The organism is Bacillus sp. 3255, from assembly GCF_031456485.1.
In the GTDB taxonomy this organism is placed as follows: Bacteria; Bacillota; Bacilli; order Paenibacillales; family NBRC-103111; genus Paenibacillus_E.
Map to the genome: position 1 here is coordinate 57,672 of NZ_JAVDUS010000013.1, position 189,382 is coordinate 247,053.

The window sequence follows — 189,382 nt, forward strand, 5'->3', positions numbered from 1 at the left end:
TCCTGTCCTTATTGGACAGGATTTTTTCGTCTTGGAGGTGTATGGTCGATGAAGTACACTCGGATAATGGCGTTAGGCTTGACGCTCATTTCCTTCCTAATAGGTGGCTGTGAGACGCAGTTGGCAGGACAAGTTTCAGCGCCGGCCGCCGCCCTCCCCTCTCCAAAGCCCGAGCCGACACTTCTTGAGGACATCCCCGCGGACGATGTGCAGAATTTGAAGGAGATGCAGCTTGTCATGCTCTTTCAAGAACTGCTGCGGATGGACCGGCACGCCAATCTGGCGATTACGGCCAAGCAGGCGGAAGCGATGATTCCGCTCGTTCGCAAAAGCATTGACGAGGGAAGTATGAACGAGAGTGAACGCGCGCAGGTGCTCGTCGGTCTCAAGCCGGAGCAAATCACTTTTCTTGAAGAACAGTCCAAGCTGGAGAAATCGCGATTAGCGGGGCGCATGGACAACAAGGGAGATGAGCTCTCGCCGGAGGAACGGGAGAAGCGGGTGAAAGCCTTTGTGCAGAAAAGAATGGCAGACCGACAGTCCGATTCCGTCTTCACTTACCGTGACTACGGCGACTTTCAGCCGCAAGATCGGAAGAGCCTGGGGATCAGCGTGGAGCAGCAGTTAATGGAATTACTTATGTCCAAACTCTAAGGAGGAAGTTACTTCATGAAATGGTATCGCAGTAAATGGTTGATCGTTATCATCGCGGTATGCGTTTGCGCCGGAGGCACATACGCGTATATGTCGAAAGGGAAGAAATCCAAGTCAGCGGATGTGAAAGAGGCCGTCTACCAGGTGAAAAAGGGGAATATCCGCTCGTCCGTATCCGGTACGGCACAGTTCGAGCCGAAAGATACGCAAACCATTTCGATCCCGGAAAATTCAAATATCAAATCGATCAACTTGAAACGAAATCAACCCGTGAAAGCCGGAGATGTGCTTCTCGAGCTGACGAGCACGAGCTTGGAAAGCGATTTGCAGGACGCGCAGCTGACCTATGAGCAAACGGAGAAGGATTTGAATTCGCTGCTGGACCAGCAAAGTCTGATGGGTGTGAAAGCCCCGATCTCCGGCAAGCTGACCTATGCGACGAATTTGGAACTTGGATCTACCATTAACAAATCGACCAAAATTGCCACGATCTCGGACATGAACGCATTGACCGTTACGCTGCCGTTTTTCGTAGAAGACGCCGCACAACTACATAAGGGCGATCCGGTCGATATTACGATCGACGGCTTCATGATTACGAAATCTGGTACGATCCAGACGATTTCCAAAGACCCGAAATCCGATGGCAAAGGCGGGAAAGTCGTCGATGTCGAGGTTGCCGTTCCGAATGACAACTCCATGGATGCAGGTACGGATGTTCTCGGTACCGTAACGATCGGTGGACGTGCCGTCGATTCGCAAGCCAAGGCGGCTCTGCAATATGTGAAAATTGCGACCGTATTGGCGGGAACGACAGGTACCGTGTCAACGCTCCCATTCAAAACCGGCAATATCGTCAAACAAGGCGATACGATCGCCACGTTCGCGAACGACACGCTGGGCGACGATATTGTGGCGAAGCAATCCGCACTCGAGCGCGCGAAGCTGAAGGTGGCGGCTGCGCAGGACAAGGTGGACACTCTCAAAATTGTCGCGCCTTTCGATGGCGTTTTCTCCACGGACTTTGTTAATAAACGCAATGATATTTTAAGTCTTCTGCAGGTCGGTACCAAAGTGAACAGCGGTATGCAGCTCGGGGCTGTGGCCAGCATCGCCAAAATGCAGCTTCCCGTGCAGGTGGATGAGCTCGATCTGCCGAACATCAAGCTGGGGATGAAAGCGGAAATCAAAGTGGATTCTTATCCGGGACGCATTTTCCCGGCGGAAGTTACGCAAATCTCCTCCGTTGGAACGACGACGAACGGCGTAACGTTCTACGATGTGGTACTCGCTGCAGACAACAAAGACAATGTACTTAAATACGGGATGACGGCTACGGGTGAAATTCTGATTCAGGATAAAAAAGACGTGCTCTACATTCCGCCGGAAGCTCTGCAGCTGCAAAAGGGCAAGCGCGTCGTCACGCTGAAGAAAGCGGACGGAACGACGGAAGCCGAGCATGAAGTGAAAATCGGCATTCGCTCCAAAACGCAAATTGAAATTACCGAGGGTCTGAACGAAGGCGATCAAGTTGTGCTTCCTAACGCCGTTAGAAGACAGCAAAATCTCAGCCAAGATGAAATCAACCGCTTGAGACAGCAATTCCAGCAAAATGGCGGCGGTGCTGGCGGCTTCGGCGGCGGCGGCTTCCAAGGCGGAGGCGGTGCAGGCGGTGCAGGCGGTGCAGGAGGCGCTGGTGGTGCTACCAGGACGAACGGGGGCGCAGGTGGAGCCGGCGGTGCGGGGAACAGATAATACTGCCGGGAAAGGAGCTATTGCGGTATGAATATCATTGAATTGAAAGATATAGTGAAGACGTACAGACGCGGCTTGGAAGATTTGCCTATTTTGCGGGGCATATCGCTTTCCGTGGCAGAGGGCGACTTCGTAGCCATCATCGGACCCAGCGGCTCCGGGAAATCGACGCTCATGAACACGATCGGCCTGCTGGATGTGCCGACCTCGGGCAGCTATATTCTGGATGGCGTGGTAACGGAGAAAATGAGCGATAACGAGCTTGCCGCACTGCGCAACCAGAAAATCGGCTTCATTTTCCAACAGTTTAATCTGCTGCCGCGCTTATCCGCCATGGAGAATGTGGAGCTTCCGATGATCTATGCCGGCATTCCGAAGAAAGAGCGGAAGGAACGGGCGCATCATATGCTGGGTATGCTGGGCATGGGCGAGCGGGGTCATCATAAGCCCAGCGAGCTGTCAGGCGGACAGCAGCAGCGGGTTGCGATTGCACGAGCGCTTGCCATCTCCCCGTCGCTTATTCTGGCGGATGAACCGACCGGAGCGCTCGATTCCAGGACGGGCGAAGAGGTGCTCGAATTGATTTTGCAGCTGAATGCGCAGGGGAATACGATTGTTCTCATCACGCATGACCATCATATTGCCGACAATGCGCAGCGCGTCGTAGCTCTCCGTGACGGGGTCATTATCGACGATTACCGGAATCGAACCGACATCAGCCCCGTGAAGCAAGAGGTGAGCATATGAAGGCAAGTGAATTGCTCAGAATGTCGATGCAGACGATTATTTCCAGTCCTCTGCGCACATTTCTGACCATGCTTGGGGTGATTATCGGGGTAAGCTCCGTGGTCACGCTTGTCGCGATCGGCCAAGGCACCTCGGAACAAATCGCCAAGCAATATGAGAATATGGGGACGAATCTTCTCGTCGTGACGGCGACGGGCAACGGCCGGGCGACACAGCTCGACTATACGGAGCTGATGAATTTCGAGAACTTTCCGGAGTTCAAGTTCATTGCGCCGACGATGACGAAGAACGGATCCAATATCAAATACGATCGAACGCAAGAAAAGTATAACGTCATAGGCACGAATGACCGGTATTTCGGCATTATCAAAGCGCAGATCGATAAGGGGCGCAACCTGTCGCCCGCCGATTTGGAGTTCCGTTCCAATGTAGCGGTGCTCGGCAGTGAAGTGGCCAAGACGTACTTCGGCACGCTGAACCCGGTCGGTGAAGAAATCAACATCGATGGCGCCGTATTCACGGTGATCGGTACGCTGAAGGAGAAGGGCTCCAATATCGGCGGAGCGTCGGTCGACAGCTCGGTTATCGTCCCGCTGGAAACGGCAAGACGCGTGTTCAAGCTGGGACAGATCCGCACCACGTACGTAGAAGCGCCGACGAAGGACGATATCTATATCGCCCAGGAGACGATGAAATCCTATTTGACTTATAAATTCAAAAGCGATACGGGCTTCGTGCTGACGAATCAGGATGAGCTGCTGAAGGCACGGACCGAAGCGACGAACACCCTCACGAATCAATTAGTAGCGGTCGCCTTGATTTCATTGCTTGTAGGCGGCATCGGGATTATGAACATCATGCTGGTGACGGTCAGCGAGCGTACACGCGAAATCGGGATACGCAAGTCGATCGGCGCCAAGCGGCGCAATATTTTGCTTCAATTTCTCGTTGAGGCCGTTGTCATCAGCGGTCTGGGCGGACTTATCGGACTGGGGTTGGGCGTAGGATTAGCTTATGCGCTGCCGTATTTCAGTCCGAAGCAAACGACGAGTCTGTCCGTCGACATTAGCTTGTACGCCTTTTTATTTTCCGTCCTGGTCGGCGTTATTTTCGGCTTATATCCGGCGAACAAAGCATCCAAATTGCGTCCGATCGACGCACTACGATCTGATTGATGAACTTAGAGGAGGACCTACCTGTGACGCAACAACGAAAAATGAAACGCTTGCTAAGCCGTACAGCGCTCATGCTGACGGCCGCAAGCTTCCTGACACTGCCACTGGCCACATCAGCTTTCGCGGGGAAGGAAGGCGTGTTTCTAAGCGATTCCGTCTACTTCACATTGGATAAAGTGACTTTATCCTCCGGTGCCGAAGACGGCTCGCTGCGCTTCTCCTTGGGCCTGAACAACAACAGCTCGTCGGCCGTCGACTTTAACAATTACGGGGTGAAAGTCATTGACGCTAGCGGTACTTCCTACACAGCGAAGCTGACGGAGAAAGTGACGGCGCGCGTGAAAGCCGGGGAAACCGGAACGTTCAAATTTACGTCCGACATTCCGGCGAATTTGACAGCGGGACAGCTGAAAGTCGATATATTCGAATGGAACTACAACGCGATGCATGACATCGGGGCGCTATCCGTCCAGGCTGCCATGGACGAAGCCGGTCAAAGCGCGGTGCAGCAGGTGGCGATTAATTTGCAGGAGCTCGACACTACTTATGCCGATGACGCCGTTGTAACGGCGCAGTTGGGCAATAGCTACAAAGTGTTCAAAGATGGCGCATGGGTCGTGTATACCGATCTGACGCTTGAGAATCTGAGCGATGCGACCTTGAAGCTGCCGGATGCGCTTGAGCTTAATTTGCAGGATAACAAAGGATTAACGTATGCCGCACAGTTCCTGACAGGGTCCGGACAGTCCTTGCTGCCGCAGCAGCCGCTCAAAACCACGATTCAGGCAGCCGTTCCTGCATCGCTGGACGCCAGCGGGGGGTTAACCTTGCTGTTCTCGCCCAAAGGGAAGGTGAAAACGACGGTTCTAGGTTCCTTGAACGTTGCCAAATCGTTCGTTATCGGCAAAATCGGCGAAGGCTCGCCATACCCGGATGAGGATTTGGACGGCTTGCAGATTACGACTTCGTGGGCGGCGACGAGCCAGCAGTCCGATGGCTTGCATCTGCAGGCGAACGTCACGCTGAAGAATAACAGTGACGGCATTCTTACGATTCCGAATTTAACCGGATCGTTCCAAGCGGTTCGCAGCTCCGTAGCGGTGGCTTCCGCGGATAATGCAACACGCACGTCGTACTTATCGCCGAACGAATCGACGACGTTCCGTTTCTCCGGCATTTTGCCTGCGGGGCTGAGCACGGAAGCTCTGCAGCTCGTTGTGATGGAGAAATCGGGCACAGCCGGTTCGGGAACGCAGACTTCAGCGGGTACGGGTAACGAGACCGGTACAGGGACGGAGACGTCGGCGGGCAACAACAAGCAGACGGCTACTGCGCTGCCGGTCTCCATTACGACGCTGGCAGGAGCGGGCAGCGGCGGCGAAGTCTCAACCTATGCCGCTGCGGAAGAGTACACCATCGGCACGCCGTTCAAGCTGAATGCGAACAATTTGCTCGACTCGAATATCGATATCTCGCTGGTCGAGATGGGCATGAGCGAGAGCGAGGACTTCGGCTTCAAAACCGTCGTTGCCAAGTACAAGCTGACGAACAAAGGAACGACATCCGTGTCGCTGCCTGATTTCCAAACGGAACTGACGAGCAGCGAAGGTTACACCTACACGGGAGCGCGTCAAACTACGGTTGCCAAAACGATTGCTCCGAACACCAGCTATGTGCTGAATTATTCGTATCTGCTGCCTGGCACAGAGCAAGCGGATAAGCTTGCCCTTAATCTGTATGACGCCAACCGCTTGGCTGTCGGTTCGTACAAGACGGCTGTTCAGCCGGTGCCGAAGACAGGACCTGTATCGTTGTATCCGTTCAGCATCGACATTAAGCAGGCGAATGTCAGCGCAACGTACAGCAAAGATCAGTCTTACGCGTACCGCCTGCGTCTGGATCTGGATGTGAAGCGTCAAGAACAGGTGATCACGGATGCGAACTTCTCGACGCTGGCGTTCGAGGTCGTCGATTCCGAAGGCCGACTGCTGAGCTCGAAGACGATGGGCTTCACCGGCGAGCAGAAGATTATGTCCGGCATTCAGTTCATCGACTTCGGCTCCATCAAGTCGGAACAGCTGAATACCGATGTGAAGATTAATCTGTATGAGGTCGTGACTACACCGAATGGCGACTCCAAACGTTTGATCAAAACGCTGGAAATGTAAAATACGTACTGCTTGCTTGAATGCCTGTCCCCTCTGGGGATGGGCATTTGTTATGTGAGCAGCTGCAGCTGTAGGCCAGTCAGGAAATCGATGCATCTGGCAGCAGAAGGGTAAAGCTCATTTCCCGCAAATTCTGAGATATGTACAAAATGCCGCCAGCTGCCACAGCCCAACACTACCTGCCCAACGCACCAGCTTATCACCACAGCCCAACACTACTTACCTAACGCATCAGCTTATCGCCATCACCCAACACTACTTGCCTAACGCATTAGCCAATCGCCATCACCCAACAAGTATCCGTTGAACAAAAATCAAATTCTATTTGAATTTTCATATAGAATTCACGATTTTACGCTTGTAGAGCGAATTCTATATGATTTTTCATATTGAATCGCGCATACATGTTGGCGGCAACAGCGCAAACGGTCCCACATCGCGGTCTGCCGCACACCGACGACCTTGCCGGCACGGCACCGGCTATCCTAGAAGCACGTACCGGCAACGATGCCGCAACCATAAGACGCCAAAGAACCCCGCGGGAATTTCCCGGGGGTTCTATTGTCTGGCGATTGCCTATATTATGCTTGAACGGCGCTGTAACCGTCAGCGATCAAATCCAACCGTCCGGTTGAAGGGTCGATCACAAGGCCGTGAACCGGCAAATTTTTGGGAAGCAGCGGATGATTGCGAATAATATTGACGCTTTTCTCGATACCGTCCCGGACATGCTCGAAGCCTGTCAGCCATTTGGACAAGTCGATGCCGGAGTGGCCGAGCGTCTGGATGACATCATCGGAGATACCGCGGTTCTTCGCATTCGCAATGACTTGATCCGGATTCAGCCCCGTCATGCCGCAATCGTAATGCCCGATCACGAAAACTTCATCGGCATTGAGCTGGTAAACAGCGACAATGATGCTGCGCATAATACTGCCGAAAGGGTGGGAGACGATGGCGCCCGCATTTTTAATAATTTTGGAGTCCCCGTTATGCAGGTTCATCGCCTTGGGAAGAAGCTCGATCAACCGCGTATCCATACAAGTAAGAACAACCATTTTCTTGTCTGGAAATTTCGTTGTCAAAAACTCTTTGTACTGCTCTTTCGCAACAAACTCTTCATTGTACTTGAGAATTTCGTGAACTAATGACATGGTTTCCCCTCCAGGTAAAATTGATGTGCTGCTTGTCTATCTATTCTGCAGCTATCTTTTGTCGACTAAGCTCATACCCGCATTATAAATCTGGTTATTACTCTTTAGTATATAGGATTTATCCGTTTCAGAAAAGTCGATTCGCATATTGGCTTCGAAATAAATCTCATCCTGCTCTTTATAAAGGAGGGAGAGCGCGTTTGTTTTTGCGGACAGATCGTGCTTCTCCTTCTGCGAAACGAGCCAAAGCGTGGGCACGCCGTTCACGGAACAGCCGCAGCCTTCCGTATCGAAAGCGAGCTTCAGAAGGGCTTCATTCTGACCTATATATGGGGTTAATCGTTGTACAGCTGCATCGGTGAATTCAATGTTCACGGCAAGTCATCTCCTTAAATAGTCGTTCCACCCGCGGTCATCGCGAAATGGCTTGTCATTATTTTACCACAATCTCGCATAAATTTGATTCTATGCAGGGGACGAAGTATGATGAATGAAGAAACTTTTGGAAGGAGACTTACGCATGAGTGTGCAAACAGCCCCAGCCAAGCTGGAATCGTTCAAGGCCTATGTCCGCAAAATGAAGCAGTACGAGGAGGCAATTGCCTTAATTTATTGGGATATGCGCACCGGCGCTCCCAAGAAAGGGATCGAAACACGCTCGGAGGTCGTCGGAGAGCTGTCCACGGAAGTTTTCCGCATGTCTACGTCCGATGAAATGGGCGACTATCTGTCGTTCTTCACGCAGCCGGAAGAGCTGGAGAAGCTGGATGCCATCTCCAGAAAGATGGTGCTGGAATGCAAGAAAGAATACGACCGGTCCAAGAAAATTCCGGCCGAGAAATACCAGGCCTATGTCGTGCTGACCTCGCAGGCCGAGTCCGCTTGGGAGGACGCCAAGCATAATTCGGACTGGGCTTCGTTCCAGCCGTATTTAGAGAAAATTGTGGCGACAACCCAAGAGTTCATTGAGCTATGGGGATATGAAGGACATAAATATAATACGCTCCTCGATATGTATGAGCCGGGAATGACCGTTGAGAAGCTGGACGAAGTATTCGGGGCGCTGCGGGAGAAGGCGGTTCCGCTGCTGCAGCGGATTCAGGCTTCACCGAACCAACCCGACCGTTCCTTCTTGGATCAACAATTCGAGATCGCGAAGCAGAAGCAGTACTCGCTGTCGATTCTGAAGCAGATGCAGTACGACTTTGAAGCGGGCCGCCTGGATGAGACCGTGCACCCTTTTGCGACGGCGCTTAATCCCGGGGATGTGCGGATTACGACGCGCTACCTGCTGAATGACATCACCTCCGCGTTATTCGGCACGATTCATGAGGGCGGACATGCGCTGTATGAGCAGAACATTTCCAAGGACTTGGTCGGCACGAATCTGTGCACAGGCACCTCCATGGGCATTCACGAGTCGCAGTCGCGCTTCTGGGAAAATGTCATAGGCCGCAGCAAGCCGTTCTGGGACCGGTATTATGGCGAGCTGCAGAGCACGTTCTCCCCGCAGATCGACAATGTCGATGTGGATACATTCTTCAAAGCGATCAATCACATCGAGCCTTCTTTAATTCGTATCGAAGCCGATGAATTGACGTACAACCTGCATATTATGATCCGGTATGAGCTTGAGAAAGGCTTGTTCAACGGAACGATTGCCGTGGCGGATTTGCCGCAAGCGTGGAATGCCAAATACGAAGAGTATTTGGGCGTCGTGCCGGCGAATGACGGCGAGGGCGTGCTGCAGGACGTCCATTGGTCCGGCGGGGCGTTCGGTTACTTCCCGTCCTACGCGCTGGGCAACATGTATGCTGCGCAGTTCACCCACACGCTCCGCAAGGAGCTTCCCGCTTTCGAGAGCTTGATCGCCGAAGGGAATTTGGGTCCGATCAAGGATTGGCTGACGGACAAAGTGTACAAACACGGCAAGCTGTTGACGCCGAATGAAATCGTCCGGGATGTAACGGGCGAGGATTTGAACCCCGATTATTTAGTGCAGTACTTGGAAGAGAAATATCAAGCCGTCTACGGTATATAATGAAGCGAAACAGCATCTTCGGGCAGCGAATGCCCGGGGGTGCTGTTTTTTTTGGGGTGTAAACGTTTTTCTGCGAATTCATCGTTAACCGACTTCTGGGCTCCTGCATAGGATACATTACTACTTAATTCGGGGGGACGTCTTATGAAGTTTCGGAAGAGATGGGGAGCGGCTTTAACCGCTGTCCTGCTGCTGAGCAGCATCGTTTCGGCCTGCGGGACGAAGACGGAAGAAACGACCAAAGTGCGGATCGGCGAAGTGACGAGATCGATCTTCTACGCGCCGCAATACGTAGCGCTATCGCAAGGCTTTTTTAAGGATGAGGGACTCGATGTTGAATTAACGACAACGCCAGGCGGGGACAAAACGATGACTGCGCTGCTCTCGAATGCGATCGACGTGGCGCTGGTCGGTTCGGAAACGTCCATCTATGTTGCGCAGCAAGGCTCCGACGATCCCGTGATCAACTTCGCGCAGTTGACGCAGACCGACGGGACTTTCCTGGTAGCCCGCAAGAAAATGGACAATTTCGATTGGAATTCGCTGAAAGGGTCCGTCTTCCTCGGGCAAAGAAAAGGCGGCATGCCGCAAATGGCCGGCGAGTTCACGCTCAAGAAGCATAAAATCGATCCGCAGAAAGATCTGCAGCTCATTCAAAATATCGAGTTCGCCAATATCGCTTCGGCTTACTCGTCCGGAACCGGGGAATATGTACAGCTCTTCGAACCGCAGGCTTCCATCATCGAGAAGGAAGGCAAAGGCTTCGTGATCGCTTCCTTCGGCGTGGAGAGCGGGCATCTGCCTTACACGGTTTTCATGACCAAACAGAGCTTCATGAAGAAGAATCCGGCCACCGTGCAGAAATTCACGAATGCAATCCAGCGGGCACAGCTGTGGGTCGCCGCCAAAAGCGTGGATGAAATCACGAACGCCGTCCTGCCTTATTTCAAAGACATCGATGTGGAAATTGTGAAAAGCGTTGTGAAGCGGTATAAAGATCAAGGCTCCTTCGCGACAGATGGGGTTGTCGATGAGCAGGAATGGAATAATTTGCTGGATGTTATGTCGTCGGCCGGCGAGCTGAAGCAGCGGGTGGAGTGGAAGACACTTGTTGATAACACGTATGCGGAGAAAGCCAAGTCGAGCGTAAAACAACCGTAAGGCAGACAGCGGCCAGGCAGATGAAACGGAGGGGAGTACGAACATGGATACTGCTGTGACGGTAAAAGACGTAACGCAAGTGTACGTAACCGAGGAAAGGGCGACACTTGCCGTGCAGGGAATCGATTTCGCCGTAGCACGCGGCGAGTTTGTCTCTCTGATCGGTCCGAGCGGCTGCGGGAAGACGACCCTCTTGTCCATCATAGCCGGCCTCATTCGGCCGACGGCAGGCACGGTGTCGGTCGCGGGCAAACCCGTGAACGGGCCGTCGACAAGGGCCGGATATATGCTGCAGCAGGACTATCTGTTTCCTTGGCGGACGATCGAAGACAATGCCTGCATCGGGCTGGAGATTGCCGGAACGCTGACCAAGGAGAACAGAGAGCTTGTGCTTCATTTATTAGAAGAAATGGGTTTATACAGCTTCAAAGATTATTATCCCTCCCAGCTTTCCGGGGGAATGCGCCAACGCGTAGCGCTCGTTAGAACGCTGGCCACCGATCCCGAGCTGCTGCTGCTCGATGAGCCGTTCTCGGCTCTGGACTATCAGACCAAGCTGCAGCTGGAGGATCTGGTGGTGGAGACGCTTAGGGCCAAGAAGAAAACGGCGCTCTTGGTGACGCACGATATATCAGAAGCCATCGCCATGAGCGACCGCATTATTGTGCTGGCGCCGAATCCGGGAAGAATTCGCCAAACCTACAGCATTCCGGAGGAGATTCGCGCCTCCGTGCCGTTCGAAGCAAGGGAATTGCCCGGGTTTCATACTTTGTTTCGTACGATTTGGCAGGAGTTTGGAGGGCATGACGCATGAACGCAAAGCAGCAGCAACGAATCGCAGGCGAAGGCTCAGAGCAGGCGCTCGTCGAGAAAGTTCACGGGCAATATGTCGGGGCCAGGAAGAAAGAAACGAAACAAGTCAGAATAGTTCAGCTGTTGATTCTGGTCCTCTTTTTTGCTTTATGGGAAGCAGCGGCTAGATTGAAATGGATCGATGTGCTCCTCTTCAGCTATCCGACCAAAGTGTTCAAACTGCTCTGGGATAAATTGCTGGACGGCAGCCTGCTTCCTCATGTTGGCGTAACCGTTATAGAAACGATACTTGGCTTTGCTTTAGGTACATTATTCGGCACGGCACTGGCTGTTCTCATCTGGTGGTCGCCATTCCTGTCAAGAGTGCTTGACCCCTATATCGTCGTCTTGAACAGTATGCCGAAGGTCGCATTGGGACCGCTATTTATCGTCGGGCTCGGACCGGGCTTGCTTTCCATTATCGCCACCACGCTTTCGATAACCGTTATCATTACGACACTGGTCGTGTATGGCAGCTTCAGAGAGGTCGATCAAAACTATGTGAAAGTCGTCTCATTATTCGGGGGAAATCAGAGGAAAGTTTTTCTTAAAGTGATCTTGCCCGCTTCCTTCCCGGCCATCGTCTCAACGTTGAAAGTGAATGTCGGTTTAGCTTGGGTCGGGGTTATTGTCGGCGAGTTTCTCGTCTCGCAAATGGGTCTCGGGTATTTAATTATATATGGCTTCCAAGTATTTAATTTTACGCTTGTCATTTCCACACTGTTCGTCATTGCCGTGGTTGCCACATTTATGTATCAAATCGTTTCCAATTTAGAAAAAAGATTGACGAAACACCGGTAACACTTGCCACATGAAGTCGAAAATGAAATAATGGGCCCATAGTATAACCAGTAAAGAGGTGAACCGCTATGGGCTTTCGAGTGCTCAAAACCGCCCTTGCCGTTCTGATAGCGATGTATCTTGCGCATCTTATGGGGATCAAAACACCGGCAGCCGCTGGACTTCTGGCGATTCTGGGCATTGAGGTAACGAAAAAGAAAGGGATTCAAAGCGCACTCCATCGCCTCGCCGCTTCCGTGCTGGCCTTGTTGATGGGGTCCTTGCTATTTATGCTGTTCGGTTTTCATGTATGGGTCGTAGGACTCTTCCTGCTCATCGTGTTCCCGCTGCTGCACCGTTTGCGAATAGCGGAGGGAGCGGTGACAGGGGCTGTCGTCATGCTGCATTTGTTTGCCTATGAAGATGCCGGATGGGCATCCGTCGGCAATGAGCTGCTGCTGCTTCTGGTCGGCTTGGGGACCGCTACGGCGATTAATATCGCGTATATGCCCAAGGCGGATAAAGCGTTGGTGGCGCATAAGATTCGGATAGAGGAATTATTTTCTATGATATTTGTAAGCTTGGCGAAGCATTTGCGGGACAATACCGTGATCTGGGATGGCCATGAGCTTCTGGAGGTCAGCGAAGAGATCGATAAAGGGGCTCAGTTGGCCAAGCGGGCTATGGATAATACACTTTTTATGACAGGGGATCCGTATTGGCGCGTATATTTCTTCATGAGGGGCGAGCAGCTGGAGTCGATTCACCGGATGATGCTGCTTGTTGCGCAAGTATATCAGACGCTGCCGCAAGGGGAGATGCTCGCCGCGATTCTTGAAGATATTAGCCATACTGTCAAGGAAGACTACTATACGGGCAAAGCGGAGAAAGAATTACAAGAGCTGGATGCCCGCTACAAAAAGCTGCCGCTGCCGGGAAACCGCGAAGAATTCGAGGTCCGTTCCGCGATTTTACAGCTAAACCGGGAGCTGATGCACTACTTATCGATCGCCAAGAAGCAAAAAAAACACCGCTCGGAGGCGGGTTGACTCTTAAAGATATAAATATGTTTTTGCAAAAAAAATAATATAAAATAATTGTCACTCTAGACTACTGTCCTGCATACACTTGTAATGAATGATTGTATGGAGGAGGTTGAAAGGATGTCATTAGATAAAGATTTGCAAAGCAGAGAGATCATCACCAAGGCTGTCTGCGGTAAAGGTCGCAAATTTTCGCATGTAAGTCATACCGTGACTCCGCCCTTTTCTCCGACCAGTATATTGGGCGCTTGGATTATTAATAACCAATTCGAGGCGATCCAATCCGGAGAGGGCGTAGAGGTAGTTGGTACTTATGATATCAACATCTGGTATTCTTACGATCGCAACACGAAAACAGACGTAGCCAAAGAAACCGTATCTTATGTAGAAGTCGTCGGACTCAGCTACCTGGACAAAAGACATAAGCCGACGACAGCCGAGGTGTCCGCTGTCGCAACGCAAGAGCCCAACTGTGTGGAAGCCAGCATCTCGTCGAGCGGCGACGGCGTTGTGATTCGGGTGGAACGCGAGTTCCAAGTTGAGCTTATTGCGGAAACGAAGGTGTTTGTCATCGTGAGCCCGTATGGACCGAGCGACTTCGATGACAAACACGTGGACTTCGATGATGGTGGCGATGGAGATTTCGAGGATCTCGATGCCGAACTGCTTGAAGATGATCTGGGTTAATGAACCTTATACGCCAGTGTATGCTGGCGTTCAAGGTTCGGCAGAGGGCATACGCCCTCTTTTTTGTTTTCCAAGCACAAATGGGCAGCTGTCCGTCAGGCCGGCCCGGTTCACATGAGACGTGAAGGGGTTAAGGGGATGCAATCATTTTTACTGCATGCACAGGAGAAAGAGGCGTTGGAGCTCGCAGGCCTTATTCGCATACCGAGCGGCAGCAAGCTGCCTGCCGATTGGCAGGGCCGCATCGTCATCCACTGGGGCGCTGCTCATGATGAATGGCCGTCCGTACCTGCGCTTCAGCCGATTAAGGCGATCGTCAGGGCACAATCGCCGGCGAAGCGGGATGCATTGCTGGCACATCACGGCATCAAGACGGTTCGGGAACTGAAGAGACTGGGAGAGTTGAAGGAGGAGACCCCGTTCTTCACGCATAAGTACAAAGTGGCTATCTTCCATCTGCAGACGTTAATCGTGTATGAGAAGAAAGACTCGCTGCTGTTGTCGGAGAAATCGCTCCTCATCCAGCGGCAGCATCGCACCGAATCCGCCTACATAGAAGTGGAGCCGGAGAAGGCCGGATTTCACGTGCGCAGAGCCAGCCGGGAGGCGGCCAAAGCGATCTATGCGCTCGGGCTCGACTACGGGCTTGTCACCATCGGCATCGTGCCCGGCGGGCACACGCTGGTGCTCGATGTAGAACCTGCTCCGAAGCTTAGCGGCCGGCTGGTGCAGCTGTTCGCTGAGGCGATCAACCGCTACGAGCTGGCGCTGCGGAAGGAGCTGCTGCGCCAGGAGCCGGTTATGCTCGGGAGCGATCCCGAGTTCCTGCTGCTCAGCCCGCAGGGGAAGGTCGTCTTCGCCGACCGCTTTCTGGCGCGCGAAGGCGAGGTCGGCTGCGATGCGATCGTGCTCAGCGGGCATCGCGTCATACTGCCGCTGGCGGAGCTGCGGCCGAAGCCCAGCACAGACCCGCTCGAACATGCGCGGAACCTGCTGGCTACGATGCGGCTCGCTGCGCGGTCCATCACCGACGAGAGCCTGGCGTGGCTCTCGGGCGGCATGCCGGTGGGGGGATATCCCCTCGGCGGACATATCCATTTCAGCCGGTGCTGGCTGAACAGTCATCTGCTGCGCGCGCTAGATAACTACCTCGCGCTGCCCTTGATCTTGATCGAGAGCGATACGACGCGCGGGCGCCGCCCCCGGTACGGCTTTCTCGGCGATTATCGCAAGAAACGGCACGGCGGCTTCGAATACCGCACGCTGCCGAGCTGGCTGCACTCGCCGCTCATCACGCGCGGCGTATTCACTTTGGCGGCGCTGATCGCCGACAATTATTGGCGGCTGCCGAGACAGCCGCTGCAGGAACCGGACATCCAAGCGGCTTATTACAGAGGCGATAAGCGGTTGCTGCAGGGGATCGCAGCCAAGCTTTGGCACGATCTCGAGCAGCTGAAAGGCTACGAAGGATATGCCGGCGTCTTGGACCGGTTCCGGTCCAGACTCATGTCCATGGAGCCGTGGAATGAGCGGGAGGATATTCGCAAGGTATGGAAAATTGCCCCGTATCGCCGGAAAGAAGCAATTGAAGAAGGAATCATGTTATAATAGATTATCTCTACGGATATGAAAGATCGATAGATGGCGGAGGCTCATATTTCCTGACCGGCGTACGGCGATAGCGGCGGACATTGGAAGATGGAGGAGAGCCTTCGGCATTTCTATTAAAGTTTATGCGAATATTTGAAAATGAATGAATAATAGTTTCATAGAGTTGACAATGAATGTGGTTGGAGGAACGCAAGGTGGCTCAATATACGCCGATGATTCAACAATACTTGGCCGTGAAGGCGACGGTTCCGGACGCTTTTTTGTTTTTCCGTCTGGGTGATTTCTATGAGATGTTCTTTGACGATGCGATCAATGCGGCGAGAGAACTGGAGATTACGTTAACGGGCAGAGAAGGCGGTGCCGACGAGAAGATTCCGATGTGCGGCGTCCCACACCATTCCGCCGAGACGTACATGTCGCGGCTTATCGAGAAAGGGTACAAGGTCGCCATCTGCGAACAGGTGGAAGATCCGGCTGAGGCCAAAGGCGTCGTCCGCCGCGAAATCGTGCGGATCGTAACGCCGGGTACCGTGATGGACAGCAAGCTGCTCGGTGAATCCAGCAACAATTACATAGTCTCCTTAGTCAGCCGCGAGCAAGGCTATGCGTTTACCGCTTGCGATATCTCGACAGGAGAGTTATACACGACGCTGCTGGCACCGTCCTGGGAGCTTGTGGCGGACGAGCTCAATGTGTACAACCCGTCCGAGATCATTACGGACGGAGCGCTGCTCGCCACCATCCGGGAATCCGGCGTAATCTGGGGCCGAAGTACGGTGCTGACGGAGTGGACGCAAGCCGACGAGCGGCTGTTGGACGAGCATTTCGCCGATGATACGGCTTTGCCGGGCTTATCCCCGCTAAGCCGTCAAGGTGTGGCCTTGCTGCTCGCTTACTTGAAAGAAACGCAGAAGCGTGCGCTTACGCACGTGAAACACATTCGGCTGTATGAGCCGGATCAATACATGACGATGGATCCGTTCACGCGCCGCAACCTCGAACTGGTCGAAACGGTTCGCGAACGCGCCAAGAAAGGCTCGCTGCTCTGGCTGCTCGACCGAACCGTCACCGCCATGGGCGCGCGGATGCTCCGCCGCTGGATCGAGAAACCGCTCATGAGCGTATCTCGCATCGAAGAGCGGCTGGAAGCTGTCGATCTGCTCTACAATCAGCTCATCGTCCGCGATGATGTGAAGCAGGCGCTGAAGGAAGTTTACGACTTGGAGCGGCTCGTCGCCCGCATCTCCTATGGCAATGCCAATGCCCGCGATATGGTGGCTTTGAAGCATTCCTTGCAGCAGGTTCCTTTGCTGCAGGAAATATGTGCCGCTTCGGGTTCGGCAACGCTGCGCAAGCTTGTCGAGAATATGGACCTCTGCGAAGATGTCATGTCCTGGATCGGGAGCGCCATCGTAGATGAGCCGCCGGTATCTATCCGGGACGGGGGAATGATTCGCGAAGGCTATCAGCCGTACCTTGATCAATTGCGCGAAGCGAGCACGAACGGCAAGATGTGGATTGCCGAGCTGGAGCGCCAGGAGCGGGAAGCGACGGGCATCAAATCGCTCAAAATCGGCTACAACAAAGTGTTCGGCTACTTCATTGAAGTGACCAAAGCGAATATGTCGGCGCTGCAGGAAGGCCGCTATGAGCGCAAGCAGACGCTGGCCAATGCGGAACGGTATGTGACGCCGGAGCTGAAAGAGAAAGAAGCGCTTATTCTCGAAGCGCAGGATAAAATGGTCGATCTGGAGTATGAGCTGTTCACGGAGCTTCGCGACCGGATTTCCCAGCACATCTCCAGATTGCAGAAGCTGGCGGAGGTCATCGCCACCGCCGATGTGTACCAATCGCTGGCCGCCGTATCCGCGGCACAGCATTTCCGCAAGCCGGAGATCGGCGAAGGCTTCGATCTCCACATCGAAGACGGCCGCCACCCTGTGGTGGAGGCGGTCATTCAGGACGGCTCGTTCATCGCCAACGATACGCGCCTGGAGCGGGAGCAGGGCCGCATCCTGCTCATCACCGGTCCGAACATGGCCGGCAAGAGCACGTACATGCGGCAGGTAGCCGTGATCTGCCTGATGGCGCAGATCGGCTGCTTCGTGCCCGCCCGGTCCGCGCGCATCCCGGTGACCGACCGGATCTTCACCCGGATCGGCGCCGCGGACGACCTGATCGGCGGGCAGAGCACGTTCATGGTCGAGATGATGGACATTCAGGTGATGACGGAGAAGGCGACGAGCAAGAGTCTGGTCATCATCGACGAGCTCGGCCGCGGCACGTCGACAGGCGAAGGCATGGCGATCGCGCAGGCCGTGATCGAATTCCTTCACGACCGGATCGGCTGCAAGACGCTCGTGTCTACCCACTTCCATGAGCTGGCGCACCTGGAAGAAAGCCTCGGCCATCTGCGCAATCACTGTATGGCTGTGAAGGAAAGCGGCCGGCAGGTCACGTTCCTGCGCAAGCTGATCCCCGGCGCAGCCAGTACGAGCTACGGCATCTACTGCGCCGAAATCGCCGGGCTGCCGGAGGCGATCATTCAGCGCTCGTATGAGCTGCTGAATGGCTTCGAAGAGCGGTCGGCCGGCGCTGCGCAGGTTGCCGCCGCTTCGTCGGCGGTCGCTGCGGAGCATGCGGCTCCTGTGGAACAGGCGGCCGCCGTGCAGCAGCTGTCCCTCTTCGAGGAGGACAGGGCTGAGGTTCACTCCGCCAAGAAAGCGAAGCCGGATGCGAAGAGCCAGTCCGTGCTCGACCAGCTCAAAGGGATAGATTTGATTAATATGACGCCGCTGCAGGCGCTTAACCTTGTGTACGAATGGAAACAAAAGCTGCAGTAACAAGCTGCATGATCTCATAACCGAGGAGAGACGCATATGACAACTCAACCGAAATTGAAGAAGATGAAAGTAACCTTAGCCCTTGCGTCCGCCCTTATGACCATACTGCCCGTAAGCGGCGCGTCCGCAGCGGAAGACCTGCAAACCCAGCAGGTGAGAGAAATTATCGGGAAGCTGCATGTGAGCGGAGTCACCGAGGAAGCGCTGGCCGGACAAAGCATCAAGCAAATGATCGACGGCTTGCAGGATCCGTATACCGTTTTCTTCAGCCAGGAAGAGTACGGTCAGTTCGCCAGCTCTCTCGAAAATAACTATGTGGGTATGGGAGCCCGCATCGGAATTGACGACAAAGGCGTATACTTGTCGGAGATTTTCGCCGGCTCACCGGCCGAAATCGCCGGCCTCAAGCGCGATGACTACGTGCGGGCCGTCGACGGCGTCACGGCTTCGACGACGTCCATCGATGAGGTTCGCAACAAAATCATCGGGCCGGAAGGCTCTAAGGTGAAAGTAACGGTAGAGCGGGACGGCAAACCATTGACCGTCGAGCTCACGCGCAAAGGTGTTAATGTGCCGGAAGTGTACAGCGCAAGCTTCGCGAATGGCGTGGGGTATATTCAAATTACCGATTTCTCCAGCGATGCCGATGAGGATTTTGACAAGCAGCTCACAGCCCTACAGGCTAAAGGCTTGAAATCGCTCATTCTCGATGTGCGCAACAATCCGGGGGGACTCGTGGAGACGGCGCAGAACATCGCCAAGCATTTCGTGAAAAACGGCGTGCTCATTCACACCAAGGATCGCAACGGCATCGATGAACCGGTACCGATCGAAGGCGGAACGGCTTTATCGGTTCCCGTCTATGTGCTGGCCAATGAGTATAGCGCGAGCGCTTCGGAAGTGTTGTCCGGCGCTTTGCAGGACTACAATGTAGCCAAAGTGATCGGTATGCAGACGTACGGCAAGGGCAGCGTTCAGCAGCTGTTTCAATTGGATAATAACAGCGCGCTGAAAGTGACGATCGAGGAGTATTTGACGCCGAAACAGCGCAAAGTGAATAAAGTCGGCATTAAACCGGATATGAAAGTGGACGGACCGGCGGCGCAGCTCATTACCGCGCTTCATGAAGCGGGGATTTCGGATGTTCAAGTGGACATTTCCAAGCATGACGTGAAATTCAATGGTGCGCAGGTAGGTAACGGATTCGGCAGCTTCCGCGATAACGGCAAATTGTTTGCGACAACCCGCGGCTTGGCGGCATTGGTCGGAGCTTCGATTACATGGAACGAAGCGAACCGTACCGTGGACATTTCGGATGGCCAAGCAACGTATGCCATTCCAGTTGAAGCGGATAAGCTGATCATTGAGGATGGGACCAGCTACGTGAATGTAGATCTGTTCGACGATTATTTCCCGCAGCTGAAAGTGAATGATCAAGGTGAGAATGTTTCTATTCGCGTTGTGAAGGCGAACTAGGAAGGGGAAATGGGGAAGATGGGCAAAATCCAGCTTTTGAGCGAGCATATTGCGAACCAGATCGCCGCTGGGGAAGTGGTGGAGCGCCCTTCCTCCGTGGTGAAAGAGCTGGTTGAGAACTCGGTCGATGCGGAAAGCACGCGAATCGACGTGACGATCGAAGAAGGCGGGCTGCAATTGATACGCGTCTCGGATAACGGCACCGGTATGGCGCTGGATGATTGCGAAGTTGCGTTTCAGCGGCATGCCACGAGTAAAATTTCGACGAGCAAAGATTTGTTCTCGATTCGCACATTAGGCTTCCGCGGCGAGGCGCTGCCGAGTATTGCTTCGGTCTCCCGACTGGAGTGTGTGACGAGTGCGGCGAATGACGGACTGGGCCGCAAAATTACCATCGAAGGCGGCACCATTCGCGGCGTCACGGAGACGGCCGCTTCTCGCGGGACGGAAGTGACGGTGAAGGACTTATTTTACAACACGCCGGCACGCCTCAAATATATGAAAACGATTCAGACGGAGCTCGGTCATATCTCGGATTATATGTACCGGTTGGCGCTGGCTCATCCGGGAATTGCGTTCACGCTCAAGCATAACGGCAATTTGCTTCTGCAGACGCTGGGCAACGGCGACCTGCTGCAAGTCATCGCCGGCATCTATGGCACGGCGATTGGCAAGCAGATGCTCCCGATCCAGGCGGAAAGCCTGGATTATACGATCTCAGGCTTCGTCGCGAAGCCTGAGATGACCCGCGCGAACCGCGGCGGCATCTCGACCATTGTGAATGGCCGGTATGTCCGCAATTTCGCGCTGAATCAAGCGCTGCTGCAGGGGTATCACACCCTGCTGCCGATCAACCGCTTCCCGGTTGCCGTCCTGCAAATCGGGATGGATCCTGCGCTGGTGGATGTGAATGTGCATCCAGCCAAGCTGGAGGTCCGCTTCAGTAAAGAAGCGGAGCTGACGGCGCTCATCGAGGCGGAGGTGAAGCGGCTCTTTGGCCGGCAGGTGCTTATTCCTACGGGCAATAAGCCGGCTGCGCCGAGAGGCGCTTACATTCAGGAGCAGCTGGACTTGACGAGGACGTTGGAGACGCCGGCTGCCGGTCTGGCTCCTGGAGGAGCGGCTGTGGAGAGGGCGGAGCTGCCGCGGCTGCCGGAAGAAACGGCATTCACGGTATCCGCGCCATCAGCACCGTACGAGTCGTCCGCGCCATCTGCGCTATCCGGGCAACCTGCGCGGCCTGCGCAAGCGGAGCCATTCATGCAATCAGCCGGGTTGCAGCCAACGATGCGCGAGCTGCAGGCATCGTCACAGTCAGCAGCTCGGCAGATTCCACAGGTTCCACAGGCTTCGCAGGCTCAGGTGAAAGAAAGTCTATCCGCTTACGATACGGAGGAGCGGGCTTTACCGGCAGCGAACCTGCCGCAAGCAGCCGAGCCCAAAGCTTGGGCGCCTTCTTATGAAGCGCCAAGATCGGCACCGAGTGCCGGCTACCCAACGTCGAACCGCATGCCTGCGTCTTCGAACGCTGCTGCTTCCGGGACTCCCGCGACGCGGAATGTCAGCTTGTCGCAGCAGCGCCGCATGAACGAAGCTTTCCTGGATTCGCTGCCGGCGGGTATCGAGAGCGGGACGCCTAAGCTGCCTGCTTTCCCGCGGCTGGAGCCGATCGGACAGATGCATGGGACGTATTTGGTCGCGCAGAACGAGGAAGGCTTGTACTTAATTGATCAGCATGCCGCGCATGAGCGCATTAATTATGAATATTATTACGAGCGTTTTGGCAATCCTGCTGAGGCGAGCCAAGAATTGCTCGTTGGGATAACGCTGGAATTCACCCCTGCGGAGGCCGGCATCATAGCGGAGCGGTTATCGCTCTTCGAGCAAGCCGGCGTGTATATGGAAGCTTTCGGCGGCAATACGTTCCTCGTTCGCGCGCACCCGCACTGGTTTCCGCCGGGGGAAGAGAAGACAATTATTGAAGAGATCTGCGAATGGGTGCTTAGCGAGAAGAAGGCGGTCGACATCGCCAAACTGCGGGAGAAAGCGGCGATTATGTGTTCCTGCAAAGCATCGATTAAAGCGAACCAAGGGCTTAGCGTGCTGGAAATGGAAACACTCATCGACCGGCTCGCCGGCTGCCGGAATCCCTATACGTGCCCGCACGGACGGCCGATTGTGGTGAGCTTTACGACTTATGAGCTGGAGAAAATGTTTAAGAGAGTGATGTAACGACGTGTTAGTAACGACATCCTATAATCCGTCCCAAGAAATTGTGGACAAGGCGGAGCATCTGGCCGGCGTTTACGGCGGCCGGATCGTGCCGCGGGGCAAGTATTCTTTGGAACTTCTTAGGAAAAATTATAACGATCCTTCTCTTCTGCTTGTGACAAGAGAAGAGATCAGGTACTATGAAGATGACCATGCACCCGCTTTTTTCCATCCCAGCATGGCGCTCGTACGCATCAAGCGCATGTTAAGAGGCGAGAGCGATCTTTTGATGGAGGCATCAAGTGCGGCGACCGGCGATACCGTCGTTGACTGCACGGCAGGTCTGGCGTCGGACGCGATTGTATTCTCCTTCGCGGTCGGTCCGCAGGGCCATGTGACGGCGATCGAGAGCGAGCGCGTTCCGGCTATGCTGATCCAGGAAGGCTTGGCCAGCTACCATTCCGAGATTGCCGAGTTGAACGAAGCCATGAGGCGCATTACCGTTCACCGCATGCATCATCTTGCTTATTTGCAGGGATTAGCTTCGAAAAGTGTGGATATCGTGTACTTCGACCCGATGTTCCGCAAGCCGATCGAAGAGTCTCATGCCATGTCGCACTTGAGAAGAAATGCCAACGATGAGGCCATCGCGTCGGCATCCATCGAAGAGGCCAAGCGTGTCGCACGCAAATCCATTGTGCTCAAAGAGAACCGGGACAGCAAGGAGTTCGCCCGTCTGGGGTTCGAGCATGTATTACGATCCACGACCAAAACAACGTATGGAGTGATTCGACTGTGTTAGCCCCATCGGCCAAGCCGAAGTTGCTCGTGCTTCTTGGTCCCACAGCAGTTGGCAAGACCAAGCTTAGTTTAGAAATCGCACAGCGGTTCGGATGCGAGATTATTTCCGGAGATTCGATGCAAGTGTATCGGGGGATGGATATCGGAACGGCCAAAGCGAGTGCAGAGGAGCAGAAGCTGGTTCCGCACCATCTTATCGATATTTGCGATCCTTCCTACCCGTTTTCTGCAGCAGAATTTCAGGAGCGGGTCAAGGACTTGATTCTCGACATTCACTCGCGCGGCAAGCTGCCTTTTATTGTCGGAGGCACAGGTCTGTACATCGAATCCGTGTGCTACAATTACCAATTCACGGACGTTAGCATGGATGAAGCGTTCCGTCAGGAGCAAGAGGCTTATGCGTTCCAATATGGAGACGAAGCCTTGCACCGGAAGCTGCGCGAGATTGATCCGGCGAGTGCGGACCGGCTTCATGCCAATGACCGGCGGCGGATCATCCGAGCCATGGAGATCTATCATGTTTCCGGTGAAACGATGACATCCCATTTGGCCTCCCAGAAAAAAGAATCTCCTTACGAACTATGTATCATCGGACTGACGATGGACCGTGCGCTGCTGTATAAGCGCATTGAGGAGCGCATTGATGCCATGATGCAGGAAGGGCTTGTCGCAGAGGTTCAATCGATTCTGGCTGCAGGCTGCCCCAAGCAGGCGATCTCGATGCAGGCGCTCGGGTATAAGGAAATCGTGGCTTATCTCGAAGGCGAGCTCAATTATGAGGAAGCGGTCACGCTTCTTAAACGCGATACGCGGCGTTTCGCCAAGCGTCAACTGTCCTGGTTCCGGCATATGAAGGACATTCACTGGGTGGACGTGACGGAATCGGCAAATTTTTCTGCCCATTTCTCGAAGATTAGTGATATACTAGCAGGAAAGTTTGTACATAAAATTGAATATAATTAACAAATATGACCACTAGAAAATAGCGCCGTCCGGCGATAGTTTCTTTCCATTAAGGGGGACCTACTGATGAACCGATCCATTAATATCCAGGACAATTTTCTGAATCAACTGCGCAAAGAAAGCATTCCCGTAACCGTCTACTTGACGAATGGGTTCCAAATCAGAGGGCTGATCCGTGCTTTTGATAATTTCACCATTATCATTGACAGCGAAGGTCGCCAACAAATGGTGTACAAGCACGCCATCTCCACGTTCACACCGCAGCGTGCTGTTTCTCTGATGGCGGCTACGGAAGCAGCGGAATAATCTTCCTCTACTCGCTCGATTTTGCAACTTTTTAATGGACCGAACCGTCTAACCGAATAGAAACTTGTGGGAGCAACCTTGTTTAAGGTTGTTCTTTTGTTGGTTAATAGAAAAAGAATTGAACAACGAGGGAGTCGGTGGATTTGGAGAGACCTACGAACAGACAGTCGACCACGAATACCAAAACGAAACCGCAAGGGAATCAGAAAGGGTCTAAGAAGAAAAAGAAATTTAATTTCCGCAAATTAATTTTAGGCTCCATTATTGCAACGATTCTGGCAATTATTTGTGCGATGGCTATTTATATCGTCGTTATTATGAGTGGTTTCAAAATTCTGGAAACGAATATCGATAAGATCGAAACATCGACGGAGTCGACGCTGATCTATGCGCAGGAGGAAGGCAAAGATAAGCCGGCCACGGAAATCGCCAAGATCTATAAGGGCGAGAACCGCGAGAGCGTGGATATCAAAGACATTCCGGAACGTTTGAAGTATGCGTTCATTGCGACGGAGGATCGCAGGTTTGAACAGCATGCCGGCGTGGACTTCTGGGCCATCGGACGCGCATTAGTGAAAGACGTCATTCATATGAGCGCTGTCGAAGGCGGCAGTACGATCACTCAGCAGCTCGCCAAGAACGTATTCCTCAGCTCCGAGAAAACAGCGTTTCGTAAAGCGACGGAGATGTCCATCGCATTCGCCTTGGATGAGAAGTATACGAAGGATGAAATTCTTGAACGGTACTTGAACCGTATTTACTTCGGCAGTAACGCTTACGGCATTAAAGCGGCCGCCAAGATCTATTTCGGCAAATCGAACTTGAATGATCTGAAGGTATGGGAAATGGCCACCTTGGCGGCATTGCCGAAAGCGCCGTCCCGTTATTCGCCGTTAACGAATCCGGATCTGTCCAAGGAACGCCGTGGCGTCGTGCTGCGGTTGATGACCGATCAAGGCTATATTACGGAAGCGGAGCGGGCGGAAGCGGCGGCCGTGGATTATGTGCCGCCGACTGCAGCTGCAACGGGGACGAAGGATTACGCCAGTTATGTGGATTATGTCATGAATGAAGCGGAAGATATGTACGGCATCAGCGAGGATGAGCTGCTCACCAAGGGGTACCGCATCTACACGACGATGGATACGAAAGCTCAGAAAATTATGGAGACAACGTATGCGAATCCGAGCTTCTTCCAGAAGGATGCCTCCGACGGGCAGAAGATTCAGAGTGCGATGGTCATTGTGGATAACAAAACGGGCGGTCTCATGGCGCTCATCGGCGGCCGCGATTACAAATCGCGCGGATTCAGCCGAGTTTATTCCAAGCGTCAGCCAGGCTCGTCGTTCAAACCGATTGCGGCTTACGGACCGGCGCTGGAGAGCGGGAATTATAACCCGTATTCCATTCTGGACGATTCGAAGACCAGCTTCGGCAACGGCACTTATACTCCGCGCAACTATGACCGTGTCACACACGGTCAAGTAACGATGTTGGAGGCGGTGAAGAAGTCATACAACCTGGCGCCGGTCTGGCTGCTTGAGCAAATGGGCGTAGGCAGCGGTCTGGAGTTCGCCAAGAAGCTGGGCATTCAATTGAATGCACAGAAAGACCGCAACCTGGCCATCGCCCTAGGCGGATTGACCGATGGCGTGTCGCCGCTGGAGATGGCGACGGCGTACACCGCATTCGCCAACCAAGGCGTTCAGAACAAAACGCATGCCATTCTGCGGATTACGGATGCGCAGGGCAAAGAAGTCGCAGCCTATAAGCAGGAGAAGAAGCAAGTTATTCAGCCCAAAACGGCTTACTATATGACGATGCTGCTGCAAGGCGTCGTTGAGACGGGCGGTACAGGGACCAAAGCGAAGTTCAATCGTCCGGTAGCCGGCAAAACCGGAACGACCGGTTTGGATATCAAAGGCATCGAGCAGTACGACCGCGACGTCTGGTTCGTCGGCTATACGCCGGAGTGGACGGCGGCAGTCTGGGAAGGCTTCGATAAAGTCGATGCGAAGCACTACGTGACGATCGGCAGCGGAAGCCCGTCGTCGATCTTCAAAGAGGTGATGTCCAAGTCGCTCGAAGGGCGTCCTGTAACGAACTTCGTCAAACCGGACAATGTGCCCGTACCGACGGAAACGCCTAGCGGAATTACCGATTTGGCGGCGGTTTATGAGGTTGATAAGAAATCTGTTAAAATAACGTGGACATCACTTGGCGACAAGATGACGTACAATGTATACCGCAAAGGCTCCAAGGAGGCGGAAGCTAAGCTGCTGACGCAGTCTCCTGTGCCATCTGTGAACGATACGTCGGTATTCAGCGGAGAGACTTATCAGTATTATGTAATGCCGGTGAATGCGGACACGAATGTCGAAGGGGCCAAATCGAATGTGGCATCGGTGGAAATTCCGAAGGACAATACGCTTCCGAACGGAACGTCACCTTCGCCATCGCCTGGCGTGTCGCCATCTCCTTCGCCAGGGGACGGCAAAGATCCGGGAACGCCTTCGCAATCCCCGGGCACGAAGCCGACGCCAACGCCAACGCCGGGGAATACCGGGAAGCCTGGGACGAATCCGAGTCCCAGCTCTAGCCCAAGTCCTAGCGTGAAGCCGAGTCCCACTCCGACACCGACTCCGAAGCCGGGAGAAGAGGCGGCCGACAAGCCGAAGGACGGCAAGCCTGATGACGGTCAAGTCATAGCGCCGAAGCAGCCTTAACATTCGTTCAGCAGCTTGAATCTCAACAATCGACGGAGGAAACGACAATGAACTTGCTTAATTCGAAGAAATTAATGCCAATTGCCCTCATCGCGCTTACGGTAGCGGCTTCAGCCTGCGGAAACAAGCCGGCCGAAACGGCCGGCGGCACGGCAACGCCGAAGAGCGGAGCGGCGGCAACGGCCGCTGCCTCCCCGGCTGCCACTTCAGCAGCGACGCCGGCAGCGAAGCAATGGAGCCAACCGCCGGCCATGACGATCGATACGAACAAAACGTATCAAGCGGACGTTACAACATCCAAGGGTTCGTTCACTATTGATTTGTATGCCAAGGAAGCGCCCAAAACGGTCAATAACTTTGTGTTTTTGTCCAAGGAAGGCTTCTATAACAATGTGACGTTCCACCGGATTATCAAATCGTTCATGATTCAGACGGGCGATCCGCAGGGTACCGGCATGGGCGGTCCCGGCTATAAATTCGCGGATGAGTTGAAGACGACGCACAAATATGAGCCGGGTACGGTCGCTATGGCGAACGCAGGTCCGAATACGAACGGCAGCCAGTTTTTCATCTGCTCAGGCGATGACTGCGCGAATTTGAACAAAATGCCCAACTATACGATTTTCGGCAAAGTAACGGCGGAAGGGATGGCAACCATTGCCAAAATTGCGGAAACGCCTGTAGAGAAGGGCGGAGAAGCGACGCCAAGCAAACCGAAAGAAAAGGTCACGATTACCGGCATCACGATTAAAGAGAAATAGAATATGTTAGTAGCAGGCAGCATGAAGATGATGACGGATGTCAGGAGGGATGCCGGGTGAAACAACCCTGTTTATTGTTCCATGGATTTACGGGTGGGCCGTACGAGGTTGAGCCGCTTGCTCGGCATTTGCGGGAACGCGGTCAGGTATGCAAGGTGCCGGAGCTTCCTTGGAACGGAGACTCTTACAACCAATTGAAAACTTCCCATTGGGAGGATTGGGTACGAGCTGCCGAAGAGCAGGCTCAGCGGATGACGCGTGAGTACGGTTCCTTCGACATGGTCGGCTTCTCGATGGGAGGGCTGCTGGCCGCCTATTTGGCCGTGCGGTATCCGGTTCGAAGATTGATTCTGCTCAACACCGCCGTGATCTATGTCAGTCCGGGCAGGCTGCTGGAAGCGATGCGGGACGAGTGGAGATACCAGCGGAGAATATCGCTGCACAAGGCCAAATCGACTCCGCTTCGGGCTACATGGCAGTTCACTCGGCTTGTTCGCCATTTGAAGCCTGAGCTCAGTCAGGTCCAAATCCCGACGTTGATCGCCCAGTCCGAGAAGGATCATGTCATCCATCCGCAGAGCGCGCGGTATATTTACCGCAAAGTGAGAGGATGGCGCGAAATTCATTGGCACCCGAGATCCAATCACCTCATTTGTCATAGTGACGACGCGGCTGAGCTGTTTCGCCAAGTCAGCGCTTTTCTGGATAAGGAGTATGTGGATGACAGTCAAAACAAGCATGAACCGTAAACTGCGAACAGCTGCTCCGAGACCCGGAAAACCGAAGAAGCCGGCCCCAAGACTGGGGTTCCGGCGTTTCTTCGTCCGTTTGCTGCGAACGGCAGCCATCATTTTCCTGATCGGACTCGCCTGGATCATTTATATTCAATGGAAGGTGCAGGTAGCCCCGGATCAAGCGCTGCCTAAGCAGGTGGATGTAGGCATTGTGCTGGGGGCGTCGCTGCGCAAGGATATTCCGAGTCCCGGCTTGCAAGAGCGGCTGGATTGGGCCGTGGAGCTGTATAAGCAGGGCAAGTTCAAGCAGCTGATCGTGAGCGGCGGCTTGGATCATAACGGCTCCAAGCTGACGGAGGCGGAGGGGATGCGCAACTATTTGGTGAAAATGGGCCTTCCCGCCAAAAGTATTCTCCTCGAGCCGCGGGCGACGAGCACGTATGAGAATTTGCTGTTCTCCAAGCACATTATGGACGAGCAGGGGCTTGAGAGCTCGATTATCATCACGCATCAATATCATGGATCGCGTTCCCTGGATATTGCCGAGACCGTCGGCTTGAAAGAGCCGCTCGTCTCCTCGACGAAATCCGAGGTGCTGTTCATGCCTTATCACGAAGCGCGGGAGACGCTGGCTTATACGAAGTGGATCTGGACGAAGCTTCTGCTGAAGGCCGGCATTTAAAAGTTGGAAGAAGCAAAAAGACCTGGCCGGCGGCCAGGTCTTTTTTTCATATGCTGCTGCTGCTGCAGGAAATGGGATGCGCTATTCGCAAGAGGGTTGGCGATTTGCTCCATTGAGCGGAAATACGTTCCTCAATTGCTGCTGCAGCAGGAAATGAGATGCACTAGTCGCGAGAGGATTGGCGATTTGCCCCGTTGGTGGAAATGCGTTCCACTATTGCTGCTACTGCAGGAAAGCAGATGCGCTATTTGCAAGAGGATTGGCGATTTGCTCCATTGAGCGGAGTTGCGTTCCTCTATTGCTGCTGCTGCAGGAAATGAGATGCGCTATTTGCAAGAAAACCGGCGATTTGCTCCGTTGAGCGGAAATACGTTCCTCTATTCGTCCGTAAACTTGCCGTAAACGGCTCAACTCGCTGCAATAAGGTACTCTATTTCCGCTTAGCTTGAGAAACTAGCCTAATCCGGCACAATAGCGGCTTCTAGTTCCCCTTAACTTCACGGAGCTGCCGGTTGTCTATCATCTGCCGATGTCTGCCGATAATCTGCCAGCTGCCTGCCACTTGTCATCTGCCAATCCGATCAACCGTTCACGATCGTTCCGCCGTTCACATGCAGCACTTGCCCGGCCATATACGACGAATCATCGCTGGCCAGGAAAACATAGCTCGCCGCGAGCTCTGCCGGTTGACCCGCACGCTTCATCGGCGTCGTCGAGCCGAAGGTCGCGACTTCCTGCTCCGTGAACGTAGAGGGAATGAGCGGCGTCCAGATTGGCCCCGGCGCAACCGCGTTCACGCGAATGCCCTTGGCATTCAGCTGAAGCGAAAGCGAACGCGTGAAGCTGACGATCGCGCCTTTGGTTGCCGAGTAGTCGATCAGCTGCTCGTGTCCGTGATAGGCTGTTATCGAAGCCGTATTGATAATGGCGCTGCCGGGCTTCAAATGCTTGACGGCGGCCTTCGTTAAGTAAAAGAACGAGAAGATGTTCGTCCGGAACGTTCGCTCGAGCTGCTCGCTTGTAATGTCCTCGATACTTTGCTGCGGATGCTGTTCGGCGGCGTTGTTCACGAGAATATCGAGCTTGCCGAACTTTTGCACAGTTTGGTTAATCATTTGCTGGCAGAAGCTTTCGTCACCGATATCGCCGGCAACATGCAGACATTTGCGGCCTGCGCTCTCAACGTGGCGCTTCGTTTCTTCAGCGTCCTCATGCTCGTTCAAGTAGACCAGCACGACGTCTGCGCCTTCCTTGGCATAGGCGAGCGCAATGGCGCGGCCGATGCCGCTGTCGCCTCCGGTAATGAGCGCGACTTTGTCCTTCAGCTTGCCTGCCGGTTTGTAGGCGGCATTGTTAAACTCAGGACGCGGATTCATCTGCGATTCGATGCCAGGCTGCTGGTTCTGGTGCTGTGGCGGGAAAGCGGGTTTGGGTTGTGTAGTTGTTGCCATGATCAGGGCTCCTTCCATGCTAAACGGATTTTTAGTTAGGATGGTGCAATGGGCGGCAAATCATACTTCAAACGGTAGTGATACCCATACATGGTCTTATACCCAAGTTTTTCATATAACGAAACGGCGGCGGTATTGGCGGCGACGACTTGCAAATATTGCCGCGACGCGCCTTGGCTCTGGCTCCAGACGGACAGCGCATGCAGAAGGTAGTAGCCGAGCCCCTGGCCACGTACTTGCTCGCTGACGACAACATTCAAGAAGCCGGCCCATTCGCTTTCCACAATGGCCGTGCCGACGGCAACGATGTCGTTGCCTCTTCTTACCTTGACGAAGCCCTTGGTAGGCTTGATGCGTTCACAGATTCCCTTGTATATACTTTTTAAATCCGGATTGTACGACTCGAGCAGCAGGAACGCATCGAGCCATTCGTCATCCGCGCGGGACGCCCACTCGACCGAGAGGTCAGCCGTGTTCCTGAGCCGTTCACCTGCTTGAGTAACGACTTCTTGCGAGCTTGCGAACATCATGAGACAAGGGAGATCTTTCGCGTAGCCTTGCGACGCCAGATAATCGTCCAAATGTTCAGGGGAGGCGTCGCTGAGCTGAAATATGGCCGGCTGACCCTGCTCGGTATAAAAGCGTTCAACGGTCTGCAGCCAATTGGCCTCACTCGGCACATCTCCGATAGCCAGAACGCTGTTAGCCCGCTTGGTAACCCCATGATTGGCCCGCAGCAGCCACCGGTCAAGCGTGACCGTCGTCTCGGCCGGCCATGTGTTGGAAGCGATGAGATCCATCGTTTTGTAAAAAGTAAGATGATCTTTCATAGAGGACTCCTTTCGAATCAGATCCAAATAATACTAATAAATATACATATTAATGTATAAAAATACAATAACAAAAGTGGAAAAATCGGATTCATTGATGTAAGCTATGAAACAGCGGGGTGAATCGTAACGTTGCTGAAAGAAGGTGAACCATTGGATATTCGGATTCGTCCTGCGCGGCCGAGGATTACGAAGCGGTGAATGCCATCATTCGCTTCGGTCAAGAGGAGCATGCCGCCGCTTTGCCCGACCGGTTCGCAAGATTGGATCGCGTCGTCGCGATGGGCTGGTACCGGAGCTTCGCCGATGTGCAGCATAAAGCGATCTTGGTCGCGGAGTTCGGCGGAATTGTCGTTGGCGTGGCGATGCTGGAGATGAAAAAGAGCCCGTCTTATGAGGCGCTGGTTCCTCGAACGTATGCTTATATGAACGAGCTTGCCGTATCGCCGGATTGCCAGCGTCGCGGTATCGGAACGCAGCTGTATAAGGCTTCGGCTGAGTGGGCGAAGGAACGGGGAGCCTCGTCGCTTGAACTGAATGTATGGGAGTTTAATGAGCGCGCTGTTGCGTTTTATCGTTCCATTGGAATGGTAACGCTGAACCGAACGATGTCAGCCGATTTAATTTAAGCAGGGAAGGAACATGACCATGCGATTTATCGATAACGAAGGAATAACAGATCCGCGCTTGAATTTGGCGATAGAGGAGTATGCATTAAGACATCTTCCGGATCAGGATACATATTTGCTCTTTTATATAAACGAACCGTCCATCATCATTGGCAAAAATCAAAATACGCTGGAGGAGATCAACCCGGACTATGTCAAAGCGCATAACCTGCACGTCGTTCGCAGGCTTTCCGGGGGCGGAGCGGTCTACCACGATTTGGGCAATTTGAATTTCAGCTTTATTACGAAGGACGACGGCAACTCTTTTCACAATTTTCAAAAGTTCACGGAGCCTGTTGTGGAAGCCCTTCGCCAGCTGGGCGTTGAGGCGGCGCTGACGGGGCGCAACGATATTCAGGTCGGAGAGCGCAAAATTTCCGGCAATGCACAATTTGCCACGAAAGGCCGGATGTTCAGTCACGGAACGCTGCTGTTCGATTCCGAGATTGAGAATGTCGTGTCCGCGCTGAAAGTCAGTCCGGACAAGATTCAGTCCAAAGGTATCAAATCGATTCGCAGCAGAGTGGCCAATATCGCCGAGTTTCTCCGCGAACCTATTACGATTGAGGATTTCCGCTTGCGGCTGCTGGCTTCTATCTTCGGCATGGCAGCCTCCGAAGTACCTACATACAAGCTGACCGCGGAAGATTGGAAGCAAATCCGTCAAATTTCCGAAGAACGCTACGGGAACTGGGACTGGAATTATGGCAAATCGCCGAAAAGCACGGTGCAAAACTTCAAAAGGTTCGAAGGCGTCGGCAAACTGGACGTGCGTCTGGCCATTGCAGAAGGCCATATTCAGGAGATCAAAATCTATGGCGATTTCTTCGGCGCCTCCGACGTCGCTGAGCTGGAAGATCGGCTGCGGGGCGTCAAATATGAGGAAGCCGCCATTCGGGAGCGGCTCGCCGGCGTTGATCTGCGCCGCTACTTCGGTGCGCTGGAGGAGGGCTCGCTCATCGATTTATTATTGCTAACTACATCCCGGGAGGGGGGCGTGTGAGCATGACCAAGCTTTATTTAATCCGCCATGGGGAAACGGAGTGGAACATAGAGCGACGGCTGCAGGGGCACATGGACTCGCCGCTCACTTCCTTGGGGGAGCAGCAGGCAGTCTGGCTGTCTTATGCGTTGAAAGACATCCGATTTGACGCGCTGCACGCCAGCAGCAGCGGCCGGGCGCTGCATACGGCCCATATCATCAAAGGCGGCCGCGACCTGCCCGTGCAAGCTTCCGACGATTGGCGGGAAATGCATTTGGGCGCGTGGGAAGGGCGTATTTCGGATGAGTTCGAGGCAGAAGAACCGGATAACTTTCATGCTTTCTGGCGTTCGCCCGAGCTGTATATGGCTGCACAAGGGGGCGAGACCTATGCGGGGCTTCAAGCCCGCGTCCTGCCGGCGCTGCAGCGGCTTCTGGCGGCTCATGAAGGGCAGACGATCGCGCTCGTTTCCCACACGGTCACGCTGAAGGTCATCATGGCTTATTTCGAGGGACGGGCGCTTGCCGATCTGTGGAATCCTCCTTATTATCATCCTACCTGCCTGAGTCTTGTCGAGATGGAGCGGAATGAGCCCCGGATTCGCCTTCATGCCGATATATCGCATATTCAAGACGAAGCCTTTGGTTTCTGAACAGGTGAAGCTTCCGGACCGTCCGGAGGCTTCTTCCAATTACAGGGCAATTCTGCGGTCTAAAAAGCCCGATTGCCGCGTAGGATGGAGAGATACCATCCATTTCCCATCCATCGAAACCAACTTGTAAACGGGGTGATCCTCATGAGTGGTCGAAGCTTGCCCTCCAGACAGATTAACATCGTACTCAGGCAGCCGGAGCATCGGCGAGCGATTGATGGAGCAGGCGACCCGATTCACGCTTCGCCGCTGGCTGATGCCGAACCGCAGCAAACCGGAAAAAGGACGCCTTCCGAGGGTCCGTTATCGGATATTTTCAAAGAGTTGAATCAATTGATAGGCCTCGATAATGTCAAAGCGTTGGTCCACGAAATTTATGCCCTCCTGCAAATTTCGCAATTCCGCGCGGAAGCCGGCCTGCTTAGTAATGCACATGTGTACCATATGATTTTCAAAGGGAGTCCAGGAACAGGGAAAACAACGGTGGCAAGGCTAATGGGCCGTATGTTTCATGCCATGGGAGTGCTCAGCAAGGGGCATTTCATCGAAGTGGAGCGTGCCGATCTGGTAGGCGAATATATCGGGCATACCGCGCTCAAGACGAGGGAATTGATGAAAAAGGCGATGGGCGGCATCCTCTTCATTGACGAAGCCTATAGTTTGGCGCGGGGCGGGGACAAAGATTTCGGGAAGGAATCCATCGATGCGCTGGTCAAGGGGATGGAGGATAAGAAGAATGACTTTATTCTGATTCTTGCGGGCTACAGCGATGAAATGGAGCAGTTTCTCGCGACGAATCCCGGGCTCCCCTCCCGTTTCCCGATTCAGATTGACTTCGAGGATTATCCGATCGAACAATTGGTGCAGATTACGGAGCTGATGGCCAAAGAGCGGGAGTACGTCCTTTTGCCGCAGACGGTGATGAAGTTGAAGCAGCATCTGGCGGAGGAGAAGGCGGCGACCTGGCGGGCTTTCAGCAATGCAAGGTATGTGCGCAACATCCTGGAGAAAGCGATGAGGCACCAAGCGGTGCGGCTTCTGAGCCAATATGTGAACGCGCCGTCGAAGTCGGAGTTAATGTCGATACGGCCGGAGGATATGAGATTCAAATGAGATTTACCCGGAATTCGGGGAGTCAGGTTCGATGTGCAGTGAATGCGAACATAGCAAGAGAATGCTTCCATTTTGATGGAATTGGCATTCTCTTTTTTTTTATTTTGCATAAAGCAATTGACAGGTTGAAAGAACCGAGTAAAATAGACAGAGTAATTATGACACTGATAATCATTATCAAGCAATGTGATAGAAGACATTGTAGGTTCGCGAGGAGGCGAAACAACATGCCCAAAATGTTGATAGCCAGTTGGATTGCACTGTTCATGTTTTTTTCCGTGCCATTTACTGTTATGGCGAAAGCGGAGGATGATTTGGCCAAGGAAGATCAGAGCATCGTGCTTGCCATACAGGCTGCGGAGAGCGGCAACGTGAAGGAAGCGTCCGAACGGTTCGACAAGTTCCAAATAAACTGGCTAGGCTATGAGGATGGTGTGAAGCAGCGATCGCTAGCTGCGTATCAAAAGATCGAACAAGCGATGGGAGAGGTCGCCTTTCAAACCGTGAAGCAGCCTGTCGATGTCTCTAAGCTTATTGCCGGGCTGAAAGAGCTCCATACGCTCAACCAGAGCTTCGTTGACGGTAATTTGGATGCTTTCGGCCAAGCCGCTCAAGGAGACGCTCAAGTCACGGTGGCTTCCCTCGTCACTTTGCTGGAGAAGGCGTCAGGACAGCTAAAGGAGAACGATGTGCAGGGTGCTGCGGCCAGCATTGAAGAGCTGCGGTCCTCTTGGCTGCAGATTGAGGGGATCGTTCTGACACAGTCCTCGGAAATCTATTCTTCGATGGAGAGGGATATGGTTACAGCCTATGCCCAGTTGTCTGCGGTTCCTGCGAAGGTAAGCGATGCATCGGCAACGATCGCCCGCATGCATGCGGATCTAAGCCCGCTTGCTGCCAAGACCAGATATACGATGCTGGATGCAACGACGATTTTGATCCGGGAAGGCTTGGAAGCTCTATTGGTTATCATCGCCCTGCTGGGGTTCTTAAATAAATCGGGTCACAGTGATAAAAAACGTTGGATCTGGTTCGGTGTACTGGGCGGTTTACTGGTCAGCGTCGCACTTGGCGTCGTTGTACAGCAGCTGTTCTCAGCCAGCGCCTTCGGTAACAATAATTTCTTGATTGCCGGTTGTACCGGCATTTTTGCAGCGCTTATGCTGCTGTATATGAGCTACTGGCTGCACAGCAAATCCAGCGTTTCGAATTGGCAGAAATACATACGGGATCAAAGTGTCAAGGCGCTGGCAACCGGGAGTCTTGTGTCCCTGAGCTTGCTGGCCTTCCTGGCCGTGTTCCGTGAAGGGACGGAAACAGTCCTCTTCATGATCGGGATGGCGTCCTCGATATCTTTGAGCTCTTTATTAGGCGGAATTGGCATCGGCGTGTTCATTCTGCTGCTCGTGGCTTTCCTTATTCTCAAAATCGGCTTACGCATTCCGATGCGGCCATTCTTTCTCATTTCCAGCATATTCGTCTTTTATTTATGCTTTAAATTCGCCGGGATGGGCGTTCACGGACTTCAACTGGCCGGATATTTGCCCGCAACGACAGAGTCTTGGCTGCCCAGCTGGGAATTCGTTGCCTTGTATCCGACCCTGGAGAGCACGATTCCGCAGCTTCTGCTGCTGTTTAGCGCCATGATTGCCGTCATGTGGCAGCGGCTTAAAGCCTTTCAGAGCAATAACAGTACGGTCTACAAATAATTTAATGTAAGAGGAGAATATCACTCATGAACAAAAAACTCATTGTCTTAGCGGCAGCAGCAACGGTGATGCTGGCAGGCTGCGGGAAAACGGAGCCTGCCGAAGTGGCGAAGGTGCCTTTCAAGGAAGGGTCGGCTGCCTTGATCGCAAGCATAGACGGGCTGAAAACGCAGCTTGATAGCAGCAAAGTGAAGGATGCGAAGAAACTCTCCACGCAGCTTGAAGCGCAGTGGGCGAGTTTCGAAGACGAAGTGAAGCCCAAATATCCGGAGTTGTATTTTAAAGTGGAGAAATTCCTCATTCCGCTTGAAGCTGGGCTGAAGCAAGACAAACTGGATTATGCGGCATTAACGGCACTCAATACCAATCTGAAGACGGCGTTAACCGAACTCGCATCGTCCTTCGCAGAGAATAAAGGCGCGGTGAATAAGGATGTGATCGCTGCATCCCAGGAGCTTCAGGCGGCAGCCAAAGCCTACAACCAATATGTCCAGGAGCAAGGCAAGCAATTGGTTGCCGGTCTTGAACAGCTGGATGCCGCCGTGAAAAGCGGTGATTTGAAAAAAGCCCAGGAAGCCTATGGCCAGTCCCGGATGCCATACGAAAGAATAGAACCGATTATCGAAACGTTCAGTGAGTTGGATGGCGTTATGGATGCTCGCGTAGATGATTTCAAAAACGAGAAGGATCCCGACTTCACAGGCTATCACCGAATTGAGCATCTGCTGTTCGTGAAGAAAAGCGTGAAAGAGGCTGAGCCGTTCTCATCGCGTTTGTTGGAAGACGGGAAGAAAATGCAGCAAGCCATTGCGGCAACAACGATCGAAGCGTCGGACTTCATCGCTGGAGTCGGGGAACTGATGGAGGAAGCTCAGTCCAGTAAAATTACCGGTGAAGAGGAACGCTGGAGCGGTGCGACCATTCCGGTAATCCGAGCGAACGTAGAAGGCGCGCAAGCGATCTATGATCTGGTCAAACCGGAGCTGAAGAAGAAAGATGCTGCCCTGGACGACAAAATTTCCAAGAGTATGACGGCCGTCATAGAAGCGATGAATACCCTTTCGCCGGCAGGTGCAGCGTGGACGGATTTCGGCAAGCTGGATCAGGCCAAGCAGATCGATTTGAAAAATAAATTGGAAGCCCTGGCGGAACCGCTCGTGAAGATGCCGGGAACGCTCAGTAAATAATCCTTGGAGGGGAGCGGGCAATGCCAGATAAAATGAATCGCCGGGCATTTCTAGGCATGACGGCGGCAGGAGCGGCCGGGCTTGTTTTGGGTCAATTGCTGGACAAAGCGCAGGAAGGCGTGACCGGCAGTACGAAGAAGAGCATGGCCTCGGCGGATGCGCCGAACGAAACGATCTCCTTCTATGGCCCTCACCAAACCGGAGTCTTGACGCCGGCTCAAAACTTCGCCAACATGGCGGCGTTCGACGTGACCACTTCCGATGTGCAGGAATTGAAAGAGCTGCTCAAGACATGGACGGAAATGGCGGCAACGCTGATGGCGGGCAAGCCTCTGGCCGCTGAGCCGCAGGAAGCGGGATTTCCCCCGACAGATACCGGTGAGCAGATCGGTCTGGATACGGGCAAGCTAACGTTAACTTTTGCAATAGGGGCCACACTTTTTGAAAAGGACGGGGTTGACCGGTTCGGCATTCGTGCGCGGAAGCCGGCAGGTTTGACCGAGATGCCGATCTTTCACAAAGATTCGTTACAGGATCAATTGACGCACGGGGATTTGCTCATTCAGGCATGTTCGGACGATCCGATGATCTGTTTCCATGCGATTCGCAATTTGGCCAAGGCGGCTCGCGGCGTGGCTCATTTGCGCTGGCAGCAGACAGGTCAGTTGGGCGTGAAATCGCAAGGTACGAAGCGCAATCTGTTCGGCTTCAAGGATGGCACGAATAATCCCGCATTGAATGACGATACGTTCATGAAGAATAACGTGTGGATCGACGGCAGCGATGGCGCTCCATGGCTGGCCGGGGGGACTTTCATGGTTGTCAGGCGCATTCAGATGCGGATTGAAACCTGGGATCAACAGACATACGCCGATCAAGAGGAAATCATCGGCCGCCAGAAAGTATCGGGTGCGCCGCTCGATGGACAGAATGAATTGGACCAGCCTGATTTCGCCGGAGATCCGGCAGGGAAAGTGACGGCGCTTGACTCCCATATTCGGCTTTCGAACCCGCGCAACGGTGAGCAGTCCGAGAGGGAGCGCATCCTGCGCAGAGGCTACAATTTCATGGAGAACTTGGATAGTGTCGGCCGGCTGAGCGCGGGTCTGCTGTTTGTGTGTTTCAACCGGAATATCCAGACTCAATTCGAATCCATTCAGAAGCGTCTGACGAATCCCAAGCTTCCGGATCAGATGCTGGCCTATACGGAAACGACTGGCGGAGGCTACTTTGCCGTACTCCCCGGAGTTGCCGCGAAGGAATCTTATTTGGGCCAAAGTTTATTTGTGTAACATTGGTGGAAAGCTACCGGAAGGCTGCAGGCCTTTCGGTTTTTTTGTGCGCCTTCGTTATAATAGAATTTTCCGGCTGACGCAAATTGACTTTCCCAAGCATTTCCTCCACAATTGATGAGGGAATCCGCTGCATGACGGGCGATTCCAATCGTGAACCCGCGAGGCCAAAGGAGACGACAAGCTTATGAAATTAAATTCACATATGGTTGAAAAAGAGATCGATGACCGCGCCATCCTCGTTAGTCTGGTAACCCAGCAGCAGAAGCGGAATGAAGCTATCGCTGCGTATTCCCTGCAGGAGCTAGTGAAATTGGCCGAAACTGCAGGTGTGCAGGTTTTGGAGACGATGACGCAGAACAAAGAAACGAAGGACACCAAGTGGTTTATCGGCAAAGGGAAGGTCGATGAGCTGAAGGCGAGGCTGGAGGAGCTCGGCGGGAACACCGCTATTTTCGATCAAGAGCTTTCGGGCGCTCAAGTACGCAATCTGGAGGCGGCTCTGGATGTCAAAATCATTGACCGCACGCAGTTGATTCTGGATATATTCGCGCAGCGGGCCAAAACCCGCGAGGGCATCATTCAGGTCGAATTGGCGCAGCTGTCTTACTTGCTTCCAAGGCTATCCGGACAAGGGAAGAACCTCTCCAGACTCGGCGGCGGTATCGGTACCAGAGGACCGGGGGAGTCGAAGCTGGAGACGGACCGCCGGCATATCCGCGGCCGCATCGACGAATTGAAGGCGCAGCTGGAGGAGGTTGTACGCCACCGCAACCTGCACCGGGAACGCCGGAAGAAGACCGGGGTGTTTCAAGTCGCTTTGGTTGGCTATACGAACGCAGGCAAGTCCACATTATTGAAACAATTAACGCAAGCCGACGTCTATATTGAGAATCAGCTGTTCGCAACGCTGGATCCGACATCCAGGACGATGGAATTGCCGAGCGGCAAGGAAATCGTTCTAACCGATACGGTCGGTTTCATTCAGAATTTGCCGCACGATCTGGTTGCATCCTTCCGCGCAACCTTGGAGGAGGCGAACGAAGCGGATTTGATCTTGCACGTAGTCGACAGCTCAACCGATATGCGCAACGAGCAGATGCGCGTCGTCGGAGAAGTGCTTGAGGAGCTCGGTGCGCATCAGAAGGAGCAGCTGACGGTTTTCAACAAGATCGACGCCTGCACGCCGGAAGAGCGCGAGATGCTGACCGCCGAGGGCGAGTTTTTGAAAATCAGCGCATTCCAGGAGGAAGACTTGGAGCGGCTGCGGTTCGCGATCCAAGAGAAGCTGATGGGGGAGAGCAAGGAGTTCCGGATCCCGGCGGACAAAGGCGATGTCATTTCGCTCATGTACCGGATCGGCGATGTGCTGGAGACCGGTGTTGACGGCGAGGATATGCTGTTCAAAGTCCGCGTGAACAAGGATGATTATGTGAAAGTGGCATATCAATTGGTTGCGTATGACCAACAAGCTTCACTGGAGCTTCACAACAACGAGGGAGAGACTTATTAATCATGCAATTTGGGGATAAAGTAATGAAATTGATGGAAAGCGCGGAGCGGCAAGCCGAAAGCGCTTTGCGTCAAATCGAACAAACGATAGACCTTAATCAATGGAAAGTGATCGGTGCTTTTCAGAAACATAAAGTAAGCGATTATCATTTCGCCTCTTCGACAGGCTACGGCTATAATGACCGGGGACGCGAAGTGCTCGATCTCGTGTACGCCGATGCGATGGGAGCGGAGGCGGCGCTGGTGAGGCCTCATTTCGTATCCGGGACGCATACGATCGGCACCGCATTGTTCGGTGTGCTGCGCCCAGGTGAACATCTACTTTACATCACGGGGAAGCCCTATGACACATTGCATAAAGTGATCGGGAAGCCGGGCGACGGTACCGGCTCGCTGCAGGACTTCGGCATCGGCTACGGCGAAGTCGCTTTGACGGAAGAGGGAGCGCCGGACTGGGCGGCCATCTCCGCAGCCATCCAGCCGAATACGAAGGTGATCGGCATTCAGCGCTCGCGCGGCTATTCGTGGCGGCCGTCGTTCACCATTGAGCAAATCGGCGAAATGGTTCGTTTCGTCAAGGAAATCAAGCCGGACGTTATCGTATTCGTCGATAATTGTTACGGCGAGTTTACCGAGCTCCAGGAGCCGACGCAGGTTGGCGTCGATCTCATGGCCGGCTCGCTGATCAAGAACCCGGGCGGCGGCATCGCCCCGTCCGGCGGCTATATCGCCGGCCGGCAGCACCTCGTGGATCTTGCCGCCTACCGGTTGACCGCCCCGGGCATCGGGGGCGAGGTCGGGGCCATGCTCGGGGCGACGCGAGCCATGTTTCAAGGGCTGTTCCTTGCCCCGCATCTGGTTGGGCAAGCCGTCAAGGGCTCGGTGTTCGCGGCGGCTGTGTTCGAACAGCTGGGCTTTGAGAGCCATCCGCGTTGGGAAGCCCAGCGGACGGATCTGATCCAGGCGATCCGCTTCACGTCCGCGGAGCATCTGATCACGTTCGTGCAGGGCATCCAGAAGGCGGCTGCCGTCGATTCGCACGTCGTGCCGGAGCCGTGGGATATGCCGGGTTACGAGCATCCCGTCATTATGGCGGCAGGCACCTTCATCCAGGGAGGCAGCCTGGAATTGTCCGCCGATGCGCCGATCCGCGAGCCGTACATTGCGTACATGCAGGGTGGACTCACCTATTCACACTGCAAGTTAGGGGTGTTGACGGCGATCCAACATATGGTAGACAAGGGATTGCTTTGAAAATTTTAGACTGTGAACAAACCTTACACTCCTTGACACGTTTTTGTTACTTAGGTACAATATAGGAGAGGTACTTAACTTTGCAGGAGTGATTAGCATGAGTGATGAAATACGTAGAAATATGGCGTTATTCCCAATTGGGATCGTCATGAAGCTGACCGATTTAACCGCGAGACAGATTCGATATTATGAGCAGCATGAGCTCATTATTCCAGCCAGAACAGGCGGCAATCAACGACTCTATTCCTTTAACGATGTAGAACGGCTACTTGAGATTAAAGATCTGATTGAAAAAGGTGTGAATATCGCTGGGATCAAGCAAGTGCTCATCCCGGTCGATAAAGATTCGGAAGATGCTACGATTTTGAACGAGCATACGGAAGTTAAACGTAAAGAGTTAACCGATTCCCAACTGCACAAAATGCTTAAGCAGCAGTTGATCGGCGGGGGAAAACGTCCGGATCAAGTTTCATTGATTCAAGGTCAGCTCTCCCGGTTTTATAAATAACGTTTCGTAAGCGCTTGTAACAATGAGAGGAGAATGAACTTGACTTACAACAACAATCCTACCAAAGAAGACATTTTACGCATTGCCAAAGAAGAGAACGTCCGGTTCATTCGCTTGCAGTTTACGGATTTGATGGGCAGCATTAAGAACGTTGAGATTCCTTTCAGCCAATTGGAGAAAGCGCTTGACAACAAAATGATGTTCGACGGTTCTTCGATCGAAGGCTATGTGCGCATTGAAGAGTCGGATATGTATCTGTATCCGGATTTGAATACATGGGTCATTTTCCCGTGGGTGACGGAAGGCAAAGTTGCCCGTTTGATCTGTGACATTTACTTGCCGGATGGCCGTCCGTTCCCTGGGGATCCCCGTCAAATTTTGAAAAATGCGCTGAAGCAAGCGGAAGAAATGGGTTACACGGCCATGAACGTCGGGCCTGAGCCGGAGTTCTTCCTGTTCAAAACCGACGAGAAAGGCAACCCGACGACGGAGTTGAACGACCAAGGCGGTTATTTCGACTTGGCGCCGATGGACCTCGGCGAAAACTGCCGCCGCGACATCGTCTTAACTTTGGAAGAAATGGGCTTCGAAATCGAAGCTTCCCATCACGAAGTGGCGCCTGGCCAGCATGAGATCGATTTCAAATATGCCGATGCGATCCAAGCGGCTGACCAGATCCAGACGTTCAAGCTCGTTGTCAAAACCGTAGCCCGACAGCACGGCCTGCACGCATCCTTCATGCCTAAACCATTGTTCGGCATGAACGGCTCCGGTATGCACTGCCACCAATCGCTGTTCAAAGGCGATGTCAACGCGTTCTATGACGAGAGCGACAAGTTAGGTTTAAGTAACGTAGCGAGACATTATATGGCAGGTGTACTGCGCCATGCGCGTTCTTTCGCGGCGATTACGAACCCTACCGTTAACTCATACAAGCGTCTTGTCCCAGGCTACGAAGCTCCTTGCTATGTAGCATGGTCGGCGAGCAACCGTTCTCCGATGATTCGGATCCCGGCTTCCCGCGGTCTGAGCACGCGCGTTGAAGTGCGCAATCCGGATCCGGCTGCTAATCCGTACCTCGCGCTGGCAGTCATGCTGGCCGCAGGTCTGGACGGCATTAAGAACAAAATGCAGCTCCCTCCTCCAACCGACCGCAACATCTATGTGATGACGGAAGAAGAGAGAGAAAGCCAAGGCATTCCAAGCTTGCCGCTGAACTTGAAGCAAGCGTTGGACGAACTGATTCGCGATGAAGTGATCTGCGACACCCTCGGCGAGCATGCTCTGGCTCATTTCTACGAATTGAAAGAGATCGAATGGGATATGTATAGAACGCAAGTTCATCAGTGGGAAAGAGATCAATATCTGTCCCTGTACTAGAACGAAGCGTAACAATTAGATAGATCAGCCCGTCAGTTACATGCTTGGCATGGACTGATGGGCTTTTTCATGCGAAGGAGCGGGAACGACGAATGGACAACTTTATGAAAAACTTAGAAAAATATGCCGAACTGGTTGTGAGAATCGGCGTTAATTTGAACAAAGGTCAAGACCTCATGATCGAATCGCCGATCGAGTGTCTGGAGTTGACGAGAATGATCGTCAAGAAGGCTTATGAAGCAGGTGCGAATTACGTTCAAGTGAACTGGCAGGATGATGTTGTGACCCGCAGCCGGTTGGCGTATGCCCACGACGATGCGCTTGATTATTATCCGAAGTGGCATACGGACATGCTGGAGCGCTTTGTCGAGAACGGCGGGGCTTTGCTGAATATCAAAGTGCCTGATCCTGATCTCTACGCGGGCCTTGATGCCGGCGTCATCTCCAGAGCTTCCAAAGCGGCGGCGACAGCGCGGTCCAAATATCAGCAGTATGTAAGAACGAGTACGTTCAGTTGGTGTTTGATCAAAGCCCCGACAACCGCCTGGGCCTCGAAAGTTTATGCGGATCTTCCGGAGGATCAGCGGGTGGAAGCGATGTGGGATGCGGTATTCCGCTTCAATCGCGTGTATGAAGATGATCCGGTTGCGGCATGGCGGACGCATATCGAGCAGTTGAAGCGCGTTCGGAAGGTGCTGAACGAGAAGCAGTATGCCGCGCTGCAATACCGCGCTGCGGGGACGGATCTGCGCGTCGAGCTGCCGGCGGATCATATCTGGCTGGGCGGCGATAAGGCGAACGCCAGCGGCATCCGGTTCGTTGCGAACATGCCGACGGAGGAAGTGTTCACGATGCCTAAGCGGACAGGCGTTCATGGGAAGGTTGCCAGCACGATGCCGCTTAATATCAACGGGGCGCTTGTCGATAAGTTCTCGTTCACCTTCGAGAACGGGAAAGTGGTGGATTACCAAGCCGAAGTCGGGTACGAGCACTTGGCAAGGCTGCTGGAGATGGACGAAGGGGCCCGTTATTTGGGGGAAGTCGCGCTTGTTCCCTACGATTCTCCGATCTCTAATGTGAAGCGGATCTTTTATAATACGGGAATTGACGAGAATGCCTCCTGCCACCTTGCCTTGGGCAGCTGCTATCCGATCAATATGAAAGACGGCGCCTCGCTGTCGAACGAAGAGCTGAAAGCCAGGGGAGGGAACACCAGCTTGATCCATGTGGACTTCATGGTTGGAACTTCCGACCTCGAGATCGACGGAGAGCTGCCGGACGGCCGCGTGGAGCCTATTTTCCGTGCGGGCAACTGGGCGCTTGCGTTTTAATTATTTGCTTTCAAAAAGCGTTCGTATGCTGTTCGTTAATTGTTCATTGTAGAGATAATAATGGCCGCCTGTGCTGTTCGGGGTGAAGCTGAATTTCACCTGTTTGTTCTCCAGCAGCGACACCGCGTATAGAAAGCCTGCACGGTCTTCTTGATTCGGATCCGGCTGGAATACCGTATCTCGTACTTGGTTGATCCATTGCTGCACGTTCGCCGGGTCGGTGAATGATTTCAATTCGCCGGTGGATCCGCTGCGGATTTCGATGGCATCTACCTTGGTCAGATCGCCCGGGTACAGCTCTTGGAGCGTCTTGGCGGTTAAGGGGGGAGCGGGATCGGCAGGATCGGCGGAGCCGCAGCTGGACAGCAGCAGGATGGTGAGCGCTAGGAGCAGCATGGTTGGGATTCTAGGAAGAATTCTGAAAGGGATACTGAAAGGGATACTGAAACGGATTCTCATGGGCGTGACCTCCGGGATCGGGTTATCATTCATTAAACGAACAGAAGCATGAAAATGTTCCCAATAAAAAGCGCTGAACGACTGGTTATTTAGTCGTTTTGGCGCTTTTTTGTTGGATCTTTAGCATAGCACACGCCCGAGCGGGTTAACTGGAATTTCTCCCGTTATTTAAGGGGAAAGAGGCTCCCGCCGCCAGTTAACTGGAAAATTTCCTGTTATTTCCACGGCATTTCCTGCAATCGACCTCGAATCGCTTTTTTTAGCGGGAGAAATTCCAGCTATTCACTCAGGAAGCCGAAACCAGGTTGAAATAACTGGAGCTTTTCCAGCTACCGGCCGGCAGGGCAAGGATGCCGGCTTCCAAGCAATTCCAAATAAAAAAGCCGCCTATTCAAGCCAGGCGGCTTTCTCTTACATATCTCTGAAAAGTCCGATAACGCGTCCGAGGATCGTGACGTTCTTCAATAGAATCGGCTTCAATGCGGAGTTCTCCGGCTGCAGACGAATATGGTCCTTCTCCTTATAGAAGCGTTTCACCGTCGCTTCGTCATCTTCCGTCATGGCTACGACGATGTCGCCGTTATTTGCCGTCTGCTGCTGCTTGACGATGACATAGTCGCCGTTATGAATGCCAGCTTCGATCATACTGTCCCCCATAACGCTGAGCATAAACACATTGTTGTCGCCGACCATGCTGACTGGCAGTGGGAAGTAGTCTTCGATGTTCTCCGTGGCCGTAATCGGCACCCCAGCAGTAACTTTACCTACGAGCGGTACGCGCGCAACGGATACGGCGAAATGCGTTTCTGCGCCGTCTAACCCGAGAATCTCGATAGCTCTAGGCTTCGTCGGATCCCGGCGGATCAAACCTTTCTTCTCAAGGCGCTCCAAATGGCCGTGAACCGTAGAACTGGAGGCTAGTCCGACAGCCTCGCCGATTTCGCGTACGGAAGGCGGGTAGCCCTTATCTTTCACTTCGTTCTTAATGTATTCCAAAATAGCTTGCTGACGCTGCGAAATCTTACTCAATAGTTATCACTCCAATACTGGGAATCATTACCCAAAGTATAACATAGAACCCGAGTTCGTACAAACATAAGTTCGAGAAAATCCGTTGACACAAACAAGTGTTCGTGTTATTCTAATACCAGAACAAATGTTTGGGAGATGATGAATCATGTATATGGCTTACACACAAAACAATCAATCACGCACACCTCATAGATCCGCTTCAGTGTCCGAAGTAATCACAACGATCAAACAACGTCACACGAAAGCAATGCTCCGCTTAGTAATTATTGTAATGATACTAGGCACTGTGTTCTCATTTGGTGCTATGGTACAAGCTTATGCGGCTTCCACGACAGCACCGACAGCACCGACAGCAAGCGTACCCGTTCACACGGTCTCCAAGGCGGAGGTGCACCAGAGGATCGTTATTCAAGCTGGAGATACGCTCTGGGCTATCGCGGAAGCGAATAAGCACAGCAATGAGAACGTACGTTCCTACATAGATAAGATTAAATCATTAAACCATCTTGCAACAAGTTCTTTGAATGAAGGGCAAGTGCTGTTGCTCCCCTAGCTCTCGGGCATAAACTGAATAGAGTAAGGACTGAAAGAGGCTTGGACATGATCCGATGGCTCTTTTTGTCGTTTTCTTGACAATCCCGTAGAGGGATGGCAAAGTAATAGTCATATTGACATTTGGACTGGAGGATCACTATGAGCGACAGTATGGAGAAAAACATCGAGCGCATCAATGAGCTAGCACGCAAAGCGAAAACCGTCGGCTTGACGGACGCAGAAATCGATGAACGCAATGAGCTCAGAAGAATTTATATCGAGGCTTTCCGAGGCAATCTTAAAGTTCAGCTTGATTCTATCAAGTTCACGGACGAAGAGTAATTGCTCGTTCACATAGAGACAACATTCAAAGGGGAAATGAATGATGACGTTGAAGGCTGTACTTTTTGATTTGGATGACACGCTGTTATGGGACGACCGTAGTGTGCAGGAAGCGTTCGATGCGACTTGCGAGGAAGCTGCGCGGCATGTGGCCGTTAACCCGGCGGAGCTGGAAGCTGCCGTTCGCAAAGAAGCCCGGGCCTTGTATGAATCTTATGAGACGTTCCCGTTTACGAAAATGATTGGCATTAATCCGTTCGAGGGACTATGGGCGAATTTCACGCAAGGCGAGAATGAGAATTTCCGCAAGCTGCAGCAATTAGCACCTGGCTACCGCACGGAGTCGTGGACCCGCGGGCTGCGCGCGCTTGGCATTGAAGACCGCGAGCTGGGGTACAAGCTTGGGGAGCTTTTCCCGGCAGAACGCCGCAAGCGGCCGCTCGTCTATGAGGAAACGTTCCGCGTTCTCGATGCGTTGAAAGGGAAGTACCAACTGCTCTTGTTAACGAACGGATCTCCCGATTTGCAGAAGGAAAAGCTGGCAGGCGTACCTGACATTTCCGGCTATTTTGACCACATTGTCATCTCCGGCGAGTTCGGGGTTGGGAAACCGGATGTATCCATTTTCCATCATGCATTAGGGTTGCTGGGGATCCAACCTGAAGAAGGCATCATGATCGGCGATAAACTGACAACCGATATTCTTGGTTCGGGCAGCGTCGGCATGAGGAACATTTGGATCAATCATCATGGCTTGCAAAGCGGAGATGAGATTGTCCCTGCGTTCGAGGTTTCCAGGCTGCAAGATATTTTGCCGATTATCGCGAACGTCTAGTCCGGCAAACAGAACAAAGCCCAACGGCGATTGGACCGAATGTCCAGTGCTGTTGGGCTTTGCTCTTATCATGTAATTAAGCTTTGATAAAGGACGGGTCATCCACGTTGTAAGCGACCCAGCCGTCTTTCTCAATGAACAGGCGGACAGCTACGATTTGGCGGTTATCCATCAAGGTGAAGAAATGGTTTGTGTTCTCAGGAACGGAGATCACATCGCCAGGCTCCAGCTCAACGTCGAAATAGCCGATTTCCTCGGATTTGATGATGAAGATACCTTTACCGGATACGATTGCACGGATCTCATCTTCCGTGTGCGTATGGACTTGTTCGAATTTCTTAAGCAAATCTTCAATGTTAGGCGTCGCATCGGACAGGGAAATGACATCCCAAATCTCGTAGCCGCGTCTTGCCGCCAAATCGCGGATTTCCGGCTCATAAGCCGAGATGATTTGCGCTTTCTCTTCGTCGCTCAGGACGAATTTCTCGCGAAGCGCCTCAGGAAGCTTATTTGTATCCCAATGTTCGTACACGACATTTTGACTATCCAGGAACGCTTTGACCTGCTCTTCGCCTACAATGCGTTCATCCGTATTGCGGATTCTAATCTGTGCCACACTACATCCCTCTTTCTAAAGTAAATATACTTGTATTATAGTGGAAATGATGCGCCCTGTCGATGGAAGAACATAAGATTATCCGATCAATCCTATAGGTATTAATGATAATTCAAATTCTTTTCATAGTTGCTGGATTCTGTTACACTAAATCTTAACATAATTTGTCGATTTTTTATTTGCTATCGTTATGAGGATAGTTTGAAAGGGAGTCATTGCATGTCTAAACCACCGATTCAAGAGCAGCTAAAGAAAAAGATCATGATCCTCGACGGCGCCATGGGTACGATGATTCAGCAGGAAAATTTAACCGCGGAAGACTTCGGCAGTGACGATTTGGATGGCTGTAATGAGATTCTTTGCGTTACACGCCCCGATGTGATTCGTAAAATTCACGAAGCTTACTTTGCCGCAGGCGCGGATATGATAGAAACGAACACATTCGGTTCGACGAGTGTCGTGCTTGCCGAGTATGATCTGCAGGACCGTCACCGCGAGCTTAATCTGGCGGCAGCCAAGTTGGCAATTGAGGCTGCTAACAAATATTCGACACCGGAGTGGCCGCGTTATGTCGTAGGCGCGATGGGTCCGACGACCAAGACATTGTCCGTCACCGGAGGGGTTACGTTCGCAGAGCTTGAGGAAAGCTATTACCAGCAAGCCCTTGCCCTAACCGAAGCCGGGGTCGATGCGATTCTATTGGAAACTTCTCAAGATACGCTCAATGTGAAAGCAGGAAGCATCGGGATTCGCCGGGCTTTCGAGACACTCGGCGTCGAGCTGCCGATTATGATTTCGGGCACCATCGAACCGATGGGTACAACGCTTGCCGGTCAAAATATCGAATCGTTCTATATTTCGCTCGAGCATTTGAAGCCGATTTCGATGGGACTTAATTGTGCGACAGGTCCTGAATTCATGAGGGATCATATCCGGACGCTGTCGGAGATCGCGGAAACGGCCATCAGCTGCTACCCTAATGCCGGGCTGCCGGATGAGAACGGCCATTATCACGAATCGCCTGAATCTCTAGCGAAGAAAATGGCGGGCTTCGCCGAACAGGGCTGGCTGAATATTGCCGGCGGCTGCTGCGGAACGACGCCGGATCACATTCGCGCCATGGCGGAGACGCTGAGCGCTTTCAAACCTAGAACAGAATACGGTACGCATTTGCCTGCGGTTTCGGGGATCGAGACGCTGTATATCGAGCCTGAGAACCGCCCGGTCATGGTCGGCGAACGGACGAATATTTCGGGTTCCCGCAAATTCAAACGCTTGATCAAGGAAGGTAAGTTCGAAGAAGGCTCTGAGATTGCCCGCAATCAAGTGAAGAACGGCGCTCATGTCATCGATATCAACTTGCAGGATACGGATATTGACGAATCTTACGCGATGGAGCAGTTTATGCAGCAGGTGGTCAAGAAGGTGAAGGTACCTTTGATGATCGACTCTACGTATGATCACATCATTGAGCTTGGTTTGAAATATTCCCAAGGGAAAGCGATCATCAACTCCATTAACCTGGAGGATGGGGAAACCAAATTCGCCGGCATTCTGCCTTTGATTCACCGTTACGGCGCCGCCGTCGTATGTATTCTCATCGATGAGCGCGGCCAGGCGGTTTCCCGCGAAGCGAAGCTCGAGGTAGCCACACGTTCCTATGAGCTGCTGACCGAGAAATACGGCATGAATCCGGAGGATATCATTTTCGACCCGAATATGTTCCCGGTCGGTTCCGGTGACCCGCAATATATCGGTTCTGCCGTAGAAACGATTGAAGGCATCAAGCTGATCAAAGAGAAGTACCCGAGAGCCAAAACGATTCTCGGCTTAAGTAATATTTCCTTCGGCTTGCCGGATGCCGGCCGCGAAGTGTTGAACTCGGTTTATTTGTACCATTGTACGAAGGCGGGTCTCGACTATGCGATCGTGAACACGGAGAAGCTGGAACGGTATGCGTCGATTCCGGAGGCGGAGCGGCAGCTGGCTGAAGAGCTGATCTATCATACGAATGACGAGACCTTGGCGAAATTTGTCGCGCATTTCCGTGAGAAGAAAGTGGAGAAGAAAGAGAAAATCTCCAACCTTTCCCTGGAAGAAAGACTCGGATCTTACGTTGTGGAAGGTACGAAGGAAGGTCTGATTCCCGATCTGGACGAAGCGCTCAAGAAATATTCGCCGCTTGAAGTCATTAACGGACCGTTGATGAAGGGGATGGAGGAAGTTGGCCGTCTCTTCAACAATAACGAGCTGATCGTAGCGGAAGTGCTGCAAAGCGCCGAGGTTATGAAAGCGTCGGTCAGTTACTTGGAACCTTTCATGGAGAAGTCGGAAACGGCGGTTAAAGGGAAAATCATCCTGGCAACGGTCAAAGGCGATGTGCACGATATCGGGAAAAATCTGGTGGAAATCATTCTCTCCAACAACGGCTACAAAATTGTTAACCTGGGGATTAAAGTACCGCCGGAGCAAATTATTGAAGCGTACCGCAAGGAACAAGCGGACGCGATCGGTTTGTCCGGATTGCTCGTGAAGTCCGCCCAACAAATGGTTGTTACGGCGCAGGACTTGCGGACAGCCGGTGTGGATGTGCCGATTCTTGTCGGCGGCGCCGCATTGACGCGGAAGTTCACCAAAACCCGCATTCAACCTGAGTATGAAGGCGTCGTGCTGTATGCGAAGGATGCGATGGACGGACTGGATATCGCCAACAAGCTAAGCGACCCTGAACAGCGGGAGCGTCTTATCCAGGAGCTGAGAGAGAGCAAGGAATCCGATGTGATGGAGGCAGGGAAGAAGGAAGACAAACTGCCGCAGCTCACTCGCGTGAGTTCGTCCGCTGTATCCAAGGATCTCCCGGTTCAAGTGCCGCAGGATACGGAACGCCATATTATGAGAGATTATCCGATCGGCCATCTCATGCCGTATGTCAACATGCAGATGCTGCTGGGGCACCACCTCGGTCTGAAAGGCAAAGTCGAGCAGCTGCTCAGCGATAAGGACACAAAGGCGATGCAGTTGAAGGATACCGTAGACTCGATTCTATATGCCGCCCAAGCGAATGGCATCATCAAGGCGCACGGCATGTACCGATTCTTCCCGGCACAGTCGCAGGGCAACGACGTCATCGTGTACGATCCGGAGGATACGAGCAAAGTGCTGGAGACGTTCACGTTCCCTCGTCAGGATAAGGAACCGTATCTCTGCCTCGCCGACTATCTCAAGTCGGTAGAAAGCGGTGAGATGGATTATGTCGGCTTCTTGCTCGTAACGGCAGGACACGGCATCAATGAGCTGGCCAAAGAGTGGCGCGATAACGGTGATTATTTGAAATCACACGCCCTTCAAGCGACTGCGCTGGAAGTGGCGGAAGGATTCGCCGAGCGGATCCATCACATTATGCGGGACGTATGGGGAATCGCCGACAGAGTCGACATGACGATGCAGGAACGCTTCGGGGCCAAATATATCGGACAGCGCTTCTCGTTCGGTTATCCGGCTTGTCCGAATCTGGAAGATCAAGCGAAGCTCTTCAACCTGCTGAAGCCTGAGGATATCGGCGTAGAGCTGACGGAGTCGTTCATGATGGAACCGGAAGCATCGGTTTCGGCGATCGTGTTCGCACACAAAGAAGCGCGTTATTTCAATGTAGGTTAACAGGATGAAGCATAAAGCGAGGCAGCTTGCACGAACACCTGTGTTCGGCGGCGTCCTCGCTTTCCGTGCTCTCATCAGCGATTATGCGAATAGATTGGAGTTTAGAACTTGGACCTCTATTTCTTGGGAACTGGGGCAGGGATGCCCTCCAAACAGCGAAATGTAACATCCATAGCCTTAAACCTGCTCGATGAGCGGGGAACATACTGGCTATTCGATTGCGGCGAAGGCACGCAGCAGCAAATCCTGAATTCTCCGGTGAAGCTGGGCAGAACCGAGAAGCTGTTCATCACGCATCTGCACGGCGACCATCTATACGGGCTGCCCGGCTTGCTGACCAGCCGCTCCTATCTGGGGGGCGATACGGCGTTAACGATGTACGGACCTCCGGGGCTGCGACGGTTCGTGGAGACGGCGCTCGAAGTGAGCGGAGCACATCTCAGTTATACGCTGGACATCGTAGAAATTCAGGAAGAAGGGCTCCTCTTCGAGGACGATACCTTCCTCGTCGAAACGGCGCGCTTGGAGCACCGAATCGAATGCTTCGGGTATCGCATTGTGGAGAAGGAACAGCCGGGCAAGCTGATGCATGAGAAGCTGACGGCGCTTGGCATACCGGCCGGTCCGATCTATGGCAAGCTCAAGCTCGGACAGTCCGTACAGCTGGAAGACGGGACTGTGCTGCACGGGGCCGATTTCCAGGGCCCGCCGATCCCGGGACGGATCGTCACGATACTCGGCGATACCCGGTACTGCAGCGGAGCACGGCTGCTAGCGCGAGGCGCCGATGTGCTGGTGCATGAGGCGACGTTCGGCATGGATAAGCAAGAACTGGCTTACTCCTTCGATCATGCGACATCGACCGATGCGGCGCGGATCGCTCAGGAAGCAGGGGCGGGCGCGCTGATCATGACGCATATCAGCTCGCGGTACCAAGGCGACGCCGTGCTCGAGCTGCTGCAGGAAGCGCAGCATCATCACCCGAACAGTCATATCGCCCGGGACTTCTGGAGTTTTGAAGTGCCGCGCAAAGGATGAAAAAAGAAGCCTCTTCCTATAATGGAAGAGGCTTCTGCCGTATTAACGGTTTTGTTCGTCTTTCTTTTCTTCGATGAATCCGTTGATGCTTTGTTTGCGGCGTTGATTTTTGGATTCGATGTCTTGCTTCTCTTGGGCTGTAATTTCGTCTGCATGCTCATCTAAATAATCTTCAGCCTCGTGCAGGTTGGCGATAGTATGATCGATTGCATTTTGCAAACGCGCTGGATTGTTCTCGCGATTGTCCGGTTTAGCCATGGTGAATGCTCCCTCCTTCCTGATGGAGTGATGATCCTGTTATACAATTCCACGACGGCAGCTATAATATTCACGGTTTGCGCATTCTTTTTCGCCAATTTCCCGCATAAACTAACGTGACGAAGGACTTAACTCCGAGGTGATGACATGGCGATTACGTGGGCGGAAATCCTGCTTTCTATCTTTATGTCCTCCATTTTTTATGTTATGTTAAGAGAAATCAGAAATGCTTATAGAGACTCCGGATAAGTCATCTTGACAGCGAGAAAAGGGGAAGGTATGCTCGGATTTGCTATATTACTCGGCTTTAATTTCATAGGTTATGTCATCCAAATGAGCCTGCACCTGCCGCTTCCCGGCAATGTGATCGGGCTCATCCTATTTACGGGGGCGTTGTTCGCCAAGCTCGTCAAGCTGTCTTGGGTGGAAGATGCGGCCGCGCTGCTCACAAGGCATATGATGCTCTTTTTTATCCCTTATACCGTCGGGATTCTCTTATTCCTTCCTATCATCGGAGCGAATTTGGTCGCGATACTAGGCGGCACCGCGGGGGCGACGGCCGTCGTTTTGCTTGTCACGGGATGGATTTCGTCCAAACTCGCGAAGGAGGGGGAGAAGTATGGCGGATAGTATCCTGCAGCACCCCTTCTTCGGTTTGACTCTCAGTGTTGTGATCTACGCTTTCGCTAATCTCATTCAAGAACGATGGCGGTTCATGCATCCGTTATTCGTATGTACGGGACTTATTATTCTTATTCTGGTCGGATTTCGAATTCCGTTCGCGTATTTTAAAGAGGGTGCGGATGTGCTGACGCTGTTGTTGGGTCCTGCAACCGTTGCTTTAGGCGTCCCTTTGTACAAATACAGGTCATTAATACGTGCGAATTTGAAAAGAGTCATGGTCAGTGTGATCAGCGGCTCCATTGTCGGGATTGGTGCAAGCGCGGCGATCGTCGGACTGCTCGGAGGAAGCCGTTCAATTGTGCTTAGCATGCTGCCCAAATCCGTCTCCTCGCCTATTGCGATTGAGATCGCGAACCGGTTAGGGGGAATTCCCGAACTCACCGCGGTTCTGACGACGATGACGGGGCTGGTGGGCAGTATGTTCGGTGTCCGGCTTTTGCAATGGTTCAAGATACAGGATGACATCTCGATCGGGATTGCGCTTGGCACGGCGGCTCACGGCATCGGGACGGCCAAGGTCATCAAAGATTCGGAGCGGCAAGGCAGCTTTGCAGGCTTATCGATGGCATTATGCGGCATTATGACTTCTATTTTCTTCATCCCTCTATATTGGTGGCTTCAGTGACCTCTGTAATATTTGCCGCTTTCCGTCTATGTGACGGGAGGCGGTTTTTTTTGTATTTTTTAAACCTTACAAAAGCTTAACAACACGAAAACGGCCCCATAATAAACCTCTGCTACCATGAGTTTGAGGATAATCCAGTGGAAAGGCGTGAGGAAGATGAACGGACCGCTTCTGAATACAGCGCCTCATCAGGCCAGGTTGACGGTTAGTCTGGCCGGCAGCGCACATGAAGTTGAGCAAGCTATGCGGCTCAGGTATCAAGTTTTCGTAGAGGAAGAGAAGAACATGCGCATGCTGAATGAGGACGGTCTTGAGCAAGATGCGTATGACCCGTATTGCGATCATCTCATCGTCAAAGATGCCGAAACCGATCAGGTCGTAGGCACTTACCGGCTTCTGCCAGGGGAGCGGGCGCTGGACGGCATCGGCTTTTATTCGGAAACAGAGTTTAATTTAGCGGCTTTCGCCGAGTATAAACGGCAGACGCTTGAGCTTGGAAGAAGCTGCATCGACCCGGCGTATCGCGGGGGTAAGGCCATCCAGCTCTTGTGGGAAGGCATTGCCGGTTATATGACGGAGCGGAATTATTCGTATTTGATCGGATGCGGCAGTGTGCACATGAGCAGTTTGGAGGACTTGAATGAAATCTACACCATGCTCGTTCATAAACAGGTTATAACCGACCGGTTCGGGATCGAGCCGCTTGCGACGCATCGTATTCAGGGACTCGCCATGCTGGATGCGATTAGTAACGAGAAAGATATTTTCCGCAAGCTGCCTCCGCTAATGAAAGGCTATCAATGGCTCGGTGCCGAAATTGGCGGGGAACCGGCTTATGATGAAGTGTTTGAGACGGTCGATTTCTTCATTATTCTTCAGAAAGACAGAGTGACCCGCCGGTATAAGCGCCATTTCTTATCTAACTAGAGGGGAGGCCGGCACCTTTGTATGATTGGATTGCCAAGCTGACTTCCAATGAACACAAGCTCGACCGTATAGAGCGAGTCCTCCGATTGTTCCCTCTGTGGATGCTGCGGGCGGCGTTGGCGCTCGCTGCTAACATCGGTTACGCGGCTCTGCGGAGCAAGCTGTTACGGCCGGTTCAGCGAAATATGGAGGAGCTGCTGGATCATGTGCCCAAGCGCGATATTCGCAAGCATGCCAGACACTATGTGCATAATGTGGTATTCACCTTGTTCGAGCTGCTCTTCATGAGCAGGCGCTTGCATGTGCTGCACAAGGATTTCGACGTGCAGGGCCAAGAGCATTTGCAGGAAGCTAAGCGCCGGTCTCAGGATCAAGGCTTCATTGTGTATACGCCGCATCTCGGCAACTTCTTCTATTACTACTGGTATCTGACGCGCCGCTACGATTGCATGACGGTCGCATCGGCGGGAAGCCCGGAGCTTCGGCCGCTTTATTTGAAATTCCAGGCAATGGGCTGCAAGGGGCTGGATTACGACAGTGTGCCTCCGCTGGAGCTGTACCGCACTTTGAAAAAGCATCTGCAGGCCGGAGGCGTCGTGTTTGTGCTTGGCGATTTCTGGCGAGCGTCCTTTCCATTATCACGGTTGTTCGGCAGATTGACGAGGACGCCTGAAGGGGCGGCCATGCTGGCTTTGGAGCTGCGCATTCCTATTGTCCCCTTCTACGGTTACAGGGTTAGAGGCTTCAAGCACAAGCTGGTATTCGGACCTCCTGTTGATCTGCCAACCGGGCAGGCAGGGCGTGGCGTACGGGCGGAATCGAATTTGCGGCTTAACGCTTTCATGGAGCGGGTCATACGTGAGCAGCCCGCCTCATGGTTTTATTGGTTTAATGTGCATGAACGCTGGGAAGAGAATCACATGGCCGTTAACGACGGAAAGACGCACGTCTACAACGAAGATAAAGGACTGGTGATTTGACAATGGATACGGGAAGCCATTTGTTATTCGGTATCACCTTGGCCGGACTTGCATGTCTGGAGCCTGTCGTCTCGCAGGACCCGAATTTGACGCATGCCATATTAGCCGGTACGCTGATCGGCTCGCACGCTCCGGACTTCGATACGTTAGCGCGGCTCAAAGGGTATACGAACTATTTGCGGGTTCATCGGGGGATTACGCATTCCTTGCCGGCGCTGTTCATCTGGCCGATCGTGCTCAGCGTGCCTCTGGCTGCTATTTTCGGCGTATGGGAGCATTGGTTAAGCTTATACCTGTGGACATTCATCGCGGTTGTCTTTCATGTGTTCCTGGATCTGTTCAATGTGTACGGTGTTCAATGCATGCGGCCATTCTCGGCAAAATGGTTTCACCTGGATACTCTTTGTCTCTATGAACCGTTCTTGTTCGCTCTGCATACGGCAGGCGTGTTCATTTGGCTGCTCGTGTGGCACGGAAGCGGCGGGCTCCATATCGGCGAAATGTTTGCCCTTATCTATGCGGCAACCTTGTTCTATATTGTTGTGCGCAGTTTGCAGCGGCAACGCTTCATCCAGTTGGTGAAGCAAGAGCTGAATCTGGAACAAGGCGTCTGTCACCTCATCCCGAGCCTAAGCTGGTTTCGCTGGCAATTCGTCATCGAGAGCGAGACGCAATTTTACTTGGGGGAAATTAGGCATGGGGACGTTGTGGTGGAAGTTGAGTACAGCAAAATCGACTATACACAAGAAAAATCCCATCCGATTGTGCAGGCTACGATGACGACGGATGGCGTTCGCGCTTTCCTGCACTTCGCGCAGCGCATCCATGTCTGCTGGACGGAGAAAACGGACGGGTATGAAGTACAGTGGCGCGATGTGCGCTTCTGGCACCAGCGCAAGCTGCCGTTCGGCGTCAACGTCCGTCTGGACCGTGACATGAACGTGATCAGCGACAAGCTTGGTTGGGATAAGAAGGCGTGGGATCCGCCTTACGTGTAAGTAAGCAGAAGCCTTGCTCCTTAGGGAGTGAGGCTTTTCGTTTCTTGTCATTTTTTGAGCAGGGGTTTCGACTTGTGATGTCGAAAATATGGTGCAATAGTCCTATTTGAAGAATAGCCACGCTTTGAAATTGACGATCTTAGGAGCACCCGGAATGAAGAAAAGAACCCCACGCGAAGAGGGCTTTACATTGATTGAAGTTTTGGCTGCAACGGTCATTTTGTCGGTGGCGGCGATGGCTATGATGGCCTTTTTCATTAACGCGATGTCCTACAATAAAGGGAATCAGAATAAGACTGTGATGGTCAATTTGGCGCGGAACGCGTTGTTTTATATGGAGAAGCAGAATTTCGGCACGGTTGAGAAATATTTCAGTCAAATCGGCGAGGCTGACGGCAACGATCCGGTTATGACGATGGACAATTGTACGCTAGCGCCGACGGGCGGGGTGAACTGTACGATTCCTGCCAAGCATGAGCTGTTGAACAGCTTCAGCGGAATAGGAAATGTACTGCGTCCGAGCGTCAATGGGATCGAGTATGAGATTACGGTTACATACCAGACTGAACTTGAAAAAGGTCATGCCGATGCTTCCGTGCCGAGCACGGAGGACCGGATGAGCAACTATTTGATACCGATCCGGGTAAGTGTGAAGACGCTTGGCGCCGTCGAAAGCTTGCGGAATCAGACGTCTGTGGAAGGATATGTGATAAATGAGAAAATTCGTTGATTTCGCGCGCGAAGAAAAAGGGCTTTCACTCGTCGAACTGATCGCCTCGTTATCCATTTTATCCTTGGTCATGGGCACGATTTATGCAGTTATTACTTTCGGCTTTACGGCGTACAACAAAGTGACAGTGGAGAATTCGCTCCGGGACGAGGCGGATATGATGATGTCTGCGGTGATGACCCAGCTGTATACCTACGGCCCGGAGTATGTATCGAATATTGCCAATGAGAACGGCATCGAGCTATCGAGGACAACGAAGCTGAACGGTACGGAAATTCCGCGCAAACAAATGAAAATTTATAATTCCGGCTTATATATCGCGGACGCTACAGCAGCTAACGGAACGGGAAAGGTAGATCACCTCCAATCCGTCCTCTTGGACGGTTCCAGAATTCAATTGGACTGCGGCAACGCCAGCGCATGCCGGGACGGACTTATCCGAATTACGCTGGTGCTGGAACAAGAGGATAAGAAGCACGTCAAGCATCAGCTGAAGATGGAAAGCAGATTCGGGTTTTGAGCGGGGTGAGAAGGATGAGAAGGTTGAAGCGGCTGGCAGAAGAACGGGGATCCGCGCTGTTAATCGTGCTGTTCATGATATTGATTTTCACGATGCTCGGACTCGCTGTACTCAGCGCAAGTATTGGCGGCGCGGTGCGAAGTGAAACGAAGCAGAAGGATGTGCAGAGCCTGCATCTGGCCGAGAAAGCGCTGAATGAGGCGGTGGCCAGAATTAAAGCGACGCTGGACGGCCGGGAGGATTTCAATCCCGAAGCGCTCGAAGCGGAGTTAACCAGTATGTTTCCGGCCATTGAAAGCAATACGGTGGAGACCGAGTTTGCAGATGAACCGGTGACGAGTGCCGAGTTGATCAAAGAAGAGAATGGCGCTCCGCCGCAAATTAAGATTACCGTAACGGCGAACATCGACGGCGTCGTGCGTAAGCTTGAGCAGCTCGTAGGGATCAACGCTTATCCGGATGTGCTGAATTATGCCGCCGGCTCGGAAGGCAATCTGATTCTGAATGGCTCGCCGTATTTTCTTGGAGGAGATTTGTATGCAGGCAAGAAGCTGCAAATTAAAAATCAAGCTGAATATATCTACAACAGCGAGAATGGCGAGATAAGTACAGCCAACGTAGGCAAATATACGTATTTGGAAGGTAAAGCTTTTGTGCAGACGCTGGATGATTTCACGTTTTGCGATGCTGGGATGAATCCCAATTGCTCGCCGGAACAGTACACGAGTATCAATGCCACGACGGATAAAGGGTTAACGACGATCCCGACCGTTCTCGGCGTTCAGAAGGATCATGTAGAGTTGAAATCCCAGGAAGACTTCGTACAGCTGAATATGGATGAGTCTTTCATCGATAAAGTGACGGAAGCGGTAAGCGGAAACGCGACGGAGCGGGCGATTATCAAAAATAATTATAACCCCAACGATCCCACACAGCTTGAAAGCTATTTGCAAAGCCGTACGGATAGGCTGAAGCTGGCGGTCTATGATCGTATCGATGACGAAGAATATGAAACGAAGCGCGCTGCCGATATTGCCGCCATCCATGACCAAGCGGGCTTGTCCGGCGGGTCCTATTTATATAAAGGCAATTTCAATATCGGGAACGGCGGAGACTTCAACCAGCTCGTGTTCACGAAGGAAGCCAAAGCGTACCGGGAACCGATTGCGAATGGTTCAACCTATTATTCCAGCAATTGGTTCATTATTAACGGAGATTTGAATATCGATAACGAAAATTTGGATGATAAGCCCCGCGACCCGATCAAAATAAGAGGGAATATTCTGGTGACAGGGGATGTCAACATTAAAGGCGATGTGACGATGGATGCGACGATTTTCGTTCTGGGAAGCACGAATATCTTAGATGCCAGCATTAGCGGAATTACGGAAGATGGCGAAAATTACAAGGAGCTTGTTATGCTCTCAAAAGGCGAAGTGCTGATCTCCAGGGTCAATTCATTCAAAGATTTGCCAAGCGGCGGTTACGATGGTAAAAATCCGAAGAATGGAAATATTACGAGGCTCGATGCCTTCTTCTATACGGATTCCAATGCGGAATTGTATGGCGTCGGTTCTGTTTTCTGGATCAAAGGCGGATTTTTCGCCAAAGGCGACCTGACAATCAACGCGGTCAGAGGGAATACGAAAGAATCATCGGATTTAACTTCCCTATATATCGAACCCGGCCAGAGTAACATGCAAAATTCATCATCCCGATTTATTATTGAATATAACAAGGATATTTTTACTCACCAGCAATCCGCGCTCCCGCGAGTCAAGGGTATTAATTTATCCAGAGGTAAAAAGGTTTTAGTCAAATAAAAAAACATCCTTCAGTCATGGTGAACTGAAGGATGTTTTTTGCTTTAATACCGGTTGTCGTATTGCTTCTGAACAATGACACGAACGGAGTCGGAGACACTAGGGTCATCCTTATACCGCAAGGTTACGGAAATGTCTCCGACCTTCGTTCCAGTTACAACCCCGTTGTTGATGGTAACGACGTTATCATCGTACACCCACTCCAGGCGGTCTTTCAATTCCTCTCGCCATTTGACCGGGAGTACGGTCGTTTCGGACCATAAATCATAGCTGTTTTTGCTCGTGTTCAACACTAATCGAATCGGCCCTTCCGGAAGATCGATCCGGGTCAGATTTTGTGTGATCTTGATGTCTCTCGTGTCATCGATGCCGCCTACCAGCACCCTGACCTTGATTGTGCCTTTCTCGGTGCCTGTAAGCGTTACATCCTGGCTGTTCGGGCTGTTCAAAGAGGCATTCCCGGTTTCTTCAATGATAAACCATTGGAACCCGGAATGAACGGCGTCCGGCCGCTGGATGACGGCTCTCAGGTCAATAGAAGCCCCTTTGTCGACGGTAATGACGGCGTTCGGATCCGATTCGTTAGGATCGTCTTTCTTGACGATCGTGACGGCTTTGACCGGGTTATCTACGGTGATCGTAAAATCCTTGGTATAAGACACACCACGATAAACGACCGTTACTTTCCCATTCACCGTACCGGCTGACTTGCCCTCCATGTTTCTCTCCAGCTGCTTCTCCCCGGAGAAACGGACGAAATTCTCATTGGTGTCGTCTCTTTCCCATTTGACGGATGTAATCTCGTCGTGCAAGAAATTGTTGCTTACAACAAGCTGAGAAGGGACATCTCCCACATGAATCGTGATCGGGCTGTTGATGGTAATCGCCGGTTGGATAACCTGAATGTGCAGTTCATCCGTTAAGCTGCTGCCGTCTAATGCCCTTACCGTAATCGTCGCTTCGCCTTCGGCTTTGGCATGAAGTGCCGCATAGCCTTCCAGAGCGCCGCTGTTCACGCCTGAACTCGTAACTTCGATGACGTTAGCATTCGACGACTTCCATTCGAACGAAGGGTTCGTCACGTAACCAGGCGTATACTTGGCATGGAGGGTAGGCGCATCGCCAATCTCCAGGGTCGTCTCGCCCTCCAGATCCAGGGAAGTGAGGAGGGAGATTACGTTAACGACATGAGTTTGCGTATAAGTCTTAGGCTTATCGGTCTTTATCGTAAGCGTTACGGTAACCTGACCGGGACGAATACCTGTCAAACTGGCTATCGGTGTATCGGTTGCCCCGAATGCTGCGATGTTATTGTCGGATGAGCTCCACGCAATGGAGGTAATGGTTTCATCCGGCGTTTTGACCAGAACCGATTTCAGTTCGATGGGTTGATTGACGCTCGCGACATTCAGCCCGGTAATGTTCAAGCCCGGCATAATCACCGTGATCTTGGCCGTGTCTTGTACGCCGCTTCCGTCCTTGGCTACCGCTTGAATGTTCGCGACGCCAGCGGCTTTGGCCGTCACGACCCCTGTTGCATCGACGGTCGCAATCGCCTCTGCGTCGGAGGACCACGTGTAATCCGTGTCGCGGGCATAAGAAGCGTCAGCCGGCCCGAATTTCGGAATAAGCTTGGTCGTATCGCCAAGAGCGATGATTTTGTCATCCAACTGCAAGGAAGTTAGTCTGGTATAAGCTGTTATCAATCGATTCGTGAATAATACGGATTGATCGTTCGTTGTGCTGTAATCTTTGAATGTCAGTGTCGCGTCGGACAAGGCATAATCGCCGTTAGCTGCCGGTTTGACCGTAATGGCAAATGTCTTACTGTCGGCAATGTATTGATTGCCCGATCTTCTGAAAGGGATGTCCTCAATGCTGCCATCGATCGTATAGCCTGTTTGCAAGGTCCCGGATTTCGTGAAGCCTTGAGGCAATGTGACGACCTCCAGGTTCGCCGGCAGCGTTTCTTTATAATGAATCCGTTTCACCGTTAAATCATCGACATTAATCTCCGGGTTGTAATTCATGGCGATCGGTTTGATCTCATAGCTGATCGTTACATTCGTATTTTTCTCGACGCGGTCGCTCGAAACGGTTCTTACAGGTTCCAATCCGGTTGGAACAATGACTTTCACAGCAACCTGCTTCGTTTCCAGTGCGCCGCTTTTATCGGCTGTCGTGACGATGATGGTCAGATCGCCGCCTCTTCCGGAGAGCGGATTCGGGAAGGAACGAGTCACCGTCTCGCCTTTCGGCTTCTCCAGATTGGAGAGCACAGTATCCGTTTGTTCCGTATTGTTCGCATTCTTGTATGCGAATTTGATGGATGATACGGTCGTTTTGTCAGTCAAATCCAGATCGTCGGCCCTGAAGCTGACCGAAATATCGCTTTTGGCTGAAATGTAGTTCTTCGCACTGCTCGAGAACGGAGCGGGTGTCAAAATGTCCAGCGTCGGCTTATGATTGGAACCGATGAACGCCCGGTACATCGTGTTGACGAAAAGCTGCTGCTCCCAATCCGGGAAGGAGCTGTTCTTGGTCGTATTGACGAAGTTATGGCCTGTACCGGAGTAGGTCACATTGCCTTTGGAATAGGTGTAGTAATGGTTCCAGCTGTCTTCAACATCCCGCGGACTGCCATTGATGTTGTACCATGGGATGACCTTCGGATCGTTCAGATCAAGCCGGAAATACTGATCATGTGTTGTAGCGACAGCTGTCGGCCGTTCGCTGATGAAGAAAGGGAATTCCGTCAGCAAGCCTTCGTTGACTTTTACGGTGGACGTTGACGTGTTCGGTGCATTGAGCCCCATATTCGTCTTCGGCCCGATTTGTCCCGTGTCTGCCTGGAAATTCGTAATCCACGTCTGGTTACCTTGATATACGGTATCATGGGTGAACATGACCCCTTGTCCCGTAGCGATATAAGATTTGACGGCAGCTGCGGCCGTTTCCGAAATGTTGGCTGTGCCGTTATAAGAATCGTTGAAACCGAAAATGATCATGTCATATTTACTATTTAAAGTGCTGTATTCCGTGGAATTGAAAGTATTGAAATCAATGACCGAGATTTTAATCTCATAATCTTCGGACTTCAAGTAATTTTGTTTGAGGTTGGCGTCCAACAGCAAGCTGCTCGTTTTGGCAGACGATTGCGAGTTTGGAATGACCTGCAGCACATGGATCGTCGGCGGCTGATCCTGATAGCGGAAAACGCCTGCCGCATAATCCTTGAGCATGCCGGTGGTTGTCTGGTCTACAAGTTCAAGACGCCAGTAATAAAGTCCGGAGTACCCTTTCGGCAATGTAAAGCTGATCGTATTGTTCGATAAGGATGTGACCGGAACCGACTGCACTAAATGGTTGGCATCGAATTTCAGCACACTGTCGAGCCCGAGATATAGATTAGCAACCAGGTTGCGCTGGTTCAGATTGCGAACATTCGAAACATCGAATGTATACGTGAGTGTGTCGCCTGGGCGATATTTCGTGCTGCGGTTTGCAGACAACGTGTAGTCGGCCGGTTGGCTAGTAACGTTAATGCGGGGGCGCACATTCGCATACGCAAACAGATTTGTTTTCTGAATAAAAGCAGCAAAAGAGTCGATTTCACTATTATTTACAAAAATCACATTGCTTTTTGGTGTCGTTTTGTACCGGTTAAACAGGTTGTATAGATTGCCTTTTTTTTGAGTCCATCTGTCGCTATTATAGCTGTCCAAAAACCCCTGATAAATGGCGCCGCGTTTCGCTGCGTCATCACTATAGACGATAACCGGCAGACCTTTATTTATGTACTTCTCCGTAATTTCCGTCGCTTTCAGGCTTGTCATATCATTTTCCAAGAAGCGGGTATCATGGTTGCTGCCTGTCTCGGAAGTGGGATTAAACAAGCTTTTGCCGAAGTAGACTGCGTCATATTTGCCATCGAGCTCTTCGCGCAGCGCGACAAACTTCTTGATGCTCATGGTTTCCAAGCTAATCGCCTGATTCGAACCGAATAGTTTGGATAAATCGGAGACGACAGACCACTCATTGGCCGACTTTTCGAGATCTTTAATCTCAAGAATTTTGATCGGCTTCGTGAAATCGTTCAGAATAAACTTCTCATGGTCGCCATAGATGCTCGCGCTTGTCGTTTTGAGCGGCTTCTGGGTATCTTCCACATACACATATTTGTTATGCGTTCGGGACTTCAACGAGATCGTGCCGTCGCTATTGTAAATTAAATCATAAAATTCGGCCGAACCGATTGTGCCGGCATTAGGTACGATTGCGCTATCGTCGCTGCCTCCCGAGTTGACATATTTCCCGTTCGAGAGCGCTTCGATCGCGTAACTGCCATTGCTTTGCTCGATGAGCTGAAAGAGTTCGCTGGACCCCGGCGTCTCGCTATTCGCTTTCAAAGCTCCATTATCGCTGTTTCCGGCAGGTGAGACGTATTGCTGCGTATACTTGGATTTCAACGCGATGGTCATCGAGTCGCCGGCGGCGGCTAAAACCGGTTTCGCCGGACTGCCTGCCAAAGAGCAGACGGACACTAGCAGTGTGGTGATCAGGGTTATACTGATCTTTTTTTGTATGGCGGATAACATAAGTCCCTCCTCCTTTATAGTAAATACACAAGCCTATCATATGAGACTATTGTACTACCTTTGTACCTATGAAATATACAGTTTGCGTCCATTATAACGTAAATATTTTAAGAAAGATTAAGGAATCTTGACGAAAAATACATAATTTTTCATGATTTTTTTGAGAGGACTTTATGGACGGTGAACAGAATTTGTAGACTAGTGAACATTTGTTTTATGAAACGACAATATTCGATAAGATCATATACTAAAGTGCTGCCTATTGTTGTATAATGTTTTTTGTCTTCGTTGAAATTAGGTATTTGGTCCTACATTTTTTCCTTAAAATGGGTTTGGAGTTGATCTGGCATGGCTCTGGTTAGAAAAAGATTGGGAGACTTATTGGTAGAAAGCGGGATTATTTCCGACGCTCAACTGCAGGAAGCTCTCAAAGAACAAGGTAAGACTAAACAGAAGCTGGGGGACCTGCTGATTACGCAAGGTTATATTACGGAGCAGCAATTAATTGAGGTTCTTGAATTTCAACTCGGCATTCCTCACGTCAGTTTATTCAAATATCAAATAGATCCGGAAATTACGAAAATCATTCCGGAAAGCATGGCGAGGCGCTATCAAGCCATTCCGCTTCATAAAGAAGGCGGCAAGCTGATGGTGGCCATGGCCGATCCTCTGGACTATTTCGCTATAGAAGAAATGCGCATGAGCACCGGCTACCGCATCGAGCCGGCGATTACGAGCAGGGATGAATTACAGCGGGCCATTGCCCGTCATTATGGACTTCAGGATTCCATGAGCCAAATGATGACGGATATGCCTACAACAGAAGATATTAAGGAAACGGAAATTACGGATGAGGATTCTCCGATCGTGCGGCTCGTCAATCAGATGATTCAGCAAGCCGTTCAATTGAAAGTCTCCGATATTCACGTCGACCCCGGTGAGACGAATCTAGTCATTCGATACCGGGTGGATGGGCATTTACGAACGGAGCGGATGATTCCGAAGCAAATGCAGGGCTTCATAACGGCGCGGTTGAAAATTATGGCCAAGCTGAACATCGCCGAGCGCAGGCTGCCGCAGGACGGCCGGATCAAAATGCAGGTGGACTACAAACACGTCGACATTCGGGTCTCATCGCTGCCGACCATTCACGGGGAGAAGATCGTACTGCGGCTGCTCGATTTATCAACAGGCGTTAAGCCGATCGAGCAGCTCGGGTTCGGAGAACGCAATATGCGCGCATTCCGCGAGATGATCGAGCAGCCTTACGGCATTCTGCTCATCACCGGACCGACCGGAAGCGGGAAGACGACTACGCTGTATTCCGCTCTCAGCCATTTGAACCAGGAAAATGCCAACATTATTACGATTGAGGATCCGGTCGAGTACCAGTTGGAAGGGATCAATCAAGTGCATGTGAATCCTACGATCGGGCTTACCTTTGCTGCCGGCCTTCGTTCCATTCTGAGGCAGGATCCGAATATCGTGATGGTCGGCGAGATCCGGGACTCGGAAACGGCTGAGATTGCAATTCGCGCTTCATTGACAGGTCATCTCGTTCTTTCGACCTTACATACCAACGATTCCGTTAGCACGATCACGCGGTTTCGGGACATGGGCGTAGAGCCGTACTTGATCGCTTCGTCTTTGATTGGTGTCGTTGCCCAGCGCTTGGTGCGCCGAATATGCCACGAGTGCAAAGTTGCGTACACGCCTACAGAGCAGGAACAGATCTTCATGTGTAACAGAGGCATCCATGTCGATAAGCTGCATAAAGGACAGGGCTGCGGCAACTGCAACCGAACAGGGTACCGCGGTAGATTGGCTATTCACGAAGTTCTGGCGGTGAACGATGCCATGCGCCAACTCATCAGCAATAAGGCATCCGTACAAGAGATGAGAGCGGCGGCTGTGCAGGATGGACTCATTCAACTGATGGATGATGGCGTTCAGAAAGTAAAGCAAGGCATCACATCCTTGCAAGAAGTCATTAGAGAAACAGTTGCTTACTAAATGGGAAGGAGGAAGGGAAATGTCAAATTCGTTAGATCGGATCGTCAATTTGCTGCGAACGGCCCATGAATCGAAGGCGTCCGACTTACATCTATCCGTAGGTTCGCCGCCTGTTCTTCGCGTACACGGAACACTGCAGCCTGTCGGGAGTGAGCTCCTTCAAGCGGAAGACACCCGAGCCATGGCGGAAGCTTTGCTTAGCCCGGAACAAATCGAACGATTCCAGCAAGCCGGTGAATTGGACTTTTCATATGAGCTGGAGGGCTGTTCGCGATATCGGATTAACGCGTACCGCCAAAGAGGCCGTGTGAGTGTAGCGATCCGTACGATCCCAACCAAGATTCCGTCGCTGGAACTGCTTGGGCTGCCGAATGTAATCCGTTCGTTAGCGTTGAAGCCGCAAGGACTCGTGCTTGTAACCGGACCTACGGGCAGCGGTAAATCTTCTACGCTAGCGGCTATGATCGATTACATCAACCGCAAAGAGAAGAAACATATCGTTACGCTCGAAGATCCTATCGAATTCCTGCATACGCATGCTTCCTCCATTATCGATCAGCGGGAAGTCGGCAGCGATACGAAGTCATTCTCGAACGGTTTGAGAGCCGCGCTGCGTCAAGACCCGGATGTGATCCTGGTCGGTGAGATGCGGGACCTGGAAACGATCTCCGCGGCTGTGACCGCTGCCGAAACCGGTCACTTGGTCTTTGCGACCTTGCATACGACGGATGCGCCGCAGACGATTGACCGTATCATCGATGCGTTCCCGGCACATCAGCAGGGCCAAATCCGGGTTCAGTTAGCGGCCGTCTTGGTCGGCGTCATTTCGCAGCGGTTGTTTCCGAAGCCAGGCGGCATAGGGCGGACATGTGCGACAGAAATCATGATTAATACGCCGGCCGTCGGCAACCTGATTCGTTCGGAGAAAATCCACCAGATCAAGAGCATCATGCAAACCGGACGCAGCTTGGGCATGCATACGCTGGACATGTCAATTAAGGAATTGATGCAGCAGGGGCTCATCGATCCAATAGCAGCAAGAGCTTATCTTGCTGAGGGCGGTGTGATGTAATGTCCGAATTTCTGTATGAAGTACGAAGCAGCGGCGGCAAACAGCTCAAGGGGAAAATATCGGCATCGGACAAGTCAACGGCCGTGGAGGAGCTTCGGAGAAAGGGTTATGTCGTTCTTTCGTTAAAAGAAGAGCAGTTCAAAGCGCTGAAAACGGAGATTTACATCGGCAATCCTGTCAAAACGATCCATTTCATCGTGTACTGCCGGCAGTTTGCGACTTTGATCAGGGCCGGTGTGAACATTGTGGAAGCGACTACGATTTTGGCGGCGCAGACCGAGAGCAAGCCGCTGCGGAAGGCGCTTGTGCAGGTGGCTTCAAGTATTTCGAAGGGCGTTTCTTTTTCGAGTTCGATTTCGGAGCATAAGAAGATTTTTCCTTCGATGTTCGTGAACATGGTCCGTGCCGGCGAAGAGACCGGCGACTTGGAAGGGACGTTGGAGCGCCTTGCGAAGTTTTTTGAGAAGGAGCATGTGACGCGTGAAAAAATCAAATCTGCACTTACGTATCCATTTGTTGTTGGTCTACTAGCAGTTGCAGCGGTTGTTTATTTGTTAAAGTCGGTTGTTCCACAATTTGTGCAAATGTTTGATTCCATGCACGCCGAATTACCACTAGTTACCAAGTTTGTGCTGGCACTGAGTAATAGCATACAGAATCAATGGTATTATTGGTTGATCTCGATTACGGGAATTACAGTGATTTATCAAGTTGTTAAGAGATTTGATCAGGGCGCTTATTTCATTGATTATTGCAAACTTAAAGTACCCATTTTCGGAAAATTAAAGCTTAAAGGTTCAGTCGCCCAAATGACAAGAACTCTTTCTTCGCTGTATTCAAGTTCAGTGCCAATCTTACAGTCTCTAGGAATTGTTGAAGAAATCGTCGGTAATAAAGTAATTGGAAGATTTATCAAGAGCTCAGCAGAGTCACTCAGACAAGGAAAGCCTCTGTCAGAGCCCTTAAAACAAGCTTGGGTTTTTCCGCCACTTGTTACTCAAATGATAGCAATTGGTGAAGAGACCGGTTCTCTTGACCAAATGTTAGAAAAGATTGCCGACTTTTACGAAATGGATGTTGAAAACACGGTTGACCGGCTAAAATCATTAATCGAGCCATTATTACTAGTTTTTCTTGCCGGTGTGGTTGGAACGATCGTGGCGGCAATTATGCTGCCGATGTTTACGATGTATTCGAACTTTGGTTAGTTAACTTAGTTGGAAATTGTGACCAATATTTTAGGCTATTTTAGGAGGAATATGATATGAAACTTATGAAATTGAAAAAGCTGTCAAAAGATGAAAAAGGCTTTACACTAATTGAATTGCTTGCAGTAATCGTTATTCTTGCAGTTATTGCGGTAATCGCTGTTCCGTTGATCAGCAACATTATTAATAAATCGAAGCAAGATTCCGACGTAGCTACTGCTAACCAAATTTACCAAGCTGCTAGGATGTATGTGACAGCTGAACAACATTCCGACTATGTAACATATGCAACTGTAAACATTGCGGCTTTGAAAACTGCAAAATATCTTGATACTAATCTATACTTACCAAGCACTAAAGCCGAAATCGATAGTGGAACAGTAACATTTGCTAGTGACGGTACTTTAACAGGTGTAACCCTTATCACCGGTACAAAAGAGTATCCGTACACTGCTGAGAAAGTGTTAAAAAGTTCTGGAGCTGCTTCACCAACTCCAACTCCAACACCAGGTGGCTAATACCCAACCCCCAAAAAGGAATCGGTCCATTCCGATTCCTTTTTTAAAACCAAAGAAAGCGACCCAACCAAATGACAATCCTAATCGGCGTTTATGTGTTCATCATTGGTCTTGTACTCGGATCGTTCTTCAACGTCGTCGCGCTGCGCATACCGGCCAAACAATCGGTCGTCAAACCGCCCTCGGCATGTCCCAGCTGCGGAACACAGCTGAAATCCCGAGATCTGATCCCGGTGATCAGTTATTTTGCAGCCAAAGGGCAGTGCAGATACTGCAGCACCAACGTTTCACCCTTATATCCTTTAGGCGAGCTTGCAACAGGATTATTATTCATGTGGGCTTACGTCCGCTTCGGGTTCACGGCGGAAACCTTAGTCGCACTAACATTAGTCAGTCTTCTCGTCATCATCACCGTTTCCGATTTAACTTCAATGCTGATTCCTAACAAAGTTTTAATGTTTTTCTTTCCGGTCTTAGCCGTTTTACGCATCGTGTTCCCCGGCGAACAGGCTTGGTGGAGTTACGTACTGGGCGCAATTGCAGGCGGCGGAATTGTAATAGTGATTGCCCTTCTTTCACGCGGCGGTATGGGGATGGGAGATGCCAAGCTCCTGGCAGTCTGTGGCGCAGTCCTGGGCTTATCTCATATTTTGATCGCATTCGTTTTAGCATGTATGATCGGCAGTCTCATCGGAGGCTTGCTGCTTCTGTTAAAAATCATCCAGAGAAAACAACCGATACCGTTCGGCCCTTCATTGGCGATGGGCATACTTCTTTCCTATGGATATGGTTCGGATTTGATACAGGCTTACCTAACATTACTCGGATAGCAGGGTGTGATAATTATGTTCGGCTTCGTTTCCAAGCGAATCGGGATTACAGTAGACCAGACAGGGGTCCGTTACGTATCGGTCAAAAAGAAAAAAGCATGGGAAATAGGCGCAAGCGGCTTTCTTCCCATCCCGCCAGGGATCATCGTTGAGGATCAGATCGTCAACAGCGATTCCTTGAGTCTGCAAGTCAAACAATGGGTGAAAGCGGAGAAGCTGAGAGGAGCTTCCGCCACGATCGCCATACCGACCTCGCAGATCATTATTCGTAAAATGCGCATCCCGAGCATCAAGCCTCAGGAGCTACGACAGCTCGTGGAGCTTGAGGTGGAGACGGCGCTTCGTCTGCCATTTGAAGACCCTGTCTACGACTACATTAAGGTAAGCCATGACGATGAAAGCACGCTGGTTCTCGTATTTGCGGCACCGAAGAAGCTGATCATGAGCTATGTCAAAGTGTTCGAAGATGCCGGCGTGCACGTGAAAGCGGGGGAAATCTCAGCGACGGCGTTGGCACGGGCGATTTCGTCCCAGCAGGAGGAGTTTTTTGAAGAATCCATGCTCGTGTCTTTGGATCGGGGTTCGTTGGAAGTGTATATGCTGCAAAACGGAAATCCGATTTTCATGCGCACGATTTCACTTGTAGAACAAGGTACCGCCGAACAGGACGAGCTAACGCCTGACCAAACCGGGGAGATCATCGCGGAAATCTCAAGAATGCTGAGCTTTTACCAGTACAGTATTCAAGAGGGGAACAGCCGTATCGCCCACATTATCGTGACAGGGGCCAACAGCGGCAGGAAGCAGCTTCATGCCGATCTGCAGCAAGCGCTGCCGGAGCTGAAGGTGGAAACCGTCGATTTCGATCAGTATGCTGCCGGCAAAACCAAAGATTTCAGCGCGAATGCTTTTCGAATCGCCATCGGCGTTTCATTGTTCAACAAGCACAAAGCGCAAATCAATCTGCTCCCGCATCGGAAGACCGAGACGAAGATCAAAGTGCTATTGTTTCTACTGGCCATTGTGGCATGGGTGGCTTGCGCGGGCTTAATCGGCTGGACGTATTGGGAGAATCAGCAAACCATCACGCAGAATACGGCGCGACTGGCGGCGCTGAATAAGGAGAAGGCGGCGGCAGAGGCGAAAATAACGGCTAAGCCGGCTTCGCAAGGCGATCCTTCGGCGTTCATCACGTTAACGAGAGCGAATCGTAAGGACGTCATCCAGATGCTGGGGGAAATTAAGAAGCCACTGCCTGTAACCGCCCAAATCAACTCGATCGCTTATGCGGCCGAATCGCAAATAACGTTAACGGTCAATTTCGCCAAAATGGAAGACGCAGCGCACTATTTATTTGACCTTCGCAGATTGACGTTCGGGGAGAATACGCTCATGCAGTCCATCACTGAAACGGCAAGCGGCAGCCCTGGCGGCAATACTGCGGTAACCGTCGATCCGGCGAATCCGGCAGCAGCGAACCCGACACCGGCAGCGAAGCAGTACACGGTGAATTACACGATCTCGTTTAAGAAAGCGGCAGCTGCGAAAGATACAGGCACGAAGACGACAACACAGGCGAAAGAGGAGGAGCTACTCAATGTCCAGCAAAAATAATACGCAGACCCTCCTGTTGTTCCTTGCCGTCATAATGTTTTTGGCGCTATTCGCTTTCTACTATTTCCTGCAGGTTCCTTCAACGGAGAAAGTGCAGTCCCAGCAGAATGAAATCGTCATGGTGGAGAAACAAGTCCAGCTGCTTAACAAAAAGTTGAGCGAAAAGAAGGAAGAGCCCGGCCCATCAATAGAGGAGATTCAAGCGGCTCTGCCATTGTGGGATAATACGGAGCAGCTTACGCTGGATCTCGATAAGATCAAAACGGAAACGAAGGTTACTTTCAACTCCATTGCCTATGCGGTAAGCGATAAAGGCATGCAGACGCAGCAGGGAGACACGGCGAATAAGAGTGCTTTCCCGAATGTAAGGGAAGTGAAAGTAACGACGTCTGTAGGCGGAACTTATCAGGAAGTGACGGACGCCATCACCCAATTGCAGGCGCTGCCGCGTTTGATAAACGTAGAAACAGTGAATTTCGGCACCCTGCCGAAAGATCTGACCCGGAAGCTGACCGTTAATCTGACGTTTACCGCCTATTTCGATCCTTCGTACAAATCCAAAGTAGACAAAGTTGCGCTTCCCTATTGAAAGTAAAAGAACACCTCGATCCTATCATCGGTTAGATGCGGACGAGGTGTTCTTTTGGTTGCGAATTATAGGGATTGGCCGAAAGTACCCTCATAGACAAATTCGCTTACCGGACGTCTCGGGGACGGGACTTCACGCTCTTGGAAGCGCTCGGGCAATGCGTCTACAGGTCCGCGATGGCCGATAGCGATCACGGCATGCGTCTGATAATCGTCCGGAATTTGCAGCGTTTCACGGGCCAGTTGATGATCGAATCCGCCCATGGCATGTGTGATTAAGCCTTGGTTGTTCGCTTCGAGTGCCAAGTATCCCCATGCGGTGCCGGCATCGAAGGCGTGGCTTGGGGAGTCGCCGCCTTTCGGCGTTTTGGTATAAGAGACGAGCAGTGCCAGAACGGGCGCTTTCTCGCACCATTCCAGGTTGGCCGGCACGATGAAACGATGGAACTTGGCGCGCTGCTCTTCCGTACGGGCGACAATGAAATGCCATGGCTGCAAATTGCTGCCGGAGGGTGCCCAGCGTGCCGCTTCAAACAAGCTGAGGAGCACATCTTCGGGAACTTCTTGATTGGTGAAAGAACGCGGAGACCAGCGGGTAAGGAACTGCGGGTTGATTTCGTGGTCCGGCTGGCGATGGGTTTCGACTTCGTTCGGTAAAGAAGCTGTCATTATGAACTCCTCCTTAGGATTGGGTTATTCCTGATTTTACCTGATTTCATCCCAAATTACGAGTTTTAGAAAATCGGCTGGCGCTGTATGGCTTTTCCCAAAAATGGCAAAGCTAAATGTTATGAAATCAATAGAACCGAGACGAGGTGCGAGGAACCGTGAATTTTACGAGTCATGATGTTGTGATCATTGAAAGAGCATTGAGAACGGCGATGAAACATGATAAGGAAGAGCACCGTTCTAGAGATTATCAGGAAGTTTTGGCGAAAATGCAAGAGAGTGCGATACAGGCTTTTCAAGTTCATGCACCGACCGCAACCCTGGATCACGAAGGGATTCGGTATGATTATGACGATTCATCCGATCTAATGTAGACCTATAGGCCGTCCATGCCCCGCGCGATCCGCAATGATCCCTGCCAACAGCCGGGGATAGGCAAATTTATTGAGAAGCCCTGATTCTAGGGGCTTTTTTATTTTTCGCCAGGGGGTTATAATGGGGGAACAATCGTTCTTATGAGGTGCAACTGAAATGAATAGGAAAAAATCGCTTTCGGACTTAATCCATGCCTTGAAAACCAATGAGAATATCGTCAATTGGCGTGAGGTCGAGCCTCAAGAAGCCAAGACGCGTGCGATGCCCGAAAGCGTGGATCACAGAATTAAAGACGCATTGGCGAGAAGAGGTATAGATCAGTTATATACACACCAGCACACCGCTTATGAAACTATTCGCAAAGGCGAGAATATTGTAGCCGTGACCCCGACCGCATCAGGCAAAACGCTATGCTACAACCTGCCTGTCCTGCAGGCGATTGCGGAAGACGACGGAAGCCGTGCGCTGTACTTATTCCCGACGAAGGCTCTGGCCCAGGACCAGAGGAGCGAGCTTAACGAGATTATTACGGAGATGGGGATCGATATCAAAAGCTTCACCTATGACGGTGACACGGCTCCGGCGATCCGGCAGCTCGTTAGAACCGTAGGGCACATCGTCATCACGAATCCCGATATGCTGCATGCCGCCATTCTTCCTCATCATACCAAATGGGTCAGCTTATTCAGCAATCTGAAATATATTGTGATCGATGAGCTGCATACATACCGGGGCGTCTTCGGCAGTCACGTCGCGAACGTCATTCGCAGGCTGCAGCGCATTTGCAAATTTTATGGCAGCAACCCGCTGTTCATCTGCACGTCGGCGACGATTGCCAACCCGAAGGAGCTGGCCGAGCAGCTGACCGGCAAACCGATGAGGCTTATCGACGATAACGGGGCGCCAAGGGGCAGGAAGCATTTCGTCTTCTATAACCCGCCGATCGTGAATCAGGCGCTGAACATTCGCAAGAGCTCGACCGCCGAAGTCAATCACTTGGCAAGGGAATTTCTGGCGAATAAGGTTCAGACGATCATTTTTGCCCGCAGCCGTGTCCGGGTGGAAGTCATTTTAAGCCATATCCAGGAACTGGTCAAAAACGAAATCGGAGCCAAGTCCATTCGAGGCTACCGGGGCGGCTACCTGCCGAATCAACGCCGGGAGATTGAGAGAGGTTTACGGAACGGCGAAATTTTGGGGGTCGTAAGCACCAATGCGCTCGAGCTTGGCGTCGATATCGGTCAGCTGCAGGTTTGCATCATGACAGGGTATCCGGGAAGTGTCGCCAGTACGTGGCAGCAAGCGGGGCGGGCCGGCAGACGGCATGGAGAAGCCTTGGTGCTGATGGTAGCCGGCAACACGCCGATCGACCAGTATATCGTCCAGAATCCCGAGTATTTCTTCGACCGTTCACCCGAATCGGCGAGAATCAATCCGGAGAATTTAATTATTCTTGTCGATCATCTGCGCTGTGCGGCCTATGAGCTCCCTTTGAAAAAAGGCGAGGAATTCGGCCCCTTGGAGATAGCTGATATTTTGGAGTATTTGGTCGAAGAGAGGGTATTGCATCAGGCTGGGGATTCCTTTTACTGGGCGAATCAATCCTTTCCTGCAAGCGAGGTTAGCCTGCGCTCTGCAGCGCAAGAGAATGTCGTCATTATTGACCAGTCGAACGTCGCGAACGTCAAAATCATCGGGGAAATGGACAGATTCAGCGCGATGACGCTGCTGCACGATGAGGCGATCTATCTTCACGAAGGCGTGCAATTTCAAGTCGAGAAGCTGGATTGGGAGCATAAGAAAGCCTACGTGCGAGAAGTCGATGTTGAATATTACACGGATGCGAATCTGGCCGTCAAACTTGTCGTACTGGAAATTGACAGAACCGAGACAAGACGAACGTCATCGCTTCATTACGGAGACGTCCGGGTTAATGCCATGCCAACCCTGTTTAAGAAAATCCGTTTGACTACTTTCGAAAATATTGGTTATGGCCCCATCACCTTACCGGAAGAAGAACTGCACACCAGCGGAGCTTGGATTGAGCTAAGGGAAGTCGATCCGGAGATCGGCACCAAAACGCTGGAGCAACTGCTGCTGGGCATATCCCACGTTCTTAAACATATCGTGCCGGTTCATGTCATGTGTGACCGCAGCGATATTCACGTCGTTTCACAGATTCGGGCCGAGCATACGCAATTGCCGACGATCTTTATTTACGATCACTACCCGGGCGGCATCGGGCTAGCGGAAGATGTTTACAGACGTTTTGACGAAATTAAAAATTCGGCAAGACAATTAATTCGCAGATGTCCGTGCGAGGACGGCTGCCCGTCTTGTATCGGGACGGAAATCGAAGGCCTTCATGCCAAACATAAAAGCTTGGAACTTCTGGCTTCTATTTGAAGCGCTAATTATGAAAGAAAGCAGGTCATGCCCATGATGAACAATACCGCCTACGCATTCGGCAAGCTGATAGCTCCGAAGCTGCAGGAGCAGCGGAACGGCGGTGCCCGATGAGCGGGCTCCGCGAGAAGCTCGGCCGCCTGAGGGGCACAGCAGCGGCACCGGTAACGGCGCCGGCAGCCCCGCCGTCCGTGCCCGTGGCAGCGGACGAGTGGACACCGCTCGGCGCCCATATCGAAACGAGCCCGCAAGGCTCGTTCGTCATGCGGCGCCGGGTGTATGGCGCGGACAGCATGCACGGCCTTTACCGGCTGCGGGAGCTGGCCGGTTGCGCGCAGCAGCTGACCTGCTTTCACGAGCGCGAGACCGCTGCGGCGCATGACGCGCTGCTCTTCTTCGACACCGAGACGACGGGGCTCGGTGTCGGAGCGGGCAACGTGCCGTTCATGGTCGGCATCGGCTATTATACCGGGGAGCTGTTCACGGTGGAGCAGCTGTTGATCCGCAATCCGGCGGAAGAACAGGCCATGCTGCACTATTTGCAAGGGCTGCTCGACCGCTTTACGCATATCGTTTCTTATAACGGCCGGACATTCGATTGGCCGATTCTGAAGAATCGGTACGTGCTCAACCGGCTGAAGCTGGATGATGCGAAGCTGCTTCAGCTCGATCTGCTGTACCCGTCCCGAAGCATTTGGCGCCATACACTGCCTTCCTGCCGTCTGAGCAAGGTGGAGGAGAGCCGGCTCGGCTTCGAGCGGGTGGACGATGTTCCAGGTTCGATGGCGCCCGTCTTGTACTTCCAGTACTTGGCGGAGAAGGATCCAGCCATCCTCCAAGGGGTTTTCGTGCACAATGAACACGATATCGTCACGCTGGCGGCGCTCACCATCCATTTCGCCAAATTGCTTGCAGGGGAGACCGATCGTGCCGGCATCGAGCTCCAAGAGCTGTTCCGCACAGGTCTTTGGCTGGATAAGATGAAGTGCGAGGAGCAGTCGAAGCTCTATTTCGACGATTTGTATGCAAGGCTGAATGAGCAGGAGCAGGCGGCGGGGCTCTCGGCCGATCAACAATCGGCTATGCTGGAATTGGCTGCCTTTTATAAGAAGAAGGGCGAGTATGCTCGTGCCGTCCAACTGTGGAAACGGTGGATCCATCTGAAAAGCGCCGGTATTGCCCTGCAAATCGAGCCGTACCTGGAGCTGGCGATGTATTATGAACATCGGGAGAAAAATTTGAGCGAAGCGATCTTCTATGCAGAAGAAGCTTGGGCGAAGCTATGGCGAAGAAGGGCCCTTCAGCGCGGAGACCGTAAGCTAAGCGAGTTGGAGGAAGCGCTGGAGAAGCGCATCCGCCGGCTGAAGGACAAATTGCGCAAAGATGAAACGGTGACGGCTTGTGAGGCGTCGCCGGTCGGCAACGTGAAAGCGAAACCGAAGACACGCCGCCTGAAACCGGTCTATGCGAGCGAGGGACTGATTTAGCTGGCCGTCATCTTCCGTTTACGATGCCCGCCATTTGGTTATACAAGGAAGAAAACGGCAAGGAGTCGAACCAATGCCCGAGCTTCCGGAAATGGAGACGTATCGTCAGCAATTATCACGACTTATATTGAATTCGCCCATTCAAGAGGCGGAAGTGACCAGGCCCAAATCGTTGAATGTGGAGCCGGAATTGTTTAACCGCAAGCTGTCCGGCAACCGCATAGTGCGCTTGGATCGCAGAGCGAAGCATCTGCTTTTTCATTTGGCTACAGGTGAAGTGTTAGTGCTGCATCTCATGCTTGGCGGCTGGATGTTCTACGGATCGGAGGAGCAGAAGCCGGATAGGACGACGCAAGTCGTCATCCGCTTCGGTGCCCAGAACTTGTATTTCATCGGACTCCGATTAGGCTACTTGCATATGCACGCTCTGCCGGAGCTTGATGCCTTATTCCGTAAGCTAGGGCCCGAGCCTCTGGAGGCGGGCTTTACGTTAGCCGAATGGATGAAGGTGCTCCAAGGCAAGAAAGGCAATCTGAAAGTGACGCTCGTTGACCAGTCGGTTCTGTCGGGAATCGGTAATTGTTATTCCGATGAGATTTGCTTTGTGGCCGGCATTCTGCCGCTCCGCAAAGTGCCGACGCTTACAGATGAGGAGAAGATCCGCTTATTCCATGCCATGCGCTCCGTGCTGCTCGAAGCTATTCGTTACGGCGGCTATATGGAGGATCCGCTGTTCGTGAACGACACGTTAACGGGGGGATTCAATGACCGGTGCCGTGTGTACGATCGTGAAGGCGAACCGTGCTTGCGTTGTGGACAGGAGCTCGTGAAGACAGAGGTCAGCAGCCGCAAATGCTTTTATTGCGCGAACTGCCAATCGTGAGAGGGGCGGATGGACATGTATGTGGGCGCGCATGTTAGTACGCGAGGCGGCTATACCGGAGCCGCCAAAACCGCATTGGCGATAGGGGCTAATGCGTTCCAGTATTTCCCTGTCAATCCGCGCAGTCTTTCGACGAAGACGGTAAATGCCCGCGATGCGGAGGCTTGTGCTTTATTATGTCGTGAGCATGACTTGCTCTCGATCGGTCATGCGCCTTACCCGCTCAATCCGGCGGCTGATGCGGCGGACCGTGATTTGATGGTCAAGTTGATCCGCAATGGGCTCGACATCACGGATGCGTGCGGCTCCGTCGGGCTTGTGGTGCATTTTGGCAAATATGTTGGAAAAGACCCGTTACAAGGCTATAAAAATATAATACAATGTTTGAATAGCGCCGCGAAGGGGTATGCCGGCCGCTCGCTCATCCTGCTGGAGAATCAAGCTGGGGAAGGATCGCAGATGGGGCTGACCATGGAGGAAATGGTGCAGGTGCGCAAGCTTTGCGACTACCCGGACACCATCGGCTTCTGCTTCGATACTTGCCATGCGTTTGCCAGCGGTCTATGGCGAAGCCAGGCGTGGGACGAGCTCGAAGCGCGAGGAACGCAGCTGGATTATTTTCCACACTTAAAGGCCGTGCATCTGAACGATTCCGTGTACCCGTACGGCTCGCGGAGAGACCGGCATGCCAATATCGGGACCGGGCATATCGGACGCGACAATTTCGAGAGGATGCTGGCCTCGCCTTATTTGCAGCGTATTCCGGTCGTTCTGGAAACGGGCAAAGGGAGTGACGGCACGCATGCGCAGGAGGTTGCCATCGTCCGAACGCTGTTCAACCGCGTCCGATGACGAACCGCATGAACAGGAAAGGAAGGAAATCCGATCATGATTCATGTATACTTAGATGATCTGCGCCCTTGCCCAAGTAATTTTACACTGGCCAAGAACGTTCAAGAATGCTTGCTACTGCTAGAATCGTGTGACGTTGATATTTTGTCGCTGGACCATGACCTGGGCTGGTCGACGAAGGAAACGGGCATGGACGTCGTGATATGGCTTCTTCAGACGCGCAAATTTCCCAAGACGATTTATATTCATACATCAAGTCCTACGGCTTGCAAGGCGATGTACCAAATGTTATACACGGCGGGAGCAGAGGGTATGCGAGTGTACCCGTACCGGATGCCCGACGAATTGCAGCTGCAAATCGCGCAAGGCACGTATGTCAGCGAAGGGTAAAAGAAAGGAATGTAACGTTCGATGATCCATTTATCCCATATTCATTTTATTCGTGGAGAACGACATATTTTAAACGATGTGAATGTACATATCCAACCCGGTGAACACTGGGTATTGTTAGGCCGCAACGGCTCCGGCAAAACGACGCTCCTCGAAATGATGAACGGTTACGAATTCCCTAGCCGGGGAACCGTAGATGTGTTGGGCAACCGCTTCGGTCAATGCGATGTGCGGGAAATCCGCAAGAAAATCGGTTATATTTCGCAGTCCTTAATGGAGAAATTAAATTTGAGCGACCCTGTGCTGGAGGTTGTGGCGACGGGGGAGTATGCCTTTCTGCGTTTCTATCAAGAAATTCCGCAGGACGTGCTGGACAGGGCTAGGGTGATGCTGGAGCGGGTGCGCATTCCTCATTTGGCCGATCAGGCTCTGGGCAGCCTGTCCCAAGGCGAACGCAAGAAGGTGATGCTGGCCCGGGCGCTAATGATGAAGCCGTCGATCCTTATTTTGGATGAGCCGGGGGCCGGACTGGATTTGTTTGAGCGTGAGCGCTTCTTGCGGGATGTTAATGAGCTTAGCAAACAGGACATCACGGTCGTCTATGTGACCCACCATATTGAAGAAATTATTCCGTTATTCACGCATGTCGCCATCATCGAGCAAGGTGAAATCATTGCCGCAGGTCCGAAGAACGAGGTGCTGACACCGGAGAACATTCGCAAAGCTTTTGACGTGAATATCGAATTGGAATGGTACCAAGACAGACCGTGGATTAAAGTATTGGATTAATGCGTTGGATAATGGAATTCAGAATTTTGGATTAAAGCAGGTAAAGGATGCAGCTATGACACCAATAACGACTTACATCGGCACTTCCAATCACGGTTTTGCCCAATATGCGCAGGACGAAATACGCAAATTATTTCCGGGCAGCAAGTTCACGTTGCTTGTTCCGACGGAAGTGTTTTTATTTGAACTGCCTGCGGATATGGACCCGGCAAGAGCTGTGGAGACCATCCATGAGCAAGAGCCGATCTTCCTAAGACATATGCAGCCTGTTCTTCAGGACTGGGAAATCACCGGCACGGAAGCGGACCTGGAGCAGCTGAAGTCATGGCTGAGGGAAGCTATTTCCGAGGGAAGAATCCTCTACGGAGAGAAAATAGCCATTCAAGTACGCAAAGAAGATCGGGCTGCCGTTCCTTTCGCTCCTTTTGCCGTGAAGGCTGCGCTGGATGAGATCCTTGTGAATGACCTTCAGGCTGAGCCGGTCGTTCGCTATGCCGATCGAATCCTTTCGATTTACTTTGGCGCGAAGCGAATCTATGCTGGAATTTCCAGGCCGGCGGACAATTTATCCGACTGGTCGGGCGGGGCGATCCGGTTCATGAAGGAAGATGACCAAATCTCCCGAGCCAAATTCAAGCTCTTGGAGGCTGAGCAGCGGTTCGGCATCGACTTCGGTGTCGCTCGGACCGCGCTGGATATCGGAGCTGCTCCCGGAGGCTGGACCTCTCTGCTGTTAGAACGCGGCTTGAAGGTAACCGCTATCGATCCCGCGGCTATGAGCCCAAGACTGCTGGGTAATCCCAATCTGCGCGTCTATAAGAAAAATGCAAGCGAAGTGAAGCTGCGGGATAACGAGTTCGACCTGCTTGTATGCGATATGAGCTGGGACCCGCGCCAGATGGGACGCTTGGTTGCGGATTTGCTATATTCGCTGCAAAGCGGCGGGACGGCAATTGTTACGGTCAAGCTTATGCACAAGAAACCGTTCCAAACCGTTCGCGATGTACTGCGAATTTTTGAATCTTCGCTGTTCCTGCTTAAGGCGAAGCAGCTTTTTCATAACCGGGAAGAGTTGACGTTATATTTGCAGAAGATGTAGCATGTGGTAAAAAATGTAGATTTCAAAGCGGAATCCCCCTATAATCAAGGTGAATATACCTGATGAAGGGGGTTTTTCTTTATTTTGAGTCCGAATAACGCTTGGATTGGAACCTGCATAGGAGGGAGATACCGGATTGAAGCCTTGTTAGGTCAGGGCGGCATGAGTCAAGTTTATTTGGCGGAGGATATGAAGCTTAGAGGCAAGAAATGGGCAGTCAAAGCCTGTGTGCAGGCGGACGAGGCATCGGCCGTCTTCCTGGAAGAGGCGGAAATGCTGGCAAGGCTCCAACATCCGCAGCTCCCGCAGCTGATTGATTACTTGTGGTGCGACGGGACAGGCTTCCTGGTGATGGATTATATCCAAGGTCCGACGCTGCAAGATCTGTTTGAAGAAAAAGGCAGAGAATTGCCCTTGCCGACACTCATTCAAATTGCCAGCCAGTTGTGCGATCTCTTGCATTATTTGCATACCTTTCAGCCTCGGCCGATCATTTACCGTGATTTGAAGCCGGCGAACATTATGCTGAACGAGCAGTCGCAAGTGCGATTAATCGATTTCGGCGTCGCCCGGCATTTCACACAGGGGAAGCCTTCGGATACGATGCAGATGGGGACGATCGGATTCGCGGCCCCGGAACAGGTTCTCGGTTTACAAACCGACGCGCGTTCGGATCTATATTCGCTGGGCGCCATGCTCTATTATTTATTGTCCGGCGGACAGTATGCTTATCTCTCGCATAAGCCTTGGGAGAAGCTGCGGCCGGATCTTCCCGAAGCTTTGACCTCTTCGCTGCGCCTTCTCTTGCAAGAGCATCCTGAACACCGCTGCCAATCCGCGATGGAATTGAAGCTGCGGCTTCGCTCCATTTACCCGGATCCTCCAAGACCCTCGAATGAGCCTCTTCACCATTCATCGGCTACGCCCCCGGATCAATTACTTGTCATCGGCGGACTTTACGCCGGTGTCGGTTCGACTTTCCTGGCGGTTACTCTAGCCAGAATTCTTCACGCTCTCCAAGTCCCTCATGCGCTTGTTGAACAGCCTACCATTGCGCCCGATTTGTACATGCTGCTGTATGGCGACGTCAAAGCCCCGCGACATTACACTTATGCGGCCCAATGCGTGACCGGGCAGGGACATTCCGCTTCTCCCGGGTGGGTGAACGGCCTCTCGACTTGGGTGCCCTTGCCTCCTGACGGATTCCAGGGAGCTTGGCAAACCGCCGATTCCTTCAAGCTTCTGCATACGATCAGGAAGCAGGTCGTGCTTTGGGACGTTTCTACGGATTGGGAGCAGCCATCAGTCCAGGAAATGTGCCATAGCGCTGACGCTATCATCGTCGTAGTGGACCCTTCGCCTGGCAAATGCAATCGGCCTGCCTCGCGCGCGCGCTTTGAACGATTCGCAGCGTACACGCAGCGCGGGAAAAAGGTCCACTATGTGGCCAACGGCGCTATGCCGGCGGGCTTGCGCAAGGAGTGGGCGGCGTCGATGCCCGCGGTTCCGATCTGCAGCTTGCCCGAATTGCCGCGTACGGACGTCATGCGCGCCGTCTGGAAGGGGGATTTCATTCAGGATGACCCGGGTGTTCTCGAGCCGTTGATTGCGGCGCTGGCGCCTCTTCTGAAGGAGATCGTTCCTGGAAGCAGCTTGTGCGTTAGCGGGAGCAAGGTGAAGAGATCCAGGTTTTCTGCTTGGCGGCGGTAGCGAATATACCCTAACCAATTCGCCAAAAGTGTGATATGATGTTTCATATTTATAAAAGGTGAGGGGTTACTGAATCGATATGGAGAAACGATTTGCCAGAGAATCCAGATGCTTTAAGACATCGCGCATTTTCCCGACTGATGTGAACAATCATAATACGTTGTTCGGCGGAAAGCTGATGTCCTATATTGATGACATTGCCTCGATTGCCGCTCACAAACATTGCCGCAGATCCGTAGTTACAGCCTCAACCGATTCGGTTGACTTTCTGTCGCCGATTCATACGTCCGATTCGGTCTGTTTGGAATCGTTCGTCACTTGGACAGGTAAGAGCTCTATGGAAGTATTCGTTAAAGTCGTTACGGAGGATTTGAAGACCGGTGCAAGGAAAATCGCCGCCACCTCTTTCTTGACATTCGTCGCTCTCGATGACAATAAGAAACCGGTCGAAGTCCCACAGGTTGTACCGGAAACCGAAGAAGAGACGAAGCTGCATGAATCGGCACCGCAGCGGGCGGAGATGCGACGCATTCGCAGAGTCGAGAGCAAGAAGCTGGCCGGTTACTTCACGATGAAATATCCGTGGGAATAAAAAAAGATTGATTTCTTTGTTACATGTGGTACAATTTGGATAAATTGATTGAACATGCGGAAGCACCGCTGATTTGGAGATGAAGTGTCCAAATCGGCGTGTGCTTTTTTTGTTTTTCTGCATGTCAAGGGTGGGTGAGAGGTGAAAGCGGAGACAGCGATTCGAATTGCCATCGTGTTATCGATCATTAGCTTTGTGTTAATCGGAAGTGGGTTGTATGCCAAATATTCAGGTTTCCCGATCGGGTAGAGGAGGTATGGATGACAAAAATTCAGCTCTATGTTTTAGACGATGACGAGGAATATGCTCAGCGGTTAAGTGCATTTATCCGATCGTCCGAGTTCGCGGAGCGCTTTCAGGTGAAGCTGATCTCGCAGCCGGAGCGGGTCATGGAGCAAGGTCTTCATGCAGACGGTGTGCTTCTAATGTCCGATGCTATTGATAAGCAGCTCCTGAATTGGAGAACATCCCTTGTCAAAGTCGCACTTCGTGAGACATTCAAGGAAACCTATGATGCCGAAGAGCGAATACCGTCGGTTTATCGGTTTCAATCGTTGCCCAATTTATTGACTCGATTGGAAGCCTTATACGCAGCAGTGACTCCTTCTGCAAGCAGCGGAGCGCTCACTAAGTCCCGCGTTATTACGTTGTATAGCGCCTGCGGCAGCAGCGGAAAGACGATAACGGCGATTCATTTGGCGAAACAGCTCTCTTTTCGCGGGGAGCGGGTCTTTTATCTCAGTCTGGAATCGGTTAGCGGAGCTGCACTTTGGCTGCAAGGAGACAAGAGCAGGTTCTCTCAACTGATCTATTATATGAGAAGTATGCCGGACTTCCTCGGCCCGAAGCTGCAGCTGTTGAAATCGCATGACCCGCTTCAGCGGTTCGATTACTTGTCGCCGAATGACCATATGCGGGAAATGCAGGATATGAACGGCGAACAGACGGGACTTCTCATTCAGACATTGCAAGAGCTCCGTACATATGATTACATCATCATCGATCTGGATTCGTCCGTGCATCCGAGAATCTCGAAAGCCTTGGAGCTGAGCGACTGCATCGTTTGGCTGGTGCGGGACGATTTGAACGATGTGTTCAAAACAGTAGCGCTGTACGAGCAAATCGGCACATTGCGGAACGTGCATTTTGTAATGAATAAGTTTACAGGTATTCAAGAGAACGATTGGTCCAAGCTGGGGAAAGAAATCAGTTATAGGCTCCCCTATATCCCCGAGTGGAAAAGTATGAGTCGTGCCGAACAAGTGTGGCAATCCATTCTGTTCTCGGAGCAAACGTACGAGATGTTTGCGGCGATCATGAGAGGAGCCGTTATTTGATGAATCAATGTCTGTTCATGGAGCTGAAGGGACAGATTCAGGAGAAGCTCGACCTATCCGTCACGGTGGGAGACAGCCAGCTAGTAGAGCTTATCGAAGCTACTGTTTTTGCAGTTGCAGCGGAGCATCGATGGACCTCCAGTGAAATACAGGCTGCGGTCAAACGAATTTTTGATTCGTTTCGAGGGCTGGACATCCTGCAGCCGCTGATCGAAGACCCGTCGGTGACAGAGATTATGGTGAACGGGCATGCATGTATTTTCTTAGAGCGCCAAGGGATCATGGAGCGGTATCCGTATCCGCTTGAAAGTTCGGAGAAGCTTGAAGATCTAATACAGACGATCGTCTCTAAGGTGAATCGGATTGTAAACCAATCGAGCCCGATTGTCGATGCACGTCTAGCGGACGGCTCCAGAGTCAACATCGTGCTGCCGCCTGTTTCCCTTAGCGGCCCCACATTGACGATCAGGAAGTTTCCCGAAAGCCCGCTGGGGATGGATGATCTCATCCGAATGGGGAGTATCTCGCCAGACGCGGCTGAGCTTCTGCAGGTGCTGGTTGAGGCGGGGTATAACATCTTTATAGGCGGTGGCACCGGTTCTGGCAAAACAACGTTTCTCAATGCTTTAAGTAATTGGATACCTAATCATGAACGCCTCATTACGATAGAAGATTCCGCTGAGCTTCAAATTCAGAACATGCCTAATTTGGTGAGGCTGGAAACACGAAATGCCAATTCCGAGGGGAAAGGGGAAATTACCATTCGCGATCTGATTCGAGCCTCCCTGCGCATGCGTCCCAACCGGATTATCGTCGGTGAAGTGAGGGGAGGCGAAGCCTTGGACATGCTGGCTGCCATGAATACGGGGCATGACGGGTCCTTAAGTACAGGACACGGCAATACGTCGGCGGACATGCTCAGCCGGCTGGAGACGATGGTCCTTAGCAGCGCGCCGCTACCGGTGGAAGTGATCCGCAAACAGATTGCCTCTGCGCTGGACATCATGGTTCATCTCAGCAGAATCCGCGATTCTTCGAGGAAAGTAACCGAAATCCATGAAGTCGTGGGGATGAAGAATGGGGACGTGCAGCTTCAGCCGATTTTCCTGTTCGAGGAGGAAGGGGAAACGCCGGATCGGCAGGTTACGGGGACGCTCACCTATACGGGGCACGCACTAACTAACACGCACAAAATCCGCATGGCCGGGAAGAAGCTGCCGGACTGGTTCTCTTCCGAACGAGAGCAGATAGAGGTGATATAGGATGAAGCTTATTTATCTCATTCTCCTAACCGGTGCTCTTAGCTGGTTCATCATTTGGTCGTTGGAACGAAAAAAAAAACAAATATACAGAGAGAAAGAAGTACAACCCCGCGCTCCTGAACCTCGCAGCAAACCCGCCGTCCACGCATTAATTGACTACAACATTTATGAACTTTCCCTGAGTGAGAAAGCAGTTGCTGTTCTGATGCTGGCTATTCCAGCCTTCCTTGTCGGCTACATTTTTTATAAAAGCTTTATGCTGGCGGGCTTGTTTTCGTGCGTTGGCTTCTTGTTTCCCCGTTTCCGAAGGGCGCAGTTCATCCGGCAGCGCAAAAACAAGCTGTATGTGCAATTCAAGCAGGCGTTAAGCTGTCTGTCCTCGTCCATGACGGTTGGAAAATCCATAGAGACGGCCTTTAAAGATGCTCTGGAGGATCTGAAGATTTTGTATCCGGATGCGTCGAGCTTGATCGTGATCGAATTCAGCATCATTTGCCGGAGAGTGGAAAACGGTGAGCCGATTGAGGCCGCATTGAAAAACTTTGCGGATAGAAGCCATCTGGAGGACGTGATCAGCTTCACCGATGTTTTGATGACATGCAAACGTACCGGCGGCAATCTGGTGGAGGTCATGAAGCGTACGGCAGCAGTCATTGCAGAGAAGCTCGAAATCGCTCAGGACATTTCCGTTATGATTGCGCAGAAACGTTTTGAATCCAGAGTATTGGTTATAGCGCCAATCGCTATCGTTGCAGTATTGGCTTTTACGTCGCCGGATTACATGCAGCCGATGTACGGCGGTACAGGCGTTCTAATTATGACTGTTTGCCTAGTGCTGTTAGGAGGCTGTTTCATGCTTACGCAAAAAATTATGCAGATTCAGGTGTAATATGTGGATCGCCGTTTTATTTGGTCTAGAAGTTCTAGGCGTGCTGACCGTTCTGCTTTGGGGACGGGTGCGATACGCTGATCTATTAAAGGCGCAGCCTTATCCGTTTCGGTTTAAACGATTATTTCCTTACAGTTATTTGCTTGTAGACCGACTTCATGTGATGGACAAAATGCCTGCGTTGACGTCCAAGCTCCATCATAAATTGATCAAGCTCCATGGCAGCAGCTATGCGGCCTATGGCAGCAAATGGCTGTATGCGGAATTGTTATCCACAAGCACTATATGTTTATTACTCTCGACGCTTCTGTCGGCTTTGGCTGGCGGAGACGAATCGCTTCTGGGATTCGGCGTATTGCTCTCCGTCATGATTCCGGCCTTTATGGTCAGGGACTTGGATGTTCGAATCCGCAAGAAACAGCAGCAAATGATTATGGAGCTGCCAGAAGTGCTAAGCACGATCGTGCTGCTTGTTAATGCAGGGGAGACCGTCAACCGGGCATGGATCCGGTGTGTCGAAGCAAGGCCGCACAAAGCGCATACGCCGCTTTACAGAGAGCTCGCACAGGCCGTCCATGAGCTTGAGATGAATATTTCATTCGCGAAAGTCATGGAGGATTTCAGCAAGCGCTGTGCACTGCATGAAGTATCTTTGTTTACTTCAGCCATTCTGCTGAATTACAAAAGGGGAGGCAGCGATTTTGTAATGGCGCTGCAAGCCCTCTCTTTGGATCTATGGCAGCGTAGGAAGTCGGTGGCTCGAACGCTTGGCGAGGAAGCTTCGTCCAAGCTCGTGTTTCCGATGGTACTCATCTTTGTCGTGGTGATGATCATCGTCGCCACGCCGGCATTACTAATGATGAAATCATAATGGAGGACGAGAATGATGATGGGTATAGCTCGCAGAATGAAATTATTTTGGAAGGACGAAGAGGGGCTTGGAACTTTGGAGATTTTGTTGATTGTCGCTGTACTGGTTGCCGTTGCCATAATATTTAGGAAGTGGATTGTCTCGTGGTTCCAAAAGCTGATCGGAGATGCCAACTCCGATCTGAAGGATAACAGCGCAGTCACACCGTGTGCGCCGAGTCCGACGAAAAGCTGTGAGTCATAGATGCAGAGACCGGTTTGGCAGGTGTGAACAAGGCAGCTTTACTTTAGAGGCATCCCTCGTTTTTCCAATGATCCTCTTCTGTACAGTTACCCTTCTTATCGTGAGCCTATATGCTTATCAGAACGTATACATGCTTCAAATAGCCGGAACGACAGCGGAGAGATTAGCCTTTACCTGGGATAACAGCCGCAAAGATTTGATGACCGGAAACTTTAATCCTAGCGAAACGGACGGATTATATCACCGTCTTACGCCAAATCATGCGGCTGATTTATTCGGAACCTTGACGTCAGGCGGTGGAACGAAAGTCGAACTGCCATCAGACCGCTTGGGAAGTCTCACCCGGACGAAGCTAGCCAAAGCATCAGCGTATCTTCCAGCAGGCATTCGCGGAACGGCAACTTATTCGAATTACATCTTGGATCGGCAAATAGAAGTGGAACTGAACAAACCGTTTCAGATATCCGCTGTGATGGGGAAATGGTTTAATCCGGAGGGGATAAGGAGTAGAGCGGTATCGCATATTGTGGAGCCCGTTGAGCTTATCCGTCTAACAGACATAACGCGAACGTATTTTAGGGCAATCAAAGATCGTATTTCGCCTAAGAAGGTAAGGGATGTGTTAGTGGAACCGGCTCCAGGCGAACTGTCCGGACCCGGGATTACGATCAGTTCGGAACGCCAAGCTGCAGCCTACTTAAGATCATTGGTAAGCGGTACCGAGCATGTTCTGACCACGGCCTCAGGAAAAAGCAGAACGGTTGATGCGCTTGACGCACGTGGCGTAGCCCACCAAGCCTTTTACAGCATGACGGAGATGCAGCTCCGTACGGAGCAGTTGCCCAAAGATATCGAGCTGTTACAGGAAGGATCGCAAGTCAAAGGTGTTGTTTGGCACTTCTTCAAGAAGGATGCCAGCGGCAAAGGAATGCCGTCCCCTGCATTTCGCCGAGAGCTTGAGCGCAAAGGGATTGTCGTTGTGATTCACAATTAGAAGGGAGGGTGTGTTTGAACGTATTTATTCGTTCGTCGGCAGGCATAGTTTCCGTTTATTTGATTCTCGTTATCGTGCCTATTTTTCTGTTTCAGGCTGTGTTAATCGATTTTGCAAGAGTTAAGCTTGCGGAGCAAGAGACGGAATCGGCGGTCCAAGCGGCAACCCGGTCCGTCATGTCATCTTTCGATCAAGAGCTTCAAGCAATAGGATTGTACGGATTAGGCATATCGCAGACGGAGTCTGAGGAGCTGTTTCAGAAAGTGTTCGCCGCTAATTTGTCAGGAGCAATCTCAACCGGTGCTTTCCATTATGTGGATACGAAGCCTGCCGCACAGAGCAGTAGATTTACACCTGTATATACGTTAGGCAGTCATATCATTTTTGAACGCCAAGTATTGGAAGCTATGAAGATGAAGGCACCCATCGAGTTTACGCTTGAGATCACCGACAAATTTCGCAAAACCGGAACCCAAGCGCCATTTCGGATGGGCAGTCAATTCTCGCAAAACGCGGCAGAAGTTGAGAAGGTCATCGAGGAACGAGAGAAGGAGCTAGACGTTGCCTGGCAAATAAGCGAAGAGCTGCACGAGAAAACGACCATGTATCATACGTATTACCGTTCCCGAATTGTGGAATTGGACCAGTTGGCCGCGCAGATCGGCATTCATACGGCAGATGAAGTCCGGAAGGAAATCGCGCAAGTAGAAACGCAGCTGCAGGCCGTTCAGACAACTCTTAGGGACATGGATATGTCCATTGTGTCCATCGGTCAGGCCGGTCCTGGCGCCATTACGAGTATCCAAGCTCTGTTGGAATCCAGACGTGTGGTGGGAGAGCAAGCGGAAGCTCTTAGCCAAAAGCTAAAAGATTTGCGACATGTACTGGAGCTGATCATGAAGTACGCCGCGCTGCTCACGGCGACGAAGCTGGAAGTTCAGTCCAACGCCAACGTCATTGGCGAAATGCAGCAAGCCATCGAATCCTCGCTGCGAACTGCCAAACAACGAAACACGGAAGTTAGAACGAAATTAGAAGGAATTCTCCCCTCGCCGAATCAGGGAGGTCAGGGAGTCTCGAGTGTGAATGAGGTTTTTGGCAATGTTCCGGTGCTTGGCGACGACTATTTCTACAAATATCAAACGGCTGCAGCCAGTATTGCCGCTTTATTCTCGGCTTTTAAAGAAGTGGTGGATGCCGTCCAACTGTACACGGCGGAGAATACGGCAAGAGCGAATCAGACGAATGATGCATATTGGATGGAATCGCGTGAGTTTTACGGGAAGCAGAGCGTAATAGAGAAAACGCGGATGGATAGAAACGGGGGCATTCGTACAAACAAGACTTTCCAAAGGAATAAAATTCAAAGTGTTCTCGATCAAGCGAAGCAATCGATCGGCGGGTGCAGTGTAACGAATGCCGTTGCAGGTAACGACCCGATGTATGCTCGTCTACAAGGGTCTGGGAGCGGGGCGGCAGCCACCAAAGGGTATTATCAGAAATACCGGGAAGCCAACGCGCAAGACGCCGCGATCGGCAGTGAAATTGCATACGATTTGGAAAAGTCAGAGCCGGTCAGTTTGAAGGCAATGTCTATGCTGGAAGCTTTCAATAACGCGGCAGAAACGATGCGAAATGAGCTTTATGTCAACGAATTTGCTTTGACCCAATTTAACAATCGAACAACCGGACTGGAAAAAGATCATCAAGGCCTCCCGAAAGTTTCCTATGAACGAATCGATCCGGGGACTCATATGTTAGCCAACCAAGAAGCGGAATATTTGATTTATGGGTTCTCCTCATGCGTGGCGAATGTCTCGTCTGCTTATGCGGAGATGTTCGCGTTCCGAATGGCGATCCGTACGGTAGAGGCGCTGCTCGATCCCAAGAAAGAGCTGCTAAACGCAGGGTCGCCGTTATTGGTGCTTCTGGCTGCTGCCGCAGAAGGAGCGCTCATAGCTTTCCAAGATATGACGAAGCTCGTTAGAGGAGAAGCGGTTGAGCTGTCTGCCAAACTTACATCTCCCGCCTTGAGCTTGACGTATAAGGATTATTTGCGCATTTTCCTGCTGCTGCACAGCAATAACACGAAGCTGATGGCGCGCATGCAGGCGTTGATTGAGCTCGAAACGGGAAAGGATTTAACGCAAATCACGACCTATGTCCAAGGGAATGCGGCTAGCGAAGTCAGACTTTGGTTTATTCCGCAAATGATGAAGCTGCTAGCCGGATCCGGTTTGCTGGACTGCAAAGTTACCGGCAATCGGTGTCGGCTGACGAGCACGGCTGCCGTAGCCTATTAAGGGAGGGATCCTATGCTTCGCAACTTTTATATGGATCAGAAGGGAGGCATCGTGCTGGAGGCTTCTTTGGTGCTGCCGGTGTTCCTTGCTTTCGTCATGGGACTCGTCATCTGCATACAGATCGCCTTGCTGGAAATGGCTCTGGGAGCCGGAGTACGAGAAGCGACCAAAACCATTGCCGGACAATTGTATCCGGTACGGTTGCTGGTCGAGGAAGCGAAGCTGAAGGCGGGGCAAACCCGCCCTGCCGATATCCTTCATACAGTTATGGCTAACATTCAATCGGCAAAAGAGCAAATTAAGAATGCGGAGAGCTTAACTGATCAATATTCCGCATACATACCAGAGCCTTTGGTTGAACTCATGAAATGGGAGAAAGAAAAGCGAATGCTTGGAGAAAAATTGGTAAGTGATGGGAAAGAGAGCTTATTGGAAGAGCAGCTTAAACCTCGTTTGCAAGCGCTCATGACCCCGATCGTATATAAGTTCTGTAATTCTCGGACGATTCCGAAAGAGGGGTTCAAGGTGACCGCGGTAACTTTGCCGAGTATGGAGAGCGGCGGCGAAGCTTTCTTAGGCATAGAGGCTCAGATTACGTACAAGCTTCCGCTGCCATTTATAAGTCAAACCATCCAATTGAAAAAGAAAGCATTCGAAAGAGCATGGGTTGGCGTTTAAGCCGAATACGGATGGGGGAGGTCCCGAGAGTTTGTGAGTCATTCCATTTTTGTAATACTTCTTGTAATAGCATTCGTGACGGACGTCCGTAAAGCCATTATTCCGAATAAGCTGACGATCTGCGGTCTGCTAGCCGGCGTCGGTCTACATACGATAACAGAAGGGTGGGGCGGGCTATTGTTTTCAATTACCGGAGCAGCCAGTGCCTGCATGTCCCTGCTCTTGTTATATGCGATCGGTGCTCTTGGTGCCGGGGATGTGAAGCTGTTCACGGCGATAGGAGCATTAATGGGATTTAGTTTCGTAATCCAGCTGATCTTATATTCCATCTTAAGTGCAGGTGTTATTGGTCTAGTGCTGATCGTGCTGCATAAGAAACTGTCAGCTACAAGTTATAAGCTCATGGGCTGGATAATGTCAATCGCCATATTGCAGGAAGCGGATAGTGTGATGGGGATGAAGCGGCAGAGTAACATGAAATTTCCGTTTATGTATGCTGTCGTACCCGGAACCGCATTAACCTGGTACTACTCCTTTGTCTAAAAGAGGTGAATCCGCATTGAAAGAGCTATTCGGATTGCGCAGTGAATTCGTATATCTTCATGGTCACTACCTGAGATTGTACAAGGAAGGTGAAAGCAGTTTAACGGAGAAGGAGCTTTCGGCATTGCAAGTCAAAATGCTTGAGGCGAACACAATTCCGAATCTGCTGCCGCTTGAGATCCACGAAGTGGATTTTCGCATCAGCCTGATGTATAAACTGGGAGCCAAACGAATGCTTGGCCATGTGTTGAAAGTCGAAGGGTTGACGTTTGCGCATTTTGCCAAGCTGGTGTATACCGTCTTCTCCGCGATAGAGGGAAGTAAAAATTATATGCTTCATGAATCGGGTTTCGTTCTGAAGGAGAATTTCATCTTTATCGGTAGCGATTGGATGGATGTCTATTTGACGTATGTGCCGCTTGATATGAACCGCATGGAAGAGGAGCGTTACACTTCTTTCTTTCATTTCATGAAGCAAATGGCTATGGAGCTTAATGATGTTGAAAGGCATGAAGCGGAAGCCTGGTTAGATACATTGCCGCCAGAAATGGAGCCGAAATTGTACAAAGAGAAGCTGTTGAATTTGATGAACGAGCATAACCGCCGGCAAATCAACAAGCTTCCGCCGCCGATTCGGCAACGATCGGAAAAGAGCGAATCTGCGCCTTTGAATGGTAGCTTTAAAGAACCGGAAGCCATGATGCCGATAGTTTCTGAGCGGCTTCTCGCTGAGAGATACGGTTACCGGATTGCATTCACTCCGGTTCGAACCAGAACACAGTGGCTCGTCCTTACCGGTGTCATTCTCGCCGCGGCTTTCACATGGCGTCATTATGTGGACTCGCCCTCGACGAGTTCTCTGCATCTTAGTGCCGGGCTCACCGTTCTTTTCACGGACCTCTGGTTCATTGTGAAATTTCTGGGTGTGCCGGCTTACCGAACGATCGAAGAAAGCCGAACCAGCCAGGAGCCTGAGAAGCCGCCAGCTGAGCCGCCGGACCTTGAAGCTCATTATCAAAATCTGCATATGCACACCACGCTGCTTCGACAGAAGCAATCAGAGGCTACTGTTTTCCTGGGCAGCATCATCAATAAATCGCCCGGTCCGAGACTGGAATGGGAAGACCTGACGGGTGAGAAGAATTTTATCTCATTAAGGAATGAATCATTCTCGATCGGGCGAGGGGATGACAATCATTCGATGGATTACGTGTTGGAGGAAGCGGGTGTTTCCAGAATTCATGCGGAAATTAGGAGAAACGGCCAGGGGTACGAGGTTCAGGATACGGGCTCCACGAACGGAACGAGCCTGAATGGTGAGCCGATGGTCGCCAATCGGCCTTATCCTTTAATTGATGGGGATGAAATCCGCATTGTCCGCCGGACGTTTATTTTCCGAAGTTCATGAACGAAACGGAATTAGATGAAATTAACTATTTCCTGTCTTGCATCAGCAGTGGTATAATGAATAGTCATGTGCAAGAGCGATTTTAGATAGACAGGAGTTTTAAATTACCCAATGAGTCTTTTGACGATAGAAGATTTAAGCCACAGCTTCGGCGATCGTACATTGTTTAAGAATGTTTCGTTTCGGCTGCTGGCAGGCGAACGCGTAGGTATAGTAGGAGCTAACGGTGTGGGGAAATCCACATTGATGAATATATTGACCGGCAAACTTTTGAAGGACACGGGTAAGGTCGAATGGACGCCTCGGGTCAAATACGGCTATTTGGATCAGCATTCGGTGCTAGCTCAAGGGAAAACGATTCGCGACATATTGCGGGACGCTTTTCTGCCGCTGTTTGAGGAAGAGCAAGCGCTGATGGCGATCACCGACAAAATGGCGGATGCTTCTCCCGAAGAGCTGGATATTCTTTTGGAGCAAATGGGAGAAATTCAGGAGCGACTGGATATCGGCGGATTCTATATGCTCGATGTGAAGATTGAAGAGATGGCAAACGGTCTAGGACTAAATGCAATCGGTTTGGACCGTGACGTAACCTCGCTTAGCGGCGGCCAGCGGACCAAGGTGCTTTTGGCCAAGCTGCTTCTGGAGAAGCCGACTGTCTTGCTGTTGGACGAGCCTACGAACTATTTGGACGTCGAACATATTGAGTGGCTGAAGATGTATCTCAAGGATTATCCGTTTGCGTTCATGCTGATTTCTCACGACACGGAATTCATGAACGAAGTTGTGAATGTCATCTATCATTTGGAGTTTACGAAGTTGACACGCTATACGGCCAATTACGAGAAATTCCTGGATATGGCGGAAATGAACAAAACGCAGCATTTGGATGCTTACGAGAAGCAACAGGAGTATATCAAGAAGCAGGAGGACTTTATTGCCCGCAATAAAGCGCGAGCTTCAACCTCGACGCGTGCGAAAAGCCGTCAGAAGCAGCTGGAGAAGATCGACCGGATCGAACGTCCGGAGACGGCCATGAAGCCAACGTTCAACTTCAAGGAATCACGAACTAGTGGTAGAATAGTATTTGAAGCGCAAGATTTGGAGATTGGCTACGACCGCCCGCTGCTGCCGAAGATGAACGTGACCATTGAACGCGGCGAGAAAATCGCAATCGTCGGCTGCAACGGCGTCGGGAAATCGACACTGCTCAAAACGATCCTCGGCAAAATCGAGCCGTTTGGCGGCAAGACGTATCAAGGCGATTATTTGAGTCCTGCCTATTTCGAGCAGGAGGTCAAAGCGCCGAATATGACGCCGATCGACGATGTGTGGAACGAGTTCTCGCATATGACGCAGAACGAAGTCAGAGGCGCGCTGGCCAGATGCGGCTTGAAGAACGAGCACATCACCCGCGCTATGAGCATGCTAAGCGGCGGCGAGCAGGCCAAAGTGCGGCTGTGCAAGCTGCTGATGCGCGAGAGCAATTGGCTCTTGTTCGACGAGCCGACCAATCATTTGGACGTAGTCGCCAAGGAAGAGCTGCAACGAGCATTGATGGCGTATAAAGGCACCGTCCTGCTTGTTTGCCATGAGCCCGATTTCTACGAAGGCTGGGTAAGCCGCGTGTGGAACGTCGAAGAATGGTCGGCCAAAGCCGAAATAACCAATTAGGGGGAAATGTCCAATGTTAACGCATGTTGTATTTTTCAAGTTGAAAGATCGCAGCCCGGAGGCTATTGAAGTTACGAAAGCCGTTCTTACGAATATGGAAGGTAAAATTCCGGTTTTGCGTCATATCGAAGTCGGCACCGACGTCCTTCACTCGGAGCGTTCTTACGATATCGCGTTAATCACGAGGTTCGATTCTTTAGAGGATCTCAAAGTGTACGACACGCACCCCGTACATGAAGAAGTGAAGGCGCACATGAGAACGGTTCTGGATGGAACGTCCCTATGTGTCGACTTTGAAAGCTGATTCCGTTTGAAAAACATCCAGGAACAGTGTAGTATCCTTAGGAGGGGAAGCTTAACGGCTGTACTGTAAGCTTCCTTCGCTTTCCTGGGCTGCACTGTTTTTGTGTGTTTACAAGGAAGCCTATCTATTATGAAGAAAAGGGAGGAATCCCGAGTGAAGTCGAAATTAAATAAAGCTTATATGACGGACATACTCGAGATGCTGCTGCGTACGCCGAGCCCGACTGGCTATACGCATCACATTATGAAAAAAGTAGAGCAAGAAGTGAATAAGCTAGGTTACGAGCTTACATATACGAACAAAGGCTGCGGCATCGTGACGATTCCCGGCACGCGCAATGATCGCGCTATCGGCATTTCCGCACATGTGGATACGCTGGGTGCAATGGTACGTTCGATTAAGGAGAACGGCACGCTCAAAATCACCTCTTTAGGCGGTTTCATGATGGGCGCGATCGAGAATGAGTATGTGCAAATCCATACTCGCGACGGGCGCGTATTTGACGGAACCATTCTGACTTCAAGGCCTTCGGTGCACGTGTATGAAGATGCCAGAGAGTTCAAACGCGACGAAGCCAACATGGAAGTCCGCATCGATGAGCTCGTGAAGAACAAGAAGGACGTTCAAGATTTGGGCGTTCGAGTCGGCGACTACATCTCATTCGATCCGCGGGTCGTCGTGAAGGAGAACGGCTATGTGAAATCGCGCCACCTGGACGACAAAGCGAGCGTTGCCGCTCTCTTCGGACTGCTTAAGCTGATCAAGGAGGAGGGAATGCAGCCGCTGTTTACGACGAAGCTGTTCTTCTCCAATTATGAGGAAGTCGGACACGGCTCAGCCTTCATACCGGAAGATATCACGGACTTCATTGCGGTCGATATGGGCGCGCTGGGCGACGATTTGAGCGGCAGCGAACGCGACGTTTCGATCTGTGCCAAAGATTCATCCGGCCCTTATGATTATCAGATGACGTCCCGAATGATCGAGCTGGCCGAGAAGCTGGAAATCGGATACGCCGTCGATATTTATCCAAGATACGGCTCCGACGCTTCTGCAGCGCTGCGAGGCGGGCGTGATATTCGCGCTGCGCTCGTCGGTCCCGGCGTGCATGCGTCACACAGCATGGAGCGCACGCATATGGATGCTGTAGTCAACACAGGAGCGCTTCTTGCCGCTTACCTGATGGAGCCTGTGCAAGCATGAATATTTTGAGCGCAGTTAATATAACCAAAACATTCGGCGACAAAGTGTTGTTCGATGACATCACGTTCACAGTGAACGAGAAGCAGCGCATCGGTCTCATCGGCGTGAACGGCACAGGCAAATCCACGCTGCTGAAGCTGCTGGCGGGATTGGAAACCGCGGATCGCGGCAAGCTCGTGCACGCGAACCATTTCCGGGTGGAATACTTGCCGCAGAACCCGGAGTTCGATCCGAACTCCACAGTGCTTGAGCAAGTATTCCACGGCGATACGCCGCTCATGAAGACGCTTCGCGACTATGAGCTGGCGCTTTCCGAGCTGGAGCAGGATCCCTCCAGCGAGAAAAAGCAGGCGCGGCTGTTCGCAGCCCAGTCGCGCATGGATGAGCAAGGTGCCTGGGAAGCCAGCACCTTGGCCAAAACCGTGCTGATGAAGCTAGGCATCCGCGAGTTCGACAAGGCCGTCGGCGAGCTGTCCGGCGGTCAGCGCAAACGCGTCGCCATGGCGCGCGTGCTCATTCAGCCCGCCGACCTGCTCATTCTCGACGAGCCTACGAACCATATCGATAACGAGACCGCCATCTGGCTCGAGGATTTCTTAAGCAAGTGGCGCGGCGCACTGCTGCTCGTTACGCATGACCGCTACTTCCTGGAGCGGGTGACGAACCGCATCCTGGAGCTGGACGGGGGCAAGATCTACAGCTACGAGGGCAACTACGAGGCGTTCCTCGAGAAGAAGGCGGAGCGGATGGAATCCCAAGCCGCCAGCGAGGATAAGCGGCAGAACCTGCTGCGCCGCGAGCTTGCATGGCTGCGGCGCGGCGCGAAGGCGCGCACGACGAAGCAGAAGGCGCGCGTGCAGCGCGCCGAGGAGCTGCGGGACCGCAAGGTGGACGGTCCTGCGGAGAAGCTGGACATGGCGCTGGCCGGCAGCCGCCTCGGGAAAAAGGTGATGGAGCTAGAAGACGTCACCAAAGCGTTCCCGGGCGGGAAGACGCTGCTGAGCGGCTTCAGCTACATCGTGATGCCGAAGGACCGCCTCGGCATCATCGGACCGAACGGCAGCGGCAAATCGACGCTGCTGAACATGCTGGCCGGGCGCATCCTGCCCGACAGCGGCACGATCGAGACCGGCCAAACGGTGAAGCTGGCGTACTACACGCAGGAAAACACCGAGATGGACGAGAAGATGCGCGTCATCGACTACATCAAGGAAGCGGCCGAAGTAATCCGCACGTCCGATGGGGAAGCCATCTCCGCTTCGCAAATGCTGGAGCGTTTCCTGTTTTCCCCGAATCTGCAATGGTCGCCGATCGGCAAGCTCTCCGGCGGAGAACGCCGCAGGCTGTATTTGCTGCGGACACTCATGGGCGAACCGAACGTTCTGCTTCTCGATGAGCCGACGAACGATTTGGATATCCAAACCTTGACCATACTGGAAGATTACCTGGACCAATTCCCGGGGGCTGTCATAACCGTCTCCCATGACCGGTACTTTTTGGACCGGACGGTCACGCATATGTTCGCGTTTGACGGGAATGGACGGATCGAACCGTATACGGGCAATTACTCCGAGTATTTGGAAGAGAAACAGCAGCAGGAAGAGGCGGAGCAAGCACGCAGGGAATTGGTGAAGCAAGCGAGCAGCAACGCTGGCAGCAGCGGAGCCAAACAAGCCGCCCAGAACCAGAACCAAGCGTCCGGCGCCCCGGCCGGCTCTAACCGACCGAAGAAGCTTTCGTTCAAGGAGCAGAAGGAATGGGACGAGATCGAAGGGACGGTCGCAGCGCTGGAAGAGAAAGCCGCCAGCTTGAAAGCGGGAATTGAAGCGGCGGGCAGCGACTTTGACAAGGTTAGAGATCTGTATGAACAAGAGCAGCAAGTCAACGCCGATTTGGAAGCAGCAATGGAAAGATGGACTTATTTATCCGAGTTGGTAGAAGAAATAGAGCGAAATAAGTTATGATAGAAGAAACTATAATAAAGGCAGGTAAGTATTCCACATGATTACAGTGAATAACGTGACGCTTCGTTACGGCAAAAGAGCCCTTTTCGAAGACGCCAACATTAAATTTACACCGGGCAACTGCTACGGTCTCATCGGTGCGAACGGTGCGGGGAAATCGACGTTTCTGAAAATTCTCTCCGGCGAAATCGAGCCGAATACCGGCGAAGTATCCATCACTCCTGGCGAGAGAATGGCAGTTCTGAAACAAAACCATTATGAGTTCGATGAAATTGAAGTGTTAAAAACGGTCGTCATGGGGCATGCCCGTTTGTTCCAAATTATGCAAGAAAAGGATGCGCTATACGCAAAAGAGGATTTCTCCGAAGAAGACGGCATGAAAGCCGCCGAGCTCGAAGGTGAATTCCAGGACCTGGACGGCTGGCAGGCTGAATCCGATGCCGCCGAGCTTCTGATCGGTCTAGGCATCCCGACCTCCATGCACGATATGAAAATGAAAGACCTCGACGGCAATGAGAAAGTCCGTGTTCTCTTGGCGCAGGCGTTGTTCGGCAACCCGAACATCCTGCTGCTCGATGAGCCTACCAACCATTTGAACTTGGAGTCCATCCGCTGGCTGGAAAACTTCCTTGCCCGTTTTGAAGGCACTGTCATTGTTGTATCCCATGATCGTCACTTCTTGAACCAAGTGTGTACGCACATTGCGGATATCGACTTCGGTAAAATTCAAATGTATGTCGGTAACTATGACTTCTGGTATGAATCCAGCCAATTGGCGCTTCGCCTCGCCAGAGACGCTAATAAGAAAACAGAAGAAAAGCGTAAAGAGCTGGAAGCCTTTATCGCACGATTTAGCGCGAACGCATCCAAGTCCAAGCAAGCGACTTCCCGTAAGAAACAGCTCGAGAAGCTCACGCTTGAAGATATTAGACCGTCCAGCCGTAAATATCCGTTCATTCACTTTAAGGCAGAACGTGAAGCCGGCAAGCAATTACTTGCTGTTGAGAATCTGTCCAAAACTATTGATGGCGTAAAAGTGTTGAACAACCTTTCGTTCACGATTAACAAAGGCGATAAAGTAGCTTTCGTCGGACCGGACGGCATTGCCAAAACGACGCTGTTCAAAATTTTGATGGGCGAGCTGGAAGCGGACGAAGGCACATACACATGGGGCGTTACGACTTCTCAAGCTTATTTCCCGAAAGACAGCCAGGACTATTTCAATTCCGACTTGAACCTGGTCGATTGGCTGCGCCAATACTCCAAAGATCCGGACGAATCGTTCCTTCGCGGATTCTTGGGCCGCATGCTGTTCTCCGGCGAAGAAGCGCTCAAGAAAGCGAATGTCCTTTCCGGAGGCGAGAAAGTTCGCTGCATGTTCTCCAAAATGATGCTCAGCGGTTCCAACGTGCTCATTCTGGATGAGCCGACGAACCACTTGGACCTCGAGTCCATTACGGCGCTGAACAACGGGCTCGTTGATTTCGACGGCACGATCCTGTTCGTTTCCCATGACCATCAGTTCATCCAAACGATCGCAACCCGCATTATGGAGATTACACCGAAAGGTCTGATCGACAAAATGTTGACCTACGACGAGTACCTGGACAGCGATGAAGTGAAAAAACAACGCGAAGCCCAATACGCGTAAAAATGAAAAGCGCCCTGAAGATGAACTCTCAGGGCGCTTTTGTTTAACGACTAGCTGCCGCCGGTGCGACGGCGTTGATTGTTGACTTTTTTAGTCATTTGGCTTTTCGCGGTTTGATTCGTGTTTCCGGCTTGTTTGGGATTTGCGCGCGCTGCGGCTTGATCAGCTTTCTTCTGGGCTAGCTTTTGCTTAATGGCATCGGCTAGGCTTACTTTCTTAGGGCCCTGTTGTTCGGCCTGCACATCTTGAGGCTTGTCTGACATCGAAACACCTTCTTTACACGTGATATACTTTTAGTATAATCGAATCAAACCAAAGATGAAAGAAGGTGTGAACATGTTTGACCCGACCATCTATGACAATATCAAGGTCGTCCTGGAAGGCGCTGTGTATGACGTAGATCTGGAAGGCCGAATATTAATTACACGCCGTGAAGATCTTGTTGATCTATCGTCGATGTCACGTACGTATGCCATTGAATTCGCCCGCAAGATCGACAAACCGAGCAAAGCGGAAATCAACCTGCATGTGCATCTGAGTGATTTGGCTGCGGAAATCCTGGAAAACCCTACGGCGAAGCCCGGCTGCACGCTGACCATTAAGCTGTACACCAAAGTGACTAGCCCTGAAGCGGAGTGCCGCCATCTCGAGGAGCAATTGGGGCGCATATGGGAGCATCGCCCGCAAATATCGCAGCAGCTATCGTACACCTATGGCAAAGTTCCGGTTGTGTACCGTAACCAAATCACGTTATCGTTCGGACGCAAAATCGATGAAAGCCATTTGGATGATTTTCCGCATTTGATCGATTATGCAGTGGAAAGCCTGGTTTGGCTGGACGAAAGAGGGAGTTAGGATGAAGGAGCTTTCCCAACAGCAATTGCAAGACAAATACCAAGAGCAAACGGAAAGCTTTGCGGTCTTTCTATTTACGCCGTTTTGCGGCACATGCCAAGTGACGGAGCGGATGTTGGACATTATTATGACGATGCAGCCCGGATTGCCGCTGTACAAAAGCAATATTAATTTTCTACCGCAAATCAGCCGTGAATGGCAAATTACGAGTGTCCCTTGTATCGTTATCGTTGAGAGGGGCAAGGAGAAACAAATGCTGTACCGGATGCAATCCGTGGACGAGCTATATCGTAAACTGCTGCCGCTATGCAGCAAGTAAAATGAAGGAGGTTGTTCAGGAATGAGCGCTTTTCAAATCGGTGATCGTGTGATCGCAGAATACAAAACCGGGGTGTACTACGGTGAGGTTGTTGAAATGTCGAGTACGATGAAGGCGGCAGTGCGGATCTTGGCCGTGAAGGAGCATCCGACACAAGGGGATTTGCACAATCCGATGGACCCGACAGTGGCTTTCTTTCATCAGAGAAGAGCCTTGTCCAATCAGGAAATCGCCTTAATGCCGATATCGACGATTCGTGCATATGCAGGAGTTGTTCCGGAGTATCAAGATTCGCTGAAGAGAGCGCTTTTGGCGCAAATCTCTAAGTTGTCGGAAATGGAAGCATGGGCCCGACGCTCTCTGCAGGAGCTTCACCAGTTACAGCAGGAATATTTCCCGCAATCGAATTAAGAAACTTCCAAATACAATTTCGTTCCGTCGTTATATTTGAATATGGCGACATCTCCAATGATCTCAATCATCGAGATCATTTTTAATTTTTTGCGAAATTCGAAGTGCAGTTCAAATTCCTTCAGCTTACTGTTCAACAGCTCCATATGGGAGCTGCGATGTGTGAAATTCAGCACAGGAATGGATTTGTTTTTGAATCGAATCGTTATCGCTTGCATATTAAGCCCTCCTTCACGTTTTCCATCCGGAAAACGAACCTTGTAAGCATGGCGCATACAACTGGTCTACAAATTTAGGATACATTTCAAATGTTAGTTATGTTCAAGACAAACTATTAAGAAAGTTTTAGTATTTTATTATATGTCAAGAATAGCGATAGAGGGCTAGTTCCTGAAATAATCTTTTGAATAAATTTGGAAGCCCAAGCTGTATAAGCCATCCGGACCGGAAGATTGGCGGTTGCGGGGAAAGATAAGCACAATTATAATAAGAAAGATTGTAATCTAACATGTTCTGGGGGAATTAGAATGACAGCGGGAAAACCAATCCGTATCGGGATTATCGGTTCCGGAAACATCGGAAATGTACATATGGAAACATTGAAGAAAGTGCCGGAAGCAGAGATTGCCGCGGTAACGGACGTATACTTGCCGTTGGCCGAATCCAGAGCCAAACAGCATAACATTGAACGCGTATATGAGAGCTCGGACAAGCTGCTGGCCGATCCAAGCATCGACGCGGTTGTAATTGCCGTATCTAACGAATGGCATGCTCCTATTGCGATTCAAGCGTTAGAGGCAGGCAAGCATGTCATGCTGGAGAAACCGATGGCGCTCAATCTGGAATCAGCCAGACGCATCGTCGAAGCGGAGCGCAAAGCGGGTAAAGTGCTCATGATTCCTCATCAGCTCCGTTGGGAAGCGTTGTCGCAATCGGTGAAACAGCAAGTTGAGAAAGGCGCCCTCGGCAGCATTTATCATGCCAAGGCAGGCTGGTTGAGACGCAAAGGCATTCCAGGCTGGGGAACCTGGTTTACCCAGATGGATAAATCCGGCGGCGGGCCGCTGATCGACCTTGGCGTGCATATGCTGGATCTCTCCCTGTATTTGATGGGGAATCCGAAGCCGGTATCGGTCTATGGTGCGACGTATGCGGAGTTCGGTCCGCGCAAGAAAGGCATCGGAACCTGGGGTACGCCGAATTGGGACGGCAAATATGATGTGGAGGACTTGGCGACTGCGCTGATCAAGCTGGAGAACGGGGCAACCCTGTCGCTGGATGTGAGCTGGGCGGCGCTCATCGAAACCGACAGCCAACCCTACGTGCAGCTGCTCGGCTCCGAGGGCGGCGCGTCGATTCGCGGCACGAAAGGGAAGCTGCTTGCGGAAGTTTTCGACCGTGAAGCCGATGTGACCTTAACCGTTCCCGAAACGGACGAAGGTTCCCGCGTTCGCATGATGAAGCACTTCGTGTCGTGCATTCAAAATGGCCAGCAGCCGATTACTTCCGTCATGACCGGTTATACGAACAATCTCATTCTGGATGCGATTTACACATCCTCGCAAACCGGCAACGAAGTGAAATTGAACTGGGACATCGAGTAGACGGGAGCTGCAGCAAGTGAACTGGGAGTTATTCAGTATCATCGGGACGATCGCCTTCGCCGTGAGCGGAGCGATCGTTGCGATGGAAGAAGAGTATGATATTCTTGGGGTCTACGTATTGGGGCTCGTCACAGCCTTCGGCGGCGGGGTCATTCGTAATTTGTTGATTGGCAAACCGATCGTACTGCTGTGGGAGCAAGGCTTGTATTTTCAAATCGCCTTATTTGCGATGACGCTTGTCTTTCTGATGCCTGTGCGTTTCATCCGCGTCTGGAAAACCTGGGAAGCGTTCTTCGATGCGATCGGCTTGGCGGCGTTCTCCATTCAAGGCGCTCTCTACGCAACGAATATGGGGCACCCGCTAAGCGCCGTCATCGTCGCAGCCGTGCTTACGGGGATCGGCGGCGGTATGGTCCGCGACGTGCTGGCGGGGCGCAAACCGCTCGTACTCAAGGATGAGATCTATGCGGTATGGGGGATGCTCGCAGGCGCATTGGTCGGTCTGGGCTGGTCGCAAGGCGCATGGCAGCTATCCGTGCTATTCGCACTTATAGTTATATTAAGAATGTTATCCGTGTTTTATAAATGGAAGCTGCCCAAACGCTCTTTGCGCAATGTCGTCGTGCCATCGTCACGCAGATCCGATTCATAGTCGATGTTCTTTTCCATATTCATGGAGTAGAGAGAAAGGAGGAGTGCGCAATGGAAACATCGTTGACACAGGAGCACAAAATTTCCGCCGAAACGATCGCCGCGCGCATCGTCTCGGTCAAAGAGCTGCTGCAAACGGAGCTCGATCTGTATGAAGTGGCCAAGGATGCAGAAACCGGTGAGCATTATTTGCACTATGCGTATATGCACCGGGATTTCACGAACACCGGTGAGCCGGAATCGTTTCATTATTTGCTGCCGATCGATAGCGATGATGTACTGGGAATGATTTTCGGGGAACAGGGATATGCCTATCCCGAATTTTGGCGCAAACCGTTTCTGCGCAACGGACCGGAAGGGTTCTATATTTGGTTCGATCCCTCGCACGAAATCCAGCATTCGGAGGATGAAGCGATTGCCGCTGACCTGCTGAGCAAGCTGAGAGCATTCAAAGAGAGCGGTTCGGCGGATCCCGAAGCCGTGCGTAAACTGCTTGAAGATTTGGACGCGACCCGCAAGAAAGATGAATAGAAGGTAAGGAAGCCTGCATGGCCGATGATTCGGCGGCAGGCTTTTTTTGTTTAGTAAAAATGGGGATAAATGCCCATATTAACACTACTGGCGAATTGTAAGAGAGGAGGTTATTACGGAGATGAGCATTGACTCGTACCAATACGCAAATTTGTCCCCTCACGAGAGCTTGTTGGAGGATTTGCGGAGCCTGGAGTCACGGATGAAAGATGAGTTGGGCCGCGAGGTCGCTTTGATTGCCTATGAGAAGGAAGAGAGAGCTGGTCAACAGCAGCAAGAATGAAGGAGAGAAGGGGGTAATCACGTAATGAATAAGAAAATGGTTCACATCGTCATGTCCGTAGCGCTCATGAGCATCGCGGCCGGCTGTACGGCTGCCTCCCCGAACAATCATGGCGGCGCAAGCTCCGCTAATCCGAATGCCGGGACATGGGATACGGGACTGAGAAACAATGAAGATGCATCGCTAGGCGCCAAGAGCATCAATCAAGGGCCGCTGCCTTCCATGCAGCCGCCCACGCTTGACAATGTTAAAGCGCATACGAACACGCATTTGACGATGAGCCGGGATTTGGCGGATGGCATTATCCAAGCCGCGCATCTCGGTCCCGCGGCCGTCGCCATAACGGATAACAACATTTATGTTGCCGTGGATATGGGGGGCATGCAGGCGATGAGCGCCGACAAAATTCTTAGCAAAACGAACGATCCGGAGAATGAAGCGGGCTTGTTCGGGTCCGGTGTGGGGTCGTCGATGGATTGGCTCTCGGCCAAACCGCTGCCGGCGGAAAGTGCGAATGCCATTAGGAATACGCTGACACGCATCTATCCCGATGCCAACATTTTCATCTCTACGAATCCGCATTTTGTCAACAGAATGATGTATTATGACGGCCAACAGTTGAAAAACAAAAAGATGGACACGTACATGAATGAGTTTAATACGATGATCCAGTATGCGTTCCCGAGCTATTCGACTGGCCAAAAAGGAATGCTGCCTTAAAGGATAAGAAGGATTAGCCGCAGACCGTTACGTTCTCCCTCAGCGCCCTGCTGAGGGTTTTGTCGTTATCACGATGGTACACGTGTTTAAGGGGGAGCAGGAATCATGAGCAACAAATACAAAGTCAGAGCCTACTGCAGTTCGCGTCAATGCGACTATGTGCATCAGGAAGATGTTGTTCGGGCTATCAATAGCGAGACCTCTTATGCTTTGGCCTTATCCTATAACGAAGCGCAGATGAAGCCGAGCTGTCCGAAATGCGGAGAAGCGATGGCTTTCTATGCCCATTCGATCATTGACGAGCCTTGGCTGCCTTGACAGGCTTGACAACCAAAGCTTTCCTGATGAATAGTAAGAAGATCAACAAATCAGGAGAGGAACATCAACTCGTATGATTACCGCATCATTACCGCAAGCAATAAGAGAGAAGTTGGAGCAGAATAGAAGGCTCAGACAACCAGGGACTGCGCCTGAGGATGTGAGGCTGATTGGCACCGCATCGTTCGAAGCACCGAATGAAGATATTTTGAGCGATACGGTAATTGCTCTGTTTCTGGGTAAGAACGTATTGCTGAAAGGTCCGACCGGATCGGGAAAAACGAAGCTGGCCGAGCATGTTTCCGCACTGTTCGAGCTCCCGATGCAATCCGTGAATTGCTCCACCGATTTGGATGCGGAAGCGCTCCTCGGGTTTAAGACGCTGACTCATGACGAGCAGGGACGCACGGAAATCGCGTTCATCCCGGGACCGATTATGAAAGCGATGACGAAAGGTCACCTCTTGTACATCGATGAAATCAATATGGCAAAGCCGGAAACGCTGTCGCTGATCAACGGGGTTCTCGATTACCGCAGATCGGTTACGAATCCGTTTACGGGTGAAGTGATTACCGCACACCCCGAATTCAGAGTCGTAGCTGCCATCAACGAAGGGTATATGGGGACCGTGCCGCTGAATGAAGCGCTGAAAAACAGGTTCGTCACCGTGGATGTTCCGTATCTGCAAGGAGATTCGTTATTTCGCCTGTTGAAAAGCAAATCCATGCTTCAAGACGATAAGCTGCTCAGAACCTATGTACAGCTGTCATCGGATCTATTGACGCTGATTGAAATGGGACAATTGCCGGATGAAGCCGGATCTGTTCGAGCGCTGCTCGATGCATGCGACCTTACGGCTTATATTCCTCCAATGCGAGCGGTAACGAGAGCGATTGCCGATAAATTGGAGGACGAAAGGGAACGTGCTGCCGTGCTTAATGCGGCGGAAACGTTGTTCTAAGCGATGTTTGTAGGCAAAATCAGTATGCTCGACGATAAAATCGACGCCATGCTGCAGATGCAGCTGGTCGATTTGGCAAAAATATTTACCAAGCGCAAAGAGCTTGAAGTGGAAGCGGCATTCCACGCCCACTACGACGAACTGACGGCGCGAATGACGGTCAGCCAATTCTGGTGGGATTACCCGCCGGCGGATAAGGCGGCGGGGATGAAGAGCGATGTCATGCTGCGTGGGATCGGCAGTGCATGGTTTACAGGCGCGGAGGCGGTAAGCTCGTATTTGGACCGGAGCAAGATGACGTCCATGCCGAAGCTGGCGAATTCGTTGTTTGCGCTGTGCGAGGATGTGCGGCTTGAACGGATTTGCCGCGCGCGCCGGCCAGGAACCGCCCGGGTATTTGCGATCCGGCATCGAATCTATGGCGCGTATTACGGTCATAAGCTGCGCACGCATGTGAACCGGGAAGAATGGGCGGACGCCATGCTGTTGTTCATCTACGGGTGGTTTACCGGAGCTGAGTGGAGTGCGTCTGCCGCCCAAGGCGTGGGCATAGCGGCTAGCTTAACGCAGCTGTACCCGCTGCTGGAACGCATCGAGGAGGCGGAGCACACGGCGCAAGTCGCCGCAATCTGCGAAGAGATGATGGCATCGATCGCCTATGGACTTGAGCGGGATGCAGTGTCAGCCTATTTCTGGATGCAGCCGGGAAGCGGCACGGCGGAGCCGCTGCCGGCCGGTTACCGGGGCGAGCTTGCACGCGCGAAGCGGCTCGCCGGCGGGGACACGCTCCCCGAGCAGGAAGGGGAGCGGCAACTGCCGGGCCAGGAGCGCTTGCCGACCTGGCACCGCGAGAGCAGCGACCGCAGCTCCTCGCAGCTGCGGTTCGAGCTGGAGCGCGGCTCGCGCACAGCCGCGCTCGGGGGTGCGCCCCGCGAGGGCGATGCCGCCGACCAGGCGCTCGCCATCCAGCAGGGGCGCTCCATGCGCGCCCAGCGCACCGGCGCCGCCGCCGAGCGGCGCGCCAAGGCCGACGTGCCCGCGGCCGCGGGGCACGGGGAGGGCGGCGTTGCCGCGTTCGCGACGGCGACATGGCTGGCGCCTGGGCGGCCGACGGCTTCGCAGGAAGCCGCCTACAGGCGCCTGAGCGAGCGCGCGGCACCGCTCGCGAGGCCGCTGCAGCGTGCGATTCGGCGCACGCTGCAGCAGCAGCGGATCGCCCCGCGCGGCGACCGGCTGTTCGGGCGGCTCGATAAGCGGCTGACGCGAGCCGTTACGCAGGAGATGCCGCGCCTCTTCTATAAGAAGCGCGCACCGGTTCCGCAGCTCGATGCGGCGTTCGCGCTGCTCGTCGACTGCTCGGCGTCCATGTATGACAAGATGGACGAAACCAAGCTGGGGCTCGTGTTGTTCCACGAGACCCTGCAAAATCTGCGAATCCCCCACGAGATCGTGGGCTTCTGGGAGGATGCGGACCGCGTGACGGAGCGCGAAGCGCCCAACCTGTTCCAGGTTGCGGTCGACTTCGGCTCGTCGCTGTCCGGCGGAAGCGGCGCGGCGCTGATGCAGCTGGAGCCGCAGCAGGATAACCGCGACGGCTTCGCCATTCGCTGTATGACAGAGCGGCTGCTGCGCCGCGCGGAGCGCCAGCGCATTCTGCTGGTGTTCTCGGATGGCGAGCCGTCGGCAGCGAATTACAACGAGGTCGGCATCCTCGACACCTATGAAGCCGTGCTGCGCGCCCGCCGGCTTGGCATCGAAGTCATCTCCGTCTTTCTGGCCAATGGAACGGTGCATGAGACGGAGCGGAATGCGATGCGCAACATGTACGGGCGCAGTTCCATCGTGGTGCCTCACGTTACCGAGTTGACGGAGCAGCTCGTGCCGATTTTACGCAAACTTTTGCTGAAATCTATCTTTTAGTGTCGAAATCTTATACAATAGATCAGGGTATTCGCTGAGGAATGTTGGCGCTATACCCTGTTTATGCCATGATGGTTATCTATACTTACATACAAGTGAAACTGTAATAAGCTTATTGGAGTTGGGCACAACATTAAGGGGGAAATAATTTCATGTACGGAGCACCACTATCGAAACAAGCAAAAAAAATCATGCTGCTGGGTTCAGGCGAGCTCGGCAAAGAAGTTGTGATTGAAGCCCAGCGTCTCGGCATTGAAACGATTGCCGTCGACCGTTATGCGCACGCCCCGGCGATGCAGGTCGCTCACCGCAGTCATGTGATCAATATGCTGGACGGCGAGCAGCTCAGAGCGCTGATCCAGCAAGAGCAACCGGATTTGATCGTTCCTGAGATTGAAGCAATCGCGACACCGGAGCTTGTTGAACTGGAGAAAGAGGGCTATCGCGTGATTCCAACGGCTACCGCTTCCCGCTTGACGATGGATCGGGAAGGGATTCGCCGGCTGGCTTCGGAAACGTTGCAGCTGAGAACGGCGAAATACGCGTTCGCCAACTCGCTGGAAGAGCTCCATGCCGCCGTTGCCGAAATCGGTACACCGTGTGTGATCAAGCCGATCATGAGCTCTTCGGGCAAAGGTCAAAGCGTATGCCGCACGCCGGAGGGTGTGGAACAATCGTGGAACATCGCGATGGAAGGCGGACGGGCCAAAAATGCGCGAGTGATCGTAGAAGAATTCATTCATTTCGAATCGGAAATTACGCTGCTGACCGTTCGCTCCGTATCCGGAACGACCTACTGCGAACCGATCGGTCATATTCAGAAAGACGGCGACTACATCGAATCGTGGCAGCCGCACGAGATGACTGAGGCGCAAATTGCGGACGCGCAGCACATGGCCAAGACGATCACTGACGCGCTTGGCGGCTATGGGATCTACGGAGTCGAGCTGTTCTTGACGAAAGATGGCGTGTATTTCAGTGAAGTGTCGCCTCGCCCGCACGATACGGGGATGGTGACGATGGCAACCCAGGATTTGAGCGAGTTCGCTTTGCACGCACGAGCGATTCTGGGGCTGCCGATTACCGGCATTCGTCTGCTGACGCCGGGAGCCAGCTATACGCTCAAAGCCGACCGCGAGCAAGTCGAATACACGATCAGCGGCTTGGAAGAGGCTTTGTCCGTGCCCAATACGCAGGTCCGCGTGTTCGGCAAGCCGGAGACGAAGGTAGGACGCCGCATGGCCGTAGCGTTAAGCAGCGGCACGACGGTTCAAGAAGCGCGCAGCTTTGCGAAGGAAGCGGCAGGTAAGCTGAGACTGAACTACGAGTGATTGATTGCCAGGTTTAGGTTTTGAAAGCTTTAGACTCTTTTGGCACTTTAGGCTCTTAAGATGCTTTAAGTGCTTTAAGTGTCAGGGATTAAGAGATAAGAAATCATAATAGCTGCTTGTCATCTTCAGGAGGAACCTACATGGAAGCGAAACCAGCAAGACTCTCCCGAACCGTGCTGACCGAAATTATTTTACCTGCGGACACCAATTACCATAATACCGTTTTCGGCGGGCGTGTCATGCAGTATATTGACAAAGTGGCAACCATTGCTTCTATGCGCCATTCGCGGCGCGGAGTCGTGACGGCATCGAGCGACAGCTTGGATTTCTTTGCGCCGGTTAAGTTGGGCGAAGCGATTCAATTGGAAGCGTTCGTCACGTGGACGCATCGCAGCTCGATGGAAGTTTTCGTGAAAATCGAATCGGAAAATTTGCTGACCGGTGAGAAGAAGCGTACGGCCAACTCTTATTTAACCTTCGTAGCGTTGGATGAATACGGCCAGCCTTGTCCGGTACCGGGGATTATTCCGGAGACTGAGGAAGAGAAGCGCCTTTTCGAAACGGCTGAAACGCGGTATGCCGCGCGCAAACTGCGAAAAGAAGAGCGTAAATATGAGTAACTAAAGCAGTCCCCGCGGGGGCTGCTTTTTTTGCGTAGTCCGGGGGAGACAGCGAAGTTTACAGAGAGAGTGCGTTCTTCAGAGTGACCATCCAGTTACGATCCCGTTGACTCATGAAAGGGACATGGAGGAGAAGTGCGCACCGGGCGACCCATATTTTAGTAGGCATCCGCCAGGAAATGGGTTATTATGGTAAAAGAACTTTCCGTCCGAAAGGAGACACGCATGGCAAGAACGTTTTTCAAATCAATCGTTTTCGCTTGTCTTTTCCTCGTTGTCTACTACATCATTAAGATGGCATGGGGGTACTACATGGTTATGAAGTACACGCCCGATATTGTGCAGGCATACTCGGCAAGCGAGCATTTAAGCAGCAAGGTGTCGTTTGGCGTCTCTGCCAGCACATCGGAGATGCTTATCGAATCCGCGTCGATCCTTGTTTTGGGTGTCGCGATTTACATGCTATGCAGCTATTTTTTGCACAAAATAAGAAGCATTTGAAACCAAATATCGAGATATTCGTAAGGAATGGGACAGAAATGAGGAAATCTTATTAGTTTGAATCCTATTATCGGAGGTTATTTCTTCTATGAATGCTCATGAAATCGATTATCGCGTGTTAGGTAATGAAATGCAGTACGTCGAAATTGAATTGGACCCGGGTGAAAGCGTTGTTGCAGAAGCCGGAAGTATGATGATGATGGATCAGAGCATCCAGATGGAGACGGTGTTTGGCGATGGTTCCAGTGATAATAAAGGGTTCATGGGCAAGCTGCTCGGAGCGGGCAAGCGGCTGCTGACCGGCGAAAGCTTATTTATGACGGTTTTCACGAACCAAAGCCGCAGCGGGAAAGAACAAGTTACATTTGCAGCTCCGTATCCCGGCAAAATTATTCCGATGGACTTATCCACGTTAGGCGGCAAGTTAATTTGTCAAAAAGATTCGTTCCTTTGCGCAGCCAAAGGCGTCTCGGTTGGCATTGCGTTCCAGCGTAAGCTGGGGGCCGGCTTCTTCGGCGGTGAAGGCTTCATTATGCAAAAGATCGAAGGCGACGGCCTTGCATTCGTACATGCGGGCGGCTCGATCTGCGAGCGCGTGCTTCGCCCAGGTGAGGTGATTCGCGTGGATACCGGCTGTCTGGTAGCCATGACGCAAGAGGTCGATTATGATATCGAAATGGTCAAAGGGGTCAAAACGGCCCTGTTCGGCGGCGAAGGATTATTCTTCGCTACGCTTCGCGGACCTGGCCGGGTGTGGATTCAATCGCTGCCGTTCAGCCGATTGGCGGATCGCATGGCTTCCGCAGCTCGCGCAGGCGGCAGGAAGGAAGAAGGCGGCATTCTAGGCGGCTTGGGGAATTTATTGGACGGCGACGGCAGATAAATGCTTATGACGTAAAATGAAAAGGTGCTGAGCAGCTTGGAGATGCTCAGCACCTTTTTTTGGTGTGCTTTTTGCAGAATACGATGCCTTCTTGATTCTAGCGGACAGAGGCAGCCGCTATTTTGCGAATTTATGCCATTTAGCGAGTGTAACGGACACACACGCCGTTATTTGCACAATTCCAAGGCATATGCTGCGAAATAACCGCAAATAAGGTCACCTGTGTCCGTTAGAAGTGAAATCAGGCGATTTTCATCCATTTAGCGGCTCTGGAGACCGTTAGAGAGAACACGAAAGAAAAACCCCGGCCATTCGAATGGCCGGGGACACCTTCCTTACTTCGCTCCGCCTTCTGCCAGGATTGTTTCCCAGATGGCGCCTTTGCCGTAAAGCTCCTTGTTGACTTTGTCCCAACCGCCAAGGTATTCAATGTTGAATAGGCCGGCCGGCGTGGTGTAGTTTTTCTCGTACTGCTTCGCTACTTCCGGAAGCACGGAACGGAAGCCTTTGTCGGCGAACACTTTTTGCGCATCAGCGCTCCACAAGAAATCGCGGAATGCTTCAACGGCTGCGCGGTTGCCGTGCTTATCGACGTTTTTATCGATAATGGCAACCGGATTTTCGATGGACGTCGTGTACTGCGGAATCACTTCCACATACTTTTTGCCCGCTTGAATCCGGGAAATAAGCTCGTTCTCGTACGTGACGATGGCATCGCCTACGCCTTTATCGAAGGTGGCGAGAGAGTCTGCGCCGCTTTTATCGAGCACTTTGATGTTTTTGTACACCTTGGCTACATAATCTTTGGCGAAGGCCGGATCTTTCTTCCCGGCAGCCTCGGAAACTTTCAGACCGGCGCCGTAGATCGCGTTGATGTCCCATTTGGCTCCGCCGGATGTGCTCGGGTTCGGGATCAGCACTTCAACGCCTGGCTTCGCCAAGTCTTCCCAGTCCTTGATGCCTTTCGGATTGCCTTCGCGAACGCCGATGGCTGCAATGGAAGCGGTGATATTCCCTTTAAACTGGTTATTTTTCCAGTCGTGTGTAATAAGGCCTTTCTCGACGATTTTCTGGATGTCACCTTCCAATGACAACGGTGCAATGTCAGCTTCGAAACCTTGAATGATCGCCGTAGCTTGGGAACCGGAAGCTACGTAGGATTCTTGGAATTCGACGGTTTGACCGGTTTTCTTTTTCCACTCTTCTTTGAATTTGGGCAGGATGACATCGAAGGAGTCCTTCAGAATGGAGTAAGCGCCGATCGTAATCGTTACTTTACCGCCTTCTGCTTTTGGCGTTGCGCTCGCTGCCGCCGCCGTGGTTGCAGCTGCCGATGAAGCAGGCGCATTTGCCGATTTGGTGCCTGTTCCGCAAGCGGTCAATGCGATGCTTGCTGTTACGAGTGCGGCAGTGACAAGGCCAAGTGATTTGAATGATTTCATAGTGTTACAACTCCCCTTCATGATTGTGTTTATTTTTTTATATAAAAACAGGCAGCGGATCTTGTTTCGCCTGATTCTCAATGACGATGTTCTCGGTTTGGGTGAAAACGGACATCTGGTGAATGAGAATGTTCACTTCGTCTCCGGGTTGATAAATTTTCTCTTTCACGGACTGATAAGCGAACAATTTCAGGTCGCCTGTGGCAATTTCCAAATACCAGGAATCACCGCGGAAATGTACATGCGTGACCTTGCCTTTCTCCCCGGCTGTCGCAAGATGGCTGACATCGTGAGGACGCACTTCGATGGACTCGGGACGGATGAGCACATGCACATCCGATAGCCAGCGCCCGTCTTGCTGGATGGTATCCAGGTAAGGGAAGCCGTTCAGCGGCACATACTTGGCAATGACGTTGGATTCACCGATAAACGATGCAACGAAAGAGGAGGCAGGCTGCGTGTAAATTTCCCATGGGCTGCCTTGCTGCTCGATTTTGCCGCCCTGCACAATAATGATCTCGTCGGCGACTTCGATAGCCTCATCCTGGTCATGGGTAACGAACAAGGTCGTAACTTTGAACTCGTCGATCAGGTTGCGCAGCCATAGTCGCAGTTCTTTGCGGATTTTCGCGTCAATCGCCGCGAACGGTTCATCGAGCAGGAGCAACTGGGGCTCCGGTGCCAGAGCTCTGGCGAAAGCAACCCGCTGCCGTTGTCCTCCGGAAAGCTGATGCGGATATTTGTGCTCGTTGCCGGCGAGACCCATCAGATGAAGCAAGTAAGTAACCCGCTCGCGGATGAATGCTTTCGGTTTTTTCAATACTTTGAGGCCGTAGGCGACATTATCGAACACGGTCATATGCTTGAAGAGGGCGTAGCTTTGGAAAACAAAGCCGATGCCCCGCTCTTGAACGGGCAGATGCGTGGCCAGCTTGCCGTCGAAGTAAATGTCTCCGGTCGTCGGACTTTCGAGTCCGGACAGCATGCGCAGGATGGACGTTTTGCCGCCGCCGCTGGGTCCGATCAAGCCTACGAGATGGCCTTTCGTAACCGAGAAATTCACATCTTTGATGGCATGAAAGGCGCCGAAGTGTTTATTGAGATTTCTGACTTCAATATGCATGGGAGTTCCTCCTTAATGACTTCTCAATTTCTCGCTTCTTCGTTTCAGCCACTCCAGCGCTAAAAGGATCGAAATGGAAATAAGACCTAGTACGAATGCGACGCTATTCGCCGCTGTGAGCTGGAATTGCTCGGCGTCTTGATAAACGAGCGTAGTTGCCGTCTGCGTTTGGTTAATGATGTTGCCTGACACGACGAGAATGGAGCCGAATTCGCCAAGCGATCTGGCGATGGTTAAAATAAGTCCGTACACGACGCCCCACCGGATGCCCGGCCAGGTGATTTGGAAGAACGTACGCCAAGGACCTGCGCCTAATGTGGCGGAAGCTTCTTCCGATTGCGTACCGATTTCTTCGAGCAGAGGAACGACTTCCCGCACCATGAGAGGGAACGTAATGAACATAGTCGCCAGGATCATCCCGGGAATGGCATAAACAACTTTCATCTGATGATCTTCCATGAATGCGCCCAAAGCGGTATTCGGACCGAAGATAAGAATGACCATTAGACCGACGATGACGGGAGATACGGCAAAAGGCAAATCAATTATGGCATTGATGAATGGTTTCAATTTACGTGAGATCCAGGAACCTCTTACGATTTCCAAAGAAAGATAGACGCCTACAATCGTATTCAGCAGTGTAACGACAACGACGATGATGAGTGAAATTTTCATAGCGTGCAGCGCTTCAGGTCTTGTCAACGAATCGAGAAAGGCTTTCGGTCCTTCTTCGAAAGCACCGAACGCAACGCCGAGGAACGGCAGCATGATAAGCAGGAATATGACCAGGAACGAAATGCCGATTAATAGTTTTCTCATGCAAGGCGCCCCTTTCCGCGTGTCAGTACATTGATGATCCACAGAATGAGAAGCGACAATGTAAGGAGCACGAGTGAGATGGCGGCGGCCCCTTCAGGGTTGTAATTTTGCGTTTCACCGTATATATAGACCGATGCGACCATCGTTTTGCCCGGTAAATTACCGGATATGAGGGAGATGGCGCCGAATTCGGCTAATGATCGAGAGAAGGCAAGCATACTGCCGGCGAGAATGCCGGGAAGAACAGCCGGAAAGACGATGCGGCAGAATGTATAGAAGCGGCTGGCGCCAAGCGTGAAGCTGGCTTGCTCTTCAGCCGGATCGATCTGCTCCAGCAATGGCTGAACGGTTCTTACGACGAAGGGAAATGTGACGAATACTAACCCGATGACGATCGCCGTTTGGTTGTAAAGCAGCTTGATACCGGCATGTTCCAACCAGGCGCCCAGTGGACTGGAAGGACCGAGCAGCGTAAGAAACATGAGTCCGGCAACGGATGTCGGAAGCGAGAAGGGAAGATCGACCATGCTGTTGAGAATGCTCTTCCCGCGGAAGCTGTACCTGACAAGAACGTACGCGATAATAGTGCCAATGAGTGCTTGAATAATCGTTGAAATAATGCTGAGCTTAACCGTCAGCAAGATGGACTTCCAGGCTAAAGGTCCAGTGACTTCACTCCAGAATGGTTCCCATCCCAAAGAGAATCCTTTGAAATAAATAGAACCGATCGGGATCAAAAGAAGCACGATCAAATAGCCGATAAGCACAGATCGAACCGTAGCTTTAAACACCGATTTAACCACATTACACCACCCATTTTTATTAAACATAGTGTTTTACTCGGAATAATAAGATGAATATAACAGTGTGTGGTCAAATTTGTCAATATATTTATTTCAGTTCTTTATGGAAATGTTCAAAAAAATTGATAATCATCAAAAGCAGAACAGGAATAGAGCTGAATGAGTATTAGATGAAGCGATCAAATGCGCTTGTACCCAGGATAGCCGAAATGACGGTTGCAGCGCAGATTATGGGCGCCGTGGGAGGTCGTGAAAGCCCGTTGATAAATTCGTGCGGTTAATGAAGGGGGAAAATGGAAAGACTCTCACTTGAAGTGAATATGCAGCAAGGGTCCCTAATCAAATTATAGCTTTATGATCTGAAAAAAATGTTAAAAACAGGATTGACACCCTCGTACGCGGATGCTAATATTGGTATAACATTAATCCTCACTAATCTTATCGGAATTATACGAAAGGGAGTTTGTCTCATGGAGCATGCCATCACGATACAAAGCGACGACATTGAATTAGCCGCAACGCTGCATTACCCCACGAATCAATCAGGAGCCGCTGGAGATTGTCAACGTTGGCCGCTCATCATCATCTGCCATGGCTTTATCGGAAGCCGGGTAGGGGTGGATCGGTTATTCGTGAAGGCGGCCCGTGAGTTCAGCTCGAAAGGTTACTTGGTACTGCGCTTCGACTATGGCGGTTGCGGTGAAAGCACCGGCGAGTACGGCTCAGGCGGGCTTGATGTTCTGATCGAGCAGACGAGAAGAGTGATTGATTACGCCTTTACGATTGATTGTGTAGATCTGAGCCGTGTGATCCTGGTAGGACACAGCTTGGGAGGCGCTACGGCTGTTCTTACGGCAGCCAAGGATTCCCGGGTCAAAACGCTCGTGCTGTGGTCTGCGGTCGCACACCCGCACAACGATATCGTGCGGATCGTAGGCAAGAGCGAATACGAGAAGCTGCCGGCCGGCGGTGCGATCGATCATCATGGCTATTCGTTATCAAGCCGTTTCTTCGATTCTTTGGCACAGCACCAGCCTTTCGAACAGCTGCGCAAGTTTAACGGCGACGTACTTGTCATACACGGTACGGCGGATGAAATCATCCCGGTCGATTATGCGCCGCTCTATCAGAAAATGTTCTGGTTGCGCAATGAGGGACAATGCGAACTGGATCTAGTGTTTCAAGCGGATCACACGTATTCGACTTCGGGTTCCACGGCGGAGCTGCTGGAGAAGACGAGCAACTGGTTAACTTTCATACAGAAAAGGAAAAATGATTGGAACGATTGGACGATCTGATAAGAAGCGGAGGAATGGGCATGGCGAAACCATTGGAACTAGACGAATTATGGGTAGATCGAATTAAGCAAATGTTAAACGGATTGGAATACGGTTCTGTGCAAATTGTCGTGCATGACGGGAAAATCGCACAGATCGATAAAACAGAACGAAAACGATTTGACGCGCCGAATCAATCCCAGCTGCAAGCTGTGAAAGCTGTGAAACAAACAAGCAAGGCCTAGCTATTATACATGCATGATGCAACGAACAGCCTCCTTTCTCCGAAAAGGGGGCTGTTTTCATTTGCCAAGAACGCTATACTGAAAGCAGCGGATGAAGTTCAGGAGGGCGGGGTTTTATGCAAAAAAAGCATTTCATATGGCGGGATGAAGAACAGAAGGATCACCATGTTTACGAATGGCTGCCGGAAGGGGATGCAGCCGTCAAAGCCATCGTCCAAATCGCACATGGCATGGCGGAAACGGCGGCCAGGTATGAACGATTGGCGGAAGAGCTTACAGGTAGAGGCTATGCGGTCTATGCGAACGATCATCTCGGTCATGGGCGGACGGCGGGTTCGCCGGAAGCGGTCGGGGTGTTCGGGAAGGACAGCTTTCATCAAATGGTCCGTCATATGGGACAGATTACCGATCAGATCCGGAAACGGCATCCGAGTAGGCGGCCGCTGTTTGTTATGGGACACAGCATGGGGTCGTTTCTGACGCAGCATTATATGGGTTCTTATGCGGCGCTGCATCCGGACCAAGTGCAGGGCATCGTGTTGTCCGGTTCGAACGGCAAAGAAGGAGCTGCGCTGCAAGCGGGTATCCTGCTCGCGGCTTCGGAAGCCGCTGTGCGGGGAGAGCATCACCGCAGCACTCTGTTGACGGCGCTATCTTTCGGCGCCTACAACAAGAAGTTCGCCCCGAACCGTACGCCGTATGACTGGCTCAGCAGGGACGCGGCGGAGGTTGATGCCTATATGGCGGATCCCTATTGCGGCGTAACGTTTACAGCGGGCTTTTTCCGGGATTTCTTCCGCGGGTTGAAGGAGATCCATCGTCCCGCCCATCTGCGGAGGGTGCCGAAGGAGCTGCCGGTCTATATTTTCTCGGGCGAGGAAGACCCGGTTGGCGGGCACGGGCGGGGAGTCCGCGCTTTAATTCGCACGTACCAGCAGTTAGGATTGAAGGACGTCAGCTCCAAGCTGTATCCAGGCGGACGGCATGAGATGCTGAACGAGGTGAACCGTGAGGAAGTGACGGCGGATTTGGCCGACTGGTTGGACCGGCAAGTCGAGCGGATAACGTAGATGGACTTGCCGGAGATAGAGCGGCATTTGCGAGAAGTGCATATTTAGCCTTTTCTGGCTGTGGAAATAAGGCTATCCGGCTAGGCATTGCGCTGAAGCTGCAAGGCAATGCCCTGGCGGTCGATTTGGATCCAGTATTCGGCGATTCGCTCGTTCTCGACGCGATAAACGGCGCTGGCGATCTCGACGACCGGTTTGCCTGTCGGCGCATATCCGTCTACTTCGCCGATATGCGTGCCGGTTTGCTTCCAGCGAACGTAGACGCGGTCGTTCTGAGCGATTAGCTCCTGGATTTCCAATTGGAAAGAACCGTAGGCGGCGATCATTTCCCGGACATGGTCGGCATAGTTCGCCGGCGTACGGCGGACTGTGGTTTCCTTCTCCGCGGTCACTTGATGGGCCAGGACGTGTTCGGCCATATAGCGGTGCGCACTGTCGGGTTGGCTTCCGGAACGAACATGATGGAAAAATTGCTGAACGACTTCAGTCGGTGTCAGGGGCATAATGAAACTCTCCTTGTAAGTAAATTAGCATGAGTGTAATGGAAATGATCTCATAGCACAAGTAAAGAATAAACCCCGCAGAGGCTGAAGAAGGCCTAAGCGGGGTGATTTGTTATTTCAACAGCTGCCGGAATTCCTCGGTCAGCAGCGGCACGACCTCGAACAGATCGCCGACGATGCCGTAGTCGGCGACTTTGAAGATCGGCGCCTCCGCATCCTTGTTAATCGCGATGATGACGCGCGAGGAGCTCATCCCCGCCAAATGCTGGATGGCGCCGCTAATACCGCACGCGATGTAGATTTCCGGCGTCACGACCTTGCCGGTCTGGCCGATCTGCATCGCGTATTCGCAGTACCCCGCGTCGCAGGCTCCACGGGAAGCGCCGACAGCGCCGCCCAAGACGGCAGCCAGCTCTTCGAGCGGCCGGAAGCCTTCGGCGCTGCGCACGCCCCGTCCGCCGGAGACGACGATCTTGGCTTCCGCCAAGTCTATTGTGCCGGACGTTTTCTTCACGACCTCCCGAATGACGCTGCGCAGGGAGGGGGCGGGGTAAGCAACATCGATCACCGAAGCCTGGCGCGAAGCGTCCGGCTCCTGCGCGGCGATGTTGTTCGGCCGGATCGTCACGACCCAGGTGCCGTCCGGGTCGGTGAACGTTTTCTGCTCAACCGCCTTGCCGGCGTAGAGCGGGCGGGTGAACGTGACGCCATCCCCGCTGCGGGCAATCGCCGTCACGTCCGAGAGCTGGCCGGCGCCAAGTTTCGCAGCGGCCAGCGGCGCAAGATCGCGGCCGGCTGCCGTGTGGCCGAAGTAGAGCGCTCCCGGCTTCGCTTCTGCCATAACCGCGAGCAGCGCGCTCAAATAGGCTTCCGGGTTGTAGCTCTCAAGCGCCGTATCTTCTACGGCATAGACGGACTCTGCGCCATAGGCGGCAAGCTCGCCGGCAAGCGCTTTGGTTCCGCTGCCGCCGATCAAGACGGCATGGATGGCATCGCCATTCCCGGCGGACAGCTGCGCAGCGCGCAGCGCTTCGAAGGATACTTGACGCAGCTTGCCACCGCGAGCTTCAGCAACGACGAGAAATGTTTTCGCCATACAGGTAACCTCCCCTTCTTAGATCACTTTGGATTCGTGGCGCAAGGCTTGCACTAATTCCGAGACCTGCTGGGCAAGCTCGCCTTGGAGAATGCGTCCGGCTTGACGCTCAGGCGGCAGCGTCAAGGCGAGCCGCGACGTCTTGGCGACAGCTGATGCAGCGCCGTCGATATCATCCAGCGATAAGTGCCGGAACGGCTTTTTCTTCGCCTTCATAATGCCCGGCAGGGAAGGATAGCGCGGCTCGTTCAAGCCCTGCTGCGCCGTGAAGAGGGCAGGGAGCGGAACTTCGATCACCTCGATGTCGCCTTCCGCATCGCGGTGCGCAACCGCTGTGCTCCCGGTTATTTCAAGCTTCGTAATTGACGCCGCGTGCGGCAGATCGAGCAGGGAGGCAAGCCGGATGGCTACTTGGCCGGCGCCGTTGTCTACCGAGAAGTTGCCGCCTAGCAGCAGGTCGTAAGCTTCGCTGCGCAAATAATGCGCCAATATTTCGGCAACCTCGAACTCATCGCCTTGAATGCGCTCATCCGAAATGAGTACGGCTTCGTCGGCTCCCATGGCGAGCGCGGTGCGCAGCGCCTCAGCTGTGCGTTCGGGTCCGACGGACAGCAGCGTCACTTTCCCTCCGAATTCGTCCCGCAGCTGGATAGCCTGCTCGACGGCGTATTCATCGTACGGATTAATCACGAATTTGGCGCCATCCTCTTGAACGGCTCCATCTTGCAGGACAATTCGCTCTTCTGTATCGAACGTTTGCTTCAATAACACAAAAATGTCCATAGCCAAGCTCCTTCCTGAATATACATAGTATACGGACGCTTAAGACTCGATGCCTTTCATGAAGAAGTTAACGGTGGGGCCGACTTGAGCGGTTAACGAATACTTCTGCCCGGAGATGAGCCAAGAAGTCACGACTTCGTCCATACCGCCGAAGATCAGCAGTCTGACGAGCTTCACATCGATATCGGCACGGAAGCTTCCGTCGCGCTTGCCTCTTTCTAATATATTTTCGATCAGGATAATATATCTCTTGAGTGCTTGGCCGATCTCTTGACGAAGCTCCAGATCGCTCTGTCTAAGCTCGATTTGCGTAAGGAAAGCCAGATTGACATTGGCCTCCAGTTCGCCGAAGTGAATTTCGCAAACCTTCCGCAGGGCTTCCTTCGCCGTCATTTCTTCCGTAACGCCTTGGTTGAACTTCTCTACAAGCTCGCCTAATTTCTCTTGAAACAAGCCGGTCAGAATATCCTCCTTCTTCTTGAAATATAAGTAGATGGTTCCGTCGGCCACCCCGGCCTCCTTGGCAATTCGGGATACTTGTGATTTGTGAAAACCGTATTCGGCGAACACTTTCAGCGCGCCTTCGAGGATAGCGTAATACTTGTCTGGTTTTTTGCTACTTGTCAAGGAGATCACCTCGGTGTTAAGATACTGATATCGGTGAATGAATACTCATTCATTTTTTGTATTCTCATCATAAAATACGCCGTACGCCTTGTCAACGACTTATTCAGCCTAAGAAGCAAGTAAGAAAGTTAGCCGGCTTACACCATGCAGATAAGCATTTTTCAGACTCTGGCAATAGAGGAATATGGAACTTGCTTTTTTACGTTGTCTGCATGTAAGCGCTATCTTCATTGGTTAAGGAGGTACTCTATGATTGCTTCGCTCGTTCAGTTCGTATTGTTTCTGGCGGTTACGGGATGTGCTCTGTACTTGTTCTGGAGGGTCGTATATCACCGCTATTTGTACATTCAGCTCGGGAAAGAAGTGAATTTGAAGCAGGAAGCGAAAGCCCGGCTGAAGGAATTCGCCGTCCAAGTGTTCGGACAGACGAAGCTGCTGAAGGATAGGAAGAGCGGGATCATGCATATCATCATCTTTTACGGCTTTCTTATTCTGCAGTTAGGTGCACTCGATCTCATTCTGAAAGGATTAATCGGCCGTGGTTTGCCGCTTCCGGGCTACGACTATTTCACATTCATTCAAGAAGTGACGGTTGCTTTGATTGTGCTGGCCATGGGGTACGCCACATACCGCCGGTATATCGAGAAACTGAAGAGGCTGAAGCGCGGATGGAAGCCGAGTATCGTCGTTTTCTTTATTTTCTTCCTCATGCTTTCCGTCGTGGTGAGCGGTGGCTTCGAGCGGGTACGCGAAGGGGCCGGCATTTCAAGGTTCGCCCCTATTTCCTCGGTCTTCGCCGTCCTTTTCAGCGGATTGTCGCATACGGGCGCAACGATCGGTTTCTATGCGAGCTGGTGGATGCATCTGCTGATCCTTCTGGCCTTCCTGGTCTATGTGCCGCAGTCCAAACATTTTCATATCCTGACAGCTCCGCTTAATATATGGCTTCGTCGCACGGAGCCTGTCGGGAAGCTGGCGTCTCTGCAATTGGAGGATGAGGATGCGGAATCGTTCGGCGTCGGGAAAATCGAAGATTTCACCCGGAAGCAGATGCTTGATTTCTATTCCTGTGTCGAATGCGGGCGATGCACAAGTATGTGCCCGGCCCATACGACAGGCAAGCTGCTTTCCCCGATGCATTTGATCACGAAGCTGCGCGATCATCTGACGGAGAAGGGCGCCGCCATCACGTCGAAATCGCCGTGGGTGCCTGCTGCGGCCTTCGCAGCAAGCAGCGGACACAATCCGCTGGAGGTGGAATTGATCGGCGGTGTGATCACCGAAGAGGAGCTGTGGGCTTGTACGACCTGCCGTAATTGCGAGGATCAGTGCCCCGTAGGCAACGAACATGTGGATAAAATTATTGATTTGCGCCGTTATCTGGTACTGACTCAGGGCATCATGCCGCATGACGGCCAGCGCGCGCTGCAAAATATCGAACGCCAGGGCAATCCGTGGGGAATAAGCCGCAACGATCGCGTCAAATGGGTGAAGGAAGTTGATCCCCATAACGAGCTCAATGTTCGTACTGTGAAGGAAAATCCTCAGTTCGACTATTTATTTTTCTTGGGGTCGATGGGGGCTTACGATAACCGCAGCCGCAAAATTACGCATGCCTTCGTGAAGCTGATGAATGAAGCCGGCATCTCCTTTGCGATACTCGGCAATGAGGAGAAAAACTCCGGCGATACGCCCCGCCGCATGGGGAACGAATTCTTGTTCCAGCAGCTCTGTGCCGACAATATCGCCACTTTCCGGAAGTATAAGGTTCGCAAGATCGTTACGACCTGTCCGCACACCTACCATATTTTCAAAAATGAGTACCCCGAATTCGGGTTGGATGCCGAAGTGTTTCACCATACGGAGCTGCTCGATGCATGGCTGAAGGAAGGGCGTCTGAAGCCGCAGTATGACGTGCCGGAACGCATTACGTATCACGATTCCTGTTATTTGGGCCGCTACAACGAAGTCTATGAGGAGCCTCGCCGCATCTTACGTGCGATTCCAGGCGTGGAGCTTCTCGAGCAGGCGCGTTCCCGGGAGAACAGCATGTGCTGCGGAGCTGGCGGCGGCATGATGTGGATGGAGGAGACGGCCGGCACGCGCGTCAATATCGCCCGCACCGAACAGCTGTTAAGCGTGAAACCGACTGTTATTTCATCCGCATGTCCTTATTGTTTGACGATGGTGGAGGACGGGACGAAGATGAAGGAGGTTGGGGACGAAGTCAAAGCGCGGGATATCGCTGAAATTCTGGCTCTCTCGGTATTCGGCGGAGCCTAAGTCTGAATAATTCATGTAGGAGGATGATCCATATGACAAAGATTCGTTCTGCTGCCGTCATCGGCTCCGGTGTGATGGGCTCCGGCATTGCCGCCCATTTGGCTAACGCAGGTATCCCCGTGCTGCTGCTCGATATCGTACCGGCAGCGCTTCTGCCGCAAGAAGAAGGAGCGGGGCTGACGCTGGAGCATCCGAAGGTGCGCAACCGGCTTGCAGTCAGTGCGCTGGATAAGCTCAAGAAGACGAACCCTGCAACCCTGTACAGTGAAGAGTTCGCCCAACGGATTACACCCGGCAATCTGGAGGACGATTTGGCGAAGCTGAGCCAAGTTGATTGGATTATCGAGGTGATTGTCGAGAACTTGCAGGCGAAGCAGCAGCTCCTCAGCCGGATTGAGACGGTATGGAAACCTGGAACGGTCGTGAGCTCGAATACGTCGGGCATCTCCATCAATGCGATGGTTCAAAATGCGGGTGATGCATTCAAGAAGCATTTTCTCGGGACTCACTTTTTCAATCCCCCTCGTTACATGAAATTGTTGGAAATAATCCCCAGTGAAAAGACGGATCCGGCCATTGTCGCCTATATGACGGAATTTTGTGAGAAGAAGCTGGGCAAAGGCGTCGTGCAGGCGAAAGATACGCCGAATTTCATAGCTAACCGGATCGGAACTTACGGGCTGCTCGTAACGCTGAGGGAAATGGCGGCCGGCGGATATTCCGTCGAAGAAGTGGATGCTGTAACCGGTCCGGCGATGGGCCGTCCGAAGAGCGCCACGTTCCGAACATTGGATCTGGTCGGCTTAGACACCTTCGTGCATGTGGCCGGCAATGTGTTCGATCTGGTGGATGATCCGCAAGAGAAGGAAATCTTCAACTCGCCGGACATGTTGCGGAGCATGGTGGCCAAAGGCTGGATCGGGGAGAAAGCGGGCCAAGGGTTTTATAAGAAAGTCAAGTCTGAATCTGGAAAAGTAATCCAGGCGCTTGATTTGAACACGATGGGTTATACGCCGAGCCGCAAAATCTCGTCGGCTTCCCTGGAAGCGGCGAAGCAGGCGAAAGGAACGAGAGCGAAGCTGAAAGCGCTGCTGGGTGCGAAGGACCGGTACTCCGAACTGGCGTGGAACATTCTGAAGCCTGTGCTCCTGTACGCTGCGGAGAAGCTGGATGAGATCGCGGACTCCATCGCTGAGATCGATAACGCACTCAAGTGGGGCTTTAACTGGGATCTGGGGCCGTTCGAGACCTGGGATGCGATCGGTCTGAAGCACTCCGTGGAACGAATGGAAGCGGAAGGCAGCAAGGTGCCGGAGTGGGTGAAAGCTTGGATTGCGTCCGGCCATGATAGCTTCTACCGGCAAGAAGAGGGGCGGAGCTTCTACTACTTGAAAAACGAATATCGCGGCGTCGAAACCCGGCCGGAGCACATCTCGCTGGCGGCGCTCAAACAGCAAAATAAAATCATACGGTCGAACAGCGGCGCGAACTTGATCGATATCGGCGACGGTGTCGCTTGCCTGGAATTTCAATCGCCGAACAATGCCATCGGAGGCGACATCCTCACGATGATTCAGCACAGCGTGGACGAGGTCCGCCGTAATTACCGCGGGCTTGTGGTCGCCAATGAAGGCAAGAACTTCTGCGTCGGCGCCAACTTGATGCTGCTCTTGATGGAAGCGCAGGACGAGGAGTGGGATGAAGTGGACGGCATCATCCGCTTGTTCCAGAATGCGATGATGAAGCTGAAAGGGTTGGAGAAGCCAGTCGTTGCCGCACCGCACAAAATGACGCTCGGCGGCGGTGTCGAAGCGTGTATGCCGGCAGATCAAATTATTTTCGCGTCGGAAACCTATTACGGTCTCGTTGAGGTTGGAGTCGGCTTAATTCCGGCAGGCGGCGGCTGCAAAGAATTGGCGCTGCGGGCCAGCTCGCAGGTGCGCGATCCGGAGGTCGATCTGCAGCCGTGGATCAACGCCAGCTTCGAAACGGTGGCGATGGCGAAGGTATCCGCAAGCGGTCACGATACCAAACGGCTCGGGTTCATGCGGCCGCAGGATACCGTCGTAATCAATCCGGATTACCGGATCTATGAAGCCAAGCAAGCCGTTCTACGCATGGATGCGGCAGGCTACACGCCGCCTGCGCAGGAGAAAATTCGTGTTGTCGGCGAGAATGGCAAAGCCGTTATGCAAGTGGGCGCCTACACGATGAAGCAGGGCGGTTACGCCAGCGATCACGATGTGCTGATTGCGAATAAACTTGCGCACGTGCTGGCCGGCGGCAATGTGCCTGCCGGGACGCTCGTGACGGAACAGTATCTGCTCGATCTGGAGCGGGAAGCCTTCCTCAGCCTGTGTGGGGAGCCGAAGACGCAGCAGCGCATGCAATATATGCTGTCCAATGGTAAGCCGCTGCGCAACTAAATCGTGAGTTGAACGATAGCGTAAGCCCAACTCTAATCCTTGAGGTGAATGACGATGAAGGAAGCAGTCATTGTATCGATAACGCGTACCGCCGTCGGCCGTGCGAAGAAAGGCAGCTTCGCTCAAACGAGAGCGGAGGATCTCGGCAAAGCCGTATTGGAGGAGGCCGTGCGCAGGGCGCCGGGACTCGAGAAAGGCGATGTCGACGACATCATTATCGGCTGTGCGATGCCGGAGGGCGAGCAAGGGCTGAACTTCGCCCGTACGATGGCGCTCTATGCAGGCTTCCCGGTGACCGTACCGGCGATCACGGTCAACCGGTTCTGCTCCTCCGGGCTGCAGGCCATCGCTTATGCGGCGGAGCGCATCATGCTGGGCCACGCGGAGGTGATTATCGCCGGAGGCGTAGAGAGCATGAGCCACGTCCCGATGACGGGCTTCAAGCTCTCGCCGCATCCGCGGCTGGTTGAAACGATGCCCGAGGTGTACATGGGCATGGGGCATACGGCCGAAGCCGTGGCGGAGCGCTTTGGGGTTACGCGCGAGGCGCAGGATCTCTTCGCCACGCGAAGCCATCAGAAGGCGGCGGCTGCGATCGCCGCCGGCAAGTTCGTGGATGAGATCGTGCCGGTGGCGACGAGCGTGAAGGGGTTTGACGAACGCGGCGGAGCGTTTGAGCGTTCGTATGTGTTTGCCGTGGATGAGGGCGTGCGCCCGGATACATCCGTGGAAGGTCTTGCCAAGCTGAAGCCTGCGTTCAGCTTGAACGGCACGGTGACGGCGGGCAACGCGTCACAGACGTCGGACGGCGCAGCGGCAGCCGTGCTGATGAGCCGTGAGCGCGCGGAGGCGCTGGGGCTGAAGCCGCTGGCGACGTTCAAGGCGTTCGCGCTTTCCGGCGTGGAGCCGGAAATTATGGGTGTGGGCCCGGTGAAGGCGATTCCGAAGGCTTTGAAAATGGCCGGGATCTCCCTGGACCAGGTGGATCTGTTCGAAATTAACGAAGCGTTCGCCTCGCAATGCGTGCAGATCATTCGCGAGCTCGGCTTGAACGAAGAGCGGGTGAACGTGAATGGAGGGGCGATTGCGCTCGGGCATCCGCTGGGGTGTACCGGCGCGAAGCTGACGACGAGCTTGATCTACGAGCTGCAGCGCCGGGGCGGCGGATATGGCGTCGTCTCCATGTGTATCGGAGGCGGTATGGGGGCAGCGGGCGTCTTTCAGGTGCACGCTTAGGTAGGATGGTCCGAACCGCGGCTGAGTTCGTTTGGCACATCCGCACACGTAACGGGAAATTCTCCTGTTAATTGGCTGATTCGGCAGTGTATTTACACTCGTAACAGGAAAATCTCCCGCTAATAAGGCGTTTTTGACTCTCGTTAAGACTGAAATGCATTGAATTAACGGGAGAAATTCCAGTTGCTAATAGGTGTTCATGCCGTTTCAGCAAAAATAACGGTATAAATTCCAGTTTATCATCGGCGAGCGAAGTTTTGCTTGGCATGGATCGGGAGATGTCCCTAACGGTGTGGTGTTTTGGCACATGTCACAGGAAATTCTCCCGCTAATACCGCGTTTGCCATCAAACGTCTCACGCACGTCTCACGCATTAATTAACCCTTGTCCAATTCATTCGAAGGAGCGATGAAGCATGTCAGAGAAAGTCGTTGGCGGCAGTTTTGTAATATCGGATACGGACTTCAATCAGATCGTAACGCCCGAGGATTTTACCGAAGAGCACCGGATGATTGCGGATACGACGCGGGATTTCGTAGCGGGCGAGGTGCTGCCGGTAGATGAGCATCTGGAGAAGCTCGATTACGATTTGACGGTCAAGCTGATGCGAAGTGCCGGGGAGCTGGGGCTGCTCGGTGCGGATGTACCGGAATTATACGGCGGGCTTGGGTTGGATAAAATCAGTTCGACGATCATTAGCGAAAATTTGGCGAAGGCCTCGTCTTTCGCGCTTTCGATCGGTGCGCATGTCGGAATCGGCACGCTGCCGATCGTCTTCTTCGGTACGCAGGAGCAGAAGAAGAAGTACTTGCCGGATCTGGCCACAGGCGCCAAAATCGCAGCGTACTGTTTGACGGAGCCAACGAGCGGTTCGGACGCGTTGGGCGCGAAAACGACGGCTCGGCTGAGCGAGGATGGCCGGCATTATGTGTTAAACGGCTCGAAATTGTACATTACGAATGCCGGGTTCGCCGATATTTTCATCGTATATGCCAAAATTAACGGAACCGACTTCACCGCCTTTATTTTGGAGAAAGGGACGCCAGGCTTCACGATGGGGCCGGAGGAGAAGAAGATGGGGATCAAGGGCTCGTCGACGCGTCCGCTCTATTTCGAAGACGTCCGCGTTCCGGTAGAGAATTTGCTCGGTGAGATCGGCAAAGGCCATCTGATTGCGTTCAATATATTGAATATTGGCCGTTACAAATTGGCTACAGGATGTCTGGGAGCGGCCAAGGAAACGATTGAGCTTGCGGCCAAATATGCGAATACGCGTCAGCAGTTCAATACGCCGATCTCGAAGTTCCCGCTCATCGGCAAAAAGTTGGCCGAAATGAACATTCAAACCTACATGCTCGAAAGCATGGTGTATAGAACGACAGGGCTGATGGACGCCATCCTGAAGGATATCGATCATACAAGTCCGGATGCGGGCAAGGTGTCTGCGAAAGGCATTTCCGAATACGCGTTGGAATGTTCGATCAATAAAGTATTCGCTTCCGAGGTGCTCGATTTCGTCGCCGATGAAGGCGTACAAATTCATGGCGGCTACGGCTTCATCCAAGAGTATAAAGTGGAGCGGATTTACCGGGATTCGCGGATTAACCGCATTTTCGAAGGAACGAATGAAATTAACCGTCTGCTTATCCCCGGTACGTTGGTGAAGAAAGCGATGAAGGGCGAACTGCCTTTGCTGCAAAAAGCCGGGGCGCTGCAAGCGGAGCTCCTGTCGATCGTTCCGGGCCAGACGTTTGACGGCACACTGGAAGAAGAGGCTCATCTCATTGCGATGGCTAAGAAAATTTTTCTCATGGTTGGCGGTCTTGCCGTCCAGAAATACGGTGCCGCTCTGGAAAAAAACCAAGAGATTCTGAGTAACTTGGCCGATATCATGATTCAAATTTTTGCGGCGGAAAGCGGTCTTCTGCGGACGAAGAAAGGGATTGCCAGAACCGGGGAGGACAAAGCGAGAAATGCCATTCAGATGACAGCGGTATACGTACACGAGGCTTTTGACAAAATTGAGGCATACGCGAAGGAAGCGCTAAGTACGATGGAAGAAGGAGATGTTCTTCGGACTCAATTGTCGATTTTGAAAAAGCTCACAAGACGCAGCGCTTTGAATACGGTCGGACTCAAGCGCGACATCGCCGCACGTGTTATTCAGGGAGAGAAGTTTATCGTCTAGTCATCCGTGTGAAGAACCTGAGGGGGATGGTTTTGTATGAGCGAAGCAAAGCCTTGGCTGCGTCACTATCCGGAGGAAGTGGCGCCGACTTACGAATACCCTAAGCACAATCTTGCACGCTTGTTGGTGGATTCCGCACAGAAGCATCCGGACCGGCCTGCTTTATATTTTATGGGTACAACGCTGCGGTACCGGGAGTTGCTCGAGGCGTCGTACCGTTTTGCCGATGGATTGAAACAGCTGGGTGTGCTGCCGGGGGAACGGGTCTCCATTATGCTGCCGAACTGTCCTTCCGCTATAATCGCTTATTTCGGCACGCTGATGATGGGCGGTATCGTCGTGATGACGAATCCGCTGTATGTGGAGAGGGAGCTGATTCATCAGCTCTCCGATTCCGGCGCGAGAATTATCGTTACGCTTGATCTGTTGTTTGACCGTGTGCAGAAGGCGAAAGCGAGAACGCCGATACAGTACATCATCGTGACTTCGATTAAGGACTATTTGCCTTTTCCCAAAAATGTATTGTATCCGATCAAGATGAAAAAAGACGGAGTCAAGCTCGATGTCGATTATGGGGGGGAAGGCGTATATGCCTTCAAAAGGTTGCTGCGGAGCGCTTCGCCAAATCCGGTTTGTGTGGATGTGAATGCCGATGAAGATATCGCCCTTCTGCAATATACGGGGGGAACGACCGGCATATCCAAAGGTGTCATGCTGACGCATACGAATTTGATCGCGAATACGTACCAAACGACCAAATGGTGCTACCGGATTCAGACGGGCGCCGAAAGATTCCTGGGGGCGATTCCGTGCTTTCACGTTTTCGGTTTGACGGTGCTGCTCAACCAATCCATGCTGCAGGCGGGCATGCTGATTCTGATTCCGAAGTTCGATATCGCTACGATTCTGGATACTATAAATAAAATGAAGCCGACGATTTTTCCCGGAGCGCCGACGATGTATATCGCCATTATTAATCATAAACGGGTGAAGGCTGTAGACATTTCTTCTATTAATATATGTGTAAGCGGTTCAGCGCCTCTGCCTTTGGAAGTTCAAGAGAAGTTCGAGGCGTTGACCGGCGGGAAGCTGATCGAAGGCTACGGGTTAACGGAAGCGTCACCGGTTACGCATGCCAATCCGATCTGGGGCTATCGCAAAATCGGTTCGATCGGGATCCCGCTGCCGGACACAACGGCCAAAGTGGTCGATGTGAATTCCGGCGAGGAACTGCCGGTGGGTGAAATCGGCGAGCTGCTTATCAAAGGTCCACAGGTGATGAAAGGATATTGGCAGCGCGAGCAGGAGACGGCTATGACGATCCGCGACGGCTGGCTGTATACCGGGGATATGGGCCGGATGGATGAGGAAGGGTTTTTCTCCATCGTTGACCGGAAGAAAGATTTGATCATTGCCGGAGGATACAATATATATCCCCGTGAGATTGAAGAAGTGCTGTTCGAGCATCCCGCTATTATGGAAGCTGCGGTTGCCGGCGTGCCGGACGAATATCGCGGGGAAACGGTGAAAGCTTTCATCGTGCTGAAGCCAGGCATGTCTTTAACGGAGAAGGAGCTTGAGCTCTGGTGCCGGGAGCGTCTCGCCGCGTTCAAAGTGCCGCGCAAGGTTGAATTTCGCCAATCGCTGCCGAAGACGATGATTGGCAAGGTACTGCGCAGGCAATTACTAGAAGAGGAAGCGAATAAATCGTAATCAACTCTTCTTGTTAGACCACATAAGGGTTAGCCCTTTACAAGGAGAGTGGAGGGGGAACCTATGGATGATGTTCAAGAGAGTGTGAATCGAAGGTTGCGGCAGCTCGCAGCGGCAGCGGAGCCTACGTTCTGGGGCTTCCTGGGCTGTGAGTTTGTTGGTTTGCAGGACGGTATCATCACGATTGCTTTGGAGGCAAAACCGCATCATTTGAACCCGATCGGGATTGTTCATGGAGGCGTGCTGTCTTCGCTGCTGGATAATGCAATGGGGATTGTTGTCATGATGGCAAGACCTGAAGACAAGATTGTAACGACGAATCTGAACGTTCACTTTGTCGCACCGCTGTACGAGGGCAGGTTGACGGTAACTGCGGAGCTCGTTCACCAATCCCGCAAGATGATCACGGCGCAAGGGCGGGTGACGGATCGGGAAGGGAATCTGGGGACGATGGGAACGGGGACGTTCCGGGTGATTTGAACATTCGTATGAGTGAAAGAGGGGCATGCTCATTAGCATGGCTCTTTTTATTGTTCATATATGTCAGATAATATAACATCGTAGTACGATATAGACATAAAAAGTTCAAGAAAATTCGATTTATGTTATATTAGTTGACACAAATCCATTGACGCGCTCGGCGCTATCATCCTATAATCGTGAAAAAGGCTTAAGGGAGGAAGCGCGATGCATCTTACCATTCGTGAAGCATTAACCATCTATCCTTTAACAGAAGCGAAGCTCGTCGCCGGCAAGGAAGGGGATTCCCGCATCGTCAAATCCGTCAATGTCATGGATGCGCCAGACATCGCCGATTGGACGAAATCCGGTGAGATGCTGTTCACCACCGCTTTCGCCATGAAGGATAGCCCGCAGGAAACGGTCAACTTACTGCGCAAATTGAATGACCGCGGAGCTGCCGGTCTCGGGATCAAGCTGGGGCGGTTCTGGACGGAGCTGCCGAAGGTTGTCGCCGAAGAAGCGGACCGGCTGCATTTTCCAATTATCGAAATGCCGTACCAATTCACGTTTTCCGATCAAATGAATGCGCTGTTCAATGCGGAATACCGGCGCAATACGAAGATGCTGCAAACCGTGCTCGACAAACAAACGAAGCTGATGCAATTCGGCTTGAAACAAGAGAGCATGGAGGCCATGTTTCGGTTAATAAGCCAAATCCTTGGTTATCCGATGGCTGTCATAGGTTCGAGAGGGCAGCTTCTCTACAATACAAGCGCTTGGAAGCAAGAGCAGCTGGCCCAGAATTGGCCGAAACGCAAAGCAGGCTGGGTCTATGCAGGCAAAGATCGGGCGTACCGGGTCGGACTGTATCAGCAGGACGAAGAGCTGCTGGGGCATTTGCTCATCATGCCGGAAGTCGTGCTGTTAGCCAACGTAGAGGAAGGGTTGTTCCAGCAGGCTGCGGACATCTTGACCTTTCACATGAGCTACACATTCCGGTCCCACGTCGAAGCTTCCGTCGAGCGCGAAATGTGTAATACCCTCCTAAGGTACCTGGAGAAAGGAACCTCGCTGGAGGCGTTTCTGGAACAGGCTGAGACGAGGGGGCTGTCGCTCTTTACCGGGAATTATCAATGTGTCATGGTGAGGAACCAATCGGATGCTCTGACGGATGAGGGGCGTGCCGGGAAAATGAAACGGCTGAAGCATTATATGGAGTCCCATCCGAAATCAAATGCTTTGCGGGCGAACCATTTTGTCCTCAAGGATCATCTGTTTGCGATCTATTCCTCTCAACAAGCCGACGGATTCCCGGAAGAGGAATTATGCCAGCTGCTGACCAAATATGCGGCAGACGCGGGCTGTCTGGAAGAAGCGGGTGAATTAACGTTCTACACGAGCCAGGCCAAATCCAAACCGACGGCGCTGCGGGAAGCTTACATGGAATGCATGGAGACGATGCGGATGGCCGCCCGGTTCGAGGTGTCAGACCGTGTTGTTCATTATGAAACGATAGAATTCGCACATCTCTTCCAGCATGTATCGTCCAGCGCCATGGAAGACTATTGTGCCAAAGTGCTGCGCCCGCTCTTGGAGAAAGACGCCGAATACTCCCAGGAAATGATACGCACATTAGAGGTATTCATTCGCAATGACGGCCAAGTGAGCGAAGCGGCCAAGCAATTATTCATCCATCGAAATACGGTCACCTATCGTCTGGAGAAGATCTCCGACCTGCTGCAAGTGGATTTCAAGAAAGTGAACGATTTGTTGAAATTAAAAGCCGTATTTTTATTCCGCCAATTCCTGCATGTGCGTCAATAAATAAGCAAGCCCTGAGCGCTGTCGGAGCGTTTCAGGGCTTTTGCCTTTCCAGGGTGATGACGGTAATTTCGGGTCTGCACAAGAAACGCAGCGGCAGTGTGGTCGTGCCGATGCCCCGGTTCGTGTAAACGAGCATGCTGGAATTGGGCACTTGATTGAGTCCCACGACATAGTGCCGCCCTTGCGGCGGGGTCAGCAGGGCGCCTGCAACGGGCAGGCGGATCTGTCCGCCATGCGTGTGCCCGGAAAGCTGCAGGTCGATGGGATACCCGGTCACTTCATTCGCATAATCGGGGCAGTGCGAGAGCAGGAGTGTAAACATTTGCGGGTTGGAGCCGCTCAGCGTTGTCACGATATCCGGTTTGGCGGTAAGCCGGTCTTTGACGCCTGCCAGTTGGATGGATTGGCTTTTGTAGGTAATGGTTTGATACGCATTCTGAAGCGTCCGGAAGCCGCCATCTTCCAGAATCGGCAGCGTGTAATTTATATCGATCCATTTGTCATGATTGCCGAGAACCGCCCATTTGCCGAGCGGCGCCTCGATGGAGGCGAGCAGCTTGCTTGTCAAAGCGGAGTCTTCAGTAATGGCGGCGTCGAACAAATCACCGGTGAAGGTGATGATGTCCGCCTTCTCCGCGTTAATAAGCGTAACAAGCTGTTCCAGGTCCGCGAGATTGAAAAAGTGGCCGATATGCGTATCGCTGAATTGCAAAACTTTCAGCCCGTGGAATGCGTTGGGCAGCCGTGCGAAGGAAAGGGGAAATCTAGTAACCTCGTACCATCTCGGTTCGATGAAGCCGGCGTAGCTGCCGGTTAACCCGCCGGATGCCAGCAATGCGCCGGCAAGCGCCGCTCCTTTTTTGAGAAACTTGCGTCTTGACATTGTGGGAGGTGAATTCATGAATGCCTCCTATTCTATAGGCTATTGGTTGTCCTAATTATACCAGTAGATTCATAGTGAACGCGAATTGTGCGGCCATCGCATTTGCAATCATTCCTCTATTAATTTATAATCATTATAATTTAATGCGAGGAGATGTTGATATGCCAGCATGGAAAGAGCTAACCACTGTTGATCAATGGCAGGAGGTTTTGGATCGGTCCGCCGACAAGCCGACGGTCGTTCTGAAGCACAGTACAGCATGTCCGGTGAGCGCCAGTGCGCTTGAAGAATATGATGAGTATTTGGCCGGGAAACCGAACGGCGATGTCGATTATTATTTGGTGAAAGTGATCGAGTCCCGCCCGGTATCCAATCAAATTGCGGAGGATCTGGGAATTAAGCACGCATCGCCGCAAATTCTTTATTTCAAAAATAAAGAGTCCATCTGGAACACTTCGCACTGGTCCGTTACTACCAAACATATTACTGCCGTCTTGGATTAATCAAGCCAAACCGGATAAGCCTTGAGTCGTCACCCTTTCGTTAGGGAATGGCTCAAGGCTTTTATTCTGCCATGCTGTAATGCCGTAATTGAACAGTGTTTAAAAAAGGTTGGCAAGCCGTTCATCCTCCTATATAATAATTTGGCAGTAACAGGTATCTAAGCAGCAAGGAGTTATGCAACATGAATGCAATGAATAGAACCAAAGTCCCCATTCCGGTATTTTTGCTGATTGGCATTATCGCCATCTCGTTTTCCGCCATTTTTGTCAGATGGAGCGATGCACCGGCCTCGGTCACCGCGATGTACCGCCTGCTGATGACAAATGTATTAATGCTGCCCTTTCTATGGAACTATCGCTCGGAGATAGCTAGCATCCGATTGAGAGATTGGCTGCGAACGGCGGCATCGGGCATTGCCCTGGGGCTGCATTTCTTGTTCTGGATGGATTCCCTGCGCTTTACGACAGTGGCAAGCTCGACGGCGATTCTGACGTTAGAACCGATTTTCGTCCTGCTCGGAGCTTTCCTTCTCTACGGCCAGCGAACAAGCCGCGCGGCTTTCTTCGCGATGTGCGTAGCTATCGTCGGTGCGATCTGCATCGGCTGGGGAGATTTCAGGTTCTCGGGCGATGCGCTCAAAGGGGATTTGTTGTCCTTAATCGGTACGATTGCGGTTGCGCTGCATATGCTCTTGGGCAAAAGTTTGAGGGAACGCATCTCGGCCTTCGTCTACAGCTTCTCGGTTTTTCTGTTCGCAGGGCTAGTACTAGCCGTCACGAACGTGGCAACCGGCGTATCCTTCACCGCATATCCGGCTAAGGAGTGGGGCGTATTTCTGCTGCTTGCAATCGTCCCTACGGTATTCGGGCACTACGTGTTCAATTGGCTGCTGAAGTATATGAAAGCTTCTACCGTCTCGATGACCGTGCTCGGCGAGCCGCTTGGCGCTTCGCTACTCGCTTATTTTCTGCTTGGCGAGAAGATTACCTTGATTCAGCTTGCGGCAGGCTGCATATTGCTGATTGGGGTTGGGATGTTTTTGCGCAGCAACGAGAAACAGTAAAATTTTTTTGGTTTAATTGAACAAAGGTAAATAAGATGTGCAAGGCGGCAGGGTTGATCTATGGAGGGATAATGTGAGATTTCGTGATTTTCATCGCAATGTACGATTAAGAATCGGTCTTTCCTTTGTATCCGGCACCGCCAACAATATGGTTCTCCCTTTCATGTCCATCTATTTCTCCGGGCGATTAGGGGATACGAGCGCAGGACTCGTCGTCATTCTCGGCATTCTGGCCGGTGTCATGGCCGGTATCGTCGGCGGTTATTACGCAGACCGGATTGGCCGGAAGAGGCTGATGCTGACCGCGGAAGCGGGATGGATGCTCTGTTTCATCGGAATGGCCGCCTCCAATTCGCCGTGGATGACATCGCCATGGATCACGTTCGTGCTGATGATTGGCGTCAGTATGTTCTGGGGGATCCATGGGCCGGCCAATGATGCTATGCTGCTGGACGTTACGGCTCCTAACGAACGTAAATTCATGTATGCGATCATGTACTGGATCAACAATTTATCGTTCGCAATCTCGGGAATCGCAGGAGCTTTTCTGTTTAAGTCGTATTTATTCGAACTGTTCGTCGGCTTAGCTGTAATTGGTCTAATCACGCTGATAATTACTTATCTCTGGATCGATGAAGTCTATGAGCCGAAGGTTGTTAAGGAAGAGAAAGGCAATCGCAAGATGGAGTCGTCCATGTTATCCAATTATGTGCAAGTATTCCGGGACAAGACGTTTATGATTTTTACGGCGGCGTCTTTGCTGCTTGTCTCCGTGGAGTTTCACCTCGGGAACTATGTCGGCGTCAGGTTGGAGAAAGAAATGGTCCATGCGCCGTTCCTTCCATGGCTGGAATCGTCCTGGACGGTTGACGGGCTCCAAATGCTGGGCTTTATCCGTACGGAAAATACCGTGCTTGTCGTCGTTCTTTCTGTCTTCATGACCGTTATAATGAAGAGATTTGCGGACAGTAAAGTGCTGTTTATCGGATATGCCTGCTATATTCTCGGCTATAGTTACTTGGCTTACAGCAACCAGCCGTCGCTGCTGATGATAGCCATGTTCATCGCAACGGTCGGGGAGCTCATGTATGTGCCGATTAAACAAGCCTATCTGGGCAATATTGCGCCAGACCATGCCAGAAGCTCTTATATGGCCCTATTCGGTATGGTATACAAAGGGGCAATGCTGCTCGGAGGGTTCGGCGTTATTCTCGGCGGCATCGCTGCTTCGTGGATGATGGCTCTGCTGATCGGTCTCAGCGGCTTCGCAGGCATGGGCATGTTCTATGCCATCCTTGCGAAGCTGGAGGAGCGCAAGACGAAAGCGGAGCGGAGCCATCAAGCGGCAGAAGCTGCTGCGGCTTCGGGGGCGAGTATTACCGCGTAAAGCAAAATAGGCACAATCCACTCATTATGAGGAGATTGTGCCGCTTTTGATTTGTGGCCGCTGACCGTGAATAAGCTCTATTTCGCCGTTGCGGCAAACTCCGCTTTGATCTTCTGGAGCAGCTCGGGCGAGATCAACACTTCATAGGCTGTAGAAGCGAGTGCCTTGGCCGTGAACAGCATCGCGTCCAATGCAGGCTCCTGCAAAGCCAAATCGCGGAATTCCTTCGTATGCAGCATGTGCTTCTCGCCGACAACTTTCACGAAGGGGTGAATGGTCGGACACTGGATGGATACGTTGCCCAAATCCAGCGAGCCGTGATCCTTGCCGGTTTCGATCGCTTCCGGACGGACCCCCATCTCTGTCAGCTGCTGCGAGAACACCTGAGACAGAGTTTCATTCGTACGCAGCTCGTCATACGAGAACTCATAATTGGACGTCTTAAGCGTACATCCGGATTGGAGTGCGGCGCCTTCGGCGCAGCGAAGCACCTTCTGCACGAGCTCGTTCGTATAAGTTCGCGAAGCGGAACGGATATAGAATTGGGCGACGGCATAGTCCGGAATAATATTCGGCGCCTTGCCGCCTTCGCTGACGATGCCGTGGATACGCGCGTCCGATTTGAGCTGCTGGCGCAGCGCGTTAATGGAATTGAACAGCTGGATGACGGCATCCAACGCGTTGATGCCTTCGTACGGCTGAGCCGCGGCATGCGCCGGACGTCCGAAGAATTCATATTGGATGGCATCCATCGCCAGCGATTCGCCGGATTTCTCGTAGGTGTAGTAAGGATGCGCCATCAAGGCGATATCCACATCGCGGAATAATCCTGCTTCGGCCATCGGCACCTTGGCGCCCTTGGTCTCTTCCGCCGGAGTCCCGTACACGCGAATGCTCCCGCCGGTCTCGGAGATGACCGATTGAAGCCCGACGGCCGCACCGATACTCATCATACAGATGAGATGATGCCCGCACGCGTGGCCCAGCTCCGGCAATGCATCGTATTCGGCTAAGAACGCGACGACAGGCCCGGGTTTGCCGGAATCGTAGGTCGCGATGAAGGAAGTGGCGATATCTAATACCCCTCGTTCAACCTGGAAACCGTGGTATTCCAGTTCCTCGGTCAGGCGGGCGGCAGCTTGAAATTCTTCATGCCCGAGCTCCGGGTTCGCTCCGATGAAACTGGAGATGGCTTTGAATCTGCCGGCATGGGCATCGATGGTTTGGAAAATGGTAGATTTCATATTTCGCTTAACTCCTTTATGGAATAGGACATATCTCCATTGTAGTATAAAGGTGGGCAAACTACCACTTGATGCGTTCCTGGGTTACAATAAAGACAGGCAATTCCTGATGAAAATTTGATGCAGCGGGGAGGAATAATCAGATGATGAAATATGGAGATGAGCACGCTGAACACCGGTTTACGCTGTCCTTTGCGGAGCGGGAGAGCCGGGGGCAGTGGCTCGACATCTTCCTGGACATTCACAAAGAAGCGGATGAAATGTTTCCGGAGGATTTGGTCGACCCGTCCGTTCTTGTCATTTGCAACTCGCAAGGGGACATCGTGCAGATCGTTCTGCATGACGAAGGCTGCGATTGTGAGTTTCAATTCACATACGCAGAGAAAGCGCAGATCGAGAAATTCGTTCAAGAGCATGTAAACGTATAAAAAACGAGCATGCGCCGCTCTTCCCAAACTAGGCGTTTATGCATATACTATCCTACGTCAGGCTTTAGGGAGAGGATAGCAATGGCTAAGACCATCAATTATTTGGCATTTGGCGACTCGCTGACCGTTGGTTTCGGAGCGCCGGCAGGCCTTGGATTCGTGGACATCTTTCGGCTGAAGGTCGAGCAGGAGCTGAACCATCCGGTACATTTGATCCAAGCGGGTACGAACGGTGCCACAACCTCCGAGCTGCTCCAAACGATGGAGTCCGACCCGCAAATTCAGCAGGATATCCGCAGCGCGGATATCATTACGATGACAGCCGGCGGCAACGACTTGATCCAAGCGGCTATTCCCTTTTTTTACCAAAACGATCCTGGGTTCCTGAAAGCGGCACTTCAAACCTACGAAGCGAATTACAAAAAGATAATGCTGCAGATTGAGGCGCTTCGGCAGGGCGTACAGACTCCATACTTAATGGCTTTAGTCGGCTTGTATAATCCGTTGCCTCAGGTACCGGATGCAGCCTACTGGGTGCAGCGGTTTAATTTGTTCCTGCGTAAATTGGAGCAGCCGCATATTGTTGTCGTGCAAGTGTACGACTCTTTCGTCGGGCAGAATACCCGCTACTTGGCGGACGATGCGATTCACCCGAATGAGTTGGGATACGGCGAACTCGCGCGTCAGGTGGAGAAAGCGGTTACTCCTCAACACCTGCGGCAGTTCGTTACAACCTCATGACATGATGACATATCCGATAATAGAAAAGAAATGACAGGCGCTACCGGCCAGTACGAAAATATGCCATATGGCATGGTGATAAGGGATGCGCCTCCATACATAGAAGATCGATCCGAATGTATATAGAAGCCCCCCGGCGACGAGCCATACGATACCTCCGAGAGGCAGGTTGGTGTACAGCGGCTTGAAGGCAACGACGATGAGCCAGCCCATCAAAATGTAGCAAAGCGTCGAAATCAGTATAAATCGTTTCACGAAAAAGATTTTGAGCACGATTCCCGCAAGTGCCAGTCCCCAGATGACGCCGAAAAAGGTCCAACCCAAAGGTCCGCGCAGTGTAACCAGCAAATATGGCGTATAGGTGCCGGCAATCAGGACATAGATGGCAGAATGATCGAGCAGTTCGAACACATCCTTAACCTTCGGATGTCTAACGCTGTGCAGCAAGGTTGAGCACGTATACAGGATAACGAGTGCAGCTCCGAACACGCTGAAGCTGACGAGATGCCAAGCGTTTCCATGCAGATTGGCCTGAATCACGAGCAGAATTAGCGCCGCGATGCTTAATAGAACGCCGATTCCGTGGGAGATGGCGTTAGCTTTCTCTTCTTTGACGGAATATTCCAACTGAAATCCCTTCTTTCCTTCTGAAATAACAACTCCTTATAGATTGGACGATGCGAATATGTTTTTACCTTCATTTCAATTACAAAATAAAATTGCAATTGTCACCGGTGCCGGCAGAGGCATCGGCAGGGCGCTAGCCATCGGCCTTGCGGAAGCGGGAGCGGATGTGGCGCTTTTTGCCCGCACGGCAAGCGATTTGGAGAGCGTTGCCGGCGAAATTCGCGCCCTGGGCAGACAAGCTTATCCTTTCCGGGTCGACGTCACAAGCAGGGAACAGATTGATGAGGCCGTGAAGCTGCTCGTCGAACAGACCGGACGGATCGACATTCTGATTAATAACGCCGGGATGAACATTCGCAGCCAAGCGCTGGCGGTGACGGACGAGGAATGGGATAAGATCATGCAGACGAATCTGAAATCGGCTTTCTTATGCTCCCAGATCGTCGGCGAACGGATGAAAGAGCAGGGCTACGGGCGAATCATCAATATTGCCTCCGTTGCCGGTCAGGTTGCCCTGCGCACGGGGGTTGTATACGCGGCTACCAAAGCGGCGATGATCCAAATGACCAAAGTGCTCGCTCTGGAGTGGGGCAAGTTCGGCATTCACGTGAACGGCATCGGCCCTTGGTATTTCAAGACACCGCTGACGGAAACCATTCTAGCGAATCCGGATTACTTGGCGGAGATCATTGCGCGTACGCCGCTGCGCCGTGTCGGCGAGCTGGAGGAATTGGTCGGGCCTGCCGTGTTCCTGGCTTCCGATGCAGCCAATTATATAACCGGCCAAACGTTGTTTGTCGACGGCGGTATGACCATCTATGGCTTCTAAGCCTTAAGCTGTGTCCATTTGCATCATTTTGTATGATTGAGCTTTCACGCTATATCTTATATACTGAAAGACAATCAATAGATGTAATGCGCTTTCATAGTTTGGCACATAGATGAGATAAGGTGGTAGACGCAATGCCTCGGGTGCGTATATATACAGACAGCACATGCGATTTAAGCGATGAATTGATTCAACGTAATGAAATTGAAAAGGTGCCCTTATATGTGGTGTTTGATGATCGATCCTATAAGGATGGCCTAACGATCAAGCCCGACAAGCTTTTCGAGCTCGTAGAAGCCCGCGGCAAACTGCCCCAAACGGCAGCGCCGTCCCCGGCCGATTTCGAGAGGGCGTTCGAGAAAGTCATCGCAGCCGGGGATGACATTGTCTATATCGGACTGTCCTCCGTATTATCTTCAACCATTCAGAATGCCTCGATTGCGGCTGCATCCTTTCCGGATGATAGAGTGACCGTGATAGATTCCCGGAATTTATCGACCGGTATCGGTCTTCTCGTCTTGAAAGCCGCGCAAGCGGCTAGGGACGGCAGGAGCAGCGGCGAAATCAAGGCATTGATCGAATCGCTGCGCTCCCGGATCGAAGTGGAGTTCATCATCGACACATTGGAATATTTGCACAAAGGCGGCAGATGCTCGAGCGTACAGCATTTCATCGGGAGCCTGCTGAAGATCAGGCCGGTCGTGAAGGTGATCGAAGGCGCCATGACACTAACCGACAAGGTGAGGGGCAAGCGCGAGAAAGCGCTCGCACAATTGCTGAATAATGCGCTCGCCCTCAAGGACAAGATGGACGCGGAATATTTGTTCATTACACATGCGATGGCGGCGGACGAGGCGATTTATCTCAAACAACAAATCGAACAACACACTTCTGTGAAACAAGTCTGCATAACCGAAACCGGCTGCGTGGTTTCCTCTCACTGCGGACCTCGAACGGTAGGAATCGTATTCGCCACTACTTAGGAAATGAGTGTACACCATGACGACAATCAAGATTATCACTGACAGCAGCTGCGACCTCCCCAAAATGATAGTAGACGAGCTAGGGATTTCGATCGTGCCATTGTCCGTACATTTTGGAGAGGAGTGCATGTCTCCTCACATGGACTTATGCGATTTCTACGCGAGAATGAAAACGGAAAGCGTACTGCCGAAGACTTCAAGTCCGTCACCGCAGCACTTTCTATCGAATTATTCGGATAAGGCTGGGAGAGATCAGGATATTCTTGTTATTTGTCTTTCATCCGCGATCAGCAGCACCTATCATCATGCCTTAATGGCCAAGGAACTGCTTCTGGAAGAAGGCTATCAGGGGAGCATTGAGGTAATTGATTCCAAAACAGCATCGCTTGGCTTGGGCGTTCTGGTCTATAAAGCGGCCAAATTAGCGGCGGCCGGAGCTTCCTTCGAGCAAGTGGCTTCAGCCGTACACGGTTGGATCCCCCGGACAGGCACGCTCTTCTTCCTGGACACACTGGATAACGTCATCAAAGGCGGACGCCTTGACCGGGTTCGCGGCGCCGTAGCCTCCGTGCTGAATATTAAGCTGCTCATGAAAGCTAGCGAGGAAGGCTCGATTGAAGTAACGGAGAAAATCCGCGGTACACAGCAGGCATTGAAGCGGCTGATTGCCAAAGTAGGCGAGAAGCATCACGATTACGAGCATGACGTGATTGCGGTCGCGCATAGCAACTGCGAAGAAAGAGCGCGCGAAGTGCTGCATCAGCTGCTTGAGAAGCACCCGTTCCGCAGAGTATTGTTCGCCAATATGGGAACGGTGATCGGCACGTATGCCGGCGAAGGCGGCGTGCTGATCGCTTACTAAAGAAGAAGACACCTGATCTCCGAAGGCATTGGCTGTAGCCATGCAGCTTGGGGAACCGTCAGGTGTCTTCTTTCGTTATGCGGGATATTCGGTTGTGACGATATCCGAATCGTCGGTAGCGACAAGAGGCGATAGATCGCCTGCCGCTATGAGCCACAGCTCATGCAGGGCGCGGGTGCAGCCCACATACAGCAATTTGGCATCCATCAGCGTGGCTTCGTACTGCACGGAGGTGACATCCATGAGCACAACGGCATCGAACTCCAACCCTTTGGTCAGGTACACCGGAAGCACCGAGATGCCGCCTCGGTATACACGCTGCTTGGAGGTGATGAGATTCGTCTCGATGCCTGCAGCGGCCAGTGCTTCATGAAGCTCTTCCGCTTGTTTCTCCGTTCTGGCGACGACGGCGATTGTGCTCGAGTTTCCTTGCTGCATCGTGGCGATAGCCCGGTGCAAGAGCGGCAGCCGGTCTTTCGCAGCAGTCTGCAGCACCCGGACTTTGTTGCCGCTTCGGAACACGGGCACCGCCAGCAGAGGATTCTCTACGCCTCGCTTCAGCACCAGATTGGCGAATTGGATAATTTCCATCGTGGACCGGTAGCTTCGTTCCAGCTCGAAATACCCCTGCTGCCCTTCGTCAAACAGGCTGGAAAATTCTTTCCAATCCTGGATGCCCTGGTAGGCATGAATGCCTTGCGATAAGTCGCCAAGGATCGTGAACGAGCTGTTGCGTGTGTATTGATCGAGTACGGCGACCTGGAACGGCGAGAAGTCCTGAGCTTCGTCGATGACAACATGATCGAAAATGTGCTCCGAAGGGATGCCATAGAGGCGAGCGTGTATATAGAGAAGCGGCGCGAGATCCTCAAGCTGCACTTCTTTCTTCTTGAACAGCTTCAAGGAGGAACTGACGAGCGGCTCCGGCAGTTGGCCCAGCAAATGATATGGCGTGCTGTCGGCGAACAGCGTCTTGTAGAAGCTGAAAGCCGTATGTTCAGGCCAGCCTGTTAAATACGTGCGAAGTCGTTGACCCGATTTCTTTTTCAAGTCTTTTTTTCGCGTTTGGTCCCATATCTTGTCAAGCTGCATGTCCGTCCAACGCTTGATTCGGGCTACGACCCGTTCACGGCGTTTGGCAACCGGATAATGCTTGTTCTCGACAAAGAACCAATCGCGGATCGTCGCTAGCGGCAGCTTGCTGCCTTCCCATGGAACATAATCCGCTGTCGGGATGTAGGCGGCCTCGAATTGCGTCAGGCACGAGTCCAACATCGCTTTAAAGGCAATGGAGCCTTTGAATCTTCCAGGAGCGTTATCGTCGATCGGCGGTCTTTTGCTGCCAAGAGCGAACCACGTTTGCAGTGTCAACGCCTGATCCGCCAGCTTCACTTCCTGGTCCAGCACATCCAGCGCCCAGTCGGTAAACGTGCTTTGCTGGATATTGCCCACGCCTAGTTCAGGCAGTACGCCGGAGATATAGTCGAGGAACATGGAGTTCGGGGCGAAAATGATCATCCGTTCGGCTCGGACCTGTTCACGGTATTGGTAAAGCAAATAAGCAAGGCGATGCAAGGCTACGGTTGTTTTACCGCTGCCGGCTACTCCTTGTATGATGAGGGCTGTATTTTTGGCTGCACGGATAATCCGGTCCTGTTCCGCTTGAATCGTCGAAACGATATCGCGCAGCTTGTTATCTTTGTTCTCGCCTAGCCGGTATAGCAGAAATTCATCGCCAACGGCTAAGGAATCTTCATTACGGTCGTATGTATCGACGACCCGCTGAAGAATTTGCTTTCGAACGACCAGGTTGCGCTTCAAATAAACGAGTCCTTCGATGAGGCCGTCCGGGGAGTCGTAGGACGCGGGGTCCAGACCTCCGGTGAAGGAATAGAAGAGGCTGGCTACAGGTGCACGCCAATCGATAACGAGCAGGCGGCCGGTCCGTTCGTCTTCTACGCCGGATTTCCCAATATAAAGCGGCGACGAGGCGGGGGTGCCGGATTCCTGAAAGTCAAGCCTGCCGAAATACGGTTCATCGACGGCTTTGGCCAAGTTGTGGCGGCTGTTCTCGCGGGCAACCTCCAGCGCTTGCTCTGTAAGATCCGGTCCGTAGTAGACGGGTGTAGCTCGCAGCCTTGCCAGCTGTTTGTCAATCTCGGCATTCGTTATCTCAAGCCGTTGCAGTTCTTCTTGATAGGCACTTTGAGTCTTTGTGTCCAAGATCAGTTACCTCCTAAGAGTTGATGTAGTTAGAATCGCGTATCGTATAAGCAGGTAAACAATATAACACACCTGTTAAGATATGGGAAGTGTAACCGTGTTCAGGTGTATTTGGGGTCGATGGAAAACAATGCTATAATGGACATGTACGAAATCTACTTGGAGAAGGAGCCGATCGAGATGTCCATATATGATATCGAAGTTCAGACGATTAAGGGAGAGACGCAGCCGCTTTCAGCATACAAAGGCAAGGTGTTGTTAATTGTCAATACGGCTAGCGCTTGCGGACTTACTCCTCATTACAAAGGGCTGCAAAGCTTATACGAGCAGTATCAGGACAAAGGGCTGGTTGTTTTAGGCTTCCCTTGCAATCAATTCGCCGGACAGGAGCCGGGGACGAATGAGGAAATTCAAGCTTTCTGCGAGCTGAACTATCAGGTGACATTCCCCATGTTTGCTAAAGTGGACGTGAAGGGCGAGCATGCGCATCCGTTGTTTACGTATTTGCTGAGCCATACGCCGGAGCCATACCGCACGGGTGAGATCGAATGGAATTTCGTGAAATTCCTTGTAGATGCAAGCGGTATTGTCGTGAAGCAGTACAGTGCAAGAACGGAGCCTGCAGATATTGCCGGTGATATCGAAGCTATACTTGCCTAATCCAGGAAAAAATAGTTGCAATGATGACAACCCCCCGCTATAATCAGGATAATCATGACGGTGAAGGAGACGAATCAGAATGAAATCAACAGCATGGTTCGTACAATTTCATTATTTTCATAAGCGTTAGCACATACCTGGAACGATCAGGGTGGGCTAACGCATTTCGCGTTGGCCACCCTGCGGGATAGCAAATCGCGCAGGACCATGGGTCCGGCGCGTTTTTTTATCTCGGGAGAAGGGATTGGTTAAGGTATGGGGAATGCAAATCGAGGGAACGCGAATGAAGTCGGCAGTCGTGATAACAGCTATGCATCGAGCGATGAGAGCATGAGGGTCATCCTGCTTGCGCAGGCAGCGTGCAAGCAAGCCTATCGGATGATGAGCGAACTGAAGCTGGCAGGCATTGCGGCGAGAACGGAAAGCTTGTCCGTAGAAGCCGGCAAACGGCTGGCGGATGGTCTTGGTATCCGGTTTGTCGTGGCAGTAGACGATCGGAACGGAACGAATGTGCAGCTGGCGGATCTCCATGAACACCAAGAAGGTTCCATGCCGATGGATCAAGCCATTTATGTCATTGAGAAGGTATATCCGCCTGCGGATTTTACATAAAAACAAGAACGGAGTGAAGCGGGATGGGACAACGCTATGGATTTATTTATGCGCATCCGGATGATGAAACGTTTCTCAGCGGATGTTTGATTCGGCAGTTTGCCGATCAGGGAGACCGGCCCGTCTTGCTGCTCGCCACAAGAGGCGATGCCGGAAGACAGGGGCTGGAGAGAGCCGCAGATAAAGCGGAACTGGCGAGATTGCGGGAACAAGAAATGGTTGAGGCAGCGGATGTGCTGGGCATTTCGCATATCGAACATTTGGGCTGGCCGGACGGAAGCTTGGCGGACATCGATTTCGACAGTCTCGTCGCCGGGGTTGTCGCGTTCATCCAGCGTTATGAAATAGAGAATGTGTTCAGCTTCGCCGAAGATGGCGGCAATGGCCATCCGGACCATGTCACCATATCCAAAGCGGCGACGGCGGCGGTGCTGAGCGGTCAATGCCCGAGCGTCCGCAGGCTTTATTATGCGTTATCGAACGGCTTGCGCGAGCAAGGACATGAGCCTTCAATCATTGTGGATACGGAGAAGGACTGGGCGACGAAGGCAGCCGCCCTGAAAGCTCATGCAACGCAGCATGTGGCGATCGCCAAATACTTCGGCGATTTGGACGTTTTCCCGGAAGCGCGCAGATGGGAAGCCTTCGTGCTCGGGTGGCAGGACGGCGTCTTGTGGCCGGAGGCGAAGATACGCACAACATCAGAATAGCAGATGGGCTTAAGGATGGAGGAACAAGATATGTCAATCATTGCAAAAGTGGAAGCTGTGCTCATCGCAGATGAACCGGGAACGTTCGTTACCCGGGAAATCGACGGCGTGGAGCTTCAATTCGGCGGTATCGAAGGCGACAGGCATTTCGGCCTATTCGCCAAGGCGAATGTGAGACAGCCTATGTACAAACGGGGAACCGAAATTATGAACCGGCGGCAGCTCAGCATCGTTTCCGTCGAGGAACTTCAAGGCATCGCGCAGCGGTTAGGGGTAGAAACGATTCGCCCTGAATGGCTGGGAGCCAATCTGCTGATTAGCGGCGCTCCGGAATTGACCAAGCTGCCGATGGGTATCCGGATGATGCTCCCAAGCGGCGGCGGTCTGGTCTGCGAAGGAGAGAATGAGCCTTGTACCGGACCGGGCAAAATGATCGCCGATCATTACGGAGACAGAAGTTTAACTCAGCGGTTCGTTAAGGCGGCCTGGAAGAGCAGGGGGATCGTAGCCTATGTGGAGCGTCCCGGCGAACTGAAAAAGGGCGATCTCGTCGAAATTCATAATTCATTCCTATGACTTTCGGCCTGCTACCCCCGCATAATGACGAAAGAGATCGAATCTTATGGTGTAAGCAATAACGTACAAGATTCGGTCACTGGAGGGTAACCCGGCAATGTCGCTTCGTAACTGTGAAACATGTGGAATCGTATTCGTGTCCCAATATGAGAAACTGTGCATAACATGCTCTCAGCAGTTTTTGGCCGAGTCGCATAAAGTGAAAGACTTTGTTCGCCATCATCCGCGAGCGACCTTGATTGAGGTATATCATCAGACGGGCGTACCGCTGAAGACGATCAAACATTTGATGCAAGCATAAGCGAACTGTTGTGGATATAAGAATAAGATATTGGAGGGCGGCTGCAAAGGCAGCTGCTTTTTCGTTTTTTTGCGAGGGAAAGAATAGTCGACTGCGAACGTATGTGCTATAATGGATGAATGCTGAGTAAAAAGACTGGAGATGAAAGATGAATCCTTCATTGCTTCGAAACCGAACTTTTGTGTACATGATGATAGGCGAAGCTATCCAAGGCGCAGGGCTATGGACCAGTATTATCGCCAACTTGCAATTTATGCAAAGCCATGTTCCTTCTGATCTAGGCAAAAGCTTGATCTTAATGTGCGGATTATTTTTAGGCGTGCTCATTTCGCCGCAAGCCGGCGTTTGGGCCGACCGCTATGATAAGAAGAAAATATTGCTGTTGTCAGGCTTATTCCGCTGTCTGGCACCGCTGACCATGTTCGCTGCGCTGCATTATGAATCCGTTGCGATCATGCTGCTGTCCGTCGTCATCATGCAGCTGGCGGCTACCGTGTATATGCCTACCGTGCAAGCGGCATTGCCTTCTGTCGTGGCTGCTTCCGAGCTGCTGAAAGCTAACAGCGTGAATTTTAACGTCATGACTTTAGCGCGAATCGGAGGTACGGCTGTGGCGGGAATTCTCGTTTCCGTTATGAATCTGTACACCGTATATGCGTTATCGCTCGTTTTCTACATGATTCTTGTCGTGTTGATCACACAGTTGAAGATTCCCTCTGCAGCAACGGCAAGCTCCGGAAATGTCCGCAATAAGGAGAAAATTCGCTTCACAGAACTGTTCCCGCTCATTCGCCAGGAGCCGTCCATTCTCATTGCGCTTCTGAATAGCGGGGTTATTACGTTATTTCTCGGCGGTTTTAATTTGCTTGTGCTGAAGTTCAGCGAGATTCAAAACAAGCCTGAACTGATGGGCTGGATTTATTCGCTTGAAGGCACCAGCATTCTGGTTGCCGGCTTATTCGCCAAACGATTGATCGGCAAGCGGAACCTGGTCACTAGTTCTACGTTATTCATGGTATTATTTGCCATCGCATTCGCCGGCATGTCCTTCAGTGAGAGCAGCTATGCCGTTCTTGGGTCATTCGTCATCTTTGGCTGCGCTGTCGCGTTTTTCTTCCCTATGATTTCTACACTCTTTCAAATTAAAGTGCCAGGCGATGTGCAGGGACGCTTCTTCTCGTTCCGCGGGATGCTGGACCGCGTGATGTTTCAAGTTGCGTTGCTGGCAACCGGCGCATGTCTGGATTGGCTGGGTATCTCGCCCTACCTCGTGTCGTTGGCGGTCTTGACGCTGCTAAGCGGTTTCCTGACGCTCCTGATCGCGAAGCGGAAGGCTGTCGATGTCAGGCAGCCAAGATCTGGAGAAGCGCTGGAAGGGTAGCGGATAGGACCGTAAAGAGGCTCTTTTTCAATTGAAAAAGAGCCTTTGGTTATTTGTGCATATGTACGGGTGACGTCAATCGAGAGATTGCAGTATGGGGCCAAGACGTCTTTTTATTCCTCGATATCCCAGGTGTCGCCGATGCGGCTAATTTTGTAGCACGATCCTTCGAAGGAGATGCAAACTTCCAGATTCAGCTGAGGCCATGTCAACAGCCAGCTTTCTTCGTTGTTTTCATACTGGATAGGCAGCGCTTCGTTCAGCTCGCGTATGAAAGTGAATACATGCGTATCATCGCCTGCATCACGCGTGAAATCAATCCATACCCCGGTGATTTCTCCCGCGTTTACTTTCGATAGCAGCTCCATGAGCCAAGTGGGGATAGCTTCGTTATCTTCAAGCTCGTTATTGACGATCAGCTCTTCGAAAGATAGATTTTGCTTCGTGGAAGGGGGGGTGCCCGTTAATTTGGCTCCCAACTCTCGTAGAAGAAGGAGCAGTCGATTATTGTCCAAAGCGTGCATGCGGCTTCCTCCTAACTAACTGGAAACATCGTATTGACTTTCAATTTGCCGCCGGACGGTTGAATGTCCAGCTGTACCTTGTCGCATTCCACTTCGGTACCGTCACGAAGGTAGCCGACCCCGGCGCCTGCTACGTCTATGACGCTGCCCATGCCCACCAGATTTTTCTTCGGCGCATTTTTGGATACCAGTGCGGAATAGGCTGTTTGAAACGCTTCTTTGTGCTTGTCGTCCGAAACGAATTTCGATGCGGCTTTGCCAGGCGGCACCTTACTGACGCGGCCGGATGGCGCAGTTCCGCTTTTTAACCGTTCTCTCTGCTGTTCCTCTGTCGTATGCGCCCCGTGGTCCGCGTAAGAGTGTCCGCCGCCGACATCGTAGGTACTTGGATTATCGGGATCCAATCCGTCGAAAAGCGTCGCATCCACTTTCTGAATCGTTCCCGCAGATGAGCCCGAGTCCGTCTCGCCAGTCTGGAGGGCAGCCTTCATTTGCAAGCTTGCTCCGCCTAGATCGGCTGCTTTGGCTCCCATTTCATCCGCTTCCGATTCCAATCCTTGATCGTCATTCAAAGAGCCAAGCGCCGTCTCCCCGGTTGGGCGTACTCTTCCTTGCTGCTGCTGCACGACGTGCCAGGCCTCATGCGGCAGATGTTCCTCCTGTCCCGGACCTACATGGATATCATTGCCTTGTGCATACGCCAGCGCCTGCACTTGGGCAGGCTTGTCCGAGTTATAGTGCACTTTCACGGCGTCCATCGACATCCCGGAAAGACTCTCAACGCCGGTCTTCAAATGATCCGGCATGCCGGTGTTATTTGCTTTGCGCTGAACCGGCGCGGACTGGGATTGAAACATCTGGGCGACCGCACGGTTGCCTATCGTTCTTTGGAGCTGAGCGATGCCGTTCGGAGAGAACGAGGAGATGCGATCGGATGTGCTGCCTGCCGGTGCTTGCTTGTGCGAACGTTCTGATGAAGAGCTTTTGTTCACATAGGTATGTAAGCCCATGGTTACGGGTTCACCGCCCTTAACTGTTGGATGATTATCAATTCTAGTTATTTCCTATAATACCTTTTTAATTGCGGGAAAAACAACCGTGAACTTTGAGGGTTGGTGAGTGGTAGTGGTCCGCGTGAGCTGGGGATGAGCATGGCTAAGCGGGCGGTTCGTGCGGGCAGGAGTTGAGCATGGCTCGGCGGGAGACCGTGCTGGCCGGAGCAGCACTGGCTAAGCGGGAGCGGTCTGTGCTGGCCGTTGCCGAGCATGGCTTAGAAGGAGCGTAACTGGAATTTCTCCTGTTAATTTCGCGATAACTAGCCTCATCCGGCGTCATAACTGGAAAATATCCTGCTAATCATGGAGGAATGGCCGCCATTTGGTCATTTATCGTAGATTTAACGGGATGTATTCCAGTTATCCAATAGAGCAAGCTACTTGGTTAGCGGAATAACAGGAGTTTTTCCATTTATCGGTTGGTTGCCTGCGCGGCGATTCGGAATTCTAGCAAGTCCGGCCGCCGAATGGGGGGCTGACCGCCAAATGAGCTCCGGCCACGGAATGGGGGGTGACCGCCCAATAGGGCTCCAGTCGCCGAATGGGGGTCCGACCGCCATTAGGTGACCTGGCTGCCAGTAGTCTTGCCGCTCTAGGAGCTCCGGCTGCTCTTAGAGACCCTGCTGCCAAATGGCCTCCGGCCGCCGAAAAAGCCCCAGCCACGAACAGGGACCACCACCAAAAGGTGCTGGTCCCTCTTTCCGTGCTGCATAAGAGGCGAAGCTGCAGCATTATTAATGCTTTGCAAACACATTCAGCAGCAGCTCGTCCTTGACGGGATCTTGCATATCCCATGCGGTGGCGAAGCGCACCTGATGCGAGACGCCGAGTATCTCGTATTTCTGGACGAGATGCTGCCTCGCGGAGCCGATGATGAGGGAATGAAGCCGCAGCTGCTTCTTCTGGCCAAGCGCGGCGAGCTTGCCAAGCGTCGCTTTGGAGATCTGACCGACGCCATCCGTGACCATCACGAAGTCGGCATCGTGAAACTGCGGCTGGTGCTGGACGATGTCCATCCCCCGGCCAAGCGGCGCGTCGAAGTTCGTACCGCCGCCGAAGGCAAGCTGGGCGAGCCCGTAGAACCGGTCCCAGTCCGGACGCTTGTAGGACAGCACGTGTTCGACCAGCTCGCCTTTGGCTCCGAACAGGAGCAGGACGAAATCCCGGCGTTCCAGGAGGGAGAAGGAGGCGAACGTTGCGGTGAACAATTGCGCCAGCCGCAGCTTGCTGCCGCGCATGGAGTGGGACGTGTCGAGCATGCAGATGACGGGACCCTTCTGAGGCTCCGGGGTGGAGCCGGTGTAGTTGTATGTCATCAGCTTGTTTTCCATCCATTTGACGAGGAAATACGGCTCGAAATCTTCATCGGCCAGCAAGCTGGCTTCGCTCGGGAGCAAATGCGCGATGTCGCCGGAGTGGCGCAGATCGTCGTAGGCTTCGGGCACGTAGGGCGTGCGCAGCTTTTTGCGCGCCACCCGCAGGTGGTGGACATTGCGGCCCACTTCCTGCAGGAAGGCGACCAGATCTTTGCTGCGCTTCAGCTTCTCGATCCATTGCACGTAATGCTCGAACGTCTGCCGCCGCAGCTTCCCCAGCTCACTGCCCCAGCGCCGGTTCGCAAGACGCTGGCTCGCCTGCACGAGCTCGTGCACGTTGAAGCTGTCCGCCTCTTCGAGGGACAGCGTCTCCTTCAAGGAGCGGCCCAGCCAGTCGCCAAGCTCGTCCTCCAGCTCCTTCATCGCGGCGAGATCCCTCGCGCTCATGCGGTCCAGCTGCCGCTGCCGGCGATTGAGCTCGTCCTCCGCCTTGCGGAGCTTCGCTTTCAGCTTGTCGCGCTTCATAAACTCCGTGCGCATCTCGCTCTGAAGTTCGGAGATCCGCTGCTTCAGCGAACGGATCTCTTCGGCGACGAGCGGACGAGAATCGGCAGCCTCCTGCTTGTCCTCGACAGTCCGCTTGCCCTGCTGCAGCGTATAGCCGACGAGCCGCAGCTTCTCGATCTGCTTGTCGGTGAGCCGCTCGCTGACGCTTTGCTCCTCCTGTCCGCTCATCTGCTGTTTTCTCTCCAAGCCGATGCCCATCTGCTGCTGTTCCTTCTGCCTTTTCTTCACTTCTTTCTCGTACGATTCCGTCAGCCACATCAGTGCTTTCAGGGCCGTCTTGAACGAGGCGTTCACCTGGCCGATCGTTCGAGGGTGAATGGAGACGTAGAAGTACTGCCTGGTCAATGTCAGTACCATCCAGCGGTGGAAGGGCGTTTCGGGAGCCGTCCCGTCGATCTCCGGCTTCGGCAAATAGAAGCACATGAAGAAATCGGCGAACAGCTCAAGTGTAAACCAAGGGGCTTGCCGCACCGCTTCGCGCATCCATTCCTGTGCGACGCGTGAAGAATGGACATAGCCCTCAAACACATACCGGTCGACCCGGGTGCAGCGAATGATCATAGCTGAAGTACCTCTTAGAGAGTATAGTCGTACGCGATTCCCGGAATTTCACGGTCGAACAAGGTGCGGTACAGTCCTTGAACGGATTGCAGGATACGCTCTCCTTGGATTCGCAGATGAGTGAACTTGACGGCATATTGTTCGGAATGCTGCAGAAAGATCGATTGCGAGGCAATCCATTCCGGCAATTTTTTCTCCTTTTCCTGCCAGGAGATCAATCTGCCGCGCAAGCTGCGGGCGGTGTCCTCCAGCTCGGAACGGCAATCCTCCAGGCTTTGCTTCAGCCGCTCTGCCGCATCTTTGTGAAGTGCGCCGCCAATCTCTTTTTTGAATTGAAAAGCGTGGAGCTCGTCCTCTTTATCCAGCCACTTTTTCACCGTTAAATTGTACATCTGCAGAGGCAGCTCTTGCTCCATTTCGCGTTTGAGCATGTCTTGGAACAGCGTATCAAAAATCGTTCTCACCTCTGTCAAATCCTCAGGGAAATCCCACAGCATATGAGGGGTGACGACGGTGTCCCAAACGTTGACACTGCTGCGGCCGTGAATGGCTGCAGAGATTTTCCATACATGTCCGATTTTATGCCAGCGTCTGTCGGACAGCACATAGTCCTTCTCCTGCAATGCCGTTTTCAGCTGAAACAACATGTAGACCAGAGCGTCCGGCAGCTGGACGTCCGCCGCCTGATTGTTTAACTGGCGAATATGCTCCGTCGACAATATGGCGGGCACAGGCGTATTCGGCGCTTGAAACATCAGCTCGAAGCTGGCAATTTGCTTCACATACTCAACTTCGAACCGGAATAAAAAACGGTCGTACAACGCGGCAAGCTGCTCGTTATCCTCAGGCAGCTCGTTGGAGGCCGCCATCAAAAACAGCAGCGGAGAGGGCTGTTTTTGCCGTCCGTTGAAGAACACGCGCTCATTCAGAATCGATAGGAGCGAGTTCAGAATAGCGCTATTCGCCTTGAAAATTTCATCCAGGAAAGCGAAGCGGGCGCTGGGTAAGTAACCCTCCGTCAATCGGCTGTATTCGTCTTGTTTTAATTTCTGAAGAGAAACAGGGCCGAACAGTTCATCCGGCGTTGTGAACCGGGTCAATAAATAATCGTAATACGGCTCATTGCCGAATAGATCCGCTGCCGCGCGGGCCAGCTGTGATTTCGCCGAGCCGGGAGGTCCCACCAAGAGGACATGTTCGCCGCTCATGATGGCGAGGAGCAGAACGCGGATAAGTTCTTCCCGTTCCATGAACCTTTTCTCGAGATGCCCCATAGCTTCTCGCAGTTTGTTCTGTATGACGATGGGATCTTTCATGGTTGTTGGTCCCCCTTGGCATTAACTTCAGCCCTTATTGTATCAAACTGAGATGCAAACATCGAATTTGCGGATCGGTTGTTTGCATCGTTTGCACTCGCAAACGGTTCATGAGAAAATCGAAAGATACAGAGAAAGGAGCAATGCTTATGCGAATTGGTATTATCGCTGATACACACTTGTCGGCGCGGGCGCAGAAGCTGCCGGATGCGCTTCTTGCAGGCCTGCAAGGCGTCGAGCTGATTCTTCATGCGGGAGACTGGGTGAGCGAACATGTCGTCGATTTGGTCGAGGAGATCGCGCCGTGCGAGGCCGTCGCCGGCAATAATGACGGTCCGGAAATCGTCGAGCGGTTCGGCAGGAAGAAGATTGTGACGGCCGGCGGATACCGCATCGGGCTCATTCATGGCGACGGCTTCCGCAAGACGACAGAGGAAAGAGCCCGTGAAGCGTTCCGGGAAGAATTGCCGGATATCGTCATCTTCGGGCATTCGCATATTCCTTATCAGCAGAGCGTGGAAGGGATGCTGATGTTTAATCCGGGTTCGCCTACGGACAAGCGCCGCCAGCCCCGTTATTCCTACGGCATCATTGAGTTGGGTGCCACGATTCAGGCCATGCATCATTACTATGACAGCAAAGTATAGAGCAGGACCATGAAGCTTCTTGATGCCGCGGCTAACCGCCCGAAACCGCTTGGAAAACCGTCAGCTTGTCCCCAGGCTGCAGCTGGATGTCGAAGTCGTTCAGCCATGCGATATTCGTGTCATTATAGTAGAGCAGGACATGCTTGCGGACTTGGCCGGACTCGCTCCAAAGATGTACGCGCAACTGCGGGTAGCTTGCTGTCAATTGATCCAGCGCCTCCTGCAGCGTTCGCGCCTCCAATTCAAAGTTCACGCGCCCTCCCGTGCAGTCGCGCAGCAGGGAAGGGATGCTGACGGCTATGACCATGCTAGTCCTCCGTAATAAACGGCTTCACCGTCAAGATTCGGGAGAATTGTCCGGGCAAACGCTCCCAGCTTTCGCCGCGGTTCAGCGAACAGTATACTTCGCCCGACGTGGTCCCGAAGTAAAGCCCGTACGGGTCCAAGCCGTCCACGCACATCGCATCGCGCAGTACGCTGACGTGGCGCTCTTCTTCCGGCAGCACGTCGCCGATGGGCTGCCAGGCGGATTCGCCAGGTGCCATGCGGTATACGATCAGCTTGCCATCCCGCATGGAGCGCTGTTCACTGCTTTCGAGCGGAATCAGGAACAGATCGCCGGTTGCCGAAACCGCGATGGGGAAGCCGAAAGGCATATCGCCTTCACGCAGCGTTAGGCCCGCTTCAATCGGAATCCATGTATCTCCGCCATCAACCGATTTAAAAACGCCGCTATGCTCTTGCATATACAAAATATCCGGGTTACTCGGGTCGAGCACCATCTTGTGCACGCAGAAGCCGACACGTTCATCGGGCTGACCGGTCGGAACGCGATTCAAGCCGTTATTACTAGGCTTCCAGCTTAGTCCGCCATCCAACGTTCGGAACACGCCGACAGCGGAAATCCCGACCCACATCCGCTTCGCATCGCGAGGGTCGATGAGAATCGTGTGCAAGCACATGCCGCCTGCGCCGGGAAACCAGTCCGGCCGAGTAGGGTGCTTGGTCAGCGCATCGAGCTCCTGCCAAGACTGTCCGCTATCGCGGCTGACGAAAATGCCCGCTTCCTCGGTCCCTGCGAAGAGCGTCTCAGGTTCTGAGGCATGGCCCGGCACGAGCTGCCAAATGCGATTTAATGAGAAACCGCTTTCAGGAGAATAGGCAGGACCTTCCGCGATTTGTGTCCATGTCTCGCCGTCGTTATCCGACATTCGAATCGTTGCGCCGTAAGCGGCATGTGAGGTTCCCGCATATAGCTTATTGCCGTTTCTTGAATCGCCCAGTACGCTGTAGGCCTCCCAGCCCGGCAGAAATGGGCCTCGCAGAGACCAGTTCCGTCTTTCTATCGTAGAGGAATAAATAAAAACGCCTTTATTGGTACCAATCAGCAGCTGTACACGCTTAGCCATATACACCCTCCTCATTTTTCCTACTCCTATCCAATTCGACGAATGTCAAATAATTCCTGCCCGACTTTCATTACACCTTAGGTATTTACCGTGTTTGGGGACGTTATAGGGACATACACTGGCATAGTTATTATTTCCGGATGGTGGTGGTAGACGTGCCAAGGACGGTGGGGGTCTTACTGGACCTGAAAACTTATAAAGGCATTCCGCGAGGGAGAACAGGCAATGAACGTTTGGCGCTTTATGACAAGGCAGGCAGAATGCTCGGATTGAAGCCATTCTATATGTGTTTGCACTATGTGAATGGTAAATGGGCCCTCGGTTACTCCTACAAACGTAAAAAATATAAACTCATTCGCCGGGCCATCCCCAAAGTGACGCATAACCGTGCAATCACGCTAACTCCTTATCTGAAAAGGAAATTAAAGCTGCTCTCCCACTCAAGCAACGTGTTTAACCGGCAGAACCGCTACGATAAACATCTCATTCATAAGCTGGTTTTAGGCCATGCTTCCCTTAGCAAATATTTACCCGAATCGGTGAAATACTCGCGCAGACGCTTGGAGAATGCCATGAGCAAACATGCATCGCTTTTTATCAAGCCGACGAATAGCAGTGTCGGCAATGGCATTATCAAGATTTCAAGGCATGTGAGCGGAGCTTGGAAAATGTACGGCATATTCCGGAGGCCCAAGCTTGTTTCCCGTAAGCAGGCTGTTGCCTATGTCGGCAAGGCCGTTCGGAAGAAGACATACATGATTCAAGAAGCGATCCCGTTGGCCACTTACCGAGGCAGGCCGTATGATTTACGGGTTTCCGTACAACGCGGTGAACACGGACAATGGCAAATTACGGGGATCGTCGGCAAAGTCGCCGCTTCGGGCCGTCATGTGACCAATGTAGCCAAAGGCGGCTCGGTGAAACGGAGCGAGGAGCTATTCAAGGCTAGCGGCTTGGATCCTGAACAGGTGAAGCATGAACTGCATCAGGCAACGCTGGCGATTGCCAAGCATCTCAGCAATCATTTGCCGCACTTGGCTGATCTGGGTCTTGACGTTGGCGTCGACCAGAACGGGAACGTCAAGCTGATCGAGGTGAACGGGAGAGATCAACGGTATTCGTTCAAGAAGGCGAACATGCGGAGAACGTTTTATCAAACCTATGAAACGCCGCTGCGATATGCGAAATACCTGATGAAATGATCGTACCTGTAACCCTCCAAGAACCATTTATGGAGGGTTACAGGTATTGAATATAGGGAATAAAGGATTTCTTCATCGAGTTAGAGAGGTTATATTAGCAGAACAGAAGAATTCATAAATTCGACCTTTGTCGTATTGCAGCCATGTATAAAGTGGGATACACTGAGTCGATAGAGTGAACCAAGCAAGTAGCATGATTAAGGAGAGATTCTCTTTTGAAGACATTAATTATTGCGGAAAAACCGGACATGGGGCGAAATATAGCCGCCGCAATAGAGCCTAAAGCCAAAAACATGAGGTCCTACCTGGAGGGTGAACAGTATATTATCACCTGGGCCATCGGGCATCTAATTGAGTTGGCAGAACCTGATCAATACGATGAGAAATATAAGAAATGGAACATCAGCCATCTCCCGATTATTCCCGACGAATTCAAGCTGATTCCGAATCCGCGGACTTACGACCAGCTGAAAGTGATTGATGAACTAGCCAAGCGGTGCAGCTTGCTCGTCAATGCTTGCGATGCCGGGCGCGAGGGACAGCATATTTTCTCGCTGATTCAGCGGCATCTGGGACTTCGGCATCCCGTGAAGCGATTGTGGATCTCCGATCTGACGTCGGAGACGATCCGGCACGGCTTCGCAACGTTGAAGGACGGATCGGAGTATGAGAATTTAACCCGCGCCGCGCGTTCCCGCAGCGAAGCCGATTGGCTGATCGGCATGAACGGGTCGCGCGCTTTTACGACGAAGCATAACGTGCTGCTGTCCGTTGGCCGCGTACAGACACCGGTGCTGGCGCTTATCTACGACCGGCAGAAACAGATTGAAGCTTTCTCTTCGCTCAAATTTTACGAGTTGGAGGGCCATTTCTCGCAGGGGGATACGACGTATCGCGGCATGTGGCAAGGGGAGCGGCTGACGGAGAAGGACAAAGTCGATGCATTGGCCCTCAAGGTGAAAGGGAAGCCGGCACGCATTATTTCTTACGAAGTGAAGGAAACGAAGGAGTACCCGTTCAAACTGTACGATTTGACGCTGCTCCAGCGCGAGGCGAACGGCAAATATGCCTTCTCGGCGAAGAAGACGCTTGATACGGCTCAAGCGCTTTATGAGAAGCATAAGGTCATTTCATATCCAAGAACGAACTCGAACTATGTTACAGAACAGAATATACCGGAAATGCATAAAGCTCTATCCGCATTGCAGGGAACGGCCTACCATGACCTCGTGCAGGGAGCTAACCGTAATCTGGTGCACAAAAATAACAAAAGCATCTGCAATCCTGCAAAGGTCGAAGATCACCATGCGATTCTGCCGACGAATAAGAAAGCTTCAGGGCTGAGTCCGGACGAGCAGAAGCTGTATGATCTAATCGTCAGACGGTTCCTGTCGCAGTTCTACCCGCCGGCTGAATATAAGGTACATACGGTGATGACCGAGGTTGAGCAGGAAATGTTCAAGACAACGGTCAAAGAGCTGCTCCACCTCGGGTGGAAAGTGATTTACGCCGATCAGAAGAAAGAGAAGCCGAAATCGAAGGGGAAAGAGAAAGAAGAGGAAGAAGACGAAGAGGTCGAGGTCAGCGAGCCGTTCTCCGTTGATCCGCAGGGAGAGGTGCTCTGCCACGATGCGGTGGTGAAAGAAAAGGATACGCAGCCGCCCAAACATTTCAATGAAGGAACTCTGCTCAAAGCAATGGAAAGTGCGGGCAAGCAGATTGAGGACGAGGAGCTGCGCGATGCGATGAAGGACTCCGGTCTCGGCACGCCGGCTACACGGGCAGCGACGATCGAACGGCTGAAGAAAGTCGGCTACATCGAGATGCAGGGCAAGAAGATCGTCCTTACGCAGAAGGGCAGAATGGCGGTCGAGCTCATTCGCGGTGCAGGGATCGAGCTGCTTACTTCGCCGGAAATGACGGGCCAATGGGAGCGCCGACTGAACGAAATCTCCCGCGGCACCGCATCGGACGAGCAGTTCATGCATAACGTGAAGCGGTTCGCAACGCTTATCGTCGATAAGGTCCGCGTTCAGCCGAGAGCGGCCAAAACAGCCTTTGAAGGCGAAACGCCATCAGCCGGAACGGGCAAACGAACGCGCTCGAGCTCGGCCTCGACTTCGGGCGGGACCCGAACGAAAACGGCGGCGAAGCCGGCGCCTTCGGCGAAGCCGGCGGATGGAGCCGGCGCATTCCTTGCAGCATGCCCAAGACCGGGCTGCGGCGGTTCGCTGTTTATGGGACGCAAAGGATATGGCTGCTCGCATTACAAAGAAGGCTGCAAATTCGTCATATGGAAAGAAAGCTTCGGGCGAAATTTAACCGATGCGCAAGTGCAGGCGCTGGTGAATAAAGGGAAAACGGCGAAGCTGAAGCTGGTTCTAACTGACGGGACCGCTGCAGACGGGCGTATCGTTCTAAGAAATGTGGATACGGGAGAACTCGGCACAGAAATCGAGTAAAGGAGGACGCTGCGTGCTCGAATTAAACAATGATTGGGGAAACCTGCTGGCCGCCGAATGGGAGGAGCCATATTACAAATCGTTATGTGAATTTCTTGAAGACGAATACCGTACCCAGACGGTCTATCCTCAGCGGGAAGAGGTTTTCAATGCACTGCGATTGACTTCCTATGCCGCAACGAAAGTCGTTATCCTGGGCCAGGACCCCTACCACGGGAAGGGACAAGCTCATGGCCTCAGCTTTTCGGTACAACCAGGCGTGGCGACGCCGCCTTCCTTGCACAATATGTACAAGGAACTGCAGACTGACCTCGGCTGCCGCATACCTGATAACGGTTATTTGGTCAAATGGGCGGAACAGGGTGTGCTGCTGTTGAACACGGTACTGACGGTACGGGAAGATACGCCGAACTCCCACAAAGGAAAAGGCTGGGAGCGATTCACGGACCGTGTCATTCGCATACTGAATGAACGGGAGGAGCCCGTTATTTTTGTACTGTGGGGGAGCCATGCGCAGGCTAAGCTGAAATGGATTGATGAAGGGCGTCATTACGTGATTAAATCCGTTCATCCGAGCCCTTTGTCCGCGTATAGAGGCTTCTTTGGCAGCAAGCCATTCTCCCAGGTGAACGCGCTGCTCGACCAACTGGGAAGTCCGGGAATCGATTGGCAAATCCCGAATTTGTCGCATACGGAGCTCGAACAAGAGGATTCAGACAGGCAGCACGTCAAATTCGGATGAAAAAACAATTGGCATTACCATCTTGAGCATGGATAATGAAGAGGGACAATGTTTTCATACTTCATCGCCATGTGTTTGAACATTTCGCAAAGGAGAGAAGTCCATGAAATTTCAAGACTTTACCTATGAAAGACCGGATTTCAGCGTTTTTGAAGTGAAATTCAAAGAGCTGCTGGAGCGGTTTAAGGAAGCCGATTCTTTTGCCAGTCAGGATAACAGCATGGAAGCGATCGTGGGGCTGCGCAGCGGCTTGGAGTCGATGGAAGCCATTGCCCGCATTCGGCACAGCGTAGATACGACAGATGAGTTTTATAAGGCCGAGCAGGAGTTTTTTGACGAAATTGAGCCGTTATATCAGGGCTTGATCACGGATTTCTATAGAGCTCTAATCGGTTCCGCCTTCCGGGAGGACCTGGAAACGAAATGGGGCAAGCAGTTGTTCCGAATTGCCTCGCTCTCGCTCAAAACGTTCTCACCGGATATCGTCGACGATTTGGTGCAGGAGAATAAGCTGGCGAGCGAATACTCGAAGCTTCTGGCTTCGGCTAAGCTCGTGTATGCAGGGGAGGAGCGAAACTTATCGCAGCTTGTGCCTTTTCAATTGTCCACAGACCGAAATGTCCGCAAGGAATCGAATGATGTAAAATATAGCTTTTTTATCGAACATGAAGCAAAGCTGGACGAACTGTATGATCAGCTTGTGCATATTCGCACGGCCATCGCGAAGAAATTGGGCTATAACAACTTCGTGGAACTGGCTTACGCCCGGATGAACCGTTCCGATTATACGGCCAAGGATGTGGAGGCATTCCGCAACCAGGTGCTGGAGCACATTGTGCCTGCAGCCTCGAAACTGAAGGAACGTCAGAAAGCGCGGATCGGCGTAGAGGCGCTGCATTATTACGATGACAAGTTCGGCTTCCCGTCAGGGAATGCAACGCCGCAAGGCGATGCCGACTGGATCGTGGAGCAGGCAGCCAAGATGTATGCGGAGCTTTCGCCGGAAACGGATGAATTTTTCACATTCATGCAGGACAATGGATTGATGGATCTCGTGGCGAAGAAAGGGAAGCGCGTAGGCGGTTATTGCTCTTACATCAGTACATATCAAGCGCCATTCATCTTCTCTAACTTTAACGGTACTTCCGGCGACATCGATGTGTTGACGCATGAAGTCGGCCATGCATTCCAGGGTTACAGCTCCCGGGAATTCAAGGTGCCGGAGTATGTGTTTCCAACTCTGGAAGCTTGCGAAATTCACTCCATGAGTATGGAATTTCTGGCGTGGCCATGGATGTCCCTGTTCTTCAAGGAAGAAACGGATAAATATAAGTTCAAGCATTTGAGCGAGTCGCTCTTGTTCATTCCTTACGGCGTCGCGGTGGACGAATTCCAGCACCGGGTCTACGAGCAGCCGGAGCTGACGCCGGCTGAGCGCAAGCTTGTGTGGCGCGAGATTGAGCGCAAATATTTGCCGCACCGCGTGTATGAGGATAACGACTATTTGGAAAGAGGTGGCTTCTGGCAGCAGCAGCCGCATATTTACAAAAGCCCGTTCTATTACATCGACTACACGCTCGCGCAAGTATGTGCGTTTCAGTTCTGGAAGCGGGCTAATGAAGATTCGGAACTGGCTTGGCAGGATTACTTGCGGCTTTGCCGGCAAGGCGGAAGTCTGAGCTTCACCGAGCTCGTTCAGGTAGCGGACCTGATCTCGCCATTCGAAGATGGCTGCGTAGCTTCGGTCATCGGCGAGATCGAGGGTTGGCTGGATCAGATCGACGATAAGAAGCTCTAAATCATCGGCTGAACATGTGTGATTCGCAGGCCGCTGTCGCAATCTTTGCCTGTTTCGTAGGAGCGGTTGCCTAGCGTATCGTGCAGCGCGACGGCATCGGCCTCGGAACCCCGCTGCAGCACTTGAATCGCCGCTTGAACGACGGATTCGCCGTCCTTCATGGCGATATCCCATAAATCCCATACGCTGTACGTGTAGGTTTCATCCAGGGATGTCGGACAATTCCATACGGTGTTGGCTTCGTTCAAATAATCGAGCGGAGCCACGCGTCTGGCATAGACGAGAGGGGCTATTTTACCGAAGGTTAATACACGCTTCATACCCTTGGGGTCGTGGAACAGCCGCTGTGCTTGGATCATATCGCGGTACGCGTCGTTCCAATCTTGTTCCTTGATGCCCGCGGTTAGGTCAGGATAATACCGTGCAGCAGCTTGAATGAGTGCCGGCGCTACGCCGAGAGGCAGTTGCTCGCCGACATAAATTTCTTTCCAAACCGGGGTTTTCCACGTTTGGACGCCAAGCTTGCGCTCGGCGATGAGCGTGTCCATGATGATTTCGAACCGCTGATGGTGCCATTTCTTGAAGCCGGATTTATAGAACACATAAGGGTGCATATTGCGATCCAATATATGATGGGTGAGAAATCCAAGCACATAAACGACAGCCGGATTATACACCCCCCTGCCATGTACTTGGCGAAGCAACTCCTCCAGGAACGGTCCGCAATGCCGCGAATGCATCAGAGAGCCTAACTGGTTCAAGGTTTTATTTTTTTTCCACGGCAGGAAATTGTGATAGAACAAGAAGTCGGGTCCTTGACAGCCAAGCGAGAAAGCATTGCGCAGCTGCTTATCGTTGAGCATATGAGCGTGGCCCAGCTGCTTCATTAATTCTTGCCCGAAGATGAGATGAGTCCAGATGTTTGGCAACGAAGTCTCCTCCTTCAATAGAAATTCGTGAGCATAGTTACATTTTATCATACCCAGACAGCGCCAAGGGCACATTTCGCGAACAATTTAAGACCCAACAGTTCCTATAGCAGGAATAATCTGCAAGTCGTCGAATTCAAAATTAACGGTGATGGAGCCTTCTAACGCTTATACATGATAGGAGATAAACGATGAATAGGTTCAATAATCCGGTGGATGCTAACCGTGCAGATCCTGACAATATTCAGGGGCTGCTTGCAAGTACCGAGCCGTCGTTTGCCGCTGTCTTCGAATTCACAACGATTGGCATGGCTATTATTTCGCTCAACGGTCTGTGGTTAAAAGTCAACGAACGATTAAGCGGCTTGATTGGGTTCCCGGCAGATGAACTCGCGGGTCGGGAGATGCATTCGATTTTCTTGCAGGATGGGGCGGAGAAGCTCCAAGCCCGGTTCGGCCGGCTTGTCGCCGGTGAGGGGAGTTCCTGCCAGCTAGAACTAGACTTGGCGCGTAAAGACGGGCAGCTTGCCCGAGCTGAACTAGTCATCGCGCTCATTCGAGATACGCATAATGAACCTTTATACTTTTTAGCACAAATGAGTCTGCTCGCTCAGCAATCGGATATGCAGCGGAAGCTCGCGGAGAGCGAACAGCGGTATAAGTCGCTGATCGAGCACAATCCGGCAGGGATTCTCACCTGCGATTTGGTCGGAACGATCAAGAGCTTGAACCCGGCTATGGAGCGAATATTGGGCTATAAGGAAGAGGAAATGACCGGCAAGTCGATCAACGAGTTCTGGCGGCAAGAACATCATCCCGAAGACATCGTCGAAAGCATCGTGTCCCAGACGGATAACTATATGCTGCGAGTGAAGCATAAGAACGGTGATTTGATTGAGCTTGGTCTGAAAAATGTGCCGATCATCGTCGACGGAATGAACGAAGGCATCTATGTCATTGCAAGGGACATTACGCAGCATAATCGTGACCGGGAGTCATTAAGAATCGCGCAGCAGGATCTTCACGATACGGTTCGCAGGCAGCAGGGCATGACCATGAAGTTCAGATATATGCAGGGGAAATTCATTCATACCTTATGCGACGGAGAGCTGCTGTATCGGCTTGGATATAAGCCGGCGAACATTCTTGGCAATGATCTCTACGAAATATGGCCGTACCCGATTGCCGCCAACATGGAGCCTTACTACCGCAGAGCATGGAGCGGCGAAGAGAACGTCATGTACGAGTCGACTTTCCGCGGAATTACGTACCTGACATCGCTGCGGCCGATTGTTGAGAATGAACGCGTCGTTGAAGTGATCGGCTCTTGTGTGGACATTACGGAGCGCAAACAGATGGAGACGGAGCTGAGAGGGACGAAGGAACTGCTGGAATCGTTCATCTCCAATACGACCGACGCGATTTGTGTGCTGGATCTGCGATTCCGGGTCGTGTCCGTTAACGTTGCTTACGAGCATATTTTCGGATGGCGGCAGGATGAGCTGCGGGGGAGACGATTGCCGATCTACCCGGACGATCTGGAGGAACAGCGCAAAGAGATGTATGAAATGCTGAAGGCCGGCAAGCAAATTTCCGGGCTGGAGACGGTTCGGATGCGGAAAGACGGCCAAATTGTGCACGTCAGCGTGACGAAGACGCCGATTAATAATGAGAAAGGCGAGATTATCGGGTTCGCCGGCATCACGAGAGATATCACGGAGCGGAAGCGCACGGAGGAATTGCTGCGCAAATCGGATAAGCTATCCGTGGCGGGGCAGCTCGCTGCGGGTCTTGCCCATGAGATCAGGAATCCGCTGACTTCGCTCCGCGGCTTCCTTCAGCTCTTGCAAAGCGATGTGAAAGGGAAGCAGCATTATTTTGACATTATGCTTTCGGAATTGGATCGCATTAATTTCATCGTGAGCGAATTTCTGGTAATTGCCAAGCCTGAGGCTATTCACTATAAGAAGAATGATTTGAGAGACATTCTGCAGACCGTGACGGCCCTGCTGGAAACGCAAGCCGTACTGTGCGATGTGGGGCTGGAGCTGCAATTCGAGTCCGACATTCCGGAGTTGTTCTGTTCGGAGATGCATCTGAAGCAGTTGTTCATTAATCTGGTCAAAAATGCGATGGAAGCAATCCCGAAGGAAGGGCGCATCCGAATCACCGTTTCGATGCAGGGAAGCGATCGGATTCGAATAAGCACGGAAGATAACGGCTGCGGGATTCCGGAGGACAGGCTGAAACAGCTTGGCGAGCCCTTCTATACGACGAAGGAGAAAGGGACAGGACTCGGCCTGATGATGTGCTTCAAAATCGTGGAGGCTCATCAAGGGACGATGACGATCCAAAGCCGCTTAGGCGAAGGCACCGTGATCGACGTGTTACTGCCGGTGCTCCAATCGGGGCAAGGAATGATCGGCGTTTAGCCAGTTATAATGAAAAAACCGCCTTTCCCTGAGGGGAGGCGGTTTATTTGTGTTAGAAGCTGATGCTGAACTCGTAGGATTCTCTGGAATACCACTGGGAAATAGAGGTGTCATGTTCACAGTGAATACGTACTTCATCAGGCGTATATTTGACAATAATCCCGGAAGTCACCTGATAATATACGCCTATATGATCTAATGACCACACATAAACGGGTGTCTTGGTCAGGGCTGCAATAAAAAGCTCTGTATCTGTATCAAGTAGTTTGGTTCCGTAAATCATCTTCACACCTCTGTCTAATTAGTTTGTAAAGTTGCGCTTACTATAGTGACAGTATGAACAAATAAACAATCACGGAAACCTCCAAAACATTTTTTCTAGCGTTTTCATTTTCCTCGAAGTACAATCAAAGTTGTATTTTTGTAAACAGGGACAGGAGAATCAGCGTTCATTTGAGCGAAAACGAAGGTGAACTTACCACGAGAACTAACGAATCCTCACAAGGATCATAAAGGAAAAAAAATAGGGTTTGCAGGACTATAAATTCCTTGTATAATAGGAAAGCTTTGCAAGAATTGACTGTGGGTAAATTATGATCGGGCAGAAGGGGAAAGGGGTCAATGGCTGTGATTGTGGTTGGGGGAATGATCGGTCTCGGTAAAACATCTGTATCCACATTGCTTGGAAAAGAACTCAATTCAAGCGTATTCTATGAGAGTGTAGATGATAATCCGATTTTACCGCTGTTTTACACGTCATCTCCGGAAGAGATTGAGAAGAAACGGTATCCGTTTCTGCTTCAATTGCACTTCCTGAATACAAGATTCAAGGCAATTAAGCAAGCGTTGGTACATAATCGTAATGTGCTGGACAGAAGCATTTATGAGGATTGGTATTTTGCCAAAGTAAACCGGGAATTAGGGCGAATCTCGCAATTGGAATTCGACGTCTATGAAGGGCTCGCGGATAACATGATGGCCGAGCTTGCGGAGCTGCCCAAAAAAGCGCCGGACCTGATGGTGTATTTGAAAGCGTCGTTCGAGACGGTCATGTACCGCATCGGACTTCGGGGACGCAGCTTCGAGCAGGACCAATCCTTGGTAGACTACTACAAGCAGCTGTGGTCCGGGTATGACGACTGGGTGATGAATCATTACCGGGCTTCGGAAGTATTGATCGTGGATATGGACCGCGTGGATGTCGTGAACCGGCCGGAAGACGCAAGAGTGCTGGTCGACCAAGTGCGTGCCAAGCTAGCGGAATTAGCAATCGTTTAATTGAGAAGACCCCCTCTATTCAGAGGGGGTCTTTCGAATTATATAGGAGGTTAACGAAGTTGAAATTGTTAGCATATTTGCGTGAGTTATTTCATATACATATCGAATATTGGCGAAACTACCATTTAATCTGTCGAATTATGAGGAAACACCCATTACGAAGCTATGAAGGGAAAGGTGATCAATATGTTATTTATCGTTTGTTATCAAGGGAAGCCGATGTGCCCGCCGCTGCCGAAGCTGGCCGCCACCGAGAAAATGCAGAAATTGAGCCTTCTTTTTGCCAATCTGGAGCTTGTGGAAGTGCAGCAGGAGAAAGTCGCCAACTAATAGCAACGAAGGATTCTTCTTTCGGCCCCCTTTAGCTCCTTGTTCTGCGGAATAAGGAGTTTTTGACATTCCCGGATTATGGTAAAGTAGATGGAAAAGGTGGATGAGGAGGCCGTCATGGCGCTTGTTACAGCAGGAAGGAAGAAAGCGCTCATCGTCGGAGCGGGCATTGGCGGACTGACGGCGGCGCTGTTTCTGCAGAGAAATGGCTGGGAAACGGTTATTTTCGAGAAAAAAAGCTCGCTGGACAGCCAAGGAGCGGGAATTGTGCTAGCGGCCAACGCGATCCACGTGCTGCAGGAACTCGGTTTGGCCGAGCAGGTGAAGCAGGCCGGCGCTTGCGTGGGTCAAGCCGACATCCGGACATGGGACGGCCGGCCGATCACGGCGGTTCCGGTGAAGCGGCAAGCGGAACTGTACGGAACCTACAGCTATTTGATTCATCGGGCCAAGCTTCAAGCGATACTAGCCGGCCGCCTGCAAGCGGGAACGGCATTGCATCTCCGAAGCACGATGGTTGCCGTTGACCAGGATGAGCATCGGATCACAGCTCGATTCGAGGACGGCACGGCAGAGACCGGTGACGTCCTCATCGGTGCGGACGGCATCCATTCGGCCGTTGTGCGCGAATTGTTCCCTATACGTCCGCTCCGTTATTCGGGTTATACCGCTTTTCGCGGCGTCACGCCGTTCACGGATGCGGAGTACTCGCTGGAGGCTGGCGGCGGGTTCGAATCCTGGGGTAGCGGCAAGCGGTTCGGGTTTTCCCAGCTCGGAGAGGGGCTTGTGTTCTGGTTCGCCGCGATCAATGCGCCGGAAGGGATGGCGGTGCCGGATCGGAAGGACTATGTGCTTCAGCAGTTCGGCGGCTGGCAGAAGCCCATAGAAGCGGTTGTGCGGGCGACCGATTCAGCCTCGATTCTCAGGCATGATATTTATGACTGTGAGCCGCTGGATCATTGGAGCCGGAGCCGGGTTGTGCTGCTGGGAGATGCCGCGCATGCGATGCTGCCTAACTTGGGACAGGGAGGAGCCCAAGCGATGGAGGATGCTTTCGTTCTGGCGGCATGTCTTCAGGAAGCCGAGGAACTCTCGGCGACAGGCATTGCTGCGGCATACCGTGCGTACGAAGGGATCCGGCTGCCTCGCGCCAACCGGGTGCTGCGGCAGTCCCGGCGCATGGCCCGGATGGTCCAGATGCAGCATCCATTCGCGATGAGCATCCGCAATCGAGTGCTGCGATTCGTTCCGGACGCGGTGACGGTGAAGCAGCTGCATTGGCTGCTCGGATATCGCGTATCCACAATAGAAAGGCAGGTTTGATACGCATGGTACGCTTAGAAGTGATTGCCACCTCCTTGGAGGACGCTTTACTGGCGGAAGAAGGCGGAGCGGACAGGATTGAGCTTGTTCGCGATCTGCATGAGGGCGGCTTAACGCCTGATATGGACTTGGCGGCGCAGATAGCACGGGCGGTGTCGATCCCTGTGCATGTGATGATTCGGCCGCACAGCAAGTCGTTTCATATGAATGAAGCGGATATTCGAACGATGTTGAACGACAGCAAGCGGGCTTACCAAGCAGGCGTTTCGGCGCTGGTCTGGGGCGTACTGACGGAGAGGGGAACGATCCATCGTGATGCGCTCGAAACGCTGTTGGCCGCTGCGCCGCTTCCGGTTACGTTTCACCGGGCATTTGACGAGATCGAGCAGCAAGAGGAAGCATTGGGCGTTCTGCTTGCTTATGAGCAGATTCGTTCCGTCCTGACCTCCGGCGGAGCGGCAAGTGCGCTTCATGCCGCAGACCGGTTGAAGGTGCTGGTCGCCTTGACGGCAGGACATTCCTTGCAAGTCATGGCCGGAGCCGGACTTACATTAGCCAGCTTGCAAGATTTTGTGCAAGCGGTGCCGGTGCCGGTCGTGCATTTGGGCACCGGCGTCAGAAGGAACGGGCGAATGGATGAACCGGTGGATGCTTCCAAGGTGCGTGAGGCGAAGAGCATTCTGCAGTCACTCGCTTAAGCGCGCGGTGCGGAAATGAGCGGAAATTATTTTTTGAATTGTATGAAATTCAATAGAATTGCTGGAAAACTCCGAATATAATGGAATAGTAAACTTTGAGAAAAGAGGTGCTGTCCATGTATGATTCTAGCGATATTCAAAACAATAAGGGAATGGCCATCATTGCGTACATCTTGTTTTTCGTCCCGCTTATCGCCGCCAAAGATTCCAAATTTGCCATGTACCACGCCAACCAAGGGCTGACTCTGTTCCTGTGCTGCGTGATCCTGAACGTGGTTCTGGGCATCATTCCGGTGATCGGCTGGATTCTGCTGCCGCTCGTGAATCTGGCGTTGTTCGTGCTTGCGATACTCGGCATTGTCGCCGCGGCGCAAGGTCAAGTTAAACCGCTGCCAATTATTGGCGCATATACGCTTCTGAAGTAAGCTCAAACGTACATAATCGAAAGCAGGCTGCCCATTCCAGGCAGCCTGCTTTTTTTTGACATATAAGAATTTATATGTTTTGGGTTTGGGGTGAGCGAAGCTTCCCCCTTATTTTTGGTATGGTGAAGGTATGGACTCGAACTTACTGAAGCTGAAGCAAATATTTTGGATGAGCATCGACACCGGTGGTCAGCCGCAGGGCGTAACTGGAATTTCTCCCGTTATTCGCGAGAAAATTAGCCCAGTTGTACGAATAAAGGGAATTCCTCCCGTTAATTCGTCCCCATTTCGCGTAAAGGCTGCGAGTACGGGCTGAATAACGGGAGGAATTCCTGTTATTCAGCATTCGAGGATCCGCCAGGCTGCATGTAACAGGAGAAATTCCGTCTATGGGCGGGACTCTCGGTTGAGGCTTGGCTCTATTGGAGGAGCCGTGCTTTTTTGCCGTATGCGGCCTAAGCGTCTACCGCCGCCAGCTCGGCAATTCGATCATTCACATTTCCTGTGAATAGGCCGCCATGGTAGCAAATCACAGACTCGATGTCATACTGGGTAAATTTACGAAGCGAGGCTGCCGCTAATTCGTAGTCCACACAATAGGAGGGGATCGGGCCCATAAGCTGACCATCCGACACGACCAGGGCATCCGCAGCGATCAGTGTTTTGCTAGGGATGTGGTAGAAGCTCAAATGACCGGGCGTATGGCCGGGAGTTTCAATGGCCATGAGACCGCCTCCGTAGGGCAGGTGCTCGCCGTCTTGGATAAGCCCGTGGACGCGGCCTCTCGGAGGATTCTCGAGTGCTGCCCGGAAGGCGGCCCGCCATTCAGGCGACACATGGGCCGGCAGGTTGGCGACCGCCTGGTCGATGGCTTCCGGGGTAACCTTGATCAACCTGTGATCCCCTTCGATATACGGTTTCTCCACTTCACTTGCAAGTACACGAAGTTGCTCCGGAAATTCACTTAGGAATGTCGGCAAACTCCCGATATGATCTATATCCTGATGGGTAATGATAATCGTGTGCAGGTCTTGCAGCGGCACTTGATGCACGTCGAAGGCTTGACGAAACAAGGGGAAAGTTCCGGGATATCCGGTGTCCACCAAGACCGCGCCGTGTTCATCGTGCAGCAATGTCGGGTAGATGACGTCGGTTCTCCCCATGACAGGCACGGCAAGCTCCAACATGTAAATTCCGTTTGCGATTCGCATAGGATCCCTCCAAATATGATCATGAATAGAAAACAACATGGTTATCATACTTAGAGAGGAGGTGTGAAGTCAATAAAATATTTTATTATACCACATTATCAGCATAAAGTCAAGTGAAACTTTCCACCCTGCCCCCCGACAAAATTTTGTCCATTTTTTGATCAACGTGTGAATAAAATATGAACATTTTTTTAAGATTTGTGCTATAATAAATTTATAAGACTTTAACATCTGAGTTTGGAGTGATAATAATGGCGGTTAGAACAGTTTCGGTTAGTAACGTTAACAATGAACGCAGTGAACGTGATGTGTTGCCATTAGTGAAGTTAATGACAATCGCGGCATGGGCTTTGCTTGGCATAGGATTGCTATTAAGCTTAATTAATTTGGATCATTTCAGTGACCGTAACCCTTCATTGATGGTCGGAATTGGTTTCATGGTCGGCAGCGTGCATGTTTATGTGATCCGGACAGCCATTCATTTGGTACACTCCCGGGCAGCATCGAAGACAGAGTGAACAAAACCATTTCATGAATAAAATCAGCCTTTCAGGTGAATAACTTGAAGGGCTTTTTGGTTTTCATGGATTTTCATACTTTGCTTTATTAGTCAACAAACGTTGTGTGACATTTGTTTTACAGTAAAACGTCGATCCTTTGACGTATTTGTTAAGACCTGCTAGCGGCAGTGTACTTTTAAATGAAAATTGATATCTTAGTATTAGATAAAAAAGAGCATCTTAAGTAAATATGGAAAGCACTCTTCAGAAAGTGGTTTGGGAGGTTAATTGGATGAAGAAGAGAAAACTCGTACAAGCTTTGCTGCCGGTCATGATGATCGCCTTCGTCGTTTTACTGGCTGGCTGCAGCGATCAAGCGATGGTGCTGGATCCCAAAGGTCCTGTCGGGGCCGAGCAAAGAGATTTGATTTACATTTCCTCGATACTGTGTGCAATTATCCTTATACCGGTACTTGCGATGACGGCGTGGATCGTCTGGAGGTACCGGGATAAAGAAGGCAATAAGGCTACGTACAAGCCGAATTGGTCTCATAATACGACATTAGAAGTCGTATGGTGGTCGGTGCCGATTATCATCATTGTTACACTGGCCGTGATCACGATTCGATATACGTACGCGTTGGAGCCTTCAAAGGCCCTTAAGTCGGAGAAAGACCCGATCACCATTCAAGTCACATCCTTGGATTGGAAATGGTTGTTCACGTATCCGGAGCTAGGGATCGCTACTGTCAACTATGTGCAGATTCCGGAAGATACGCCGATTAAATTCGAGCTTACGTCGGATGCGCCGATGAATTCGTTCTGGGTTCCGCAGCTTGGCGGACAAATCTACACGATGTCCGGCATGGCCATGACGCTGTATCTGCAGGCCGATGAGATTGGCCATTACTTCGGTACGGGAGCGAATTTCAGCGGAGCTCATTTCGCCGATATGACCTTTGACGTGAATACGACCTCGCGCGCGGATTTTGATGCCTTCGTCGCCAAAACGAAGAGCGTGCCTACCAAGCTGACGATGGAACGTTATGAAGAACTGGCGAAGCCGAGCAAATCGCCTGGGGTTCTATATTTCTCCTCGATCCCTGACGGCTTGTTCGAGAAAATCGTAACGAAATATACGAACGGTCAACCGGCTCACAGCGGTCACGGCGCTTCCAGCTCCGCTGATTCCGCCAAAGATACAGCGAAATCTTCATCATCAGGCACGAATGCCCCAATGAATCATAATCAAATGGATCATAGTCAAATGAACATGACAAAGTGATCGATCGAAAGTTTCATGAAAGGAAGTTATGCTCATGTTGGATACAATCAAACAGTTCGCATCCGAATTTTTCGTAACGGGCGATCCGCTCATCTTGGGTGCACAGGTAAGTATCGGGCTCTCGCTCGTCGCCATCATTTTCGTCTTGAGCTACTTTAGGAAATGGGGCTGGCTCTGGCGGGAGTGGCTGACCAGTGTGGATCATAAACGGATCGGGATCATGTACATCGTCTGTTCGATCCTGATGCTGTTCCGCGGCGGCGTGGACGCCTTGCTGATGCGCTTGCAGCTGGCGATGCCGAATACGGAGTTTCTGCAAGCAGAACACTATAACGCTATTTTCACAACGCATGGTGTCATCATGATTTTGTTCATGGCGATGCCGCTCATGTTCGGTTTATTTAATATCGTCGTTCCTTTGCAAATCGGTGCGAGGGACGTTGCGTATCCGTTCTTGAATTCCCTCAGCTTCTGGCTGTTCTTCTGGGGCGCGATGCTGTTCAACGTCTCGTTCGTTATCGGCGGTTCCCCGGATGCCGGCTGGCTCAGCTATCCGCCGCTCTCAGAGCTTTCGCATAGCCCGGGCGTCGGACAGAACTTCTATATTTGGGGTATTCAAATTTCCGGTATCGGCAGTTTGGCGACAGGGATCAACTTCATTGTAACGATCCTCAAAATGCGTGCTCCAGGCATGACGCTGATGAAAATGCCGATGTTTACGTGGTCCGTTTTATCCAGCTGTATTACGATTATTTTCGCCTTCCCGATCTTGACGGTAACGCTCGCACTCTTGTTCCTGGACCGTTTCTTCGGAGCACATTTCTTCACCCTGGACGGCGGCGGAAATCCGATGATGTATATCAACTTAATCTGGATGTGGGGTCACCCTGAGGTTTACATCGTGGTACTTCCGGCATTCGGGATTTTCTCGGAAATTGTCGCGACATTCTCCAAAAAGAAATTGTTCGGCTATAAATCGATGGTATTCGCCATGTTGATTATTTCCTTACTGTCGTTCTTCACATGGGCGCATCACTTCTTCACCATGGGATCCGGAGCGGACGTCAACGCCTTCTTCGCCATCACGACCATGCTGATCGCCATTCCTACGGGGGCGAAAGTATTTAACTGGCTGTTCACGATGTACCGCGGTAAAATACGTTTCACGACGCCGATGATGTGGACGATTGCGTTCATTCCTTGTTTCGTCGTCGGGGGGATGACCGGGGTCTTGCTGTCGGTTGCGCCGGCTGACTTCCAGTTCCATAACAGCTACTTCCTGATTGCGCATTTCCATCAGGTGCTTATTGGCGGCGTAGCGTTCGGCTACTTCGCAGGCTTATACTACTGGTGGCCGAAAATGTTCGGCTTCAAGCTCAACGAGCACTTGGGCAAATGGGCGTTCTGGCTGTGGAACATCGGTTTCTATGTATGTTTCATGCCGCAATATTTCTTAGGATTAGACGGAATGACACGCCGTACGTACACGTACGATTTCGATATGGGCTGGGGGCCGCTCAACCTGGTGTCCACGATCGGCGGTTTCTTGATGGGGATCGGTTTCTTGTTCCAAGTATGGCAAATCGCTCACTCCATCAAGTTTAGAGAGAAGGACGTGACGGGAGATCCGTGGGATGGCCGGACGCTGGAATGGTCGATTCCTTCACCTGCGCCGCTCTACAACTTCGCCGTTCTTCCGCAAGTGAAAGATGTCGACGACTGGTGGGAAACGAAACAGAAAATGCAAGGCAAAGCGGGTAAACAAGCTCCGGCCGTTTATGAACCGATTCATATGCCGAAAAATTCGGCGATACCATTCATCAAATCGGCATGCTGGTTCTTCGCAGGCTTCGGCTTCGTCTGGGATTGGATGTGGCTGACGATTCCTGCGCTAATCGGTGTCGGAATCTGTATGCTGGCACGTTCGTTCAGTTACGACACGGATTACTACATTCCGGTAGACGAAATAAAACGTACGGAAGCCGCATTGAAAGGAGCGAAAGTCTAATGGCACATGCAGCCGCGCACGGTGAGCAGCACGCTCACGAACACGACCATGAACATGATCACGAATCGCTCAAGACGTTCGGGTTCTGGATCTTCCTGATTACCGACGTTATCTTATTCGGATCTTTATTTGCCACTTATATGGTTCTCCATCAGAATACGAATGGGGGACCGACGCCGGAAGAGCTGTTCAAGATGCCGGGCATTATTGCCGAGACGTTCATCTTGCTTACGTCCTCTTTTACAAGCGGTCTGGCGGTTCTGGGCATGCACAAAGGGAACTTGAAACAGCTGATCGGCTGGTTGGCCGTCACAGCGCTTCTCGGGGCTTCCTTCGTCGGATTAGAAGTAGCTGAGTTTATTAGCATGGTTAATCATGAGGGAGCGACAATCTCGACAAGCGCATTCTTGTCCGCCTTCTTCGCCTTGGTAGGGACTCACGGCATGCACGTGTCGGTCGGTCTGATCTGGATGGTAGGACTGATCCTGCAGCTCAGACGCAGAGGCATTACGGCGGTAACCAAACGGAAAGTGGAAGTGATTTCTTTGTACTGGCATTTCCTTGACGTTGTTTGGATCTTCGTCTTTACAGTCGTTTATTTAATGGGGGTGATGTAAGATGAGTCAGCACCATACGGATTCACACGGCAATCACGGACATGGATCGATGAAATCTTATGTCATCGGCTTCGCGCTATCGATTATTTTGACCATCATACCGCTGGTAGCGGTCATGAACCATATGATGGGCCGCACAGGAACGCTCATTCTGATTCTGCTTATGGCGATTCTGCAGTTCGTCGTGCAATTGTTCTTCTTCATGCATGTGAGAGAAGGCGAGAACGCACGCTGGAATATTATGACGTTGATCTTTGGTTTGATCATTCTCATTACCATCGTCGGCGGTTCGATTTGGATTATGACTTACAACCAAGTGGCACATTAACAGAGGAAAGACGCTCCCATCCGCGGTAATCGCGGACGGAGCGTCTTTTTTTGGTATGATTACGAATTTTTGTGATGGCGTTCTTTCATTTCGCGCTTCTCTTGTTGGACAGCTTTCTCGCCGAACTGCTCCAAGCGAGAAGGGCTGCCGGCTGGACCATTGTTTTTCGGCTTGCTGTTTCTCCCACCCATCGTAATCACCTCCGTGATTCAGCTTGTGCCATTTGGGGGGCGTTCATGCTGGTGCTTTCAGGAAGCACAAAACAGTTGTCACGCCGCTGCCAAACGTGATACATTATGTATCAGAGATACTAAATGTATCGAACATCACGAATGAGACAAGCCAATTTATGGAATGGAGAGGAGCCGAATGATCCGCCACAATCAACGCTTTCGCAACCATCTCGATGACCATCTCATTCATTTGCGCAAAAACTTGTTCATCTCTCCGTCCGATCCGATGTATCACGAGAAAGTGATCCGTTATTTGGATGCGACCTCTCCGGAAGCTCATTTCAAGATCGGGCAAAAATTTCACGGAAAAGGGAATATGAAACGGGCCGTATTTCATTACAAAGAAGTGCTGCGGACGTATCCGTCCCCGTTCTATTCCGCGGCTAACCGGGCCCTGCGTCAGATTGAAGCGGAGCAATCCGCGCATGCGCTTCAACTGCAGCAAGCTTTTCCGGATGAACGCAAGAGGCTTCTGCCGCCATTCCTGAAGACGCTGCTTATCGTCCTGCTTGTGTTGAATGTTCTGATCGTGCTGTTATTTGCCGGCCGGCAGCCTCTCTATAAGACGATCTCGGCGATGAAAGAATGGGGGACAGGGAGTATGATCACGTATGAAACGGTCGACGCCCCGTTCGTTCTGTACATAGCGCCCGAGACGCAGGAGAAAGCAATAGAATCAGAGCTGCACAAGATGGCATTGGAGCTGGCCAAGGAGATGCCGAAGACGAACATCGTCATCTACGGCGTCGTTTCCCTTGACGCTGCGAATCAAGGGAAGACCTTGCTGTTAAGGGATCAACAGCTTGCCGCAAGCGCAATCGTCGTGGCGCAGTATCATCCGGAGACGGACGATGCGGTCCGTATCCGTTTCATGAACGCCGAATTTGAAAAGCACCAACCGCTTAACGCGATTGGTGCTAATTTAGTTCGGACGGCTCTGGAAGCCTACGTCAAGGATCATGGAAGCGCGCCAGAACGTCTGGAGGCGCTGCTTGGCGATTATCCGAACAACTACTTAAGCTTTATTCCACTCGAGGCTTCAACGGGCTCTAACGGCGTTATAACGGCTTATAACGGTCAAGGCGGTTGGGTCTATGATGCCGCTGCGGCTGATCCGGCACGCAGATTTTACGCCAATACCGCTGCAGGACCGAATTGGCCGTACGCACCGGTGCATATAGAGATCAATAAAGCGGCGCACCAGTTAAGATTGGTTAGCGGTGAGTATGTCCTTTGGGACAAAACGATCGGGCTTGGCGCCGATGACCGTACGCCGCAGGGAGATTATATCGTACAGGACCGCGTCAAACAGCCGCGGGGCAGCCATCCCCAAGTCTACGGAGAGGCGGGGCTCGGGCTCGGGTCCATCGCGCTGCACGGCACCTATGATGAAAGCTCGATCGGAGCTAATAAATCGCTGGGCTGCGTCCGGTTGTCGAATGAAGATGTGCAGCAGCTGTTCCCTTGGGTCCCGAAAGGGGCACAAGTGCAGATTCAAGCTTCGGCTTGGAGCTCCGCTAGCTTGCAGCCCGTTGCAGGCGCCGAACGGCTCGTTCCGGCCGTTCGGAACGGGCCGGACGAGTCTCCGGAGCGCGTTGTATTCCACTGGCTTGGATAGCGTGCCGTTATCGTTAATGTCATTACAGAAAAGCAGCCGAAGCACCCTTCCGGGCAGCTTCGGCTGCTTATTTCACTACATTAAGTTCTCCGGATTCAGCTTCTCCAGCTCCGGGATGACGAATCGGCCGTCCTTGCGGATCAGCACATCGTCAAAGTAGATTTCCCCGCCGCCGTATTCCGGACGTTGAATCAGCACCATGTCCCAGTGCACGGAGGACCGGTTCGTGTTATCCGCGGTCTCGTACGCTTGCCCTGGGGTGAAGTGAATGCTGCCGTCAATCTTCTCATCGAATAAAATATCTTTCATCGGATGCTTGATATGCGGATTGACGCCGATTGCGAACTCACCGATATACCTTGCACCGTCATCCGTATCCAGAATGTCGTTCAACTTCTTCGTATCGTTGCTGGTCGCCTCTACGATGCGGCCGTTCTCGAAACGCAGGACGATATTCTCGAAAGAGGTGCCGGAGTAGATCGTCGGCGTGTTATAGGAGATAACGCCGTTCACGGAATCTTTCACGGGAGCCGTGTACACTTCGCCGTCCGGGATATTTCGGCGGCCCGAACAAGGTACGGCGCCGATATTTTTGATGGAGAAGGAGATGTCCGTGCCTTTGGCCACGAGACGAACACGGTCCGTACGGTTCATGAGCTGAACCAACGATTCCATCGCTTCGGCCATTTTGCTGTAGTCCAGATTGCAGACGTTGAAGTAGAAGTCTTCGAATTCCTCCGTGCTTTTGCCGGCAAGCTGGGCCATAGAAGCATTCGGATAGCGCATGACGCACCATTTGGTATTGTTGATGCGCTCGTCGAAGAGAGGGCGCTGGAAATATTTTAAGTACAGTTTCATTTGATCGTCCGGAACGTCCGACGATTCCGTAATATTGTCTCCGCTTCTAACTGCCACATAGGCATCCATCCGCTTCATACGGGCAAGCTCGAAGCCGGCCCACTCGCTGAATTGCTCTTGGGTGCCTTTCATTTGCAAGCTTCTCATGATCATGGGATCGCGCAGCTCAATGAATGGAGTGCCGCCTGCGGCGTATACTTCCTCGATGAAGCATTTCGCGAGCTCCGGATCTTTGACACCGATCATTTCGATCAATATGTTCTCCCCTGGCTGAAGACTTACCGAGTAACGGATAATGTTGCGAGCAAAAGTTTGAAGTCGTGGATCTCTCATGCTTAGGTCTCCCTTAATGGAATATGAATACAAAGAAAGTATATCGTACTGGGCGATCTAAAGCCAATCGTCCCCTGATTTCGTTAATTTTAAAAGGGTATGCTACAATAGAGGACTGGATAAGTGAAGGAAGTCAGACAACAAGAGGAGGACACGGATGGCAAGAGAGCAAATCAAAGTGCCCTTTGGGTACGAACCCCCGCCGCAGAGCCGGAAGGGCACGCTTTTTATATTTGAGACGTTCGAGGACTGGACCGAGGCGGATATTAACGCTTGCACCGCATGGGCGGAAGAGAAGAAGTTCGTTCGGGCCATTTTCTATCCGCAGCATGAAGAAACGCTGCGCAGGATGGAGATTACATGCGAGGAGCCCTATTATGCGCGTGTGAAGCATTTGGAGAGCTTGTTGAAGAGTGCGAATACGACCGTGCAGTTGGATTTGGACACATGGGAAGGCAAACGGAAGAAATATACGCCCATGGACACGTCGCTTCATTTTTTAACGGATAAATCCCCGGGACCTTATTTCTTATGCCTTAGCGACCGTTATGCCAATCAATTCGTCACCTATCCTTCCTTCAAGGAATGGATTCGAAAATTGAGACTTTATATCAACGAGCAGTTTCATGTTCCGCTGAGCAGCAGGCTGGACGAATATGCAGGACGTTGGGAAACCGTTTGTTTCGGACATGACAGCTCCAACTAGACTTTCGTCCAATAAATTAACCATATTAATTATGGTCATCGTCGTGGCTGGGATGAGTCAAGGCATGCTCATGCCGCTGCTGACGATTCTGCTGGACCGCTCCGGCGTTTCTGCGGATACGAACGGCGTGAACGCCGCTGCGCTCTACATCGGCATCTTCTCCACGATGTTCTTCATTGAGAAGCCGGTGCGGCGCTTCGGATATAAGCCGGTCATTGTGACCGGCATGGGGTTGATCATCACGGCGACGTGTTTGTTCCCTGCCTGGCAGCAGCTGGGGTTCTGGTTCGTCTTGCGGCTGCTCGTAGGCATTGGGGACAGTGCGCTTCATTATGCCACGCAATTGTGGATCGTCTCGTCCAGTCCCGCGGAGCGCCGGGGGCGCAACATTTCGTTATACGGGATGGCTTACGGAATTGGCTTCAGCTTAGGCCCTATCGGCATAACGCTGCTTAAAGCAGGGATTTGGGTGCCGTTCTTAACGACAAGCGGCTTCTTCCTGGTCGTCCTCATGCTGCTGCTGAAACTGCCGAATGAGCGGCCGGAGCACGGCGAACGCATGGAAGCCGTGCATAAGCGCGCTACCAAAGTGATGGCTCTCGCTTGGTTTCCGCTGACGACTTCACTGCTGTTCGGATACATGGAATCGTCCATGAACAGCAACTTTCCGCTCTATGGCCTGCGGGTCGGCCTTGCAGAGCACGAAATCGGCATACTGCTGCCCATCATCGGCGTCGGCAGTCTCATCATGCAGCTGCCGCTGGGCATCTGGAGCGATCGTATCGGCAGGAAGAAGATTCTGATCGCCGCCGGTTTGACCGGAGCCGCAGCCTTTCTCTGCATGCCGTTCGCCGGGGATAGCCTATGGGGCATCGGCCTCTTATTCGGCCTTGCCGGAGGCATGGTCGGTTCGTTTTTCTCGCTGGGACTTGCCTATGCGGCGGATATTTTGCCGAAGCATCTGCTGCCTACGGCGAATGTTTTGGCTTCGATACAGTATAGCATCGGAAGTATAGCGGGACCGCTCATTGGCGGCATGGCCATTCGCTATACGAGTGTAACCAGCATTTTTTATGTACTCGGATTCATTTATATCGTTTTTGCGCTTTCCGGACTTCGATTTCGTCGTGTTCAAGCCGGTCGAGAACAAGCCGAATCATAAACAAAAGACACTCCAGCCTTGAGCAAGGCGGAGTGTCTTTGCGTTTAGCCGATTTCGTAGCTGGCCGCTTGATCGGTCATGTATCGTTCCGTCAGGATCGTCAGCATGGAGATGCCGATTTGATTCTCGCCGCCCTCAGGAATGATAATGTCCGCATATTTCTTGGACGGTTCAATGAATGCATCGTGCATCGGCTTCACAGTCGTCAAGTACTGATCGAAGACCGATTGCAGCGTCCGTCCGCGCTCGTTAATGTCCCGGGAAAGCCGGCGCAGAATGCGCACATCCGGATCCGTATCGACGAACACTTTGATGTTCAGGGCGCTGCGCAGCTCTTCGTCGGTTAACACGTGAATGCCTTCCAGCAGCACAATCGGCTTGACCTCAATCCGAATCGTCTCTGATGAACGGGCATGCTGCGAGAAATCATAGACCGGGATATGGACGGGATTGCCGTTCTTTAATTCGTTCAGATGCTTAAGCAGCAACTCATTCTCGAACGCCCGAGGGTGGTCGTAATTGATGCGCTCACGTTCTTCGAACGACAGACCGCTATGATGAAGATAATAATTATCCTGCGATATTAGAGTTACGTTCGTGGAGCCCAGCTTGTTGATGATCGATCTGGCCACTGTTGTTTTTCCTGAACCGGTACCTCCGGCAATTCCGATAACGAGCATGAAATGTAGTGCCTCCCCAAGTAACTTGAAAACCTTCCCCAGTAGTTTAACATATTGTCCGTACAAAAAGAAAAAGCGATCGAAATTCGATCACCTTTTGCATAGGAGCAGCCTTATCGGATTTGTTTCGGCGTGTGAAACTTGACATGATTGGCATCGAGATCCTGGGAAGCCTGGATCAGCTGCTCCATCGTCTGCTTGATCTGCTGTCCGTATTGTTCATTGTTATAAACTTCAAGCTGAGCATGCGCGTCATTAACCTTGTGCTTGGCTTGTACAAGAGCCGCCTGTGCGGATTGGATTTCGCTAGGATTGGCCGTAGTAATAGCCCGCTGAAGTCTATGCTCGGCTTCTTGGGCTGCGAGCATGGCGTGATCGGCCGCGTCAACGGCATGTTGGACCTGCATCGAAAACTCACGGGTGTCGGTCATAGGGGAGAGCCTCCTTGGGATCAAGTGTTGAAGATGAATAGCGACTTTACTACATTGCGCCAAATGCGGGGAAATCATTCCTCAATCGGGAAATGAAATTATTTCCTGGGGAAGCGCAAAATACGAGCGTTCTCAAGAAAATTCGACAGTAATAGTCTGAAAATTTGGAATACAGATACTATTGCGTCGAATAAGGACTTTATTCCTAAAATATAAGTAGACAAACCGTATGAATATTCATAAGCTAGAGAGGATGGCTTTTTTTGACATGAAAAGACAAATAGGGTCTAAATAGGGGATGAAATGATGAAGATTTGTCAAAGCTTGTGTCTCGCCGCCGCGCTTGCTCTCGTAATTTCCGGCTGCGGGACATCGAAGAAGACGGCGGCGCCGGCTAGCGCATTTACACCGACTTTGGAGGTTAGCGCAACGGTTAACGGCGACTCGGCGACTCTACAGTTTACTACGGACCTCAAGTTGTCCAAGGAGCACTACGATCATCAACGCGTACAAGGGGAAGGGCATGTCCATGTCTCCTTGGATAAAGGGGAGAAGATCGTCGTAACGGATAAAGAGAAGGTACTGGAGCATCTCAGCAAAGGACCGCATGAAGTTTTGGTATCTCTGCATAACAACGACCATACGCCTTATAACGTTAGTAAGACAATAACGTTCGATGTGAAATAGGAGCGGCCCGCCAATGTCACTCCCTCGTAAAAGAATGAGCCTGCAGAAGAGAATTGTATTTCTGATTACCTCCGTTACCGTGGTCATGATTTCCACGATGATGGTTTTCGACACGATGAGCCTTAACCGTTCCATCAAAGAAGCATACGTCAGTCAAATCAGCGGCATGACGATCGCCATCAACGGGCGTTATGAAGAATCGCGGTCGATTTCCGACGTACAGCAGATATTTGACTACATAGAATACAAGAACGACCGTGTCATCGAGATGAAACTGTACAACAAAGAGGGCACGATCCTCGCGGCTTCCAACCGCTCGGAAGTCGGCCGCAAGCTGCCGGCATCATCCGTGGTCATTCCGAATCAGGATCAAACGATTGTCGACCGCCTGCCGATTGAGGAGAATGACCGACCGGTCGTCCGTCTGACCGCACCGCTGCAGGAAGACGGACTCGTCGTCGGCGCGGTGGAAGTTATATTCGACTCCTCGGAGGAAACGGCGCTGCTGGAGAAGCGTACGAAGCTTATTCTCATTGTCGGCATCTCCATTGCGGTGATTTTATCTGTGTTACTCTGGTTAATTTTGCGCAGGATCGTTATTCGTCCGTTAAGCCGGCTTCGGGAAGCCGCTGTGATCGTGAAGCAGGGCGGCGAGCTGCCGAAGCTGCAGTTCCGGACGTCGCCGGAGATTGCCGAAGTCTCGGAAGCTTTCAACGATATGGTCAACAATCTGGATGAACGCTATATGGAGCTGCAGCAGGCGCTGCATACCCTGCAGATCACCCAAGATCAATTGGTCCAATCGGAGAAAATGGGGGCACTAGGCAACCTTGTGGCCGGCGTCTCCCATGAGATCAATACGCCGATAGGAATCGGGGTTACCGCGGTAACGTATTTGGATCAAAAGACGAAAGATTTCCGCAGCTTATATGCAACCGGCAAAATGAAAAAGTCGGATTTGGAGCAGTTTCTTACCGTTCTGGAAGAAACGAACGCTATGATACAATCCAATTTGGAGCGCGCCTCCTCCTTGGTTCGAAGCTTCAAGCAAATTTCGGTCGACCAGAGCGTTGAAGTGAAGCGTACCTTTCATTTGCTCGAATACTTGGAAGGGATTATCGCCAGTCTAAAGCCGTCACTTAAGAAATCGCGCCTGCGTGTGGAGGTTTATGGCGATAGTCACGTGAATTTGTATACATATCCAGGGGCTTTATCGCAAATCATCACGAATTTGGTGATGAATTCACTGAATCATGCTTATGCACCGGAAGAAGAAGGTACTTTGAGCGTCCGGGTCAGCGAAGAGGCGGATCACATTCAGCTAGCCTATTCGGATGATGGCAAAGGCATGACGCAGGCCGTGCTGGATCAGATTTTCGACCCGTTCTTTACGACTAGCCGCGGCAAAGGTGGGACCGGGTTAGGGATGAATATCGTCTATAACCTTGTCACCCAATCGTTGAACGGTACCATTCAATGTTTCAGCACACTTGGGCAGGGAAGCTTATTTATGATCACGATTCCGAAAGAGGAGGAGTCAGAAGGATGACTAGACAGGATGGGTTATTGGACCAGGATGAGCTTCTATTCGCCGATGAAGAAGAGATCCTCCATGTAAGCGAGATGACCGTTGAACAAGATCCTTGGATTGTCTTAATCGTCGATGATGACAAGCAAGTCCATCAAGTAACGAAGATGGTTCTGCAGGATTTTGAATTTGACGGCAGAATGCTGGAGTTTCACAGTGCCTATTCGGCAGCGGAAGCGAAACTGATTTTACAGCAACAGCCCGATGCGGCACTGGTTCTGCTGGATGTCGTGATGGAGCAGGAAGATGCCGGGCTCCAGGTTGTCAGATATATACGCGAACAATTGAAAAATACGTCCATACGCATCATTCTCCGAACCGGACAGCCAGGACAAGCGCCTGAGCGCACCGTCATCATGGATTATGACATTAACGATTACAAGGAGAAGACGGAGCTTACGACTCAGAAGCTGTTCACTACGGTCGTAACGGCGCTGCGGTCTTACCGGGATTTGCGAACGATCGAGAAGAGCAGAGCCGGTCTTGAGGAAATCATTAAGTCTTCCGCCACGTTATTCGAGCTGCAATCAATGAAGAAATTCGCTTCCGGCGTATTGACGCAGATGACTTCGATCGTCAATCTGCACAAAAATGCGCTGCATTGCTCCTTCGCCGTAACGAAGGGCGTTGAAGATATCTACATACTGGCGGCTAGCGGCGATTACGCGTCCAATGAGGACGAGCGGGCGCGGGATGTCGTGCCGGCGAACGTGCTGGAGGAGATCGAGACGGCTTTCCTCACGAAGAAGAGCTCTTTCGCGCCGGATCGCTTCGTGATTTATTTCCAAAGCAAAATGGGGATGGAGAACGTCATCTACATGAATGGCTTCAAGTCGCTAAGCGAGTGGGAGAAGTATTTGATCGACATCTATTGCGCGAATGTTTCCGTCGCGTTTGAAAATATTTATTTGAACGAAGAGCTCGAGAGCACGCAGCAGGAAATTATTTATACGATGGGGGAAATCACCGAAACGCGATCCCGGGAAACAGGGCATCATGTGAAGCGGGTCGCGGAATATTCCAGCTTGCTTGCCAAGAAATACGGGTTGTCCGATCAGGAGGCTGAGGTCATTCGGCTCGCTTCTCCGATGCATGACGTCGGCAAGGTAGGGATTCCGGATGCGATCCTGAACAAGCCGGGGGCGCTGACCAAGGAAGAATTCGATATTATGAAAACCCATTCGAATCTCGGTTACGAAATGTTGAAGCACTCGAACAAGCAGGTGCTGAATGCGGCGGCGATCATCGCGCAGCAGCATCATGAGCGGTTCGACGGCACCGGCTATCCGCAAGGGCTGCAAGGCGAGCAGATTCATCTCTATGGACGTATCGCGGCGCTTGCGGACGTCTTTGACGCTTTGTGCAGTGATCGCGTGTACAAGAAAGCTTGGGAGCTTGACCGTGTACTCGAGCTGTTGAGAACGGAACGCGGGCGTCACTTCGATCCCGTAATTGTAGATCTGTTCCTGGAGCATTTGGATGAGTTCCTGGCGATCAAGGAGCTTTATAAGGAACAACGTTAATGTCATTAATCGATGGCCGGGCGCAACCGTGCGGATTTGAATCGAAGCATAGATAAAGCAATTTGTAGGCTGTCCCATGGGGGCAGCTTTTTTTGTATGCCTCCCCCACAAGCTCCAGCATCGCACGCATCATCAGCACCAAGGAAATACAGTTCGCTATTTCACCCAAATCCACCCATTCTGCGAATGAAGAGGAAATACGATTCGCTATTGAGCGGTTTGCCACTGAAATTGAAGGAACAACGGCGAGATAAGGTCTTACATTTCCGCATCCTCCCCCAAAATTCCCTCTCAGGCTGAAATAAGGAATCGTATTTCCGCTAACTGCTGGTGAGGGGTAGCATGTCTACCCCCACAAGCTCCAGCGTCGCACGCATCATCAGCGCAAAGGAAATACAGTTCGCTATTTCACCCAAATCCCCCCATTCTGCGAATGAAGAGGAAATACGATTCGCTAATGAGCGGTTTGCCACTGAAATTGA

176 protein-coding genes are annotated in these 189,382 nt (G+C 52.1%); 139 read left to right on the forward strand and 37 right to left on the reverse strand.

Translation table 11 applies throughout. The annotated features are described in order from the left end of the window. The first annotated feature begins 48 nt into the window (after positions 1-48). From J2X61_RS19765 to J2X61_RS19785, 5 genes are read left to right on the forward strand one after another with little or no spacing between them, the layout of a single operon-like run. Positions 49-654 carry a hypothetical protein gene (locus tag J2X61_RS19765; protein WP_274468230.1) on the forward strand — a complete coding sequence of 202 codons (606 nt, stop codon included), beginning with the start codon at positions 49-51 and terminating at the stop codon, positions 652-654. A 15-nt stretch (positions 655-669) separates the two neighbouring features. Beyond that, a complete protein-coding gene (locus J2X61_RS19770) occupies positions 670-2,409 on the forward strand; it encodes an efflux RND transporter periplasmic adaptor subunit (protein ID WP_310189966.1) in 1,740 nt (579 codons plus the stop codon). Positions 2,410-2,436: 27 nt separating this feature from the next. Continuing rightward, on the forward strand, positions 2,437-3,156 hold the full coding sequence (locus J2X61_RS19775) for an ABC transporter ATP-binding protein (RefSeq protein ID WP_274468233.1): 720 nt from the start codon (positions 2,437-2,439) through the stop codon (positions 3,154-3,156). After that, positions 3,153-4,331, forward strand: coding sequence for an ABC transporter permease (locus tag J2X61_RS19780; RefSeq protein WP_274468234.1), 1,179 nt, complete (start codon positions 3,153-3,155; stop codon positions 4,329-4,331). Before J2X61_RS19775 ends, J2X61_RS19780 begins: the two co-directional genes overlap by 4 nt. Before the next feature lie 23 nt (positions 4,332-4,354). After that, entirely contained in the window at positions 4,355-6,499 is a 2,145-nt protein-coding gene (locus J2X61_RS19785) for a hypothetical protein (protein WP_310189968.1), read from the forward strand. A gap of 581 nt (positions 6,500-7,080) precedes the next feature. Here J2X61_RS19785 and J2X61_RS19790 read toward each other — a convergent pair. Further along, positions 7,081-7,653 (reverse strand): beta-class carbonic anhydrase, encoded by a 573-nt coding sequence (locus J2X61_RS19790; protein WP_274468236.1) that lies wholly within the window; start codon positions 7,651-7,653, stop codon positions 7,081-7,083. Positions 7,654-7,704: 51 nt separating this feature from the next. After that, positions 7,705-8,028: an iron-sulfur cluster biosynthesis family protein gene (locus tag J2X61_RS19795; protein WP_274468238.1), complete on the reverse strand. Its 324-nt coding sequence runs from the start codon at positions 8,026-8,028 to the stop codon at positions 7,705-7,707. Positions 8,029-8,173: 145 nt separating this feature from the next. Here J2X61_RS19795 and J2X61_RS19800 point away from each other — a divergent pair, with 145 nt between their 5' ends. The 17 genes from J2X61_RS19800 (at position 8,174) to J2X61_RS19880 (ending at position 29,331) form a co-directional block, all read left to right on the forward strand. Then, positions 8,174-9,694: a carboxypeptidase M32 gene (locus J2X61_RS19800; protein ID WP_274468239.1), complete on the forward strand. Its 1,521-nt coding sequence runs from the start codon at positions 8,174-8,176 to the stop codon at positions 9,692-9,694. A 144-nt stretch (positions 9,695-9,838) separates the two neighbouring features. Beyond that, complete coding sequence (locus J2X61_RS19805) at positions 9,839-10,855, forward strand: ABC transporter substrate-binding protein (RefSeq protein WP_310189971.1); 1,017 nt, start codon at positions 9,839-9,841, stop codon at positions 10,853-10,855. 43 nt (positions 10,856-10,898) lie between these two features. Further along, a complete protein-coding gene (locus tag J2X61_RS19810) occupies positions 10,899-11,669 on the forward strand; it encodes an ABC transporter ATP-binding protein (RefSeq protein WP_274468241.1) in 771 nt (256 codons plus the stop codon). Beyond that, positions 11,666-12,508: an ABC transporter permease gene (locus tag J2X61_RS19815; RefSeq protein ID WP_274468242.1), complete on the forward strand. Its 843-nt coding sequence runs from the start codon at positions 11,666-11,668 to the stop codon at positions 12,506-12,508. Before J2X61_RS19810 ends, J2X61_RS19815 begins: the two co-directional genes overlap by 4 nt. A gap of 68 nt (positions 12,509-12,576) precedes the next feature. After that, the gene (locus J2X61_RS19820; protein WP_310189972.1) at positions 12,577-13,536 is read left to right on the forward strand and encodes an aromatic acid exporter family protein; all 960 of its coding nucleotides are present in this window, start codon (positions 12,577-12,579) and stop codon (positions 13,534-13,536) included. A 114-nt stretch (positions 13,537-13,650) separates the two neighbouring features. Next, positions 13,651-14,217 (forward strand): outer spore coat protein CotE, encoded by a 567-nt coding sequence (gene cotE, locus J2X61_RS19825; protein ID WP_274468244.1) that lies wholly within the window; start codon positions 13,651-13,653, stop codon positions 14,215-14,217. Positions 14,218-14,355: 138 nt separating this feature from the next. Continuing rightward, a complete protein-coding gene (locus tag J2X61_RS19830) occupies positions 14,356-15,825 on the forward strand; it encodes a putative amidoligase domain-containing protein (protein ID WP_310189976.1) in 1,470 nt (489 codons plus the stop codon). 197 nt (positions 15,826-16,022) lie between these two features. Continuing rightward, positions 16,023-18,671: a DNA mismatch repair protein MutS gene (gene mutS, locus J2X61_RS19835; RefSeq protein WP_310189977.1), complete on the forward strand. Its 2,649-nt coding sequence runs from the start codon at positions 16,023-16,025 to the stop codon at positions 18,669-18,671. Between the two features lie 36 nt (positions 18,672-18,707). Beyond that, positions 18,708-20,147 carry a S41 family peptidase gene (locus J2X61_RS19840; RefSeq protein ID WP_310189978.1) on the forward strand — a complete coding sequence of 480 codons (1,440 nt, stop codon included), beginning with the start codon at positions 18,708-18,710 and terminating at the stop codon, positions 20,145-20,147. Between the two features lie 18 nt (positions 20,148-20,165). Further along, complete coding sequence (gene mutL, locus J2X61_RS19845; protein ID WP_310189981.1) at positions 20,166-22,379, forward strand: DNA mismatch repair endonuclease MutL; 2,214 nt, start codon at positions 20,166-20,168, stop codon at positions 22,377-22,379. Positions 22,380-22,383: 4 nt separating this feature from the next. Next, positions 22,384-23,160 (forward strand): class I SAM-dependent methyltransferase, encoded by a 777-nt coding sequence (locus J2X61_RS19850; RefSeq protein ID WP_274468250.1) that lies wholly within the window; start codon positions 22,384-22,386, stop codon positions 23,158-23,160. Beyond that, on the forward strand, positions 23,154-24,122 hold the full coding sequence (gene miaA, locus J2X61_RS19855; RefSeq protein WP_274468251.1) for a tRNA (adenosine(37)-N6)-dimethylallyltransferase MiaA: 969 nt from the start codon (positions 23,154-23,156) through the stop codon (positions 24,120-24,122). The genes J2X61_RS19850 and miaA overlap by 7 nt, the downstream gene beginning before the upstream one ends. Positions 24,123-24,188: 66 nt before the next feature. Further along, on the forward strand, positions 24,189-24,428 hold the full coding sequence (gene hfq / locus J2X61_RS19860; protein WP_274468252.1) for an RNA chaperone Hfq: 240 nt from the start codon (positions 24,189-24,191) through the stop codon (positions 24,426-24,428). A 143-nt stretch (positions 24,429-24,571) separates the two neighbouring features. Then, a complete protein-coding gene (locus tag J2X61_RS19865; RefSeq protein ID WP_310189984.1) occupies positions 24,572-27,154 on the forward strand; it encodes a transglycosylase domain-containing protein in 2,583 nt (860 codons plus the stop codon). A 47-nt stretch (positions 27,155-27,201) separates the two neighbouring features. Continuing rightward, complete coding sequence (locus J2X61_RS19870) at positions 27,202-27,915, forward strand: peptidylprolyl isomerase (RefSeq protein WP_274468254.1); 714 nt, start codon at positions 27,202-27,204, stop codon at positions 27,913-27,915. Positions 27,916-27,971: 56 nt separating this feature from the next. Next, positions 27,972-28,664 carry an alpha/beta hydrolase gene (locus tag J2X61_RS19875; RefSeq protein ID WP_274468255.1) on the forward strand — a complete coding sequence of 231 codons (693 nt, stop codon included), beginning with the start codon at positions 27,972-27,974 and terminating at the stop codon, positions 28,662-28,664. Next, complete coding sequence (locus tag J2X61_RS19880; RefSeq protein ID WP_274468256.1) at positions 28,636-29,331, forward strand: SanA/YdcF family protein; 696 nt, start codon at positions 28,636-28,638, stop codon at positions 29,329-29,331. The genes J2X61_RS19875 and J2X61_RS19880 overlap by 29 nt, the downstream gene beginning before the upstream one ends. A 581-nt stretch (positions 29,332-29,912) precedes the next feature. Here the strand turns inward: J2X61_RS19880 and J2X61_RS19885 are convergent. Next, positions 29,913-30,782 carry an SDR family oxidoreductase gene (locus tag J2X61_RS19885; RefSeq protein ID WP_274468257.1) on the reverse strand — a complete coding sequence of 290 codons (870 nt, stop codon included), beginning with the start codon at positions 30,780-30,782 and terminating at the stop codon, positions 29,913-29,915. A gap of 35 nt (positions 30,783-30,817) precedes the next feature. Further along, entirely contained in the window at positions 30,818-31,612 is a 795-nt protein-coding gene (locus J2X61_RS19890) for a GNAT family N-acetyltransferase (RefSeq protein WP_274468258.1), read from the reverse strand. 197 nt (positions 31,613-31,809) lie between these two features. Between J2X61_RS19890 and J2X61_RS19895 the strand changes: the two genes are divergently transcribed. The 12 genes from J2X61_RS19895 (at position 31,810) to J2X61_RS19950 (ending at position 45,201) form a co-directional block, all read left to right on the forward strand. Continuing rightward, positions 31,810-32,241 (forward strand): GNAT family N-acetyltransferase, encoded by a 432-nt coding sequence (locus J2X61_RS19895; RefSeq protein WP_310189987.1) that lies wholly within the window; start codon positions 31,810-31,812, stop codon positions 32,239-32,241. 19 nt (positions 32,242-32,260) lie between these two features. After that, on the forward strand, positions 32,261-33,283 hold the full coding sequence (lplA, locus tag J2X61_RS19900; RefSeq protein WP_274469303.1) for a lipoate--protein ligase: 1,023 nt from the start codon (positions 32,261-32,263) through the stop codon (positions 33,281-33,283). Between the two features lie 2 nt (positions 33,284-33,285). Further along, a complete protein-coding gene (locus tag J2X61_RS19905; protein ID WP_274468261.1) occupies positions 33,286-33,915 on the forward strand; it encodes a histidine phosphatase family protein in 630 nt (209 codons plus the stop codon). Positions 33,916-34,059: 144 nt separating this feature from the next. Next, complete coding sequence (locus J2X61_RS19910) at positions 34,060-35,028, forward strand: AAA family ATPase (RefSeq protein WP_274468262.1); 969 nt, start codon at positions 34,060-34,062, stop codon at positions 35,026-35,028. Positions 35,029-35,255: 227 nt separating this feature from the next. Next, the gene (locus J2X61_RS19915) at positions 35,256-36,737 is read left to right on the forward strand and encodes an FTR1 family iron permease (RefSeq protein ID WP_310189989.1); all 1,482 of its coding nucleotides are present in this window, start codon (positions 35,256-35,258) and stop codon (positions 36,735-36,737) included. A 26-nt stretch (positions 36,738-36,763) separates the two neighbouring features. Beyond that, entirely contained in the window at positions 36,764-37,924 is a 1,161-nt protein-coding gene (locus J2X61_RS19920; protein ID WP_310189990.1) for an EfeM/EfeO family lipoprotein, read from the forward strand. Positions 37,925-37,944: 20 nt separating this feature from the next. Continuing rightward, positions 37,945-39,216, forward strand: coding sequence for an iron uptake transporter deferrochelatase/peroxidase subunit (gene efeB / locus J2X61_RS19925; RefSeq protein ID WP_274468266.1), 1,272 nt, complete (start codon positions 37,945-37,947; stop codon positions 39,214-39,216). 187 nt (positions 39,217-39,403) lie between these two features. After that, positions 39,404-40,729: a GTPase HflX gene (gene hflX / locus J2X61_RS19930; RefSeq protein ID WP_274468267.1), complete on the forward strand. Its 1,326-nt coding sequence runs from the start codon at positions 39,404-39,406 to the stop codon at positions 40,727-40,729. 32 nt (positions 40,730-40,761) lie between these two features. Then, the gene (locus J2X61_RS19935; protein ID WP_396135471.1) at positions 40,762-41,982 is read left to right on the forward strand and encodes a methionine gamma-lyase family protein; all 1,221 of its coding nucleotides are present in this window, start codon (positions 40,762-40,764) and stop codon (positions 41,980-41,982) included. Between the two features lie 97 nt (positions 41,983-42,079). Next, the gene (locus J2X61_RS19940; protein WP_127451665.1) at positions 42,080-42,490 is read left to right on the forward strand and encodes a MerR family transcriptional regulator; all 411 of its coding nucleotides are present in this window, start codon (positions 42,080-42,082) and stop codon (positions 42,488-42,490) included. A 39-nt stretch (positions 42,491-42,529) separates the two neighbouring features. Beyond that, positions 42,530-43,870: a type I glutamate--ammonia ligase gene (gene glnA / locus J2X61_RS19945; RefSeq protein WP_379239653.1), complete on the forward strand. Its 1,341-nt coding sequence runs from the start codon at positions 42,530-42,532 to the stop codon at positions 43,868-43,870. A 92-nt stretch (positions 43,871-43,962) separates the two neighbouring features. Further along, positions 43,963-45,201 carry an aminopeptidase gene (locus J2X61_RS19950; protein WP_310189995.1) on the forward strand — a complete coding sequence of 413 codons (1,239 nt, stop codon included), beginning with the start codon at positions 43,963-43,965 and terminating at the stop codon, positions 45,199-45,201. On the opposite strand, the gene J2X61_RS19955 is transcribed toward J2X61_RS19950, so the two are convergent. Both J2X61_RS19955 and lexA read right to left on the reverse strand, forming a co-directional pair. After that, positions 45,202-45,660 carry a hypothetical protein gene (locus tag J2X61_RS19955; RefSeq protein ID WP_274468274.1) on the reverse strand — a complete coding sequence of 153 codons (459 nt, stop codon included), beginning with the start codon at positions 45,658-45,660 and terminating at the stop codon, positions 45,202-45,204. It abuts the gene before it with no gap. 411 nt (positions 45,661-46,071) lie between these two features. Continuing rightward, entirely contained in the window at positions 46,072-46,689 is a 618-nt protein-coding gene (lexA, locus tag J2X61_RS19960; RefSeq protein WP_127451671.1) for a transcriptional repressor LexA, read from the reverse strand. Positions 46,690-46,963: 274 nt separating this feature from the next. Between lexA and J2X61_RS19965 the strand changes: the two genes are divergently transcribed. From J2X61_RS19965 to J2X61_RS19975, 3 genes are all read left to right on the forward strand, one after another. Next, on the forward strand, positions 46,964-47,245 hold the full coding sequence (locus J2X61_RS19965) for a LysM peptidoglycan-binding domain-containing protein (RefSeq protein ID WP_310189997.1): 282 nt from the start codon (positions 46,964-46,966) through the stop codon (positions 47,243-47,245). A gap of 140 nt (positions 47,246-47,385) precedes the next feature. Then, positions 47,386-47,568, forward strand: a complete 183-nt coding sequence (locus tag J2X61_RS19970) for a DUF896 domain-containing protein (protein WP_274468276.1) — start codon at positions 47,386-47,388, stop codon at positions 47,566-47,568. Positions 47,569-47,611: 43 nt separating this feature from the next. Then, the gene (locus J2X61_RS19975) at positions 47,612-48,403 is read left to right on the forward strand and encodes an HAD family hydrolase (RefSeq protein ID WP_310190132.1); all 792 of its coding nucleotides are present in this window, start codon (positions 47,612-47,614) and stop codon (positions 48,401-48,403) included. Positions 48,404-48,479: 76 nt separating this feature from the next. Here J2X61_RS19975 and J2X61_RS19980 read toward each other — a convergent pair whose 3' ends face one another. Continuing rightward, entirely contained in the window at positions 48,480-49,019 is a 540-nt protein-coding gene (locus J2X61_RS19980) for a 1,2-dihydroxy-3-keto-5-methylthiopentene dioxygenase (protein ID WP_274468277.1), read from the reverse strand. 219 nt (positions 49,020-49,238) lie between these two features. Between J2X61_RS19980 and metH the strand changes: the two genes are divergently transcribed. Beyond that, positions 49,239-52,676, forward strand: coding sequence for a methionine synthase (gene metH / locus J2X61_RS19985; RefSeq protein WP_274468278.1), 3,438 nt, complete (start codon positions 49,239-49,241; stop codon positions 52,674-52,676). Positions 52,677-52,784: 108 nt separating this feature from the next. Further along, entirely contained in the window at positions 52,785-53,714 is a 930-nt protein-coding gene (rnz, locus tag J2X61_RS19990; protein ID WP_274468279.1) for a ribonuclease Z, read from the forward strand. Positions 53,715-53,756: 42 nt separating this feature from the next. Here rnz and tlp read toward each other — a convergent pair whose 3' ends face one another. After that, positions 53,757-53,972, reverse strand: a complete 216-nt coding sequence (tlp, locus tag J2X61_RS19995; RefSeq protein ID WP_274468290.1) for a small acid-soluble spore protein Tlp — start codon at positions 53,970-53,972, stop codon at positions 53,757-53,759. A 255-nt stretch (positions 53,973-54,227) separates the two neighbouring features. Here tlp and J2X61_RS20000 point away from each other — a divergent pair, with 255 nt between their 5' ends. From J2X61_RS20000 to J2X61_RS20035, 8 genes are all read left to right on the forward strand, one after another. Continuing rightward, a complete protein-coding gene (locus J2X61_RS20000; RefSeq protein ID WP_310190000.1) occupies positions 54,228-54,602 on the forward strand; it encodes a CidA/LrgA family protein in 375 nt (124 codons plus the stop codon). Then, positions 54,592-55,281, forward strand: coding sequence for an LrgB family protein (locus J2X61_RS20005; protein ID WP_274468292.1), 690 nt, complete (start codon positions 54,592-54,594; stop codon positions 55,279-55,281). Before J2X61_RS20000 ends, J2X61_RS20005 begins: the two co-directional genes overlap by 11 nt. Positions 55,282-55,398: 117 nt before the next feature. After that, a complete protein-coding gene (locus J2X61_RS20010) occupies positions 55,399-56,208 on the forward strand; it encodes a GNAT family N-acetyltransferase (protein WP_310190002.1) in 810 nt (269 codons plus the stop codon). Between the two features lie 17 nt (positions 56,209-56,225). Then, complete coding sequence (locus J2X61_RS20015) at positions 56,226-57,188, forward strand: lysophospholipid acyltransferase family protein (protein ID WP_274468295.1); 963 nt, start codon at positions 56,226-56,228, stop codon at positions 57,186-57,188. A 2-nt stretch (positions 57,189-57,190) separates the two neighbouring features. Further along, positions 57,191-58,186, forward strand: a complete 996-nt coding sequence (locus J2X61_RS20020) for a metal-dependent hydrolase (RefSeq protein WP_274468296.1) — start codon at positions 57,191-57,193, stop codon at positions 58,184-58,186. A 154-nt stretch (positions 58,187-58,340) separates the two neighbouring features. Next, positions 58,341-58,916 carry a type IV pilus modification PilV family protein gene (locus J2X61_RS20025; protein ID WP_274468298.1) on the forward strand — a complete coding sequence of 192 codons (576 nt, stop codon included), beginning with the start codon at positions 58,341-58,343 and terminating at the stop codon, positions 58,914-58,916. Next, positions 58,900-59,436 carry a prepilin-type N-terminal cleavage/methylation domain-containing protein gene (locus J2X61_RS20030; RefSeq protein WP_310190004.1) on the forward strand — a complete coding sequence of 179 codons (537 nt, stop codon included), beginning with the start codon at positions 58,900-58,902 and terminating at the stop codon, positions 59,434-59,436. Before J2X61_RS20025 ends, J2X61_RS20030 begins: the two co-directional genes overlap by 17 nt. 14 nt (positions 59,437-59,450) lie before the next feature. Next, positions 59,451-61,259, forward strand: coding sequence for a pilus assembly PilX family protein (locus J2X61_RS20035; RefSeq protein WP_310190005.1), 1,809 nt, complete (start codon positions 59,451-59,453; stop codon positions 61,257-61,259). Between the two features lie 44 nt (positions 61,260-61,303). Here J2X61_RS20035 and J2X61_RS20040 read toward each other — a convergent pair whose 3' ends face one another. Beyond that, on the reverse strand, positions 61,304-65,857 hold the full coding sequence (locus tag J2X61_RS20040) for a DUF5057 domain-containing protein (protein ID WP_310190007.1): 4,554 nt from the start codon (positions 65,855-65,857) through the stop codon (positions 61,304-61,306). Between the two features lie 348 nt (positions 65,858-66,205). Here J2X61_RS20040 and J2X61_RS20045 point away from each other — a divergent pair, with 348 nt between their 5' ends. From J2X61_RS20045 to J2X61_RS20075, 7 genes are all read left to right on the forward strand, one after another. Beyond that, the gene (locus J2X61_RS20045) at positions 66,206-67,870 is read left to right on the forward strand and encodes a GspE/PulE family protein (RefSeq protein WP_310190008.1); all 1,665 of its coding nucleotides are present in this window, start codon (positions 66,206-66,208) and stop codon (positions 67,868-67,870) included. 19 nt (positions 67,871-67,889) lie between these two features. Further along, the gene (locus J2X61_RS20050; RefSeq protein ID WP_310190010.1) at positions 67,890-68,942 is read left to right on the forward strand and encodes a type IV pilus twitching motility protein PilT; all 1,053 of its coding nucleotides are present in this window, start codon (positions 67,890-67,892) and stop codon (positions 68,940-68,942) included. Then, complete coding sequence (locus tag J2X61_RS20055; protein WP_310190012.1) at positions 68,942-70,150, forward strand: type II secretion system F family protein; 1,209 nt, start codon at positions 68,942-68,944, stop codon at positions 70,148-70,150. The genes J2X61_RS20050 and J2X61_RS20055 overlap by 1 nt, the downstream gene beginning before the upstream one ends. Before the next feature lie 56 nt (positions 70,151-70,206). Next, entirely contained in the window at positions 70,207-70,668 is a 462-nt protein-coding gene (locus J2X61_RS20060) for a type II secretion system protein (protein WP_310190014.1), read from the forward strand. A 95-nt stretch (positions 70,669-70,763) separates the two neighbouring features. Next, positions 70,764-71,498: a prepilin peptidase gene (locus J2X61_RS20065; RefSeq protein ID WP_310190016.1), complete on the forward strand. Its 735-nt coding sequence runs from the start codon at positions 70,764-70,766 to the stop codon at positions 71,496-71,498. 15 nt (positions 71,499-71,513) lie between these two features. Continuing rightward, the gene (pilM, locus tag J2X61_RS20070) at positions 71,514-73,112 is read left to right on the forward strand and encodes a pilus assembly protein PilM (protein ID WP_310190018.1); all 1,599 of its coding nucleotides are present in this window, start codon (positions 71,514-71,516) and stop codon (positions 73,110-73,112) included. Continuing rightward, complete coding sequence (locus tag J2X61_RS20075; RefSeq protein ID WP_274468311.1) at positions 73,096-73,701, forward strand: hypothetical protein; 606 nt, start codon at positions 73,096-73,098, stop codon at positions 73,699-73,701. The genes pilM and J2X61_RS20075 overlap by 17 nt, the downstream gene beginning before the upstream one ends. A 65-nt stretch (positions 73,702-73,766) precedes the next feature. Here the strand turns inward: J2X61_RS20075 and J2X61_RS20080 are convergent, their stop codons facing one another. Beyond that, positions 73,767-74,369 carry a nitroreductase family protein gene (locus tag J2X61_RS20080; protein ID WP_274468312.1) on the reverse strand — a complete coding sequence of 201 codons (603 nt, stop codon included), beginning with the start codon at positions 74,367-74,369 and terminating at the stop codon, positions 73,767-73,769. Positions 74,370-74,527: 158 nt separating this feature from the next. On the opposite strand from J2X61_RS20080, the gene J2X61_RS20085 reads away from it, so the two are divergent. The 25 genes from J2X61_RS20085 to J2X61_RS20205 all read left to right on the forward strand — a co-directional run bounded on the left by J2X61_RS20085 (position 74,528) and on the right by J2X61_RS20205 (position 102,276). Next, the gene (locus tag J2X61_RS20085; protein WP_274468313.1) at positions 74,528-74,743 is read left to right on the forward strand and encodes a hypothetical protein; all 216 of its coding nucleotides are present in this window, start codon (positions 74,528-74,530) and stop codon (positions 74,741-74,743) included. A 157-nt stretch (positions 74,744-74,900) separates the two neighbouring features. Continuing rightward, complete coding sequence (locus tag J2X61_RS20090) at positions 74,901-77,150, forward strand: DEAD/DEAH box helicase (RefSeq protein ID WP_274468315.1); 2,250 nt, start codon at positions 74,901-74,903, stop codon at positions 77,148-77,150. A gap of 110 nt (positions 77,151-77,260) precedes the next feature. Continuing rightward, positions 77,261-78,637, forward strand: coding sequence for a ribonuclease H-like domain-containing protein (locus J2X61_RS20095; protein ID WP_310190020.1), 1,377 nt, complete (start codon positions 77,261-77,263; stop codon positions 78,635-78,637). A 73-nt stretch (positions 78,638-78,710) separates the two neighbouring features. Beyond that, positions 78,711-79,520 (forward strand): Fpg/Nei family DNA glycosylase, encoded by an 810-nt coding sequence (locus J2X61_RS20100; protein ID WP_310190022.1) that lies wholly within the window; start codon positions 78,711-78,713, stop codon positions 79,518-79,520. A gap of 15 nt (positions 79,521-79,535) precedes the next feature. After that, positions 79,536-80,372: a deoxyribonuclease IV gene (locus J2X61_RS20105; RefSeq protein WP_396135472.1), complete on the forward strand. Its 837-nt coding sequence runs from the start codon at positions 79,536-79,538 to the stop codon at positions 80,370-80,372. A 36-nt stretch (positions 80,373-80,408) separates the two neighbouring features. After that, positions 80,409-80,762 carry a cyclic-phosphate processing receiver domain-containing protein gene (locus tag J2X61_RS20110; RefSeq protein ID WP_274468319.1) on the forward strand — a complete coding sequence of 118 codons (354 nt, stop codon included), beginning with the start codon at positions 80,409-80,411 and terminating at the stop codon, positions 80,760-80,762. Positions 80,763-80,783: 21 nt separating this feature from the next. Beyond that, positions 80,784-81,551, forward strand: coding sequence for an ABC transporter ATP-binding protein (locus tag J2X61_RS20115; RefSeq protein WP_274468320.1), 768 nt, complete (start codon positions 80,784-80,786; stop codon positions 81,549-81,551). A gap of 55 nt (positions 81,552-81,606) precedes the next feature. Next, entirely contained in the window at positions 81,607-82,650 is a 1,044-nt protein-coding gene (locus tag J2X61_RS20120) for an SAM-dependent methyltransferase (RefSeq protein ID WP_274468321.1), read from the forward strand. Positions 82,651-82,734: 84 nt separating this feature from the next. Beyond that, complete coding sequence (locus J2X61_RS20125) at positions 82,735-84,360, forward strand: serine/threonine protein kinase (RefSeq protein WP_310190027.1); 1,626 nt, start codon at positions 82,735-82,737, stop codon at positions 84,358-84,360. Between the two features lie 79 nt (positions 84,361-84,439). Further along, complete coding sequence (locus J2X61_RS20130) at positions 84,440-84,952, forward strand: acyl-CoA thioesterase (protein WP_274468323.1); 513 nt, start codon at positions 84,440-84,442, stop codon at positions 84,950-84,952. A gap of 260 nt (positions 84,953-85,212) precedes the next feature. Then, a complete protein-coding gene (locus J2X61_RS20135; RefSeq protein ID WP_274468324.1) occupies positions 85,213-86,289 on the forward strand; it encodes an AAA family ATPase in 1,077 nt (358 codons plus the stop codon). Further along, complete coding sequence (locus J2X61_RS20140) at positions 86,289-87,551, forward strand: TadA family conjugal transfer-associated ATPase (protein ID WP_274468325.1); 1,263 nt, start codon at positions 86,289-86,291, stop codon at positions 87,549-87,551. Before J2X61_RS20135 ends, J2X61_RS20140 begins: the two co-directional genes overlap by 1 nt. Position 87,552: 1 nt before the next feature. Next, complete coding sequence (locus J2X61_RS20145) at positions 87,553-88,440, forward strand: type II secretion system F family protein (RefSeq protein ID WP_310190030.1); 888 nt, start codon at positions 87,553-87,555, stop codon at positions 88,438-88,440. 1 nt (position 88,441) lies between these two features. Continuing rightward, entirely contained in the window at positions 88,442-89,311 is an 870-nt protein-coding gene (locus J2X61_RS20150; protein ID WP_310190032.1) for a type II secretion system F family protein, read from the forward strand. A gap of 36 nt (positions 89,312-89,347) precedes the next feature. Then, positions 89,348-89,554, forward strand: coding sequence for a Flp1 family type IVb pilin (locus J2X61_RS20155; protein WP_310190034.1), 207 nt, complete (start codon positions 89,348-89,350; stop codon positions 89,552-89,554). Positions 89,555-89,684: 130 nt separating this feature from the next. Then, complete coding sequence (locus J2X61_RS20160) at positions 89,685-90,548, forward strand: hypothetical protein (protein ID WP_310190036.1); 864 nt, start codon at positions 89,685-89,687, stop codon at positions 90,546-90,548. Between the two features lie 14 nt (positions 90,549-90,562). Further along, positions 90,563-92,851, forward strand: a complete 2,289-nt coding sequence (locus J2X61_RS20165) for a hypothetical protein (RefSeq protein WP_310190038.1) — start codon at positions 90,563-90,565, stop codon at positions 92,849-92,851. Between the two features lie 12 nt (positions 92,852-92,863). Then, positions 92,864-93,529, forward strand: coding sequence for a TadE/TadG family type IV pilus assembly protein (locus tag J2X61_RS20170; protein ID WP_310190040.1), 666 nt, complete (start codon positions 92,864-92,866; stop codon positions 93,527-93,529). A gap of 33 nt (positions 93,530-93,562) precedes the next feature. After that, complete coding sequence (locus J2X61_RS20175) at positions 93,563-94,072, forward strand: A24 family peptidase (RefSeq protein ID WP_274468372.1); 510 nt, start codon at positions 93,563-93,565, stop codon at positions 94,070-94,072. A gap of 16 nt (positions 94,073-94,088) precedes the next feature. After that, the gene (locus J2X61_RS20180; RefSeq protein WP_310190042.1) at positions 94,089-95,480 is read left to right on the forward strand and encodes a DUF6382 and FHA domain-containing protein; all 1,392 of its coding nucleotides are present in this window, start codon (positions 94,089-94,091) and stop codon (positions 95,478-95,480) included. Positions 95,481-95,591: 111 nt separating this feature from the next. Beyond that, positions 95,592-97,154, forward strand: coding sequence for an ABC-F family ATP-binding cassette domain-containing protein (locus J2X61_RS20185; RefSeq protein WP_310190044.1), 1,563 nt, complete (start codon positions 95,592-95,594; stop codon positions 97,152-97,154). A 13-nt stretch (positions 97,155-97,167) separates the two neighbouring features. Continuing rightward, positions 97,168-97,458: a Dabb family protein gene (locus J2X61_RS20190; protein WP_274468376.1), complete on the forward strand. Its 291-nt coding sequence runs from the start codon at positions 97,168-97,170 to the stop codon at positions 97,456-97,458. A 180-nt stretch (positions 97,459-97,638) separates the two neighbouring features. Then, a complete protein-coding gene (locus J2X61_RS20195; RefSeq protein ID WP_396135473.1) occupies positions 97,639-98,661 on the forward strand; it encodes a M42 family metallopeptidase in 1,023 nt (340 codons plus the stop codon). Continuing rightward, positions 98,658-100,625, forward strand: coding sequence for an ABC-F family ATP-binding cassette domain-containing protein (locus J2X61_RS20200; protein WP_310190047.1), 1,968 nt, complete (start codon positions 98,658-98,660; stop codon positions 100,623-100,625). Before J2X61_RS20195 ends, J2X61_RS20200 begins: the two co-directional genes overlap by 4 nt. Before the next feature lie 37 nt (positions 100,626-100,662). Then, positions 100,663-102,276 (forward strand): ABC-F family ATP-binding cassette domain-containing protein, encoded by a 1,614-nt coding sequence (locus J2X61_RS20205; RefSeq protein ID WP_274468379.1) that lies wholly within the window; start codon positions 100,663-100,665, stop codon positions 102,274-102,276. A 50-nt stretch (positions 102,277-102,326) separates the two neighbouring features. On the opposite strand, the gene J2X61_RS20210 is transcribed toward J2X61_RS20205, so the two are convergent. Next, the gene (locus J2X61_RS20210) at positions 102,327-102,539 is read right to left on the reverse strand and encodes a hypothetical protein (protein WP_274468380.1); all 213 of its coding nucleotides are present in this window, start codon (positions 102,537-102,539) and stop codon (positions 102,327-102,329) included. 73 nt (positions 102,540-102,612) lie between these two features. Here J2X61_RS20210 and J2X61_RS20215 point away from each other — a divergent pair, with 73 nt between their 5' ends. From J2X61_RS20215 to kapB, 3 genes are read left to right on the forward strand one after another with little or no spacing between them, the layout of a single operon-like run. Continuing rightward, positions 102,613-103,131 (forward strand): hypothetical protein, encoded by a 519-nt coding sequence (locus J2X61_RS20215; RefSeq protein ID WP_274468381.1) that lies wholly within the window; start codon positions 102,613-102,615, stop codon positions 103,129-103,131. Position 103,132: 1 nt separating this feature from the next. Further along, the gene (locus J2X61_RS20220) at positions 103,133-103,450 is read left to right on the forward strand and encodes a thioredoxin family protein (RefSeq protein ID WP_274468382.1); all 318 of its coding nucleotides are present in this window, start codon (positions 103,133-103,135) and stop codon (positions 103,448-103,450) included. A 21-nt stretch (positions 103,451-103,471) separates the two neighbouring features. Next, positions 103,472-103,861, forward strand: a complete 390-nt coding sequence (gene kapB, locus J2X61_RS20225) for a kinase-associated lipoprotein KapB (RefSeq protein ID WP_274468383.1) — start codon at positions 103,472-103,474, stop codon at positions 103,859-103,861. Here the strand turns inward: kapB and J2X61_RS20230 are convergent. Next, positions 103,858-104,079, reverse strand: coding sequence for a hypothetical protein (locus J2X61_RS20230; protein ID WP_274468384.1), 222 nt, complete (start codon positions 104,077-104,079; stop codon positions 103,858-103,860). The two genes, kapB and J2X61_RS20230, sit on opposite strands and share 4 nt — an antisense overlap. Before the next feature lie 309 nt (positions 104,080-104,388). Between J2X61_RS20230 and J2X61_RS20235 the strand changes: the two genes are divergently transcribed. From J2X61_RS20235 to J2X61_RS20290, 12 genes are all read left to right on the forward strand, one after another. Further along, positions 104,389-105,465 carry a Gfo/Idh/MocA family protein gene (locus tag J2X61_RS20235; RefSeq protein WP_274468385.1) on the forward strand — a complete coding sequence of 359 codons (1,077 nt, stop codon included), beginning with the start codon at positions 104,389-104,391 and terminating at the stop codon, positions 105,463-105,465. Between the two features lie 16 nt (positions 105,466-105,481). Further along, positions 105,482-106,117, forward strand: a complete 636-nt coding sequence (locus J2X61_RS20240) for a trimeric intracellular cation channel family protein (protein ID WP_274468386.1) — start codon at positions 105,482-105,484, stop codon at positions 106,115-106,117. 50 nt (positions 106,118-106,167) lie between these two features. Beyond that, positions 106,168-106,647, forward strand: coding sequence for a hypothetical protein (locus tag J2X61_RS20245; protein ID WP_310190051.1), 480 nt, complete (start codon positions 106,168-106,170; stop codon positions 106,645-106,647). Between the two features lie 121 nt (positions 106,648-106,768). Continuing rightward, complete coding sequence (locus J2X61_RS20250; RefSeq protein WP_274468388.1) at positions 106,769-106,930, forward strand: hypothetical protein; 162 nt, start codon at positions 106,769-106,771, stop codon at positions 106,928-106,930. A 24-nt stretch (positions 106,931-106,954) separates the two neighbouring features. Further along, positions 106,955-107,650, forward strand: a complete 696-nt coding sequence (locus J2X61_RS20255; protein ID WP_310190053.1) for a YhcN/YlaJ family sporulation lipoprotein — start codon at positions 106,955-106,957, stop codon at positions 107,648-107,650. A 105-nt stretch (positions 107,651-107,755) separates the two neighbouring features. Beyond that, the gene (locus tag J2X61_RS20260; protein WP_274468390.1) at positions 107,756-107,968 is read left to right on the forward strand and encodes a hypothetical protein; all 213 of its coding nucleotides are present in this window, start codon (positions 107,756-107,758) and stop codon (positions 107,966-107,968) included. Positions 107,969-108,041: 73 nt separating this feature from the next. Further along, complete coding sequence (locus tag J2X61_RS20265; RefSeq protein ID WP_274468391.1) at positions 108,042-108,929, forward strand: ATP-binding protein; 888 nt, start codon at positions 108,042-108,044, stop codon at positions 108,927-108,929. Between the two features lie 24 nt (positions 108,930-108,953). After that, a complete protein-coding gene (locus tag J2X61_RS20270; protein ID WP_310190055.1) occupies positions 108,954-110,849 on the forward strand; it encodes a nitric oxide reductase activation protein NorD in 1,896 nt (631 codons plus the stop codon). A gap of 152 nt (positions 110,850-111,001) precedes the next feature. Then, complete coding sequence (purT, locus tag J2X61_RS20275; RefSeq protein WP_274468393.1) at positions 111,002-112,180, forward strand: formate-dependent phosphoribosylglycinamide formyltransferase; 1,179 nt, start codon at positions 111,002-111,004, stop codon at positions 112,178-112,180. Between the two features lie 140 nt (positions 112,181-112,320). Then, positions 112,321-112,800 carry an acyl-CoA thioesterase gene (locus J2X61_RS20280; protein ID WP_274468394.1) on the forward strand — a complete coding sequence of 160 codons (480 nt, stop codon included), beginning with the start codon at positions 112,321-112,323 and terminating at the stop codon, positions 112,798-112,800. A 225-nt stretch (positions 112,801-113,025) separates the two neighbouring features. After that, positions 113,026-113,301, forward strand: coding sequence for a hypothetical protein (locus J2X61_RS20285; RefSeq protein ID WP_310190057.1), 276 nt, complete (start codon positions 113,026-113,028; stop codon positions 113,299-113,301). Positions 113,302-113,389: 88 nt separating this feature from the next. Beyond that, a complete protein-coding gene (locus tag J2X61_RS20290) occupies positions 113,390-114,184 on the forward strand; it encodes a TIGR00266 family protein (RefSeq protein ID WP_274468396.1) in 795 nt (264 codons plus the stop codon). Positions 114,185-114,519: 335 nt separating this feature from the next. Here J2X61_RS20290 and J2X61_RS20295 read toward each other — a convergent pair whose 3' ends face one another. From J2X61_RS20295 to cysT, 4 genes are read right to left on the reverse strand one after another with little or no spacing between them, the layout of a single operon-like run. Then, on the reverse strand, positions 114,520-115,626 hold the full coding sequence (locus tag J2X61_RS20295; protein ID WP_274468397.1) for a sulfate ABC transporter substrate-binding protein: 1,107 nt from the start codon (positions 115,624-115,626) through the stop codon (positions 114,520-114,522). Positions 115,627-115,663: 37 nt separating this feature from the next. Beyond that, complete coding sequence (locus tag J2X61_RS20300; RefSeq protein WP_274468398.1) at positions 115,664-116,749, reverse strand: sulfate/molybdate ABC transporter ATP-binding protein; 1,086 nt, start codon at positions 116,747-116,749, stop codon at positions 115,664-115,666. Positions 116,750-116,761: 12 nt separating this feature from the next. Beyond that, the gene (locus J2X61_RS20305) at positions 116,762-117,568 is read right to left on the reverse strand and encodes a sulfate ABC transporter permease subunit (protein ID WP_310190061.1); all 807 of its coding nucleotides are present in this window, start codon (positions 117,566-117,568) and stop codon (positions 116,762-116,764) included. Then, entirely contained in the window at positions 117,565-118,371 is an 807-nt protein-coding gene (gene cysT, locus J2X61_RS20310; protein WP_274468400.1) for a sulfate ABC transporter permease subunit CysT, read from the reverse strand. Before cysT ends, J2X61_RS20305 begins: the two co-directional genes overlap by 4 nt. Before the next feature lie 470 nt (positions 118,372-118,841). Between cysT and J2X61_RS20315 the strand changes: the two genes are divergently transcribed. From J2X61_RS20315 to J2X61_RS20325, 3 genes are all read left to right on the forward strand, one after another. Further along, positions 118,842-119,669 (forward strand): alpha/beta hydrolase family protein, encoded by an 828-nt coding sequence (locus J2X61_RS20315; protein WP_274468401.1) that lies wholly within the window; start codon positions 118,842-118,844, stop codon positions 119,667-119,669. A 20-nt stretch (positions 119,670-119,689) separates the two neighbouring features. After that, a complete protein-coding gene (locus tag J2X61_RS20320) occupies positions 119,690-119,893 on the forward strand; it encodes a YezD family protein (protein WP_310190063.1) in 204 nt (67 codons plus the stop codon). A gap of 116 nt (positions 119,894-120,009) precedes the next feature. Next, positions 120,010-120,963: an alpha/beta hydrolase gene (locus J2X61_RS20325; RefSeq protein ID WP_310190065.1), complete on the forward strand. Its 954-nt coding sequence runs from the start codon at positions 120,010-120,012 to the stop codon at positions 120,961-120,963. A gap of 80 nt (positions 120,964-121,043) precedes the next feature. Here the strand turns inward: J2X61_RS20325 and J2X61_RS20330 are convergent, their stop codons facing one another. The 4 genes from J2X61_RS20330 to J2X61_RS20345 form a co-directional block, all read right to left on the reverse strand. Continuing rightward, entirely contained in the window at positions 121,044-121,466 is a 423-nt protein-coding gene (locus J2X61_RS20330) for an ester cyclase (RefSeq protein ID WP_396135470.1), read from the reverse strand. Between the two features lie 112 nt (positions 121,467-121,578). Further along, positions 121,579-122,562, reverse strand: a complete 984-nt coding sequence (locus tag J2X61_RS20335; protein ID WP_310190068.1) for an electron transfer flavoprotein subunit alpha/FixB family protein — start codon at positions 122,560-122,562, stop codon at positions 121,579-121,581. A gap of 18 nt (positions 122,563-122,580) precedes the next feature. Beyond that, positions 122,581-123,345: an electron transfer flavoprotein subunit beta/FixA family protein gene (locus tag J2X61_RS20340; protein ID WP_274468405.1), complete on the reverse strand. Its 765-nt coding sequence runs from the start codon at positions 123,343-123,345 to the stop codon at positions 122,581-122,583. 39 nt (positions 123,346-123,384) lie between these two features. After that, on the reverse strand, positions 123,385-123,972 hold the full coding sequence (locus tag J2X61_RS20345) for a fatty acid metabolism transcriptional regulator FadR (protein WP_274468406.1): 588 nt from the start codon (positions 123,970-123,972) through the stop codon (positions 123,385-123,387). 249 nt (positions 123,973-124,221) lie between these two features. Between J2X61_RS20345 and J2X61_RS20350 the strand changes: the two genes are divergently transcribed. The 7 genes from J2X61_RS20350 to J2X61_RS20380 all read left to right on the forward strand — a co-directional run bounded on the left by J2X61_RS20350 (position 124,222) and on the right by J2X61_RS20380 (position 136,104). Further along, positions 124,222-126,255 carry a (Fe-S)-binding protein gene (locus J2X61_RS20350; RefSeq protein ID WP_310190071.1) on the forward strand — a complete coding sequence of 678 codons (2,034 nt, stop codon included), beginning with the start codon at positions 124,222-124,224 and terminating at the stop codon, positions 126,253-126,255. Between the two features lie 32 nt (positions 126,256-126,287). Continuing rightward, entirely contained in the window at positions 126,288-128,681 is a 2,394-nt protein-coding gene (locus tag J2X61_RS20355; RefSeq protein WP_310190073.1) for a 3-hydroxyacyl-CoA dehydrogenase/enoyl-CoA hydratase family protein, read from the forward strand. Between the two features lie 54 nt (positions 128,682-128,735). Beyond that, on the forward strand, positions 128,736-129,917 hold the full coding sequence (locus J2X61_RS20360) for an acetyl-CoA C-acyltransferase (protein ID WP_310190075.1): 1,182 nt from the start codon (positions 128,736-128,738) through the stop codon (positions 129,915-129,917). 415 nt (positions 129,918-130,332) lie between these two features. After that, positions 130,333-132,105, forward strand: a complete 1,773-nt coding sequence (locus J2X61_RS20365) for an acyl-CoA dehydrogenase family protein (protein ID WP_310190077.1) — start codon at positions 130,333-130,335, stop codon at positions 132,103-132,105. A 36-nt stretch (positions 132,106-132,141) separates the two neighbouring features. Further along, positions 132,142-133,818 carry a long-chain-fatty-acid--CoA ligase gene (locus J2X61_RS20370; protein ID WP_274468411.1) on the forward strand — a complete coding sequence of 559 codons (1,677 nt, stop codon included), beginning with the start codon at positions 132,142-132,144 and terminating at the stop codon, positions 133,816-133,818. 63 nt (positions 133,819-133,881) lie between these two features. Beyond that, positions 133,882-134,298: a PaaI family thioesterase gene (locus tag J2X61_RS20375; RefSeq protein WP_274468412.1), complete on the forward strand. Its 417-nt coding sequence runs from the start codon at positions 133,882-133,884 to the stop codon at positions 134,296-134,298. Positions 134,299-134,505: 207 nt separating this feature from the next. Next, positions 134,506-136,104 (forward strand): PucR family transcriptional regulator, encoded by a 1,599-nt coding sequence (locus tag J2X61_RS20380; RefSeq protein WP_310190080.1) that lies wholly within the window; start codon positions 134,506-134,508, stop codon positions 136,102-136,104. Between the two features lie 31 nt (positions 136,105-136,135). Here J2X61_RS20380 and J2X61_RS20385 read toward each other — a convergent pair whose 3' ends face one another. Continuing rightward, positions 136,136-136,987 (reverse strand): metallophosphoesterase, encoded by an 852-nt coding sequence (locus tag J2X61_RS20385; RefSeq protein WP_310190082.1) that lies wholly within the window; start codon positions 136,985-136,987, stop codon positions 136,136-136,138. A gap of 161 nt (positions 136,988-137,148) precedes the next feature. Here J2X61_RS20385 and ytxJ point away from each other — a divergent pair, with 161 nt between their 5' ends. The 3 genes from ytxJ (at position 137,149) to J2X61_RS20400 (ending at position 139,941) form a co-directional block, all read left to right on the forward strand. Continuing rightward, complete coding sequence (ytxJ, locus tag J2X61_RS20390) at positions 137,149-137,490, forward strand: bacillithiol system redox-active protein YtxJ (protein WP_274468416.1); 342 nt, start codon at positions 137,149-137,151, stop codon at positions 137,488-137,490. A 182-nt stretch (positions 137,491-137,672) separates the two neighbouring features. Further along, positions 137,673-138,554: a DMT family transporter gene (locus J2X61_RS20395; RefSeq protein ID WP_310190084.1), complete on the forward strand. Its 882-nt coding sequence runs from the start codon at positions 137,673-137,675 to the stop codon at positions 138,552-138,554. A 73-nt stretch (positions 138,555-138,627) separates the two neighbouring features. Then, positions 138,628-139,941 carry an MDR family MFS transporter gene (locus tag J2X61_RS20400; RefSeq protein WP_310190085.1) on the forward strand — a complete coding sequence of 438 codons (1,314 nt, stop codon included), beginning with the start codon at positions 138,628-138,630 and terminating at the stop codon, positions 139,939-139,941. Positions 139,942-140,018: 77 nt separating this feature from the next. Here the strand turns inward: J2X61_RS20400 and J2X61_RS20405 are convergent, their stop codons facing one another. Continuing rightward, positions 140,019-141,185 (reverse strand): M20 family metallopeptidase, encoded by a 1,167-nt coding sequence (locus J2X61_RS20405; RefSeq protein WP_310190087.1) that lies wholly within the window; start codon positions 141,183-141,185, stop codon positions 140,019-140,021. Between the two features lie 143 nt (positions 141,186-141,328). Here J2X61_RS20405 and J2X61_RS20410 point away from each other — a divergent pair, with 143 nt between their 5' ends. Together J2X61_RS20410 and J2X61_RS20415 are read left to right on the forward strand one after the other, a co-directional pair. Further along, positions 141,329-141,613 (forward strand): hypothetical protein, encoded by a 285-nt coding sequence (locus J2X61_RS20410; protein WP_310190089.1) that lies wholly within the window; start codon positions 141,329-141,331, stop codon positions 141,611-141,613. Between the two features lie 81 nt (positions 141,614-141,694). Further along, complete coding sequence (locus J2X61_RS20415; protein WP_274468422.1) at positions 141,695-142,354, forward strand: GDSL-type esterase/lipase family protein; 660 nt, start codon at positions 141,695-141,697, stop codon at positions 142,352-142,354. Here the strand turns inward: J2X61_RS20415 and trhA are convergent. Beyond that, a complete protein-coding gene (trhA, locus tag J2X61_RS20420; protein WP_310190091.1) occupies positions 142,349-142,981 on the reverse strand; it encodes a PAQR family membrane homeostasis protein TrhA in 633 nt (210 codons plus the stop codon). The genes J2X61_RS20415 and trhA overlap by 6 nt on opposite strands. 58 nt (positions 142,982-143,039) lie before the next feature. On the opposite strand from trhA, the gene J2X61_RS20425 reads away from it, so the two are divergent. The 3 genes from J2X61_RS20425 to J2X61_RS20435 all read left to right on the forward strand — a co-directional run bounded on the left by J2X61_RS20425 (position 143,040) and on the right by J2X61_RS20435 (position 145,655). Continuing rightward, entirely contained in the window at positions 143,040-143,810 is a 771-nt protein-coding gene (locus tag J2X61_RS20425) for an SDR family NAD(P)-dependent oxidoreductase (RefSeq protein ID WP_274468425.1), read from the forward strand. Positions 143,811-143,944: 134 nt separating this feature from the next. Next, a complete protein-coding gene (locus J2X61_RS20430; RefSeq protein WP_274468426.1) occupies positions 143,945-144,793 on the forward strand; it encodes a DegV family protein in 849 nt (282 codons plus the stop codon). A gap of 16 nt (positions 144,794-144,809) precedes the next feature. After that, positions 144,810-145,655 (forward strand): DegV family protein, encoded by an 846-nt coding sequence (locus J2X61_RS20435; protein WP_310190093.1) that lies wholly within the window; start codon positions 144,810-144,812, stop codon positions 145,653-145,655. A gap of 75 nt (positions 145,656-145,730) precedes the next feature. Here J2X61_RS20435 and J2X61_RS20440 read toward each other — a convergent pair whose 3' ends face one another. Continuing rightward, on the reverse strand, positions 145,731-147,878 hold the full coding sequence (locus J2X61_RS20440; protein WP_274468429.1) for a HelD family protein: 2,148 nt from the start codon (positions 147,876-147,878) through the stop codon (positions 145,731-145,733). A gap of 180 nt (positions 147,879-148,058) precedes the next feature. Between J2X61_RS20440 and J2X61_RS20445 the strand changes: the two genes are divergently transcribed. The 5 genes from J2X61_RS20445 (at position 148,059) to J2X61_RS20465 (ending at position 152,118) form a co-directional block, all read left to right on the forward strand. Beyond that, positions 148,059-148,538, forward strand: a complete 480-nt coding sequence (locus J2X61_RS20445; RefSeq protein WP_274469309.1) for a glutathione peroxidase — start codon at positions 148,059-148,061, stop codon at positions 148,536-148,538. Between the two features lie 255 nt (positions 148,539-148,793). Further along, positions 148,794-149,150: a hypothetical protein gene (locus J2X61_RS20450; RefSeq protein ID WP_274468430.1), complete on the forward strand. Its 357-nt coding sequence runs from the start codon at positions 148,794-148,796 to the stop codon at positions 149,148-149,150. A 23-nt stretch (positions 149,151-149,173) separates the two neighbouring features. Beyond that, entirely contained in the window at positions 149,174-149,860 is a 687-nt protein-coding gene (locus J2X61_RS20455; protein WP_310190095.1) for a PIG-L deacetylase family protein, read from the forward strand. Positions 149,861-149,890: 30 nt separating this feature from the next. Next, a complete protein-coding gene (locus tag J2X61_RS20460) occupies positions 149,891-150,436 on the forward strand; it encodes an MOSC domain-containing protein (protein WP_274468432.1) in 546 nt (181 codons plus the stop codon). 449 nt (positions 150,437-150,885) lie between these two features. Further along, positions 150,886-152,118, forward strand: coding sequence for an MFS transporter (locus J2X61_RS20465; RefSeq protein WP_274468435.1), 1,233 nt, complete (start codon positions 150,886-150,888; stop codon positions 152,116-152,118). Positions 152,119-152,231: 113 nt separating this feature from the next. Here J2X61_RS20465 and J2X61_RS20470 read toward each other — a convergent pair whose 3' ends face one another. From J2X61_RS20470 to J2X61_RS20485, 4 genes are all read right to left on the reverse strand, one after another. Then, positions 152,232-152,642, reverse strand: coding sequence for a hypothetical protein (locus J2X61_RS20470; protein ID WP_310190097.1), 411 nt, complete (start codon positions 152,640-152,642; stop codon positions 152,232-152,234). An 11-nt stretch (positions 152,643-152,653) separates the two neighbouring features. Beyond that, positions 152,654-153,652 (reverse strand): eCIS core domain-containing protein, encoded by a 999-nt coding sequence (locus J2X61_RS20475; protein ID WP_310190099.1) that lies wholly within the window; start codon positions 153,650-153,652, stop codon positions 152,654-152,656. Between the two features lie 779 nt (positions 153,653-154,431). Next, positions 154,432-156,141 (reverse strand): vWA domain-containing protein, encoded by a 1,710-nt coding sequence (locus J2X61_RS20480; protein WP_274468441.1) that lies wholly within the window; start codon positions 156,139-156,141, stop codon positions 154,432-154,434. Positions 156,142-156,155: 14 nt separating this feature from the next. Beyond that, a complete protein-coding gene (locus J2X61_RS20485) occupies positions 156,156-157,457 on the reverse strand; it encodes an AAA family ATPase (protein ID WP_274468442.1) in 1,302 nt (433 codons plus the stop codon). Between the two features lie 149 nt (positions 157,458-157,606). Here J2X61_RS20485 and J2X61_RS20490 point away from each other — a divergent pair, with 149 nt between their 5' ends. Further along, positions 157,607-158,104 (forward strand): metallophosphoesterase family protein, encoded by a 498-nt coding sequence (locus J2X61_RS20490; RefSeq protein ID WP_310190101.1) that lies wholly within the window; start codon positions 157,607-157,609, stop codon positions 158,102-158,104. A gap of 31 nt (positions 158,105-158,135) precedes the next feature. Here the strand turns inward: J2X61_RS20490 and J2X61_RS20495 are convergent, their stop codons facing one another. Then, positions 158,136-158,411: a MoaD/ThiS family protein gene (locus J2X61_RS20495; RefSeq protein ID WP_274468445.1), complete on the reverse strand. Its 276-nt coding sequence runs from the start codon at positions 158,409-158,411 to the stop codon at positions 158,136-158,138. Between the two features lies 1 nt (position 158,412). Then, a complete protein-coding gene (locus tag J2X61_RS20500) occupies positions 158,413-159,513 on the reverse strand; it encodes a WD40/YVTN/BNR-like repeat-containing protein (protein WP_274468446.1) in 1,101 nt (366 codons plus the stop codon). A 167-nt stretch (positions 159,514-159,680) separates the two neighbouring features. On the opposite strand from J2X61_RS20500, the gene J2X61_RS20505 reads away from it, so the two are divergent. The 4 genes from J2X61_RS20505 to J2X61_RS20520 all read left to right on the forward strand — a co-directional run bounded on the left by J2X61_RS20505 (position 159,681) and on the right by J2X61_RS20520 (position 165,717). Next, positions 159,681-160,715 carry a YheC/YheD family protein gene (locus J2X61_RS20505; protein ID WP_310190104.1) on the forward strand — a complete coding sequence of 345 codons (1,035 nt, stop codon included), beginning with the start codon at positions 159,681-159,683 and terminating at the stop codon, positions 160,713-160,715. 215 nt (positions 160,716-160,930) lie between these two features. Then, positions 160,931-163,177, forward strand: a complete 2,247-nt coding sequence (locus J2X61_RS20510; RefSeq protein WP_310190106.1) for a type IA DNA topoisomerase — start codon at positions 160,931-160,933, stop codon at positions 163,175-163,177. Positions 163,178-163,190: 13 nt separating this feature from the next. Next, positions 163,191-163,919, forward strand: coding sequence for a uracil-DNA glycosylase (locus J2X61_RS20515; protein WP_274468450.1), 729 nt, complete (start codon positions 163,191-163,193; stop codon positions 163,917-163,919). Positions 163,920-164,022: 103 nt separating this feature from the next. Beyond that, on the forward strand, positions 164,023-165,717 hold the full coding sequence (locus J2X61_RS20520; RefSeq protein ID WP_274468451.1) for a M3 family oligoendopeptidase: 1,695 nt from the start codon (positions 164,023-164,025) through the stop codon (positions 165,715-165,717). Here the strand turns inward: J2X61_RS20520 and J2X61_RS20525 are convergent. Then, positions 165,714-166,646, reverse strand: a complete 933-nt coding sequence (locus J2X61_RS20525) for a zinc dependent phospholipase C family protein (RefSeq protein WP_310190109.1) — start codon at positions 166,644-166,646, stop codon at positions 165,714-165,716. The two genes, J2X61_RS20520 and J2X61_RS20525, sit on opposite strands and share 4 nt — an antisense overlap. Before the next feature lie 191 nt (positions 166,647-166,837). Here J2X61_RS20525 and J2X61_RS20530 point away from each other — a divergent pair, with 191 nt between their 5' ends. Further along, positions 166,838-169,078, forward strand: coding sequence for a PAS domain S-box protein (locus J2X61_RS20530; RefSeq protein WP_310190110.1), 2,241 nt, complete (start codon positions 166,838-166,840; stop codon positions 169,076-169,078). A 52-nt stretch (positions 169,079-169,130) separates the two neighbouring features. On the opposite strand, the gene J2X61_RS20535 is transcribed toward J2X61_RS20530, so the two are convergent. Beyond that, positions 169,131-169,361 carry a hypothetical protein gene (locus J2X61_RS20535; RefSeq protein WP_274468456.1) on the reverse strand — a complete coding sequence of 77 codons (231 nt, stop codon included), beginning with the start codon at positions 169,359-169,361 and terminating at the stop codon, positions 169,131-169,133. A 338-nt stretch (positions 169,362-169,699) separates the two neighbouring features. On the opposite strand from J2X61_RS20535, the gene J2X61_RS20540 reads away from it, so the two are divergent. The 5 genes from J2X61_RS20540 (at position 169,700) to J2X61_RS20560 (ending at position 173,132) form a co-directional block, all read left to right on the forward strand. Next, positions 169,700-170,356: a deoxynucleoside kinase gene (locus tag J2X61_RS20540; RefSeq protein ID WP_274468457.1), complete on the forward strand. Its 657-nt coding sequence runs from the start codon at positions 169,700-169,702 to the stop codon at positions 170,354-170,356. Between the two features lie 177 nt (positions 170,357-170,533). Next, complete coding sequence (locus J2X61_RS20545) at positions 170,534-170,686, forward strand: hypothetical protein (RefSeq protein ID WP_310190112.1); 153 nt, start codon at positions 170,534-170,536, stop codon at positions 170,684-170,686. A 90-nt stretch (positions 170,687-170,776) separates the two neighbouring features. Further along, positions 170,777-172,009: an FAD-dependent monooxygenase gene (locus J2X61_RS20550; RefSeq protein ID WP_310190113.1), complete on the forward strand. Its 1,233-nt coding sequence runs from the start codon at positions 170,777-170,779 to the stop codon at positions 172,007-172,009. Between the two features lie 5 nt (positions 172,010-172,014). After that, on the forward strand, positions 172,015-172,707 hold the full coding sequence (locus J2X61_RS20555) for a copper homeostasis protein CutC (protein WP_310190115.1): 693 nt from the start codon (positions 172,015-172,017) through the stop codon (positions 172,705-172,707). A gap of 116 nt (positions 172,708-172,823) precedes the next feature. Continuing rightward, on the forward strand, positions 172,824-173,132 hold the full coding sequence (locus J2X61_RS20560) for a DUF4870 domain-containing protein (protein WP_274468463.1): 309 nt from the start codon (positions 172,824-172,826) through the stop codon (positions 173,130-173,132). Positions 173,133-173,587: 455 nt separating this feature from the next. Here the strand turns inward: J2X61_RS20560 and J2X61_RS20565 are convergent, their stop codons facing one another. Then, positions 173,588-174,343, reverse strand: coding sequence for an MBL fold metallo-hydrolase (locus tag J2X61_RS20565; RefSeq protein WP_310190117.1), 756 nt, complete (start codon positions 174,341-174,343; stop codon positions 173,588-173,590). 251 nt (positions 174,344-174,594) lie between these two features. Between J2X61_RS20565 and J2X61_RS20570 the strand changes: the two genes are divergently transcribed. The 5 genes from J2X61_RS20570 (at position 174,595) to cyoD (ending at position 179,081) form a co-directional block, all read left to right on the forward strand. Then, a complete protein-coding gene (locus J2X61_RS20570; RefSeq protein ID WP_274468466.1) occupies positions 174,595-174,861 on the forward strand; it encodes a hypothetical protein in 267 nt (88 codons plus the stop codon). Positions 174,862-175,135: 274 nt separating this feature from the next. Next, a complete protein-coding gene (gene cyoA / locus J2X61_RS20575; protein WP_274468467.1) occupies positions 175,136-176,128 on the forward strand; it encodes a ubiquinol oxidase subunit II in 993 nt (330 codons plus the stop codon). Positions 176,129-176,162: 34 nt separating this feature from the next. Next, positions 176,163-178,136, forward strand: a complete 1,974-nt coding sequence (locus tag J2X61_RS20580; RefSeq protein ID WP_274468469.1) for a cbb3-type cytochrome c oxidase subunit I — start codon at positions 176,163-176,165, stop codon at positions 178,134-178,136. Further along, a complete protein-coding gene (gene cyoC, locus J2X61_RS20585) occupies positions 178,136-178,753 on the forward strand; it encodes a cytochrome o ubiquinol oxidase subunit III (protein WP_274468470.1) in 618 nt (205 codons plus the stop codon). The genes J2X61_RS20580 and cyoC overlap by 1 nt, the downstream gene beginning before the upstream one ends. A 1-nt stretch (position 178,754) precedes the next feature. Next, positions 178,755-179,081, forward strand: a complete 327-nt coding sequence (gene cyoD, locus J2X61_RS20590) for a cytochrome o ubiquinol oxidase subunit IV (RefSeq protein WP_274468471.1) — start codon at positions 178,755-178,757, stop codon at positions 179,079-179,081. Positions 179,082-179,140: 59 nt separating this feature from the next. On the opposite strand, the gene J2X61_RS20595 is transcribed toward cyoD, so the two are convergent. After that, positions 179,141-179,272 carry a hypothetical protein gene (locus J2X61_RS20595; protein ID WP_274468473.1) on the reverse strand — a complete coding sequence of 44 codons (132 nt, stop codon included), beginning with the start codon at positions 179,270-179,272 and terminating at the stop codon, positions 179,141-179,143. 178 nt (positions 179,273-179,450) lie between these two features. Here J2X61_RS20595 and J2X61_RS20600 point away from each other — a divergent pair, with 178 nt between their 5' ends. Then, a complete protein-coding gene (locus J2X61_RS20600) occupies positions 179,451-180,932 on the forward strand; it encodes a L,D-transpeptidase (protein ID WP_274468475.1) in 1,482 nt (493 codons plus the stop codon). 75 nt (positions 180,933-181,007) lie between these two features. Here J2X61_RS20600 and J2X61_RS20605 read toward each other — a convergent pair whose 3' ends face one another. Beyond that, positions 181,008-182,123 carry an aminopeptidase gene (locus J2X61_RS20605; RefSeq protein ID WP_274468477.1) on the reverse strand — a complete coding sequence of 372 codons (1,116 nt, stop codon included), beginning with the start codon at positions 182,121-182,123 and terminating at the stop codon, positions 181,008-181,010. Positions 182,124-182,280: 157 nt separating this feature from the next. On the opposite strand from J2X61_RS20605, the gene J2X61_RS20610 reads away from it, so the two are divergent. Next, positions 182,281-182,829, forward strand: coding sequence for a hypothetical protein (locus J2X61_RS20610; protein ID WP_274468478.1), 549 nt, complete (start codon positions 182,281-182,283; stop codon positions 182,827-182,829). Further along, positions 182,813-183,991, forward strand: coding sequence for an MFS transporter (locus J2X61_RS20615; protein WP_310190121.1), 1,179 nt, complete (start codon positions 182,813-182,815; stop codon positions 183,989-183,991). Before J2X61_RS20610 ends, J2X61_RS20615 begins: the two co-directional genes overlap by 17 nt. 44 nt (positions 183,992-184,035) lie before the next feature. Here the strand turns inward: J2X61_RS20615 and udk are convergent, their stop codons facing one another. Together udk and J2X61_RS20625 are read right to left on the reverse strand one after the other, a co-directional pair. Continuing rightward, entirely contained in the window at positions 184,036-184,671 is a 636-nt protein-coding gene (udk, locus tag J2X61_RS20620) for a uridine kinase (RefSeq protein WP_274468481.1), read from the reverse strand. A 113-nt stretch (positions 184,672-184,784) separates the two neighbouring features. Then, the gene (locus J2X61_RS20625) at positions 184,785-185,102 is read right to left on the reverse strand and encodes a hypothetical protein (RefSeq protein ID WP_274468483.1); all 318 of its coding nucleotides are present in this window, start codon (positions 185,100-185,102) and stop codon (positions 184,785-184,787) included. 306 nt (positions 185,103-185,408) lie between these two features. On the opposite strand from J2X61_RS20625, the gene J2X61_RS20630 reads away from it, so the two are divergent. Genes J2X61_RS20630 through J2X61_RS20640 form a run of 3 tightly spaced genes read left to right on the forward strand, consistent with a single transcriptional unit; the run spans position 185,409 to position 188,900 of the window. Beyond that, positions 185,409-185,789 carry a hypothetical protein gene (locus J2X61_RS20630; RefSeq protein ID WP_310190123.1) on the forward strand — a complete coding sequence of 127 codons (381 nt, stop codon included), beginning with the start codon at positions 185,409-185,411 and terminating at the stop codon, positions 185,787-185,789. 13 nt (positions 185,790-185,802) lie between these two features. Beyond that, positions 185,803-187,338 carry a sensor histidine kinase gene (locus J2X61_RS20635; protein WP_274468485.1) on the forward strand — a complete coding sequence of 512 codons (1,536 nt, stop codon included), beginning with the start codon at positions 185,803-185,805 and terminating at the stop codon, positions 187,336-187,338. Next, entirely contained in the window at positions 187,335-188,900 is a 1,566-nt protein-coding gene (locus tag J2X61_RS20640) for a DUF3369 domain-containing protein (RefSeq protein ID WP_310190125.1), read from the forward strand. Before J2X61_RS20635 ends, J2X61_RS20640 begins: the two co-directional genes overlap by 4 nt. Positions 188,901-189,382 lie beyond the last annotated feature (482 nt).

What these genes read in the sequence shown, in the direction of transcription:
- J2X61_RS20115 (WP_274468320.1), top strand. Translation starts at nt 80,784, where the DNA reads ATGATCCATTTATCCCATATTCATTTTATTCGTGGAGAACGACATATT.
- J2X61_RS20535 (WP_274468456.1), bottom strand. Translation starts at nt 169,361, where the DNA reads ATGATTTACGGAACCAAACTACTTGATACAGATACAGAGCTTTTTATT.
- J2X61_RS20260 (WP_274468390.1), top strand. Translation starts at nt 107,756, where the DNA reads ATGAGCAACAAATACAAAGTCAGAGCCTACTGCAGTTCGCGTCAATGC.
- J2X61_RS20495 (WP_274468445.1), bottom strand. Translation starts at nt 158,411, where the DNA reads ATGGTCATAGCCGTCAGCATCCCTTCCCTGCTGCGCGACTGCACGGGA.
- J2X61_RS20455 (WP_310190095.1), top strand. Translation starts at nt 149,174, where the DNA reads ATGGGACAACGCTATGGATTTATTTATGCGCATCCGGATGATGAAACG.
- efeB (WP_274468266.1), top strand. Translation starts at nt 37,945, where the DNA reads ATGCCAGATAAAATGAATCGCCGGGCATTTCTAGGCATGACGGCGGCA.
- J2X61_RS20035 (WP_310190005.1), top strand. Translation starts at nt 59,451, where the DNA reads ATGAGAAGGTTGAAGCGGCTGGCAGAAGAACGGGGATCCGCGCTGTTA.
- metH (WP_274468278.1), top strand. Translation starts at nt 49,239, where the DNA reads ATGTCTAAACCACCGATTCAAGAGCAGCTAAAGAAAAAGATCATGATC.
- J2X61_RS20565 (WP_310190117.1), bottom strand. Translation starts at nt 174,343, where the DNA reads ATGCGAATCGCAAACGGAATTTACATGTTGGAGCTTGCCGTGCCTGTC.
- J2X61_RS20500 (WP_274468446.1), bottom strand. Translation starts at nt 159,513, where the DNA reads ATGGCTAAGCGTGTACAGCTGCTGATTGGTACCAATAAAGGCGTTTTT.
- J2X61_RS20325 (WP_310190065.1), top strand. Translation starts at nt 120,010, where the DNA reads ATGCAAAAAAAGCATTTCATATGGCGGGATGAAGAACAGAAGGATCAC.
- J2X61_RS20350 (WP_310190071.1), top strand. Translation starts at nt 124,222, where the DNA reads ATGATTGCTTCGCTCGTTCAGTTCGTATTGTTTCTGGCGGTTACGGGA.
- J2X61_RS20150 (WP_310190032.1), top strand. Translation starts at nt 88,442, where the DNA reads ATGTGGATCGCCGTTTTATTTGGTCTAGAAGTTCTAGGCGTGCTGACC.
- J2X61_RS20395 (WP_310190084.1), top strand. Translation starts at nt 137,673, where the DNA reads ATGAATGCAATGAATAGAACCAAAGTCCCCATTCCGGTATTTTTGCTG.
- J2X61_RS20625 (WP_274468483.1), bottom strand. Translation starts at nt 185,102, where the DNA reads ATGACCGACACCCGTGAGTTTTCGATGCAGGTCCAACATGCCGTTGAC.
- J2X61_RS19790 (WP_274468236.1), bottom strand. Translation starts at nt 7,653, where the DNA reads ATGTCATTAGTTCACGAAATTCTCAAGTACAATGAAGAGTTTGTTGCG.
- J2X61_RS20220 (WP_274468382.1), top strand. Translation starts at nt 103,133, where the DNA reads ATGAAGGAGCTTTCCCAACAGCAATTGCAAGACAAATACCAAGAGCAA.
- hfq (WP_274468252.1), top strand. Translation starts at nt 24,189, where the DNA reads ATGAACCGATCCATTAATATCCAGGACAATTTTCTGAATCAACTGCGC.
- J2X61_RS19805 (WP_310189971.1), top strand. Translation starts at nt 9,839, where the DNA reads ATGAAGTTTCGGAAGAGATGGGGAGCGGCTTTAACCGCTGTCCTGCTG.
- J2X61_RS20430 (WP_274468426.1), top strand. Translation starts at nt 143,945, where the DNA reads ATGCCTCGGGTGCGTATATATACAGACAGCACATGCGATTTAAGCGAT.
- J2X61_RS20285 (WP_310190057.1), top strand. Translation starts at nt 113,026, where the DNA reads ATGGCAAGAACGTTTTTCAAATCAATCGTTTTCGCTTGTCTTTTCCTC.
- J2X61_RS19935 (WP_396135471.1), top strand. Translation starts at nt 40,762, where the DNA reads ATGGAAAGCGCGGAGCGGCAAGCCGAAAGCGCTTTGCGTCAAATCGAA.
- J2X61_RS20100 (WP_310190022.1), top strand. Translation starts at nt 78,711, where the DNA reads ATGCCCGAGCTTCCGGAAATGGAGACGTATCGTCAGCAATTATCACGA.
- J2X61_RS20145 (WP_310190030.1), top strand. Translation starts at nt 87,553, where the DNA reads ATGAAGCTTATTTATCTCATTCTCCTAACCGGTGCTCTTAGCTGGTTC.
- J2X61_RS20265 (WP_274468391.1), top strand. Translation starts at nt 108,042, where the DNA reads ATGATTACCGCATCATTACCGCAAGCAATAAGAGAGAAGTTGGAGCAG.
- J2X61_RS20490 (WP_310190101.1), top strand. Translation starts at nt 157,607, where the DNA reads ATGCGAATTGGTATTATCGCTGATACACACTTGTCGGCGCGGGCGCAG.
- J2X61_RS20600 (WP_274468475.1), top strand. Translation starts at nt 179,451, where the DNA reads ATGATCCGCCACAATCAACGCTTTCGCAACCATCTCGATGACCATCTC.
- ytxJ (WP_274468416.1), top strand. Translation starts at nt 137,149, where the DNA reads ATGCCAGCATGGAAAGAGCTAACCACTGTTGATCAATGGCAGGAGGTT.
- J2X61_RS20405 (WP_310190087.1), bottom strand. Translation starts at nt 141,185, where the DNA reads ATGAAATCTACCATTTTCCAAACCATCGATGCCCATGCCGGCAGATTC.
- J2X61_RS20630 (WP_310190123.1), top strand. Translation starts at nt 185,409, where the DNA reads ATGAAGATTTGTCAAAGCTTGTGTCTCGCCGCCGCGCTTGCTCTCGTA.
- J2X61_RS20160 (WP_310190036.1), top strand. Translation starts at nt 89,685, where the DNA reads ATGCTTCAAATAGCCGGAACGACAGCGGAGAGATTAGCCTTTACCTGG.
- J2X61_RS20635 (WP_274468485.1), top strand. Translation starts at nt 185,803, where the DNA reads ATGTCACTCCCTCGTAAAAGAATGAGCCTGCAGAAGAGAATTGTATTT.
- J2X61_RS20255 (WP_310190053.1), top strand. Translation starts at nt 106,955, where the DNA reads ATGAATAAGAAAATGGTTCACATCGTCATGTCCGTAGCGCTCATGAGC.
- J2X61_RS20185 (WP_310190044.1), top strand. Translation starts at nt 95,592, where the DNA reads ATGAGTCTTTTGACGATAGAAGATTTAAGCCACAGCTTCGGCGATCGT.
- J2X61_RS19910 (WP_274468262.1), top strand. Translation starts at nt 34,060, where the DNA reads ATGAGTGGTCGAAGCTTGCCCTCCAGACAGATTAACATCGTACTCAGG.
- J2X61_RS20280 (WP_274468394.1), top strand. Translation starts at nt 112,321, where the DNA reads ATGGAAGCGAAACCAGCAAGACTCTCCCGAACCGTGCTGACCGAAATT.
- J2X61_RS19905 (WP_274468261.1), top strand. Translation starts at nt 33,286, where the DNA reads ATGACCAAGCTTTATTTAATCCGCCATGGGGAAACGGAGTGGAACATA.
- J2X61_RS20640 (WP_310190125.1), top strand. Translation starts at nt 187,335, where the DNA reads ATGACTAGACAGGATGGGTTATTGGACCAGGATGAGCTTCTATTCGCC.
- J2X61_RS20140 (WP_274468325.1), top strand. Translation starts at nt 86,289, where the DNA reads ATGAATCAATGTCTGTTCATGGAGCTGAAGGGACAGATTCAGGAGAAG.
- J2X61_RS20465 (WP_274468435.1), top strand. Translation starts at nt 150,886, where the DNA reads ATGAATCCTTCATTGCTTCGAAACCGAACTTTTGTGTACATGATGATA.
- J2X61_RS19975 (WP_310190132.1), top strand. Translation starts at nt 47,612, where the DNA reads ATGACGTTGAAGGCTGTACTTTTTGATTTGGATGACACGCTGTTATGG.
- J2X61_RS20105 (WP_396135472.1), top strand. Translation starts at nt 79,536, where the DNA reads ATGTATGTGGGCGCGCATGTTAGTACGCGAGGCGGCTATACCGGAGCC.
- lplA (WP_274469303.1), top strand. Translation starts at nt 32,261, where the DNA reads ATGCGATTTATCGATAACGAAGGAATAACAGATCCGCGCTTGAATTTG.
- cyoC (WP_274468470.1), top strand. Translation starts at nt 178,136, where the DNA reads ATGGCACATGCAGCCGCGCACGGTGAGCAGCACGCTCACGAACACGAC.
- J2X61_RS19800 (WP_274468239.1), top strand. Translation starts at nt 8,174, where the DNA reads ATGAGTGTGCAAACAGCCCCAGCCAAGCTGGAATCGTTCAAGGCCTAT.
- J2X61_RS20435 (WP_310190093.1), top strand. Translation starts at nt 144,810, where the DNA reads ATGACGACAATCAAGATTATCACTGACAGCAGCTGCGACCTCCCCAAA.
- J2X61_RS19870 (WP_274468254.1), top strand. Translation starts at nt 27,202, where the DNA reads ATGAACTTGCTTAATTCGAAGAAATTAATGCCAATTGCCCTCATCGCG.
- J2X61_RS20200 (WP_310190047.1), top strand. Translation starts at nt 98,658, where the DNA reads ATGAATATTTTGAGCGCAGTTAATATAACCAAAACATTCGGCGACAAA.
- J2X61_RS19915 (WP_310189989.1), top strand. Translation starts at nt 35,256, where the DNA reads ATGCCCAAAATGTTGATAGCCAGTTGGATTGCACTGTTCATGTTTTTT.
- J2X61_RS20045 (WP_310190008.1), top strand. Translation starts at nt 66,206, where the DNA reads ATGGCTCTGGTTAGAAAAAGATTGGGAGACTTATTGGTAGAAAGCGGG.
- J2X61_RS20450 (WP_274468430.1), top strand. Translation starts at nt 148,794, where the DNA reads ATGGGGAATGCAAATCGAGGGAACGCGAATGAAGTCGGCAGTCGTGAT.
- J2X61_RS20305 (WP_310190061.1), bottom strand. Translation starts at nt 117,568, where the DNA reads ATGAGAAAACTATTAATCGGCATTTCGTTCCTGGTCATATTCCTGCTT.
- J2X61_RS20540 (WP_274468457.1), top strand. Translation starts at nt 169,700, where the DNA reads ATGGCTGTGATTGTGGTTGGGGGAATGATCGGTCTCGGTAAAACATCT.
- J2X61_RS20005 (WP_274468292.1), top strand. Translation starts at nt 54,592, where the DNA reads ATGGCGGATAGTATCCTGCAGCACCCCTTCTTCGGTTTGACTCTCAGT.
- J2X61_RS20295 (WP_274468397.1), bottom strand. Translation starts at nt 115,626, where the DNA reads ATGAAATCATTCAAATCACTTGGCCTTGTCACTGCCGCACTCGTAACA.
- J2X61_RS20230 (WP_274468384.1), bottom strand. Translation starts at nt 104,079, where the DNA reads ATGCAAGCGATAACGATTCGATTCAAAAACAAATCCATTCCTGTGCTG.
- J2X61_RS20470 (WP_310190097.1), bottom strand. Translation starts at nt 152,642, where the DNA reads ATGCACGCTTTGGACAATAATCGACTGCTCCTTCTTCTACGAGAGTTG.
- J2X61_RS19965 (WP_310189997.1), top strand. Translation starts at nt 46,964, where the DNA reads ATGATACTAGGCACTGTGTTCTCATTTGGTGCTATGGTACAAGCTTAT.
- J2X61_RS20155 (WP_310190034.1), top strand. Translation starts at nt 89,348, where the DNA reads ATGAAATTATTTTGGAAGGACGAAGAGGGGCTTGGAACTTTGGAGATT.
- J2X61_RS20040 (WP_310190007.1), bottom strand. Translation starts at nt 65,857, where the DNA reads ATGTTATCCGCCATACAAAAAAAGATCAGTATAACCCTGATCACCACA.
- J2X61_RS20135 (WP_274468324.1), top strand. Translation starts at nt 85,213, where the DNA reads ATGACAAAAATTCAGCTCTATGTTTTAGACGATGACGAGGAATATGCT.
- cyoD (WP_274468471.1), top strand. Translation starts at nt 178,755, where the DNA reads ATGAGTCAGCACCATACGGATTCACACGGCAATCACGGACATGGATCG.
- J2X61_RS20480 (WP_274468441.1), bottom strand. Translation starts at nt 156,141, where the DNA reads ATGATCATTCGCTGCACCCGGGTCGACCGGTATGTGTTTGAGGGCTAT.
- J2X61_RS20075 (WP_274468311.1), top strand. Translation starts at nt 73,096, where the DNA reads ATGTCCAGCAAAAATAATACGCAGACCCTCCTGTTGTTCCTTGCCGTC.
- J2X61_RS20445 (WP_274469309.1), top strand. Translation starts at nt 148,059, where the DNA reads ATGTCCATATATGATATCGAAGTTCAGACGATTAAGGGAGAGACGCAG.
- J2X61_RS20610 (WP_274468478.1), top strand. Translation starts at nt 182,281, where the DNA reads ATGGCAAGAGAGCAAATCAAAGTGCCCTTTGGGTACGAACCCCCGCCG.
- J2X61_RS19950 (WP_310189995.1), top strand. Translation starts at nt 43,963, where the DNA reads ATGGACAACTTTATGAAAAACTTAGAAAAATATGCCGAACTGGTTGTG.
- J2X61_RS20020 (WP_274468296.1), top strand. Translation starts at nt 57,191, where the DNA reads ATGGATACGGGAAGCCATTTGTTATTCGGTATCACCTTGGCCGGACTT.
- J2X61_RS20355 (WP_310190073.1), top strand. Translation starts at nt 126,288, where the DNA reads ATGACAAAGATTCGTTCTGCTGCCGTCATCGGCTCCGGTGTGATGGGC.
- J2X61_RS20210 (WP_274468380.1), bottom strand. Translation starts at nt 102,539, where the DNA reads ATGTCAGACAAGCCTCAAGATGTGCAGGCCGAACAACAGGGCCCTAAG.
- J2X61_RS20030 (WP_310190004.1), top strand. Translation starts at nt 58,900, where the DNA reads ATGAGAAAATTCGTTGATTTCGCGCGCGAAGAAAAAGGGCTTTCACTC.
- J2X61_RS20415 (WP_274468422.1), top strand. Translation starts at nt 141,695, where the DNA reads ATGGCTAAGACCATCAATTATTTGGCATTTGGCGACTCGCTGACCGTT.
- J2X61_RS19830 (WP_310189976.1), top strand. Translation starts at nt 14,356, where the DNA reads ATGCAATCATTTTTACTGCATGCACAGGAGAAAGAGGCGTTGGAGCTC.
- J2X61_RS20555 (WP_310190115.1), top strand. Translation starts at nt 172,015, where the DNA reads ATGGTACGCTTAGAAGTGATTGCCACCTCCTTGGAGGACGCTTTACTG.
- J2X61_RS20055 (WP_310190012.1), top strand. Translation starts at nt 68,942, where the DNA reads ATGTCCGAATTTCTGTATGAAGTACGAAGCAGCGGCGGCAAACAGCTC.
- J2X61_RS20110 (WP_274468319.1), top strand. Translation starts at nt 80,409, where the DNA reads ATGATTCATGTATACTTAGATGATCTGCGCCCTTGCCCAAGTAATTTT.
- J2X61_RS19880 (WP_274468256.1), top strand. Translation starts at nt 28,636, where the DNA reads ATGACAGTCAAAACAAGCATGAACCGTAAACTGCGAACAGCTGCTCCG.
- J2X61_RS19780 (WP_274468234.1), top strand. Translation starts at nt 3,153, where the DNA reads ATGAAGGCAAGTGAATTGCTCAGAATGTCGATGCAGACGATTATTTCC.
- J2X61_RS20250 (WP_274468388.1), top strand. Translation starts at nt 106,769, where the DNA reads ATGAGCATTGACTCGTACCAATACGCAAATTTGTCCCCTCACGAGAGC.
- J2X61_RS20570 (WP_274468466.1), top strand. Translation starts at nt 174,595, where the DNA reads ATGGCGGTTAGAACAGTTTCGGTTAGTAACGTTAACAATGAACGCAGT.
- J2X61_RS20170 (WP_310190040.1), top strand. Translation starts at nt 92,864, where the DNA reads ATGCTTCGCAACTTTTATATGGATCAGAAGGGAGGCATCGTGCTGGAG.
- kapB (WP_274468383.1), top strand. Translation starts at nt 103,472, where the DNA reads ATGAGCGCTTTTCAAATCGGTGATCGTGTGATCGCAGAATACAAAACC.
- J2X61_RS19820 (WP_310189972.1), top strand. Translation starts at nt 12,577, where the DNA reads ATGGGCTTTCGAGTGCTCAAAACCGCCCTTGCCGTTCTGATAGCGATG.
- J2X61_RS20090 (WP_274468315.1), top strand. Translation starts at nt 74,901, where the DNA reads ATGAATAGGAAAAAATCGCTTTCGGACTTAATCCATGCCTTGAAAACC.
- J2X61_RS20245 (WP_310190051.1), top strand. Translation starts at nt 106,168, where the DNA reads ATGGAAACATCGTTGACACAGGAGCACAAAATTTCCGCCGAAACGATC.
- J2X61_RS20580 (WP_274468469.1), top strand. Translation starts at nt 176,163, where the DNA reads ATGTTGGATACAATCAAACAGTTCGCATCCGAATTTTTCGTAACGGGC.
- J2X61_RS20320 (WP_310190063.1), top strand. Translation starts at nt 119,690, where the DNA reads ATGGCGAAACCATTGGAACTAGACGAATTATGGGTAGATCGAATTAAG.
- purT (WP_274468393.1), top strand. Translation starts at nt 111,002, where the DNA reads ATGTACGGAGCACCACTATCGAAACAAGCAAAAAAAATCATGCTGCTG.
- J2X61_RS20385 (WP_310190082.1), bottom strand. Translation starts at nt 136,987, where the DNA reads ATGTCAAGACGCAAGTTTCTCAAAAAAGGAGCGGCGCTTGCCGGCGCA.
- J2X61_RS20475 (WP_310190099.1), bottom strand. Translation starts at nt 153,652, where the DNA reads ATGGGCTTACATACCTATGTGAACAAAAGCTCTTCATCAGAACGTTCG.
- J2X61_RS19920 (WP_310189990.1), top strand. Translation starts at nt 36,764, where the DNA reads ATGAACAAAAAACTCATTGTCTTAGCGGCAGCAGCAACGGTGATGCTG.
- J2X61_RS20370 (WP_274468411.1), top strand. Translation starts at nt 132,142, where the DNA reads ATGAGCGAAGCAAAGCCTTGGCTGCGTCACTATCCGGAGGAAGTGGCG.
- J2X61_RS20330 (WP_396135470.1), bottom strand. Translation starts at nt 121,466, where the DNA reads ATGCCCCTGACACCGACTGAAGTCGTTCAGCAATTTTTCCATCATGTT.
- tlp (WP_274468290.1), bottom strand. Translation starts at nt 53,972, where the DNA reads ATGGCTAAACCGGACAATCGCGAGAACAATCCAGCGCGTTTGCAAAAT.
- hflX (WP_274468267.1), top strand. Translation starts at nt 39,404, where the DNA reads ATGAAATTAAATTCACATATGGTTGAAAAAGAGATCGATGACCGCGCC.
- J2X61_RS20060 (WP_310190014.1), top strand. Translation starts at nt 70,207, where the DNA reads ATGAAACTTATGAAATTGAAAAAGCTGTCAAAAGATGAAAAAGGCTTT.
- J2X61_RS19810 (WP_274468241.1), top strand. Translation starts at nt 10,899, where the DNA reads ATGGATACTGCTGTGACGGTAAAAGACGTAACGCAAGTGTACGTAACC.
- J2X61_RS20335 (WP_310190068.1), bottom strand. Translation starts at nt 122,562, where the DNA reads ATGGCGAAAACATTTCTCGTCGTTGCTGAAGCTCGCGGTGGCAAGCTG.
- J2X61_RS19970 (WP_274468276.1), top strand. Translation starts at nt 47,386, where the DNA reads ATGAGCGACAGTATGGAGAAAAACATCGAGCGCATCAATGAGCTAGCA.
- J2X61_RS20340 (WP_274468405.1), bottom strand. Translation starts at nt 123,345, where the DNA reads ATGGACATTTTTGTGTTATTGAAGCAAACGTTCGATACAGAAGAGCGA.
- mutL (WP_310189981.1), top strand. Translation starts at nt 20,166, where the DNA reads ATGGGCAAAATCCAGCTTTTGAGCGAGCATATTGCGAACCAGATCGCC.
- J2X61_RS20050 (WP_310190010.1), top strand. Translation starts at nt 67,890, where the DNA reads ATGTCAAATTCGTTAGATCGGATCGTCAATTTGCTGCGAACGGCCCAT.
- J2X61_RS20215 (WP_274468381.1), top strand. Translation starts at nt 102,613, where the DNA reads ATGTTTGACCCGACCATCTATGACAATATCAAGGTCGTCCTGGAAGGC.
- J2X61_RS20235 (WP_274468385.1), top strand. Translation starts at nt 104,389, where the DNA reads ATGACAGCGGGAAAACCAATCCGTATCGGGATTATCGGTTCCGGAAAC.
- pilM (WP_310190018.1), top strand. Translation starts at nt 71,514, where the DNA reads ATGTTCGGCTTCGTTTCCAAGCGAATCGGGATTACAGTAGACCAGACA.
- J2X61_RS20270 (WP_310190055.1), top strand. Translation starts at nt 108,954, where the DNA reads ATGCTCGACGATAAAATCGACGCCATGCTGCAGATGCAGCTGGTCGAT.
- J2X61_RS20605 (WP_274468477.1), bottom strand. Translation starts at nt 182,123, where the DNA reads ATGAGAGATCCACGACTTCAAACTTTTGCTCGCAACATTATCCGTTAC.
- J2X61_RS19955 (WP_274468274.1), bottom strand. Translation starts at nt 45,660, where the DNA reads ATGAGAATCCGTTTCAGTATCCCTTTCAGTATCCCTTTCAGAATTCTT.
- J2X61_RS20130 (WP_274468323.1), top strand. Translation starts at nt 84,440, where the DNA reads ATGGAGAAACGATTTGCCAGAGAATCCAGATGCTTTAAGACATCGCGC.
- J2X61_RS20380 (WP_310190080.1), top strand. Translation starts at nt 134,506, where the DNA reads ATGCATCTTACCATTCGTGAAGCATTAACCATCTATCCTTTAACAGAA.
- J2X61_RS19840 (WP_310189978.1), top strand. Translation starts at nt 18,708, where the DNA reads ATGACAACTCAACCGAAATTGAAGAAGATGAAAGTAACCTTAGCCCTT.
- J2X61_RS20190 (WP_274468376.1), top strand. Translation starts at nt 97,168, where the DNA reads ATGTTAACGCATGTTGTATTTTTCAAGTTGAAAGATCGCAGCCCGGAG.
- J2X61_RS20460 (WP_274468432.1), top strand. Translation starts at nt 149,891, where the DNA reads ATGTCAATCATTGCAAAAGTGGAAGCTGTGCTCATCGCAGATGAACCG.
- J2X61_RS19765 (WP_274468230.1), top strand. Translation starts at nt 49, where the DNA reads ATGAAGTACACTCGGATAATGGCGTTAGGCTTGACGCTCATTTCCTTC.
- J2X61_RS19885 (WP_274468257.1), bottom strand. Translation starts at nt 30,782, where the DNA reads ATGGCAACAACTACACAACCCAAACCCGCTTTCCCGCCACAGCACCAG.
- J2X61_RS20195 (WP_396135473.1), top strand. Translation starts at nt 97,639, where the DNA reads ATGACGGACATACTCGAGATGCTGCTGCGTACGCCGAGCCCGACTGGC.
- J2X61_RS20485 (WP_274468442.1), bottom strand. Translation starts at nt 157,457, where the DNA reads ATGAAAGATCCCATCGTCATACAGAACAAACTGCGAGAAGCTATGGGG.
- J2X61_RS20520 (WP_274468451.1), top strand. Translation starts at nt 164,023, where the DNA reads ATGAAATTTCAAGACTTTACCTATGAAAGACCGGATTTCAGCGTTTTT.
- J2X61_RS20290 (WP_274468396.1), top strand. Translation starts at nt 113,390, where the DNA reads ATGAATGCTCATGAAATCGATTATCGCGTGTTAGGTAATGAAATGCAG.
- J2X61_RS20425 (WP_274468425.1), top strand. Translation starts at nt 143,040, where the DNA reads ATGTTTTTACCTTCATTTCAATTACAAAATAAAATTGCAATTGTCACC.
- J2X61_RS19890 (WP_274468258.1), bottom strand. Translation starts at nt 31,612, where the DNA reads ATGAAAGATCATCTTACTTTTTACAAAACGATGGATCTCATCGCTTCC.
- J2X61_RS20300 (WP_274468398.1), bottom strand. Translation starts at nt 116,749, where the DNA reads ATGCATATTGAAGTCAGAAATCTCAATAAACACTTCGGCGCCTTTCAT.
- J2X61_RS20375 (WP_274468412.1), top strand. Translation starts at nt 133,882, where the DNA reads ATGGATGATGTTCAAGAGAGTGTGAATCGAAGGTTGCGGCAGCTCGCA.
- cyoA (WP_274468467.1), top strand. Translation starts at nt 175,136, where the DNA reads ATGAAGAAGAGAAAACTCGTACAAGCTTTGCTGCCGGTCATGATGATC.
- J2X61_RS20550 (WP_310190113.1), top strand. Translation starts at nt 170,777, where the DNA reads ATGGAAAAGGTGGATGAGGAGGCCGTCATGGCGCTTGTTACAGCAGGA.
- J2X61_RS20365 (WP_310190077.1), top strand. Translation starts at nt 130,333, where the DNA reads ATGTCAGAGAAAGTCGTTGGCGGCAGTTTTGTAATATCGGATACGGAC.
- J2X61_RS20360 (WP_310190075.1), top strand. Translation starts at nt 128,736, where the DNA reads ATGAAGGAAGCAGTCATTGTATCGATAACGCGTACCGCCGTCGGCCGT.
- J2X61_RS20010 (WP_310190002.1), top strand. Translation starts at nt 55,399, where the DNA reads ATGAGTTTGAGGATAATCCAGTGGAAAGGCGTGAGGAAGATGAACGGA.
- J2X61_RS19775 (WP_274468233.1), top strand. Translation starts at nt 2,437, where the DNA reads ATGAATATCATTGAATTGAAAGATATAGTGAAGACGTACAGACGCGGC.
- J2X61_RS20595 (WP_274468473.1), bottom strand. Translation starts at nt 179,272, where the DNA reads ATGGGTGGGAGAAACAGCAAGCCGAAAAACAATGGTCCAGCCGGCAGC.
- J2X61_RS20095 (WP_310190020.1), top strand. Translation starts at nt 77,261, where the DNA reads ATGAGCGGGCTCCGCGAGAAGCTCGGCCGCCTGAGGGGCACAGCAGCG.
- udk (WP_274468481.1), bottom strand. Translation starts at nt 184,671, where the DNA reads ATGCTCGTTATCGGAATTGCCGGAGGTACCGGTTCAGGAAAAACAACA.
- J2X61_RS20205 (WP_274468379.1), top strand. Translation starts at nt 100,663, where the DNA reads ATGATTACAGTGAATAACGTGACGCTTCGTTACGGCAAAAGAGCCCTT.
- J2X61_RS20560 (WP_274468463.1), top strand. Translation starts at nt 172,824, where the DNA reads ATGTATGATTCTAGCGATATTCAAAACAATAAGGGAATGGCCATCATT.
- J2X61_RS20025 (WP_274468298.1), top strand. Translation starts at nt 58,341, where the DNA reads ATGAAGAAAAGAACCCCACGCGAAGAGGGCTTTACATTGATTGAAGTT.
- J2X61_RS19770 (WP_310189966.1), top strand. Translation starts at nt 670, where the DNA reads ATGAAATGGTATCGCAGTAAATGGTTGATCGTTATCATCGCGGTATGC.
- J2X61_RS20080 (WP_274468312.1), bottom strand. Translation starts at nt 74,369, where the DNA reads ATGACAGCTTCTTTACCGAACGAAGTCGAAACCCATCGCCAGCCGGAC.
- cotE (WP_274468244.1), top strand. Translation starts at nt 13,651, where the DNA reads ATGTCATTAGATAAAGATTTGCAAAGCAGAGAGATCATCACCAAGGCT.
- J2X61_RS20530 (WP_310190110.1), top strand. Translation starts at nt 166,838, where the DNA reads ATGAATAGGTTCAATAATCCGGTGGATGCTAACCGTGCAGATCCTGAC.
- J2X61_RS20615 (WP_310190121.1), top strand. Translation starts at nt 182,813, where the DNA reads ATGACAGCTCCAACTAGACTTTCGTCCAATAAATTAACCATATTAATT.
- J2X61_RS20120 (WP_274468321.1), top strand. Translation starts at nt 81,607, where the DNA reads ATGACACCAATAACGACTTACATCGGCACTTCCAATCACGGTTTTGCC.
- J2X61_RS19815 (WP_274468242.1), top strand. Translation starts at nt 11,666, where the DNA reads ATGAACGCAAAGCAGCAGCAACGAATCGCAGGCGAAGGCTCAGAGCAG.
- J2X61_RS20315 (WP_274468401.1), top strand. Translation starts at nt 118,842, where the DNA reads ATGGAGCATGCCATCACGATACAAAGCGACGACATTGAATTAGCCGCA.
- J2X61_RS20410 (WP_310190089.1), top strand. Translation starts at nt 141,329, where the DNA reads ATGATGAAATATGGAGATGAGCACGCTGAACACCGGTTTACGCTGTCC.
- J2X61_RS19940 (WP_127451665.1), top strand. Translation starts at nt 42,080, where the DNA reads ATGAGTGATGAAATACGTAGAAATATGGCGTTATTCCCAATTGGGATC.